The 228429-nt window shown below is 60.0% G+C and carries 212 protein-coding genes, 4 tRNA genes, 1 other RNA gene and 1 pseudogene (2 of these 218 cut by a window edge); 138 read left to right on the top strand and 80 right to left on the bottom strand.

Features of this window, described 5'->3' with window-relative positions; genetic code table 11:
• Both AC27VO_RS08860 and AC27VO_RS08855 read right to left on the bottom strand, forming a co-directional pair.
• Window positions 1-352: the 5' portion of a TM2 domain-containing protein gene (locus tag AC27VO_RS08860; protein ID WP_488666336.1), read on the bottom strand. The gene continues 95 nt to the left of window position 1, outside the view; only the first 352 of its 447 coding nucleotides appear in the window; it begins with the start codon at window positions 350-352; its stop codon lies beyond the left edge, outside the window.
• 7 nt (window positions 353-359) lie between these two features.
• The gene (locus tag AC27VO_RS08855) at window positions 360-884 is read right to left on the bottom strand and encodes a GNAT family N-acetyltransferase (RefSeq protein ID WP_488666335.1); all 525 of its coding nucleotides are present in this window, start codon (window positions 882-884) and stop codon (window positions 360-362) included.
• A gap of 124 nt (window positions 885-1008) precedes the next feature.
• Here AC27VO_RS08855 and rpsP point away from each other — a divergent pair, with 124 nt between their 5' ends.
• The 6 genes from rpsP to AC27VO_RS08825 all read left to right on the top strand — a co-directional run bounded on the left by rpsP (window position 1009) and on the right by AC27VO_RS08825 (window position 5036).
• Window positions 1009-1263: a 30S ribosomal protein S16 gene (gene rpsP, locus AC27VO_RS08850; protein WP_488666334.1), complete on the top strand. Its 255-nt coding sequence runs from the start codon at window positions 1009-1011 to the stop codon at window positions 1261-1263.
• Window positions 1264-1345: 82 nt separating this feature from the next.
• A complete protein-coding gene (gene rimM / locus AC27VO_RS08845; RefSeq protein ID WP_488666333.1) occupies window positions 1346-1915 on the top strand; it encodes a ribosome maturation factor RimM in 570 nt (189 codons plus the stop codon).
• Between the two features lie 23 nt (window positions 1916-1938).
• The gene (trmD, locus tag AC27VO_RS08840; RefSeq protein WP_488666332.1) at window positions 1939-2709 is read left to right on the top strand and encodes a tRNA (guanosine(37)-N1)-methyltransferase TrmD; all 771 of its coding nucleotides are present in this window, start codon (window positions 1939-1941) and stop codon (window positions 2707-2709) included.
• A 111-nt stretch (window positions 2710-2820) separates the two neighbouring features.
• Window positions 2821-3207 (top strand): 50S ribosomal protein L19, encoded by a 387-nt coding sequence (gene rplS / locus AC27VO_RS08835; protein WP_488666331.1) that lies wholly within the window; start codon window positions 2821-2823, stop codon window positions 3205-3207.
• A gap of 75 nt (window positions 3208-3282) precedes the next feature.
• Complete coding sequence (locus tag AC27VO_RS08830; RefSeq protein WP_488666330.1) at window positions 3283-3993, top strand: CoA pyrophosphatase; 711 nt, start codon at window positions 3283-3285, stop codon at window positions 3991-3993.
• A gap of 56 nt (window positions 3994-4049) precedes the next feature.
• On the top strand, window positions 4050-5036 hold the full coding sequence (locus AC27VO_RS08825) for a CobD/CbiB family protein (protein ID WP_488666329.1): 987 nt from the start codon (window positions 4050-4052) through the stop codon (window positions 5034-5036).
• Window positions 5037-5149: 113 nt separating this feature from the next.
• Here the strand turns inward: AC27VO_RS08825 and rsgA are convergent, their stop codons facing one another.
• Window positions 5150-6133: a ribosome small subunit-dependent GTPase A gene (gene rsgA, locus AC27VO_RS08820; protein ID WP_488666328.1), complete on the bottom strand. Its 984-nt coding sequence runs from the start codon at window positions 6131-6133 to the stop codon at window positions 5150-5152.
• Window positions 6130-7422, bottom strand: coding sequence for a M48 family metallopeptidase (locus AC27VO_RS08815; protein WP_488666327.1), 1293 nt, complete (start codon window positions 7420-7422; stop codon window positions 6130-6132). Before AC27VO_RS08815 ends, rsgA begins: the two co-directional genes overlap by 4 nt.
• Before the next feature lie 59 nt (window positions 7423-7481).
• Between AC27VO_RS08815 and orn the strand changes: the two genes are divergently transcribed.
• Both orn and AC27VO_RS08805 read left to right on the top strand, forming a co-directional pair.
• Window positions 7482-8096, top strand: coding sequence for an oligoribonuclease (gene orn / locus AC27VO_RS08810; RefSeq protein WP_488666326.1), 615 nt, complete (start codon window positions 7482-7484; stop codon window positions 8094-8096).
• A 274-nt stretch (window positions 8097-8370) separates the two neighbouring features.
• The gene (locus tag AC27VO_RS08805; RefSeq protein WP_488666325.1) at window positions 8371-10401 is read left to right on the top strand and encodes a DEAD/DEAH box helicase; all 2031 of its coding nucleotides are present in this window, start codon (window positions 8371-8373) and stop codon (window positions 10399-10401) included.
• Between the two features lie 253 nt (window positions 10402-10654).
• Here AC27VO_RS08805 and AC27VO_RS08800 read toward each other — a convergent pair.
• From AC27VO_RS08800 to AC27VO_RS08775, 6 genes are all read right to left on the bottom strand, one after another.
• Window positions 10655-10730, bottom strand: a tRNA-Lys gene (locus AC27VO_RS08800).
• Window positions 10731-10772: 42 nt separating this feature from the next.
• A tRNA-Lys gene (locus tag AC27VO_RS08795) sits at window positions 10773-10848 on the bottom strand.
• A gap of 55 nt (window positions 10849-10903) precedes the next feature.
• Window positions 10904-10979 (bottom strand) — tRNA-Lys (locus tag AC27VO_RS08790).
• 98 nt (window positions 10980-11077) lie between these two features.
• Entirely contained in the window at window positions 11078-11980 is a 903-nt protein-coding gene (locus tag AC27VO_RS08785) for an NAD(P)-dependent oxidoreductase (RefSeq protein ID WP_488666324.1), read from the bottom strand.
• Between the two features lie 341 nt (window positions 11981-12321).
• Complete coding sequence (locus AC27VO_RS08780; RefSeq protein ID WP_488666323.1) at window positions 12322-12870, bottom strand: VUT family protein; 549 nt, start codon at window positions 12868-12870, stop codon at window positions 12322-12324.
• Between the two features lie 18 nt (window positions 12871-12888).
• Window positions 12889-14673: an NAD(P)/FAD-dependent oxidoreductase gene (locus AC27VO_RS08775; RefSeq protein WP_488666322.1), complete on the bottom strand. Its 1785-nt coding sequence runs from the start codon at window positions 14671-14673 to the stop codon at window positions 12889-12891.
• A gap of 209 nt (window positions 14674-14882) precedes the next feature.
• Between AC27VO_RS08775 and AC27VO_RS08770 the strand changes: the two genes are divergently transcribed.
• Window positions 14883-16025, top strand: coding sequence for a J domain-containing protein (locus tag AC27VO_RS08770; protein WP_488666321.1), 1143 nt, complete (start codon window positions 14883-14885; stop codon window positions 16023-16025).
• On the opposite strand, the gene AC27VO_RS08765 is transcribed toward AC27VO_RS08770, so the two are convergent.
• The gene (locus AC27VO_RS08765; RefSeq protein WP_488666320.1) at window positions 16019-19474 is read right to left on the bottom strand and encodes an AAA family ATPase; all 3456 of its coding nucleotides are present in this window, start codon (window positions 19472-19474) and stop codon (window positions 16019-16021) included. The genes AC27VO_RS08770 and AC27VO_RS08765 overlap by 7 nt on opposite strands.
• Entirely contained in the window at window positions 19471-20706 is a 1236-nt protein-coding gene (sbcD, locus tag AC27VO_RS08760; protein WP_488666425.1) for an exonuclease subunit SbcD, read from the bottom strand. Before sbcD ends, AC27VO_RS08765 begins: the two co-directional genes overlap by 4 nt.
• A gap of 342 nt (window positions 20707-21048) precedes the next feature.
• On the opposite strand from sbcD, the gene AC27VO_RS08755 reads away from it, so the two are divergent.
• Window positions 21049-21393: a hypothetical protein gene (locus AC27VO_RS08755; protein WP_488666319.1), complete on the top strand. Its 345-nt coding sequence runs from the start codon at window positions 21049-21051 to the stop codon at window positions 21391-21393.
• A complete protein-coding gene (locus AC27VO_RS08750) occupies window positions 21296-22012 on the top strand; it encodes a tripartite tricarboxylate transporter substrate binding protein (protein ID WP_488666318.1) in 717 nt (238 codons plus the stop codon). Before AC27VO_RS08755 ends, AC27VO_RS08750 begins: the two co-directional genes overlap by 98 nt.
• A gap of 7 nt (window positions 22013-22019) precedes the next feature.
• Here the strand turns inward: AC27VO_RS08750 and AC27VO_RS08745 are convergent, their stop codons facing one another.
• From AC27VO_RS08745 to AC27VO_RS08725, 5 genes are all read right to left on the bottom strand, one after another.
• The gene (locus tag AC27VO_RS08745; protein WP_488666317.1) at window positions 22020-22274 is read right to left on the bottom strand and encodes a hypothetical protein; all 255 of its coding nucleotides are present in this window, start codon (window positions 22272-22274) and stop codon (window positions 22020-22022) included.
• 279 nt (window positions 22275-22553) lie between these two features.
• A complete protein-coding gene (locus AC27VO_RS08740) occupies window positions 22554-24233 on the bottom strand; it encodes a methyl-accepting chemotaxis protein (protein ID WP_488666316.1) in 1680 nt (559 codons plus the stop codon).
• A gap of 152 nt (window positions 24234-24385) precedes the next feature.
• Window positions 24386-26230 (bottom strand): ABC transporter ATP-binding protein, encoded by a 1845-nt coding sequence (locus AC27VO_RS08735; protein WP_488666315.1) that lies wholly within the window; start codon window positions 26228-26230, stop codon window positions 24386-24388.
• A gap of 114 nt (window positions 26231-26344) precedes the next feature.
• Complete coding sequence (locus tag AC27VO_RS08730) at window positions 26345-27526, bottom strand: ATP-binding protein (RefSeq protein ID WP_488666314.1); 1182 nt, start codon at window positions 27524-27526, stop codon at window positions 26345-26347.
• Entirely contained in the window at window positions 27514-28221 is a 708-nt protein-coding gene (locus AC27VO_RS08725; protein ID WP_488666313.1) for a response regulator, read from the bottom strand. Before AC27VO_RS08725 ends, AC27VO_RS08730 begins: the two co-directional genes overlap by 13 nt.
• Before the next feature lie 254 nt (window positions 28222-28475).
• Between AC27VO_RS08725 and xopAW the strand changes: the two genes are divergently transcribed.
• Window positions 28476-29384 (top strand): XopAW family type III secretion system calcium-binding effector, encoded by a 909-nt coding sequence (gene xopAW, locus AC27VO_RS08720; RefSeq protein WP_488666312.1) that lies wholly within the window; start codon window positions 28476-28478, stop codon window positions 29382-29384.
• Window positions 29385-29489: 105 nt separating this feature from the next.
• Here xopAW and cysK read toward each other — a convergent pair whose 3' ends face one another.
• Entirely contained in the window at window positions 29490-30410 is a 921-nt protein-coding gene (cysK, locus tag AC27VO_RS08715) for a cysteine synthase A (protein WP_488666311.1), read from the bottom strand.
• 191 nt (window positions 30411-30601) lie between these two features.
• Between cysK and AC27VO_RS08710 the strand changes: the two genes are divergently transcribed.
• Both AC27VO_RS08710 and rnpB read left to right on the top strand, forming a co-directional pair.
• Window positions 30602-30772, top strand: coding sequence for a hypothetical protein (locus tag AC27VO_RS08710; protein ID WP_488666310.1), 171 nt, complete (start codon window positions 30602-30604; stop codon window positions 30770-30772).
• Window positions 30773-30806: 34 nt separating this feature from the next.
• Window positions 30807-31147: RNase P RNA component class A (gene rnpB, locus AC27VO_RS08705), an RNA gene on the top strand.
• A 68-nt stretch (window positions 31148-31215) separates the two neighbouring features.
• Here rnpB and AC27VO_RS08700 read toward each other — a convergent pair.
• Entirely contained in the window at window positions 31216-32223 is a 1008-nt protein-coding gene (locus AC27VO_RS08700) for a Bug family tripartite tricarboxylate transporter substrate binding protein (protein WP_488666309.1), read from the bottom strand.
• Between the two features lie 156 nt (window positions 32224-32379).
• Here AC27VO_RS08700 and AC27VO_RS08695 point away from each other — a divergent pair, with 156 nt between their 5' ends.
• A complete protein-coding gene (locus tag AC27VO_RS08695) occupies window positions 32380-34062 on the top strand; it encodes an MBL fold metallo-hydrolase (protein ID WP_488666424.1) in 1683 nt (560 codons plus the stop codon).
• Window positions 34049-34807, top strand: coding sequence for an RNA pseudouridine synthase (locus AC27VO_RS08690; protein WP_488666308.1), 759 nt, complete (start codon window positions 34049-34051; stop codon window positions 34805-34807). The genes AC27VO_RS08695 and AC27VO_RS08690 overlap by 14 nt, the downstream gene beginning before the upstream one ends.
• A gap of 83 nt (window positions 34808-34890) precedes the next feature.
• Here the strand turns inward: AC27VO_RS08690 and AC27VO_RS08685 are convergent, their stop codons facing one another.
• Window positions 34891-35280 (bottom strand): DoxX family protein, encoded by a 390-nt coding sequence (locus tag AC27VO_RS08685; RefSeq protein ID WP_488666307.1) that lies wholly within the window; start codon window positions 35278-35280, stop codon window positions 34891-34893.
• Between the two features lie 262 nt (window positions 35281-35542).
• On the opposite strand from AC27VO_RS08685, the gene AC27VO_RS08680 reads away from it, so the two are divergent.
• On the top strand, window positions 35543-36133 hold the full coding sequence (locus tag AC27VO_RS08680; protein WP_488666306.1) for a BPSL1445 family SYLF domain-containing lipoprotein: 591 nt from the start codon (window positions 35543-35545) through the stop codon (window positions 36131-36133).
• 134 nt (window positions 36134-36267) lie between these two features.
• Here the strand turns inward: AC27VO_RS08680 and AC27VO_RS08675 are convergent, their stop codons facing one another.
• Window positions 36268-37812 (bottom strand): FAD/NAD(P)-binding protein, encoded by a 1545-nt coding sequence (locus AC27VO_RS08675; protein ID WP_488666305.1) that lies wholly within the window; start codon window positions 37810-37812, stop codon window positions 36268-36270.
• A 21-nt stretch (window positions 37813-37833) separates the two neighbouring features.
• Between AC27VO_RS08675 and AC27VO_RS08670 the strand changes: the two genes are divergently transcribed.
• The 28 genes from AC27VO_RS08670 to AC27VO_RS08535 all read left to right on the top strand — a co-directional run bounded on the left by AC27VO_RS08670 (window position 37834) and on the right by AC27VO_RS08535 (window position 69481).
• Complete coding sequence (locus AC27VO_RS08670; RefSeq protein ID WP_488666304.1) at window positions 37834-38466, top strand: 2-hydroxychromene-2-carboxylate isomerase; 633 nt, start codon at window positions 37834-37836, stop codon at window positions 38464-38466.
• A gap of 110 nt (window positions 38467-38576) precedes the next feature.
• Entirely contained in the window at window positions 38577-39455 is an 879-nt protein-coding gene (gene dapF, locus AC27VO_RS08665) for a diaminopimelate epimerase (protein WP_488666303.1), read from the top strand.
• Entirely contained in the window at window positions 39452-40156 is a 705-nt protein-coding gene (locus tag AC27VO_RS08660; protein ID WP_488666302.1) for a DUF484 family protein, read from the top strand. The genes dapF and AC27VO_RS08660 overlap by 4 nt, the downstream gene beginning before the upstream one ends.
• Before the next feature lie 17 nt (window positions 40157-40173).
• Window positions 40174-41118, top strand: coding sequence for a tyrosine recombinase XerC (locus tag AC27VO_RS08655; protein WP_488666301.1), 945 nt, complete (start codon window positions 40174-40176; stop codon window positions 41116-41118).
• A gap of 166 nt (window positions 41119-41284) precedes the next feature.
• A complete protein-coding gene (locus tag AC27VO_RS08650) occupies window positions 41285-43702 on the top strand; it encodes an EAL domain-containing protein (protein WP_488666300.1) in 2418 nt (805 codons plus the stop codon).
• A 203-nt stretch (window positions 43703-43905) separates the two neighbouring features.
• The gene (locus tag AC27VO_RS08645; RefSeq protein ID WP_488666299.1) at window positions 43906-45003 is read left to right on the top strand and encodes a CobW family GTP-binding protein; all 1098 of its coding nucleotides are present in this window, start codon (window positions 43906-43908) and stop codon (window positions 45001-45003) included.
• Between the two features lie 186 nt (window positions 45004-45189).
• A complete protein-coding gene (gene dksA / locus AC27VO_RS08640) occupies window positions 45190-45903 on the top strand; it encodes an RNA polymerase-binding protein DksA (protein WP_488666298.1) in 714 nt (237 codons plus the stop codon).
• Between the two features lie 39 nt (window positions 45904-45942).
• Window positions 45943-47610, top strand: a complete 1668-nt coding sequence (locus AC27VO_RS08635; RefSeq protein WP_488666297.1) for a hypothetical protein — start codon at window positions 45943-45945, stop codon at window positions 47608-47610.
• A 66-nt stretch (window positions 47611-47676) separates the two neighbouring features.
• Window positions 47677-48243, top strand: coding sequence for an ATP-dependent protease subunit HslV (hslV, locus tag AC27VO_RS08630; RefSeq protein ID WP_488666296.1), 567 nt, complete (start codon window positions 47677-47679; stop codon window positions 48241-48243).
• 60 nt (window positions 48244-48303) lie between these two features.
• A complete protein-coding gene (gene hslU / locus AC27VO_RS08625) occupies window positions 48304-49623 on the top strand; it encodes an ATP-dependent protease ATPase subunit HslU (RefSeq protein WP_488666295.1) in 1320 nt (439 codons plus the stop codon).
• 321 nt (window positions 49624-49944) lie between these two features.
• Window positions 49945-50373 (top strand): division/cell wall cluster transcriptional repressor MraZ, encoded by a 429-nt coding sequence (gene mraZ, locus AC27VO_RS08620; protein ID WP_488666294.1) that lies wholly within the window; start codon window positions 49945-49947, stop codon window positions 50371-50373.
• 12 nt (window positions 50374-50385) lie between these two features.
• Window positions 50386-51312, top strand: a complete 927-nt coding sequence (rsmH, locus tag AC27VO_RS08615; RefSeq protein ID WP_488666293.1) for a 16S rRNA (cytosine(1402)-N(4))-methyltransferase RsmH — start codon at window positions 50386-50388, stop codon at window positions 51310-51312.
• A gap of 37 nt (window positions 51313-51349) precedes the next feature.
• Window positions 51350-51631 carry a cell division protein FtsL gene (gene ftsL, locus AC27VO_RS08610; protein WP_488666292.1) on the top strand — a complete coding sequence of 94 codons (282 nt, stop codon included), beginning with the start codon at window positions 51350-51352 and terminating at the stop codon, window positions 51629-51631.
• Complete coding sequence (locus AC27VO_RS08605) at window positions 51628-53370, top strand: peptidoglycan D,D-transpeptidase FtsI family protein (protein WP_488666291.1); 1743 nt, start codon at window positions 51628-51630, stop codon at window positions 53368-53370. The genes ftsL and AC27VO_RS08605 overlap by 4 nt, the downstream gene beginning before the upstream one ends.
• A complete protein-coding gene (locus tag AC27VO_RS08600; RefSeq protein ID WP_488666290.1) occupies window positions 53367-54869 on the top strand; it encodes a UDP-N-acetylmuramoyl-L-alanyl-D-glutamate--2,6-diaminopimelate ligase in 1503 nt (500 codons plus the stop codon). The genes AC27VO_RS08605 and AC27VO_RS08600 overlap by 4 nt, the downstream gene beginning before the upstream one ends.
• The gene (locus AC27VO_RS08595; protein ID WP_488666289.1) at window positions 54869-56266 is read left to right on the top strand and encodes a UDP-N-acetylmuramoyl-tripeptide--D-alanyl-D-alanine ligase; all 1398 of its coding nucleotides are present in this window, start codon (window positions 54869-54871) and stop codon (window positions 56264-56266) included. The genes AC27VO_RS08600 and AC27VO_RS08595 overlap by 1 nt, the downstream gene beginning before the upstream one ends.
• Window positions 56257-57435 carry a phospho-N-acetylmuramoyl-pentapeptide-transferase gene (gene mraY / locus AC27VO_RS08590; RefSeq protein WP_488666288.1) on the top strand — a complete coding sequence of 393 codons (1179 nt, stop codon included), beginning with the start codon at window positions 56257-56259 and terminating at the stop codon, window positions 57433-57435. Before AC27VO_RS08595 ends, mraY begins: the two co-directional genes overlap by 10 nt.
• A gap of 4 nt (window positions 57436-57439) precedes the next feature.
• Entirely contained in the window at window positions 57440-59341 is a 1902-nt protein-coding gene (gene murD / locus AC27VO_RS08585) for a UDP-N-acetylmuramoyl-L-alanine--D-glutamate ligase (protein ID WP_488666287.1), read from the top strand.
• Entirely contained in the window at window positions 59338-60606 is a 1269-nt protein-coding gene (gene ftsW, locus AC27VO_RS08580) for a putative lipid II flippase FtsW (RefSeq protein WP_488666286.1), read from the top strand. The genes murD and ftsW overlap by 4 nt, the downstream gene beginning before the upstream one ends.
• Window positions 60606-61670 (top strand): undecaprenyldiphospho-muramoylpentapeptide beta-N-acetylglucosaminyltransferase, encoded by a 1065-nt coding sequence (gene murG, locus AC27VO_RS08575; protein ID WP_488666285.1) that lies wholly within the window; start codon window positions 60606-60608, stop codon window positions 61668-61670. Before ftsW ends, murG begins: the two co-directional genes overlap by 1 nt.
• Window positions 61667-63100, top strand: coding sequence for a UDP-N-acetylmuramate--L-alanine ligase (gene murC / locus AC27VO_RS08570; protein ID WP_488666284.1), 1434 nt, complete (start codon window positions 61667-61669; stop codon window positions 63098-63100). Before murG ends, murC begins: the two co-directional genes overlap by 4 nt.
• Window positions 63097-64080 (top strand): D-alanine--D-alanine ligase, encoded by a 984-nt coding sequence (locus AC27VO_RS08565; protein WP_488666283.1) that lies wholly within the window; start codon window positions 63097-63099, stop codon window positions 64078-64080. Before murC ends, AC27VO_RS08565 begins: the two co-directional genes overlap by 4 nt.
• Window positions 64077-64931, top strand: a complete 855-nt coding sequence (locus AC27VO_RS08560) for a cell division protein FtsQ/DivIB (protein ID WP_488666282.1) — start codon at window positions 64077-64079, stop codon at window positions 64929-64931. Before AC27VO_RS08565 ends, AC27VO_RS08560 begins: the two co-directional genes overlap by 4 nt.
• 1 nt (window position 64932) lies before the next feature.
• Window positions 64933-66162 (top strand): cell division protein FtsA, encoded by a 1230-nt coding sequence (ftsA, locus tag AC27VO_RS08555; RefSeq protein ID WP_488666281.1) that lies wholly within the window; start codon window positions 64933-64935, stop codon window positions 66160-66162.
• Between the two features lie 121 nt (window positions 66163-66283).
• Complete coding sequence (gene ftsZ, locus AC27VO_RS08550) at window positions 66284-67543, top strand: cell division protein FtsZ (protein WP_488666280.1); 1260 nt, start codon at window positions 66284-66286, stop codon at window positions 67541-67543.
• A 164-nt stretch (window positions 67544-67707) separates the two neighbouring features.
• Window positions 67708-68631 (top strand): UDP-3-O-acyl-N-acetylglucosamine deacetylase, encoded by a 924-nt coding sequence (gene lpxC, locus AC27VO_RS08545; protein WP_488666279.1) that lies wholly within the window; start codon window positions 67708-67710, stop codon window positions 68629-68631.
• A gap of 45 nt (window positions 68632-68676) precedes the next feature.
• Complete coding sequence (locus AC27VO_RS08540; protein ID WP_488666278.1) at window positions 68677-68859, top strand: hypothetical protein; 183 nt, start codon at window positions 68677-68679, stop codon at window positions 68857-68859.
• A gap of 175 nt (window positions 68860-69034) precedes the next feature.
• Window positions 69035-69481 carry an RcnB family protein gene (locus tag AC27VO_RS08535; protein ID WP_488666277.1) on the top strand — a complete coding sequence of 149 codons (447 nt, stop codon included), beginning with the start codon at window positions 69035-69037 and terminating at the stop codon, window positions 69479-69481.
• A gap of 149 nt (window positions 69482-69630) precedes the next feature.
• Here the strand turns inward: AC27VO_RS08535 and ruvC are convergent, their stop codons facing one another.
• The 6 genes from ruvC to AC27VO_RS08505 form a co-directional block, all read right to left on the bottom strand.
• Entirely contained in the window at window positions 69631-70188 is a 558-nt protein-coding gene (ruvC, locus tag AC27VO_RS08530) for a crossover junction endodeoxyribonuclease RuvC (protein ID WP_488666276.1), read from the bottom strand.
• 110 nt (window positions 70189-70298) lie between these two features.
• On the bottom strand, window positions 70299-71018 hold the full coding sequence (mtgA, locus tag AC27VO_RS08525; protein WP_488666275.1) for a monofunctional biosynthetic peptidoglycan transglycosylase: 720 nt from the start codon (window positions 71016-71018) through the stop codon (window positions 70299-70301).
• Window positions 71015-71881, bottom strand: coding sequence for a shikimate dehydrogenase (gene aroE / locus AC27VO_RS08520; protein WP_488666274.1), 867 nt, complete (start codon window positions 71879-71881; stop codon window positions 71015-71017). The genes mtgA and aroE overlap by 4 nt, the downstream gene beginning before the upstream one ends.
• Before the next feature lie 59 nt (window positions 71882-71940).
• Complete coding sequence (locus tag AC27VO_RS08515) at window positions 71941-72801, bottom strand: energy transducer TonB (protein WP_488666273.1); 861 nt, start codon at window positions 72799-72801, stop codon at window positions 71941-71943.
• Entirely contained in the window at window positions 72798-74870 is a 2073-nt protein-coding gene (locus tag AC27VO_RS08510) for a ribonuclease catalytic domain-containing protein (RefSeq protein ID WP_488666272.1), read from the bottom strand. The genes AC27VO_RS08515 and AC27VO_RS08510 overlap by 4 nt, the downstream gene beginning before the upstream one ends.
• A 175-nt stretch (window positions 74871-75045) precedes the next feature.
• On the bottom strand, window positions 75046-75630 hold the full coding sequence (locus AC27VO_RS08505) for a YqiA/YcfP family alpha/beta fold hydrolase (protein ID WP_488666271.1): 585 nt from the start codon (window positions 75628-75630) through the stop codon (window positions 75046-75048).
• 83 nt (window positions 75631-75713) lie between these two features.
• Here AC27VO_RS08505 and rodA point away from each other — a divergent pair, with 83 nt between their 5' ends.
• The 5 genes from rodA (at window position 75714) to AC27VO_RS08480 (ending at window position 80881) form a co-directional block, all read left to right on the top strand.
• A complete protein-coding gene (gene rodA, locus AC27VO_RS08500; protein WP_488666270.1) occupies window positions 75714-76886 on the top strand; it encodes a rod shape-determining protein RodA in 1173 nt (390 codons plus the stop codon).
• A gap of 135 nt (window positions 76887-77021) precedes the next feature.
• Window positions 77022-77366: a YegP family protein gene (locus AC27VO_RS08495; RefSeq protein WP_488666269.1), complete on the top strand. Its 345-nt coding sequence runs from the start codon at window positions 77022-77024 to the stop codon at window positions 77364-77366.
• Window positions 77367-77421: 55 nt separating this feature from the next.
• On the top strand, window positions 77422-78882 hold the full coding sequence (gene tldD, locus AC27VO_RS08490; RefSeq protein ID WP_488666268.1) for a metalloprotease TldD: 1461 nt from the start codon (window positions 77422-77424) through the stop codon (window positions 78880-78882).
• Window positions 78883-79198: 316 nt separating this feature from the next.
• Window positions 79199-80353 (top strand): 3-deoxy-7-phosphoheptulonate synthase, encoded by a 1155-nt coding sequence (locus tag AC27VO_RS08485; protein ID WP_488666267.1) that lies wholly within the window; start codon window positions 79199-79201, stop codon window positions 80351-80353.
• Between the two features lie 216 nt (window positions 80354-80569).
• A complete protein-coding gene (locus AC27VO_RS08480; protein ID WP_488666266.1) occupies window positions 80570-80881 on the top strand; it encodes a hypothetical protein in 312 nt (103 codons plus the stop codon).
• An 89-nt stretch (window positions 80882-80970) separates the two neighbouring features.
• Here AC27VO_RS08480 and mpl read toward each other — a convergent pair whose 3' ends face one another.
• Window positions 80971-82374, bottom strand: a complete 1404-nt coding sequence (mpl, locus tag AC27VO_RS08475; protein ID WP_488666265.1) for a UDP-N-acetylmuramate:L-alanyl-gamma-D-glutamyl-meso-diaminopimelate ligase — start codon at window positions 82372-82374, stop codon at window positions 80971-80973.
• 273 nt (window positions 82375-82647) lie between these two features.
• Between mpl and AC27VO_RS08470 the strand changes: the two genes are divergently transcribed.
• The 7 genes from AC27VO_RS08470 (at window position 82648) to AC27VO_RS08440 (ending at window position 89128) form a co-directional block, all read left to right on the top strand.
• Window positions 82648-83250, top strand: a complete 603-nt coding sequence (locus tag AC27VO_RS08470) for a hypothetical protein (RefSeq protein ID WP_488666264.1) — start codon at window positions 82648-82650, stop codon at window positions 83248-83250.
• Entirely contained in the window at window positions 83247-83801 is a 555-nt protein-coding gene (locus AC27VO_RS08465; RefSeq protein WP_488666263.1) for a TlpA family protein disulfide reductase, read from the top strand. Before AC27VO_RS08470 ends, AC27VO_RS08465 begins: the two co-directional genes overlap by 4 nt.
• 135 nt (window positions 83802-83936) lie before the next feature.
• Entirely contained in the window at window positions 83937-84401 is a 465-nt protein-coding gene (gene accB / locus AC27VO_RS08460; RefSeq protein WP_488666262.1) for an acetyl-CoA carboxylase biotin carboxyl carrier protein, read from the top strand.
• Between the two features lie 84 nt (window positions 84402-84485).
• On the top strand, window positions 84486-85844 hold the full coding sequence (accC, locus tag AC27VO_RS08455; RefSeq protein ID WP_488666261.1) for an acetyl-CoA carboxylase biotin carboxylase subunit: 1359 nt from the start codon (window positions 84486-84488) through the stop codon (window positions 85842-85844).
• 84 nt (window positions 85845-85928) lie between these two features.
• Window positions 85929-86816, top strand: a complete 888-nt coding sequence (gene prmA, locus AC27VO_RS08450) for a 50S ribosomal protein L11 methyltransferase (protein WP_488666260.1) — start codon at window positions 85929-85931, stop codon at window positions 86814-86816.
• 88 nt (window positions 86817-86904) lie between these two features.
• A complete protein-coding gene (locus tag AC27VO_RS08445) occupies window positions 86905-88191 on the top strand; it encodes a zinc-ribbon and DUF3426 domain-containing protein (RefSeq protein ID WP_488666259.1) in 1287 nt (428 codons plus the stop codon).
• A 28-nt stretch (window positions 88192-88219) separates the two neighbouring features.
• Entirely contained in the window at window positions 88220-89128 is a 909-nt protein-coding gene (locus AC27VO_RS08440; RefSeq protein ID WP_488666258.1) for a carbohydrate kinase family protein, read from the top strand.
• Between the two features lie 66 nt (window positions 89129-89194).
• Here the strand turns inward: AC27VO_RS08440 and queF are convergent, their stop codons facing one another.
• From queF to AC27VO_RS08420, 4 genes are all read right to left on the bottom strand, one after another.
• Window positions 89195-90043, bottom strand: coding sequence for an NADPH-dependent 7-cyano-7-deazaguanine reductase QueF (gene queF / locus AC27VO_RS08435; protein ID WP_488666257.1), 849 nt, complete (start codon window positions 90041-90043; stop codon window positions 89195-89197).
• Window positions 90044-90122: 79 nt separating this feature from the next.
• Entirely contained in the window at window positions 90123-90989 is an 867-nt protein-coding gene (locus AC27VO_RS08430) for a 2OG-Fe(II) oxygenase (RefSeq protein ID WP_488666256.1), read from the bottom strand.
• Between the two features lie 45 nt (window positions 90990-91034).
• Window positions 91035-91811 (bottom strand): peroxide stress protein YaaA, encoded by a 777-nt coding sequence (gene yaaA, locus AC27VO_RS08425; RefSeq protein WP_488666255.1) that lies wholly within the window; start codon window positions 91809-91811, stop codon window positions 91035-91037.
• 87 nt (window positions 91812-91898) lie between these two features.
• The gene (locus AC27VO_RS08420; protein WP_488666254.1) at window positions 91899-94886 is read right to left on the bottom strand and encodes an Rne/Rng family ribonuclease; all 2988 of its coding nucleotides are present in this window, start codon (window positions 94884-94886) and stop codon (window positions 91899-91901) included.
• A gap of 599 nt (window positions 94887-95485) precedes the next feature.
• On the opposite strand from AC27VO_RS08420, the gene AC27VO_RS08415 reads away from it, so the two are divergent.
• The 3 genes from AC27VO_RS08415 to AC27VO_RS08405 all read left to right on the top strand — a co-directional run bounded on the left by AC27VO_RS08415 (window position 95486) and on the right by AC27VO_RS08405 (window position 98297).
• Complete coding sequence (locus AC27VO_RS08415; protein ID WP_488666253.1) at window positions 95486-96499, top strand: RluA family pseudouridine synthase; 1014 nt, start codon at window positions 95486-95488, stop codon at window positions 96497-96499.
• Between the two features lie 19 nt (window positions 96500-96518).
• Complete coding sequence (locus tag AC27VO_RS08410) at window positions 96519-97178, top strand: HAD family hydrolase (protein WP_488666252.1); 660 nt, start codon at window positions 96519-96521, stop codon at window positions 97176-97178.
• Window positions 97179-97256: 78 nt separating this feature from the next.
• Window positions 97257-98297: a S49 family peptidase gene (locus tag AC27VO_RS08405; RefSeq protein ID WP_488666251.1), complete on the top strand. Its 1041-nt coding sequence runs from the start codon at window positions 97257-97259 to the stop codon at window positions 98295-98297.
• A gap of 125 nt (window positions 98298-98422) precedes the next feature.
• Here AC27VO_RS08405 and AC27VO_RS08400 read toward each other — a convergent pair whose 3' ends face one another.
• Window positions 98423-99208 carry an SAM-dependent methyltransferase gene (locus tag AC27VO_RS08400; RefSeq protein ID WP_488666250.1) on the bottom strand — a complete coding sequence of 262 codons (786 nt, stop codon included), beginning with the start codon at window positions 99206-99208 and terminating at the stop codon, window positions 98423-98425.
• Window positions 99205-99807, bottom strand: coding sequence for a Maf family nucleotide pyrophosphatase (locus AC27VO_RS08395; protein WP_488666249.1), 603 nt, complete (start codon window positions 99805-99807; stop codon window positions 99205-99207). Before AC27VO_RS08395 ends, AC27VO_RS08400 begins: the two co-directional genes overlap by 4 nt.
• Before the next feature lie 25 nt (window positions 99808-99832).
• Here AC27VO_RS08395 and AC27VO_RS08390 point away from each other — a divergent pair, with 25 nt between their 5' ends.
• The 30 genes from AC27VO_RS08390 to purT all read left to right on the top strand — a co-directional run bounded on the left by AC27VO_RS08390 (window position 99833) and on the right by purT (window position 129945).
• Window positions 99833-100384, top strand: coding sequence for a YceD family protein (locus AC27VO_RS08390; protein WP_488666248.1), 552 nt, complete (start codon window positions 99833-99835; stop codon window positions 100382-100384).
• Window positions 100385-100637: 253 nt separating this feature from the next.
• The gene (gene rpmF, locus AC27VO_RS08385; protein WP_284334870.1) at window positions 100638-100820 is read left to right on the top strand and encodes a 50S ribosomal protein L32; all 183 of its coding nucleotides are present in this window, start codon (window positions 100638-100640) and stop codon (window positions 100818-100820) included.
• A gap of 113 nt (window positions 100821-100933) precedes the next feature.
• Window positions 100934-101986: a phosphate acyltransferase PlsX gene (gene plsX / locus AC27VO_RS08380; protein WP_488666247.1), complete on the top strand. Its 1053-nt coding sequence runs from the start codon at window positions 100934-100936 to the stop codon at window positions 101984-101986.
• A 6-nt stretch (window positions 101987-101992) separates the two neighbouring features.
• Window positions 101993-102970: a beta-ketoacyl-ACP synthase III gene (locus AC27VO_RS08375; protein ID WP_488666246.1), complete on the top strand. Its 978-nt coding sequence runs from the start codon at window positions 101993-101995 to the stop codon at window positions 102968-102970.
• Between the two features lie 70 nt (window positions 102971-103040).
• Window positions 103041-103985, top strand: coding sequence for an ACP S-malonyltransferase (gene fabD, locus AC27VO_RS08370; RefSeq protein WP_488666245.1), 945 nt, complete (start codon window positions 103041-103043; stop codon window positions 103983-103985).
• Window positions 103982-104719 (top strand): 3-oxoacyl-ACP reductase FabG, encoded by a 738-nt coding sequence (gene fabG, locus AC27VO_RS08365; RefSeq protein ID WP_488666244.1) that lies wholly within the window; start codon window positions 103982-103984, stop codon window positions 104717-104719. The genes fabD and fabG overlap by 4 nt, the downstream gene beginning before the upstream one ends.
• Before the next feature lie 105 nt (window positions 104720-104824).
• Window positions 104825-105064 (top strand): acyl carrier protein, encoded by a 240-nt coding sequence (acpP, locus tag AC27VO_RS08360; protein WP_019575021.1) that lies wholly within the window; start codon window positions 104825-104827, stop codon window positions 105062-105064.
• Between the two features lie 42 nt (window positions 105065-105106).
• On the top strand, window positions 105107-106351 hold the full coding sequence (fabF, locus tag AC27VO_RS08355) for a beta-ketoacyl-ACP synthase II (RefSeq protein ID WP_488666243.1): 1245 nt from the start codon (window positions 105107-105109) through the stop codon (window positions 106349-106351).
• A 98-nt stretch (window positions 106352-106449) separates the two neighbouring features.
• On the top strand, window positions 106450-106926 hold the full coding sequence (locus tag AC27VO_RS08350; protein WP_488666242.1) for a hypothetical protein: 477 nt from the start codon (window positions 106450-106452) through the stop codon (window positions 106924-106926).
• A gap of 46 nt (window positions 106927-106972) precedes the next feature.
• On the top strand, window positions 106973-107602 hold the full coding sequence (gene rpoE, locus AC27VO_RS08345) for an RNA polymerase sigma factor RpoE (protein WP_488666241.1): 630 nt from the start codon (window positions 106973-106975) through the stop codon (window positions 107600-107602).
• Window positions 107603-107631: 29 nt separating this feature from the next.
• Complete coding sequence (locus AC27VO_RS08340) at window positions 107632-108258, top strand: sigma-E factor negative regulatory protein (protein ID WP_488666240.1); 627 nt, start codon at window positions 107632-107634, stop codon at window positions 108256-108258.
• 257 nt (window positions 108259-108515) lie between these two features.
• Window positions 108516-110024 (top strand): DegQ family serine endoprotease, encoded by a 1509-nt coding sequence (locus tag AC27VO_RS08335; RefSeq protein WP_488666239.1) that lies wholly within the window; start codon window positions 108516-108518, stop codon window positions 110022-110024.
• Between the two features lie 412 nt (window positions 110025-110436).
• Entirely contained in the window at window positions 110437-112245 is a 1809-nt protein-coding gene (gene lepA / locus AC27VO_RS08330; RefSeq protein ID WP_488666238.1) for a translation elongation factor 4, read from the top strand.
• Between the two features lie 14 nt (window positions 112246-112259).
• Window positions 112260-113234, top strand: coding sequence for a signal peptidase I (gene lepB / locus AC27VO_RS08325; protein ID WP_488666237.1), 975 nt, complete (start codon window positions 112260-112262; stop codon window positions 113232-113234).
• Between the two features lie 64 nt (window positions 113235-113298).
• Window positions 113299-113655: a DUF4845 domain-containing protein gene (locus tag AC27VO_RS08320; RefSeq protein WP_488666236.1), complete on the top strand. Its 357-nt coding sequence runs from the start codon at window positions 113299-113301 to the stop codon at window positions 113653-113655.
• Window positions 113656-114339, top strand: a complete 684-nt coding sequence (rnc, locus tag AC27VO_RS08315; protein ID WP_488666235.1) for a ribonuclease III — start codon at window positions 113656-113658, stop codon at window positions 114337-114339.
• On the top strand, window positions 114336-115478 hold the full coding sequence (era, locus tag AC27VO_RS08310; RefSeq protein ID WP_488666234.1) for a GTPase Era: 1143 nt from the start codon (window positions 114336-114338) through the stop codon (window positions 115476-115478). The genes rnc and era overlap by 4 nt, the downstream gene beginning before the upstream one ends.
• A 95-nt stretch (window positions 115479-115573) precedes the next feature.
• Window positions 115574-116335, top strand: a complete 762-nt coding sequence (gene recO / locus AC27VO_RS08305; RefSeq protein ID WP_488666233.1) for a DNA repair protein RecO — start codon at window positions 115574-115576, stop codon at window positions 116333-116335.
• Window positions 116332-117120 carry a pyridoxine 5'-phosphate synthase gene (locus AC27VO_RS08300; RefSeq protein WP_488666232.1) on the top strand — a complete coding sequence of 263 codons (789 nt, stop codon included), beginning with the start codon at window positions 116332-116334 and terminating at the stop codon, window positions 117118-117120. The genes recO and AC27VO_RS08300 overlap by 4 nt, the downstream gene beginning before the upstream one ends.
• 66 nt (window positions 117121-117186) lie before the next feature.
• A complete protein-coding gene (gene acpS, locus AC27VO_RS08295) occupies window positions 117187-117582 on the top strand; it encodes a holo-ACP synthase (protein ID WP_488666231.1) in 396 nt (131 codons plus the stop codon).
• A 173-nt stretch (window positions 117583-117755) separates the two neighbouring features.
• Window positions 117756-118850, top strand: a complete 1095-nt coding sequence (nagZ, locus tag AC27VO_RS08290; RefSeq protein WP_488666230.1) for a beta-N-acetylhexosaminidase — start codon at window positions 117756-117758, stop codon at window positions 118848-118850.
• 534 nt (window positions 118851-119384) lie between these two features.
• Window positions 119385-120083, top strand: a complete 699-nt coding sequence (locus AC27VO_RS08285) for a gluconate 2-dehydrogenase subunit 3 family protein (protein ID WP_488666229.1) — start codon at window positions 119385-119387, stop codon at window positions 120081-120083.
• A gap of 2 nt (window positions 120084-120085) precedes the next feature.
• Window positions 120086-121855, top strand: a complete 1770-nt coding sequence (locus AC27VO_RS08280) for a GMC family oxidoreductase (RefSeq protein ID WP_488666228.1) — start codon at window positions 120086-120088, stop codon at window positions 121853-121855.
• A 13-nt stretch (window positions 121856-121868) separates the two neighbouring features.
• Complete coding sequence (locus AC27VO_RS08275) at window positions 121869-123248, top strand: c-type cytochrome (protein ID WP_488666227.1); 1380 nt, start codon at window positions 121869-121871, stop codon at window positions 123246-123248.
• A 181-nt stretch (window positions 123249-123429) separates the two neighbouring features.
• The gene (locus tag AC27VO_RS08270; RefSeq protein ID WP_488666226.1) at window positions 123430-124494 is read left to right on the top strand and encodes a 6-phosphofructokinase; all 1065 of its coding nucleotides are present in this window, start codon (window positions 123430-123432) and stop codon (window positions 124492-124494) included.
• Between the two features lie 166 nt (window positions 124495-124660).
• Window positions 124661-126463 carry a methyl-accepting chemotaxis protein gene (locus AC27VO_RS08265; RefSeq protein WP_488666225.1) on the top strand — a complete coding sequence of 601 codons (1803 nt, stop codon included), beginning with the start codon at window positions 124661-124663 and terminating at the stop codon, window positions 126461-126463.
• A gap of 119 nt (window positions 126464-126582) precedes the next feature.
• Window positions 126583-127059, top strand: coding sequence for a hypothetical protein (locus AC27VO_RS08260; protein ID WP_488666224.1), 477 nt, complete (start codon window positions 126583-126585; stop codon window positions 127057-127059).
• A gap of 41 nt (window positions 127060-127100) precedes the next feature.
• Window positions 127101-127424, top strand: a complete 324-nt coding sequence (locus AC27VO_RS08255; RefSeq protein WP_488666223.1) for a hypothetical protein — start codon at window positions 127101-127103, stop codon at window positions 127422-127424.
• A gap of 76 nt (window positions 127425-127500) precedes the next feature.
• Window positions 127501-128619 carry a hypothetical protein gene (locus tag AC27VO_RS08250; protein ID WP_488666222.1) on the top strand — a complete coding sequence of 373 codons (1119 nt, stop codon included), beginning with the start codon at window positions 127501-127503 and terminating at the stop codon, window positions 128617-128619.
• Window positions 128620-128727: 108 nt separating this feature from the next.
• Entirely contained in the window at window positions 128728-129945 is a 1218-nt protein-coding gene (gene purT, locus AC27VO_RS08245) for a formate-dependent phosphoribosylglycinamide formyltransferase (RefSeq protein ID WP_488666221.1), read from the top strand.
• A 116-nt stretch (window positions 129946-130061) separates the two neighbouring features.
• Here the strand turns inward: purT and AC27VO_RS08240 are convergent, their stop codons facing one another.
• From AC27VO_RS08240 to AC27VO_RS08230, 3 genes are all read right to left on the bottom strand, one after another.
• Complete coding sequence (locus AC27VO_RS08240) at window positions 130062-130682, bottom strand: mechanosensitive ion channel family protein (RefSeq protein WP_488666423.1); 621 nt, start codon at window positions 130680-130682, stop codon at window positions 130062-130064.
• Window positions 130683-130865: 183 nt separating this feature from the next.
• A complete protein-coding gene (lysS, locus tag AC27VO_RS08235; RefSeq protein ID WP_488666220.1) occupies window positions 130866-132413 on the bottom strand; it encodes a lysine--tRNA ligase in 1548 nt (515 codons plus the stop codon).
• Window positions 132414-132631: 218 nt separating this feature from the next.
• Window positions 132632-133270: an LON peptidase substrate-binding domain-containing protein gene (locus AC27VO_RS08230; protein ID WP_488666219.1), complete on the bottom strand. Its 639-nt coding sequence runs from the start codon at window positions 133268-133270 to the stop codon at window positions 132632-132634.
• 125 nt (window positions 133271-133395) lie between these two features.
• On the opposite strand from AC27VO_RS08230, the gene AC27VO_RS08225 reads away from it, so the two are divergent.
• Entirely contained in the window at window positions 133396-133971 is a 576-nt protein-coding gene (locus tag AC27VO_RS08225; protein WP_488666218.1) for a YggT family protein, read from the top strand.
• Between the two features lie 88 nt (window positions 133972-134059).
• Here AC27VO_RS08225 and accD read toward each other — a convergent pair whose 3' ends face one another.
• From accD to grpE, 20 genes are all read right to left on the bottom strand, one after another.
• Entirely contained in the window at window positions 134060-134941 is an 882-nt protein-coding gene (gene accD, locus AC27VO_RS08220) for an acetyl-CoA carboxylase, carboxyltransferase subunit beta (RefSeq protein WP_488666217.1), read from the bottom strand.
• Window positions 134942-135003: 62 nt separating this feature from the next.
• Entirely contained in the window at window positions 135004-135813 is an 810-nt protein-coding gene (trpA, locus tag AC27VO_RS08215) for a tryptophan synthase subunit alpha (protein ID WP_488666216.1), read from the bottom strand.
• Complete coding sequence (trpB, locus tag AC27VO_RS08210) at window positions 135810-137078, bottom strand: tryptophan synthase subunit beta (protein WP_488666215.1); 1269 nt, start codon at window positions 137076-137078, stop codon at window positions 135810-135812. The genes trpA and trpB overlap by 4 nt, the downstream gene beginning before the upstream one ends.
• Window positions 137078-137803, bottom strand: a complete 726-nt coding sequence (locus AC27VO_RS08205; protein WP_488666214.1) for a phosphoribosylanthranilate isomerase — start codon at window positions 137801-137803, stop codon at window positions 137078-137080. The genes trpB and AC27VO_RS08205 overlap by 1 nt, the downstream gene beginning before the upstream one ends.
• 24 nt (window positions 137804-137827) lie before the next feature.
• The gene (gene truA / locus AC27VO_RS08200) at window positions 137828-138643 is read right to left on the bottom strand and encodes a tRNA pseudouridine(38-40) synthase TruA (RefSeq protein WP_488666213.1); all 816 of its coding nucleotides are present in this window, start codon (window positions 138641-138643) and stop codon (window positions 137828-137830) included.
• A 52-nt stretch (window positions 138644-138695) separates the two neighbouring features.
• Window positions 138696-141395 carry a motility hub landmark protein FimV gene (locus tag AC27VO_RS08195; protein WP_488666212.1) on the bottom strand — a complete coding sequence of 900 codons (2700 nt, stop codon included), beginning with the start codon at window positions 141393-141395 and terminating at the stop codon, window positions 138696-138698.
• Between the two features lie 400 nt (window positions 141396-141795).
• Window positions 141796-142908 carry an aspartate-semialdehyde dehydrogenase gene (gene asd / locus AC27VO_RS08190; RefSeq protein ID WP_488666211.1) on the bottom strand — a complete coding sequence of 371 codons (1113 nt, stop codon included), beginning with the start codon at window positions 142906-142908 and terminating at the stop codon, window positions 141796-141798.
• 386 nt (window positions 142909-143294) lie between these two features.
• Window positions 143295-144371 (bottom strand): 3-isopropylmalate dehydrogenase, encoded by a 1077-nt coding sequence (gene leuB, locus AC27VO_RS08185; protein WP_488666210.1) that lies wholly within the window; start codon window positions 144369-144371, stop codon window positions 143295-143297.
• Window positions 144372-144495: 124 nt separating this feature from the next.
• Entirely contained in the window at window positions 144496-145152 is a 657-nt protein-coding gene (gene leuD, locus AC27VO_RS08180) for a 3-isopropylmalate dehydratase small subunit (RefSeq protein ID WP_488666209.1), read from the bottom strand.
• A gap of 26 nt (window positions 145153-145178) precedes the next feature.
• Window positions 145179-145304, bottom strand: coding sequence for an entericidin A/B family lipoprotein (locus tag AC27VO_RS08175; protein ID WP_219163966.1), 126 nt, complete (start codon window positions 145302-145304; stop codon window positions 145179-145181).
• Between the two features lie 39 nt (window positions 145305-145343).
• Entirely contained in the window at window positions 145344-146765 is a 1422-nt protein-coding gene (leuC, locus tag AC27VO_RS08170) for a 3-isopropylmalate dehydratase large subunit (protein ID WP_488666208.1), read from the bottom strand.
• A 45-nt stretch (window positions 146766-146810) separates the two neighbouring features.
• The gene (locus tag AC27VO_RS08165) at window positions 146811-147752 is read right to left on the bottom strand and encodes a LysR family transcriptional regulator (protein WP_488666207.1); all 942 of its coding nucleotides are present in this window, start codon (window positions 147750-147752) and stop codon (window positions 146811-146813) included.
• Window positions 147753-148064: 312 nt separating this feature from the next.
• The gene (locus AC27VO_RS08160; RefSeq protein ID WP_488666206.1) at window positions 148065-150203 is read right to left on the bottom strand and encodes a TonB-dependent receptor family protein; all 2139 of its coding nucleotides are present in this window, start codon (window positions 150201-150203) and stop codon (window positions 148065-148067) included.
• Window positions 150204-150293: 90 nt separating this feature from the next.
• Window positions 150294-150614 (bottom strand): hypothetical protein, encoded by a 321-nt coding sequence (locus tag AC27VO_RS08155; protein WP_488666205.1) that lies wholly within the window; start codon window positions 150612-150614, stop codon window positions 150294-150296.
• Between the two features lie 35 nt (window positions 150615-150649).
• Window positions 150650-151594, bottom strand: a complete 945-nt coding sequence (locus AC27VO_RS08150) for a porin (RefSeq protein WP_488666204.1) — start codon at window positions 151592-151594, stop codon at window positions 150650-150652.
• A 177-nt stretch (window positions 151595-151771) separates the two neighbouring features.
• Complete coding sequence (locus AC27VO_RS08145; RefSeq protein WP_488666203.1) at window positions 151772-154174, bottom strand: membrane-bound PQQ-dependent dehydrogenase, glucose/quinate/shikimate family; 2403 nt, start codon at window positions 154172-154174, stop codon at window positions 151772-151774.
• A gap of 340 nt (window positions 154175-154514) precedes the next feature.
• A complete protein-coding gene (locus tag AC27VO_RS08140; RefSeq protein ID WP_488666202.1) occupies window positions 154515-156911 on the bottom strand; it encodes a membrane-bound PQQ-dependent dehydrogenase, glucose/quinate/shikimate family in 2397 nt (798 codons plus the stop codon).
• A 336-nt stretch (window positions 156912-157247) separates the two neighbouring features.
• A complete protein-coding gene (dnaJ, locus tag AC27VO_RS08135; RefSeq protein ID WP_488666201.1) occupies window positions 157248-158390 on the bottom strand; it encodes a molecular chaperone DnaJ in 1143 nt (380 codons plus the stop codon).
• A gap of 97 nt (window positions 158391-158487) precedes the next feature.
• Window positions 158488-160431: a molecular chaperone DnaK gene (dnaK, locus tag AC27VO_RS08130; RefSeq protein WP_488666200.1), complete on the bottom strand. Its 1944-nt coding sequence runs from the start codon at window positions 160429-160431 to the stop codon at window positions 158488-158490.
• A gap of 99 nt (window positions 160432-160530) precedes the next feature.
• On the bottom strand, window positions 160531-161085 hold the full coding sequence (grpE, locus tag AC27VO_RS08125) for a nucleotide exchange factor GrpE (protein ID WP_488666199.1): 555 nt from the start codon (window positions 161083-161085) through the stop codon (window positions 160531-160533).
• A 197-nt stretch (window positions 161086-161282) separates the two neighbouring features.
• Here grpE and rpsF point away from each other — a divergent pair, with 197 nt between their 5' ends.
• From rpsF to dnaB, 5 genes are all read left to right on the top strand, one after another.
• On the top strand, window positions 161283-161645 hold the full coding sequence (rpsF, locus tag AC27VO_RS08120) for a 30S ribosomal protein S6 (protein ID WP_312568790.1): 363 nt from the start codon (window positions 161283-161285) through the stop codon (window positions 161643-161645).
• 16 nt (window positions 161646-161661) lie between these two features.
• Complete coding sequence (priB, locus tag AC27VO_RS08115) at window positions 161662-161952, top strand: primosomal replication protein N (protein ID WP_488666198.1); 291 nt, start codon at window positions 161662-161664, stop codon at window positions 161950-161952.
• 18 nt (window positions 161953-161970) lie between these two features.
• Entirely contained in the window at window positions 161971-162252 is a 282-nt protein-coding gene (rpsR, locus tag AC27VO_RS08110) for a 30S ribosomal protein S18 (protein ID WP_166069388.1), read from the top strand.
• 12 nt (window positions 162253-162264) lie between these two features.
• Window positions 162265-162720 carry a 50S ribosomal protein L9 gene (gene rplI / locus AC27VO_RS08105; protein ID WP_488666197.1) on the top strand — a complete coding sequence of 152 codons (456 nt, stop codon included), beginning with the start codon at window positions 162265-162267 and terminating at the stop codon, window positions 162718-162720.
• A gap of 251 nt (window positions 162721-162971) precedes the next feature.
• Window positions 162972-164396: a replicative DNA helicase gene (gene dnaB, locus AC27VO_RS08100; RefSeq protein ID WP_488666196.1), complete on the top strand. Its 1425-nt coding sequence runs from the start codon at window positions 162972-162974 to the stop codon at window positions 164394-164396.
• A gap of 156 nt (window positions 164397-164552) precedes the next feature.
• Here dnaB and AC27VO_RS08095 read toward each other — a convergent pair whose 3' ends face one another.
• From AC27VO_RS08095 to AC27VO_RS08080, 4 genes are all read right to left on the bottom strand, one after another.
• Window positions 164553-164957 (bottom strand): hypothetical protein, encoded by a 405-nt coding sequence (locus AC27VO_RS08095; protein WP_488666195.1) that lies wholly within the window; start codon window positions 164955-164957, stop codon window positions 164553-164555.
• Window positions 164958-166784: a PhoH family protein gene (locus AC27VO_RS08090; RefSeq protein ID WP_488666194.1), complete on the bottom strand. Its 1827-nt coding sequence runs from the start codon at window positions 166782-166784 to the stop codon at window positions 164958-164960.
• Window positions 166785-166957: 173 nt separating this feature from the next.
• Entirely contained in the window at window positions 166958-167446 is a 489-nt protein-coding gene (locus AC27VO_RS08085; protein ID WP_488666193.1) for a peroxiredoxin, read from the bottom strand.
• A 138-nt stretch (window positions 167447-167584) separates the two neighbouring features.
• Window positions 167585-167953 carry an Mth938-like domain-containing protein gene (locus AC27VO_RS08080; RefSeq protein WP_488666192.1) on the bottom strand — a complete coding sequence of 123 codons (369 nt, stop codon included), beginning with the start codon at window positions 167951-167953 and terminating at the stop codon, window positions 167585-167587.
• Between the two features lie 176 nt (window positions 167954-168129).
• On the opposite strand from AC27VO_RS08080, the gene AC27VO_RS08075 reads away from it, so the two are divergent.
• The 7 genes from AC27VO_RS08075 to AC27VO_RS08045 all read left to right on the top strand — a co-directional run bounded on the left by AC27VO_RS08075 (window position 168130) and on the right by AC27VO_RS08045 (window position 174902).
• The gene (locus AC27VO_RS08075; RefSeq protein WP_488666191.1) at window positions 168130-169416 is read left to right on the top strand and encodes a pyridoxal phosphate-dependent aminotransferase; all 1287 of its coding nucleotides are present in this window, start codon (window positions 168130-168132) and stop codon (window positions 169414-169416) included.
• 69 nt (window positions 169417-169485) lie between these two features.
• Window positions 169486-170820, top strand: coding sequence for a homoserine dehydrogenase (locus AC27VO_RS08070; RefSeq protein ID WP_488666190.1), 1335 nt, complete (start codon window positions 169486-169488; stop codon window positions 170818-170820).
• A gap of 160 nt (window positions 170821-170980) precedes the next feature.
• Window positions 170981-172405 (top strand): threonine synthase, encoded by a 1425-nt coding sequence (gene thrC / locus AC27VO_RS08065; protein WP_488666189.1) that lies wholly within the window; start codon window positions 170981-170983, stop codon window positions 172403-172405.
• A gap of 83 nt (window positions 172406-172488) precedes the next feature.
• Complete coding sequence (gene mobB / locus AC27VO_RS08060) at window positions 172489-173052, top strand: molybdopterin-guanine dinucleotide biosynthesis protein B (protein ID WP_488666188.1); 564 nt, start codon at window positions 172489-172491, stop codon at window positions 173050-173052.
• The gene (locus AC27VO_RS08055) at window positions 173049-174293 is read left to right on the top strand and encodes a molybdopterin molybdotransferase MoeA (protein WP_488666187.1); all 1245 of its coding nucleotides are present in this window, start codon (window positions 173049-173051) and stop codon (window positions 174291-174293) included. The genes mobB and AC27VO_RS08055 overlap by 4 nt, the downstream gene beginning before the upstream one ends.
• 19 nt (window positions 174294-174312) lie before the next feature.
• Window positions 174313-174564 (top strand): molybdopterin converting factor subunit 1, encoded by a 252-nt coding sequence (gene moaD / locus AC27VO_RS08050; protein ID WP_488666186.1) that lies wholly within the window; start codon window positions 174313-174315, stop codon window positions 174562-174564.
• A 2-nt stretch (window positions 174565-174566) separates the two neighbouring features.
• Entirely contained in the window at window positions 174567-174902 is a 336-nt protein-coding gene (locus tag AC27VO_RS08045; protein WP_488666185.1) for a recombinase family protein, read from the top strand.
• Window positions 174903-175049: 147 nt separating this feature from the next.
• Here the strand turns inward: AC27VO_RS08045 and AC27VO_RS08040 are convergent, their stop codons facing one another.
• The 3 genes from AC27VO_RS08040 to AC27VO_RS08030 all read right to left on the bottom strand — a co-directional run bounded on the left by AC27VO_RS08040 (window position 175050) and on the right by AC27VO_RS08030 (window position 176057).
• Window positions 175050-175235 (bottom strand): CsbD family protein, encoded by a 186-nt coding sequence (locus tag AC27VO_RS08040; protein ID WP_488666184.1) that lies wholly within the window; start codon window positions 175233-175235, stop codon window positions 175050-175052.
• Window positions 175236-175463: 228 nt separating this feature from the next.
• Window positions 175464-175790 (bottom strand): hypothetical protein, encoded by a 327-nt coding sequence (locus AC27VO_RS08035; RefSeq protein ID WP_488666183.1) that lies wholly within the window; start codon window positions 175788-175790, stop codon window positions 175464-175466.
• A gap of 12 nt (window positions 175791-175802) precedes the next feature.
• The gene (locus AC27VO_RS08030) at window positions 175803-176057 is read right to left on the bottom strand and encodes a hypothetical protein (RefSeq protein WP_488666182.1); all 255 of its coding nucleotides are present in this window, start codon (window positions 176055-176057) and stop codon (window positions 175803-175805) included.
• A 123-nt stretch (window positions 176058-176180) separates the two neighbouring features.
• Here AC27VO_RS08030 and moaE point away from each other — a divergent pair, with 123 nt between their 5' ends.
• On the top strand, window positions 176181-176642 hold the full coding sequence (moaE, locus tag AC27VO_RS08025) for a molybdopterin synthase catalytic subunit MoaE (RefSeq protein ID WP_488666181.1): 462 nt from the start codon (window positions 176181-176183) through the stop codon (window positions 176640-176642).
• A gap of 97 nt (window positions 176643-176739) precedes the next feature.
• Here moaE and AC27VO_RS08020 read toward each other — a convergent pair whose 3' ends face one another.
• The 3 genes from AC27VO_RS08020 to AC27VO_RS08010 all read right to left on the bottom strand — a co-directional run bounded on the left by AC27VO_RS08020 (window position 176740) and on the right by AC27VO_RS08010 (window position 178628).
• Complete coding sequence (locus AC27VO_RS08020; RefSeq protein ID WP_488666180.1) at window positions 176740-177312, bottom strand: YceI family protein; 573 nt, start codon at window positions 177310-177312, stop codon at window positions 176740-176742.
• 146 nt (window positions 177313-177458) lie between these two features.
• On the bottom strand, window positions 177459-178031 hold the full coding sequence (locus tag AC27VO_RS08015) for a YceI family protein (RefSeq protein ID WP_488666179.1): 573 nt from the start codon (window positions 178029-178031) through the stop codon (window positions 177459-177461).
• 33 nt (window positions 178032-178064) lie between these two features.
• Window positions 178065-178628 (bottom strand): cytochrome b, encoded by a 564-nt coding sequence (locus tag AC27VO_RS08010; protein ID WP_488666178.1) that lies wholly within the window; start codon window positions 178626-178628, stop codon window positions 178065-178067.
• A 239-nt stretch (window positions 178629-178867) separates the two neighbouring features.
• Here AC27VO_RS08010 and clpB point away from each other — a divergent pair, with 239 nt between their 5' ends.
• The 5 genes from clpB to AC27VO_RS07985 all read left to right on the top strand — a co-directional run bounded on the left by clpB (window position 178868) and on the right by AC27VO_RS07985 (window position 185378).
• Window positions 178868-181477: an ATP-dependent chaperone ClpB gene (gene clpB, locus AC27VO_RS08005; RefSeq protein WP_488666177.1), complete on the top strand. Its 2610-nt coding sequence runs from the start codon at window positions 178868-178870 to the stop codon at window positions 181475-181477.
• 51 nt (window positions 181478-181528) lie between these two features.
• A complete protein-coding gene (locus AC27VO_RS08000) occupies window positions 181529-181894 on the top strand; it encodes a hypothetical protein (protein ID WP_488666176.1) in 366 nt (121 codons plus the stop codon).
• A 69-nt stretch (window positions 181895-181963) separates the two neighbouring features.
• The gene (locus AC27VO_RS07995) at window positions 181964-183403 is read left to right on the top strand and encodes a coniferyl aldehyde dehydrogenase (RefSeq protein WP_488666175.1); all 1440 of its coding nucleotides are present in this window, start codon (window positions 181964-181966) and stop codon (window positions 183401-183403) included.
• A gap of 208 nt (window positions 183404-183611) precedes the next feature.
• Complete coding sequence (locus AC27VO_RS07990; RefSeq protein WP_488666174.1) at window positions 183612-184133, top strand: GNAT family N-acetyltransferase; 522 nt, start codon at window positions 183612-183614, stop codon at window positions 184131-184133.
• Window positions 184134-184199: 66 nt separating this feature from the next.
• Complete coding sequence (locus AC27VO_RS07985) at window positions 184200-185378, top strand: methyltransferase (RefSeq protein WP_488666173.1); 1179 nt, start codon at window positions 184200-184202, stop codon at window positions 185376-185378.
• On the opposite strand, the gene AC27VO_RS07980 is transcribed toward AC27VO_RS07985, so the two are convergent.
• A complete protein-coding gene (locus AC27VO_RS07980; protein WP_488666172.1) occupies window positions 185375-185863 on the bottom strand; it encodes a hypothetical protein in 489 nt (162 codons plus the stop codon). The two genes, AC27VO_RS07985 and AC27VO_RS07980, sit on opposite strands and share 4 nt — an antisense overlap.
• Before the next feature lie 187 nt (window positions 185864-186050).
• Between AC27VO_RS07980 and AC27VO_RS07975 the strand changes: the two genes are divergently transcribed.
• Both AC27VO_RS07975 and AC27VO_RS07970 read left to right on the top strand, forming a co-directional pair.
• The gene (locus tag AC27VO_RS07975) at window positions 186051-187121 is read left to right on the top strand and encodes a tRNA-dihydrouridine synthase (RefSeq protein WP_488666171.1); all 1071 of its coding nucleotides are present in this window, start codon (window positions 186051-186053) and stop codon (window positions 187119-187121) included.
• A gap of 392 nt (window positions 187122-187513) precedes the next feature.
• The gene (locus tag AC27VO_RS07970) at window positions 187514-188716 is read left to right on the top strand and encodes a serine hydrolase domain-containing protein (protein WP_488666422.1); all 1203 of its coding nucleotides are present in this window, start codon (window positions 187514-187516) and stop codon (window positions 188714-188716) included.
• 57 nt (window positions 188717-188773) lie between these two features.
• On the opposite strand, the gene AC27VO_RS07965 is transcribed toward AC27VO_RS07970, so the two are convergent.
• From AC27VO_RS07965 to AC27VO_RS07925, 9 genes are all read right to left on the bottom strand, one after another.
• Window positions 188774-190558, bottom strand: coding sequence for a phospholipase D family protein (locus AC27VO_RS07965; protein ID WP_488666170.1), 1785 nt, complete (start codon window positions 190556-190558; stop codon window positions 188774-188776).
• A 69-nt stretch (window positions 190559-190627) separates the two neighbouring features.
• Window positions 190628-191719, bottom strand: coding sequence for a bifunctional diaminohydroxyphosphoribosylaminopyrimidine deaminase/5-amino-6-(5-phosphoribosylamino)uracil reductase RibD (gene ribD / locus AC27VO_RS07960; protein ID WP_488666169.1), 1092 nt, complete (start codon window positions 191717-191719; stop codon window positions 190628-190630).
• 63 nt (window positions 191720-191782) lie between these two features.
• Complete coding sequence (locus AC27VO_RS07955; protein ID WP_488666168.1) at window positions 191783-192214, bottom strand: type IV pilin protein; 432 nt, start codon at window positions 192212-192214, stop codon at window positions 191783-191785.
• A 27-nt stretch (window positions 192215-192241) separates the two neighbouring features.
• Window positions 192242-195808 carry a pilus assembly protein gene (locus AC27VO_RS07950; RefSeq protein WP_488666167.1) on the bottom strand — a complete coding sequence of 1189 codons (3567 nt, stop codon included), beginning with the start codon at window positions 195806-195808 and terminating at the stop codon, window positions 192242-192244.
• 21 nt (window positions 195809-195829) lie between these two features.
• The gene (locus AC27VO_RS07945; protein WP_488666166.1) at window positions 195830-196651 is read right to left on the bottom strand and encodes a pilus assembly PilX family protein; all 822 of its coding nucleotides are present in this window, start codon (window positions 196649-196651) and stop codon (window positions 195830-195832) included.
• A 5-nt stretch (window positions 196652-196656) separates the two neighbouring features.
• The gene (locus tag AC27VO_RS07940) at window positions 196657-197490 is read right to left on the bottom strand and encodes a PilW family protein (protein WP_488666165.1); all 834 of its coding nucleotides are present in this window, start codon (window positions 197488-197490) and stop codon (window positions 196657-196659) included.
• Between the two features lie 37 nt (window positions 197491-197527).
• Entirely contained in the window at window positions 197528-198220 is a 693-nt protein-coding gene (pilV, locus tag AC27VO_RS07935; protein WP_488666164.1) for a type IV pilus modification protein PilV, read from the bottom strand.
• Complete coding sequence (locus AC27VO_RS07930) at window positions 198208-198771, bottom strand: GspH/FimT family pseudopilin (RefSeq protein WP_488666421.1); 564 nt, start codon at window positions 198769-198771, stop codon at window positions 198208-198210. Before AC27VO_RS07930 ends, pilV begins: the two co-directional genes overlap by 13 nt.
• A gap of 95 nt (window positions 198772-198866) precedes the next feature.
• Window positions 198867-199451, bottom strand: coding sequence for a GspH/FimT family pseudopilin (locus AC27VO_RS07925; protein WP_488666163.1), 585 nt, complete (start codon window positions 199449-199451; stop codon window positions 198867-198869).
• A 280-nt stretch (window positions 199452-199731) separates the two neighbouring features.
• Between AC27VO_RS07925 and rpsO the strand changes: the two genes are divergently transcribed.
• From rpsO to AC27VO_RS07790, 27 genes and pseudogenes are all read left to right on the top strand, one after another.
• Complete coding sequence (gene rpsO / locus AC27VO_RS07920; RefSeq protein ID WP_488666162.1) at window positions 199732-199998, top strand: 30S ribosomal protein S15; 267 nt, start codon at window positions 199732-199734, stop codon at window positions 199996-199998.
• A 215-nt stretch (window positions 199999-200213) separates the two neighbouring features.
• A complete protein-coding gene (gene pnp / locus AC27VO_RS07915) occupies window positions 200214-202451 on the top strand; it encodes a polyribonucleotide nucleotidyltransferase (RefSeq protein ID WP_488666161.1) in 2238 nt (745 codons plus the stop codon).
• Between the two features lie 190 nt (window positions 202452-202641).
• Window positions 202642-203388 carry a triose-phosphate isomerase gene (tpiA, locus tag AC27VO_RS07910; RefSeq protein WP_488666160.1) on the top strand — a complete coding sequence of 249 codons (747 nt, stop codon included), beginning with the start codon at window positions 202642-202644 and terminating at the stop codon, window positions 203386-203388.
• A gap of 34 nt (window positions 203389-203422) precedes the next feature.
• Window positions 203423-203800 carry a preprotein translocase subunit SecG gene (gene secG, locus AC27VO_RS07905; protein WP_488666159.1) on the top strand — a complete coding sequence of 126 codons (378 nt, stop codon included), beginning with the start codon at window positions 203423-203425 and terminating at the stop codon, window positions 203798-203800.
• Between the two features lie 131 nt (window positions 203801-203931).
• Window positions 203932-204016 (top strand) — tRNA-Leu (locus AC27VO_RS07900).
• A 72-nt stretch (window positions 204017-204088) separates the two neighbouring features.
• Complete coding sequence (locus AC27VO_RS07895) at window positions 204089-204448, top strand: NADH-quinone oxidoreductase subunit A (RefSeq protein ID WP_488666158.1); 360 nt, start codon at window positions 204089-204091, stop codon at window positions 204446-204448.
• 30 nt (window positions 204449-204478) lie between these two features.
• Complete coding sequence (locus AC27VO_RS07890; RefSeq protein WP_042418791.1) at window positions 204479-204958, top strand: NuoB/complex I 20 kDa subunit family protein; 480 nt, start codon at window positions 204479-204481, stop codon at window positions 204956-204958.
• A 12-nt stretch (window positions 204959-204970) separates the two neighbouring features.
• Window positions 204971-205579 (top strand): NADH-quinone oxidoreductase subunit C, encoded by a 609-nt coding sequence (locus AC27VO_RS07885; protein ID WP_488666157.1) that lies wholly within the window; start codon window positions 204971-204973, stop codon window positions 205577-205579.
• A gap of 30 nt (window positions 205580-205609) precedes the next feature.
• Complete coding sequence (locus AC27VO_RS07880; RefSeq protein ID WP_488666156.1) at window positions 205610-206863, top strand: NADH-quinone oxidoreductase subunit D; 1254 nt, start codon at window positions 205610-205612, stop codon at window positions 206861-206863.
• On the top strand, window positions 206860-207351 hold the full coding sequence (gene nuoE / locus AC27VO_RS07875) for an NADH-quinone oxidoreductase subunit NuoE (protein ID WP_488666155.1): 492 nt from the start codon (window positions 206860-206862) through the stop codon (window positions 207349-207351). The genes AC27VO_RS07880 and nuoE overlap by 4 nt, the downstream gene beginning before the upstream one ends.
• A complete protein-coding gene (gene nuoF, locus AC27VO_RS07870) occupies window positions 207348-208721 on the top strand; it encodes an NADH-quinone oxidoreductase subunit NuoF (protein WP_488666154.1) in 1374 nt (457 codons plus the stop codon). The genes nuoE and nuoF overlap by 4 nt, the downstream gene beginning before the upstream one ends.
• Window positions 208722-208741: 20 nt before the next feature.
• Complete coding sequence (gene nuoG, locus AC27VO_RS07865) at window positions 208742-210862, top strand: NADH-quinone oxidoreductase subunit NuoG (protein ID WP_488666153.1); 2121 nt, start codon at window positions 208742-208744, stop codon at window positions 210860-210862.
• Window positions 210859-211935, top strand: a complete 1077-nt coding sequence (gene nuoH, locus AC27VO_RS07860; RefSeq protein WP_488666152.1) for an NADH-quinone oxidoreductase subunit NuoH — start codon at window positions 210859-210861, stop codon at window positions 211933-211935. The genes nuoG and nuoH overlap by 4 nt, the downstream gene beginning before the upstream one ends.
• Window positions 211936-211947: 12 nt before the next feature.
• A complete protein-coding gene (gene nuoI / locus AC27VO_RS07855; protein ID WP_488666151.1) occupies window positions 211948-212457 on the top strand; it encodes an NADH-quinone oxidoreductase subunit NuoI in 510 nt (169 codons plus the stop codon).
• 30 nt (window positions 212458-212487) lie between these two features.
• Entirely contained in the window at window positions 212488-213162 is a 675-nt protein-coding gene (locus AC27VO_RS07850; protein ID WP_488666150.1) for an NADH-quinone oxidoreductase subunit J, read from the top strand.
• A complete protein-coding gene (gene nuoK / locus AC27VO_RS07845) occupies window positions 213159-213467 on the top strand; it encodes an NADH-quinone oxidoreductase subunit NuoK (protein ID WP_042418761.1) in 309 nt (102 codons plus the stop codon). The genes AC27VO_RS07850 and nuoK overlap by 4 nt, the downstream gene beginning before the upstream one ends.
• Window positions 213468-213495: 28 nt before the next feature.
• Window positions 213496-215532 carry an NADH-quinone oxidoreductase subunit L gene (gene nuoL, locus AC27VO_RS07840; protein WP_488666149.1) on the top strand — a complete coding sequence of 679 codons (2037 nt, stop codon included), beginning with the start codon at window positions 213496-213498 and terminating at the stop codon, window positions 215530-215532.
• Window positions 215533-215541: 9 nt separating this feature from the next.
• On the top strand, window positions 215542-217017 hold the full coding sequence (locus tag AC27VO_RS07835; protein ID WP_488666148.1) for an NADH-quinone oxidoreductase subunit M: 1476 nt from the start codon (window positions 215542-215544) through the stop codon (window positions 217015-217017).
• 23 nt (window positions 217018-217040) lie between these two features.
• On the top strand, window positions 217041-218534 hold the full coding sequence (nuoN, locus tag AC27VO_RS07830; protein ID WP_488666147.1) for an NADH-quinone oxidoreductase subunit NuoN: 1494 nt from the start codon (window positions 217041-217043) through the stop codon (window positions 218532-218534).
• Window positions 218535-218549: 15 nt separating this feature from the next.
• A complete protein-coding gene (locus tag AC27VO_RS07825) occupies window positions 218550-218861 on the top strand; it encodes a DUF2818 family protein (protein ID WP_488666146.1) in 312 nt (103 codons plus the stop codon).
• Window positions 218862-218929: 68 nt separating this feature from the next.
• Window positions 218930-219387: pseudogene (locus AC27VO_RS07820) on the top strand (DUF1178 family protein); the annotation flags it as partial.
• Window positions 219388-219829: 442 nt separating this feature from the next.
• Window positions 219830-220600 carry an ABC transporter ATP-binding protein gene (locus tag AC27VO_RS07815; RefSeq protein ID WP_488666145.1) on the top strand — a complete coding sequence of 257 codons (771 nt, stop codon included), beginning with the start codon at window positions 219830-219832 and terminating at the stop codon, window positions 220598-220600.
• A 126-nt stretch (window positions 220601-220726) separates the two neighbouring features.
• Window positions 220727-221449, top strand: coding sequence for an ABC transporter ATP-binding protein (locus tag AC27VO_RS07810; RefSeq protein WP_488666144.1), 723 nt, complete (start codon window positions 220727-220729; stop codon window positions 221447-221449).
• Between the two features lie 53 nt (window positions 221450-221502).
• Entirely contained in the window at window positions 221503-222702 is a 1200-nt protein-coding gene (locus AC27VO_RS07805) for an ABC transporter substrate-binding protein (RefSeq protein WP_488666143.1), read from the top strand.
• Window positions 222703-222851: 149 nt separating this feature from the next.
• Window positions 222852-224060, top strand: a complete 1209-nt coding sequence (locus AC27VO_RS07800) for an ABC transporter substrate-binding protein (RefSeq protein WP_488666142.1) — start codon at window positions 222852-222854, stop codon at window positions 224058-224060.
• Between the two features lie 83 nt (window positions 224061-224143).
• Window positions 224144-225028: a branched-chain amino acid ABC transporter permease gene (locus AC27VO_RS07795; RefSeq protein ID WP_488666141.1), complete on the top strand. Its 885-nt coding sequence runs from the start codon at window positions 224144-224146 to the stop codon at window positions 225026-225028.
• Between the two features lie 15 nt (window positions 225029-225043).
• Complete coding sequence (locus AC27VO_RS07790) at window positions 225044-226042, top strand: branched-chain amino acid ABC transporter permease (RefSeq protein ID WP_488666140.1); 999 nt, start codon at window positions 225044-225046, stop codon at window positions 226040-226042.
• A 74-nt stretch (window positions 226043-226116) separates the two neighbouring features.
• On the opposite strand, the gene AC27VO_RS07785 is transcribed toward AC27VO_RS07790, so the two are convergent.
• The 3 genes from AC27VO_RS07785 to AC27VO_RS07775 form a co-directional block, all read right to left on the bottom strand.
• Window positions 226117-227043: a transporter substrate-binding domain-containing protein gene (locus tag AC27VO_RS07785; protein ID WP_488666139.1), complete on the bottom strand. Its 927-nt coding sequence runs from the start codon at window positions 227041-227043 to the stop codon at window positions 226117-226119.
• 120 nt (window positions 227044-227163) lie between these two features.
• On the bottom strand, window positions 227164-227928 hold the full coding sequence (locus AC27VO_RS07780; RefSeq protein ID WP_488666138.1) for a tRNA-uridine aminocarboxypropyltransferase: 765 nt from the start codon (window positions 227926-227928) through the stop codon (window positions 227164-227166).
• An 84-nt stretch (window positions 227929-228012) separates the two neighbouring features.
• Window positions 228013-228429: the 3' portion of a methyltransferase domain-containing protein gene (locus tag AC27VO_RS07775; protein ID WP_488666137.1), read on the bottom strand. The gene runs 195 nt beyond the window's last position; 417 of the gene's 612 nt are visible here — the last part of the coding sequence; its start codon lies off the right edge, out of view; its stop codon occupies window positions 228013-228015.

The following is a 228429-nucleotide window of genomic DNA, read 5'->3' as shown; positions in this document are numbered from 1 at the left end:
TCAAAGCCATGGCAATGGCGCCGATGGTGAGCCAGTGGGTGCTGCCGCTGGCCGCATCGCGCGGGGCTTGGGGGTTGTGGCGGGCATTCCATTGTTCCGGGCTTTTAAGGCCGTACACGATGGCCACCAGCGCGCACGTCGCCATGGTGAAGCCCAGCAGTGGAATCAGCACCCAGCTGAGCTGGTCGTCCTGCCCCAGCGCTTGCACGCGCTGAATGCCGTAGAGTCCCAGCGCCGTGGGGATGGGTAGCAGCCAGCCCAGGGTGTCACCCAGCCCGTGCAGATAAAACCGGTGCAGGCCCAAAGGCCCGCCGACGAACGCCAGCCATGCTGCAACAGTCTTGTTTTTCATGTCCCCATTATTCGGGCGAGCTGCTGTCGCCCGCACCTAGGGACTTCTCCATCATCACCACATCCAGCCAGCGCTCAAACTTCCAGCCCACGCTGCGCAGCGTGCCGGCATGGGCAAAGCCCGCGGCGCGGTGCACGCCAATGGAGCCGGCGTTGGCACTGTCGCCAATTACGGCAATCAGCTTGCGCACGTCAGCGGCTTCGCACTCGCGGCACAAGGCATCGAGCAGCAGGCGCCCCACGCCCTGGCCACGCGCGGCGTCGGTGACATAGATCGAATCCTCAGCAGAAAAACGAAAGGCTGGGCGGGGTTTGAACCAGTTGGCATAGGCATAGCCCAGGATGCTCCCGTCTTCCGCTTCGGCCACCAGCCAGGGAAGATGCTTGTCCAGCACGTCTTGGCGGCGTGCCGACATATCGCTCAAAGTGGGGGGCTCGTTCTCGAAAGTGCCAGTGCCGTGCAGCACGTGGTGGCGGTAAATGGCCGTAATGGCCGGTAAATCGAGAGGCTGGCTTGCACGAATAGTGGGCATGGAAATCAGAAACCTATATAATCACCGTTTTCGGCGTGTCGCTGGCCGGGTGGCCATGTCGCGTGTCTCAAACGTCGTAAAAACTCTTGCAGCAAATTTGCTGCGACCACCCGAAGGATAAATCATGGTCGTTATTCGACTCTCCCGCGGCGGCTCTAAGGCTCGTCCGTTCTTCAACATCATCGCTGTTGATAAGCGCGTGCGTCGTGATGGCGCTTGCATCGAGCGTCTGGGTTTCTACAACCCTAACGCACGTGGCGCTGAAGAAGGTCTGCGCGTTGCGCTGGACCGCGTGGCTTATTGGAAGGGCGTTGGCGCCCAGGCTTCCGACACTGTCGAACGCCTGGTCAAGCAAGCTGCCGCTAAGGCCGCTGCTTAATTAGCACCCCCATTGAAAACGGGTTCCGTTAGCTAGTCTGACGGAACCCGTTTTTTCTTTTTCTCGTCTTTGATCGATTCCCATGAGCCACATGCCTGAACTTGAATCCGCAGCGCTGCCTGAAGATGCGGTGGAGATAGGTCGCATTGCGGACGCTTGGGGCGTGAAGGGCTGGTTCAAGGTCATTGCCTACAGCGCAGACCCTGAAGCCCTGTTCACAGCCAAGCAATGGTTTTTGCTGCCTGCTGAAAAAGGGGCCAAGAATTTTGTCGGTACGGTGCTGCTGCCCGTCAAGCAGGTGCGCCCGCATTCGGACACCATCGTCGCCACCTCCCCGGCAGTGCCCGATCGCAATGCTGCGGAAGCGCTGCGTGGCGCTCGCATTTTTGTAGCACGCGAGCACTTTCCCAAAACCGATGATGGTGAGTACTACTGGGTGGATCTGATGGGTCTGCAGGTGCGCAACCGCGAAGGGGTGGCACTGGGTGTGGTCAAAGAGTTGCTGGCGACCGGCCCACAGACCACCTTGGTGCTGGGCTATGAAGAAGATGGCAAAGAGCGCGAACGCATGATCCCCTTTGTTGACGCCTATATCGACAGTGTCGATATCTCCGGTAAAACCATCACCGCAGACTGGCAGCCTGACTACTAAGCCGAATGGACGGTAATTGCCCCATGCGTTTTGACATCATCACCTTGTTTCCCGAAATGTTTGGCCCCTTCCTGGAGAGCGGGGTAACGCGCCGTGCCTATGGCTCGGGGCAGGTGGCGGTGCATTTGTGGAATCCGCGTGATTACGCGACAGGCAACTACCGCCGTGTCGATGACCGCCCTTTTGGTGGTGGCCCAGGCATGGTCATGATGGCTGAGCCGCTGCAGCACTGCATCGACGCCATTCACGCGGCGCGCGTGGATGCCGGTGAAGTAACACCGCCCCCCGTGCTGCTGTTTTCTCCCATTGGCACCACGCTCAAGCACGAGGTGGTGGCGCAGTGGGGTGAGAGTCAGGGTGCCATCTTGCTGTGTGGCCGCTATGAGGGTATTGACCAGCGTTTTATCGACAAGCACGTCACGCATCAGCTGAGTCTGGGTGATTTTGTGTTGTCTGGCGGCGAGCTGGCAGCCATGGTGCTGCTGGATGCGGTAACGCGCTTGCAGCCTGGGGTGCTCAACGACGAAGGCAGTTTTCAGCAAGACAGCTTCAACCCTGCGCTGGATGGCATGCTGGACTGCCCACACTACACCCGCCCTGAGGTGTGGGATGGCCAGGAGGTACCGGCTGCGCTGCTGTCGGGTCACCATGCCCACATTGAGCGCTGGCGCCGTGACCAGCGCTTGCGCATCACCAGTCAGCACCGCCCGGAGTTGGTGGAGCAAGCCCGCCAGAATGGTTGCCTGAATGCCAAGGACGAAGGGTTTTTGGCAAAAAACGCGGGCCAGCTATAATCCCCGGTTCTTCGATCCTATATCCGGCCGCTGCATCGGTATGAATGCAGCCATTGCCTCAATCCCGAGGCTTGCCAATCCTGGCGCGGACACGATCGAGTTGGATAAATCATGAATCTGATCCAGACTCTTGAGCAAGAAGAAATTGCTCGCCTGAACAAGACCATCCCTTCCTTCGCGCCTGGTGACACCGTGATCGTGTCCGTGAACGTGGTTGAAGGTGCTCGCAAGCGCGTGCAGGCTTTCGAAGGCGTGGTGATCGCTAAGCGTAACCGTGGTCTGAACAGCGCTTTCACAGTGCGTAAGATCTCTTCCGGTGAAGGCGTTGAGCGTACTTTCCAAACTTACTCCCCCATCATCGCTGGTGTGGAAGTGAAGCGCCGTGGTGACGTGCGCCGTGCCAAGCTGTACTACCTGCGTGAGCGCAGCGGTAAGTCGGCACGTATCAAGGAAAAGCTGCCACAACGCGTTAACAAGGCTGCTGTCGCAGCTGCGTAATTCGCGTCAGCCTTTTCAGGCAAAAGCCGCTACAGTTCGCTGTGGCGGCTTTTTTTATGCCCGCGGAGATGCTTCTTGCCTTCTAGTTCAGCACCCCAGCGGTCCGGTTTGGCGGCCCGTATTCCTGATTTCGATCCGCGCAAAGTACCCGTGGTGGGGGCAGATCTGCACTTGCCGGCCATCCCCTTGTCGGGGCAAACGCCGCAGGCTTTGCGAGCACGCTTTGCCCAGCCACCGTTGTGGCAGCCCGAGGTGCGCAAGGAAGGGCGCTTTGCAGACCGCCAGCCAGCCCATGCTGCCGTGCTGGTGCCCCTGGTAGTGCGCGAGGAATTGACGGTATTGCTCACGCAGCGCACGCAGCAGCTGTCCACGCACTCTGGCCAGGTGGCGTTCCCGGGTGGCAAGCAGGACCCCGAAGACCAGGATGCGATTGCCACGGCTTTGCGCGAAGCCCAGGAAGAGGTGGGGCTCGATGCGCGGCAGGTAGAAGTGCTGGGCAGCCTGCCGGTGTATGAAACGGGCTCAGCGTTCATCGTGACGCCGGTGGTGGCCTTGGTACAACCCGATGTGCGTTTGACACCCAACCCCTATGAGGTGGCGGACGTGTTCGAGGTCCCGCTGCGCTTTTTGCTGGACCCGGCCAACCACCAGCGGCACCGCCTGCAATGGCAGGGCTGGGAGCGCGAATGGTTTTCCATGCCCTATGACGACGCTGGGCACGAGCGCTATATCTGGGGTGCGACAGCCGGTATGCTGCGCAATTTCTACCGTTTTATGGCGGCTTGAAGCGCGGGGCACAGGTTTGCTGTGGCGCTGAGAATGCTTGCCAGTATCATCACCCTATGAGTTTCTTTGCCATCTTGCTTGCCCTGTTGTTGGAACAAGCCCGGCCGCTGTCACGGGAGAACCCCGTGCATGCGGGTATCCGGGCCTGGTCTGTGTCCGTGCGCCGCAATTTTGATGCGGGGCGAGAACACCATGGCTGGGTGGCCTGGGGCTTGGCGATGGTTCCGCCGCTGTTGCTGGTGGTGGGGGTCTACTGGCTGTTGATGCGCTGGGTGGGCTGGCCCGTGGCCATGCTGTGGAATGTGGTGGTGTTGTATGTCACGCTGGGCTTCAGGCAGTTCAGTCACCACTTCACGCGCATCCGTGATGCGCTGGACAACGGGGACGAGCAAGCGGCCCGCGAAGCGCTGGCCGAGTGGCGCCAGGTGGATGCCTCGGAAGTGCCGCGCAGCGAAGTGGTGCGCCACGTCATTGAATATTCGGTGCTCAGTGCGCACCGCCATGTGTTTGGCGTGCTGTTCTGGTTTGCGCTGCTGGCAGCGCTGGGGATGGGGCCAGCTGGCGCTGTGCTGTACCGTTTGGCGGAATATCTTTCCCGGTATTGGTCGCGCAAATCCATCGCAGGGGCTGCGCCAGTGAGCGAGCGCCTGCAGCGCTCAGCCAAGCAGGCGTGGACGGTGATTGACTGGCTGCCAGCGCGCATGACGGCCATGGGCTTTGCCGTCGTGGGCAGTTTTGAAGATGCGATCGATGGCTGGCGCTTTCACACCAAGCATTTCCCCAACGACAACGATGGCGTGATCTTGGCGGCCACGGCGGGTGCCATCAATGTGCGGCTGGGTGGCGAGGCATTGAAGATGCGTGAAAACATCGATGTGGCGCCCATCTATGACGATGAAGAGACCTGGCAGGAGCCAGGTGTGACGCCAGGGCGTGAGGCCGAAATTGGTCACCTGCGCTCTGTGGTCGGGCTGGTCTGGCGCAGCGTGGTGGTGTGGATGCTGCTGCTGGCCCTGCTGAGTCTGGCGCGCTTGATTGGTTAATTGATAGCTGGTGACGCTTGCTGCATAAGGGTTAGATGCCAATTTGATGCATAAAAAAGCCTGCGCTATTGCGCAGGCTTTTTTGATGGTTTATCGCACGGTCGGGGCCGCGATCAGTACTTGAAGCCTGCGCTCAACTCTTCAAACAACTCGGTATAGATGCGGTAGCGGTTGGGGTGGATGTAGTGGGGGCTGCCTTCGTTGTCCACTTCAGCCATCACTGCGCAGCCGGGCTCGTGCAGGTGCGTGCAGTTGTAGAACTTGCACTGATCGGCCAGCGCGCCGATATCGGGCATGCAGCGCGGCAGGTCGGTGGCCGCAATGTGGTAGAGACCAAACTCCTGAAAACCGGGTGAGTCAATGATGGCCGTGCTGCGCTCGGCATCCATCCAGTACCAACTGGTGGTGGTGGTGGTGTGCTTGCCAGTGTTGAGCACGCGCGAGATCTCATTCGTTGCCGCCTGGGCACCAGGCACCAGCAAGTTGATGAGCGTGCTCTTGCCGACGCCCGAAGGGCCCAGCACAAAGGTGCGCTTGCCGTGCAGCAGGGCCACCAGGGCTTCTTTTTGCTCGGGGTCATCGCTGGTCAGGTTCAGCGGAATGATGGGGTAGTGATCGCTGCCGTCCTCGTTGAGGATGCCGCGGTAGGCTTCCAGGCGCTGCCAGGCCAGGGCAAAGGGCTCTTCCAGGTCGTACTTGTTGAGTGCGATGATGGGGGTGATGCCAGCATCTTCCGCCGCAATCAGGGCACGGGCGAGCTGGCTTTCCGAGAACACGGGCTCGGCCGCGATCACGATCAGCACCTGGTCCAGATTGGCGGCGAAGGTTTTGGTGCGAATCTCGTCCTGGCGGTACAGCAGGTTGCTGCGCTCCAGCACTTTCTCGATCGTGCCTTCCTCGCCTTGGCCGGGTGGCGGCGCTTGCCACAGCACACGGTCGCCGACCACGGCCTGGCTTTTCTTGCCGCGCGGGTGGCAAATACGGCGTTCGCCGTCATCGGTTTCAACGATGCAGTGGCGGCCATGGCTGCCGACGACCAGCCCTTCGGTGGAGGCGGCTGCGGAGGCGACGGCGGCTTTGCTATGTCTGCGGCTCATGCGGCACTCACAGGGTTAGGGGTGGCAGGTTGGGGCATGCGTGCCAGACGCTCTACCGCAGGCGGGTGAGAGTAGTGGTAGCGCGCGTACACGGGGTCTGGGGTGAGGGTGGAGGCATTGTCCTCATACAACTTTAGCAAGGCACTGGCCAGGGCGCTGCCCTGGGCTTGCTGCATGGCATAGGCATCGGCCTCAAATTCATCGCGGCGTGAGAAATGCGCCATCAGCGGTGACAGCCAGAAGGTGAACACCGGCATGGCCAGCATGAACAGCAGCAATGCCAGTGCGTCGTCGTAGTCGGGCAGGCCAAAGACGAGGGCCGTGCTGGGGGTGACCCCCAGACCGGTGTAAAACCACACTTGCTGCGACAGCCAGCCCAGTATGGCGAAGCCGATCAGGCTCAGCACCCACATGCCGATCATGCGCTTGGTGATGTGTCGGTGCTTGAAGTGACCCAGCTCGTGCGCCAGCACGGCTTCCACCTCATCGGCATTGAGCTGCTTGAGCAAGGTGTCATAGAACACCACACGCTTGGATGCGCCAAACCCCGTGAAATAGGCGTTGGCATGTGCCGAGCGGCGGCTGCCATCCATGACAAACAGCCCCTTGGCGGCAAAGCCGCAGCGCTGCATCAAGCGGGTTACGCGGCTGGTGAGGGCTTCGTCGGACAGGGGTTCAAACTTGTTGAACAGCGGAGCGATAAAGCTGGGGAAGACCCACATCAGCAGCAGCTGAAAGCCCGTCCAGATGGCCCAGGCCCATAGCCACCAGAGGCTGCCAGCGGCCCCCATGAACCACAGGATGACCCAGGCAATCGGCAGACCGATAAGGGCGGCCAGTACGGTGGATTTGAGCAGGTCGCCCAGCCAGAGGGCGGGTGTGTTCTTGTTAAAGCCAAAACGCGCTTCCAGCACAAAGGTCTGGTAGAGCGAGAAAGGCAGATCCAGCAGGCCGGAAATCAGCGCGAAGGCTGCCAGCAGAGCCAGTTGCTGGGTCATGCCGGGTGCCATGGTGCCCAGCAGCGCGGTGTGCAGTGCATCCAGACCGCCCAGCAGGGTCCAGCCCAGCAAAATCACCGCACCCCAAGCCATGTGGGCCAGGCCGAAACGTGCTTTGGCCAGTGTGTAGTCCGCCGCCTTTTGGTGGGCGGGCAGTGCAATGTGCGCGGCAAAGGCGGCTGGTACCTGGTGACGGTGCTGGGCCACATGGCGCACCTGGCGCGTGTTGAGCCACAGCTGCACCAGCAATTGCAGCGCCAGAGTGAGGGCAAAAGCCAGAGTCAGCACCATCGAGGGGGAAAGAGCATTTGTTGTCGGCATTGGCGGCGAGTGTAGGCGACAATTTAGGGATGTCTCTTGCCTCTTCCTCTGAAACCCCAGTGCTGCCCAAGTCTGATCTCAATTTGGTGTGGCTCGATTGTGAAATGACGGGGCTGAACCCCGAACACGATCGCATCATCGAAATTGCCGTGGTCATCACCAATGCCAACCTGGATGTGCGGGTGGAAGGGCCGGTGTTCGCTATTCACCAAAGCGATGCGCTGCTCGGCGGCATGGATGCCTGGAACAAGGGCACACACGGACGCAGTGGGCTGATTGACCGAGTGAAAGCTTCCGAGGTGGATGAGGCGCAAGCCGAAGCCGCCCTGATTGCCTTCTTGAGCAAATACATCCCCAAGGGCAAAGTGCCCCTGTGCGGCAACAGCATTGGGCAAGACCGCCGCTTTCTGGCACGCTACATGCCCAAGCTGGAGGCGTATCTGCACTACCGCAATGTGGATGTGAGCACCTTCAAAGAGCTGGCCAAGCGCTGGAAGCCCGAGGTGGTGAGCAGTTTCAAGAAGGCGCAGCGCCATACCGCGCTGGCGGATGTACTGGAGTCGATCGACGAGCTGGTGCACTACCGCAAGCACTTTTTGGCAGAGCCCACGGTGCCTGGCTTGCAACAAACCCCTAGCATTTGAAGAAATATGGCAGGCGTGCGATAATCGCCGTCTTGCCTTGAGATGGCGGTCCGATTGACACAGCGACTGCCAGGCAATTTGCGCATCTCCCATCACTCACCGGGCACCGACACCCGCACGCCGGGCTGCTTTTCACAGTAGCCAGCGCTGCCGAATACGACAGCCCACCGTTTCCACCACTGTGGAACGCATTGTTTGACGGTTGATGTTTCCCTAACCGTCATGAAAGCAGCACTGCCGCTGGGTATGGTGCCGCTTTCCGCGTGAGAACTACATGAACGAAATTTTGAATGAGCAGGGCCAAGTGGCCGCTGCAGACGTTGCTTTGGACGCAACTTTGGACACCATGCTGGCCGATATGGATGCAGCCGACGCTGTGGTCGTTGAAGAGCCCCAAGGCCCCAACCCCTTTGAACAGCTGGGCCTGGCCCCTGAGCTGGTGCGTGCGGTGTCCGATCTGGGTTACACCAACCCCACCCCTGTGCAAGCCCAAGCCATTCCTTTGGCCATGGGTGAGGGCGCAGACGCGGATGGTTATATCGACCTGATGGTGTCTAGCCAGACTGGCTCGGGCAAGACCGCTGCTTTCTTGCTGCCTGTGCTGAACACGCTGATCGAGCAGCGCGCTGAAGCCGATGCAGCCGCCAAGGCTGAGTTCGACCGTCTGTGTGCAGAAGCCGCAGCGCGTGGCGAACCTACCCCCAAGCGTGCCAAGCGCAAGGACCCCACCAATGCGCGCAACTTCAAGGCTGCCGTGCCTGGCGCCTTGGTGCTGTGCCCCACGCGTGAATTGGCACAGCAAGTGGCGCATGACGCCATTGAGTTGGTCAAGCACTGCCGTGGCCTGCGCGTTGCCAACGTGGTAGGTGGTATTCCTTACCAGCTGCAAATAGCCAAGCTGCAAAACGCCGACTTGGTGGTGGCTACCCCTGGCCGTCTGCTGGACCTGCAGCGCTCGCTGCAGATCAAGCTGGACAAGGTGCAATTCCTGGTGGTCGACGAAGCCGACCGCATGCTGGACCTGGGCTTTGCTGATGACTTGGCTGAAGTCAACCAGATGACGGCCCAGCGCAAGCAAACCATGATGTTCAGCGCCACATTTGCACCCCGCGTGCAACAGCTGGCCATGCGTGTGATGCACGACAACGGCGCCAACGTGAAGAAGGTGACCATCTCCACCGCGCAAGAAAAGCACACCAACATCAAGCAAGTGCTGTTCTGGGCTGACAACGCCCAGCACAAGCGCAAGATGCTCGATCACTGGCTGCGTGATGAGTCCATCAATCAAGCCATTGTGTTTGCTTCTACGCAAGTGGAATGTGATGGTTTGGCGACCGACCTGCAAGAAGCGGGCTTCTCCGCGGCTGCCTTGCACGGTGCTTTGAGCCAAGGTTTGCGCAACCGTCGCCTGATGGCGCTGCGCAACGGTCAAATCCAGATCTTGGTAGCGACCGATGTGGCTGCGCGTGGTATTGACGTGCCCACCATCACCCACGTGTTCAACTACGGTCTGCCCATGAAGGCCGAAGACTACACCCACCGTATTGGTCGTACCGGCCGTGCCGGTCGCGAAGGTGTGGCCGTGACGTTTGCGGAATTCCGTGACCGTCGTCGCGTGTTCGATATCGAAGGCTACACACGCCAGCAGTTCAAGGCGGAAGTGATTCCTGGTCTGGAGCCGCAACAGCGTTTCCCTGCTGCTGGTGAGCGTGATGGCCGCCGTGGCGGTGGTGGTGCTGGCCGTGGTGGCTTTGGTGGCCGTCGTGATGGCGAAGGCTTTGGCCGCAAGCAAGGTTTTGGCGACCGTGGTGGTTTCGGTGGCGGCCAGCGTCGCGAAGGCGGCTTTGGTGGCGGCGACCGTGGTGGCTTCGGTGGCGATCGTCCCCGCTTTGGTGGCGACCGCGACCAGCGCGGTGGCTTCGGTGGTGACCGTCCTCGTTTTGAAGACCGTGGTGGCTTTGGTGGCCAGCGTCGTGAAGGTGGTTTTGCGGATCGCAAGCCAGCTTTTGCTGATCGCGGCGACCGTGGTGGCTTCGGTGGTGATCGTCCCCGCTTTGGTGGCGACCGCGACCAGCGCGGCAGCTTCGGTGGTGACCGTCCCCGCTTTGGTGGTGGCGATCGTCCAGCGGGCAACTTCGGTGGTGATCGTCCTGCAGGTAACTTCGGTGGCGGTGACCGCGACCGTGGTGGCTTTGGTGGCGGCCAGCGCCGTGAAGGCAAGTCCTTCGGTGGTCGTGATGACCGTGGTGGTGATCGTGGTGGCTTTGGCGGCGAGCGCCGCAAGAGCTTCTCGCGCGACCGTTAAGCGGTGTTCGGGGTGGCGCACTGCGCTGCCCTTGCGCACAACAAAAAAACCGGCTGAGGTCGGTTTTTTTGTGCCTGCTCGAATGGTGCAGGTTGGGGTTAAAAAATATAGCTGGTTGCGCTGATCCATGCAGCATTTCAATGCTTTTTTAGCCTGAAAGCGCGTAGATGCATGCGCATGCAGCTCTTGTTTTTGATGTGAGGAAGTGCGCAGGCAACAAAAAACCCGCCTTGTTTCCAAGGTGGGTTTTGTTTGGTGGGCCCTGAGTGATTCGAACACTCGACCAACGGATTAAGAGTCCGCTGCTCTACCAGCTGAGCTAAGAGCCCTTCAGCCTGAAGGGTTCACTGCCGAGGCAATGAAGAAAAATTTGGTGGGCCCTGAGTGATTCGAACACTCGACCAACGGATTAAGAGTCCGCTGCTCTACCAGCTGAGCTAAGAGCCCTTCGGTATCAAACCGAAGTGCCAATTTGTTTTCAAAAAACAAACCGACAAAAAAGTGGTGGGCCCTGAGTGATTCGAACACTCGACCAACGGATTAAGAGTCCGCTGCTCTACCAGCTGAGCTAAGAGCCCACTTTGTATCGCTTGCAATCAAGCGAAGCAGCTATTATGCACCAATTTTGCCCGGGCTACGGGAAAGTACGTGTTTTTTCCAGTGGGCGCAGCAGGCCTTATTGCATGGCATTGCGGCTGGCCAGCTCGACAAACAGGCCGCTGTGGTCCAGGTCACCCAGGCCATGCTCCACGCCGTCGGCATACAGTTGCTCAAACAGGGCGGTGATGGGCGCATCAAAGCCAATTTCGGCCGCCGTGGCCAGGGCATTGCGCATGTCCTTGAGCTGCACGGTCATCTTGCCGCGTGCGGCAAAGTCGCGCTCCACCATGCGCTGGCCGTGCAGCTGCAGGATGCGGCTGTCGGCAAAGCCGCCTGTGATCGCTTCGCGCACCTTGGCGGGGTCGGCTCCACCTTTGGCGCACAGCAGCAAAGCCTCGGCCACGGCACCAATGCTGATGCCCACAATCATCTGGTTGGCCAGCTTGGCCAGCTGGCCTGCACCGTGCGGCCCCACGTGGGTGGCACGGCCCAACGGGGCAAACAGCGGCTGGGCCGCCTGAAAATCTTCGGGTTTGCCACCGGCCATGATGGCCAGGGTGCCCGCTTCCGCACCCACGGTGCCGCCTGAGACAGGGGCATCCAGATGGCGCAGGCCGCGCTCGGACAGGCGGGCTGCATGGTCACGTGCTTCACGCGGCTGGATGGAGGCCATGTCCACCACCAGCGTGCCGGAGCGCATGCCGTGAATCGCACCGTCTTGCCCCATGCCAAACAGCACCTCCCCCACCACCTTGCCGTTTTCCAGCATGCTGATGACGTAGTCCGCCTGCAGGCAGGCTTGGCGTGGGGTGTCGTGCACATGGGCGCCTTGCGCGGCCAGTGGCTCGGCTTTGCTGCGGGTGCGGTTCCAGGCATGGACCTCATGGCCTGCAGCCAGCAGGCGGCGTGCCATTGGCAGGCCCATCAGGCCGCAGCCCAGCACGGCAATACGCAAAGGCGTGTTGGAAGAGGCGATCAACGGTAGTCTCCGGTCATGGTGGGTGGGTGGCACAGCGCCTGCCGGGCAGGCACCAGCCACTGCAGCGGGAATGATGGGGATTTTTTTTCACACAGGCTTGCAAATGGCTTGCAAGCATGCGGTGAAAAGTCATGGCTGTTGTGACTTGGTTGCGAGCTTGTCGCTGTACGGTGCGCCATGATGCGTGAGCGCACAGGGCACTACCCGCTTGAGCCGGCCGGAGAATGGCAACAGGGCGTAACGTCAGTGCCCAGGCCGTGCCGGATGTGCGGTACGGGTGGTGATCAGCGGCGGAGAGCGGCGTTCAGGCGCACGGTGATGAATAGCAATGCAGCGCGGCGTCAGGCGTGTGGCAGCGCGTTGGTGGTGGCGCGTTTGCCAATCAGCAGGCGGAAGGGCAGCAGCAGGCACACGGCCATGACCAGCTTGACACCCAGATCGCCCAATGCCCAGGTCACCCAGGGCAGGTCTTCGCCCGCAAAGCCAATGCCCCAGAACACGCAGGTATCCAGCACGGCGGCCAGCATGGTGGCAATCAGCGGTGCACGCCACCAGCGGCTTTGGCGCAGGCGGTCAAATACGGTGATGTCCAGCATCTGCGAAAGCAGGAAGGCCAGGCCCGAGGCCGCGGCAATGCGCACCGGTGCCAGCACGGCCGAAGCCGCGACCGCCACGGCAAAGCCCACCCAGGCCACGCGCCGTGCCTGGGCCGGGCCAAAGGTGCGGTTGACCAGTTCGGTCACCAAAAACGCAAAGGGGTAGGTGATGGCCCCCCAGGTCAACCAGTCATTGATGGCAAATTGCACCAGGATGTTGGAAGACAGCACGACCAGGCCCATGGCCAAGACGGCTAGGGTGATTTGGGAAGCGCGAGGAGCGGGGTAATGCATCACCGGTACCTTTGAGATTTAGTAAGCGCCCGAGTTGCGCACGCCGGAAGAGGGGACCGGCACGCCGAGTACTGCGCAGGCCAGCGCTTCGCCCACTTTGATACCGTCCACGCCGGCTGACAAGATGCCGCCCGCATAGCTGGCACCTTCACCGGCGGGGTACAGGCCCCGGGTGTTCAGGCTTTGGAAGTCGGCGCCACGCGCAATCTTGACGGGCGATGAGGTGCGGGTTTCCACACCGGTGAGCACCGCGTCATGCATGTCGTAGTCGCGCAGTTTTTTACCAAAGGCGGGCAGGGCCTCGCGCATGGCCTCAATAGCGAACGCGGGCAGGGCGTGGTGCAGATTGCCCCAGGTGATGCCCGGCTTGTACGAGGGGGGGACGCCGCCCACGTCGGCCGATGCGTTGCCGGCCACAAAGTCGCCCACCAGCTGGCCGGGGGCGTTGTAGTTGCGCCCGCCGAGCAGATAGGCCTTGGATTCCAGCTGGCGCTGGAACACCACGCCGGACAGGGGGTGGTACTCGCCGGGTTGCAGGTGCTCGACGCCATAGGTCTTGCCCTCAAATGCCCAGGCAAACGATTTGGCGTCTTGGGGGTAGTCAGACGGCTCAATGGCGCAGACCATGCCTGCGTTCGCATTGCGCTCGGCGCGCGAGTACTGGCTCATGCCGTTGGTCACCACGCGCTCGGGCTCGCTGGTGGCTGCCACCACGGTGCCACCGGGGCACATGCAAAAGCTGTAGACCGCGCGGCCGTTTTGGGCGTGGTGCACCAGTTTGTAATCGGCGGCACCCAGCAGTGGGTGGCCAGCATGCTTGCCCCAGCGGGCCTTGTCGATCAGGCTTTGCGGGTGTTCGATACGGAAGCCCACCGAGAAGGGCTTGGCCTCCATGTACACGCCGCGTTCGTAGAACATGGCGAAGGTGTCGCGCGCGCTGTGGCCCAGTGCCATCACCACCTGATCGGTTTGCAGGGTATAGCTGTCGCCCGTTGCCTGCTTTAAAACTTGCAGCGCGGTCACGTGGCGCGCTTCACCTTCACCCTCGATGGTGATATCGGTCACGCGCTCTTCAAAGCGGATTTCACCGCCCAGTCGCACGATCTCTTCACGGATGCCTTCCACCAGCTTCACCAGCTTGAAGGTGCCGATGTGGGGGTGGGCGGCATACAGAATTTCTTCGGGCGCACCGTAGGTGACAAACTCGGTCAGCACCTTGCGGCCCAGATGGCGCGGGTCTTTGATCTGGCTATAGAGCTTGCCGTCCGAGAACGTGCCGGCACCGCCTTCGCCAAACTGCACGTTCGATTCGGGCGACAGCTCGCGTTTGCGCCACAGGCGCCAGGTGTCTTTGGTGCGCTCGCGCACGGTTTTGCCGCGCTCCAGCACGATGGGCTTGAAGCCCATTTGCGCCAGCACCAGCGCCGCAAACATGCCGCAGGGGCCAAAGCCCACCACCACAGGGCGGTGTTGCAAATCGGCAGGCGCGTGGCCCACGGGTGTCCACGACATATCGGGTGTGGGGTTGACGTGGGAGTGCTCGGAAAACTGGGCCAGCAATGTGGCTTCTTGGCTTGCGTTGGTCAGCGTGATGTCGACGATGTAGACGGCCAGCAGCTCAGCCTTTTGGCGCGCATCAAAGCTGCGTTTGTGCACCGTCAGCTGGGCGATGGCGCTTTCGGAAATCCCCAGGCGCTCTGCTGCCAGTGCACGCAGCTTGGCGTCGGGGTGGAATTCGGTGTGGTTCTCGGGGTCGTATTGCAGCGCCGAGAGGGGAAGTTTGAGTTCTGCGAGGCGAATCATGGCTTGTAGTGATCAAGCAAGAAGAAGCCGTGCATCGTAGCGTGAAGCGGCCTGCAATGCCTTGCACGCCAGCCTTGCTAGGGTCCTACGCACGGATTTAAAAAGGTGAGCTACTTGCGTAATACGTATAAGGCTTTGAGGCATATTTTGTGCATATCCATCAACATCTTGGCCAGCAAGTCCAAAGCGGCCTGCCGCACAATGCGGGCGTGATTGCCTCTTCTTCCTTGCCCGTGGTGGCCTCTTCTTTGCTGCGCATTGACGCAGCCTCTTCCCAAGCGCCTTTGAGCGCGGAGCAGCAGCTATTTAACACTTGGGTGCAGCGCATTGCCGATCAACGTGCCTGGCTGCAAGCCTGGGACGAAGCCGTGCAAGCGTGCCGCAGCCGTTTTGCGCGCGACGGCGCACCGCTGCGCACCCGCTATTTGGATTTGCAAGCCGATCTGGCGCAGTACCTGGACCAGCAAACCGCTCGCAAGCTCTCCAAGCTGGAGCGCCAGTTGCTGGAAACTTGTTTGCTCGAATCTGCGCAGCAAGTGGCCGATTTGAGTGATACCCCTGCCCAACGCGCCGCCATGCAAGAGCTGGTGCGCCGTTACACGCCGGAAGACGCAGTGGACGTGGAGGACGAGGACAGCGTAGCGCCGCCAGCAAGTGCCGCCACCCCATCGGCCGCCCCCAACGGCGAGGACATCGACTGGGAAGACGCGGACGCCGTGGCACAGTTTTTGGAAGCCCAAGAACAAGCCGCTGCTGCGCAGGCCGAACGCGCCCGCGCACAGCACCAAGCCCAGCGCCAGCAGCGCAAGGCCGCACAAGCCAAAAAGGCCCAAGGCCCGACGGCCGCAGAGCTGGCCACCCAGTCGTTGCGTGAGGTGTACCGCCGCTTGGCCAGCCGCTTGCACCCCGACCGCGAGCAAGACCCGGTAGAGCGCGAACGCAAAACCGCGCTGATGCAGCGCGTGAATATGGCATACGAAGCGGGCCGCCTGATGGAGTTGCTGGAGTTGCAGTGGGAGGCCGAGCAAATGGACCCCGCCAAGCTCGCGCAACTGAGTGATGCGCGCCTGGCTCCCTACAACCGCATGCTGCAAGAGCAATGGAACGATCTGCAACGTGATGCGCAGGCGCGTACCCAATCGTTTGCCCACGAGTTTGGTTTGGACAGTACGGCGCGCCTGCAGCCCGGCAAGCTGATGGCGCAGGTGCGTGAGCGTCTGCAACAACTGCAAGGCGGCATCGACTACCTGCGGCAACTGCTCCAGGCCTTCGATGATGACCCAGATACCCTGCGCCAGTGGCTCAAACACGAGCGCACACTGGCACGCAGGCAGTCTAAAGGCGCTCAATAAAACAGCTTGGAGTGACCCACGCCACCGGCCTTGTCCACGCGAATTTGCACCGGAATGCGCTCTTTGAGCGCTTCCACATGGCTGATGATGCCAATCATCTTGCCGCTGGCGTTCAGGGAGTCCAAGGCGGTCAAGGCCGTCTCCAGCGTATCGCCATCCAGCGTGCCAAAGCCTTCGTCCAGGAACAGTGAGTCGATCGAGGTTTTGTGGCTCACCAGATCTGACAGCGCCAAGGCCAGCGCCAAGCTCACCAAGAACGATTCGCCACCGGACAGCGTGCGCGTATCGCGTGCCACATCGCCTTGCCAGCTGTCCACAATGTCCAGCTCTAACTCGCCCGTGGGTTTGCGCTGCAAGCTGTAGCGGCCATGTAGGCGCAACAGGTGCTGGTTGGCCAGTTGCAGCAAGTGATCGAGCGTCAGGCCTTGCGCAAATTTGCGGAATTTGTCGCCCTTGGCAGAACCAATCAGCCCATCGAGGCGCTGCCACATCTCGCTGTCTTGGGCCTGTAGCGCGATCTGCGCCAGCAAGGCCTGTTGCCCTTGGCGGTGGCCATCATCATCTTGCAGGCGTGCACGGGCTGCACCCAGTTGCTCGGTCAATGTGCTGCGTTGCTGCTCCAGTTCATCCCAACGGGCTTGCACCATGTCCGCGGGCAGCTCCGTCAGCGCTTGTTGCTGCAATTGCGTCTGCTGCAAGTGGGCTTGCTCCAACAACGTTGCAGTGCGTTGTACGGTTTCGCTCAAAGCGCGTTGCAGCCGCTGCAGGCGCTCACGTTCGGGCTGCGGCAAGCAGGCATCCTGGAACGCTTGCACATCGGCAAACGGGCTGTCTTGCAATGCTTGCTGCCATGAGGCTTGAGCCTGCGCGCTCGTTGCCTGCTCTGCAGCGGCAGCGCTGCGGCACTCCGCGATCTGACCTTGCAACTGCGCCAACTGTTGGGACTGCTCGGTGAGTGCTGCCGCGCAATCTGCCAGCGTGGTGGCAAGCGATGCAGTGTCAGGCGCAGGCATGGCTGCGGCATGCAACGCCGACACCGGAAAGGCAGCGCTGCGCGCTTGCCACTGGGCAGCCGTTTGCTGTGCCTGCTTCACGTTGTGCTGTTGCAATGCGCATTGGGGCACCAACTGCTGCAATTGCTGCGTGTTGTCCTGCCAGTGCTGCCACTCCAGCTGGCGTGCCCCTAGCCATGTGGCGGTGGCTGCCGCATCTGGCGCTGTCTGACCGCTCTCTGCCAACGTGGCTTGCAACTGCGTTTGGAGTTGTTGGAGTACATCGGTTTGCTGTTGCACTGCCTCATGCGCTTGCTGCAGGTGCTGCTGGGCTTGGAGCAGGCGTTCCGTTAACAAGGCCAACTGGTGGTTGGCGGCGCCCAAGGCCAAGCTCGCTGCATGGTGCGCCGCCGTAGCGGTGTGCAGTGCCCGTTCACCGTCTTCAGCACTGCGCAGAGCGTGCGCCAAGGCATGAAAACGGCTTTCAGCCTGCAGCAGCGCCGCAGCCAGCGGCGCTTCCTCCTGCCAACCATCGCCAGACGCATCGGGCTGCTGCAGGGCCTGCCATTGCTCGGCACTGCGCAGCCTGTCGGCTTGCAGTTGCTGGCGCTGCGCCTGCCACCCATCCCAACGCTGCTGCACCGTTGCACGTGCAATTTTTTCGGCTTCACCTTGTGCTTTCAACTGCTCTAACGCATCTTCTGCGGTGCGCAGTGCTGTTTCGGTCACGGATACATCCAGCGCCTGATAGGCCGCCACGGCTGGGTGCTCTTGCGCGCCGCACAAAGGGCAAGCCTGCCCCGGTTGCAGCGCGTGGCGGTGCGTCTCTAGGCTTTGAATGCGGTGCTCTTGCTCCAGCAATTTGCGTTTATCAAACACCACCTCGCGCTGGGCGGCAAAACGGTGGCGCAAATCCTCTAGGGCGGCGTCATGCCCAGAGAGCACCTCGGCCGCAGCCGTGATGTCCGCGCCCAGCTGGCTATGCAGCTGCGCTTGTTCACGCCGGGTAAGGGCCACGGCTTGGCACTGTTTGGCATGCGTGACGGCTTCTTGCGCGGATTGCCAGCCTTGGCGCAAGTCGGCCACGGTGGCGCTGCCGTGCTGCGCCAGCAGCCGTTGCTGCGCATCCGAGGCGGCTTGCCATGCATCGCTTGCGGCTTTTTCAGCCGTGGTTGCTGCATCCACCCCAGCTTGTTGGGTCAGTTGATCACGCTGCAGTTGCTCGACATCGGTGTTGCTTTGCTGGGCGCTGCGCTGCTTTGCAAGCAGTTGATCTTGTGCCTGTGCGCGCTGCTCCAGCAGGGCGCGCCAGCGGCCCAGTTGCTCGCCCAATAAGCCATGGGCTGCGTGGATGTGCTGGTAGCGTTGGTGCGTCTCCAACCTGTCTTGCAAAGACTGCCATTGCTGCTGGGCCGCCGCCGCATCGCTATCTGCCAGTTGGGCAGCATGCTGATGCAAATAGGCCTCAAGCGCTTGCTGTATAAGCGCTTGCTGCTCTAGTTTCTGTAATTTTTCTTGCGTGCGTTGATGGGCTTGCCAGCTGCTTTGCCAATGCTGATAAGCAGGTTGCAGCAACTGCGCAGGGCCATCTTGCTCCAGCCTTTGCAAGTCCGCCGCCGCTTGGGTTTGTGCTTGTAAGGCTTGCTGCTCATCTACGGTGGCTGCATCGACCTTTTGTTGGGCGGCTGCACAGTCCCGCAGCCATTGCAGTTGCGCTTGGGTGGTGCGCCAATCGGCTTGCGTGCGGTCAAGTTCGGTGTTGAGCTGCAGCGTGCTGGCTTCTAAGTCCGCACGTGCTTGGGCGTCCAGCAGTTGCACTCCATCCGCCTGTGCTTGGATGTACTTCAGCGCCTCGCGTGCCTCGCGAGCGCGCTCGAACACGGTCTGCGAAATCTGGCCGTAAATCTCGGTGCCAGTCAGCTCTTCCAGCAGTTCCGCACGGTCATTGGCGCTGGCATTCAAAAAGGCCGCAAAGCCGCCTTGGGCCAGCAACATGGATTTGGTAAAGCGCCCAAAGTCCAGCCCGGTGATGGTGGCCACGCGCTTGATTTTTTCGTTGCTGTGCGTGGTCAGTACCGGCCCTTCGCCGGTGGCGGGGTCAATCTCGGCCAACTCGACCTTGGGCGATTGCAGCGCGCCGTCTACTTTGTCGCGCGCGCGGCGCTGGCTCCAGAAGGCGCGGTAGGTGGCGCCTTGCACTTCAAACAGCACCTCGGCCATGCAGTCGGCGGTGTGGCGCGTCATCAGGTCATTGCTGGTACCCCCCACACTGTTCAGGCGCGGGGTCTGGTGGTACAGGGCCAGGCAAATGGCATCCAGCAAGGTGGACTTGCCCGCCCCGGTCGGGCCGGTGATGGCAAATAGGCCGTTGTCCACAAAGGGGGGCTGGCGAAAATCGATCGTCCACTCGCCTTTGAGGGCGTTGAGGTTTTTCAGGCGCAGGCTCAGAATTTTCATGCCGCATCTCCTGCGCGCAGGCTGGAAATCACGTCTTGATAGCGGCTGTTCAAAGCAGCTTGCAACGCGGGGTCCATCGTTTCTTGTGCCAGGCGGCGTGCAAAGACTTCCGTGGGCGTGAGCGCGTCCAAGGATTCGCCACTGTCGGTGAACAATTGCGCCGTCGCTGTACCTCGCTGGCGCTTGATGCGCAGCACTTGTAAAGGCAAGTCTTGCACCATGGCCTCGATGCGAGGGGCGAGGTCGGGCAGGTAATCGTCTTCTTGCACGGTCACTTCCAGCCACACCGGGTGCTCGGCACTGCCTTGCGGCACCAGCGCTTGCAGCAGTGCAGGCAGATTTTTCAAATTACCAGTGACCGATGCCAGCGCTTGGCAGACAGGCGTCGCCAATGGGGTGACGGCTTGCAGGCCTTGTGCATCTAGATCTACCAGCAGCACTTCTTTGGTTTGCTTGGCTTCATCAAAGCCCAAGGCAATGGGTGAGCCGCAGTAGCGGATGTGCTCCAGACCACCGACTTTTTGCGGTTTGTGAATATGCCCCAGCGCAATGTAGTCGGCTGGCGGAAAGGCTGCAGTTGGGAATGCCTCCAGCGCGCCGACATAAATCTCGCGCACGGACTCGTTGCTGCTCGCCCCTACGGTGGTGAGGTGCCCCGTCGCCACAATGGGCAGTTGCACGCCGTGTTGCGCCAAGTGCTCGGCTTGCACGGCTTGGACCGCCGCAAACACTTGGGCGTAAGTGTCTTGGATGGCGGTTTGCAGGCTGCGCTGTTTGTCTTGCGCACTTTGACCGGCCACGCTGGTTTGCACATCGCGCGGGCGAATAAACGGCAAGGCGCAGACGATGCAGCCAGGCTGCGCTGTGCCACGCAAAGGCAAGGTCACCACGTGCTGCGCTGCATCGCCGGTGGCTGCTACCACCGTGGTGTTCAGGTGCTGCATCAGCGGCAAGCTTTCGCTGAGTACGCTGACGGAATCGTGATTTCCCCCCAGCAGCAGCAAGGCGACATTGCGCTGGTGCAGCTGCGCAATCAGGCGGTAGTACAGCGCCCGGGCGTAGCTAGGCGGCGTGCCGGTATCAAAAATATCGCCCGCAATCAGCACGGCATCCACGGCCTGGGTGTGCACCTGTTCCAGTAGCCAGTCGATCAGCGCGGCGTGCTCACGCTCGCGGCTGTGGTTCATAAAGCTTTGGCCCAGGTGCCAGTCAGAGGTGTGGAGGATGCGCATGCGGTCGCTGTCAAAGCCCAAAATCAAAACCAAGCAGGCATCTTAGCGAGGCTGGGCTGTACGTACTGGCCATGCGGAATGCAGGCCGACAGCGGGCGCCGGGTATACGCCAACGCCTGCGGCAGTGTCCGGCATGCGACACGCGGAGCCGATGAGCGGTAGGTGTCACGCAGAGGGCACCGCGCGCACAGCCAGCGTACAAGCGGCTGTGCGGCCTGGTATTGCACTGCACGATGTGGTTTGCCCTAGAGCGGCTTTTTTTAGGGGCAGACCCGCACAGCGGGATGGCCCATGCCTTTTAGATTGAAGTGGCTGAGCAACCACACACACCAGGAGGCAAGGATGCAACGACGTGCTGGAATTTGGGCTGCAGTGGCCATGGCCGCGAGCATGGCAGTGGGGGCGGTGCATGCGCAGCCCGAAGTTTTTCCGAACAAACCCATCACACTCATCGTGCCGTATGGCCCGGGTGGCGTGACCGATGTGATTGCGCGGGCTTTGGGGCTGGGGATGGGCAAGGCGCTGGGCCAGAGCGTGGTGGTGGAAAACAAGCCCGGTGCGGCGGGGGCGATGGGGGTGGTGGACATGCTTGGCTACCAAGCCCGATGGCTATCGGCTGACGCTGGCACCGGTGGGCATTTTTCGCCAACCGTACATCCAGAAGGTGAACTACGACCCCGTGCGTGATCTGAGCTATATCGCTACGTTCATGACCTATGACTTCATCTTGACCGTGCCTGCGGGCTCACCCATCCAGACGCTGCAGGACTATGTGGCGTGGGCCAAGCAGCATCCGGGACAGATGAGTTATGGCACACCGGGCAAATTCACCGCCAACCACGTGGCCATGGCGCTGCTGGAGAAGAAGACCGGCATCACGCTCAACCATGCACCGTTTAAGGGCGATGCAGACGCCATCAACGCTTTGTCGGGCGGCCACATCCAATCCGCCATTTTTGCCAACAGCATCTTGCCGCAGCTGCAAGCCGGCAAGGTGCGTGCTCTGGCGACGGCCGCAGACCGCAGACCCGAAGCATTTGCCCATGTGCCCACCTTCCGCGAAGCGGGCTATGACTTTGAGGTGCCGTCCCCGCTGGGTATTGCCGGGCCCAAGGGCATGCCTCTAGAGGTGGTCAAGCGGCTGGATCAGGCCATTCAAACGGCCATGGAAGACCCGGCCTTTCAGCAGGTGGTGCGCAACTACGGCATTCGCACCGATTACCGCGACCACCAGGCGTACACGGCGTTCGCCAAACAGGCGTTTGCCGAGGAAAAAGAGATCGTGCAGGGCATTGGTCTGGAGTGAGGCGCGCTCACTGCACCTGCAGGCGTATGCATTGCAGCGCCGGGTGCAGCTCGCAGCGCAGCAAGGTCATGACATGGCCGTCAAAACACATCTCGGTGCGCAGCCGTTGCCCATCCAGGCTGACCAGCCAGGCAATGTCTTCCGCGCAGATGCGTCGGGGCGGCAGGGGGAGCGGGCCGGCGGGGCCGTGGACTTCCAGGGCCACAGGGCCGTCTTCGCCAAAAATATGCAGGTACTCGGGCAAGGTGGGGGTGGCGTTCATGGCGCGTGCGGAAAGTGGTGCATGCCTGCCACCATAGAAAGCCGCAGACCCGCCTGTCCAGCGATCACATCAAACACTGGGTGAAGGTGTGGGCGGTCTGCACAGGGGTTGATGCAGCGCAGGGGCTGCTGGCCGGTGTTTGTCAAAAAACTGAGCTGCTTGCGCTGGTTAATGCTTGGTTTTCAGATGGTTTTGTTGTGAATGTTCGGTAAATCAAGCGCTGGCAGTTATCAAAAAACAAGCCCCTGTTGGGGCTTGTTGGTTGGGCATGTAGCGCGTTCACATGCGAAATACGTCCAGCGTGCGTCGCAGGATGCTGGCGTTGGTATCCATGTCCTGCGCGGAATGGGCCGATTCTTCGGCCAGCCGCGCGTTGTCTTGCGTGACGGCGTCCAGATCGTTCAGCGCGTCGTTGACCTGCGAGATCCCGATGGTCTGCTCGCGCGTGGCGGTCACCACGCTGTGGATCAAGGTGCTGACCTGCGCGACCGATGCCACCGCCTGATGGATGGTGCTGCCCGCATGCTGCATGTGGCGCGCGCTTTGGTCCATCTGGCTGCTGGAGGCCGCAATCAGCTGGCGGATCTCTCCGGCCGCCTTGGCGCTGTTTTGCGCGAGGCTGCGCACCTCGCCCGCCACCACGGCAAAGCCCCGGCCTTGCTCCCCGGCGCGCGCGGCTTCCACGGCGGCGTTGAGCGCAAGAATATTTGTCTGAAACGCAATGCTCTCGATGGTCGAGACAATGTGCCCCATCTGCTGTGACGACTGGTGCATGCCTTGCACCAGCCCACTCACATCTTCCATGGCCTTGCCGCCTTGCACCGCCAGCTGGGCGCTTTGCTCGCTGTGGACCTTGACCTTTTCAGTCGCATTTTGTGCATGGGCGACGGTAGCGGACAGTTGCTCCATGGCTGCAGCGGTTTCCTGCAAATCCTGCGCCTGACGGTCGGTGCGCTGGGCCAGGTTGATCGCGCCTTGCGTCAGGTTGCGCGACAGCATGGAAAAGCCTTCGATCTCGTGCCGTGCATCGCCCACCACGGCGCGCAAATTGATGTGCACCTGCTTGAGGCGTTCCAGCAGAAACGCCATGGGGTGGCGGCCCAGATAGTCGGGCAGTGGGGTGTCGAGTTTGCAGCCCGCAATGTCACGCGCCAGAAAAGCCACCAGGCGAAACGGTTGCGTGATGCGGATGTGCTGGCGGTACAGCGCAAATGCCGTCAACACCGTCAGCAGGGCGGCTTGCACACCCAGTTGCCAGCTGGCCTGCCAGCCCATCAGCGGAAACAGCAGTGCCACCAGCCAGATGGGGGCCAGCAACGCCAGCAGGCGCTGGGTGAAGCTGGCGCGCTGCAGCTTGCCCAGGTGGTTGAGCAGCCCGCTTTTGCGCACCCGCCCGGCGTGCAGGTACATCGATCCTTGGGTGCCGGATTGGAAGCACGCATACAGCGCGCTGGCTGCGCGGACTTCGCCCTCCGACGGTTTGACGCGCACCGACATATAGCCCACGGGCTTGCCATCTTCGATGATCGGAGTGACATAGGCGCGCACCCAGTAGTAGCGCCCGTCCTTGCGGCGGTTCTTGACCACGCCCGACCAGGCGCGGCCATGGCCAATCGTGGCCCACATGTCCTTGAAGGCATCGGCAGGCATGTCGGGGTGGCGCACGATGTTGTGTGGCTGGCCCATCAGCTCTTGCATGCTGAAGCCGCTGACATGGATGAATGCCGCATTGCAGTGCGTGATGCGCCCGGTGCGGTCTGTGGTGGACATCAGCAGCTCGCTGTCAGGCACCACAAATTCTTCATCGCGCAGGGCCTGCATGGCTGGCGGGGCCAGCTTGCGCAGCGCGGGTTCAAACACCGGCGGTGCGGGTGGTGTGCGTGGTGTTTTGGTGGATGGCGTGCGCGGCGCGGCAGCGCGGGCTGGCGGAGCCTGCGGGCGTTCGACGGTGGCGTGCATGGGGTTCCCTTGTGTGAGTCCTTGTTCGCACAGGGAGCACCCACGCAAACGGCATCACATGCTAGGGAGGCGCAGCCGGCAAGCGCTGCCGTTTATCTTGCCGGGCTGCATTGAATGATGCATTTTTGCGCTGCATCAAGCGTTCGGTGGGCTTACAACTGACCTTCCGAGGGTTCGCTCAAGAAACCACCGCTTTGGTGCGCCCACAGCCGCGCGTAAATGCCGCCCAGCTGCAGCAGTTGCTGGTGCGAGCCTTCTTCGACGATGCGTCCCTTGTCCATGACCACCAGGCGGTCCATGGCCGCGATGGTGGACAGGCGGTGGGCGATGGCAATCACCGTTTTGCCATGCATCAAGCCGTCCAGGCTTTGCTGGATGGCGGCTTCGACTTCGCTGTCCAGGGCACTGGTGGCTTCGTCCAGCAGCAGAATGGGGGCATCCTTGAGCATGACGCGCGCAATCGCCACGCGCTGGCGCTGGCCGCCCGAGAGTTTCACCCCGCGCTCGCCCACCTGGGCGTCATAACCGCTGCGGCCGTGGCGATCGGTCAGGGTGTCAATAAAGTCGGCGGCTTCGGCGCGCTGCGCGGCGGCATGCATCTGCGCTTCGCTGGCGTCGGGGCGGCCATACAGAATGTTCTCGCGCATGGACCGGTGCAGCAGCGAGGTGTCTTGCGTGACCATGCCGATGGCGCTGCGCAGGCTGTCTTGCGTGACCTGGGTGATGTCCTGCTCATCAATCGTGATGCGCCCCGATTGCGCCTCGTGAAAGCGCAGCAGCAGATTGACCAGCGTCGATTTACCTGCGCCCGAGCGGCCGATCAGGCCAATGCGCTCACCGGGGCGGATGCGCAGGTTCAGGCCGTCAATCACGGGCTTGCCGCCATCCTTGTAGGCAAAGCACAGGTTCTCAAAAGCAATGGCGCCGTGGCGCACCTGCAGTGGTGCGGCGTTGGCTGCGTCGGTGATGGTGCGTGGCTTGGACAGTGTGGTGATGCCATCTTGGATGGTGCCCACGTTCTCAAACAGCCCGGTCATTTGCCACATCACCCAGTGCGAGTAGCCCGACACGCGCAGGGCCATGGCAATCACGGCAGCCACCACACCGGCGCCCACGGCACCCGTGCTCCACAGCCACAGCGACAGCCCTGAGCTGCTCAGCAGCAAAGCGGTGATGAGGATCTGGTTGGTGACTTCAAATTGGCTGACCAGGCGCATTTGCGCATAGCCAGTGACTTTGAAGTCATCCATGGCGCTGCGTGCGTATTCGGCTTCGCGGCGCGTGTGTGCAAACAGCTTCACAGTGGCAATGTTGGTGTAGGCATCGGTGACACGGCCCGTCATCAGCGAGCGTGCATCGGCCTGCGCCTTGCCAACGGCCCCCAGGCGCGGCACAAAGTACCAGCACGCTGCGCCATAGGCCAGCAGCCACAGCCCGAAAGGCAGCAGCATGAAGGCGTCAAAGCTGCCTGCCAGCAGCAAGATACTGATGAAGAACACGCCCACGCCCACCAGTACATCGACCACGATGAACACCACCTCGCGCACGGCCAGTGCGGTCTGCATGATCTTGGTGGTGATGCGGCCGGCAAACTCGTCGGCGTAGAACGACATGCTTTGCCCCAGCATCAGCCGGTGGAACACCCAGCGCATACGCATGGGGAAATTGATCGCCAGTACCTGGTGTTTGACCATGGTCTGCAGCGCCAGCAGGGCCACACTGCCCAGCAAGATGGTGGCAATGCCCAGCAGACTGCCGCGCTGCACCTGCCACAGCTGCGCGGCAGGGGTGGTGGACAGCCAGTCCACCACGTGGCTCATCACCGCAAACAAAAAGGCTTCGTAGACCGACATGGCCGCGCTGACCAGCGTAAGCAGCAAGATCCAGCCGCGCATGCCGCGCGTGCAGGCCCACAGAAAGGCGACAAAGCCCGTGGGCGGCAGTTGCGGCTCAGCGGTCGGGTAGGGGGGGATGCGGTGTTCAAAAAAGCGAAACAAGATGGTGCCTCTCCTTGTCGCTCTGATGGTAGGCGAGTGCCATGTCCTGCGCGCAGTGCGGGCTATCGGCACGCACTGCGTTGCTTTGAATTGATAGCTGCTTGCGCAGTGCTATCAAGCGTTAGGGGCTGTTTTTGTGTTGATGGTGGGCAGTTGCAAAACGGCGCACAAGCCGCCGTCTTCTGCGTTACGCAGCAGCAGCTCGCCGTGGTGTCGGCGCGCAATGTCGCGGGCAATCGACAGCCCCAGACCCACGCCACCATGGTGGCGGTGGCGTGAGTGCTCCATGCGCACAAACGGCTGCATCACCTCTTGCAGCGCAGACTCGGGCAGGCCGGGCCCATGGTCGCGCACGGTGATGCAGACGTGGGTCTCGGTGTGCGCCACATGAATCTCTGCCCCGCCGCCATAGCGCAGGGCATTGCCAACCAGGTTGTCAATGCAGCGGCGCAGTGGGCCGGGCTGTGCCTCGATCAGCGAGGCATCGCCGCTCAGGGGAATGACTGCGCCGCTGAGCGCGTGGTCATCGACCACGCTTTGCAGCAAGGCGTGCAGGTGTATGCGCACCATCTGCGGCCCCTGGGCCTGACCGCGCAGGTAGTCCAGGGTGTCGCGAATCATGCTTTCCATTTCAGCCACATCGTGCTGGATGTCGGCACCCGCCTGCGCATCGTCCAGCATTTCGGCGCGCAGGCGCAAACGGGTCAGCGGGGTGCGCAGGTCGTGCGAGACGGCGGCCACCAGGCGGTCGCGGTCCTGCAATTGCTGGCACAGCTGCTCTTGCATCTGGTTGAACACATGGCTGGCCTCGCGGCATTCCAGGGGGCCGCTCTCGGGCAGCGGCGGGCGGTGCAAATCACGCCCCAGCTCCTGCGCGGCCACGGCCAGCTGGCGGATGGGGCGGGCCAGCCAGCGCGCAGCAAACCATGCGGCAACCAGCAGGGCCAGCAGGCGCACGCCCATGTCGATCAGAAACGTCCACAACGGCATGGGCTGGGGATGGGGTGGCGGGTGCTGCCCATCGTCCACCAGTTGTGGGGCAATGCGGCGTACGGTGTAGCCATGTTTGTCCTGGCCCAAGGTAATGGGCTGCAGCACCGGGTCACTCTGCATGGGCGGGCGTGGCTGGGGTGGCGGCTCTGGGGGCGGAACGCGGAATTCAAACATCAGCGTCAGCGCCAGCAGATGGCTGGCGATGGCCACCAGGGCCAGCAGAGCAGCCAGTCGTGCAAACAGCGAATCAGGCCAGCGCAGCCAGCGGCGCGCAGTGGTGCGCATGGGCATCACAGCGGGCATGACTGCACCTGCTGCACGCTCAACATATAGCCGGCACCGCGCACGGTTTTGATCAGGGCGGCGCCGGGCTGCCCCAGCTTGTGACGCAGGCGCGAGACCAGCAGGTCCACGCTGCGGTCCAGGTTGTCCAGGGTTTTGCTTCCCGCGTGTTCCATCAGTTGCTCTCGGGTGAAGACACGGCGCGGCGCATCCAGCAAGCAGTCCAGCAGGCGGTATTCGGCATACGACAGGGGGATGACCGTGCCATCCGGGTCGAGCAGCTGGCGCTCCAGGCGCTGCAACGTCCAGCCATCAAAGCGTACTGCCACGGCCGCGTGCACATCGTCTGGCGCGGCAGATTTGCGGCGCAGCACGCTGTGGATGCGGGCAACCAGCTCACGCGGCTCAAACGGTTTTCCCATGTAGTCATCGGCGCCCAGCTCCAGCCCCACCACGCAGTCTGCGGTGTCGGCGCGGGCGGTCAGCATGATGATGGGGATGGGCGAGCTTTGCCGCAGCAGGCGTGCTAGTGTCAGACCGTCGGTGCCGGGGAGCATCACGTCCATGACGATCAGATCAATGGGCTGGGCCTGCAGGTGCGCATACATGCTGGCGCCATCGTGGGCGCAGAACACGCGAAAGCCATAGCGCCCCAGGTACTGGCTGAGCAAGGTGGTGATCTCTGCATCGTCATCCACCACCAAAATTCCGTACATCTTGCGTTCTTCCCTTGAATCCACCTTCGACAGCCTGGGCGGTGCGGCCGAGTGTAAAGACCTACTTAGGGCGTGATGGCGCAAAACGCAGCGTGCTGGTGGCTTTATTTGGCGGGCCAAGCAGGGGTTTTGTATCAACTTCTGTACAAAACTGACAACAAGGATTTACGGCCTCCGCGCAGCATGGCATGCGGCTCGCTGTGCGTCTTGGATGGGATATTTGGCAAGAGCGGGCCTTAAAGAAAGGAACCCCTATGACCAGCATATCCAGCCTGGGCAGCAGTACGTGGAGCAGCATTTCTGCCCTGCAGCAGCGCCAGCCCCAGAAATTGAGTGAAAAGCTGCAAGACAGCTTTGATACGGACGGCAGCGGCGGTTTGAATACCGACGAGTTGCAGTCCATGATGGACGAGATGTCCAGCCGCACAGGTCAAGCCAGCGGCAGCAGCGCGCAAGACCTGTTGGCGAACAACGATGCCAATGGCGATGGCAGCTTAAGCACCGACGAGCTGGACGCAGCGCTCAGCAGCATGGCGCAGGCCATGCAAGCGCCGTCCACCATGTCGTTCGCACAAAGCCGTGGCGCGCAGGCCGCAGACGATCTGTTTTCCAAATTCGATGCCGATGGCAGCGGTGGTGTGAGCAGCACGGAACTGCAATCGTTGATGTCCGACATGAGCGGAAAAACGGTGAGCGAAGAGGATGCGAAAGCCATGTTCGCAGCGCTGGACAGCGATGCCGATGGCAGCTTGAGCCAAGCGGAATTCGAGGCAGGACGCCCGAAAAACGCTGGCGGAATGCCGCCTTCGGGCCCACCTCCAGCGGGTGGCGCTGACAGCACGCAAGCTTCAGCGGAGACGGAAGGCGCATCGGGCGCAGCCCCAGTGGGTGGCGCAGGCGGCGGCAGCACGACGACGGTGTATGACGCGTTGGACACCAATGAAGATGGTGAAGTGTCGCTGGAAGAGCGTTTGGCCGGTGCCCAAAAAGCGGCTGAAGCCCAGGCCAAGCTCAGCGGTGGGGATTCCAGCACGGCCAGCGCCAGCCGATCGGTGGACCAGGACTGGGCACGCCAGGCCTTGAGCAAAGCCGTGAATGCGGCATATAGCGCCGCCAGCGGCCAGGAAAAAGCGGCCACCAGCACGTTCAGCTACGCGGCATAACTTGTGCATGAAAATGACCGCTAGCGCTTGCTAAGCTTGCGCAAGCAGCTATGAAAAAAGCCGCAGGCATGGGCCGGCGGCTTTTTTTGTGGGGAAGGCGTTGGCTCAGGCGTTGGGCAAGAAGCCTTCGACCGACAGATAACGCTCACCCGTGTCATAGGCAAAACCCAGTACCTTGGCGTTGGCGGGCAGCTCTGGCAGCTTTTGCGCAATGGCGGCCAGCGTAGCGCCGGAAGAAATACCGACCAGCAGGCCTTCTTGCGCGGCTGCACGGCGGGCGTACTCGCGGGCGGGCTCGCCTTCGACCTGAATCACACCATCCAGCAGTGCCACATCCAGGTTCTTGGGGATAAAGCCTGCGCCAATGCCCTGAATGGGGTGGGGTGCCGGTGCACCGCCCGAGATCACGGGGGAGGCTGCGGGCTCTACCGCATACACCTTCAGCTGCGGGAACTTGGCCTTGAGCACCTTGGCCACGCCCGACAGGTGGCCGCCCGTGCCCACGCCGGTGATCAGCACATCCAGGCCATCGGGGAAGTCCGCCAGAATTTCTTGCGCGGTGGTGGCTTCGTGCACCGCCACATTGGCGGGGTTTTCAAACTGCTGGGGAATCCAGGCGCCGGGTGTCTGTGCGGCCAGCTCTTCAGCGCGAGCAATCGCGCCCTTCATGCCTTTTTCCTTGGGTGTCAGATCAAAGCTGGCGCCGTAGGCCAGCATCAGGCGGCGGCGCTCAATCGACATGCTCTCGGGCATCACCAAAATCAGCTTGTAGCCCTTGACCGCAGCGACCAGGGCCAGGCCCACGCCGGTGTTGCCGCTGGTGGGCTCAATGATGACGCCGCCGGGTTTCAGTGCGCCCGACTTTTCCGCCGCTTCCACCATGGCCAGCGCAATACGGTCCTTGATGGAGCCGCCAGGGTTGCCGCGCTCGGACTTGATCCACACGTTGGCAGCCGTGCCAAACAAGCGGTTCATGCGAATTACGGGGGTGTTGCCAATGGTCTGCAGGACGTTGTCGAACTTCATAGCGTCTCCTTGATGGAATCGAAGCGGAACGGAAAAACATATTCTGGCGCACTTGTTCATACCGTTGGCGATATCGATATGCCCCGCACGGATAAGCACAGTGTTTGACACAGGCATGTAATTTTCGAAAAAGGACGCTGCATACTGCGCAGATACGTTTGCTTGCACCGCCCATTCTTCAAAGGTTTTACATGTCGCTCTTGCACTTCAACATGGTGTCCATGTCCATTGCCTGCATCGTGTTGCTGGTGGGTTTTTCCTGCCGTGACTACAAATGGGGCCCGGGCCTGATGCTGCTGGGGGTGCTGGCGGTGATGGGCGTGATCGTCTACGACATTCAGGTGCTTTCCGCGCGAACCTGAAAACACGGGCGCCATGGGCGATAATTGCCGCTGTGAAGTTCGCCAGACTGCCGCTGGTGCGATCTTGGAAACAAGGCACTGGAGGAACGTCCGGACTGCATAGGGCAGCGTAGCAGCTAACGGCTGTCCACCGTGAGGTGAGGATCAGAGCAACAGAGACGAGTCTGTCAGGAGTGCCCGCAAGGGTAGACCGGACAGGGTGAAACGGGCAATCTCTACGCGCAGCAATACCAAGTAGGCACACGTTGACGGGGCCCCCGGAGTGTGCGGGTAGGTAGCATCGAGCTGGTGGGGCGACCCCCAGCCCAGAGTAATGGCAGTCACGCAGCGGGCAACCGCTGTGCACAGAATCCGGCTTATCGGCGAACTTCACACTTTGAACACTGCAATAAAAAAACCGCCTCGGCATGCCGCAGGCGGTTTTTTGTGTCCAGCGTCAGCGCTTACTGGATGACGATGTGGGCAGCCTTCACGATGTCTGCTTGGCTCTTGCGGTTGTCGTGCACGGTCTTTTTGAATTGCTCCGGGCTTTCCAGGCGCAGGCTGTTGCCGGTGCTCTCCAGGCGCTCGCGAATCTCAGGCTGCTGCAGCGCCTGCTGCACGGCGGCATTGAACTTGGCCACGATGGGGGCGGGTGTGTTCTTGGGCGCGAAGATGCCGAACCAGATGGCGCTGTCAAAACCCTTGGTCCCGGGCAGACCGCTGTCAGCCACGGGCTGTACATCGGGCACGGCGGCAATGCGCTCGGCGGTGCTGGCGGCCAGCATCTTCAGTTTGCCTGCCTTCACATGGGGCAGCACGGTCTGCACCTGGTTCATGATGCAGCAGGCCTCGCCACGCAGCACGCCGGTGATGGCGTCGGGGCCGCCCTTGTAGGGCACGTGCACCATGTCCAGGCCCAGGCGCCAGTTCAGCTCGGCGAACGCCATGTGGGTGCCGGTGCCGTTGCCGGTGGAGGCGAAGTTGTACTTGCCGGGGTTGGCTTTGACGGTTTCGACGAATTCCTTGAGGTTGCGGGCCTGAATGACGTCCGGGTTGATGGTCAGCACATTGGAGACAGTCACCACGGGAGCCACCGGGGTGAAGTCGGCCTCCACATCGAACGGCAGCTTGGCGTAGAGCGCGGCATTGGTGCCGTGCGTTGCGGCGGTACCAAACACCATGGTGTAGCCATCGGGTTTGGCGCGCGAGACGTATTCGCTGGCAATGTTGCCAGCCGCACCCGGCTTGTAGTCAATGATCACGGGCTGGCCCAGTATTTTGGACACCGGCTCCTGAATCAGGCGAGCCACCACGTCCACACCCGAACCTGCGTTGAACGTCATGATCATGGTGATCGGCTGAGCGGGCCAGGCCTTGGCATCGGCGGCGAAAGCCGTGGGCAGGGCAGCCAGTGCCAAGGCAGCGGCGGAGGCAGTGCGAAACAGGGCGCGTCGGGCAATGGAAGGCATGGCGAAATTGTCTCTGTGAGGGGTTGATGAGCGGCATTGTGCAGGCATCTTCATGAGATTTTTGTATGTCTATATGCTTGCTTATGCACATAGAGATATGAAGCCGCGTTAAACCGGTGACAAGACTTGCCCCTGCTGCACGGAATAATGTCTTTCATGTTGCGCCCCGAACAATTGCTCCACCCCCAGCGCGTGCCCGCCACGCCCCTGCTTGCGTCCACCTTGCTGCTGCTGCGCGATCGCGCCGAAGGTGGCTGGGAGGTGCTGATCACCCGGCGCTCGGCCCAGGCCAGCTTTGCGCCCGGCATGTATGTCTTCCCGGGAGGCGGCATCGAGGCGCAGGATGCACAAGTGCCCGCAGACGTGGTGCGCTTTCGCCCGGATATGACGGCCGATGCATGCGCGGCCACGGTGGCCGCCTTGCGCGAGACGCTGGAAGAGATGGGCGTGCTGCTGGCCGTGCGCCGCGACGGCAGCGCGGCGCAGCAATCTGATGTGGATGGGCTGAACCGGCACGCACCGCTGTGGCCACAGTTGCAGCAAGCGGGCCTGCAGCTGGACGCCGCCGCGCTGTGGCAGGTGGGCCATTTCACCGCGCCCCCGCATCTGCCCAAACGCTTTGCCGTTCCGTTTTTCGTCGCGCGCATGCCCCTGGGGCAAACGCCAGAGCCTGATAACCGCGAGCAGTTTGAAGCGGTCTGGGTCGAGCCCAAGGCCGCTCTGGCGCAGCACCGTGCGCAGCAGATGCCCATGATGCTGCCTACGGTGCGCACACTGAGCTATCTGTCGAAATTCGAGAGCGTGGCCGCCATCTTGCAGGCTGTCGCCCAAGGGCCGCTGTGGGCGCATGCCCCACGTTTTGGGATGGAGCAGGGCAAAGAGCGCTCCTTGATCGAAAGCGATGCGGCCTATGGCGAGGCCGTCATGGTCAGCCCGGACGGGCAGTATTTCCATGAGCTGGCCTGGCAAAGCGAGCGGGCCGTGCCGCTGCGCAAAAACCTGCTGCGCCTGACGGCGCCCAACGCCAACGTCATGACGGGGCCGGGCACCAACAGCTATCTGGTCGGAGAAGCAGCCACGGGCTATATCGCGATTGACCCCGGCCCGGCCGATGCCGCGCATGTGGCGCGCCTGCTGGACGCAGCAGGCAACGATGTGCGCCACATCGTCTGCACCCATTCGCATGCCGACCATTCCCCCGGTGCCTTCCTGCTGCAGACATTGTGCGTGCAGCGCGGGCTGCCCAAGCCGCTGATTTACGGCCTGCCCTCGGCGCCCACAGCGCGGGCCAACAGCCATTTTGTGCCCGATGTGGTGCTGCAAGATGGAGAGCGCGTAGCGCTTGCTGCATCAGGGTTGGAGGAAAAAAACACTGCAAATATCACGCACACGCTGCGTGCCGTGCACACGCCAGGTCACGCCGCCAATCACCTGTGCCTGCTGCTGGAGGAAGACGCGCTGCTGTTCAGCGGTGACCACATCCTCAACGGCAGCACCACCATCATCGACACGCCCGACGGCAATATGCGCGACTACATCGACAGCCTCGACAAACTGGCGGTCTTGTGCCTGGCCGAGGGGGTGGAGTTTTTGCTGCCTGCCCACGGTTATGTGCTGGGGCAGGCCGGTGGCGTGATTGCCAAACTCAAGGCCCACCGCCTGGCGCGCGAGGCCAAGGTGCTGGCCGCCATGCAGCAAAAGCCGCAGGGCACCGCCCAAGATTGGGTGGCGCTGGCCTATGCCGATACCCCGCCCGCTCTGTGGAAACTGGCTGAAAGAAGCCTGATTGCGCACGTGGAACGCATTCGTGCTTTAGGCTTGCAGCATGTCACCGACTGAATACCCCAAGAACAACGACGAAGGCACCCGCCTGGCCAAGCGCCTAGCGGAGCAACTGGGCTGCTCGCGCACCGAGGCTGAGCTGTACATTGAAAACGGCGCCGTCCAGGTGGACGGCGTTACCGAGGAACACCCGGGCGCGCGGGTCCTGCCCCACCAGCAGATCACCGTGGCGGACGGGGCCAAGGCCGAGCATGTGCCACCGGTCACCCTCTTGTTGCACAAGCCTGCGGGCTATTCCGTGCAGGCGGGTGGCCCGCGCAGTGCGCTGGATTTGCTCACCCCCGACAACTGGCACCAGGGCGATACGCCGGCGCCCATTCGCATGCTGCAAAAGCATTTCCAGCACCTGGAGTGCTTGGAGCCGATTCCCGTGCCGGGCAGCGGCCTGACCGTGTTCACGCAAGACCGCCGTATTGCCCGCAAGCTGACGGAAGATGCGCTGTACATCGAGCAGGAATGCATTGCCCATGTGCAAGGCAGTCTGGATGTCGAAGGGCTGGAGCGCCTGTGCAACGGCACATCGGTGCCGGGCAAACGCCTGCCGAAAATCAAGGTCAGCTGGCAAAGCGACAACCACCTGCGCTTTGCGCTCAAAGGCATCTTTCCGGAAGAGATGGACGCGATGTGCCGCGGCGTGGGCTTGAAGCTCATCGGGCTCAAGCGGCTGCGCATGGGCCGTATTTCCATGGCCAAGCTGCAAGAAGGCCAGTGGCGCTACGTGATGCCCTGGGAGCGCTTCTGAGCGCAGGCTGCCCTGCACCATGCAAAAAGGCGCGAATTTCGCGCCTTTTTTTGTGGGGGTGCCGCAAGCGGCGGGCCAGTGCCCTATTTGTTTTTGCTGTAGCCCATGGCCACAACCAGCGCCGTAATCAGGAAGAAGGCCTGCAGCTCCAGTGCCCAGCCACCCGATTTGCTGATTTGCAAAAAGTGGCCGCTGTGCACCAGCACCAGCGCCACTACCATGTTGATGGCCACCACCAGTGCGGCCGGCACCACATACAGCCCGACCAGCAGGAACAGCGGGGCAATCACTTCACCAATGAACACGGCATAGGCCAAAAAACCGGGTACACCCGCTTTAATCAGCATGGTTTCAATGCCGCCTACGCCGTTGGTCACCTTGGCCCAACCGTGAAACAGCACCAGGATGGCCAGGGTCACGCGCAGCAGCACCATGGCCGCATGGGGGTGGTAGAAGTTTTTCCAGAAGCTCATAGCAGTGCAGGGTAAAACAGAAAAAAGGTGTTTGATCCTCGGGAAAACAGGGCAAAGCCGCTGCAGTCCCGCGCTTGTGGGGGGCTTGCGCATGGCGGGGCAAGGCACGTCTGACGTTTGCTGTAGGCCTTGGGCGAGACCTGCGCCAACTGTGTTTCTTGCATCCAGCAAGCCTTCTAGGATGCATTAAGCCACATGACCGGTCATCTGCATCGTGCAGATCTGGGCTGTGTCCTTAACACTTCTTTATGAGGGTCACCCTATGCAAAAGTCTTTTTCTCTGCGCTCTGTCGCGCTGGCTTCCGGTATGGCTGCTGCAGCATTGGTCATGGTCGGCTGTACTTCCACTGGCAGCACGCAAGGCAAGGGCTCTGCGCCCAGCAATCGGGCTGAGCTGGAGTCGCAGTCCACCGCGGCATTGAACCGCCTGTACAACGCCATGCCAGGCACGCGTGAGCTGGTAGCCAAGTCCAAGGGTGTGTTGGTCTGCCCCGCCGTGATTGGTGGCAGCTTTGTGATTGGTGCCGAGCACGGCAAGTGCGTGCTGCGCTCCAACGGCACCAGCCGTGGTTACTACAGCACCACGGCTGCGTCCATCGGCTGGCAGGCTGGTGGCCAGTCCAAGGCGGTCATCTATGTGTTCAGCGCGCAGGATGCCTATGACCGATTCCTCAAGAGCGATGGCTGGTCCGTCGGTGCTGACGCCAACGTGGCCGTGGGCAAGGCGGGCGCCAATGGCGGCGTGGACACCACCACCGCCAACGCACCCGTCAGCAGCTATGTGCTGAACAACACGGGGCTGGAGGCGGGCGTGTCCGTCAACGGCAGCAAGATCAGCAAGATCAGCATGTAAGTCGCAGGTCTGGGCTTGCCCAGCTTGCCAAGACAAAGACCGGTTAACGCCGGTCTTTTTTTATGCCCTGAGGGTTGAAGAACTCAATCAGGTGCTAGCCCTTGTAGGGCAAGCGCTGGTAGCTATGGAATTGGTTATTCCTCAGAAGGCGCTTGGTACCAGCGGGTTTCCAGCAGTTCGGGCTCCGCATGGTCCAGCAGGCGCTGCCAGTGCAGGTCTGCGTCTTGTACAAACAGGTCGGCCACGATGGCATGCGCCAAGCGAGTGGAGCCAATGCCCAGGCCCGGAATGTCACTGCCCAGGGCCGCGTGCGTCATGGTGGCGCCCCAGTTGAACAGGTGGATGCGGCCCATGGCGGCGGCGTGCTCGCCGTCGTGGCTGTGCAGCGCAAAGCTGTCTGCCAGATAGGGAAAGCGTGCGGCTTCGGTGTTGGCGGCGGCTTGCTCGGGTGTGACGTGGCGTGCCCAGGTGTCGATGTGGGCGCTGTAGCGTGCCAGCTCGGGGCGGTTGAGCATGTCCACATCAAAGCCGGTGCCCAAAATGATGGCGTCAAAGCGCTGCACGCTGCCGTCGGCCAGGGTCACGTTCACGCCATCGGCCAGGGGCTGCACATCGCGCCAACCGCAGCCCATGCGCAGCTGGAAGGTTTCAAAAGCATCGCAGCGGCGCACGGTTTCCCATGGTGGGGGCACCTGTTCGTCAAAGATGTAGGTGTAGGTGCGCCATTTGCGCTGGTCGTCCAGCTGGGAGTAACCGCGCAAGAAGCCGGGGAAGGACGCGGCCTTGCTCTTGTTGATCTGCGGCATGACCGCGCGGCGCGCGAATTGCTGCACGTGGGCACCGGCTTCCAGGGCGCAGGCTGCATTATCAAAAGCAGAAGCGCCTGCCCCAAGCACAGCGAGGGTTTTGCCGTTAAACGATGCGAAATCAATCGTGTCCATGGTGTGGAGCACGCGACCCCGCGCCAGAGGGTCCTGCATGGACAGGCTGGGGAAGTCGGGCCAGCGCGGTGCGCCGCTGCCATCGCGCCCCAGCGCCAGCACCACTTTGCGGGCGCGCACGGTTTCGGTGCCGTGGGGGCCGGTGATTTGCGCGACGGCCACGCCGTCCTCGTCACTCAGGCTGTCCAGGCGGGTGCTGTTCTCGACGGGAATGGCCGCGGTGTCGCGCACCCACAGCAGGTAGTCGCGCCAGTCCACGCGGCCGATTTTGTGCAGGCTTGCCCAACCGGGTGTGGCGGCGTCGAAAGTTGAGATGTCGCCCGTGCCGTGCTGGGCCTCATACCAGGCGCGAAAGGTCAGACTGGGTACGCCCAGATCGGGGCCGGTGAGCTGTTTGGGGCTGCGCAGCGTCAGCATGCGGGCAAAGGTGGCCCAAGGCCCTTCGTCGCCGCGCGGCGCTGCATCGATGACGCGCAGATTGCGCAAACCCTCGCGCAGCAAGGCAAAAGCGGCGGTTTGACCGCACATGCCAGCCCCGACGACGAGGACGTCCAACACCTTGTCGGCATTGGGGGCAACCACCCAGTTGGGGGCCGGATAGTTCAGTCGCAGCAGGTCGCGCTGGGCCTCTTGGGCCAGGGCTTGCAGCGCAGCATGATTGCGCGGGCTGGCGATGGTTTGCAGGGGAACCGGCGCCAGAGCGCGGTTGGGAATTGGGGAATACGTTGAGATGCTCACAGCCGCGAAGATAATCCATTCATGACCCAACTTGACTGTTTCTATAGCCTTTCCTCCCCCTGGGCCTATTTTGCGGGGCCTCAGCTGCAAGACATCGTGCGCCGCCACCAGGTGAAGCTGGTTTTGAAGCCTTATGACTTCCAGTTGGTGGTGCCGCAGACCGGTGGTATTCCGCTGAAAACCCGCCCTGAGGCACGCCGTAGCTACCACGCACTGGAGCTGGCACGCTGGCGCGATTACCTGGGTATGCCCATGAATCTGGAGCCTGCCCACTACCCCAAGGGCGTGGCAGACGACGTGAACTGGAACAAGCGCCCAGGCTGGATGGTGATTGCCGCCCAGCTGCAAGGTCTGGATGCCCAGCCCCTGTCGCACGCTCTGCTGCGCGCGCTGTGGGCCGAAGAGCGCAAGACCTCGGATGCCGATGTGCGCATTGCAGTGGCCAATGAAGCGGGTTATGACGGTGCGGCTTTGTACGCGCTGGAAGAATCGGCCGAAGTGCAGGCTGCCTACCAGGCCTACACCCAGGAAGCGGTGGAGCAAGGTATTTTTGGCTCGCCCATCTTTGTGCTCAACGGTGAACGTTTCTGGGGCCAGGACCGTTTGTCGTTCGTGGAGCGCGCGCTGGACAAGTTGCGCGCCGACAAGTCCTGATCCTGATTGCTGCTGCGCAGCACTGAGCTTTCGCGCCAAGTCCTGCGGCATCAGGCCTCGGGCTGGCGCGAAAAGGTCTAAGCTTTCACCTTTGCCATTTCTGCACTGTTATGCATATTCGATTCACCAAAATGCAAGGCGCTGGTAACGACTTTGTCGTGCTGGACGAGACCCAGGACCGCTTGGGCCTGACGCCTGCGCACTACCGTTTTCTGGCGGATCGCCACTTTGGCGTGGGGGCCGACCAGATTCTGACCGTGCGCCCGGCGCCCGCTGAAGGCGTGGACTTTGAATACGTGATCCACAACGCCGATGGCGGCGAGGTGGAGCAGTGCGGTAATGGCGCGCGGTGCTTTGCCCGCTATGTGTACGACAAGGGGCTGACCCCCAAGACCGAGATTCGCGTGCACACCCAGGCTGGCGTGATTGCCCCGCAGATCACGCCCGATGGCCGTGTCACCGTGAACATGGGCGCACCGGTGCTGACACCCGCGTGCGTGCCTTTTGATGCCACAGGTCTGACTGAGCAGCGCCAGGGCGAGGCCCTGGTGTGGCCGCTGGCACTGCAAGCGCCCGCACCGGTGGCGCAAGTGCAGGTGGTGGCGGTTTCCATGGGCAACCCGCATGCGGTGCAGCTGGTGGACGATGTCGAGACCGCGCCGGTCGCTATCGTGGGCCCGCAGATTGAGCGCCATGTGCGCTTTCCGCAACGCGTGAATGCTGGCTTCATGCAGGTGCTCTCGCGCGCTGAGGTGAAGCTGCGCGTGTATGAACGCGGGGCCGGTGAGACATTGGCGTGCGGCACAGGGGCCTGTGCGGCCGTGGTTGCCGGTATCCTTCTGGGGGTACTGGATCACCGCGTCGACGTGCATACTCGCGGGGGTCTGCTGACCATCGAATGGACAGGGGGCGCGCAAGACGCCGTCATGATGACGGGGCCTGCCACCACAGTGTTCGAAGGCCAGATTCACATTCCTGAAGAACTATGAACAGCATCGAAACATCCGCCATGAATGACACCAGCATTGCCGAGTACCTGCTGCAGCACCCTGAGTTTTTTGAACGCCATGCCGAGATGCTGACCAATGTGCAGCTGAGCAGCGGTCATGGCCAGCGTGCGGTGAGCCTGCAAGAGCGCCAGGCTGAAATGCTGCGCGACAAGATCAAGGGCCTGGAGCAGCGCATCATGGAAATGGTGCGCAACAGCAGCGAGAACTCGGCCATTGCCCACAAGATTCACCGCTGGAGCTGCGCGCTGGCTGCGGTGCAGGATGTGCGCCAGCTGCCACGTGCGATTGCCGAAGGCATCCAGAACGAATTCGATGTGCCCCAGGTGGGCATTCGCGTGTGGGATGTGGCGGGGCCTTATATGGGCTCGCTGTTCACCATGGGCGTGACGGATGACGCCAAGTCGTTTGCCACATCGCTGACCATGCCGTTTTGCGGCCCCAATCTGGGGTTTGAGCCCACCGCGTGGCTGCCCAATCCGCAGGAAGTGCAATCCATGGCGCTGCTGACGCTGCGCGAAGGCCTCAATGACAGCCAAAGCCCCGCCTTTGGCTTGCTGGTGCTGGGCTCGCCCGATCCGCTGCGCTTTGACGCCACCATGGGCACGGAATTCCTCTCGCGCATTGCCGAGCAGGCCAGCGCCGCGCTGGGTCGTTTGCGTGTGATGCCCTCGGGCAACTGATCACCGCTTGCGCGGATATGCCTGAGCACGCCGCCCTGTCGCCCCAGCTGCAAGCCTACGTGCAGCATGTGGCCAGCGAGCGACGGCTGGCAGCGCGCACCGTAGCCATCTACACCGAGGGCCTGCAGCAGCTGCAGGCCATGGCCGCGCAGGCGGGGCCTGAGGTGCTGGCGCTGCAACCCGCACACATTCGCCGTTTTGTGGCGGCGCTGCATGGCCAGGGGCGCCATGGGCGCAGTATTGCCCTGTGGCTGTCGTGCTGGCGGGGTTTTTTCAAATGGGCCGCTTGGCAGGGCTGGATTGAGCGCAATCCGGTCGAGGGCATTCGCGCACCGAAAACGGCCAAACCCTTGCCCAAGGCACTGGGGGTGGATGCGGCCGTACAACTGGCCAGTTTTGCCAACCCGGATGCCGACCCCTGGGAAGAAGCGCGCGACGCGGCCATGACCGAGCTGCTCTACAGCAGCGGCTTGCGCGTGAGCGAGTTGGCCAACCTGGACGTGCAGGCCGGCGCGGGCCTGGGCTGGCTGGACCTGCAGGCGGGCATGGTGCACGTCACAGGCAAGGGCGGCAAGCGCCGCGCAGTGCCGGTGGGCGCACCGGCCAAAGCCGCGTTGCAGCGCTGGCTGGCGCTGCGTGGCAGCCGCTTTGCGCCGCACTGGGCGGAGGCGGCCCTGTTCGTGGGCGCGCGCGGCGCCCGCATCACGCCGCAGATGATCTGGCTGCGCCTGCGCCAGCGGGGCCAGCAAGCGGGCTTGCCCGCTGCCGTGCACCCGCACGTGCTGCGCCACTCTTTTGCCAGCCATGTGCTGCAATCCAGCGGCGATTTGCGCGCCGTGCAGGAGCTGCTGGGCCACGCCAACATCAGCACCACGCAAATCTATACGCGGCTGGACTTTCAGCACCTGGCCCAGGCGTATGAGCAGGCGCACCCGCGCGCCCGCAAAAAATCGGCGGATTGAATCAAAAACCAGAGCTGTCAGCGCCTGTGTGTTCAGTAGTTGAGGTGTTTTTGACTGCGAAACTGAGCCTTCACTAGCGCAAGCAGCTCCTGTTTTTTGAGCGCCAACATGGTGCACTTATTGCTTGTTACCTTTTTATACAAGTCAAACAGCGAGACAAGGTGCCATGGAGCTGCTGCTGAAATACGAAGGTCACCATATTCCGCCCAGCTGGGCTCAGCTGCACGGCATGCGCATGGGGCGTAATGTGTGGGTGTTCAAACTGGCCAGCAAAGACGCGGTGCTGCCGCTGATGCACCAGCTAGCGCAAGACGCCGATGCACAGGTGCTGGCGCACACCCTGGTGGCAGTCATGCCGGTGGCGCAGCAGCAGTCGCCAGCCCTGCTGCTGGATACGGCCGTGCCGTTCATGGCCATGCTCACGCGGCTGCGCTATCCGTGGCTGCAAAACGGCATGGCGCGCTATGTGGAGGTGCATTTCCAGCCCATCATTGATCTGTCGGATGGCGGGCGCATTTACGCGCAAGAGGCGCTGTGCCGCCTGCGCACGCCCGAGGGTGCGCTGCTGACGGGCTATGAAACCTTCACTCTGGCGCGTCACCTCGGGCGGCTCGATGCCCTGGATATGGCGTTGCAGCAAAAAGCCCTGCAGCGCAAGGTGCAAGACTTTGCACCGGGGGTGCCGCTGTTCCTGAATGTGCTGCCCTCCACGCTGATGCAGCCCGGGTGGCCGCAGCAGTTTCTGCAGTGGCTGCAGGACTATGGCATTGACCACCATGAGGTGGTGATCGAAGTGGTGGAGAGCGAGAAAGTCGACCCCGCCGGGCTGGCGCAGCGCTGCGACGAGCTGCGCAGCCAGGGCCTGCGCATTGCGCTGGACGATATGGGCGCAGGGTTCAACTGCCTGTCGGTGCTGGCGATGGTGCGCTCGGACTACATCAAGGTTGACCGCGAGCTGGTGCACGAGGCGCGCGGCAGCCGTGTGCGCTCGGTCTTGCTGGAAGCCTTGGTCTCCATGGCCGAGCGCCTGGGCGCCACCGTGATCGCCGAGGGGCTGGAGCGCCAGGAGGATGTGACGTTTTGCCGCTCGCTGGGCATTCATTTGGTGCAGGGCTTTTTGCTGGCCAAGCCTGCGCATGCACTGCTGGTGGGCAAGCTGGGTGTGCCCGCGGCCGAAAGCAAGCTGCTGCCCCCGTGGGTGGACCGCTTTTGCATCACCGATGTGATTGAGTCGCCGCCCGCTTTTGACATTCAGACCCCGCTGACCCTGGTGCACCAGACGTTCCGCGAAGCGCCTGAGCTGCCGTGGTGCATGCTGACCGACGGGGGGCGCCCGGTGGGCGTGCTGCACCGCGGCAAGGCCTTGTCGCGCCACACCCGCACGGTGGCGCAGGGCGCGCAGTCGCTGCAGCGCATGCTGCCCTTCAATATCGGGCTGACGGCCCTGGCGCGCAGCTTGTATCTGGAGCGGGTGGAGGCCACGCCCTGGGCGGTGGTCGACGAGCACGGCTGCTACATCGGCACGCTGGAGCCGATGATGCTGGTCTCGCACCTGCTGGCGCGGCAAGAGCACGGGGCCAGCCTGCATCCGCTGTCGCAACTGCCCACGGGGCCGACTTTGCGCCAGGCCATCGAGATGCGCATTGCGCGCAAGCACGGCCATCTGGAGCTGGTCTATATCGACCTGGACCATTTCAAGGCCTTCAACGACCGCTATGGTTTTGTGCGCGGCGACGCCATGATCCGCACGCTGGCGGAAATCCTTCGCCATGTGTTTGCCATGAGCACGGATTGCATGCTGGGCCACATTGGTGGCGATGACTTCATCGTGCTGTTTGACCAGCCAGACCCGCTGCTGGTGCCGCAGCTGCAGCGCGCCATGGCCCAGTTCCACACGCTGGCGCGCCACCTGTACGACACCGAAGACCTGCAGCGCGGCTATTTTGTGACCGAGGACGGCGAAAGCCACCCCGTGGCCAGCATGTCGGTCTCGTGCGTCAACGGCAGCACCGGCATGCCGCAGGACTGCGTGGAAGCCTCGGCGCGCGCAGCCAAGCTGAAAAAAATGGGCAAAACCGCAGGGGGCAATGTGATCGTGGTGGAGGCACTGTCCGCACGCGTGATCCAGCCCGAGGCGGCCAACCCCGCCATGGCCGGCTGGGAGGCGCGCGTGCTTGATATTTTGCAGCGCCTGCTTCAAGCCCCGCGTGGGCGTGATGCGCGTTCGCTGGACCATGTGTTCAAGGCCTACCCCTTCTTTGAGGTGCTGTTCGAGCTGGATGCCGAAGGCGTGCAAAGCTATGCCAACTGGATCAACCCCGCCATGTATGGCCGCATGCGGGCGGGTGGGGCAGGGGCCAACCGCAGCGGCCAGCCCTACTTTGCGCATGTGCGTGACAGCGGTCAGCCTTTTGTCTCGCCCATCTACCTCTCCAGCGCCACGGAAGATTTCTGCCTGACCATTGCCGTGCCGGTGAGCGGGCCAGCGGGGCGCTTTGCCGGGGTGCTGGTGGGGGACTTGAACCTGGCCTCTATGGCCAGCTTGCTGGAAAACCGGGTGTTACTGCAGGCGGTGCATGAATAATTGATAGCTGGTTGCGCTTTATATATAAGCGTTTGAGGTCAAAAACATGAAAAAATGGCACACCCCTGTTGGGGCCATGTGCTTGCCGGTATGGCTACACTTTCGGCCTCTGGCGCGCAGGCAACTGCTGCAGCGCGCCGTTGTTTGACAGATCAGCAGGCTGCCTGGCGGCAGTTTGCGCATTGCGACAAGGTTGTATTTCCATGGCACTCATCCCCGTCAGCATCCTCACCGGCTTTTTGGGCTCGGGCAAGACCACGCTGCTCAAGCGCGTGCTCAGCGAGTCGCACGGCATGAAGATCGCTGTGATTGAAAACGAGTTTGGTGAAGAAAACATCGACACTGACATCCTCAGAACCGAATCCCAGGAACAAATCCTGCAGATGAGCAACGGCTGCATCTGCTGCACCATCCGCGAAGACCTGCGCGAAGCACTGCAACTGCTGGCCGCCAAGCGCCGCAAGGGACTGGTGGAGTTTGACCGCATCGTCATCGAAACCACCGGCCTGGCCGATCCCGGCCCCGTGGCGCAAACCTTCTTCATGGACGATGAGATTGCGGAAACCTACCTGATCGACTCCATCCTGACCCTGGTGGACGCCAAGCACGCCAACCAGCAACTGGACGATCGCCAGGAAGCACGCCGCCAGGTGGGCTTTGCGGACCAGATCTTCCTGTCCAAGACCGACCTGGTTAGCGCAGCGGATACCGAAGCACTGATCCACCGCCTCAAGCACATGAACCCGCGCGCGCCTATCAAGCCCGTGCACTTTGGGGAAGTGCCACTGAGCGAGGTGTTTGACCTGCGCGGCTTCAACCTGAACGCCAAGCTGGACATCGACCCCGACTTCCTCAAGGAAGACGATCACGGACATGACCACAGCCATTGCGACCATGACCACGGTCAGTGCGAACACGGTCACGATCACGCGCACGGCCATGACTGCGGCCACGACCATGCCCATGGCGAGCACTGCAACCACCCGCACCACCACCACTATGACGACGACGTCAAGAGCTTCGTCTACCGTGCGGACAAGGCGTTTGACCCGGCCAAGTTGGAAGATTTCCTGGGTGCAATTGTCAATATTTATGGCCCCAAGATGCTGCGTTACAAAGGCGTGCTGAACATGAAGGGAACCAACCGTAAAGTCATCTTCCAGGGCGTGCACCAACTGATGGGCAGCGATCTGGGCCCCGACTGGGCCGCAGATGAGCAGCGCCAGAGCAAGATGGTCTTTATTGGTATTGATTTACCACAGGACATCCTGCGCCAGGGCCTCGATCAGTGCTTGGTATAAAGCGGTGCCTGCTCGGGCAGGCATTGCGCTGATACAGGTTTAACCAGATAAGTCTGTGCGTTATGTACAACTTTAGGGGCGTGGCCGTATCTGACCGATACAATCGCGCCCCTGATGAGAACCCGGTAGCTTAATGCCTGATGGGTGAGCCGACTGGGCCGTGCTAGTACTGTGAGGAGACAGGAAGTGACAGCAGTCGAGACGAGCAAGAAAAAAGCCACATCCAAAGTGGCCGCCACCACCGCCGAGCAGAAGGCCAAGCCAGCAGCCAAGAAGGCTGCAGCCAAGCCCAGCACCACTGCTGCTAAAACCATTGCGGGCAGCAAGTCCCGCACTGCGACCCATGAACCCACCAAGGCCGCTGCAGCACCTGCTGCAGTCACCAAGGCCGTTTCAAACACAACCATGCCAACGACTACTTCTGCGCCTACTTCCTTCGTGACCAAACGCGACCCCAAGCTCGCCAATAACTGGAAGACCAAGCCTCTGGAAGAGCTGACTGACGCTGAAATCGTGGCCATGCATGACGACGATTACATGAACGATGTCCAGATGGCGTATTTCCGCGCCAAGCTGGTCAAGCTCAAGCAAGACATGCACAACAACGCCGGTGAAACCGCAGAAAACCTGCGTGAAGACACCGTGGTGGTGCCCGATCCTGCCGATCGCGCCACCATTGAAGAAGAGCACGCCCTGGAGTTGCGTACACGCGACCGTGAGCGCAAATTGCTCAAGAAGATCGAGCAATCTATTGCCCGAATCGACGCAGGTGACTATGGTTACTGTGATGAGACCGGCGAGCCTATTGGCGTGCCTCGTTTGCTGGCGCGTCCTACCGCGACGCTGTCGCTGGAAGCGCAGCAACGCCGTGAACTCAAACAAAAAATGTTCGGAGATTGAGGGAGTGCCGTGCGCCCTGCACGGCTTTGAAAACAGCACATGCACCCAGACAGCGGAAAATCGGCCGGTTTTTTTAACAAAGTGATGCACTTGGTGCGCGGCAATGCCGGCACCGACGGGGCATCGACCGCAGATCCCGAAAGTCTGAGTGCACGTGAGGTGTTGCAGGAGTCCATGCAGCGCAAGCGCCGCAATGAGGCCATCCGCCTGCATGAATTTGCTCAGCTGCGCCTGCTGCGCCAGCGCAACGAAGTGGGCGGCCAGGCCAGCGCCGCCAGCAGCCCGAAAGACGACGCCCTGTCGTCCCTGCTGGGCCAGGAAACGCGCAGCACCGAAACCCTGCAAAAAATTGATGCCATCGAGGCACAGATGTCTGGCCAGTGGTGGCGCAACCCCGCGCAGCAGGCATCCAAGGGCGACAAGCCCATTGCGCACCGCAAACTCAATACCCGCCAGATGCAGGATCTGCCCGTTCTCGGTGAAGAGAGCGTGGTTGTCTCTACCGCTGTGCCAGCTGGCATGACTGCGGCGGCTGTGCCGCCTGCTGGACTGCAAGCAGGTATGTCAGGCGGTGTTGTACCTGCCGCTGTGCCGTCGGTGCCTGCCGTACGCGTTTTTAAACCCCACCCAGATTTGGAAGAAGCCGCCATCTTGTTTGCCCACGGCGACATGGATGGCGCACGTGCGCGCTTGCTGGAACAACTGGTGCAGGCACTGAGCGCCGCACCGGTCGATGAAGGCAAGGCGGCGGTGCTGTGGCATGCGGTGCTGGATGTGTGCCGTGCGACGGGTGACGAAGAGGCGTTTGAGCCGCTGGCGATTGACTATGCCGAGCACTTTGGGCGCTCGGCACCGCTGTGGTTCTCCATTCCGCAGCGACTGGGGTTGCCAGCTTTGTATGCGGCGGCCCGCACGGCGCCACGCAAGCGGCAGTTCCAATGGGCGTGTCCGGCCATGCTGACGGTGGGCTCGGTCACGGCACTGCGCCTTTCGCAGGAAGAGGCCCCGCAGCCCTGGAGCGTGTCCTGGCTGCGCCTGAATTTGATCGATGAAGCTGCGTTGGTGCCGTTGACCCAGCTTCTGGACGGCTGGGCCAGCAGCCAGGGGCAGTTTGTGCTGTCAGATGCCGGCAAGCTCTTGCAGGTGTTGGAGCAGCACACACGCGTGGAAGAGCGCAGCAACTCGCCGCACTGGTGGGCTTTGCGCATGGCGGTGCTGCGCCTGATGGACCGCATGGAAGCGTATGAGCAGTTGGCGCTTGACTATTGCGTGACCTACGAAGTCTCACCGCCTTCCTGGGTGCAGCCCGTCTGTCATTGTGTGGTGCAGGAAGAGGGTGAAGCGGATGTTTCCATCCTGCAGGAGGCGTCCATGCATTCCGCGCACGCGCCTGCGCCCGGGGGCGCGGCCACGCCCGTGGCGCTGCCGGGTACCCAGCAGGGGCTGGCGGGGGTGATTGAAGGCGATCCGCAGGTGTGGCTGGATGCCTTGACGGCCAAGGCCCAGCGCGGCCAGGTGCTGGAGATTGCGTGTGACAACCTGATTCGCCTGGACTTTGTGGCTGCAGGCAGTGTGCTGAACTGGGCGGCAGACATGCAAAACCAGGGCTATATCCTGCGTTTTACGCAGTTGCACCAGTTGGTGGCGGTGTTTTTCCATGTGATCGGGATCCACGAGCACGCCAGCGTGCAGGCCACCCAAGCCTGATTGCCGTCTAAAAAAGACCAAAATAGGTGCTTGTATTCACTGGTGCAGGCCCCACCTGCAGTGGCTATGGAACAGTATCACGGCACCACCATCATCAGCATCCGTCGCGAAACTCCGGAGGGCGTGCAAGTCGCCATCGGTGGTGACGGCCAAGTCACTCTGGGCCACATCGTGGTCAAAGGTACGGCGCGCAAGGTGCGCAAGCTCTACCACGGCAAGGTGCTCGCCGGTTTTGCCGGCGCCACGGCCGATGCGTTCACGCTGTTTGAGCGTTTTGAAGCCAAGCTGGAAAAACACCAGGGCCACCTGACCCGTGCCGCCATTGAGCTGACCAAAGAATGGCGCACCGACCGTGTGCTGCGCAAGCTCGAAGCCATGCTGGCCGTGGCCGACCACTCCGCCTCGCTCATCATCACCGGCAATGGTGATGTGCTGGAGCCCGAGCAAGGCATTGTGGCCATTGGTTCGGGCGGGGCTTACGCCCATTCGGCGGCCAAGGCCTTGCTCAACAACACCGATCTGTCGGCCGAGGCGATTGTGAAAAAGTCGCTGGAGATCGCTGGTGAGCTGTGCATCTACACCAACATGAACCACACCATTGAGACGCTGCCGCTGGCACCTGCTCAATCCTAAATAAATAGCTGCTAGCGCTTGATGCATCAGCGCTAGAGCCTGATTTGACTGGTATTGCTTATGTCTTCCATGACCCCTCAGGAAATCGTCTCTGAACTGGATAACCACATCGTGGGTCAATCCGGGGCCAAGCGTGCCGTGGCCATTGCGCTGCGCAACCGCTGGCGCCGCCAGCAAGTAGCTGACGGTCTGCGCCAAGAGATCACACCCAAGAACATTCTGATGATTGGCCCCACCGGTGTGGGCAAGACCGAAATTGCACGCCGCCTGGCGCGCCTAGCGGATGCGCCCTTCATCAAGGTGGAAGCCACCAAATTCACCGAAGTCGGCTATGTCGGCAAGGATGTGGATGTCATCATCCGCGATCTGGCCGAAATTGCTGTCAAGCAGGCGCGCGAAGCCGAAGTGAAGAAACTGCGCATGCGCGCAGAAGATGCGGCGGAAGAGCGCATTCTGGATGTGCTGCTACCCCAGGCACGTACCGATGATGCGCCTGCAGAAGATAGCAGCACCCGCCAGGTCTTTCGCAAAAAGTTGCGTGAAGGGCAGCTGGACGACAAAGAAATTGAGATCGATTTGGCCGATGCCAAGCCCCAGCTGGAAATTGTGGGGCCGCAGGGCATGGAAGAAATGGCTGAACAGCTGCGTGGCATGTTCAGCCAGATGGGGCAGGAGCGCCGCAAGACGCGCAAGCTCAAAATCAAAGAGGCGCTGAAGCAGCTGGTGGACGAAGAAGCGGCCAAGCTGGTTAACGAGGAAGAAACCAAGACCCGTGCACTGAGTAATCTGGAGCAAAACGGGATTGTCTTTATCGATGAGATCGACAAAGTAGCCACCCGCCAGGAAACCAGTGGCTCGGATGTGTCGCGCCAGGGCGTGCAGCGCGATTTGCTGCCGCTGGTGGAGGGCACCACCGTGTCGACCAAGTACGGCATGGTCAAGACCGATCACATTTTGTTCATTGCGTCGGGTGCGTTCCACCTGTCCAAACCCAGCGATCTGATTCCTGAGCTGCAAGGGCGCTTCCCGATCCGGGTGGAGCTGGATTCGCTGTCGGTGCAAGATTTTGAAGCCATCCTCACGCAGACCCACGCTTCGCTGACCAAGCAATATCAGGCACTGCTGGAGACAGAAGGTGTGAAGTTGGTGTTTACTCCGGATGGCATCACCCGCCTCGCGCATACCGCGTTTACGGTCAATGAACGCACCGAGAACATTGGCGCGCGCCGCCTGTCGACCGTGATGGAGCGTCTGCTGGATGAGGTGAGCTTTGATGCCGTCAAGCTGGCAGGCCAGACCGTGATGATTGATGCGTCCTATGTCGATGCTCGGTTGCAGCTGCTGAGCCAGGACGAAGACTTGTCTAGATACATTCTTTAACAGTTACAATCTCCTCAGACCCCCTTGGCGATGATTTGTCGCCAAGGGGGCTTTGTTTTTGATAAAGATCGTAAATGGGATGTAGGACGATATTGTGCTGCCGATAGGCGGCTAAGTAATTGAATTTAAAAGATTATTTCATGTTTTGCATTTGTTTTTGATTTCTAAGTTATTGATTTCATTGCAAATCTTTGTGGCGGCCCTAGTGGCTCTGGATGAATTTGCTGCTACAGTGCAAAAAAGTGCAATTAAGTGGTGAAAGTTGCCTGAAACGCCCCTGAAAGGGCGCGCAAGGCCCAAGCAAACGGGGTGTGATCAATCGTGTTTCAAGGGGCTTCTTCGCTGAATCTCGATGGAAAGGGACGGTTATCAGTACCGACCCGGCATCGTGACGCCCTGATTTCGCAAGCACAGGGTCAGATCACCATGACCAAACACCCTCACGGATGCCTGATGCTGTTCCCCCGGCCTGAGTGGCTGCTGTTCCGAGAGCGTATCGGCCAGCTGCCCATGTCCGCACAGTGGTGGAAGCGCATTTTTCTGGGCAATGCAATGGATGTCGACATGGATGGCACTGGCCGTGTACTGGTCTCTCCAGAGCTGCGCCAAGCCGTTGGCCTTGAAAGAGAAGTGATCCTGTTGGGTATGGGTAATCACTTCGAGCTCTGGGACAAAGCCACTTATGAAGCCCATGAGGCGCAAGCCATGCAGGCGCCCATGCCCGATGTATTCCAAGATTTTGCTTTCTGAAAAGGGCGAGCGTTGAACCAGCCCCTCCAACACATAACAGTTTTGCTCAACGAAGCCGTGGATGCTTTGTTGGGAGATGGTGCGTCTGCCGCTGACGGCACCTATGTCGACGGAACCTTTGGCCGTGGCGGCCATTCGCGATTGATTCTCTCCAAGCTCAGCCCGCAGGGGCGGTTGATTGCCTTTGACAAAGACCCATTGGCGATTGCAGAAGCCGGGCGTATCCAAGACGCCCGTTTTTCTATCCGCCACGAGGGTTTCCGCAATATGAGTGCGCTGCCAGATGCTTGTGCAGACGGCATCTTGATGGATCTGGGAGTGAGTTCCCCGCAGATTGATCAGGCGGACCGCGGCTTCAGTTTCCGCTTTGATGGACCGCTCGACATGCGCATGGACACCACACGTGGGCAAAGCGTGGCCCAGTGGTTGGCCGAAGCCGAGGTGCAGCAAATCACAGATGTGATTCGTGACTATGGCGAAGAGCGTATGGCTTTTCCCATTGCCAAGGCTATCGTGGCCCATCGTGAGGCCCATGGCGCTGTGCAGACCACCATCGATTTGTCGAATCTGGTGGGCAAAATCGTGAAAACCCGTGATGGCCAGAACCCTGCCACCCGGACCTTCCAAGCCCTGCGCATTTTTATCAATGCCGAATTGGTGGAGCTGGAAGAGGCGTTACAGGCGAGTTTGCGCGTCTTGAAGCCCGGTGGCCGCCTGGCAGTGATCAGCTTCCACTCGTTGGAAGACCGCATCGTCAAGCAATTCATCGCCGAGCATTCCAAGGAGGTGTACGACCGCCGCACACCTTTTGCGCCGCCCAAGGCTATGCGCTTGAAGGCGCTGGAGCGCATCAAACCGAGCAAGGCTGAAGTGGACGGCAACCCCCGTTCACGCAGTGCGGTCATGCGCGTGGCAGAACGTACTGAGGTGCCTGCATGATGGCCAGCACCCAGCTTCACCAAGCAAGGAGGGGGCTATGCTGCGCCTGAACTTTTTGCTATTGGTGGCTGTCATGCTCAGCGGGCTGTACCTGGTGCAGACGCAGTACGAGTCGCGCCGTTTGTTTACGGAATTGCACCGCGCAACCAACGAATCGCGCAACCTGGAGACCGAGTATCAGCGTTTGCAGGTAGAGCTGCGTGCCCAGTCCTCGCCCACACGCATTGAAGCCCTGGCCGTAGCGCAGGGCTTGCAAGGCGCATCGCCGGCCATTACGCACTATGTGCGCGATGCCCAGCAAGTAGGGGGGGCAAAGTGAGGCGCGGTCTCAATTACACCTCCAGCCCTTTGCTGGCCAGCAAGACGCCGGCATGGCGCAGCAAGTTCGTGATGGCCTTCATCGTGCTGGCCTTCACCGGACTGGCGGTGCGTGCTGCGTGGGTGCAGGTGATCGACAACGATTTTTTCCTGCGTCAGGGCGAGGTGCGTTTTGCCCGGACGCTGGAGCTGACGGCCAACCGTGGTCGCATCTTGGATCGCAATGGCTTGATTCTGGCTTCCAGTGTGCCGGCTGCGAGCATCTGGGCCATTCCTGAGGATGTGGAGAAAAACACGCCGGAAGATTTGGCCAAGCTGCCGCAGTTGGCCAAGCTGATGGAGATGCCGCTGGATCAGCTGAAGAAAAAACTGGGCGAAGACAAGAGCTTTGTCTGGGTCAAACGTCAGCTGGACTGGGAAGTCGGGCAGCAGATCAAGGCGATGGGCATCAAAGGCGTGTACCAGTCGCGTGAATACAAGCGCCAGTATCCGGAAGGTGAAGCGGCGGCCCACATCGTGGGCTTCACGAATGTGGAAGACAAGGGCCAGGAGGGCATGGAGCTGGCCTTTGAAAAAGACTTGGCTGGCAAGGTCGGTTCACGCCGTGTGATCAAGGACCGTATGGGCCGTGTGGTGGAAGGCGTGGGTGAGGAAATCCCGCCGATCGATGGTCGCGATATTCAGCTGTCGATTGACAGCAAGATTCAGTTCTTCGCCTATCAAAAGCTCAAGGAGCAGGTGATTGCCCACAAGGCGGTGGGCGGAACCGTGGTGGTGATGGATGCCAAGTCTGGTGAGTTGCTGGCATTGGCCAACTACCCCAGCTTCAACCCTGGTAACCGCAAACGATTGACGGGCGAGCAGCTGCGCAACCGCGCGGTGACTGACGTGTTTGAGCCTGGCTCCACCATGAAGCCGATTACGGTGGGTGTGGCGTTGGAGTCTGGCAAGTTCCGGCCTTCGACGATTGTGGACACCACGCCAGGTCGCATCAATGTGACCGGCTCCACCATTTCCGATACGCACAACTATGGGGTGCTGACGGTGGAAGGTGTGATCCAGAAGTCTTCCAATGTGGGGACGACCAAGATCTCGCAGCAGCTGACTGCCAAAGAGATGTGGGAGACCTTCTCTGCCGTGGGCTTTGGGCAGAAGCCGCAAATTGCATTCCCGGGTGCGGCCAGTGGCCGGTTGCGCCCGTACAAAACGTGGCGTCCGGTGGAGCAAGCCACCATGTCGTATGGCTACGGCCTGTCTGCCAGCTTGTTGCAGATGGCGCGCTCGTACACCGTTTTCTCGAATGGCGGCAAGGTGATTCCCGCCACGATGTTGAAGCTTGACCGTCCGCCCGTTGGTGTGCCTGTGTTTTCGGAGCGTACGGCAGAGCAGGTGCGCAAGATGCTGGCTTTGGCCACAGGTCCTGGGGGGACAGGTCAGCGCGCGCAGACAGTCGGCTATTCCGTCGGTGGCAAGTCGGGCACTGCGCGCAAGCAAGTCGGCAAAAACTATGCCGCAGGAAAATACCGCGCTTGGTTTACCGGTATGGCGCCGATTGAAAATCCGCGCGTGATTGTGGCTGTGATGGTGGATGAGCCCAGCAACGGTACCTTCTACGGGGGTACGGTGGCGGCGCCTGTCTTCAGCACAGTGGTGCAGCAGAGTCTGCGTCTCTTGGGGGTGGCTCCTGACATGGCGGTGCAACCGCAAATTGTCGCCAACCCTGTGGAGGAGTCGCTGTGAGCCGCGCACCTGAATTTTTGAGCAACCTGCAGCAAGCGGTGGATTGGCTGCGTACCCGGGTCACCGGCCAACTGCGCACGGACAGCCGTTTGGTTCAGCCGGGCGATGGTTTTATTGCCTGGCCCGGTGGTGTGACCGATGGTCGCATGCATGTGGCTTCTGCACTGGCGCGTGGCGCAGTGGCCTGCCTGGTTGAGCACAAAGGCGTGGAAGCCTTTGATTTGCAAGGGCCTGTTGCGAGCTATTTGGGGTTGAAGGCGGCCACGGCGGATATTGCCGCACAGTGGTGCGGTCACCCAGCGCAGCAGTTGCAAGTACTGGCGGTGACAGGTACCAATGGCAAGACATCCACCGCCTGGTGGCTGGCGCATGCATTGGCGAGCTACCGCCACGGAGCCCGCCAGGGCTGTGCCATGGTGGGGACCTTGGGGATTGGCGTGCCGCCAGCCGTGGTGACCACCGGAATGACCACGCCCGATCCGGTGTGTTTGCAATATGCACTGGCGGATTACGTGCAGCAAGGCGTTGCAGCCTGCGCCATCGAAGCCTCTTCGATCGGTATTGAAGAGCACCGCCTGGATGGCACAGACATTCACACAGCGATCTTCACCAACTTCACCCAGGACCATCTGGACTACCACGGCAGCATGCAAGCCTATTGGCAAGCCAAGGCCAAGCTGTTTGCGTGGCAGGGGCTGAAAGCGGCGGTCATCAATATCGATGATGCGCACGGCGCGGCGTTGGCGCAGCAGCTGCAGAAACGCCCCGCACTGGATGTGTGGACGGTCGCAGTGCATGCACCTGCCCGTCTGCAAGCCACCCATGTGCGCCATGGCCAGCGTGGCCTGAGCTTTGAAGTGCAGGAAGGTGCGCAGGTTTTCACCATGGAAACCGGCCTCATCGGCCAATACAACGTCAGCAATATGCTGGGCGTGCTGGCCACCCTGCGTACGCTGGATATCAGCCTGGCCGACGCTGTGGCGATCTGTGCAGACCTGGAACCTGTACCGGGCCGCATGCAGCAAATTGCACAGCCCAAGCAGCCGCTGGTGGTGGTGGATTACGCACACACACCCGATGCTTTGGAGCAAGCCCTGCAGGGTTTGCAACCGGTTGCCCAAGCGCGCGGCGGCAAGTTGCATGCCGTGTTTGGCTGTGGTGGCAATCGCGATGTGAGCAAGCGCCCTCTGATGGGGCAAGCCGCGCAGCGCCAGGCCGATGTGGTGTGGGTCACCAGCGATAACCCACGCGGGGAAGTGCCCGAGACCATCGTGGCGCAGATCGTGGCGGGCATGCAGCCGAGCGACAGCGTGCAGGTACAGGTTGATCGCACGCAAGCGATTACCCAGGCCATCGTGCAGGCAGACCAGCGCGACGTGGTGCTGCTGGCCGGCAAGGGGCATGAGGATTACCAGGAAATCATGGGCGTGAAGCACCCATTTTTGGACATGGACAAAGCCCATGCGGCTTTGTGCCAGCGAGAAGGACAGAACAAGTGATGATGACTTTGCAACAGGCACTGGCGTGGATTGCCGCCTTCCAACCGCAGGCGCGGTTGGTGGGCGACGCCGCAACGCCCCTGCTGCGCGTGCACACCGACAGCCGCACGCTGCAAGCCGGTGACCTGTTTGTGGCGCTCCAGGGTGAGCGCATGGATGCGCATGACTTTTTGCCACAGGTGAAAGCGCAAGGCCAGGCCGTTGCAGCCATTGCCCACGGCGGGCTGGAGGCATTGGGTCTGTCGGGTATTGAGGTGCCAGACACGACGGTGGCTTTGGGAGCTTTGGCCGCAGGCTGGCGCAGCCAGTTCGATGTGCCCTTGATTGCTGTGACGGGCAGCAATGGTAAGACCACCGTGACGCAAATGATTGCCAGCATCCTGCACGCGCATGCGGGCGAGGCTGCATTGGCCACCCAAGGCAATTTCAACAATGCGATTGGCGTGCCGTTCACGCTGTTCCGCATGACAGCGGCGCATCGCATCGGTGTGGTGGAACTGGGGATGAACCACCCCGGGGAAATCACGGCGCTGGGCCGCATGGTGCAGCCCACGGTGGCTCTGGTGAACAACGCGCAGCGTGAGCACCAGGAGTTCATGCACACCGTGCAAGCCGTCGCCGAAGAAAACGCCAGCGTATTTGCCCATGTGCCAGCCGATGGCACGGTGGTTTTCCCTGCGGATGACACCTTCACCCCGCTGTGGCGTGGGTTGGCGGGTGCGCGCAAGGTGCTGACGTTTGGCGGTGCAGATGCCGATGTGACGGCGCTATCGGCCACCTGGGCCGACAGTGCATGGCAGGTGCGGGTGCAAACCACCCAAGGTACGCTGGACTGCGCGCTGCACATTGCGGGGCGCCACAACGTGCGCAACGCCTTGGCGGCCGCGGCCTGTGCCCTGGCTGCGGGCGTGCCTTTGGCCACGATTGGCCTGGGTTTGAGCGCGTTCTTGCCGGTGAAGGGCCGCTCGCGCTCGACCTCGGTGGTGTGTGCCGGGCGCCGCATCGATGTGGTGGATGACACCTACAACGCCAATCCAGACTCGGTGCAGGCAGCGATTGCGGTGCTGGCCGAGCTGCCAGCGCAGCGTCTGCTGGTGTTGGGTGATATGGGTGAGGTCGGTGATCAAGGCCCGGCTTTCCACGCAGAAGTGGGTGCCAGCGCCCGCCAAGCAGGCATTGAAACGTTTTTTGCACTGGGTGCACAAATGCAGCATGCCGTTGCTGCATTTGGCGAAGGTGCTACGCATTTTGAAGATATGGCATCGCTGATTGCTGCGGTGCAAGCCCGTATGGGACAGACCAGCAGCGTGCTGGTCAAAGGTTCGAGAAGTATGAAGATGGAACAAGTGGTGCAGGCGCTGGAGCGCACCTGCGGGGAGGGCGCAACATGCTGCTGATCTTGGCTGAATGGTTGCAGAGCCTGTCGCCCGACCTGAGTTTTTTGCGCGTGGTGCAGTACATCACGTTCCGCGCCGTAATGGCCGCTGTGACGGCGCTGGCCATTGGCCTGTACATCGGCCCCAAGGCGATTCGCATGCTGACGGCGCTGAAGGTGGGGCAACCTGTGCGTGGCTACGCCATGCAGACGCACTTGGTGAAAAATGGCACGCCCACCATGGGTGGTGTGCTGATTTTGTTTGCCATCGCCACCTCTACCTTGCTGTGGTTTGACCTGAGCAACCGGTTTGTCTGGATCGTGCTGATTGTGACGCTGGGTTTTGGTGCGATCGGCTGGGTGGATGACTGGCGCAAAGTGGTCAACAAAGACCCGGAAGGCATGCGTTCGCGCGAGAAGTATTTCTGGCAGTCGGTGATTGGCCTGGTCGCTTCGGTGGCGCTGGTGTTCAGCATTTCCGAGAGCTCCAACGGCAGTGCGTTTGAGCTGTTTGTGACTTGGGTGCAGTCGGGCTTTTCCATGGATTTGCCGCCCCAAGCCGGCTTGATGGTGCCTTTCTTCAAGGCAGTGAACTATCCGCTGGGTGTGCTGGGCTTTGTGATCCTGACCTATCTGGTCATCGTGGGTGCAAGCAATGCCGTCAATTTGACCGATGGCCTCGATGGCCTGGCCATCATGCCTGTGATCATGGTGGGTACGGCACTGGGCATTTTTGCTTACGTGACTGGCAACGCCAATTACGCCAAGTACCTGCACTTCCCCAGCATCCCCGGCACGGGCGAGCTGATGATTTTCTGCGGTGCCATGGCCGGCGCTGGCTTGGCCTTCTTGTGGTTCAACGCACACCCTGCGCAAATCTTCATGGGCGATGTGGGCGCACTGGCCTTGGGCGCTGCGCTGGGCACCATCGCCGTGATCGTGCGCCAAGAGATTGTGCTGGCCATCATGGGCGGCATTTTTGTGGCGGAAGCGGTGTCGGTGATGCTGCAGGTCGTGTGGTTCAAGTACACCAAAAAGCGCTACGGCGAAGGCCGTCGCCTGCTGAAGATGGCGCCGCTGCACCACCACTTTGAAAAGAGTGGCTGGAAGGAAACGCAGGTGGTGATTCGCTTCTGGATCATCACCATGCTGCTGTGCCTGATTGGCCTGTCGACATTGAAGCTGAGGTAAGCCCATGCACACCGAAGACTTTCAACCCGACATGCCAGACACCGAAGCCCCCGTGCCAAGCACGGTGGTGGTGCCTATGCAGTCGGAAGATTTAGGAGCAGCTAGCGCTGATGAATCCTTGCTTTCAGATTTCAATGTGTCTGAAATGATGGATGAGCCTGCGCAAGAAGCTCCTAAAAAAGAAGTTGCACCTGCGTGGGCAGAGCCGATGCCTGACGTGGCGACCTTGAGCGCGGCCAAAGATGCGGCGGCCTTTGTGGCGCAAATTTTCACTGATCCCAGCATCTCCGATGCGGCGGATGCCGAAGTGACGGCGGCGCAGCCCGTGGAAGCGCTGCCCGAGGTGGATCTGCCGCCCGTGCCCGTGCAATGGCCTTTGCAGCAGGCGCAGCACCTGCAAGGCCAGCGTGTGCTGATTTTGGGTTTGGGTGCATCGGGCATGTCCATGGCCCGCTGGTGCACGCGCGCAGGCGCGCAGGTCACAGTGGCCGACACCCGCGAAGCGCCGCCGCAGCTGGATTTGCTGCATAGCGAGCTGCCCGATGCCCAATTTATCGGTGGTGCATTCAGCCGCGCGCTGATCGACGGGCAGAACCTGACGTCGGTCTACCGTTCTCCCGGTTTGAGTCCCGACAGCCTTGCCCCTGTGACAGACGCGGCACGCGCCATCGGTCTGCCCGTAGGCGGCGAGCTGGATTTGTTCGCCTCCGCGCTGCAAGGCTTGGCCACAGCGCACGGCTACCAGCCCAAGGTGCTGGCGGTCACAGGTACCAATGGCAAAACCACGGTCACTTCGTTGACGGGCAAGTTGCTGGAGCACGCGGGTATCCGCGTGGGGGTGGCGGGCAATATCGGCCCCACCTTGCTGGACACCTTGAGCGCGCGCATTGATGCCCAGGATTTGCCCCAGGCATGGGTGCTGGAGCTGTCGAGCTTCCAGCTCGATGGCGTGCAAGGCTTTGAGCCCACGGCCGCCGTGGTGCTGAACATCACCCAGGACCACCTGGATTGGCACGGCAGCCTGCAAGCCTATGCAGCGGCCAAGGCGCGTATTTTTGGCGAGACAGCCTTGATGGTGCTGAACCGCGAAGACCGCATCGTCATGGACATGCTGCCGCCGCCTGTGAAGGTCAAGCTGCAAAAGCCGCAGCTGCGTGCCCACCTCACCTTTGGTGCAGATCTGCCGCGCAACCCTGGTGACTTCGGCATTGAAATGGTGGCGGGCATGGCCTGGCTGGTGCGCGCCATGGACGTGGATAACGCGGGCCGCAAGTCACGCGATCCGCAAGACGATCTGGTGATTCAGCGCTTGCTGCCCGCCGATGCCTTGCGCATTCGTGGCCGCCACAACGCCACCAATGCGCTGGCGGCACTGGCTCTGGCGCAAGCTGCAGGCGCCGCTTTGGCTCCCATGCTTTATGGACTGCGTGAATACCGCGGTGAGCCGCACCGGGTTGAACCCATCGGCATGGTCAACGGGATTGAATACTTTGACGACAGCAAGGGCACCAATGTGGGTGCCACCGCCGCCGCGCTGACGGGGCTGGGGGCAGATCGCCGCATCGTGCTGATTCTGGGTGGCTTGGGCAAAGGCCAGGACTTTGCACCGCTGGCAGCGCCAGTGGCGCGCTATGTGCGTGCCGTGGTGTTGATCGGGCGTGATGCACCGCTGATCAAGCAGGCGCTGCAAGGTGAAGGTGTACCGCTGCTCGATGCCGCGGACATGGCGCAAGCCGTGCAACTGGCCACTGCGCACGCCAAGGAAGGCGATGCCGTGCTGATGAGCCCGGCCTGCGCCAGCATGGACATGTACCGTGACTACGCCCACCGTGCCCAGGCCTTTATCGATGCCGTGCAAACACTGGCTGATGACGCCGGTCAGCTGCTGGAGGGCCACGCCGGATGAACACCACCCTGACCCAAGTGCGCGATCGCCTGCAAGGTTGGTTCCGCGGTGCCGCGGACAAACCGGTGGACGTGCTGCCCGTGCGCGTCGGTGGCACGGAGTACCGCAACACGCGGGCCTTGCCGCCTACGGCTTTGGGGCTGGATCAGGCATTGATCTGGGTGGTGATCGGTCTGATGGCCTGGGGCCTAGTGATGGTGTATTCCGCCTCGATCGCCATGCCCGACAACCCGCGCTTTGGCAAGATTGAGCCCTACCACTTCCTGCTGCGCCACGCGATGGCCATGGGGGTGGGCTTTGTGGCGGCATTGCTGGCGTTCCAGGTGTCGATGAAAACCTGGGAGCGGCTGGCCATTCCCATGTTCCTGCTGGCGTTGTTCCTGCTGGTGATGGTGCTGGTGCCTGGCGTCGGCTTGGTGGTCAATGGTGCGCGGCGCTGGTTGCCGCTGGGGATCATGAACTTCCAGCCGTCTGAGCTGGCCAAGTTTGCGGTGCTGGTCTATGCGGCTGACTACATGGTGCGCCGCATGGATGTGAAAGAGCGCTTCTTCCGCGCCGTGCTGCCCATGGCTGCTGCCGTGTTCTTCATCGGTGTGCTGCTGCTGGCCGAGCCCGACATGGGGGCCTTCATGGTGATCGTGGTGATCTCCATGGGTATCTTGTTCCTGGGGGGCGTCAATGCCCGCATGTTCTTTCTGATGGCGGCGCTGGTGGTCGGGGCCTTTGTGCTGATGATCGCGTTCTCGCCATGGCGGCGGGAGCGCATCTTTGCGTACCTGGATCCGTTCTCGGTGGACCATGCTTTGGGCAAGGGCTACCAGCTCTCACACGCGCTGATCGCCATCGGCCGTGGGGAGATGTTTGGCGTGGGCTTGGGGCGCAGTGTGGAAAAACTGCACTGGCTGCCTGAGGCGCATACCGACTTTTTGCTGTCGGTGATTGGTGAGGAATTTGGCTTCATTGGCATCCTCATTTTGATCATCGCTTTTGTGTGGCTGACGCGCCGCATCACCGAAATTGGGCGTGAAGCCATTGCGCTGGACCGTGTGTTTGCGGGTCTGGTGGCACAAGGGGTAGCGCTGTGGTTTGGCTTCCAGGCCTTTATCAACATGGGGGTGAACCTGGGGGCGCTGCCCACCAAGGGCCTGACGCTGCCGTTGATGAGTTTTGGGGGCTCTGCCATCTTGATGAATTTGGTGGCCATCGCAGTGGTGCTGCGTATTGACTACGAGAACAAGCTCCTCAGTCCGAGGATGAGAAAGTAATGAAAGAAAAAGTCGCTTTGATCATGGCTGGTGGCACGGGAGGACACATCTTCCCGGGCTTGGCTGTGGCCCAAGCATTGCGTGAGCAGGGTTGGCGCGTGCATTGGTTGGGGGCTCCGGACAGCATGGAGTCGCGTTTGGTGCCGCCCCAGGGTTTCCCGCTGGAGACCATTGAGTTTGGTGGCGTGCGTGGCAAGGGCTTGAAGACCCTGGCACTGCTACCGTGGCGTTTGCTCAAAGCGTTCTGGCAGGCGCTGGGGGTGGTGCGCCGTGTCCAGCCGGATGTGCTGGTGGGTTTTGGCGGCTACATCACGTTCCCCGGTGGAATGATGGGCGTGCTGGCTGGCAAGAAGCTGATTTTGCATGAGCAAAACTCCATCGCGGGGGCTGCCAACAAGGTGTTGGCCAGCGTGGCAGACCGGGTGTTTGCGGCTTTCCCCCGTGCGCTGAAGCAGGCGCAGTGGGTGGGCAACCCCTTGCGTGCGGCATTCCTGAATCAGCCCGATCCTGCGGCACGCTTTGCAGGCCGCTCGGGCCCACTGAAAGTGTTGGTTGTGGGCGGCAGCTTGGGTGCCAAGGCATTGAACGACATCGTGCCGCAAGCGCTGGCGCTGATGCCTGAGAGCGAACGTCCGCAGGTGGTTCACCAAAGCGGTGCCAAGCAGATTGAAGCCTTGCGTGCGAACTATGCGGCTGCTGGGGTGCAGGCAGAGCTGACGCCGTTCATTGAAGACACTGCGCAGGCCTTTGCCGATGCCGATGTGGTGATCTGCCGTGCCGGTGCCAGCACCGTGACCGAGATCGCAGCCGTCGGTGCCGCGGCCATTTATGTGCCGTTCCCGCAGGCGGTGGATGACCACCAGACCGCGAATGCCAACTTCCTGGTGGAAGCCGGCGGTGGATGGTTATTGCAACAACATGCATTGAATGCACAAAAACTGGCAGAAATGCTACAGAATATGCAGCGTTCAACGCTCTTGAACGTTGCTCTTAAAGCGAAAACGATGCAGAAGATTGATGCAACCCGTGAGGTGGTTGCCGCGTGCGAGGAGCTCGCCGCATGAAACACGCCATTCAAAACATCCACTTTGTCGGCCTGGGTGGCTCGGGAATGAGCGGTATCGCTGAGGTTTTACACAACCTCGGCTATGCCGTCTCCGGCTCTGATCTGGCATCCAGTGCCACGCTCCAGCGTCTGCAATCGCTGGGGGTTCAGACTTTTGTGGGGCACGATGCGGCCCATGTACAGGCCGCCGATGTGGTGGTGACATCCACCGCCGTTCAGGCCGACAACCCTGAGGTGCTGGAAGCGCGCGCACGCAAAATTCCCGTGGTGCCACGCGCACTGATGCTGGCCGAGCTGATGCGCTTCAAGCAAGGCATTGCCATTGCTGGGGCACACGGCAAGACCACGACCACCAGCCTGGTGACTAGTGTGCTGGCCGAAGCGGGGCTGGATCCGACGTTTGTGATTGGCGGCAAGCTCAACAGTGCGGGCGCCAATGCCAAGCTGGGCCATGGGGACTACATCGTGGTCGAGGCCGACGAATCGGATGCCTCGTTCCTGAATCTGTTGCCCGTGATGGCCGTGGTCACCAACATCGATGCGGACCACATGGAAACCTACGGGCACGACTTTGGCAAGCTCAAGCAAGCCTTTGTCGATTTTCTGCACCGCATGCCTTTCTATGGCCGTGCCATCGTGTGTGTTGAGAGCCCTGCGGTACGGGACATCCTGCCGATGCTGGCACGTCCGGTCACGACCTACGGTTTTGCCGAAGATGTGCAGGTGCGCGCAGTCGATGTGCGTGCCGAGCACGGTCAGATGTGTTTCAAGGTGCTGCGCCAGAATGGCCATGCCTATCCTGAACTGCAAGTGCGCCTGAGCCTGGCGGGCGAGCACAATGTGCTCAACGCTTTGGCGGCGGTGGCGATTGCGATGGAGCTGGAAATTTCCGATGAAGCCTTGCTGCGTGCGCTGGAAGGTTTCAAGGGCGTGGGCCGCCGCTTCCAGCGTTATGGCGATCTGCCTTGTGCCGAAGGTGGGCATTTCACCGTGATTGATGACTACGGTCATCACCCCGTGGAAATGGCGGCCACCCTGGCTGCCGCGCGCGGGGCTTTCCCCGGACGTCGACTGGTACTGGCATTCCAGCCGCACCGCTACACCCGTACGCGCGACTGTTTCGAAGACTTCGTGAAAGTGCTGGGCGAGGCGGATTCTGTCTTGCTCAATGAAGTCTATGCCGCTGGGGAAGCCCCCGTGGTGGCGGCAGACGGCCGCGCATTGGCACGTGCTGTGCGTGTGGCAGGTCGTGTAGAGCCGATTTTTATTGAAAAAATCAGCGATTTGGCACAGGCAATCGCAGACAATGCTCAGCCGGGTGATGTGGTGCTGTGTATGGGCGCCGGATCGATTGGTGCTGTACCGGCGCAACTGGTTGAAATGCTAGAGAAAAAAGAGCTGCAAGCGCAGAAGGGTTCTGCGTTATGAGCAAAAACATGACAAATATCGACGTGCGCGCCCTGGGTAAGGTCGCAGTGCTCATGGGTGGCCGCTCGTCCGAACGTGAGGTTTCCCTCATGTCTGGGCAAGGTGTGCTGGACGCTTTGCGTGCGCAAGGCGTTGATGCACATGCATTTGACCCTGCACAGCAAGATCTCAGTGCCTTGAAAACACAGGGTTTTGTCCGCTGTTTCATCGCTTTGCATGGCCGCTTTGGTGAAGACGGTACGGTGCAAGGCGCCTTGGAGCTGCTCGGCATTCCCTATACAGGCTCTGGCGTGATGGCATCCAGCATGGCCATGGACAAGGTCATGACCAAGCGCATCTGGCGCTTTGAAGGTTTGCCGACCCCAGATTGGCGCATGGTGGCCGATGCACAAGCGACCCGTGATGCATTCGCTGCACTGGGTGCACCGATGATTGTCAAGCCTGCACGCGATGGCTCAAGCATGGGTTTGACGAAGGTGACGGATGCCAGCCAGTGCGAGGAAGCCTATGCACTGGCGGCCAAGTACGACGACGAAGTGCTGTGTGAGCAATTCATTACGGGCGAAGAAACCACCTGCGCTGTGCTGGGTGAAGGCACAGGCGCTGCTGCATTGCCGGTGATTCGTATCGTAGCGCCCGATGGCAACTACGACTACCAGAACAAGTACTTCACGGACGTCACGCAATACCACTGCCCGAGCGGACTGCCTGCGCAGGAAGAAGCACGCATTCAGCGCATTGTGGAGCAGGCTTTCCGCACCCTGGGCTGCCGTGGGTGGGGCCGTGCAGACGTGATGATTCGCAAGAGCGATCGCCAGCCTTTCTTGCTGGAGATCAACACCTCGCCAGGCATGACCAGCCACTCGCTGGTGCCCATGGCTGCGCGCGCACAAGGCATGAGCTATGAACAGCTGTGCCTGACCATTTTGGCTGCAGCTTCGCTGGACAGCGCCACGCACGAGGAGCGAGCCCACGGATGAGCTACTCCATGTCAGCCCCTTTTGACGTCAAACTCATGAACGTGACCGCTACGGCCATGTTCGCGGGTGTGGCCGTCTTGTTGCTGGCGGTAGTGAGCTGGTGGGCATTGCGCCATCCTGCATTTTCGATTGCGCGCATCGTGGTGGAGGGGGAGCTGGTGCACAACAACGCCGTGACCCTGCGTGCCAATGTGGCGCCGCACCTGACCGGGAATTTCTTCACGGTCAACCTCAAGGATGCCCGCACGGCCTTCGAACAAGTGCCTTGGGTGCGCCAGGCGGAAGTACGCCGTGAATACCCCAACAGTTTGCGCGTGCTGTTGCATGAGCACGAAGCCCAAGCCTACTGGGGGCCGGATACGGGTACCGCCATGGTCAACACCATGGGCGAAGTATTTGAAGCGAATGTTGGCGAGGTAGAGCGTGAGGGCTTGCCTCGCCTTTCTGGCCCTGATGGCTCGGCGGTGGATGTCCTGCGCATGTACTACGCCTTGGAGCCTGCGTTCAAAGACATGAATGCACCGATTGATGCCTTGACGCTGCGCGATGGTGGCAGCTGGGTGGTGCAATTGGACAATGGCGCCCAGGTGGAACTGGGCGGGGGCAAAGAGCAGGAAGTGCTGCAACGCATTCAGCGTTTCGTGCGCACCCTGCCACAAATTACCCAGCAGTACCAACGTACAGCGGATGCATTGGAATACGCCGATTTGCGCTATCCCGATGGCTATGCCTTGCGACTGCGTGGCGTGACCACCGTGTCGCGCGAAAAGGCGCTGGAGCTGGCGAAACGCCACGCCGCACAGCAACTACAAGACAGCAAAAAAACACGACCTTCTGAGGGCAGGCACTGATATGGCAAGAGAGTACAAAGACGTCGTCGTCGGTCTGGATATCGGCACCGCCAAGGTCATGGCCGTGGTGGCCGAAGTCATGCCTAGCGGTGAGCTCAAGCTGGCCGGTCTGGGCGTATCGCCAAGCAACGGCTTGAAGCGCGGCGTGGTGGTCAATATTGAAGCCACCGTGCAAAGCATTCAGCAAGCGCTGAAAGAAGCCGAGCTGATGGCGGATTGCAAGATCCAGCGCGTGTACACCGGCATCACTGGCAGCCACATCCGCGGCTTGAACCAAAGCGGCATGGTGGCCATCAAGGACAAGGAAGTCACGCCCACCGATGTGGCGCGCGTGATTGAAACTGCCAAGGCGGTGAGCATTTCGTCGGATCAGCGCCTGCTGCTGGTGGAACCCCAGGAGTTCGTGATTGATGGCCAGGACGTGCGCGAGCCTGTGGGTATGAGCGGTATCCGCCTGGAAGCCAAGGTGCACATCGTCACTGGTGCGCAAAGTGCTGCGGAAAACATCATCAAGTGCGTGCGCCGCTGCGGCCTGGAAGTAGAACAGCTGTTGCTGAACCCGCTGGCGGCCAGCCAGGCGGTGCTGACCGATGACGAGCGTGACCTGGGCGTGGCGCTGGTTGACATTGGCGCTGGCACCACGGATGTGGCGATCTTCACCGGCGGTGCAATCCGCCATACCGCAGTCATTCCGATCGCAGGGGATCTGATCACCAGCGACATTGCGATGGCTTTGCGTACGCCCACCAAGGATGCCGAAGACATCAAGGTCGAAAGCGGTTATGCCAAGCAGATGCTGGCCGATCCAGACAGCCAGGTGGAAGTGCCGGGTCTGGGTGACCGTGGCCCTCGCATGATCAGCAAGCAAGCGCTGGCTGGTGTGATTGAGCCACGCGTGGAAGAAATCTTCTCTCTGGTGCAACAAGTCATTCGTGAGTCGGGCTACGAAGAGGTGCTCTCTTCGGGCATCGTGCTCACCGGTGGCAGTGCCGTTATGCCGGGCATGGTCGAGTTGGGCGAGGACATTTTCCTCAAGCCTGTGCGCCGTGGCGTGCCCAAATATTCCAGTGCATTGGCCGATATGGTGGCGCAGCCTCGCTCTGCCACAGTCATGGGTTTGCTGGAAGAAGCGCGGCAAGCAAGATTGCGCGGTTTCAAGGTGGCACAAAAGAGTGGGTCAGTGAAGACCGCTTTTGGTCGATTTAAAGACTTCATTGTGGGAAACTTCTAACTATGTGCTCTCGACGCATGCGCATCACGGGTCCTCCCACTGATTTTCGATACCGACGCCGAAGAGAAGCCCCCCATACAGCTATAGCGAATTCATTTAAAAAATTTCCAGGAGCAGCAACATGACCATCGAAATGATCGAAGCCGAAACATTCAATCAGGGCACACAGATCAAGGTGATCGGTGTCGGCGGTGGCGGCAGCAACGCCGTCGAACACATGATTGCTTGCAATGTGCAAGGCGTGGAGTTTGTCAGCGCTAACACCGATGCGCAGGCACTGATCCGCAGCAACGCACACCGCACGATTCAGTTGGGTTTGAGCGGCCTGGGCGCTGGTAGCAAGCCTGACAAGGGCCGTGAAGCCGCAGAAGCTGCGGTGGACGACATCCGTGCCGCCATCGAAGGCGCGCACATGTTGTTCATCACGGCGGGCATGGGTGGCGGCACAGGCACGGGCGCTGCGCCCGTGATCGCACGCGTGGCCAAGGAGATGGGCATTCTGACCGTGGGTGTGGTGACCAAGCCTTTCGAGTGGGAAGGTGGCCGCCGCATGACCAACGCCGATGGCGGCCTGACCGAGCTGGAAGCCAATGTGGACTCCCTGATCGTTGTGCTCAACGAAAAACTGTTGGAAGTGCTGGGCGATGACATCACCCAGGAAGAAGCTTTCGCACAGGCCAACGACGTGCTCAAGAACGCCGTGGGCGGTATCGCTGAAATCATCAACGAATACGGCCACGTGAACGTCGACTTTGAAGACGTGCGCACCGTGATGGGTGAACCCGGTAAGGCCATGATGGGCACAGCCCGTGCGTCGGGCCCAGACCGTGCACGCATTGCTGCAGAGCAAGCCGTGGCTTGCCCGCTGCTGGAAGGCATCGACCTGTCGGGCGCCAAGGGCGTTCTGGTGCTGGTGACTGCCGCCAAGGGCAGCCTGAAGCTGGCCGAATCGCGTCTGGCCATGTCCACCATCAACGCCTACGCCTCGCCCGAAGCGCACGTGATCTACGGTGCAGCCTATGACGACTCGCTGGGTGACGACATCCGTGTGACCGTGGTCGCTACCGGTCTGTCGCGCCCAGTGGCACGTCGCCAAGCCATGTCGGTGGTCCAAGGTGGTCTGCGCACCGGTACAGACGGTGACTACGCTTACGCGGGTACACCCACCACTGCCATGGGCGGTGTGACCATGGGTGCTACGGGTGCAGCCCCTGCCATGGGTGCTGCCGCCGGTGGTATGGGCGGCGGTTACGGTGATGTGAGCGTGCCCAGCGTCTGGCGCACCAACCGCACCCAGGCTGCAGCGCGTGTGGATGCGCTGTCTTCGGGTGGCATGGATGACCTGGAGATCCCCGCATTCCTGCGCAAGCAAGCGGACTAAGCGGACGCTTATCCGATGAATCAACCGGGCCTGCATAGGCCCGGTTTTTTTATGCCCGTGCGCTGAAGGGCTTCGCGGGTCAACGGTCAATATCAATGGGCGTTATAGATATTTCCATGCCCTTAAAAGGGCAGAAAAAAGGCCCTCCCCGGTAAAATCGCACCATGCTTCAGCAACGTACCATTAAGACCATCACCCGTGCCGTGGGCATGGGCCTGCACAGCGGCCAGCGGGTCGAGATGACGCTGCGTCCCGCGCAGCCTGACACCGGCATTGTGTTTCGTCGCGTGGACTTGCCAGAGCCGGTCGACATTCCCATCACTGCCAAGGCCGTGGTGGACACCCGCATGGCTTCCACCATTGGTGTGGGCAGCGCCAAGGTGCACACCATTGAGCACCTGATGTCTGCCTTGTGCGGTCTGGGTATCGACAATTTGTACATTGACATCACTGCGGAAGAAGTGCCCATCCTCGATGGCTCGTCTTCTTCCTTCATGTTTCTGCTGCAAAGTGCGGGCATTGAGCTGCAGAACCAGGCCAAGAAGTTCATCCGCATCAAGCAGCCTGTAGAAGTGCGCGAAGGCGAGGGCAAAAACCTCAAGTGGGCGCGTTTTGACCCTTACCACGGCTACAAGCTGAAGTTCGACATTGATTTTTCCCACCCTGCCGTGGATTCCACAGGGCAGTCGTTTGAGTTCGACATGGGCGAAGGCAATTACATGCGTGACATTGCACGCGCACGCACCTTTGGCTTTACCAAAGATGTGGAAATGCTGCGCACCAACGGTCTGGCGCTGGGTGGCGGGCTGGACAATGCCATCGTCATGGATGACTACAAAGTGCTGAACAGCGACGGCCTGCGCTATGACGACGAGTTTGTGAAGCACAAAATTCTCGATGCCATTGGCGATCTGTACGTGATTGGTCACCCCATTCTGGGTGCCTACAGCGCCTTCCGCTCGGGCCATGGCATGAACAACCAGCTGATCCGTGCCGTGCTGGCTGATGATGCCAACTGGGAATTCGTCACGTTCGACAACGAGCGCAAAGCACCTGCCGGTTTTACGCAGACTGCATTGGCCTGGTAAGGGCCCGGCGCAGGCCTGTGGCCTGAATCACGGTATAAAGCAGCCATGCTGATTTTTCGCTGGCTGCTTTTTCTTTTGCTGATTGCTTCGGCACTGTCTTTTGTGTTCTATCTGGGCACGGGCGGTGCGCACTACAAGCGCTGGGGCTTTTTGATTTTGAAGTGGGCAGTGATTGCCGGTCTGGCCTTTTTTGCCGTCCTGGGGCTCTCGCGGTTCATGCTGATTTAGCGCTGGAGGCACCTGCAGCTGCTTGCATCTGTAAAGCCTGTGCAAAGCCCTGAAAGGCTGGCGCAAAGTTGGGTAAAGCAGGGCGTGCAGGCGCCTACATCGGGGTTTTTTCTCGCATCATGGGGGCGTAGCAGCCGTTGGGGCTGCTGTCTTTGACAGACCGAAAGGACGCACCATGCAACTGCAACGTATCACCGCTTCCATCGCTGCAGCCCTGGCCCTCACCCTGGGTGCTAGCGCCGTGGCCCAGGCACAGCCGCATGGCGATCGTCGCCACCATGAAGGGCCTCCTCACGCGCGCCAGCATTCGCATGCACCGCATCCGGGCTGGCAGCGTGACCACGGCCCACGCCATGGGCCGCAGATGCGCCATGGCCACCGACCACCACCGCCGCCCATGGCGCGGCACTACCGCGGGGCTGGCCCACAGCACAACTGGGTCAGAGGCTCTTACCTGCCGCCGCAGTACCGTGGCGATCGCTATGTGGTGCGTGACTGGCGCGGTCACCGCTTGCACCAGCCGCCACGCGGCTACCACTGGGTGCGTTACGGCGGTGACTACATGCTGGTGGCCATTGCATCGGGTGTGATTTCCCAGCTGATCATTCACAGCATGTATTAAAAACAGGAGCTGCTAGCACTTGTGTGTATTGGGCTTCTTACCATTTTTACGTTGAATGGCGGATGTGCAGCAAGCAGCCTCTTGCCGCCACCCCTAAAAAAAAGCGACCCATGGTGGTCGCTTTTTTTCGGTGCCAGCCAGCCAGTGCCTCAATACACACGCCCACCTTTGAGCATGGCGTGCTGCCTGCGGTGCAGCGTGGATTCCTGTCCCAGCTTATCCAGCATGCCGCCTGCGTGTGCGTGGGTGATGGCCAGGCCCAGTGCATCGGCGGCATCGGTGCCGGGCAAGCCGGGCAGGTTCAGCATGCGTTTGACCATTTCCTGGATCTGGGACTTGGCTGCACGGCCATGGCCGGTGATGGCTTTCTTCATCTGCAGCGCCGTGTACTCGGCCACGGGCAAATCGTTGGTCACCAGTGCTGTCAGTGCCGCGCCGCGTGCCTGGCCCAGCAGCAGGGTGGACTGAGGGTTCACATTCACAAACACGATTTCGATGGCCGCCATCTCTGGCTCATAGCGGGTGACGACCTCGCTGATACCTTCGTAGAGAATTTTCAGGCGTGCCGGCAGATTGCCCAGTGCTACCCCTTCGGTGCGCGTGGTGCGGATGGTGCCGCTGGCCACGTAATGGAGCTTGTGGCCATCGCGCTCGATGACGCCAAAGCCCGTGGTCTGCAAGCCGGGGTCAATGCCAAGAATACGCATGCAATCAATTTGGTAGCTGTCAGCGCAGGTTTATCAAGCGCAGAAAGCCTTTTTACCTTGTCAATAAAAAGGGCCGGTAGGTGCGGCCATGATACGCCGCCCCTCTCACCTTACGGCAGCGCTGTGGCGCCCATGCGGCGCACGATGGCGTTGGTGCGCGACTGTAGGTAGCGCGACTGGGGGTTACGCTCGTAGTAGCGTGGGCGCGGCAGCATCACGGCCAGGCGTGCGGCCTCGGCCGGGCTGAGCTGGGCCGCGCTTTTGCGAAAGTAATAGCGTGCGGCGGCCTCTGCGCCAAAAATGCCCTGGCCCCATTCAACGTTGTTGAGATAGATCTCCAGAATGCGTTGCTTGCTCAGAAACAGCTCCAGCGTGTGGGCCAGCACCAGTTCCTGGCCTTTGCGCAAAAAGCTGCGCTCGCCGGACAGCAGTAGGTTTTTGGCCAGCTGCTGGGTGATGGTGGAGCCGCCGTAAATCTTGGGCGCAGCAGCCTGGGGCTTGGTCTGGGCTTTTTCCAGCGCCTGCTGGTTGCGCTCCCAGGCGCGCTCAATCGCGTCCCACTGCACGCCGTCGTGCTCGACAAAGCCGTCATCTTCGGCCGTCAGCACGGCGCGCTTGAGGTGGGGCGAGATCTGGGCGTAGGCCACCCACTGCTGCTGCCAGGGGCGCTGCTGTGCGCTTTGTTGCCAGATGCGCCACATCTCCGAACGCTGAAAGCTGGTGGACTGAGGGTCCCACCATGCGGCCAGTGCAATGCGCAGCACAAAAAACAGCTGCAGCGCCAGGGCGGCGCACAGCACCAGCACTAGCCAGCGGCCCAGGGTTTTCATGCGTGCGTGTCCTGCGCTTCTTGCGCCAGCAGGGCGCGCAGCTCTTGCAGCACCTGCTGGGCTGGTGGGCGCACGCCGCGCCACAGCACAAACGATTCGGCCGCCTGCTCCACCAGCATGCCCAGCCCATCACGGCCCATGGCGCCGTGTTGCTGCGCCCAGTCCAGAAACGGCTGGGCAGCGCTGCCGTACATCATGTCGTAGGCCAGGCTGCCGGGGCGCAGCACACTGGCGGGCACGGGAATGCCGGCGCCGTGCAGGCTGGCGGCCGTGGCGTTGATGATGATGTCGAAATTGCCTTGTAGGCCTTGCTGTTCTTGCGCTTGCAGCTCTACTTTTTGCTTTTCAGCCAGTGAGGCATGCAGGCCCACCAGGATTTCAGCCTTGCTGAACGTGCGGTTGCACACGGTGATGCTGCGTGGTTGTTGTTCCAGCAGCGGGCCCAGCACGCCTGCGGCGGCACCGCCCGCACCGATTAACAGAATGTCTTGCCCGGCAATGCGCACGCCAGCGTTGCGCATGATGTCGGCCACCAGACCCAGACCGTCGGTGTTGTCGGCGTAGATGTGGCCGTCTTCGCGAATGACCAGGGTGTTGGCGGCGGCAGCCAGCGCAACGCGTGGGCTGTGGCTGTGGGCGGCCTGCACGGCATCGAGCTTGAAGGGAACGGTGACGTTGCAGCCTTTGCCGCCTTCGGCGGCCAGCTGCTGCAGGTCCGCAGCGAAGCCGTCCAGCGGCACCAGGCGGCGGCGGTAGTCCAGGGCCTGCTGCGTCAGCTGCGCAAAGCGGGCGTGGATCCAGGGGGAGCGGCTGTGCGCCACGGGGTTGCCCATGACGCAGTACAAATCAATCGGAGCTTGCATGCGTGAGTGGTGTGTCGCCGCCGCACGCCGCAACAGGTGGCGCGCGTGGCAGCAGCGGGTCAGCGGACGTTGGTCTCCAGCGTCTGCTCCCGGGTGAAATTAAAGCGTGAAACCACGGCAATCTGGTCGGCCTTGGCGCGCATGGCGGGGCCAAAGTGACCAAACGGCCCTGCGGCGCGGGCAATGGCCTGGGCGCGGGTGTCGAGCTGGCGCTTGCCAGAGCTTTGCACCACTTCGGTGTCCAGCACGCGGCCGTCGTGGTTCACGGTCAGCACCATGACCAACTCGCCGTAGAGCTTTTGGCCGTTGTGCTCGGGAAAGTTTTCGGTGCCCTTGTCTTCCACCTTGCGGCGCAGGCCGTCGTAGTAGACGGCATACACCTCCTCGCGCGTGGCGGGGCTGATGTAGCGTTTTTTGGGGCGGGCGTTTTCTTCGTTGATGCGCTTTTCAATCTCGGCCAGCAGTTTGACGAGCTGCTGGCGCTTGCGCTCTTGCTGCTCGCGGTCTTGCTGGGCCGATTGTTCGCGCGGATCAAACTGCGGCAGGCTGGAGATTTGCTTGCGCAGCTGCGTCAGCATCACCGCCTGCTGCTCTTGCAGCGCATCCAGCTTTTTCTGGCGTTCTTCAAAGTCGTCGCCCATGGCCGTCAGGGCCGAGTAGGGCAGCGGGCTGGTGGCGCGGCCCTTGGCCGCATCACCGCCGCCAGCCAACGCCGCCTGGGCAATGGCCTGCGCCTTTTCCGGTTGCTCCTGGGTGTGCGCATTCACCAAAATGACTTCCAAGGGGGTGTCCTGGAAGACGCGGTTGAACTGCTCGGGCGCGACAAAGCGCACGGTCAGCACAACGGCGTGAATAGCGATCGACACCCCCAGCGTGAGGCTGAGGGTGGACAGGGAGCGGAACGCGGCAGGAAGTTTCACGGGGTGGGATTATCAGCGCTGGTGCTATCGGCTTCGTTGACGTCCACCGCAATCGCGATGGGCCCTGCCACATCCTCTTCATCGTCTGCAGCATCGTCAACGGGGGCATCATCGCTGGCATCGAGGGGGTCGTCCAGTCTCTCGATCACGGTGCCGTGAATATCCAACGTGATTTCGTCGATCTCACCCAGTTTCACACGCACGCGGGCGCCGCGCGGCACGGCCGTGCCCGCCACGCTGATGACCAGCGGCAGCGTATCGGCACGCACCAGTACGCCATTGGGGCCGTTGTCCTTGATGACGGCGCAGTCCAGCTCGGTGATGGCGTTTTGCTCCAGGTGCTTCAGCGTCCAGAAGCGCTCCATGCCTTGCTGGTAGCCGTTGTAGGCGCTGTACGCCCCATCAAAGCTGCTGATGATGCCGAACAGCTCCGCATCCTTGGGCTTGAACGGCGCAGCCAGTGCCGCCGTGGCACCGTGGCGCGCGCAGGCAATGATCTGCCACTGGTTGACCAGGTCGGTGTAGCGGCGCAGTGGTGAGGTGGCCCATGAATAGGCCTTCACGCCAATGCCGGCGTGGGGCAGGGCCTTGGTGGACATGCGCACCTTCACGCCGGGAGCCAGGCTGGCCTGGCTGCGGTAGATGCCGGGCACGCCCATCTCGGCCAGCCAGCTGCCCCAGGTGCTGTTGGCCACAATCGCGGCTTCGGCCACGATCAAGTCCAGCGGTGCACCGCGCTTGCGCGTGCTGATGCTGACGGTCTCAAAGCCTTGGGGCTCTTCGCCATCATTGCCTTCCAGGCGGAAGGTGTAGTCGGGGCGCGAGAAGTTCTCGGGCTTGCCACGCACTTCTTCGCGGCCTTTTTTCAGGTGCTTGGCCAGGCGGTGCAGGAAGGTCAGCTCTTCGCGGCGTTTCAGCAGGTTGGCGGGGGTGTCGGCCACTTGCAGCGCAGGGTCGGCCAGCCATTCCTCGGTGACGATGTGGTCGAGCTTGTCGTGGCGGAAGTTGACGACCACGGGCACGCGTTCCAGCTTGGTGATCTTGTCTTTGACTTCCAGCGTTTCCTCGTCGTAGGTCACATACAGCGACACTGCGGGGTTGGCCCGGCCTTCATCCAGTGTGTAGATCTGCACGACTTCGTCGGGCAGCATGGTGATCTTGTAGCCGGGCATGTAGACGGTGGACAGGCGCGCGCGCCCCAGTTTGTCCAGGTCAGAGCCGGGCTGGATGGCCAAGCCTGGCGCGGCAATGTGGATGCCCAGCGTGACGGTGCCGGTGCCCAGGCCCTGCACGGACAGCGCATCGTCGATTTCCGTGGTCATGGAGTCGTCGATGGAGTAGGCCTGCACATTCGCCAGCGGCAGGTCTTCCGGGGGCAGGGGCGCGGTAATGTCAGGGAAGCGCGTGCCCTTGGGGAAGTTCTCGAACAGGAAACGCTTCCAGTGGAACTGGTAGGCCGAGTCAATGGCGCCCGCGTCTTGCAGCAAAGCCAGGGGGGCTTTCTGGGCGGTGCGGCTGGCCTCGACCACGGCCTTGTATTCGGGCGCGTTCTTGTCGGGCTTGAACAGGATTTTGTAGAGCTGCTCACGGATGGCGGTCGGCGTGACGCCGGCTGTCAGCTCCTGCGCCCAGGCTTCGATCTGTGCCTGAATCTGCTTTTTCTTCTCGATCGCGGCCAGTGCTTGCTGCAGGATTTCGGCTGGTGCCTTCTTGAAGCGGCCCTTGCCCGCACGGCGGAAGTAGTGCGGCGCGGCGTACAGCGCAAACAGCATGCCGGCCTGCTCGGTCAGCGGGGCAGATTCGGAGAAATAGTCGCGCGCAATGTCGGCAAAGCCAAACTCTTCTTCGGGCGCGAATTCCCAGGCCAGGTCCAACTCAACCGTGGCGGCAATGGCTTCGGCCTTGGCGATCAGGTCGGCCGGCTCGGGTTTGTCGAACTTGAGCAGGATGTTGGCGGCCTTGACTTTGACGCGCTTGCCCGTGCCAAGTTCGATCTGGGAGGAGGCGTCGGCCTCGGAAAGGATACGGCCGGCCAAAAACTTACCGGCATCTTCAAACAATGCGTGCATAGAGGGCGATTGTCCCATGCCGCGAATTTCCCCCGCAGGTGTTTGCCTGCCGGTGCGTGCATGGGGTGTGGGGAGTATGAAAATGGAAGCAGCTATCGCTGGAATTTCCTCGTTTTCAAATAGAAAACAAATGCAATCAAATGATTGATCAGCTCTGGCTGCTCATGTTTTTAATTCAGGCCAGATCCAGAAAGTCCAGGATGCGTGACAGATGGGTCTCAAAGTCGCTGATGGCATGGTCACCGCCTTCGAGGATGACTTGCTCGGCCTGCGGGTAGCGTGCAGCCATCTCGCGCCAGTCCAGCACCTCGTCACCCTTGGCAAAAATGCCCAGCTGTGCGGCGGGTGCGCGCTGCGCGTGCACTGCCAGGTCACGCAGCTCCTGGATGTAGGCGCGCTGAAAGAAGAAGGCTTCTTCGGGGTTGTGCCAGCTGGTTTGCTGGCCGATGTGCTGCTCCAGCGAGCGGTCTGGGTAGACCGCGGGGTTGAGCAGCACTGCTTTGCACTGTTTTTTCTGCGCCACCCAGGTGGCGTAGTAGCCGCCCAGCGACGAGCCGACCACGGCCATTTGGGCGCTGGGCCAATCCTGCACCTGGGCCATGACCTGCGCCATCGCCTCCTTGGGGGACGGGGGCAGTTGCGGGCACAGCCACGTCACGCCCGGGTGCTGGGTTTGCACATAGTGCGCCATGGTGCGTGCCTTGGCGGACTGCGGCGACGAGCGAAAACCGTGCAAATACAGCAGGTGGGTGGTGGGCATGGTGCTGGGGTTCCTCACAAATTTGGGGTGCAGGCCACAGGTCGATGGCGGTAGGCGGAGCGCTCAGCGGATAATTGCGCGCTATGTCCGCCGAATTCGATAAGCCCCATATTCTTCAACGTATCTTGCCGATGTTTCGCGGCTTTGATCCTATTTTGCTGCTCGTCATAGGCTGGCTCGCTGCCATCGGTCTGCTGGCGATGTATTCCGCAGGATATGACCATGGCACACGTTTTGTCGATCACGGACGCAACATGCTGCTGGCAGCCAGCATCTTGTTTGTGGTGGCGCAGGTGCCGCCGCAGCGGCTGATGATGGTGGCCGTGCCGCTGTACACCGCTGGGGTGTTGCTGCTGCTGGCGGTGCTGCTGTTTGGTATCACCAAAAAAGGGGCCACCCGTTGGGTGAATGTGGGCGTGGTGATTCAGCCCTCCGAAATTTTGAAGATTGCGGCGCCGCTGATGCTGGCCTGGTGGTTCCACCGCCGCGAAAGCGCGCTGCGTGCCATGGATTTTCTGATCGCGTTTGTGCTGCTGATGGTGCCGGTGGCGCTGATCATGAAGCAGCCGGACTTGGGCACCTCGCTGCTGGTGATGGCTGCGGGCCTGGCGGTGATCTTTTTTGCCGGTCTGCCATGGAAGCTGGTGGTGCCACCGGTGGTGCTGGGGGTGATTGGCATTACCTGGCTGATCTGGAACGAGCCCTGGCTGTGCGTGGATGGCCAAAGCTGGTACTTCCTGCACGACTACCAGCGCACGCGCGTGTGCACCTTGCTGGACCCGATGCGGGACCCGCTGGGTCGGGGCTTTCACATCATTCAGGGCATGATCGCCATCGGCTCGGGCGGTGTCTGGGGCAAGGGTTTCATGGCGGGCACGCAAACCCACCTGGAGTTCATTCCTGAGCGCACCACCGACTTCATCTTTGCCGCCTATTCCGAAGAGTTCGGCCTGTTGGGGAATGTGGCGCTGATCGTCGGTTTCTTGCTGTTGGTGTGGCGTGGTCTGGCCATTGCGGCCAAGTCGCAAACCCTGTTTGGCCGCCTGATGGCCTGCGCTGTCGCGATGATTTTCTTTACCTATGCCTTTGTGAACATGGGCATGGTCAGCGGCATCTTGCCCGTGGTGGGTGTGCCGCTGCCTTTTGTCAGCTATGGCGGCACGGCCATGGTGACGCTGGGCTTGGCGCTGGGCGTGCTGATGTCGGTGGCGCGTTCGCAACGGTTGTCGCTGGCGGAGCCCAAACATACTTTGTAAAACTTGGTCAGGATCCGACGGCCGATGCTTGGGTGCACGGCCGTTTGGCGTACAAATGCGCACTGGGCGCTGTCGCTGGAGATTCCTTGGGAATTCGGGCCGTGCCCACATCACAACCCATCCGAGGAGTGCCCTATGGCCGCTAAGTACGCGCTGAAGAAATCCAAGAACGGTAAATTCTTTTTCAATCTGCTGGCTGCCAACGGGCAGACGATTCTGGCCAGTGAAATGTACGAAGCCAAGCCCAGCGCGCTCAATGGCATTGAGTCGGTACGCAAGAACGGCGTGGTGGAAGCGCGTTTTGACAAGCTGACTGCCAAGGATGGCTCGCCTTATTTCACCCTCAAGGCCACCAATGGCCAGGTGATTGGCCAAAGCGAGATGTACACCACCACCGCAGCGCGTGACAACGGTGTGGCCTCGGTCATGAAAAACGCGGCCGATGCCGTGCTGGACGACCAAACGACCGCAGCCGCCTAAGGCTGCACAAGCCATCCGGTGGCGGGGACATGGCAGGCTGCCTAAAATGCTTGCCATGATCTCTCGCGAACCCACCATCGAGCGCTTGGCCACGGCCCGGCAACTGCTGCTTGAGCCTTTTGGCTTGGATGAATCCCACCTGTCGCGCGCGCTGGCGGAAATCCGCGCCAACCAGGTGGACGATGCTGACCTGTACTTCCAATACACCCGTGCCGAGGGCTGGAGTCTGGAAGAAGGCATCGTAAAAACCGGCTCGTTCTCCATCGACCAAGGTGTGGGTGTGCGGGCTGTCAGCGGGGAAAAGACCGCTTTCGCCTATTCCGACGATATTTCCGAAGCCTCGCTGCTCGACGCTGCCCGTACCGTGCGCGCCATCTCTGGCGCCCAGCAGCAGCGCAAGGTGAGGATTCCCAAAACCACGATTGCGCCTTCGCGCACCCTCTACCCTGGCATTGATCCGATTGCCAGCATGAACAGCACCGAAAAAGTGGCGCTGTTGGGCAAGGTGGAAACACTGGCGCGCGCCAAAGACCCCCGCATTGTGCAAGTGATGGCCGGCTTGGCCAGCGAGTACGACGTGGTCATGGTCGCTCGTGCCGATGGCACGCTGGCGGCCGATGTGCGTCCACTGGTGCGATTGTCGGTCACTGTGATTGCGGAGCAAGGCTACCGCCGCGAGGTGGGCTCGTCCGGCGGCGGTGGCCGCTTTGGCCTGGCGTATTTCAGCGACGAACAAATCACCACCTATGTGAACGAGGCGGTGGAGCAGGCACTGATCAATCTGGATTCGCGCCCAGCCCCAGCGGGCGAGATGACCGTGGTGTTGGGCCCTGGCTGGCCTGGCGTGCTGCTGCACGAGGCCGTGGGCCATGGTTTGGAGGGCGACTTCAACCGCAAGGGCTCAAGCGCCTTCAGCGGCCGCATTGGTGAGCGCGTGGCGGCCAAGGGCGTCACCATCCTGGACGACGGCACGCTGGCAGACCGCCGCGGCTCGCTCAACGTCGATGATGAAGGCTGCCCGACGCAGGCCAATGTGCTGATCGAGGACGGTATCTTGAAGGGTTACATCCAGGATGCGCTGAATGCACGCCTGATGGGGGTTAAGCCCACAGGCAATGGCCGCCGCGAAAGCTATGCCAGCCTGCCCATGCCTCGTATGACCAACACCTACATGTTGGGGGGCGACAAGGACCCGCAGGAAATCATTGCCTCCATCAAGAAGGGGCTGTACGCCACCAACTTCGGTGGCGGCCAGGTGGACATTACCAGCGGCAAGTTCGTGTTCTCGGCCAGCCAGGCTTACTGGGTTGAAAATGGCAAGATCCAGTACCCCGTCAAGGGCGCAACCTTGGTGGGCAATGGCCCTGAGTGCATGAAGAAGGTCAGTCTGATCGGCAACGACATGCGCTTGGACAGCGGTGTGGGGACCTGTGGCAAGGAAGGCCAGAGCGTGCCTGTGGGCGTGGGTCAGCCCACGATGCGCATCGATGGCCTCACCGTGGGTGGTACTGCTTAATTTGAATTGTTTTGCAGGATTCATGCATTGAAAATTAAAAAGGCTGATTCATTCTCTTGAATCGGCCTTTTTTGTTTGTATTTTTGGAATTTTCCTGAATGCGTGGTAGCGCTTGTGTTGCAGTGCACTATCTGCGGTGCTAAAGTCATCCGCTATGCAAGTTCGTAGCGCTTTCTATTTTTACTTTTGGTTCTCGGTCCATGGCGGATGAGAGGCAAACGCTCGAACACACGAACACCCTCCCACAAAACCGCCGAAGCTGAAAAGCCCGGCGGTTTTTTTATACCCACACGATTCATTCAACGAAGAGGCAGTCATGACAGCACACACCTATGGCGAAGCTTGGTATCGCAGCTCGGTCAACCACAAGACAGGACACACCGACGACGAACGTATCAAGGACACCACCGTGCTGCCACCACCAGAACACCTCATTCGCTTTTTCCCCATTCACGGCACCGCCGTGGAAGTGCAGGTTGCGCAGACGCGTGAAGCCATTCGCAACATCATGCATGCGCGCGGCGATGACCGCCTGCTGGTGATCGTGGGGCCTTGTTCTATCCATGACCCTGCTGCCGCGTTGGACTACGCCCGTCGCCTGGCCGATGTGCGCGAGCAGTACAAGGACACGCTGGAAGTGGTGATGCGCGTGTACTTCGAAAAGCCCCGCACCACGGTGGGCTGGAAAGGGCTGATCAACGACCCCTACCTGGACGGCAGCTATCGCATCGACGAAGGCCTGCGTATTGCGCGCCAGCTGCTGATCGATATCAACCGCCTGGGTGTGCCTGCGGCCAGCGAATTCCTGGATGTGATCTCGCCCCAATACATTGGCGATCTGATCAGCTGGGGCGCCATTGGTGCACGCACCACCGAGAGCCAGATTCACCGCGAACTGGCCTCCGGCATCTCGGCGCCCATTGGCTTCAAAAACGGCACGGACGGCAATATCCGCATTGCCACGGATGCGATCCAATCGGCCAGCCATGGTCACCACTTTCTGTCTGTCCACAAAAATGGCCAGGTGGCCATCGTGCACACAGCGGGCAATCCGGACTGCCACGTCATTTTGCGCGGCGGTAAAACACCGAACTACGATGCTGCGAATGTGGAAGCTGCGTGTGCAGACCTGAGTAAATCGGGTTTGCCTGCCAGCCTGATGGTTGATTGCAGCCACGCCAACAGCCTCAAGCAGCACGAGCGCCAAAAGGATGTGGTGGCAGACATTGCCGCGCAGATGTCGGCGGGCTCCAAGCGCATTTTCGGGGTGATGCTGGAGAGCCACCTGGTCGCCGGTGCGCAGAAGTTCACGCCTGGTAAAGACGATGTCTGCGGGCTGAACTACGGCCAGAGCATCACCGATGCCTGCATTGGCTGGAATGACACGCTGGACGTGCTGGAGCAGTTGTCCACTGCCGTGCAGACTCGTCGCAATCTGGTGGGCCAAACACAGGCGGAACTGGCTGTTTAAGGGGGCTGCACGCCGAGGCATCCCCCAGCTTATGCAGCGAATGTCTTTGGGGTGACTTTGCGGCCTATCGCTTTCTGGTGTTGTGCTGTTAGCTCTTATTTTTTCACTAATTTATGTGGTGATTCCGGTACATCACCCCTTAACTTTGGAGCCTGCGTTCGTTAAGCTGTAGCGATACTTTTTATCGCAGCGCAGGCTTATTCAGAAAGGTGCCACATGATCAGTGAAGTCATCGTGCAATGGAGCGCAGACCAGCAATTTCGCGCGGATGTGGATCGCCTGCCCCCCATGGGCAATGAAGAAGCGCGTCGCTGGCTGGATGAGCAGTTTACCACCCTGGATTGCGAGCCCCTGCGCCCCAGCGGCAAGGTGCTGCTGGCGGACAAGGTGCTGGTGGTAGCGCGCGAAGCCGGTGCGCGGCGCATGGGCGACGAGACCTGGTTTCATGCCTATGCGCGTGCCACGCATGCCGTGCTGGGGCGGCCCATCATCAAGGTGGATGTGTCAGCGATGACGGTCAGCTATTAAGCGTATCCAGCTGCTGCTGCCATTGGGGCTTGCGGCAAGCACAAAAAAACCGACTGCATGCAGTCGGTTTTTTTGTGGGGCGATGGCTGTTAGGCCGTGCCAAATTGGGCTTGCAAGGCGCTGAGCAGTTTGCCGTGGATACCACCAAAGCCGCCGTTGCTCATGCACACGATCTGGTCGCCCGGGCGTACATGGGCCATGACCTGTGCAACCACAGTGTCAATATTGTCGGCGGTGAAAGCGGCATCGCCCAGGGCTTGCAGCGCTTCTGCCGCGTTCCAGTCCAGGCCGGCGGTATGGCAAAAAGCCAGATCCGCTTCCTTGAGCGACCACGGCAGCTGGGCCTTCATGGTGCCCAGCTTCATGGTGTTGCTGCGAGGTTCAAACACCGCCAGGATGCGCTGCTGCTGGCCCACGCGCTGACGCAGGCCGTCCAGCGTGGTGCGGATGGCCGTGGGGTGGTGGGCAAAGTCGTCATACACCGTGATGCCAGCCACGCTGCCGCGCAGCTCCATGCGGCGTTTGACGTTCTGAAAGCGGCCCAGTGCTTCGGCGGCCACGGCGGGGCTGACGCCCACGTGCTCGGCCGCCGTGATGGCTGCCAGGGCGTTGAGCTGGTTGTGCTCGCCGCTCAGCGCCCACTCCACACGTCCCACTTTACGGCCCTGCTGCAGGACATCAAAGGCGTGGTGTGTGCCTTCGGCGGTGAAATCGCTCACGGCAGCGCCGAATGTGCGCTGCTCGCTCCAGCAACCCTGGTGCAGCACGCGTGCCAGCGCTTCTTCCAGGCCATTGAACACTACGCGACCGGATGCGGGTACGGTACGCACCAGATGGTGGAATTGGCGCTCAATCGCAGCAAGATCCGGGAAGATGTCCGCGTGATCGAACTCCAGGTTGTTCAGCACCGCCGTGCGAGGGCGGTAATGCACAAATTTGCTGCGCTTGTCGAAGAAGGCGGTGTCGTATTCGTCAGCCTCAATCACAAACAGTGGGCGTTCCTGGCCGCTGGCCAGCGCACCCAGGCGTGCCGAGACGCCAAAGTCCAGTGGTACGCCGCCAACCAGAAAACCAGGGGTCAGGCCTGCGCATTCCAGAATCCACGCCAGCATGGAGGTTGTGGTGGTCTTGCCATGGGTGCCGGCCACGGCCAGCACGTGGCGGCCTTGCAGCACGTGTTCGCTCAGCCACTGGGGGCCGCTGGTGTAGGGCAGGCCTTGATCCAGGATGGCTTCCATCAGCGGAAATTTGGCGCTGCCGTCTTCCTGGTGTTTGCGGCTGACGACGTTGCCGATCACATACATGTCGGGCTTGAGCGCGAGTTGCTCGGTGCCAAACCCTTCAATCAGCTCAATGCCCAAGGCACGCAGCTGGTCGCTCATGGGGGGGTAAACGCCCGCGTCGCAGCCGGTAACGGTATGGCCCGCTTCGCGTGCCAGTGCGGCCACACCACCCATGAAGGTGCCGCAAATGCCCAAGATATGAATATGCATGGCTGGGCATTCTAAAGCGCAGGCCCGGGCTGGGCGTGGGGCGGTGCGCAAGCATTTGCAAATGGCGTGTGACTCCTGAAAAAGGAGCTGTTTGCGCAGGTGTTCACTGATTATGGGTGTGGAATTGATCTGTAATTCAAGTTTGGAAAGCGCTTTCAGCTCTTGTTTTCGTAGCTTTTGTAAGAGCTCGCGGTTGGCAGTGCTGGGCGTGCCATGGGGTTGTCGTGCTTTTCCCATAATGGCGGCTGGCACGTATTACCAGACACCCAAGGCATGCACGTATCATCTGTCACACAAGAAATCGCCCATACCGCCGCCCGCATGGTGGTGGAGGAGGGGCTGGAGTGGGGGGCGGCCAAGCGCCGCGCGATCAAGCAGCTGGGTCTGCCGGCGCGCACGGCGCTGCCGGATAACGACACGCTGGAGGCCGCGGTGCGTGAGTACATTGCGCTGTTCTGCGCTGATACCCAGCCCCAGGAGTTGCGGGCCCTGCGGGAGATGGCACTGGTGTGGATGGAGCGGATGGAGGAGTTCCGCCCGCACCTGGCCGGGGCCGTGTGGCGTGGTACGGCCACGCGCACCTCGGATATCTATATAGGGCTGTTCTGTGATGACTCGAAGTCCGCAGAAATTGCGCTCATTAACCACAACGTGCGCTACGACGTGACCGAAGTGACGGGATTCAACGGCGAAACCGTGGATGCGCTGAGCATTAGCAGCCTGTGCGCCCCGCTGGGCGAGACTGTGGGCGTGCACTTGATGGTCTATGACTATGACGATTTGCGGGGCGCTTTGAAGGCCGATGCCCAGGGCCGCACGCAACGCGGCGACACGGCTGCGCTGCGCCAGCTGCTCCAGACAGAGGTGGCCCAATGACACAGCAGACGGCTTTTTCGACCGAGCGCCGCCGCTGGTTGGCGGGTGGTGTAGCGCTGGCGGCTGCGGCGGGCGGTGCTTGGGTGGCATGGCATCAGAGTGAAGGTCCCTCCGGCAACGACGCGGCGGTGCAGGCTTTCTGGGATTTGCAGCTGCAGCAGCCAGATGGCACGCCGTTGGCGCTGTCCACCCTGCGCGGACAGCCGCTGCTGGTGAACTTCTGGGCCACGTGGTGCCCCCCTTGTGTGCGCGAGCTGCCGCTGATCAACACTTTTGCCAAAGCCCAGGCAGCGCGCGGGGCGCACGCGATCCGGGTGCTGGGGATTGCCGTGGACCAGGCGGCTGCGGTGAACAAATGGCTGGCTCGCCAGCCGCTGGATTTTTCAGTAGCACTGGCGGGGGCGGGCGGGGTGACGCTGACACGTAGCTTGGGCAATATCAACGGAGGGTTGCCCTTCACGATCATGTTCAATGCCCAGGGCCGCCCACAACAGCGTAAAATCGGTGAACTCTCCGAACAAGATCTGGCCCAATGGGCATCATTTGTCTAGCGTTGGCATGCACAAAGACGGTGTTTGGATCAAAAAACCGCTTTGGCGATAGCGAAAAATATCTCTCAAAGCGCGCAGAAGGCTGAAATTAGGGTAAATTCGCGCCCTTATTTAGTTTTAGCCGTTGGAGCTTCCATGGATCTGCGTAAACTCAAGACCCTCATCGACTTGGTGTCCGAATCGAACGTTTCGGAATTGGAAATCACCGAGGCAGAGGGCAAAGTCCGCATCGTCAAGAGCGGTGGTAACGTGGTGCAGCAGTTTGTTGCTGCCCCCGTGCAAGCTGCTCCCGTGCAAGCCGCTGCTGCCCCAGTTGCTGCTGCGCCTGCTGCAGAGCAGGCTGCCCCCGCTGCGGCTGCAGTGACCGGTCACCAAGTGAAGTCGCCCATGGTCGGTAGCTTCTACCGCGCTGCCAGCCCCGGAGCCAAGGCTTTCGTTGAAGTGGGTGATAGCGTCAAGGAAGGCGACACCATCTGCATTATCGAAGCCATGAAGATCTTGAACGAGATCGAGGCTGACAAGTCGGGTACCGTGACCCGCATCCTGGCCGACAACGGCCAAGCCGTGGAATACGGACAACCGCTGTTCGTGATTGAGTGATATCTGCCTGAGTCTGTGCTGTGTCGCAGGCTGGACGGATTGAACGATTCGCTCCGCAAGGGGCGGTGAACAACGAGGACTTCCATGTTTAAGAAAATTTTGGTTGCCAACCGGGGCGAGATTGCGCTGCGCATCCAGCGCGCTTGCCGCGAGATGGGCATCAAGGCCGTAATGGTCTACTCCGAGGCCGACCGTGACGCCAAGTACGTCAAGCTGGCCGATGAGGCCGTGTGTATCGGCCCTGCAGCGTCTCCTTTGAGCTACCTGAACATGCCTGCCATCATCTCGGCGGCAGAAGTGACGGATGCTGAGGCGATCCACCCCGGCTACGGTTTCCTGTCGGAAAACGCGGACTTTGCCGAGCGCGTGGAGCAAAGCGGCTTCAAGTTCATTGGCCCTACTGCCGAGTCCATCCGCATCATGGGTGACAAGGTGTCGGCCAAGCAAGCCATGATCAAGGCTGGCGTGCCCTGCGTGCCCGGCTCTGACGGTGAACTGCCAGACGATCCTGCGCAGATCAAGCGCATTGCCAAGGCCATTGGCTACCCTGTGATCATCAAGGCCGCTGGCGGCGGCGGTGGCCGTGGTATGCGCGTGGTGCACACTGAAGCAGCTTTGGTGAATGCAGTGCAGATGACCAAGGCAGAAGCCGGTGCGGCTTTCGGCAATCCTGCGGTGTACATGGAGAAATTCCTCCAGAACCCCCGCCACATCGAAATTCAGGTGTTGGCTGACCAGCACAAGAATGCCGTGTATCTGGGTGAGCGCGACTGCTCCATGCAGCGTCGCCACCAGAAGGTGATTGAAGAAGCACCTGCACCTGGTATTCCCCGCCGTCTGGTGGAGAAGGTGGGCGAGCGCTGCGTGGCTGCTTGCAAGAAGATCAACTACCGTGGTGCGGGTACGTTCGAGTTCCTGTACGAAAACGGTGAGTTCTACTTCATCGAGATGAATACCCGCGTGCAGGTGGAACACCCTGTGACCGAATTCATCACCGGTGTGGACATCGTGCGTACGCAAATCATGGTGGCCGCTGGCGAAAAGTTGCCTTTCACCCAGCGTGAAATCAACAACCAGATGCGCGGTCACGCCATTGAGTGCCGTATCAACGCGGAAGACCCCTACAACTTCATGCCTTCGCCTGGTCGCGTGAGCATGTGGCACATGCCTGGTGGCCCCGGCGTGCGTGTGGACTCCCACGTCTACAACAACTACTTTGTGCCACCAAACTACGACTCCATGATCGGCAAGCTGATTGTGTACGGTGACACCCGTGAGCAGGCGCTGGCCCGCATGCGCACCGCCCTGTCGGAAGTGGTGGTCGAAGGTATCAAGACCAATGTGCCTTTGCACCAGGATTTGATGGTGGATGCCAAGTTCGCTGAAGGCGGCACCAATATTCACTATCTGGAACACTGGCTGGAGCAGCGCAAGAAGCGCTAAATCTCTGTCGGTCACGACCAGCTATGCTGGCCCTTGGTAACGGGGGCCAGCATTTCGTTTTTAAAAGCTTGAAGGAACTGCCTCATGCATGAGCTCAGCCTAATGTGCCCGGAAGAGCGGGTAGAAGATGTGAGCGATGCGCTCGATGCACTGGATGCGCTGAGCGTATCGGTCGAGGACATGGATGCCCAGACCGATTCGGAGCAGCCGCTGTTCGGCGAACCCGGCATGCCTGCACCCAAGGAAGGCTGGAACCGCAGCCGCATCGTGGCGCTGTTCCCCGATGAAACGGCCGCCGCGCAAGCTCAGGCTTTGCTGCAGCTGCAGGACTTTTTTGCGGGCTGCCAGGTGCTGGGTATCCAGGAGGTGGAGCAGCAAGACTGGGTGCGTTTGACCCAGTCGCAATTCCAGCCTGTGGACATTACCCCGGAGTTCTGGATTGTGCCTACCTGGCATGAACTGCCAGAAGGCGCCAAGGTCAGCATCCGCCTGGACCCCGGTCTGGCGTTTGGTACGGGCACCCACCCCACGACACGCATGTGCCTGCGCTGGATTGCCAAGCAGCCTAAGGGCACGCTGGGCCGTACGTTGGACTACGGCTGTGGCTCAGGCATTTTGGCCATTGGCGCCGCAAAGTTTGGTGCCGTGGACATTGATGCCGTGGACATCGATGAAGATGCAGTGACTTCGTGCGAATTGAATGCGCAAGCCAATGAAGTGACGCTCAACGCCGGTCTGCCTGACAAGGCCAAGGGTCAATACCAGACCGTCCTGGCCAATATCTTGGCCACGCCGCTGAAGATGCTGGCGCCGTTGCTGGTCAGCCATGTGCAAGCGGGTGGTCACCTGGTGCTGGCGGGCATTCTGGAGCGCCAGGCCGATGAGCTCAAGGAAGCCTATGCACCATATATCCAGCTGGATGTCGCAGACAGCGAAGACGGCTGGATCTTGATGACGGCCCACAAGGCCTGACTTTGCGTGCGGTTGCACGCATGACGGGTACACCCCGCCGAGGGTGTTCTGGCATGCGGGCAGCGGCTGCTCCTACAATCGACGCTCGATGAGCCTCATTACCTGCTGTCCTTCTTGCGGCACCAAATTTCGCGTGGTGGCCGATCAATTGCGCATCTCCGATGGATGGGTGCGCTGTGGTCGCTGCCAAGAAGTGTTTGATGCTTCCCAGGCTCTGGAGCCCATGGCCGAGGCAGCACCGGTTGCTGCGGTAGTGGCTGCACAGCCTGCCGTGGTTGCTGCGACCGTGGCTGCCGTAAGCACTGCGGAGCCGATAGAGGCAGCATTGCCTTCCTGGGCGGTTGATACTTTGCCGGAACCGGAACCGGAACCGGAACCGGAACCAGAACCGGAACCAGAACCAGAGCCAGAGCCAGAGCCAGAGCCAGAGCCAGAGCCAGAGCCAGAGCCAGAGCGCGCTGCACCAGGCTACGAATTACCCGCGCCGCCGCCCGGACAGGACGAAGCGTGGCTGGATGCGCCTTTGGCGCACGACGATCAGACATGGCGCGAAGCGTCTATTGCGCAGCGTCTGCAAAACGTCACCGAACACCGAGAGCCTCAGCTGGAAGAGCCAGCCCTGTCCACCGAGCCTGTCTTGGATGTGCCGCAGGCGAGCGAGCCGCAGCAGGCGCAGGATGCGCTGGCCCCTGTGGATGCTTGGGAAGACGAGCCCGCGCTGGATCCGCAGCAGCCTGCTGAGGCAGAGGCCATGCAGGAAGCTCCCGCTGTACCCTTGTCACCGGCGCTGCATGGCAGCGAGGCTGTTGCGCAGCCCGGGCCGCAGGCGCTGGACACGGATGAGGACGCTGAAGCGCCCATCCCTGATTTTGTGAAGCAGGCACAGCGCAAAGCGTGGTGGAGCAAACCTGCCGTGCGCTTTGCCATGGGCATGCTGGTGATCTTGCTGCCGCTGGCGTTGCTGCTGCAGGTGGCCATCCATGAGCGCAATACGCTGCTGGCCTGGAAGCCTGCATGGCGCCCGGTGTTTGCCACCATGTGCGTGGCGCTGCGCTGTGAGCTGGCGCCGCGCAAGCACATCGCATCGGTGGTGCTGACGGGTTCCTCGTTTGCGCACGATGCACGCCCCAACCACTATCGCCTGGATGTCAGCATTCAGAACCAGTCCGCGCTGGCCGTGGCCACCCCGGCGGTGGAGCTGACATTGACCGATGGCCAAGACCAGGTGCTGGTGCGCAAGGTACTGGATCTGGCGGAAATTGGTGCGCCGGCCGAACTGGCGGGGCGCAGCGAATGGAATGGCACTTTGCCTGTGATGACGCAAAGCCTGAATTTGCCGGTATCCGGATACCGGGTCATGGCCTTCTACCCTTGATTTTTATTGTAAGAACGGAAATTTGACTATGTCGGCCCTCATTTGTGGCTCTTTGGCGTTTGACACCATCATGAGCTTTGAAGGCAAGTTTGCGAACCAAATCTTGCCTGAGCAACTGCACATCCTGAATGTGTCGTTTCTGGTGCCATCGCTGCGCCGTGACTTTGGTGGCTGCGCCGGCAACATTGCCTACAGCCTGAAGCTGCTGGGCGGCCAGCCGCTGACCATGGCGACGGTGGGCGAAGATGGTGCGGCCTACATCGAACGCATGCAGTCTCAAGGCATTGAGACCCGTTATGTGAAGCAGCTGACGGGCACCTATACCGCCCAGGCCATGATCATGACGGATCTGGACAACAACCAGATCACCGCCTTTCACCCCGGCGCCATGACCGAAGCCCACGTCAACGTGATCGATGGCAGCGAAGGCGCGGCCGTCGGTATCGTCTCGCCCGATGGGCGTGATGCGATGATCCAGCACGCGGCCCAGTTCAAGGCGGCAGGCGTGCCTTTTGTGTTCGATCCCGGTCAGGGCCTGCCCATGTTCAATGGTCAGGAGCTGCTGGCCTTTGTGGACCAAGCCACCTGGATCACGGTGAACGACTACGAAGCCAAAATGCTGTGCGACCGCACGGGGCTGGATCTGGCGGCGCTGTCGATGAAGGTGCAAGGCCTGGTGGTCACACTGGGTGAGCAAGGTTGTGAAGTCTGGGAGCAGGGCCAAAAGACGCTGGTGGCCCCCGTGAAGGCACAGCAGGTGGTCGACCCTACAGGCTGCGGCGATGCCTGGCGCGGTGCCTTGCTGTTCGGTCTGGAAAAGGGCTGGTCCCTGGCCATGTGCGCCGCTTTGGGCAACCGCGTGGGCGCCATCAAGGTGGCTGCCAAGGGCCCGCAGAACTACACGCTGGACTTTGACCCCGCGACATTCACGGCCTGAGCCGCGCAACACTGTGACTCAAAAAAGGAACCCTCGGGTTCCTTTTTTTATAGCTGCAAGCGCAAGCTACTGGCGGGATGTGCGCGTATTTTGTGGCAAAGCCATGGGGTGGCTGGTGCGAAGTGGGTTGATATCCAGCCCGCCGCGGCGCGTGTAGCGGGCATACACGCTCAGCTTCAGGGGCTGGCACTGGCGGGTGATGTCCATGAAGATGCGCTCTACGCACTGTTCATGGAATTCGTTGTGGTTGCGAAAACTCACGATGTAGCGCAGCAGCCCTTCCTGGTCGATGGCGGGGCCGGTGTAGCTGATTTGCACGCTGCCCCAGTCTGGCTGGCCGGTGACCAGGCAGTTGCTCTTGAGCAGATGGCTGACCAGGGTTTCGCTCACGGGTGGGTTCTCGTGGTCGGCCTGCAGCAGATCGGGGCGGGGGGTGTAGTCGCTGCACTCAATGTCCAGGCGATCCAGGTTCAGGCCGGGCAGCTCTTGCACTTTCTGCAGCTCAAACGCTTCTTGCGCAATCACGCGCACGCCCGCAGATGACTGGCGTGCTGGGGCACCGCGCCACAGGGCTTCGTTCACGTCTTCGCGCAGGCGTGCCTGCACCTCGTCAATGCTCTCAAAGCGGCTGTTGTTGAAGCTGTTGAGGTAGAGCTTGAACGATTTGCTCTCGATGATGTGGGGCGTCTCGCACGGGATGGTGAAGTGCGCCAGTGCCACCTGGGGCTTGCCACGCGCATTCAGCCAGGACAGCTCGAACGCCGTCCACAGGTCTGCGCCAAAAAATGGCAGCGCACCGCTGACACCAATTTCTTCGCGTTTGCCGCTGCGTGGAATGGGAAAGAGCAGGCTGGGGTCGTACTGATCGGCGTAGGCAGAGCTTTTACCCAGCTGGGATTGTTCAGGTGTATTCATAGATTTTGGTAGCTGTCAGCGCTTGCTGTACAAGGGCTGGCGTTAGATTTTGTGCTTGATAAAGGCGGGGTGTGCTGCGCTAGTGGAAGGCCGCCTCGCGCAGCCACTTGGTGGCAATCCACTTCTCGCCGGTCACCACCGGGTCACCGCCATGCAGCGTGAGCGTTTGCACGCTGGGGCTGGGGTAGGCAAAGAACACCGCATGGCCTTTGCGCGGGTGAATGCGCAGCTGTGTCTCCGGGAAAAACGTGCAGCCCCCGGCGGGAACGTCGTTCAGGTAGATGACCAGCGTGCCCACCCGTTGGCCACCGCGGCCCAAGATGGCTGCGCTGCTGGGTTCGTCGGGGTTGAAGTAGTCGTGGTGCGGTTTGTACTCTGCACCGGGGTGGTAGTTGAGTATTTGCAAGCCCTCACCATTTTCCAGGGGCCAGCGCAGCAGCCGGGCAATGCGTGCTTCCAGGCAGGCGACCACCGGGGTCTGGCCACGGGTGTAGAACATGCCGCTGCTGGTGCGGTCGGGGTTGATCTCCTGCGCGCTGGCCTGTGTGGCGACCGTGCGCGAGCGGGCCATGGCTGGCCGCGCATCGGCAATCAGCTGGGCGCATTCTTCGTCAGACAGCAGGTTGCCAAACAGCACCAGCCGGGGGTGCTGCACGGACAGCAACACCTGCACGCGCCGATCCCCCACGTCGATTTCGCTGGGGTGCTGGTGGTGCAGATCAGGCCCGGGCAAGGCCGCTGTGGCAGGGCGGGAGACAGCAACCGCCGGTTGCGTACACACGGCCATGGCAGCTTGTGCAATGGGGGCGGACCAGCCGGTTTCCAGCAGGCTTTGCAGCAAGGTGGCGGGGGCGTAGCCCGCAGCCAGCTGCGTGCGCAGCCACTCCATGAGTGCTGGCGTGCTGCCCGGTACCTGGGCGGACAATTGTTCGAAGGACTGTGACAAAACAACCTCCTGGAGCAATAGTGGCAAGCGCCAGCAGCTATCTTTTTAAGAAGCGTTACGGCGGAACACCAGACGATCGGGGCTCGAGACCTCGGGCGCGTAAGCGTAGCCCTCGCTGTCAAAAGCCATCAACTGCTGGGGCTGTGTCAGGCGGTGCGCAATGGCGTAGCGCGCCATCAGGCCCCGTGCGCGTTTGGCATGGAAGCTGATGATTTTGTACTTGCCGCCTTTGTAGTCTTCAAACACGCATTCCACCACACGGGCTTGGAGCTGTTTGCGGTCGACAGACTTGAAGTATTCCTGCGAGGCCAGGTTGATGACCACGGGCTGGGCGTCTTGCGCCTGGCGCTCGTTGATCAGCTGGGCAATGCGTGCGCCCCAGAATTGGTAGAGGTTGCTGCCCCGGGGATTGGCCAGGCGCGTGCCCATTTCCAGGCGGTAGGGCTGCATCCAGTCCAGCGGGCGCAGCGCGCCGTACAGGCCGCTGAGCATCAGCAGGTGGTCTTGCGCCCAGGCGATTTGTTGCGCATCCAGGCTGTAGGCATCCAGGCCCTCATACACATCACCATTGAAGGCAAACAGGGCCTGGCGGCTGTTGTCAGCCGTGAATTCGGGTGACCAGCTGGCAAAGCGTGCCACATTGAGCTGGGCCAGCTTGTCGCTGATGGACATCAGCTCGGCCACCTGGTGCGGTGCCAGCTCACGTGCGGCCTCAATCAGCGCTGCCGATTCGGCAATCATGGGGGGCAGGGTGTGCGGCAGGCCTGCAGGCAGGGCGCGTTCGTAATCCAAAGACTTGGCGGGGGAGAGCAGAAACAGCATGGGCTCGTTCCGTCAGAGGGGAATTTGAGATAAATACAGGGCCAGAGATGCAACCGGGGGCTCTAGGCCCCCGGTGTGTGTCACGCTTTACGCGTTGTCAGGTGTTTGCTCGAACGGCAGCACCATGACACTGAGGTCTTTGCGGGTCTCAACCAGCACCAGTGGGCCTTCGTCCAGCACCACCACGGGTGGGCGCTCGCGGGGAATGCGCACCGGCTTGGGTTCGGCGGCAATGGCCGCTTGTACCGCAGCCACCTTGTCGGCATTGGAGTTGACCCATTCCAGGCCCACGTCACGCGCCAGCTGCAGCAAGTCGTTCAGTGGCAGTGTGTAGGACTGGATGCGTGGCATGGCCGATTCCGCCACCACAGGGGCTACAGCAGCGGCCACTGGTGCGGGCGCTGGCTGTGCCACAGGGGCTGGTACCGGGGCAGGAGCGACTTCAGCCACTGCTGCGACAGGCGCAGGTGCCGCAGCCGCTTCCACCACAGGGGCTTCAGCAGCGGCGGGCGCTACCTGACTGAAGTAGCTGCGGCGTGGTGCTTCAGCGCCAGCATCTTCGGCAGCGGCAGCCACGGGTGCGGCTTCTACGGCGTCGGTGGCTGGTGCGCTGTCGGTCACGGCGTCGATGCCTTCTGCGTCATCGCGTGGGCCAGCGTTGCGTTCGCGGCCATTGCGGCGGTCGCGGCCATAGCGGTCACGCGAACGACGGCCATTGCGCGGTGCATCTTCACCGTTGGCGGCTGCGCCGGCTTCTACAGGCTGGGCATCGGTCAGCGCTTCTGCTGGGGCCTGTGCATCGGCTTCAACGGGTGCCAGGGCTTGTACTTCTGCATTGCGTGGTTGGCGCTCACGGCGCTCGCCGCGTTCACCACGCTCGCGGCGGGGTTGGCGCTCGGCACGCTCTTGCTCAGGGGCCAAGGACACTTGTTCCGCACCGGCGACTTGGGCATTGCCCGCTTGCAGGTTGCGTTGTTCCACGGCCTCAGCATTGCGGGGCTGGCGTTCACGCTGATTGCGTTCACGGCCTTCGCGTGGCTCACGCTGTGGGCGCTCTGCATTGCGTTCCACGCGCTCGTTACGCTCACCGCGTTCTGCGCGGTCACCACGCTCACCACGGCGGCCGCCGCGTTGCTCGTTGTTGCGCTCTTCGCTCTCGCTGCGCTCACCGTTGCGGCCATTGCGTTCGCCGTTGCGGCCATTGCGTTCGCCGTTACGGCCATTGCGGCCGTTGCGCTCGCCATTACGGCCGTTGCGTTCACCGTTGCGGCCGGTGCGCTCGCCTTCGGGCTTGGCAGGGGCTGCAGGTTCAACAGCCACGGGCTTGCTGCCAAAGCCAAACAGGCTCTTGAGCCAGGCGAAGAAGCCTTGTTCCTTGGCTTCGGTGCGTGGCGCAGCGGCGGCAGGCTGCTGGCCTGGGCGACCCTTGGCGGGGCGCTGTGCAGGCTGGGGGCGTGCTTCGGGTGCAGGTGGTACATCGGGCAACACGCCCTTGATGACCGGTGTTTGCTTGTTGGTGGGTTCCTGTGAGCGGCGTGTGACCTTGGTCACATCTTCCACTTCTTCGGCCAGCTTGTAGCTGGCGTCCAGGTTTTCCAGGCGTGGATCGTCGTGCTTCAGGCGTTCGAGCTTGTAGTGCGGTGTTTCCAGCGACTTGTTGGGCACCATCAGCACGGAGACGCGCTGCTTGAGTTCGATCTTGGCGATCTCGGTGCGCTTTTCGTTGAGCAGGAAGGAAGCCACTTCCACAGGCACTTGGCAGTGCACGGCGGAGGTGTTGTCCTTCATGGACTCTTCTTGAATGATGCGCAGGATCTGCAGTGCCGAGGATTCGGTGTCACGGATGTGGCCCGAACCACCGCAGCGTGGGCAGTTGATGTGTGCGCCTTCGCTCAAAGCGGGCTTGAGGCGCTGGCGACTCATTTCCATCAGGCCAAACTTGCTGATGGTGCCGAACTGCACGCGGGCACGGTCTTGGCGCAGGGCATCGCGCAGGCGGTTTTCCACGTCCTTGCGGTTGCGCGACTCTTCCATGTCGATGAAGTCGATCACGATCAGGCCGCCCAAGTCACGCAGGCGCATCTGGCGGGCCACTTCGTCAGCGGCTTCCAGGTTGGTGCGGGTCGCGGTTTCCTCGATGTCACCGCCCTTGATGGCGCGGGCCGAGTTCACGTCCACGGAGACCAGCGCTTCGGTGTGGTCGATCACGATGGCGCCGCCAGAAGGCAGTTGCACGGTGCGCGAGTAAGCCGACTCGATCTGGTGCTCAATCTGGAAGCGGCTGAACAGTGGCGCATCGTCGCGGTAGCGCTTCACACGCGCAGCGTGTTCAGGCATCACGTGGGCCATGAACTGCTGGGCTTGTTCGTAAATTTCATCGGTGTCGATCAGGATGTCGCCGATGTCATTGTTGAAATAGTCGCGGATGGCGCGGATCACCAGGCTCGATTCCTGGTAAATCAGGAAAGCGCCCTTGCCGGACTTGGCGGCTCCGTCGATGGCGCTCCACAGTTGCAGCAGGTAGTTCAAGTCCCACTGCAGCTCAGGTGCAGTGCGGCCAATACCGGCGGTACGGGCAATGATGGACATACCCTTGGGGTATTCCAGCTGGTCCATTGCTTCTTTGAGTTCGGCGCGCTCTTCACCCTCGATGCGGCGCGAAACGCCACCGCCACGGGGATTGTTAGGCATCAGCACCACGTAGCGGCCTGCCAAGGAAATGAAGGTGGTCAGGGCTGCGCCCTTGTTGCCGCGTTCTTCCTTTTCGACCTGAACGATCAGCTCCTGGCCTTCCTTGATCACATCATTGATGCGCGCCTGGCTGGGGGAGATGCCTTCGGCAAAGTATTGCTTGGAGATTTCCTTGAAGGGCAGGAAGCCGTGGCGGTCTTCACCGTAGTCCACAAAACAGGCTTCGAGGGAAGGCTCGACGCGGGTGACCACTGCCTTGTAGATGTTGCCCTTGCGTTGCTCGCGACCTTCGATTTCGATCTCGTAGTCCAGCAGCTTCTGGCCATCAACAATGGCCAAGCGGCGTTCTTCAGACTGCGTCGCGTTAATCAGCATCCGTTTCATGATGCGTATCCTTTTCGTTGTGCGGCGGCCGGCTGACAGCGACAGCGCTGCCTAGCCGACACGCCTTTGACTCTTCATCAAAGACAGGCTCTAGTGGAGCCGTAGATGCCGGATTGCCGCGCTGAAACGAAAAGAAAGGGAATCGACCTGGGCCTGATTGCGTCTGTGCTGCGTTAAGTCAGCAAAGGAGGCAAGGGCAGGGGGCAGGGGGCGAGCGACGCTGTGCCCAGACCCCGCACCGTGCGGTGATGGCCTGAGGCAGCTGTAACAACAGGGTGGGCATTTGGCGCGCGCGCATGCAGCACAGGCTTTGGCCTTTGCGTCATACCTAGCAACCAAGAAAGAAGTACCCACATGCTCGCTGATTTTTCATATACGAGGATGGCTTGGAACAATCGGCTCCAAACACCACCATCCACGTGAAGATTCCGTTCAGTGTTTCAATGCGTCAACCAGACAAATTCCGCCCCGCCAGCACCGACAATTGGGTAGCTTTTACGCGGGCACGGCATCTGTGGCATCGACCTGCCTGCGCCGGGGAAATGGCTGGGTGGACTAAAATCCAAACGAATCAACCACTTACACATAAGTTCGCGCAGGTGAAACACATTATAGAGGGCAAACAGCCCCAAGAACGTACCCAAAACCCCGCATCAGCCGCTGTGCGGTTTATTGAGGTCGATGAAGATGGGGCAGGGCAGCGCCTGGATAACTTCCTCATTCGCCATCTGAAGGGGGTGCCCAAGACCCATGTCTACCGCATCATCCGCAGTGGCGAGGTGCGTATCAACAAGGGCCGTTGCCAGGCAGACACCCGCGTGGAAGCGGGGGATGTGGTGCGTGTGCCCCCCGTGCGCATTTCGGACAAGGTGCAGGAAAAGGCCGAACGTCCGGCACCGGCACGTGAATTTCCCATCCTGTTTGAAGATGATCACCTGATCGCATTGGACAAGCCCGCTGGCGTGGCGGTGCATGGCGGCTCGGGTGTGAGCTTTGGCGTGATTGAGCAGCTGCGCCAGGCGCGGCCTCAGGCCAAGTTTCTGGAGCTGGTGCACCGTCTGGACCGGGAAACCTCCGGCATTTTGTTGGTGGCCAAGAAGCGCTCGGCACTGACCAAGCTGCAGGATCAGTTTCGCGAGCGGGAAACGGGCAAGACCTACCTGGCCATGGTGGCCGGTGCCTGGCCGGGCAATAAAAAGGTGATTGACAGCCCGCTGCACAAATATTTGTTGCCCGACGGTGAGCGCCGGGTGCGTGTGACCACGCCCGAAGACCCGGATGCCATGCGCGCCCTGACGCTGGTGAAAGTACGCAGCCAGCATGCGCAGCGCGCCATGCAGGGCTTGCCCGCCATGAGTTTGCTGGAGGTGACCATCAAGACCGGCCGCACCCACCAGATCCGTGTGCACCTGTCCTCACAGGGGCACGGCATTGTGGGTGACGACAAGTACGGGGACTTTGGCTTGAACAAGCGCCTGCCCAAACAGGGGCTAAGCCGCATGTTTTTGCATGCCTGGCGATTGCAGTTCAACCATCCGGCCACCGAAGAGCGCATTGAGCTGCGTGCAGAACTGCCCCCAGAGTTGGCAGATTTTGTGAATGAAAAAGCCTGAAACCTAGAACAGTTCTGTGATGAGTGCTCGTAAATTTGATTTGATTGCCTTCGATTGGGATGGCACCTTGTTCGACTCCACCGCCGCCATCAGCCGTAGCATTCAGCTGGCGGTGGCCGATGTCGGGGGCACGGTGCCCTCGGACGAGCAAGCGGCTTATGTGATTGGCATGGCACTGCTGCCCGCGCTGGCCCATGCGGCGCCCGACGTGCCGCAGGAAAAGTACAACGACCTGGCCAATCGCTACCGCTACCACTACCTGAAGCAGCAAGAGCAGATCACTTTGTTCCAAGGTGTGTTGCCCATGCTGGAGGGGCTGCGTGAGCGCGGCCACCTGTTGACCGTGGCGACCGGCAAAAGCCGCCGCGGCTTGAATGAAGCGTTGCAACATGCCGATCTGCGCGGCATGTTTGACAGCTCGCGCACCGCCGACGAAACGGCTGGCAAGCCGCACCCGCTGATGCTGCAGGAGCTGATGGCTGAGTTGGGGGTGGAGCCTGAGCGTTTGCTGATGATTGGCGATACCACACACGACCTGCAAATGGCGGGCAACGCGGGCTGCGCCAGCGTGGGGGTGGCCTATGGCGCGCACCCTGTCGCGCAGTTGCAGGCTTGCGCGCCTTTGTACGTGGCGCAGGACGTCGCTGATTTGCACCAGTGGCTGCGGGCCAACGCTTGAGTGCTTTGTCACGGCGGATGTGTTGGCGCGCTGGCATACTGCCGCATTGGCCTGATTTTGAGAGAGTAGAGCTTGTCCATGAATCCCCATTCCACGCCTGAGAACGAGGGCGTACCTTCGCCAGAACCGCTGCCGGGCCAAGACCTGTGGGCGCGTGCGGCCTCGGGGGCCCAAGCGGCCAGCAAGCCGAATGCGCCAGGCTGGGAGCGTGATGTGCTGGAGCGCCTGGTGTTCGCGACCGTGACCGAGCAGCGCGTGGCGCGCCGCTGGCGCATTTTTTGGCGCTTTTTGTGGGTGGTGCTGATTGTGGGTGGGCTCTGGTGGATGGGGCGTGACAGCACGGCCACCTCCATGAGTGGCCCGCACACCGCGGTGGTGGACATCAAGGGCGCCATTGCCGATGACGCCAACGCCAGCGCTGAATTCGTGATTGCTGCCATGCGCAGCGCTCTGGAAGACCCCGGTTCGCGGGCGCTGGTGCTGTTGATCAATTCCCCCGGCGGTAGCCCCGTGCAGGCGGGCATGATCAACGATGAAATCGTGCGCCTGAAGGCGCAGCACAACAAGCCGATCTACGCCGTGGTGGAAGAAACCTGCGCCTCGGCGGCTTACTACATTGCGGCGGCAGCCGATGAAATCTTTGTCGACAAGGCCAGCATCGTGGGCAGCATTGGTGTGCTGATGGACGGTTTTGGCTTTACCGGTGTGATGGATAAGGTGGGTGTGGAGCGCCGCCTGCTGACCGCTGGCGCTAACAAGGGCATGCTGGACCCGTTCAGTCCGGTGAGTGAAGAACAGCGTGCCCATGCGCAAACCATGCTGGACCAGATTCACGGCCAATTCATTGAGGTGGTACGCCAAGGCCGGGGTGAGCGTCTGAAGGAAGACGATGACACCTTCAGCGGTTTGTTCTGGACTGGTCAACAGGCCGTGCAGATGGGGTTGGCCGACCGCTTTGGCACCCTGGACAGCGTGGCACGCGACATTGTCAAAGCCGAAGAAGTCATCAACTACACGCGCAGCGAGAACATGGCTGAGCGCTTTGCCAAGCGCTTTGGCGCCGCTGTCGGCGGTGGTGCGGTGGAGGCGTTGCACGGCATGATGCCGGCCATCCGCTGAGCGGGTTGCTCGGCGGTTGATTCAATAAAAAGAGCGCCTTGCGCTGGATCTGCTTAGGTTTCAGGTGCTAATGCATCTGAAACTGTTGCTAGATCTGCGCAAGGCGCTCTTTTTTTTGTGGGCGTTTATTGCCCGATGGCAAATACCACGGGGGTGCGGTTGTCAGGCTCGGTGCCCAGCTTCTTCCAGTCTTTGGCACTGCGGCTGTGGATGCTGGCGCTCTCCAGCGTCAGGCCGCTGGCCATGGTGATGCGTGTGGTGGGTTGCAAAGTGGCCAGCAACGCCTGCCACAGTGCGGGGTTGCGGTAGGGCGTTTCAATGAACAGCTGGGCCTGGTTGTGGCGTTGCGTCAGTTGTTCGAGCTCTTTGAGGCGCTGCACGCGCTGGGCGGTATCTTGTGGCAAATACCCAACAAAAGCGAAGTTCTGCCCGTTCAAGCCACTGGCGGCCAGCGTCATCAGCAGCGAAACAGGGCCCACCAGCGGCACCACGGTGATGCCGGCATCGTGCGCGGCACGCACGATGGAGCTGCCGGGGTCGGCCACGGCGGGCATGCCTGCTTCGCTGACCAGGCCCATGTCGTGGCCAGCCAACGCGGGGGCGAGCAGTGCCTTGGCATCAAACACCGCGCCACCTTTGCCGCCGTGGTCGCCTTTTTTGTGGGCTTCGCGTGGCAGCTCTTGCAGGTTTTGCTGCTGCATGGGCACGGCCAGCGGAAAGTGTTCCCCCACGCGCTTGAGGTAGGCGCGGGCGCTTTTGGCGTTCTCGCATACCCAGTGCTGCAGGCCGGCGGCGGTGCGCAGTGTCAGCTCGGGCAGCACATCGGTGATGGGGGATTGGGTGGCGCAGCCAAAGTCCAGCGGCGCAGGAACGAGGTACAGCTTGCCCTTGGTGCTCATGGTGTCACTCATGGCAGCTGAATGCCGGCAGCGCGCACCATGCGGCAGGTGCGAATCATGGGCAGGCCAATTAGGGCGGTGGGGTCATCGCTGTGGATGGCGTCCAGCAGGCTGATGCCCAGGCCTTCGCTCTTGGCGCTGCCTGCGCAGTCATAGGGTTGCTCGGCACGCAGGTAGCGCTCAATGGCGCCATCGCTGAGGTCATTGCGGAACACGGTGCGGATGACGGCCACATCGCTTTGTTCAAAGCCTGTGGCCAGGCACACCACAGCCACGGCGGTGTGGAACATGACGGTTTGGCCGCGCATGGCGCGCAGCATTTCCACGGCGCGCTCGTGCACCAGGGGCTTGCCCATGGGCTGGCCGTTCAGGTCCGACACCTGGTCGGAGCCAATGACCACCGCTTCTGGGTGCAGCCGGGCCACGGTGTGCGCTTTGGCCAGTGCCAGGCGCAGTGCCAGCGCGCCGGGGGCTTCGCCGGGTAGCGGGGTTTCATCCACGTCGGGGGCAACGCAGGTGAAGGGGAGATGCAGGCGCTCCACCAGTTCACGGCGGTAGCGGGAGGTAGACCCCAGGATCAAGGGGCGCTGTGGGGTGTGCGATTCAGACATGGTGGGATTCTCTTACACTGCCGCCATGAGCAAGGAATATTCACTGGATCACCTTGATGTGGCTGCGTTTGCTAAGGCAAATGCGGTGATGGAAGGCGACGATCCTTTATCTGCGTTTGAGCGCTTGGCCCAAGAGGCGCAAGCCCCGGTGGAAGGCATGCGTGTGTCTTGGTATGCCGAAGGTGAGCACGTGCAAGAGACCGGTGGCGCTGGCCACCTGTGGCTGCACGTGGAGGCCGATGCCCAGGTGCCCATGATCTGCCAGCGTTGCCTGGGTGTGGCACATATTGATTTGCAGGTGGATCGTTCTTTTCGCTTTGTGAAGGACGAAGCCACCGCCGAAGCCCTGGATGACGAGGCGGAAGAAGATTTGCTGGCAGTCAGCAAGGAATTCAATCTGCGCGAGCTGCTGGAAGATGAGCTGCTGATGGCTTTGCCACTGGTGCCCATGCACGATGCCTGCCCTGAGGTGATGCCCATGGCTTCCAGTGATGAAGACTTCGAGCACGCGAATACGGATAAAGCCAATCCGTTTGCAGTGTTGGCCGGGCTGCGCAAGAATACCGACCAAGACTGATATCGATGTTGTGATCAGCCCGTGCGCACCGAGAGGTGTGTCAACGTGGCGCAGGCCGTGCAATTTGCGGCGTGCACATTCGCAAAGACACGGCTATCCCCCAGTGCAGCAGACCCATTCCTTTCAAGTATTGGGGTGGTTGGCGATGTTGGGAGGGTTTGAGTTATACTCGGGGGCTTCGCGCGAAACCCCCTCGTGTCTTTAATGGGCTGATCGCGTTTTTCACCAACCCTTTTCAGACTCAGGAGCCATCATGGCTGTTCAGCAAAACAAAAAGTCCCCTTCCAAGCGCGGCATGCACCGTTCGCACAACGCACTGAATGTGCCTGGTATCGCTGTTGAAGCGACAACTGGTGAAGTGCACCTGCGCCACCACATCAGCCCCAACGGCGTGTACCGCGGCCGTCAAGTGCTGAAGAACAAGTCCGAAGCCTAATCGCTGATAGCGCTTCAACTGTTAAAGGCCCGAAGCTATTCGTAGCTCGGGCTTTTGTTTTTTAATGCTGCTTATTCCCAGCTCTTGGTCTGCAGCAGACCGGTAAGTCATTCATGATCACACTGGCAGTCGATTGCATGGGGGGTGACCACGGCCCCCGCGTCACGTTTCCCGCGTGCCGCCAATTCCTTTCTACCCATCCAGATGCCCGCCTGCTGCTGGTTGGTTTGCCCGAGGCGCTGGCCGGCTGGCAGGCGCATGAGCGTGCTGATACCGTGGCATGCACGGAAGTGGTCACCATGGATGACCCTGTGGAAGTGGCGCTGCGCCGCAAAAAAGACTCTTCGATGCGCGTGGCTATCCAGCAGGTCAAGGATGGCAAGGCCCAGGTGGCCGTGTCTGCGGGAAATACCGGTGCGCTGATGGCTGTTTCGCGCTATCTGCTCAAGACCATGGATGGGATTGACCGCCCTGCGATTGCGACCCAGCTGCCCAATGACCAAGGTGGCGCCACCACGGTGCTGGACCTGGGGGCCAATGTGGATTGCCAGCCTGAGCACTTGCTGCAGTTTGCGGTGATGGGCTCGGCCCTGGTGACATCGCTCGATGCCAAAAATGCAGAGCCTTCCGTGGGCTTGCTCAATATTGGCGAAGAGGCCATCAAGGGCAATGAGGTTATCAAGCGCACCGGCGAGTTGCTGCGCAGCGCAGGCGATGCCAAGGCCATCAAATTTGTAGGAAATGTTGAGGGCAATGACATTTTCAAGGGCGGCGTAGATATCGTGGTCTGCGATGGTTTTGTGGGTAACGTAGCATTGAAGGCTTCCGAAGGTGTGGCCTCGATGATCGTGGGTGGCCTGAAAACAGAGTTCAAGCGCAATATCTTCACGAAACTTGCAGCGATCGTGGCTTATCCAGTGCTCAAAGCACTGATGAAGCGCATGGATCACCGCCGCTACAACGGCGCGGCGCTGCTGGGTCTGCGTGGCCTGGTCTTCAAGAGCCACGGCTCGGCAGACCAATCTGGTTACGAACATGCGCTCAACCGCGCTTATGATGCAGCCCGCAATAACCTTCTTGACCGCGTGCAGGGTCGAGTCGCTCAGGCAGCTCCAGTGCTGGAGGCTGCGAACAGCACTTCGATCAGTGGCACCGGCGCAGCTTGAGACTACATGACACGCTATGCACGCATAACTGGCACGGGCAGCTACTTGCCCGAGCGCCGACTGACTAACCAAGACCTGGCTGCGCAGCTGGCGGAGCGCGGGATCGAGACTTCGCACGAATGGATTGTGGAGCGCACGGGTATTGAGGCGCGCCACTTTGCCGACGCCCAAACCACGAGCAGCGATTTGGCGCTGGAGGCTTCGCGCAAGGCGCTGGAAGCCGCAGGCGTGACGGCGCAGGACATTGATCTGATCATCGTCGCCACGTCGACGCCTGACATGGTCTTTCCCTCAACCGCATGCATCTTGCAAAACAAACTGGGCGCCAATGGCTGCCCAGCGTTTGACGTGCAAGCCGTGTGCAGCGGTTTTGTGTATGCATTGACCGTGGCGGATTCCATGATTCGCTCCGGCGCTGCCAGCCGCGCGCTGGTGGTGGGTGCGGAAGTGTTCAGCCGCATTCTGAATTTCAATGACCGCACCACCTGCGTGCTGTTTGGTGATGGCGCTGGTGCTGTGGTGCTGGAGGCTTCTGAGCAGCCAGGCATTCTGGCCTGCGACCTGCATGCCGATGGCAAGCACGTTGATATTTTGTGCGTGCCGGGCAATGTCTCCGGTGGTGAGGTGCTGGGCTTGCCGCTGCTGACCATGGATGGTCAGGCTGTGTTCAAGCTGGCTGTGGGCGTGCTGGAGAAGGCGGCCCATGCTGCGCTGGAAAAAGCGGGCAAGACCGAAGCTGACATTGACTGGCTGATTCCGCACCAGGCCAATATTCGCATCATGCAAAGCACAGCCCGCAAGCTGAAGCTGCCCATGGACAAGGTCATCGTGACTGTGGACCAGCATGGCAACACCTCGGCGGCTTCCATCCCGCTGGCGCTCGACCATGGTGTGCGCAGCGGCAAGGTCAAACCCGGTGATACCGTCATGCTGGAAGGCGTGGGTGGTGGCTTCACCTGGGGTGCTGTTCTCCTAAATATGTAGCTGCTAGCGCTTGATAGATAAGCGCTAGAGCCTGTTTTATTGATATTTATTAATATTGAGTGACCGTCATATGAAGCAATTCGCATTTGTCTTTCCAGGCCAAGGTTCGCAAGCCGTAGGTATGTTGGATGCCTGGGGGGATCATCCCGTGGTGGCCCAGACCCTCAAGGAAGCTTCGGACGCTTTGGGTGAAGACGTGGGCGCGCTGATCAAAAACGGCCCCAAAGAAGATCTGGCATTGACCACCAACACCCAGCCCGTGATGCTGGTGGCCGGTGTGGCTGCCTGGCGCGTGTGGTTGGCAGAGGGTGGCGCGATGCCTGCCGCTGTCGCGGGCCACTCGCTGGGCGAGTATTCGGCGCTGGTGGCTGCTGGCGTGCTGACGCTGGCCCAGGCTGCGCCTTTGGTGCGCCTGCGCGCTGCCGCCATGCAAGAGGCAGTGCCTGTTGGCGTGGGTGCCATGGCCGCCGTGCTGGGCCTGCCCGCAGACAAGGTCAAGGAAGTGTGCGCTGCAGTGACTGCCCAACTGGGTGGTGCTGAAGTTGTGGAAGCCGTGAACTTTAATGATCCTGGTCAAACAGTGATCGCAGGCAGCAAGGCGGCTGTCGAAGCTGCCAGCGCTGCGGTGAAGGAAGCGGGCGCCAAGCGTGCCCTGCCTTTGCCGGTGTCGGCACCTTTTCACTCCAGCCTGATGAAGCCTGCTGCAGAAAAGCTGAAGCTCGCTTTGGACGCGCTGGAGCTGGGCGTTCCTCAGATTCCCGTCATCAACAACATCGACGTGACAGTGCAGACCGATGCTGCGGCTATTCGCGATGCGCTGTATCGTCAAGCCTTTGGCCCCGTGCGTTGGGTGGAATGCGTGCAGGCCATGAAGGCCCGTGGCATCACACATTTGGTAGAGTGCGGCCCTGGCAAGGTGCTGGCAGGCATGACCAAGCGCATTGATGCAGACTTGGTGGGTGCACCGTTGTACGACCCTGCTACCTTGGCCGAAGTGAAAGAATTGCTCGCATGACCGAACAGAAGAAACAAATCGCGCTGGTGACCGGCGCATCGCGCGGCATTGGCGCTGCCATTGCTGCAGAGTTGGCACAGCGCGGCTATACCGTGATTGGTACCGCCACCACCGACGCAGGCGCTGCGCGCATCAGCGAAACCCTGGCTGCCCACGGCGGCCGTGGTGTGAACTTGAACGTGAACGATGCGGCAGGCGTGGACGCGCTGCTGGACGACATCCTCAAGACCGATGGCGCGCTGCACGTCCTGGTGAATAATGCAGGCATTACCAAGGACACCTTGGCCATGCGCATGAAGGACGATGACTGGTCTGCCGTGATTGACACGAATTTGCAGGCAGTTTTCCGACTCAGCCGTGCGGCTATTCGTCCAATGATGAAGCAGCGTTTTGGTCGCATCATCAGCGTGACCAGCGTAGTGGGCGCCATGGGTAATCCCGGTCAGGCCAACTATGCGGCAGCGAAAGCTGGCGTGGCTGGTATGAGCCGTGCCTTGGCGCGCGAGTTAGGCAGCCGCGGTATTACCGTAAACTGCGTGGCACCTGGTTTTATTGCTACAGATATGACAGCTGATCTGCCTGAAGAGCAGAAGAAAGCATTGGCCTCGCAGATCCCTATGGGGCAGCTGGGTCAGCCGTCTGACATTGCCAACGCCGTGGCCTTCTTGGCCTCGGAAGGTGCTGGTTACATTACCGGTCACGAGTTGCATGTCAATGGCGGCATGTACATGTAAGTTAACGAAAGTTATGCCGTTTCCTCGCGACGGCAGGCCAATTGCAGGGAGATTCCCTGAAGCGGCTAGAATCGCGGGTTCATTCACAACCCCCTGAGGGAAACCATGAGCGATATCGAAGCACGTGTCAAAAAAATCATTGCTGAACAACTCGGCGTTGAAGAGTCTCAAGTAACCAACGAAAAGGCCTTCGTGGCTGACCTGGGCGCTGACTCCCTGGACACGGTCGAACTGGTGATGGCCCTGGAAGATGAATTCGGCATCGAAATCCCCGATGAAGACGCTGAAAAGATCACGACGGTGCAAAACGCCATCGACTACGCCAACACCCACCACAAGGCCTAATAGGTCTTTGCGCACCGAGCGATAAAAATAAGGTTTGAACGCATGAGCCGTCGTCGCGTTGTCGTGACCGGCCTGGGTTGTATCAGTCCCGTGGGTAACACGGTTGCTGATGCCTGGGCCAATCTCTTGGCCGGCCAGTCCGGCATTGACCGCATCACCAAATTTGATGCCACTAACTTCTCTTGCCAAATTGCAGGGGAAGTCAAGGGCTTCAATGTGGAGGACTACATGAGCGCCAAAGATGCGCGCTCCATGGATGCCTTCATTCATTACGGGATTGCGGCTGCCGAACAAGCAGTCAAGGACGCAGGTCTGCCTACGGGCGAGGCTTTGTCGGACGATCTTGCCACTCGCATCGGTTGCGTGATCGGGTCTGGAATCGGGGGCTTGCCCCTGATCGAGAACACCCAGATCGAACTGTCCAATCGCGGCCCACGCCGCATCACGCCATTTTTCGTGCCCGCTTCCATCATCAATATGGTGGCTGGTCACGTTTCCATGCGCCATGGTTTCAAGGGTCCCAACCTCTCGGTGGTGACCGCTTGTACGACCGGCTTGCACTGCATTGGTGAAGCAGGGCGCATGATCGAATACGGTGACGCAGATATCGTCGTCGCCGGTGGTGCTGAATCGACCGTATCCCCTCTGGGTATCGGCGGTTTTGCCGCCATGCGTGCTTTGTCCACGCGCAACGATGACCCCAAGGCTGCTTCGCGCCCTTGGGATAAAGACCGCGACGGCTTTGTGCTGGGCGAAGGTGCTGGTGTGGTGGTGCTGGAAGAGTACGAGCACGCCAAAGCACGCGGCGCCAAGATCTACGCAGAGCTGGGTGGCTATGGCATGAGTGCCGACGCTGGTCATATGACAGCCCCCAATATGGACGGCCCACGCCGTGCCATGTTGAACGCCATGCGCAATGCGGGTGTGAACCCCGACCAGATCAACTATCTGAATGCGCACGGTACATCCACCCCCTTGGGTGACAAGAACGAAAGCAACGCCATCAAGGCGGCGCTGGGTGATGCGGCCTACAAGACAGTGGTCAGCTCGACCAAGTCCATGACCGGTCACTTGCTGGGTGGTGCTGGTGGTATTGAGAGCGTCTTCACGATCATGGCCATCCATGACCAGAAGATTCCGCCCACCATCAATTTGCTGAACCAAGATCCCGATTGCGATCTGGACTACTGCGCCAATGTGGCGCGGGATGCCAAGATCGATATCGCGCTGAAGAACAACTTTGGCTTTGGTGGCACCAACGGTTCGCTGATTTTCAAGCGCATCTAAGCCGATGGAGCGAGAAGGACTTCATAGGCCTTCTCTTGCCAACTTGCCCGTTCCCTGCACGCGCAGTGAGCGGGTTTTGTTTTTTGGGGGTGCTGTCGATGTCCGCACGCCATAGTCCCGCTGTTGCTTACCCCTTGCGCCGCTCGCGTGTGATGTGGGGCCTCTGGGCGTGCTGGGTGGCTGGTAGTGCCGTGGCACTGCTGTGGTGGTGGTGTTTGGGCGCGGGCTGGGGCAGCGCGTGGTGGTGGCGTGTGGGGGTATCGGGCGCGCTGTGGTTGTCGTGTGCCTGGGCTGGCTGGCGCGGCCTGCAGCAGTTTGTGCAAGGTTTGCTGCATTGGGATGGCCAGCGTTGGGCGTGGGAGCAGGCTGGGGTGGTGCGTGGCCTGCCTGGTAGCCCTGTGGTGCTTGTGGATGTGCAGTGGTTGCTGGTGATTGCTTTTGCACACCGGGGGCAGCGCACGCAACGCATGGTGCTGCAAAGGGATTGGGCGCCGCATGCCTGGCTGGATGTGCGGCGTGCGGTATATTCTTTTGCTCATCCACCCCAAGAGACTGTGGTTTCTGAAGCGCCTTAGGCTTTGGAGCTGCACATGGTTGGAGCTTTCGCGTTGCTTCGCATTCATGACATCAGCCCCAGAGCCATCCCTTTCTTCTGACAGTGACCAGCAATTGGTCGAACGTACCGTTGCTGGAGATCAGCGGGCTTACGAGTTGCTGGTTATCAAGTACCAGCGTCGTATTGAGCGTCTGATTGCACGCATGGTGCGCGACCAGGATCTGGTGCAAGACATTGCACAAGAGACCTTTTTGCGTGCCTACCGGGCGCTGCACCAGTTCCGTGGAGAGGCGCAGTTCTACACCTGGCTCTACCGCATTGCGGTGAACACGGCCAAGAAGGCGCTGGTGGATATGCGGCGCGATCCGGTGGTCTTCGAGAACGCGTTACACATTTCCGATGACGAGGATGAAACTTTCCGCCCTCGCAACGAACCAAGCAGTGACGAGACGCCGGAGACTGTGCTGGCTGCCCAGGAAATTGCAGCCGCCGTGAATGCTGCGATGGAGGCTCTGCCTGAAGATTTGCGACAAGCGGTCACGCTGCGTGAAATCGAAGGTTTGAGCTACGAAGAAATTGCTTTGGCGATGAATTGCCCGATCGGTACGGTGCGTTCTCGTATTTTCCGCGCCCGTGAAGCGATCTCGACGCGCGTCAAACCCCTGCTGGAGCGGCAGGGTGGCAAGCGTTGGTGATGCAACAAGGACATCGAGCAGGTGACCCCATGATGGAACAAGAGATGAACAAGGAATTGCTGTCCGCTATGGTGGATGGCGAGCTGCGCGGCGAAGAGCTCGAGCAAGCCTTGGCGTGCGCTGAAAGTGCAGAAGGCTGCGCGAGCTGGGAGCTCTACCACCTGGTGGGCGATGTGCTGCGCTCCCCCGATCTGGCACACCACAGCCAGCACGATTTGCTGAGTGGTCTGCGCGCACAGCTGGCGCAAGAGCCTGCCTTGCAGTTGCAGCCTTCGCAGCTGCAGCAAGTGGCGGCTGGGATGCAGAAGACGCCCGTGGTGGCGTTGCGCGATCCTGCGGCCAACAGCTCGGTGTTCCGCTGGAAGGTGGCGGCCAGTTTTGCAACGGTGGCGGCGGTGGCAGCTCTGGGCTGGAATTTGATGGCCATTCCCGCAGATGGCCAGGGCGGCGCACAGCTGGCCAGTGCCCGCAGCGTGATCAGCGCCCCCGTGGTGGTGGCGACCGAGAATGGTGAAGTGCTGCGTGACCCGCGCCTGGATGCCTTGTTGGCGGAACACCAGCAGTACGCCAGCCGTGCTTCCTTGCAGGTGCCGGCAGACTTTTTGCGCAACGCGAGTTTTGAAGAAGCGCGCGGTGGGGTGCGTGCCGGCAAATAATGCGGTCACCGATTGGCGCTATTTCCTTTCAAAAATAAGAGCTATTAGCGCATGTTTTTGAAGGGGTTTAAAGCTAAAACATACGCAAATGAAGCAAGAGCGCCCGCAAGGCGCTCTTTTTTTTGATTTGCACTGCATGAACCGGTTGCCAGTGATGCATAAGTTATGCATAAAGTTGGGGAACCAAATCGCGGTTTATTTTTCTGAACATGAAGCTGCGCATGGCGCAGACTGTGATTTTGGAAAGGATGCTAAAAATGCCTTCAATGCAATTCAAACCGCTGCATGCCGCAATCCTCGCCGTGGGCGTTGCCGCAGGTGCAGCCACCGTGGGTTGGGGGGATGCGGTGCGCATGCCCACGGCCCACGCGCAACAGGCCGCTGCTGTGCCAGCTGCGCCGCTGGTCACGGGCTTGCCGGACTTCACGCAATTGGTGGACGTGGTCGGCCCTGCGGTGGTGAACATCCGAACCTCCGAAAAAATTGCCTCCCAGCCCTCCATGAGCGGCATGGATGAAGACATGCTGGAGTTCTTCCGCCGCTTTGGCGTGCCTGTGCCCAATGTGCCGCGCCAGGGTCGTCCGCAGCAGCAGCCCGATGACGATGAGGGTGAAGAACGCCCCAGTGGTGTGGGTTCGGGCTTTATCCTGAGTTCGGATGGCTATGTGATGACCAATGCCCACGTGGTCGATGGCGCCAGTGAGGTGGTGGTCACGCTGTCTGACAAGCGGGAGTTCAAAGCCAAGATCATTGGTGCAGACAAGCGCACCGATGTGGCCGTGGTCAAGATCGATGCCAAGGGCCTGCCTGCGGTCAAAATCGGTGATGTGAACCGCCTGAAGGTGGGCGAGTGGGTGATGGCCATTGGCTCGCCCTTTGGCCTGGAGAATTCGGTGACCGCCGGTATCGTCTCCGCCAAGCAGCGCGACACGGGCGACTACCTGCCGTTCATTCAGACCGATGTGGCCATCAACCCTGGTAACTCGGGTGGCCCCTTGCTGAATATGCGCGGTGAGGTGGTGGGCATCAACAGCCAGATTTACTCGCGCTCCGGTGGCTTCATGGGCATTTCCTTTGCCATTCCGATCGATGAAGCGGTGCGCGTGAGCGATCAGTTGCGCACCAGCGGCAAGGTTACGCGCGGCCGTATTGGGGTGCAGATTGGTCAGGTGACCAAGGAAGTGGCCGAGTCGATTGGCCTGGGCACTGCCAAGGGAGCACTGGTTTCGGCGGTGGAGCCCGATTCTCCGGCTGCCAAGGCGGGGATTGAGGCCGGTGACATCATCGTGAAGTACGACGGCAAAGCCATTGACAAGGTCGCCGATCTGCCGCGCATGGTGGGTAACACCAAGCCTGGCACCAAGAGCAGCATCAGCGTCTTCCGGCGTGGCCAAACCCGGGACTTGTCCATCATGGTGGCCGAGGTGGAGTCCGACGAGGCTGTAGCCAAAGCCGAAGGCCAGGGCGCACCGGGTGCAACCGCCACAGCCAAACAGCTGGGCCTGGTGGTGGGTGAGCTGAGCGAGGTGCAGAAGAAGTCCCTGGCCGTCAAGGGTGGGGTGCGTGTGCTTTCCGCCACGGAAGCCGCTGCCCGAGCCGGTCTGCGCGAAGGCGATGTGGTGCTGGGGGTGGGCAACAGCGAGGTCAGTAATGTCAAGGGCTTTGAAGCCGCGCTGGCCAAGGCTGACAAGAGCAAGCCTGTGACTTTGCTGGTGCGCCGTGGCGAGTGGACGCAGTACATCCTGGTGCGCCCGCACACCAAGTAAAACCATGCAGTGGTCTTCCTTCGCGAACAGCTAATCCTTGCGTAGGAATGACCTACTGCAGCAACACCTGGAGTTGCATGGGGGCTTGGGTAGAATGCCCGGTTAATGAGCGCGGTCACCCGCCGAATCCAGTGTGCCGACCGAGTCAAACGACGGCACCAAGGGTTGGGTGGGGCGCCTGTGAATCTTCAGTTGAATTGTGGTTAACCTGTGGATAATTGATTTCGTAGCATTGTCGAATGCCCGAGTCATAGCAAATGGATGCTTGGTTTTTGGGCGGTTTTGCCTACAATCGATCATCCAAGCAATCGCAGTTGCCAGAGATTGTTGGTTCGGGGCGCGTCACAGCTGACGCGCCCTTTTTTCTTGCCTTGAGCACGCTTTCCCCTTTAATTACAAACGCTTATCGTTGATGAAGCACATCCGAAATTTTTCCATCATTGCGCATATTGACCATGGCAAGTCGACCCTGGCGGACCGACTGATCCAGCGTTGCGGAGGCCTCGCCGAGCGTGAGATGGAGGCGCAAGTGCTGGACTCGATGGACATCGAGAAAGAGCGTGGCATCACCATCAAGGCGCAGACGGCAGCGCTGCAATACAAGGCCAAGGACGGCAACGTCTACAACCTCAACCTGATTGATACCCCCGGTCACGTCGACTTCTCGTATGAAGTCTCACGCTCGTTGTCCGCGTGTGAAGGTGGTTTGCTGGTGGTGGACGCGTCGCAGGGCGTGGAAGCCCAGACCGTGGCCAACTGCTACACCGCGCTGGATCTGGGCGTGGAAGTGTTTGCCGTGCTCAACAAGATGGATCTGCCCCAGGCCGATCCAGACAATGCCAAGGCCGAGATCGAAGACGTGATCGGTATTGATGCCAGCGATGCCATTCCATGCTCGGCCAAGACCGGCATGGGCATTGACGACATCTTGGAAGCGATTGTGGCCAAAGTGCCGGCACCCAAGGGCAACCCGGATGGCCCGCTGCGCGCCATGATCGTGGACAGCTGGTTTGACCCCTATGTGGGCGTCGTGATGCTGGTGCGCGTGGTGGACGGTGAGCTCAAAAAGGGTGAGCGCTTCAAGATGATGGCCACGGGCGCTGCCTATGAAGCCAACAACATCGGCGTGTTTACCCCCTCCAACTCGCCGCGCGACTCGCTCAAGGCCGGCGAAGTGGGCTACATCATTGCCGGCATCAAGGAATTGAAGGCCGCCAAGGTGGGCGATACCGTCACCCTGGAAAAGAAGCTGCCCAACAACCTGGGCCCTGCGGAGAAGGCCTTGCCTGGCTTCAAGGAAGTCAAGCCCCAGGTGTTTGCCGGCCTGTACCCGACCGAGGCCAGCGAATACGACCAGCTGCGCGACGCGTTGGAAAAGCTGCAGCTCAACGATGCGGCGCTGCAGTTTGAGCCGGAAGTCTCGCAGGCGCTGGGCTTTGGCTTCCGCTGCGGCTTCTTGGGCTTGCTGCACATGGAAATCGTGCAGGAGCGCCTGGAGCGTGAGTTTGACCAGGACCTGATCACCACCGCGCCCAGCGTGGTCTACCAGGTGCTCAAGGGTGATGGTGAGCTGATCGACGTGGAAAATCCTTCGAAGATGCCTGATGTCGGCCGCATCGAAGAAATCCGTGAGCCGATTGTGACCGTGCACCTGTACATGCCGCAGGAGTATGTGGGCCCGGTCATGACGCTGGCCAACCAAAAGCGTGGTGTGCAGATGAATATGCAATACCACGGCCGCCAGGTCATGTTGACGTACGAGATGCCGCTGGGCGAAATCGTGCTGGACTTCTTTGACAAGCTCAAGTCGGTCTCGCGCGGTTATGCCTCCATGGACTATGAGTTCCTGGAGTACCGCGCCTCCGATGTGGTGAAGGTTGACATCTTGCTCAACGGCGAGAAGGTGGACGCGTTGTCCATCATCGTCCACCGCACCCAGTCGCAATACCGTGGCCGTGCCGTGGTGGCCAAGATGCGTGAAATCATCAGCCGCCAGATGTTTGACGTGGCCATTCAAGCGGCCATTGGCGCCAACATCATTGCGCGTGAAACCGTCAAGGCCATGCGCAAGAACGTGCTGGCCAAGTGCTATGGCGGTGACATCACCCGTAAGCGCAAGCTGCTGGAAAAGCAAAAGGCCGGCAAGAAGCGCATGAAGCAAATTGGTTCGGTGGAAGTGCCGCAAGAAGCCTTCCTGGCCATCTTGCAAGTCGAAGACTGATAAAGAGGGAGAGCATGCAACCCATGCAATGGATCACTGCGGTCATCATGGCCGCCTTTGTGGGCTACATCGGCGCTTGGTACACCGGTGCCATCGAGGGCAACTTTGCCCTGCTGATGTTCCTGGCCACTTTTGTGACGGGCCTGTACTGGTTGGCTGAGCGCTTTTACTTCTGGCCGCAGCGCAAGAAGGAAGCTGCGCGCCTGAACGCCGAAGCCACGGCACGCCGTGCCGAGCTGGAGCGCCAGGGTCTGCGCCATGACATGGTGGACACCACCGAAGGTGAGACCCGCATCCTCAAGCAGCCGTGGTGGCTGGACTGGACCGCGGGCCTGTTCCCGGTGCTGTTCGTGGTGTTTGTGCTGCGCTCTTTCCTGTTTGAACCGTTCAAAATTCCTTCGGGATCGATGATTCCCACCTTGCTGGTGGGTGACCTGATCCTGGTGAACAAATTCACCTACGGCGTGCGCTTGCCGGTGCTCAACACCAAGGTGACCGAAGGCAACGCGCCCCAGCGCGGCGATGTGATGGTGTTCCGCTACCCTCCACAACCTACGCTGGACTACATCAAGCGTGTGGTGGGTGTGCCTGGTGACACCGTGGCTTACCTGAACAAGCGCTTGACGATCAATGGCCAGGAAGTGCCGACCACCGATCTGCCGGACTTCTTTGACACCGATGCCATGCGCTACTTCTCACAGCTGGAAGAAAAGCTGGGTGACAAGCCGCACAAGCTGCTCAACACCAAGGGCATGCCTGCGTTTATTCAGGGCGCATCGGAGTTCCCGTTCCGCGAAAACTGCACCTACACCGTGGAAGGTGTGACCTGCAAGGTGCCTGAGGGACACTACTTCGCCATGGGCGATAACCGTGACAACTCACTGGATTCGCGCTACTGGGGCTTTGTGCCAGAAGCAAACATTGTCGGAAAAGCCTTTTTCGTTTGGATGAATTTCGGTAACCTCAAGCGTATCGGTAGTTTCAACTAAGGCAGTGCACCTGCAATGGATGGCCGCTTTGAGCGGCCATTTTTCTTAAGAGGAGAGGGAAATCATGCGTTGTGCGTCTCGTCGCAGCCAAAAAGGCTTGTCTTTCGTCAGTTTTGTCGTGATTGCTGTGTTGGCCGTCGCGGTTTTTGCGATTGGCGGACAATCGCTGCCCATCGTCCTGGAATACCAGGCCGCCAAGAAAGCGGCGCAGAAAGCGGCCAATGAGGGCAGCACCGTGGCCGAGGTTCGTGCAGCGTTTGACCGCGCCGCGCAGATTGATGACATCCAGACCATCACAGGTAAAGACCTGGAGGTCAGCAAGATCAATGACCGCGTCGTGGTGGCTTTTGAATACGAGCGCTCTCTCCCGTTGGTAGGCCCTGCCTACCTTGTTTATCGTTTTACACATCAGACCCCATAGGTGCCAATCACCCTGCAAGATCTGCAGCAAACGCTGCAGTACCAATTCCAAAATCCTGCCTTGCTGCAGCGTGCGCTGACGCACCGCAGCTTCTCGGCAGACAACAACGAGCGCCTGGAGTTTCTGGGCGACTCGGTGCTCAGCCTGGCCATTTCCAGCTTGCTGTACCAGTGCTTGAAAGATCTGCCCGAAGGTGATCTCTCGCGTGTGCGATCCAACCTGGTCAAAGAAGGCACGTTGCACCTGATCGCCGTCAAACTGCAGCTGTCCGACTTGCTGCGTTTGGGCGAGGGTGAGGCCAAGTCCGGCGGTAAAGACCGCCCCTCCATCCTGGCCGATGCGGTCGAAGCCATTCTGGGTGCGGTGTACCTGGACGCTGGCTTCACGGCGGGCGAACAACTGGTGCACCACCTGTTTGAAGGGGTGGACATCAACCCCCACATGCGCGCAGCGGAAAAAGACCCGAAAACCGCGCTGCAAGAGTGGCTGCAAGGCCGCCGCATGCACCTGCCGCAATACAGTGTGACCCATATCACGGGGGCTGCGCACAAGCAGACCTTTGAAGTGGCTTGCATGATTCCCGAACTCAAGCTCGGCGCCAAAGGCACAGGTGCATCGCGCCGTGCGGGCGAACAAGCTGCTGCCAGCGCGATGCTGGCCCTTTTGAAAGCGAAACACCCATGACCGATGCTGCGAAGAAAAAAGTAGCTAGCACCGCAGGCGCAGCAAGCGCTAAAGGCCAAAAAGGCTCGCAAGCTATTCCTTCTTTTCCGGATGTGACCCCCGCAGGCCAAAGTATGGCCGAGCTGGACGCCATGCTGGCAGCGGCCAAGCCTGGCGCGACCCCTTCTTTGGTGGCGCGTGCCGATGAAATCGCCGCTGAAAAGGCTGCGGAAGCAGCCATCCCTGTGCGCGTGTATGCGCCTGAAGAGCAGCGCTGCGGCCTGATCGCCATCGTGGGCAAGCCCAACGTGGGCAAGTCCACGCTGATGAATGCGCTGGTGGGCCAGAAGGTGTCCATCACCTCGCGCAAGTCGCAGACCACGCGCCACCGCATCACCGGCATTCGCACGAAGGAAGAGACACAGTTCATCTTTGTGGACACGCCTGGCTTCCAGACCAAGCACTCCACCGCGCTGAACAAGTCGCTCAACAAGACCGTGATGGGCGCTATCACCGATGTGGACCTGATCTTGTTCGTGGTGGAAGCGGGCAGCTTCACCTTGGCCGATGCCAAGGTGCTGAGCCTGTTCAAGCCCGGCATTCCTACGCTGCTGATCGCCAACAAGCTCGATGAAGTGGGTCGCCGCCACGAGATTGCGCCTTGGCTCAAGAACATGCAAGAGCGCCATCCGTTTGCGGAGTTTGTGCCCATGTCGGCCAAAAAGCGCGATGACATTCAGCGCCTGTTCGGTATCTGCGCCAAGTACCTGCCCGAGCAGCCCTGGTTCTACGCCGAAGACGAGCTGACCGATCGCAGCGAAAACTTCATGGCCGCTGAAATCGTGCGTGAGAAGCTGTTCCGCTTTACCGGCGATGAACTGCCTTACACCTCGACGGTGGTGATCGATAAGTTTGTGGAAGAACCCAGCAAACACCACAAGCGCTTCATGCGTGTAGCCGCCACGATTGTGGTGGAGCGCGATGGCCACAAGGCCATGGTGATTGGCCAAGGTGGTGAACGCCTCAAACGCATCTCCATGGAAGCGCGCCAGGAGATGGAAAAGCTGTTTGACGCCAAGGTGTTCTTGGAAGTGTGGGTCAAGGTCAAGTCGGGCTGGGCCGACGATGAAGTCCGCGTGAAGTCGTTCGGTTACGAATAAAAGCGTGGTCGCAGGGCGCCGGTGCGCTGTGCGACACTTCACACCTCGTGATTGTGAAAAGGTCTCACTGAGACCTTTTTGTTTTTGAAGCATCTATGGCCGCCAAGCGCGTGGGCGAAGAGCCCGCATTCATCCTGCACCGCTACGACTGGAGTGAATCCAGTTTGATTCTGGAGGTGTTCACGCGCCACCGCGGGCGTGTGGCGCTGGTGGCCAAGGGCGCGAAAAAGCACACCTCCAACTTCCGTCCGGTGCTGCTGGCGCTGCAGCCGCTCAAAGTCAGTTACACGCTCTCGGGCGATGGCAATGCCGACATCCACGTGCTCAAAGGCGCGGAGTGGGCGGGCGGGCACATCATGCCCATGGGCAACAACCTGCTCACGGGCATGTACCTCAATGAGCTGCTGATGCGTCTGCTGGCACGTGATGACCCGTATGCCTATCTGTTCGATGTGTACGGTGCCGTCATCAAGCTGCTGGCCACCCAGCACGAAGAGGTGATAGAGCCGGTGCTGCGCGCGTTTGAGTTGATTTTGCTGCGTGAGCTGGGGCTGCTCCCATCTTTGGAGCTGGAAACGCTGACCCTGCAAGGTCTAGAGCCACAAAAGGCTTATGTACTCGTGGCAGAGATGGGACTGCGCCCCGCGCTCGACAGTGACCGCGCAGCGCTGACGGGCCAGCAGTGGACGCAGCTGCAGCGTGCGCTGGAGCAGGGCGAAGGGGCTTACCCCGCCCTGGTACGCGCGTGCGCCACGGTGGCATCACCGCTGAAGCCGCAACTGCGCCATCTGCTGCAATACCATTGCGGCAGCTTGCTGCGCACGCGGCAATTGATGATGGATTTGCAAACCTTATGACCGCTACCCCCACTTCCCGCCGCACGGCCCTGTCCGTCAACGTCAACAAGGTTGCGCTGCTGCGCAATACGCGCCACCTGGGCATTCCTTCGGTGACGCGCGCGGCCCAGCTGTGCCTGGAGGCGGGTGCGCAGGGCATCACCATCCATCCGCGTCCTGATGAGCGGCATATTCGCGGCACCGATGTGTATGAGTTGGCTGCGCTGATGCAAGCCTGGCCGCAGGCAGAGTTCAACATCGAGGGCAACCCCACGCAGAACCTGATGGCCTTTATCCGCCAGGTCAAACCGCACCAGGCCACCTTTGTGCCCGACAGCGAAGACCAGTTCACCAGCGACCACGGCTGGAGCTTTCCGCACGATGCCGAGCGCCTGCAACCCTTGATCGCTGAATGCCAAGCCCTGGGCGTGCGCGTGAGCCTGTTCATGGACCCGGTGCCCGAGCAAATGGCCGCAGCCAAGGCAGTGGGCGCAGACCGGGTGGAGCTGTACACCGAGCCCTATGCCGCTGCCAAAGGTGCGGCCGAGCAGGCCCAGCAACTGGCCATCTACGCCCAGGCCGCCCAGGCAGCGCTGGATGTGGGTTTGCAAGTGAATGCCGGCCACGACCTGAACCGCGACAACCTGGCGGCCTTTGTGGCGCAGGTGCCCGGTGTGGCCGAAGTCTCTATCGGCCACGCGCTGATCGCTGACGCGCTGGAGCTGGGCTATGCGAGTACCGTCAAGGCTTACCAGGCCTGCATTGACCAAGGCATGGCCGAGCGCACGGCAAGCGCCGGGCGTTGAAATATTTAAAACAGGAGCTGCTAGCGCTTTCTGCATAAGGGCTAGAGCCTGATTTGGCTTGTCATCATGATTTACGGTATTGGCACAGATATTTGCGATGTTCGCCGCATACGCGCCAGCGTGGAACGCCATGGGGACCGCTTTGCCGCCAAAGTGCTGGCGGAGCAGGAACTTCAGGTCTGGCGTGCGCGCAGCGCCCGCTGGCCCGAGCGCGGCATCAAATACCTGGCCACGCGCTTTTCGGCCAAAGAAGCGTTCAGCAAGGCCGTGGGGCTGGGCATGGTCATGCCCATGACCTGGCGCAACTGCGAAATTGCCAACCTGCCCAGCGGCCAACCCACCATCGTGCTGCACGGTGCGATGAAAACATGGTTTGAGGCCCAGGGCCTGAGCGCGCACATCACCATGAGCGACGAGAGCGAATACGCCGCGAGCTTTTGCGTGGTGGAGCGCAAGGGGTAGGGGCCATGTCGCCGCTGCTTTTTCCGGCTGGTCTGGCCATCGTCTGGGTCTTTTTGACATCGCTGAACGTTTGATGCCGCAGGTCTGGCGCTGGCTGGCGCACAGCCGTCATACTTGAGGCTTTGCAGCATTGCGCGAGACGCCACCACACGCTCGTGAGAAGGTACAGATCCATGACCGCACTTCATGCCCCCCTCATCATCGATATTGCAGGCCAGGCCCTGACCGATGTGGACCGTGATCGCCTGGCGCACCCGCTGGTGGGCGGCATCATCTTGTTTGCCCGCAACTGGGGCAGCCGCGACCAGCTGGTGCAGCTGTGTGCCGATATCAAGGCCGTGAAAGACGATCTGCTGATCTGCGTGGATCACGAGGGTGGCCGCGTGCAGCGCTTCCGTACCGATGGCTTCACCCACATCCCGCCCATGCGTGCCTTTGGCGAGCTGTGGATGAACGACGGCAAGGGTAAAAAACACCGCGAAGGCCGTGGTGCGATGCGTGCCATGAACGCCGCCACGGCTGCCGGCTACGTGCTGGGCTGTGAGCTGCGTGCCTGCGGGGTGGACTTCAGCTTCACCCCGGTGCTGGATCTGGACTACGGCGAAAGCAGTGTGATTGGTGACCGCAGCTTTCACCGCGACCCACGCGTGGTGGCTGCGCTGGCCAAGAGCCTGATGCACGGCTTGCTGCAAGCGGGCATGGGCAACTGTGGCAAGCACTTTCCCGGTCACGGCTATGTGAAGGCCGACTCGCACGTCGATATGCCCGTGGACAAGCGCAAGCTCAAAAAGATTCTGTCCGAAGATGCGGCGCCTTACCCCTGGCTGTCCAGCGTGTTGACGGCGGTGATGCCCGCGCACGTGATCTACCCCAAGGTGGATGCGTTGCCCGCAGGTTTCTCCAAAATCTGGCTGCAAGACATTCTGCGCAGTGAGCTGCGCTATGACGGTGCCATCTTCAGCGATGACCTGAGCATGGAGGCGGCGCGCCGCATTGATGGCCAGGTCATCAGCTATACCGATGCCGCTTTGCGCGCGCTGGATGCCGGCTGCGACATGGTGCTGCTGTGCAACCAGAGCCTGGGTCTGGGTGCACACGTGGATGAATTCCTCGATGGGATGGATGATGCGCTGCGCACTGGCCGCTGGCAGCCCGATGTGGATTCGGAGTCACGCCGCGTGTCGTTGCTGCCCGAAACCGTGCCGCAGCCCTGGGACGATTTGATGCGCCAGCCTGCTTATCTGCAGGCCCTGGATTTGCTGCCCTGACCTTGCGCAACAGGCAGCCAAGCCGCTGTGAATGCTTTATCGATCCACCCGCATACGTGAGTGTGCCGGTGGATTTTTTTGTCTGAATGGTCCAGTGAGGCCCTTTTGCAGGGGGCGGAATGTGCCAAATCCTTATTGAGGGAGTTATGCGTTTGGCGTCAGTAATGCATGCATTCGTGGAATATCTGCGCAGAAAAAAGCCGTTTGCGGCGTGATGCCAATCTGTGCGAATTCATGAAGTGCATCTGAAAATTCTGTTTGAATTTTCAGTAATTTCTGAAAATTGAATTTCCTAAATCATTGATTTATCGATTGTTTCATCTGTACACCAATGGTAAACCCTATGTCTTTGGTCTTGTAAAAGACCATGCTTAAGTGACTGCTGAGTACAGCGTTGAAAGCCAAGACAAACCGAGAGTCCTAGCATCGGAAGATTAAAGCAGTGTGACATGGCCCAAAGAAGGCTTGAAACACGCTTGACACGCTCTCTGGTGGGAGCGTGGATTGATTTGACACGATGTAGGAAGAGAAGTGATGTCTCATATTTCCCCGCCAAGCCGCAGAACCTTTTTGCTGGCTTCTGGTGCAGGGGTAGCTGCAACTGGCATGGCAATGACTTTCCATGCCAATGCCAAGCAAGCTGCTGTGCAACTGGATAAGTACAAACCGGAATACTTCAACGCCGAAGAATGGGCGTTTGTGATGGCGGCTACGGCCCGCCTGATTCCTTCTGAAGGCGAAGGCCCAGGTGCACTGGAAACCCATGTGCCCGTCTTTATTGACCGCCAGCTGCTGGGTTACTACGGCAATGCGGAGCTCTGGTACATGGAAGGGCCTCACGACCCTACGGCCACCCCCGATCGTGGCTGGCAAACCCCCCTCAACCCTGCGCAGCTGTATCGCCAGGCCATTCCTGCATTCAACGCAGAGTGCAAGGCCCGCTGGGAAAAGGACTTCGCTAGCTTGACACCTGCACAGCAGGACGAAGCTTTGACCGCCTTGCAAAAGGGTGTGATCAAGCTGGCTCCTGAGCTGAGCATCTTCTTCGCTACTTTGCTGGCCAACACCAAGGAAGGCTACTTTGCCGACCCCATGCACGGTGGTAACCACGGTATGCAGTCCTGGAAGTACATCGGCTTCCCAGGTGCCCGCGCTAGCTACGCCGAATGGATTGGTCAGCACAACAAGAAGTACCCCCTGGGTCCTGTATCCATCAAAGGCGAGAGAGCTTAACCATGGCACGCATTGAAAAGAAAAAAGACGTCGTGATCGTTGGTCTCGGCTGGACAGGCTCCATTGCTGGTATCGAACTGGCCGCTGAAGGCCTGGAGATCGTGGCCCTGGAGCGCGGTGGCGACCAGAACACGGTGCCTGAGTTCAAGTACCCCAACCAGATCGACGAACTGACCTACGGTGTGCGCCTGAAGAACATGCAGCGCCCCAAGCAGGCAACGCTGACAGTGCGCCGCAATGATGGCGAAATCGCACTGCCTTACCGTTCGATGGGTTCGTTCCTGCCCGCCAACGGCGTGGGTGGTGCTGGTACCCACTGGAATGGCTTGCTGTGGCGTCCGCAGGCTGAAGAAATGAAGCTGCGTAGCTACGTGAAAGACCGCTGGGGCGAGTCCATCATTCCTGAAGGCATGAACCTGATGGATTACCCCGTCAGCTATGACGAGCTGGAGCCCTTCTTCACCCAGTTCGACGAAGTGGCTGGTATCTCGGGCAAGGCTGGCAATATCAAGGGCCAGATCCAAGCCGGTGGTAATCCTTTTGAAGGCTGGCGCTCGAAAGAGTACCCCATGCCTGCACTGCCTGCCACGTACGACTCGACCAAGTTCGAAGCCGTGGCCAAGCAAATGGGCTTGCACACCTTCCAGGCACCTGCTGGTATCGCATCGACTGCCTATGTGAACCCCTACGGCATGCAGATGGCACCTTGCAACTTCTGCGGTTTCTGCGAGCGCTACGGTTGCTACCAGTATTCCAAGTCGTCGCCCCAGACAGCGATCTTGGATGCCCTCAAGCGCAAGAAGAACTTCAGCTACCGCACCCACTGCGAAGTGCTGCGCGTGGAAAGCTCGGAAGACGGCAAGACCGCGACCGGCGTGACTTACTTCGACTCCAACACCAACGAAGAAGTCTTCCAGCCTGCGGACTTGGTGATTCTGTCGTCCTACCAGCTGAACAACGTGCACCTGATGCTGGTGTCCGGCATCGGCAAGCCTTACGACCCCAAGACCAACACCGGTGTGACAGGTAAGAACTACGCCTACCAAATGAATGGTGGCGTGACCATGTTCTTCAAGGGCGACAACTTCAACCCCTTCATTGCACACGGCTCCAACGGTATCTGTATTGATGACTTCGGTATCAACCAGAACGACTTTGGCAAGTTGGGCTTCATCGGCGGCGCTTACTGGCGCGTGGGTGCCATGAATGGTCAGCCAATCCGTTCCATGCCTCTGCCTAAGGGCACTCCAGGCTGGGGTGCAGGCTGGAAGCAAGGCATTGGCGAGTGGTACGGCCACTCCATGTCCATCGGTACCCACGGTTCGCACATGTCCTACCGCAACAACCACCTGGACTTGGACCCCACCTACAAGGATCCACATGGTCGCCCACTGATGCGTATGACGTTCAACTGGCAGGAAAACGATCTGAAGATGACCCAGTACCAGAAGGTCAAGGTGGAGGAAGTGGCCAGGGCTATGAATCCAGACTTGATGCAATCGGGCTTCAAGAATTCCGGTGCTCAGTACGACGTACGCCCCTACCAGACCACCCACAACACAGGCGGTCACGTCATGTCGGACAGCCCGCTCGAAGGTGTGGTGAACCGCTATTGCCAAGCTTGGGACAAACACAATGTGTTCGTCTTCGGTGCCGGTAACTTTGTACAGAACACGCAGTACAACCCCACAGGCTTGGTTGGTGGTTTGGCGTACTGGACGGTGAACGCCATCCGTACGCTGTATCTGAAGAACCCACGTCCGTTGGTCTGAGGGAGTTAACAACATGAAAAAAATCCTCAGCATTGTCATTGCCTTCATCGTTCTGGGCATCATCGCGGCGCTGTTGCTGGCCTTCGCACCGTTCAAGCCCACACCGGCCAACGAAACCTTGCCTGCCGACTGGAAGGCAGAGGCTGGTCGTGGTGAGTACGTCATGCGTGCCGGTGACTGCATGGCTTGCCACACCGCCAAGGGTGGCGAGCCCATGGCCGGTGGCTTGGGCATTCACAGCCCTATGGGCACGATTTGGGCGTCCAACATCACACCTGACAAGGAAACCGGTATCGGTAACTGGACCCTGGACCAGTTCCGCGCTGCCATGGTCGACGGTGTCGGTGGCCACGGCCAGCAGCTGTACCCCGCCATGCCGTATGAGAACTACCGTTTCATGACGGAAAGCGATCTGCGTGCGCTGTATGACTACATCCAGACCGAAGTGAAGCCCGTGAAGAATGAAGTGCAGGCCACCAGCCTGAGCTTCCCCTTCAACATGCGTTTCGGTATCCGTGCCTGGAACTGGCTGGCCCTGTCGGGTGAAGCCAAGTTCAAGCCCATGGCGGGTGATGAGCAGCAAATCCGCGGCCAGTATCTGGTAGAAGGCGCAGGCCACTGCGCAGCCTGCCACAGCCCACGTACGACCTTCATGGCGCAAGACGGTACACGTCTGGGCGACTCCAGCTTCCTGACCGGTGGCATGGTGGATGGCTGGTCTGCACCTGCACTGCGCGGCAAGGATGCCCGTGTGCAGAAGTGGACTGCGGAAGAAATTGCTGCCTACCTGGGTTCGGGCCGCAACGCCCACGCTGTGGCCAACGGCGAAATGGCGCTGGTGGTTGAGCACTCGATGCAGTACATGACCGATGCCGACCTGAACGCCATGGCAGTGTTCTTGAAGAGCATGGACGGCCAGCCTGTAGAGACCGTGGCTGAAAAAGTGGCTGCTGTTGGTCCCCGCAGCATGCCTGCGCTGCCTGCAGATGAGGCGGGCAAGTCGACAGCCGAGCTGCTGACTTCTGCATCGCCTGACATGTCGCTGGGCGCACGCCTGTATCTCGATAACTGCGCAGCCTGCCACTTTGTGAGCGGCAAGGGCGCAGCGGAAATCTTCCCCGAGCTGCAAGGTAACGCCATGGTGCTGGGCAAGGATGCCAGCCCGCTGGTGTCGGTGATTCTGAACGGTACTTCGGTGCCTTCGACCGATCGCCGCCCCATGCACCTGGCCATGCAAGGCTACGCTGACCGCCTGACCGACAACGAAGTCGCTCAGTTGGCAACGTTCCTGCGCAAGGGTTGGGGCAACCAGGCTTCGGACGTGAGCGAAAGCCAAGTCAGCAAGGTGCGCAAGCACACCCAGGCACTGGCTGCACCCGAACGCGCCCAGTAAGTCTACGTTGCACATCTCAGCCCCTGGGGGCTGAATGTGACAGCCTCTGAAACCCAGCCGGATGGCACATCCGGCTGGGTTTTTTTATGCTGAAAATGGCTGTTGCCATGGGATGATGCGACCTTTCCCCGCAGCACGAGACCACGTTGCGCGCGTGTGGAGCAGAACAAGGAGCATTTCCATGCGTGTGGGTGTACTGACGGGCGGTGGTGACTGCCCAGGGCTGAATGCGGTGATTCGTGCCGTGACCAAGTCATTGATCAGCCAAGGCGGTTGTGACGTCATTGGCATTCAGGATGGTTTTGAAGGCCTGATGGAGGCGCAGCCTCGCATCAGGCCTCTGGGCTGGGATGAGGTCTCGGGCATCTTGCACATTGGCGGCACGATCTTGGGCACCAGCAACAGCGCCAACCCGCTGAAGAACGAAGCCACGCTGGCGCAGGTCCAGCGCAATGTGCAGGCCTTGGGCTTGGATGTGGTGGTGTCGATTGGTGGTGATGGCACGCAGAGCCTGGCGTATGGGCTGGCCAATGCGGTGGGTATGCAATGCGTGGGGGTGCCCAAAACCATTGATAACGACATTGCCAACTGCGAACGCAGCTTTGGTTTTGACACTGCCGTGGCCACGGCCACCGAAGCGCTGCGCCGCATTGAAAGCACCGCCAACAGTCACCACCGCGTGATGATTGTGGAAACCATGGGTCGCAATGCAGGCTGGCTGGCGCTGGAGGCTGGGATTGCCGGGGCGGCAGACATCATCTTGCTGCCTGAAATTGATTACGACCTGCAAGCCATCATTGATGTGTGCAAGGCGCGTGAGCAGCGCCAGCGCTACACCATCATTTGCATTGGCGAAGGTGCGAAAGAAAGTGGCCACAGCTTGACCGTGCGTGAAACGATAGCGCACAGCCCAGACCCAGTGCGCCTGGGCGGTGTGGGCCATGTGCTGCGCGAACGCCTGCAGCCCCATTTGAAGAGCGAGGTGCGCACCACGGTGCTGGGCCATGTGCAGCGCGGTGGGGACCCTACGCCGTTTGACCGCGTGCTGGCCACCCAGTTTGGGCACCATGCCGCGCAGCTGGTGCTGTCGGGCAATTTCGGTCGCATGGTCACCTTGCAAAACGGAGAGATTGGCAGCGTGGCCATTGCCACCGTGGCCAATACCCAGCGCAAGATTGCGGCAGATCACCCGCTGCTGACCATGGCGCGGGATATCGGTATCTGTTTGGGGGAACGATTGCGCTGAGGCGCCCACGCAAGCTGACGGAGAGGTGACAAAGAATCGCTCAAAAAGTAATTATTTGTTACTTTGTGTTGGAATATATGGGTAAACCCTGTGTAATTGTTGCAGTTTCTTATTTCTTCTACCGCTGGCACGCAGGTGCTGGCGGTTTTCTTTTTTCTTGCTTGCTATGCAATTCAAAAATCTGTCGGTAGCCAAAAAAGTCTGGCTGCTGTTGTTGACTGTGATGGGAACCATGCTGGCCACAGGGCTGAGCATGACAACGTATCTGGGCACTGTGGATACGCAGATGCGGGATCGCATCGTGGATATGGAAGAGCGCATCCGCTTGGTGGTGCAGCTCAGTGGCAATGCAGAAGCCACTTCCAGCTACTTGGTGGCGGCCAATATGGCCCAGGATGCCGCCTCCATGGATTTCTTCAACGCGCAGTACACCAAGAACTCGGTAGAAGCGGCCAAGCTGCTGGAGGAAACGGACCGACGCATACAAAGTCCGGAAGGCCGTGCCCAGCTGACGCGCATTCTGGAGCAGCGCAAAAAGCTGCAGCAGCTGTCCGAGCAGGTGAGCATGGAGCGCCGTAACGATGGCGATGTGGGACAGATGGTCATGGGCCAACTGGTGCCTGCGGTGCAGCAATACCTGGGGCTGCTCACGGAGATGGTGCAGCTGCAGCAGAATCTCAAGGCCAAAGGCGTACAGCAGGGCGAAGCGCAACTTGCCGTAGCCAAGAATATTGGCGGTGCAGCTTTGGTGGGCGTGGTGGTGCTGGGCCTGCTGCTGTCGATCTGGTTGGTACGCCAGCTGACGCAGCCACTGGCGCGCGCTGTGGCGCTGGCGGAAACCATTGCCGCCGGTGATCTGACGGCCGATGTGCACGATGACCGCCAAGATGAATTGGGCCAGTTGCTGCGCAGCCTGAGCGCCATGACGCAGAAGTTGCGTGCGGTGGTGGGCGAAGTCCGCAATGGCGTGGACTCCGTGTCTTCTGCCGCCAGCCAGATTGCTTCGGGCAACCAGGACCTGTCGGCACGCACCGAACAAACGGCGGCGAACCTGGAAGAAACAGCGGCCAGCATCGAAGAGCTGACTGCCACGGTGACGCAGTCTGCCGATACCGCACGCCAGGCCAATCAGCTGGCTTCTACCGCCGTAGAAGCTGCGGAGCGTGGTGGCGAAGTGGTCAGCCAAGTGGTCATGAGCATGGACCAGATCAACACGTCCAGCCGCAAGATCAGCGACATCATTGGCGTGATCGATGGCATTGCTTTCCAGACCAATATTTTGGCGCTGAATGCCGCGGTGGAAGCCGCACGTGCTGGGGAACAAGGCCGTGGCTTTGCGGTGGTGGCCGGTGAGGTTCGCAGCCTGGCAGGCCGCAGCGCTGAAGCCGCCAAAGAGATCAAGGCCCTGATTACGGCCAGTGTGAACAACGTCGATCTGGGCGCGGAGCAGGTTGCGCAAGCCGGCGAAAGCATGCAGGAAATTGTGAGCAGCGTGCGCCGGGTGACGGATTTGATCGGTGAGATCACTGCATCGTCGAGCGAGCAGCGCGATGGCATTGCGCAAGTGAACCAGGCGGTGAGCAATCTTGACCAGATGACCCAGCAAAATGCAGCGCTGGTGGAAGAGTCGAGCGCGGCCGCATCCTCCATGAACGAGCAGGCCCAGCGCCTGGCCGAAGTGGTGGCGGTGTTCAATGTAGGGCATGTGGCAGTGGCAGCAGCCCCTGTACGCAGCGTTGCACCGCCCAGCATGGCCGCCGCCGGCCTGCGCGCCCGGGCCGCAACACCCAAAGCCGCGATCGCCCAGCCAGCCACCAGCACCAGCACCAGCACCAGCACCAGCACCAGCAAACCAGCGCCAAGCAAGCCAGAACCCAAAGTGGCTGAAGCTGCGCCCAAGCTGTTGCGCCCTGCACCTGTGGCCAGCAAGGCTAGCGTTCCCAGCGACGATGACTGGGAAACCTTCTGAGTCTTTGTGACGAAGCGATACAAGGAGCCATTGCGGCTCCTTTTTTTATCAGCAAAATAGATCGCCAGCGCTTGCAGGTCAGGCGCAGGTAGCTATTAAAAATAATTTCAGAGGCCAGCATGGACCGACATGACGAAGCAGTGATGCAGTTTTTAACTGCCAATGGCGACACGTTTATTGCCCCGCACTACGAGGTGGCCGCTGGCTGGATGTGCCCCAGCTTTGTGGCGCTGCGCCCCGCCAAAAAGCAAGTCTGGGTGGTGGAGGTGACAGCATCCGGCTACCCCTTGGGCTTGGTGGACCGCATCAATCAACGTATCGAGAAGTGGTATGCCCCGCTGCTGGAGCAACTGCAGCGGCTGCAGGTGACGCACAGTGACTGGAGCATTGGCCTGCTGGTGTTTGTGCGCGACGACCAGGTCGAATGGCTCACAGGCCGGGTAAAGGATCTGGCAGGGGTGCAGGTGCTGAGCTTGGAGACAGCCAGCAGCCCCTGGGCCTGGCACGGCAGTGTCTGGACCGAGGACTTTGACTTTGCCCATGGCGACATTCCCCGCAAACAGGCAGCGGGCCCTGACGCACCGCAAACCCATTGATGGGGGGCACGCAGTGGCCCCGCGTATGCGGGCTGGTGGGCATGCTGATGGTGGCATGGGTGGGCCGGGCCGCCGTGGCGGCACCTTGGCAGATCTGTGATCTCCAGGTGCGTGTGCTGGAGCATGCGGCACAGACGCGCACTCTGTGGGTGCAAGTGCTGCAAGCGCAAGGGGCTGCGGAATGTGCCCCCTCTGGGACACACTTGGAATTTCGGCCTGCCAGTCTGGACTATCAGAGCGAGCTACCCCGCAGGCAATGGCCCAAGCCTGGGCAAACAGTGACCGTGCGCCACCGTTATCTGGATGGCGTGTGCAAAAACACGGGTCCTTGTCGCATTCAGCACTACTCACCACTGCGGCCTTGAGCGCCTGCGCGCCATGGTCGTTGCTGCCCGCTGGCTTGCGGTCTGACTTTTCAATTCTTCTTTCAGGTTTCTTGGCATGCATGCACCCGATTCGATTCGCCCTTGGACATTTGCCGATCAAGTCAGCAGTTACCGTTTCTGGGCGCTGATCGTCGCTTGGCTGTGCGTGGCCTTCAATGGCCATTTGCTGCGCAGCGGAGCCTTGCAGACCTTGCGCGAGCAGGCTGGTTACGCCGACATCGCCATGGTGCTGGGCGGGGCACTGCCTGTGGGCATTGTCACGGGGCTGATTGGGGGGCTGCTGGTGGTACGTGGCCGCACGGTGCGCTGGCTGATTGCCGTGCTGCTGTTGGCGGGCGTGCTGCTGCCCTGGGCCACGGGGGCGCTCAGCAGCGCCACATTGCCCATGTTGACCTTGAAGTTGGTGGCGGCCGAAGCCCTCAGCTACGGCGTGATGCTGGCGGTCATTGCCTGGCTTGGCGGTGGGCGCAGCAACAGCATCGCCCTGGCCACGGTGTTGGCAGTGGCTTTGCTGCTCAAGGCAGTGGTGGACATGTCGGGCAGCATCGCCTTCATGCACCTGAGCCAGACGTGGCCTGATATCAGCCTGCAGTTCTGGTCGGTCACCGTGGTCCTTGTGGCTGTGCTGGTGTTGCTGCCCCTGCTGCATCCCAGTGCCCAGGACTTGTTTGCAGGGGTGCCTGCACCACGCCATTGCCCGCTGCAGCCGCGCCATCGCCACCCTGGGGTGGCAGCGGCATGGGGTGGTTTGCTGTGGGTTGGGGGGCTGGCGCTGTGCGGTGTGCTGTGGCAGATGGCACTTGGTGACTGGACGGACCCTGCCCATGCCCGCCGGTGGGTATGGGGGGCCGCAGGCGTGGCGCTGTTGGGGCTGTTGGGCGTGGTGTACTGGAACTACCGCATCCACGGTGAACTGGCTGCCTTGGCGCCATCGCCCCAATTGCTGACACCCCGGGCTGCAGCCCTGGCATCGTTGTTGCTGCCACTGGCTGCACTGCTGTTGCCCCTGCAACTGGCTGCCGTGTTGAATCAGACGCAGCGGGTGCGCATTGCCACCGGCTGGCTGGTGTACTGGAGCCTGTTGCTGCCTGCTGTGGCCATGGCCCAGGTGCAGCGCGCCGTGAATACGCTGGCCCAGGATGTGAACGCTGCGCCAGGTAGGGCGGATGCCTGATGTCACGCTCAGTCGCCTGCCGATCTCTATGATCGGGCAGCAGGTTGGAGCATTTGTTGTATTAAAAATGAGAGCGCTCTGCGCTCATTGGCTGGACGGAAAACCCCTATGACAACCCTCGGAACCCCTCTCACCCCCCACGCCACCAAAGTCATGCTGCTGGGCAGCGGCGAATTGGGCAAGGAAGTGCTGATCGCCTTGCAGCGCCTGGGCGTAGAAACCATTGCGGTAGACCGCTACGAGAACGCGCCCGGCCAGCAAGTGGCCCACCATGCGCGCACCATCGCCATGAGCGATCCAGCGCAGCTCAAGGCGCTGATCGAGGCCGAAAAGCCTGACTTGGTGGTGCCCGAGATCGAAGCCATTGCCACGCCCATGCTCGAAGAGTTGGAAGCTGCCGGTGTGGTCACCGTCATTCCCACGGCCCGTGCCACGCGCCTGACGATGGACCGCGAAGGCATCCGCCGTCTGGCTGCAGAGACGCTGGGCCTGCCCACCAGCCCCTACCGCTTTTGCGATTCCGCCGAAGAGCTGCAAGCCGCCATTGATGGCACCGATGGCCAGAGCGCCATCGGCTACCCCTGCGTGGTCAAGCCGGTGATGAGCAGCTCCGGCAAGGGCCAGAGCAAGATCGACGGCCCGGACGATGTGCAAAAAGCCTGGGACTACGCCATGGCTGGCGGCCGCGTGGCCAAGGGCCGCGTGATCGTCGAAGGCTTTATCGACTTTGACTACGAAATCACCCAGCTGACGGTGCGCGCCAAGGGCGCGGATGGCCAGATTGCCACCCATTTCTGCGACCCCGTGGGCCACATACAGCAGGTCGGCGACTATGTGGAAAGCTGGCAACCCCACCCCATGTCGGCCAGCGCGCAAGCCAAGTCGCAGCAGATTGCCAAGGCCGTGACCGACAACCTGGGCGGCCTGGGCCTGTTTGGCGTGGAGCTGTTTGTGAAGGGCGAGCAAGTGTGGTTCAGCGAAGTCTCGCCGCGCCCGCACGACACTGGCCTGGTCACGCTGTGCACGCAGTGGCAGAGCGAATTTGAGCTGCATGCCCGCGCCATCCTGGGCCTGCCGGTGGACACCAGCTTGCGCAACCCCGGTGCCAGCGCCGTGATCTACGGCGGCCAAGACGCCGAAGGTCTGGTGTTTGACGGCGTCGATGAGGCGCTGGCGATTCCGGGAACCGACCTGCGCCTTTTCGGCAAGCCCGAGAGCTTTGTGAAGCGCCGCATGGGCGTGGCGCTGGCGCGTGCCGCCGATGTGGAGCAGGCCCGTACCACCGCCAAGCTGGCCGCCAGCAAGGTCAAGCCGCGCAAGCCTTGAAAATGAGAGCTGAAAGCGTAGGCTGTATCAGCGCTGAAGGCCTTAAACATGCTTAAAAAAAGCCACCACCTTTGCATCAAAGGTGGTGGCTTTTCGGTTTTCAGCGTCCTGAATTTTCAGGGGAAGGTCGCGGATTTTGGCGCTGGGGTGGGTTCAGCCGCCACATCGGGCGCCGGTGGTGTGTGCTTGTGCAATCGCTCGGCGGGCACGGGGGTGCCCATGCGCCAGCGCCGGACCACACGCTGGAAGATCAGCGCATTGGGGATCTGGATCAAGGTGCCGGGCTCGGATGCGGTGGAATCTTCCAGCGTGGTGTAGAGCAGGTTGATGTCGCACACACGACCCAGTGCGCCGGGTTTTTCAGCCGTGTCCAGCACTTCAATGTGATCACCCACACGGAAGGGGCCCACGGTGAAGATCAGGAAGGCACAAAACAGGTTGGACAGCACGCTCCATGCGGCAAAGAAGGCCACCGCACCCACGGTGGCAAAGCCGGTGAAGGCGGACCACAGCACACTGGCCGAGACGCCCAGGCGCTCCAGAATCAGCAGCAAGGAACCCGCAAAGATCAGCCAGCGCACCACGGTGTGGATGGGCATGAGCAGCTCATGCGGAAACTCATAGTGCGCACTGGCGCGCTGGATCACCCGCTTGAACAGGCGGTGCAGCAGCCAGGCCACCACCACGATGAGCAGGATCTGCAACATGGGAACGGCCACATCCAGCCAGTCCTGCATCCAGGAGGGAAGGCGGGTTCGCAGGCTTGAAAAACGGTCAATCAGAGTCACGGTCGGTAGATTCAAAACGGTGTGCTTCTTCGGATACTAACGAAACTGCCCGCTGCTGCGGGTGGTTCATGTTGTTACACAAAATGAAAAGGGACCCGGGTGGGTCCCTTGTTCAGGCGCAGTGCGTAGTGCTTAGACCTGTTCGCGGCGCAGGGCGGGGAACAGAATCACGTCGCGGATGCTGGCGCTGTCGGTGAGCAGCATCAGCAGGCGGTCGATACCGATACCGCAGCCGCCTGTGGGGGGCATGCCGTATTCCAGGGCGCGCACAAAGTCGTGGTCGAAGTACATGGCTTCGTCGTCGCCGCCGTCCTTGGCTTCCACCTGGGCATTGAAACGGGCAGCTTGATCTTCGGCGTCGTTCAGCTCGGAGAAGCCGTTACCGAATTCACGGCCAGTGATGTACAGCTCAAAGCGCTCGGTCACCTCGGGGCGCTCGTCGTTGGCGCGGGCCAGCGGCGAGATTTCGGTGGGGTGTTCCATGATGAAGGTGGGGTTCCACAGCTTCTCTTCGACCACTTCTTCAAAGTACAGCACTTGCAGGCTGGCCAGCGAACGGGTGGACAGCTTGTCCTTTTCTTCGTTCATGCCCAGCTTCTTGAGCGCATTGGTCAGCCAGTCGCGGTTGGTCACGTTGTCACCGGCCTCGGTGTACTTGACGATGGCTTCTGGGATGGTCAGGCGTTCAAATGGCTTGGTCAGATCGACGGGCTTGCCGCCGTAGCTGCACTCCAGCGTGCCCACGGCCTTCATGGCGGCGTCGCGGATCAGCTGTTCGGTGTAGTTCATCAGGTCCTGGTAGTCCCAGTACGTGGCGTAGAACTCCATCATGGTGAACTCGGGGTTGTGACGCACCGACACACCTTCGTTGCGGAAGTTGCGGTTGATCTCAAACACGCGCTCAAAGCCACCGACGATCAGGCGCTTCAAGTACAGCTCCGGCGCAATGCGCAGGTACATCTCTTGGTCGAGCGCGTTGTGGTGCGTGATGAACGGCTTGGCGTTGGCACCACCAGGGATGGGGTGCAGCATGGGGGTTTCGACTTCCAGGAAGCCGTGATCGACCATGAAGTCGCGGATGCCGGCCACGGCCTTGGAGCGGGCTACGAAGCGCTTGCGTGCGTCTTCGTTCATCATCAGATCCACGTAGCGCTGGCGCACCTTCTGCTCTGGATCAGCCATGCCGTGGAACTTGTCGGGCATGGGGCGCAGACTCTTGGTCAGCAGGCGAATTTTGGTGGCCTTGATCGACAGCTCGCCGGTCTTGGTCTTCATCAGTGTGCCTTCGATGGCGATGATGTCGCCCAGGTCCCACTTTTTGAAGTCGGCGTAGACCTCTTCACCCACGGCGTCGCGGGTGACGTAAGCCTGAATGCGGCCGGTGGCGTCTTGCACGGTGGCAAAGCTGGCCTTGCCCATGACGCGCTTGAGCATCATGCGCCCGCCCACGGACACGGTCAGGGCTTCTGCTTCCAGGGCCTCGGCTTCCTTTTCGCCATGGGCTTCAATCAAAGGCAGCGCGCGGTTGGCAGGCTTGAAGTCGTTGGGGAACGCGGCAGTACCAGCAGCCTTGGCGGTTTCGCGCAAGGCTTTCAGTTTTTCGCGGCGCTCAGCGATCAGTTTGTTTTCGTCTTGGGGGGCAGCGACTTCTGCCTCGGGAGTATTTTGATGTTCAGACATGGATGAGCGCAGCGCGGGGGCTGAGGAGACAAGCCAAAACAGGAGATTTTAGTTTTTTTGCGCAGCCTCGGCATGCAGTGTGTGCAATCACGGCACTTTGGGTCTGAAAGCGCGGAAAGTCACCGTGCAAATCATCAAAAAATGAGCGCCAAGCGCTTGTATTTGAAGGTTTTGATAGATGAAGGATATTGAAGTCAAGGAGGGTGGAGCGCAAGCTGCTATGTTTTTATATGCTGCATGGGCAGAATGCCCGCTTTTTCCAGCACGTCGGTGACGAGCTCCAGACGCAGCAGGGGACTGTCAATTTCTAGCAATTGCAGCTGCAGGCGTTCATCCATCGGGAACAGTTCACACCAGCGGTTGGCCACCCAGCTGCAGTCGGCAAAACGGGTGTCGTCGCCGCTGTCCAGGTGGTGCTGCGGCAAGCGCTGCAGCACGTGGCGCAATGCGGTCACGCTGTGTTGCAAATCATCGGGAACAGGGGTGGGCAAGTCTGCGGCGATCAACTGCACATCTGCCACCCACAGCCCGCTGGTCAGCCGGTGTGACTGGGTGATGCGAAAGCGATCGATGCCTTTGCACTGCAGCAGCTCCAGCCCGGTGCTCAGCGGCACCACGGTCTGGATCTCGGCAATGGTGCCCACGCCATGAAAGCGTTCCTGGGGTGCCTGGGGGTTGTGCACCTCGCCACCGCTGAGGAGGGTGACGACCCCAAAGGGCGCACCTTGCTCACGGCAGCAACGCACCATCGTGCGGTAACGTGCTTCAAAGACGCGCAAAGGCAGCGCCCCTCCTGGAAAAAGCACGGTGTGCAGGGGAAAAAGTGGCAGAGAAACCAGCGTCAGCGGAGAAGTCATGGTCGATAGCGGCATTACGCTGGCTATGATGGCCTGCAGTGCATGCGCTAGCGCGTAGGCTGAAGCCGCGCTGCATTGCATGCAGGGTGTTTTTATTCACGTAGTGATCCAACCTTTTGATCTCCATGATGGTTCAAATTCTTCAATTCTTGCTGGAGGTGGTGTGTGGCCTGGTGGCTGGCGCTTGCCTGCTGCGTCTGTACATGCAAGCTCAGCGTATTCCGTTCAACAACCCGGTGGGGCAGCTGGTATTTGCGCTGTCTGACTGGCTGGTGATGCCGCTGCGCAAAATCATTCCCAACCGCACCAAGTACGACCTGTCCAGCCTGCTGGGTGCCTGCTTGGTGATGCTGGTGCAGTATGTGCTGCTGTGGCTGTTGATGGGCGCTGTGGGCAGCCCCTTCACGGTGTTGGTGCTGGCGCTGTTTGGCCTGCTGCGGATGGTGTTGACGGGCTTGATCGGGATTTTGATTGTCTATGCCATCTTGTCCTGGGTGCAGCCGCAGTCGCCTGTTGCCAGCATCTTGTACCGCTTGAGCGAGCCACTGCTGCGCCCGCTGCGCAAGCTGATTCCCCTGGTGGGCGGCGTGGACCTGTCGGCACTGGTCGCGATTGTGGTGCTGCAGGTGTTGATGATGGTGCTGGGCAATCTGCAGTTCAACGTGCTGGCGGGCATGAGCGGCCTGGTGATGGCGCGCTGAAATCAGGCATCTCACGACAGCCCCATGCTGCATGGGGCGTAAAAAAAGGCTCCTGATCAGGAGCCTTTTTTGATGGGCAGCGCAGCGCTTAGTCTTGCACCACCGCATCGGCGGGCAGGCGCTGCAGCATGGCCAGTGTGGTGGCCACGGTGTCGCGCAGCTCGCGGCGGTCGACGATCATGTCCACGGCACCCTTGTCTTGCAGGAATTCCGAGCGCTGGAAACCTTCGGGCAGCTTGACGCGCACGGTGGTTTCAATCACGCGGGGACCCGCAAAACCGATCAAGGCCTTGGGTTCGGCCATGACCACATCACCCACAAAGGCAAAACCGGCCGAAACACCGCCCATGGTGGGGTCGGTCAGCACGGAGATGTAGGGCAGGCCCTTCTTGGCCAGGCGGGTCAGTGCGGCATTGGTCTTGGCCATTTGCATCAGGGAGAGCAAACCTTCTTGCATGCGCGCACCGCCGGTGGCGGTAAAGCACAGGAACGGTACCTTTTGCTCGATGGCGGTCTCGACACCGCGCACAAAGCGCTCGCCCACGACAGAGCCCATGGAGCCGCCCATGAAGTCGAATTCAAAGCAGGCCACGACCATCTCGATGCCCTTGACGGTGCCACCCATGACGATCAGTGCATCGGTTTCGCCCGTGTTCTCCAGCGCTTCTTTGAGGCGCTGGGGGTACTTGCGGCTGTCCTGGAACTTCAAGGGGTCAACAGGAATGACTTCCTGGCCGATTTCATAGCGGCCTTCGCCGTCCAGGAAGTGGTTCAGGCGGGCGCGCGCGCCAATGCGGTGGTGGTGACCACAGGTGGGGCATACGTTCTGGTTGCTTTCCAGATCCGTCTTGTACAGCACCGATTCGCAGCTGGGGCACTTGATCCACAGGCCTTCCGGGATCTGCTGGGTGCGATCCTTGGCTTCGGTTTGCTGAATTTTGGCAGGCAGGAGTTTTTCAAGCCAGGACATACGGTTTCCTCTTCAAGGCAATCTCACTTGGCCCTGCGGATGCGCGAGGGCCAAGGGGCGCATTATGCATCCATCGTTTTGCGCACACCGCGCAAGAAATCAATGGCCAGTGGGACAATTTTTTCGTGGGGTTGATCTTCCAGCAATTGGATGATCTTGCTGCCAATGATGGCAGCGTCCGCCACTTGGGCGACTGCGTGGGCGGTTTGGCCATCGCGAATGCCAAAGCCGACGCCCACGGGCAGGGTGACGTGCTGCTTGATGCGCTGCATCATGGCTGCCACGGCATCCACATCCAGGGCGCTGGAGCCGGTCACACCCTTGAGCGAGACATAGTACACATAGCCGCTGGCAATGCGTGCCACTTGCTGGATACGCTCATCGGTGCTGGTTGGGGCCAGCAGGAAGATCTGGTCCATGTCCTTGGCGCGCAGTTTGGCGGCAAAGACTTCGCTTTCTTCCGGCGGGTAGTCCACCACCAGCACGCCATCGACGCCTGCTTCGGCCGCGTCGTTGATGAAGGCATCTTCACCGTGGATCTGGTCGTAGCGCTCTACCGGGTTGGCATAGCCCATCAGCACCACGGGCGTGGTGTGGTTCTTCTGGCGGAACTCGCGCACATAGGCCAGTACATGCTTGAGGCCCACGCCATTGGCAATCGCGCGGTCGCCCGCCTTCTGGATGACCGGGCCGTCGGCCATGGGGTCGGAGAAGGGCATGCCCAGCTCAATGATGTCGGAGCCCGCTTCCACCATGCCGTGCATCAGCGATGGGGTGATGGCCGCAAACGGAAAGCCTGCGGTCACGAAAGGAATCAGCGCCTTGCGGCCTTCGGCATTCAGTTTTTCAAATGTGGCGGCAATGCGGCTCATGCAGCAGGCCCTCCCTTGACGGTCAGACCGCGCATGGAAGGGCGGTCATAAAAATCTTCACCCGACAGATCAGCCACCGTGCCGATGTCTTTGTCACCACGGCCAGACAGGCTGACCAAGATGGATTGTTCGGGCTTCATGGTTTTGGCCAGCTTCATGGCGTAGGCCACGGCATGGCTGGATTCCAGCGCGGGAATGATGCCTTCGGCGCGGCACAGGTAGTGGAAGGCATGCAGCGCTTCCTGATCGGTAATGCCCACGTACTGGGCACGGCCAAGCTCCTGCAGCCAGGCGTGTTCAGGCCCGACACCGGGGTAGTCCAGGCCAGCGCTGATGGAGTGTGTCTCTAGCACTTGGCCGTTATCGTCCTGCATGATGAAGGTGCGGTTGCCGTGCAGCACGCCGGAGCTGCCTTTTTGCAGCGAGGCCGAATGCTTGCCCGTTTCCAGACCCTCACCAGCCGCTTCCACGCCGATCAGCTGGGTGTGCTCGTAGGGGATGTAGGGGTAGAAGATGCCCATGGCATTGGAGCCACCGCCCACGCAGGCGACGACCGCGTCGGGCTGCTCATTGGCCATCTTCAATTCCGTGAAGATTTCGGGCATCTGCGTCAGGCACTCTTCACCGATCACGCTCTGGAAGTCGCGCACCATCGCGGGGTAGGGTGCAGGGCCGGCTACCGTGCCGATGATGTAGAAGGTGTTGTCCACATTCGCCACCCAGTCACGCATGGCTTCGTTGAGCGCATCCTTGAGGGTCTTGGAGCCCGATTCCACCGGAATCACCGTGGCGCCCAGCAACTTCATGCGGTAGACATTGGGGCTTTGGCGCTTCACGTCCTCTGCACCCATGTACACGATGCATTCGAGGCCATAGCGCGCGCAGATGGTGGCGGTGGCCACGCCGTGCTGGCCAGCGCCCGTTTCGGCGATCACGCGGGGCTTGCCCATGCGCTTGGCCAGCATGGCCTGACCGATCACATTGTTGATCTTGTGGGCGCCCGTGTGGTTGAGGTCTTCGCGCTTCAGATAGATTTGCGCGCCACCCATTTCACGCGACATGCGGGCCGCGTGGTAGACGGGGGAGGGGCGTCCCACAAAGTGGGCCAGCTCCGACTTGAATTCAGCGATGAACTCGGGATCGTTCTGGTACTTGGCATAGGCCGCGCGCAACTCGGACAGCGCGTGTGTCAGGGTTTCACTGGCAAAGCTGCCGCCATAGGGGCCAAAGTGGCCGTTGGCATCGGGGTAAGAGTATTCAAACATCAGGATTGGGGGGCAATTTGGGCGTCGGCGGCGCGTACAGCGGCGACGAAGCGTTGAATTTTTTCAGCATCCTTGATGCCCTTGAGCGGTGTGCCTTCAGGGCTGGTGGCTTCCACGCCGGAGCTGACATCAACTGCCAAAGACAGGCAGCGGGGTCGCACCTGGCGGATGCCATCGGTCACGTTTGCAGGCGTAAGCCCACCAGACAAGACGAGGTGAGCGTTGACGCTTGTTGGCAGGAGTGACCAATTGAATGCTTTGCCTGCACCACCGTAGCCGTCCACATGGGCGTCCAGCAAGATGGCCTGGGCCTGAGAGTAATGATGGGCGTATTTTACGAGGTCAAAGTCACGGGCGCCGTCACCAAGGGGAATGCGTGCTGCGCGCACAAAGCGATGACGGCCGTTGTCTGTGGCCTGCGCACAGATTTCCGGGGTCTCATCGCCATGAAACTGCAGCAAAGCATGCGGGATGGCATGCAAGGCCGCCTGCACTTCGGCCACGCTGGCGTTGACGAAGAGCAAGACGGGCGTGATGAACGGTGGCAAGCGCTGGGCCAGCTGCGCAGCGCGCTCCAGCGTGACGGCTCGCGGGCTGGGTGCATAGAGCACAAAGCCCAGTGCATCCACCCCGGCGGCGACAGCAGCGTCCACATCACACTCGCGCGTCAGCCCGCAGACTTTGATGCGTGTGCGGGAAATAGGAGCTGTCAGCGCTTGTTGCATAAGGGCTAGAGGCAGATTGAATACTTAAGGCAACCAGTCGAAACCGGGGGCGTGGTCTGGCAGATTCCACTGGGCATCGTAGACCGGACCCATGAAATACAAGCCATGGGGCGAGAACGTGGGGGCGGCGGCATCGCGCGAACGCGCTGCCAGCACCTCGGCCATCCATTCTGGGCCGTAGGAGCCGTCGCCAATCGCAATCAGGCAGCCCATGATGTTGCGCACCATGTGGTGCAAGAAGGCGCTGCCCTCAAACTCAAAACGCCAGTAGCAGCACTCCATCTCGCGGTGCAGCGACGGCGCCACGCTGCGGCGGGTGATGTCCAGGCGGTGCAAGGTCTTGACGGGTGTCAAGGCCTGGCAGGCTGAGGCGCGAAAGGAGGAGAAATCATGCTCACCGATCAAACAGGCCGCAGCCTGGCGCATGGCATCACCGTCGAGTGCGTTGAACACCCAGCCGACACGCCCGGCTTCCACACTGGGGCGCACGGGCGACTGCAGCAGCACATAGGCATAGCGGCGTGAGGTGGCACAGGCGCGGCTGTGGAAGGCATCGGGCACTTCACGTGCCCATTGCACCGCGATATCTGAGGGCAAAAAAGTGTTGGTGCCACGAACCCAGGCACTCTCGGGGCGCTGCAGCGCCGTGTCAAAGTGCACCACCTGCATCAGGCCATGCACACCAGAATCCGTGCGGCCTGCACACAAAGTGGAGACCTTTTGAGTAGCAAAGCGGCCCAAGGCCGCTTCGAGTTTGTCTTGAACGGTGTTGCCGTTCGTTTGGCTTTGCCAGCCGTTGTAGGTCTGGCCGTTGTAGCTCACCCCGAGGGCTATGCGCATACGGGCTCCAGGGGAAGCGGCCCGCAGGCCGCTTCAGAAAAAATGCTGTGCATCAATCAATTTCAGACAGCATCTTTTGTGCGCGGGCTTTGAGCGGGCCGCTGGCTTCTGCCAGCACTTCCTCGATCAAGGCGCGGGCACCTTCGCTGTCGCCGATAGAGTTGAATTCCTGCGCCAAATCCAGTTTGGTCGACAGGGGATCTTCGGCGAGATTGTGCACGGGCTCTGCAGCGGCTGCAGGCGCTGCGGGAGCACCCAAGTCCAAATTGAGGGAACTCAGGTCAAAGTCCAAGCCATCGGTGCTGGCTGCGGCAGGTGCCTGGGGCGCTGCGGGTTCAGTGACAGGCAGGGGGGCGGCGGGCGCATCCAGATTGAAATCCAGACCCATATCCAGTGCGGGCGCCGCTTCTTCGCGGGCTGCGGGGCTGGCAGGTGGCGGTGTGACTGGAATGTCAAAGCTGGACAGATCCAGGTCTAGGTCGCTCAGGCCTTGCGCGCTGGGGTCTTCTGCCATCAGCGTGTCTTGCACCAGAGTGGGGGGATCAAAGTCCGCTGGCGCTGCTGCTACATCGAGCTGGCTGTCCAGGGTGCTGGGCAGCTCCAGCGCGGCAAAGTCTGCATCGGACGGCCGCGTTGCAGCTGCTGCAGGTTGTGCAGATGTGGCGGGTGTGCTGGACAGGCCGTTATCGGGCAAATCCAGGTTCAGATCGATATCAGGCAGTTGCTGGACGGCCGCAGCGGTGACTGCTGCAGCGCTGGCGGCGGCAGCTGCGCCTTTGGTCTGCTCAGGCTTGACCGAACTCAGCGCTGCGGCAAAGGCCGAGGTGGGCTTGCTGCTGGCACCGCCGTCCGGGGTTTGGGCGGAGGCAAAGAAGGGGTGGGTAGGGTCCATGTGGCGGCCCATCTCCACCACGCGTTGCCATTCAGGACCCTGGCCACCGCTGGCAGCTTGCATGCCGCGGGCAATGGCTTCCAGGCCCTTGATATCGTGGCGTTTGACGCAGATTTCAGCCAGCTTGACATGGATGGACAAGCGATCGGGCTGGCTGCGCAGCGCTTCTTTCAGAATTTCTTCGGCCTGTACATCGCGGCCATAAGCCAGGTAGACATCGGCTTCGGCCACGGGGTCAACATCGCCGCCGCCATCCAATTGGCTGGGCGAATACGCCATGGTGGACGCGCCAGATTCGGCGCTGCTGGTGTCAACTTGCTGGCCACCGCTGCTGCCAAAGAAGGAGTCGGGTTGCAGCTGGCTGTCGCCCATGCTGGGGTCTGGTGCGGCCTGGGTCGCACGGCGGCGCTTCCAGGCGGAGTAGCCCAGCAAGCCCAGCAGCAAGGCCACCAAACCTGCGCCTGCGGGTACCAGTGGGTTTTCCAGCAGCTCATCCACCATCGAAGGCTCAGGCTGCGGTGCGGGTGGCGTAATAGCTGGCTTGGGCTTCTTGGGGGCGGGCTTGGGCGCTTCTGCGGCAGGAGCGGCTTCGGCGGCCGGGGCCGCAGCTTCTGCAGCGGGCGCAGCGCCAGCTTCTACGGCAGACGATGCGACTTCCGTTGCCGCAGCGGCGGTGGCATTGGGCACTTCCACGGCAGGAGCGGCGGGCGCTTCGGCGTCCGCAGCGGGGGCTGGTGTTGTCGCAGCCGGGGCTGTCGCTGCAGGAGACGCTGCAGCAGTCGCAGGTGCGGCAGGAGTAGAGTTTTGGGCCAGATCGTTCAGCTCAGCCAGATTGCGCTGCAGCTCGTTCAGGCGGTTGTCTTGGTCGTTGGCTTGCTTTTGCTCGGCCAGCTTGGCTTCTGCTGCCGCAGTTTGTACGGCACCCTTGGAGAGGGTCAGCTTGTCCGGTGTCTCCGCAGCAGGACGGCTTTCTGCCACGTGCGCTTGCACTTGCCCGCCAGAGCTGCGGTCAGCGGCCTGCACGGTGGCTTGCGGGGCCTTAGATGCCAGGCTGCGGCGGTAGGCGTTGAAGTCACGGCTTTGCGCGGCAACGATTTGGCGGGCCTCGGAGGTCGAAGTTTCCAGCGCTTGCTCGCGGCTGGGCATCTGCACCACGGCACCGGCGCGGATACGGTTGACGTTGCCGTTGATGAAAGCTTCCGGGCTGCTGCGCAGCATGGCGACCAGCATTTGATCCAGCGAAACACCTGCAGGGCGGTTGGCATTGGCGATGCGACCGGCGGTATCGCCAGCGCGCACGCGGGTGCTGGCCTCTTCGCCCGTGGCCGCAGCGTCTGGGTTGGGGCGCTGTGTGCTTGCCGCTGTGCGCTTGGGCTGCGGGCCCGTCTGGCCGCCTGCCGAAGCGGGTGCTGCAACCTGTGGTGCAGCCGTTGGCGCCGTGGTGGTGCGCTGCGAGGCGGGAGGGTCCAGCAGCAAGGTGTAGCTGCGCACCAGATGACCGGTGCTCCATTGTGTCTCCAGCACCAGATCGACAAAGGGGTCCTGAATCGGGGCGTTGCTGCTCAAGCGCAAGCTGGCCGTGCCATCGGCATTGCGGTGCAACTGAATCTGGATGGCACGTGCGGCGTTGCTGAAGTCCAGTCCCTGTGCGCGGAAAGTTTCGGCCGAGGCCATGCGGGCCACAAGACTGTTGAGTTCAGCGGTAGTAGCTTGAGGGATGCTGATTTCAGCGTTCAGGTTTTCGCCCAATGCCGAGCGCACGCTCAATGTGCCCAGGGCCAAAGCAGACGCATCGGTGGTAGTCAGTGCAGCAGAAACAAAGACGGCTGCGGCCAAGGCTGAAAGTTTCCAACGATGCATGGTGGTGGTCACGTTCAAAATGTTGTGCCGAACTGAAGACGGCGGGTGTTCTTATGGAGTGCCGCAAACAGTCTCTCCCACTGAAGGCGGCATTGGCAAAGACATTAGCAGTATTGCCAGAGGGTGACAAGCAAGGCCAAAGCGCGAAAAAGCAAGGCTTGGCCGAGGCAGCATGCTAGCAAAGGCGTGATTATGACAAGCGCAGCGCCCCTCCCAGAGGGAAGCTGCCGCCATTGCGCCCTGACTCAGCGATTCTGCGCGAAGCCTTGGGTTGACCCATGTTTGATGCTGCGCATTGTTACGCAATGTTGTCAGACGGCGACAACCTGCCGCCGCACGCAGGCACAAAAAAAGGAAGCCGAAGCTTCCTCTGGGTGTGGCATCAGCCGTAAGGCAGTGATTACTTGGCCAGCAGAATGCGCAGCATGCGGCGCAGAGGTTCGGCAGCACCCCACAGCAGCTGGTCGCCGATCACGAAAGCCGACAGATACTCAGGGCCCATGTTCAGCTTGCGCACGCGGCCCACGGCCACTTCCAGTCCGCCGGTGGTCGCCGCTGGGGTCAGTTTCTTGACGGTTTCTGCGCGGTCGTTGGCCACGAACTTGACCCAGGGGTTGCCGCTCTTGATCAGTGCTTCGATCTCGGCCAAAGGCAGGTCCTTCTTCAGCTTCAGTGTCAAAGCCAGTGAGTGGCAGCGCATGGCGCCAATGCGCACGCACAAACCGTCGACCGGGATGGTGGCGTCGGTGCCAAGGATCTTGTTGACCTCGGCCTGGCCCTTCCACTCTTCTTTGGACTGGCCGTTGGGCAGCTGCACGTCGATCCAGGGGATCAGACCGCCGGCCAAAGGTGCGCCGAAGAATTCGGTGGGCACATCGGTGCGGATGGTTTGCGCCACCTTGCGGTCGATGTCCAAAATAGCGGAAGCGGGCGTTGCCAGTTCATCGGCCACGGCAGCGTGCACCACGCCCATGCCCTTGAGCAACTCGCGCATGTGGTTGGCACCGCCACCCGAGGCGGCTTGGTAGGTCATGGAAGAGACCCACTCCACCAGACCGGCCTTGAACAAGCCGCCCAGGCCCATCAGCAAGATGGAGTTGGTGCAGTTGCCGCCAATCCAGTTCTTGCCGCCTGCAGCCAGCTTCTTTTGGATCAGGTCGTCATTGACGGGGTCCAGCACGATGACGGCGTTGTCTTCCATGCGCAGGGAAGATGCAGCGTCGATCCAGTGACCTTGCCAGCCTGTAGCGCGGATCTTGGGGAACACTTCCTTGGTGTAGTCACCACCTTGGCAGGTGATGATGATGTCGCACTTGGACAGCTCGGCGATGTCGTTGGCGTCCTTCAACTGGGTGTGCACCGTTGCCATCGCGGGGGCCTTGCCGCCGGCGTTGGAGGTGGAGAAGAACACCGGCTCGATCAGCGCGAAGTCCCCTTCGGCTTGCATACGGTCCATCAACACGGAACCGACCATGCCGCGCCAGCCCACCAAACCTACCAATTGCTTGCTCATTTTTGAAACGCCCTAATAAGAAGTTGCGAAAACAGATGTGAAGTGCTCAATCTGGCTTTGCAGTCCGGCTCGTCTGGCCGGTAAGAGGGCGCGCGACGAACCGGGCTGGGTCAGCCTTTAATCGTCGTCGTAATGGTTGCTGCGCGCACGGCCACATCTGCCAGCAAGGCAGTTTTTGTAGAGGCGATGAGGGAGTGGGCGGCAAACATGATGTGCGGATTGTAGCTTAACTAATGCGGCTTTAGAGAATCTAATCTCTGCGAGCCGCAGCGCTATGTGGGGGCATTGTGACGGCAAAGCGCCGTCACGCCACCTGAAAATTTCTGTGCAGGCTTTAGCTGCACCCACCAAACCGCGCGGCATGGCTGCAACGCGGCTTGGTGGTGTTAGACCGCAGCCAGTGCAGCCACCACGGCATCACCCATTTCGCGGGTAGAGACCTTGGTCGTGCCTTCGCTGTAGATGTCGGCAGTGCGCAGGCCATCGGCCAACACCTTTTGCACGGCCGCTTCGATCTTTTGTGCTGCCGCTTCTTGGTTCAGCGAGAAGCGCAGCATCATCGCTGCCGAAAGAATAGTGGCCAGTGGGTTGGCAATGCCTTTGCCGGCAATGTCAGGTGCCGAGCCGTGGCTGGGTTCATACAGACCTTGGCCTTTGCTGTTAAGCGATGCCGAAGGCAGCATGCCGATGGAGCCGGTCAGCATGGAGGCTTCGTCGGACAAGATGTCGCCAAACATATTGCCAGTCACCACCACGTCAAAGCGCTTGGGTTCTTTGACCAGTTGCATGGCGGCGTTGTCCACGTACATGTGGTCCAAAGCGACGTCGGGGTACTGCTTGCCAATTTCTGTGACGATGTCTTTCCAGAACTGGAAGGTCTCGAGCACGTTGGCCTTGTCCACGCTGGTGACCTTCTTGCCGCGCTTTTGTGCAGCTTGGAAGGCCACGTGGGCAATGCGTTCGATCTCAGGGCGCGAGTAGCGCATGGTGTCAAACGCTTCTTCGGTGCCGGGGAAGTGACCGTCTTCGGCCATGCGGCGACCACGGGGTTGGCCAAAGTAAATGTCGCCCGTCAGCTCGCGGATGATCAAAATGTCCAGGCCCGCCACCAGCTCAGGCTTGAGGCTGGATGCGTGGGTCAGTTCCTTGTAGCAAATCGCAGGGCGGAAGTTGGCGAACAGGCCCAGTGCCTTGCGCAGGCCCAAAATGGCTTGCTCGGGGCGCAGGGGGCGGTCCAGCGTGTCGTACTTCCAGTCGCCCACGGCGCCGAACAGGATGGCGTCGGCTTCCTGGGCCAGTTTCAGCGTGGCCGGGGGGAGGGGGTGGCCAGCGGCTTCGTAGGCCGCACCGCCGACGGGGGCGGTTTCCATCTCAAAGTTCAGATCCAGTGCGTTGAGCACTTTCACGGCTTCTGCAACGATTTCCGGGCCAATGCCATCACCGGGCAAAACTGCAATCTTCATGGTGTTCCTCGATTTTTTTGATAGCTATCTGCGCTTGTATTCATTGGACTTCAGATTGAAGTTAATCTGAAGTCCAATGAATAACCAGCGCTAGCAGCTCATTTATTTATAGGTGTTGGGTGGCTCAGGCTTGCACCAGCGAGCGCGACAGCCAGGGCTTTTGCGCCAGGCGTTCGGCTTCAAACGCCTTGATCTTGTCGGCGTGGCGCATGGTCAGGCCGATGTCGTCAAAACCGTTGAGCAAGCAGTACTTGCGGAAGGGAATGACGTCAAAGGGAATTTCTTCGCCCTGTGGGCGCACGATGACCTGGCGCTCCAGATCAATCGTCAGCTCGTAGCCGGGGAAGGCGTTCACTTCATGGAACAGCAGGTCGATCGTGGCCTCAGGCAGCACGATGGGCAGCAGGCCGTTCTTGAAGCTGTTGTTAAAGAAGATGTCGGCAAAGCTGGGGGCCAAGATGGCGCGGAAGCCATACTGGTCCAGCGCCCACGGCGCGTGCTCGCGGCTGGAGCCGCAGCCAAAGTTCTTGCGGGTGAGCAGCACGCTCGCGCCCTTGTAGCGCGGCTGGTTCAGCACGAAGTCGGGGTTGGGCTTGCGCTGCTCTTCGGGCACGCCGGGCTGGCCGGGCTGGTCCAGGTAGCGCCATTCGTCAAACGCGTTTGCGCCAAAGCCGGTCTTCTTGATCGACTTGAGGAACTGCTTGGGAATGATGGCGTCGGTGTCGACGTTTTCGCGGTCCATGGGGGCCACCAGGCCCTTGTGTACGGTGAATTTTTGCATGACGGTCGATGTGTTCGTGAGCCAGATCAACGGGCCGCGCGTTCAATCGCGTTGCCGGCTTTTTGCACGTCCTGGCCAATGCCCTGGACGGTATTGCAGGCGCCCAGCGTGAAGGCCAGGCCGATCAAAAGAATCGTGAAGGAAGGCTTCATGGTGTGTCTCCCGGTCTCGTTGTCTCTGTGTAGATATGTTTAGGCGAACTTGCGGATGTCCACAAAATGGCCGTGGATGGCGGCAGCCGCGGCCATCGCAGGGCTGACCAAGTGGGTGCGGCCACCCGCGCCCTGACGGCCTTCGAAGTTGCGGTTGGACGTCGATGCGCAGCGCTCACCGGGCTCCAGGCGGTCGGCGTTCATCGCCAGGCACATGGAGCAGCCAGGTTCGCGCCATTCAAAGCCAGCGGCCTTGAAGATGGCGTCCAGGCCTTCGCGCTCGGCCTGCTCTTTGACCAGGCCGGAGCCGGGCACCACCATGGCCAGCTTGATGTTCTTGGCCACTTTCAGGCCCAGCTTCTTCACCATGGCAGCGGCTTCGCGCATGTCTTCAATGCGGCTGTTGGTGCACGAACCGATGAACACTTTGTCGACAAAGATGTCGTTCAGGGCCTTGCCGGGCTCCAGCGCCATATAGGTCAGCGCGCGCTCGATGGCACCGCGCTTGTTGCTGTCTTTTTCCTTGTCCGGATCGGGCACGGTCGCGTCAATGCCCAGCACCATCTCGGGCGAGGTGCCCCAAGTCACTTGCGGCACGATGTCTGCGCCGTTGAGTTCGACCACGGCGTCAAACTTGGCATCAGCATCAGAGTGCAGCGTCTTCCAGTAGGCGACTGCCGCATCCCATTCCGCGCCTTGGGGGGCCAGAGGACGGCCCTTGACGTAGTTGATGGTCTTGTCATCCACAGCCACCAGGCCAGCGCGTGCGCCACCTTCAATGGCCATGTTGCACACGGTCATACGGCCTTCGATGGACAGGTCACGGATGGCTTCACCCGCAAACTCAATCGTGTATCCCGTGCCGCCGGCGGTGCCGATCTTGCCGATGATGGCCAGCACGATGTCCTTGGCGGTCACGCCGGGGGCGACTTTGCCGTTGACCCTGATCAGCATGTTCTTGGCTTTTTTGGCCAACAGCGTTTGCGTGGCCATCACGTGCTCGACTTCGGAGGTGCCGATGCCGTGCGCCAAAGCGCCGAACGCGCCGTGGGTGGAGGTGTGGCTGTCGCCGCACACCACGGTCATGCCGGGCAGGGTGGCGCCTTGCTCAGGGCCCATCACGTGCACGATGCCCTGGCCCTTGTCCATGAAAGGGAAGAAGGCGGCGGCGCCAAACTCGGCAATATTGCTGTTGAGCGTGACGATCTGCTCTTTGCTGATCGGGTCGGCAATGCCGTCGTAGCCGCGCTCCCAGCCATCGGTGGGGGTGTTGTGATCTGCGGTGGCCACCACGGAGTTGATGCGCCACAGCTTGCGCCCGGCCATGCGCAGGCCTTCAAAGGCTTGCGGGCTGGTCACTTCGTGCACCAGGTGGCGGTCGATATAGAGGATGGACGTGCCGTCTTCCTCGGTGTGAATGACGTGTTCGTCAAAAATCTTGTCGTAAAGGGTGCGTCCCATAGCTTGTTCTCGTCTTCGTGGGTTGGGAAGTTGTCTCTCGAAATTTTAGGCAACGGCCTTGGGGGCAGGCACCCAGCCTTTGCCGAGGTGCTCCACCAGCAAACGCGATGTCACCGGAAGCGCATCAAAATCGCGCGCCACCAGGCTCAGCGTGCGCTGTGCCCAGCTGTCGGTCAAAGGCACGCTTTTCAGGTTGCCCACGCCGTGCATGAGCTCAAACGCACGATCGGGAATCAGGCCAACGCCCAAACCGTTGTCGATCATGCGGCACATAGCATCCAGGCTTGTGACCTGAATGCGTTGATGTAGGGGGTGGCCCGAGCGGGCTGCGGCGCCGCGCATGGCCAAGCTGATGGAGCTGCCACCGTGCAGGCCGACAATGTCCCACTCCAGCACTTCTTCAAACGTGATGGATTCACGCTGCGCCAGGGTGTGGTCTTGCGGCACCACCAGCACCAGGTTGTCGGTGCGGTAGGGGCGGGTTTGCAGGCCGTTGGTATTGGCCTGGCCCATGTTGCAGATGCCAATGTCGGCAGTGCCTTCTTGCACGGCCTGCAGCACATCGGCCGACAGGTGCTCTTGCAGGTCAATCTTGATCTGTGGGTGTTCCTTGCTGAAGGCGCCCAGGTCTTCCGGCAGAAACTGCACGATGGCTGAGATGGTGGCGTGCACACGCACATGGCCACGCACGCCGTCGGCGTATTCCGAGAGCTCGCCCTGCATGCGCTCCAGCCCGTACAGCACGTTGCGTGCATGGTGCAGCAGGCTTTCACCGGCGGGGGTGAGCGTGACGCCACGACTGTGGCGGTACAGCAGGGCCGTGTCCACGGCGGCTTCCAGATCGGACAGGCGCTTGCTCACGGCAGAGGCGGCGATGTACTCACGTTCGGCAGCGCGACCAATGCTGCCAAGCTCACACACAGCGACAAACAACTGCAAAGAGGTCAGGTCGATACGGCGTGCAAAACTGCGCTCGGAATTCTTCATGGCGGGGAACACTTTTTCAGTCCTCTCGTTTTGAGAGGTTGAAAGCATTTTCTCACCACAAAACAACTGTTGTCATCGCGCAATGCGAAGTCTTGGGGTATGCAAGCACCAATAAAGCCATCGCGGTTAACGATGGGTTGGCATCGCTGAAAGAAAAAGTGAGCGGGTAGCGCTGGTGTTTCGAGCACTTTCAATACCTTTTACAAGGAAGGTGCACAAACAAAAGCGGCACCAGCTCCTTTTATGGGAGCGGGTGCCGCTGCAAGCACAGGCCAACGCTGCGTGGGCAGCGCTTGCCAGGTGCGCCAAGCTTTAGAAGTCGTGGCGCAGGTTGATGCCGGTGCTCCAGTTGCGGCCGGGGGCCGATTCGAAGAAGCGGTCATTGCCATCGCCAACAATCACCGAGCCGACGTACTGGCGGTCAAGCAGGTTGTCCACACGGGCAAAGGCGTTCAGCGTCCATGCGCCCAATTGCTTGGTGTAACCCACGCTGGCAGCAGCAACGGTGAACGAGGGCGCCGAAGCGCTACCGGACTTGACTTGGTTGGCCTCATTCACAAACACCTGGCTGGCATGTTGTGCCGACAGGCCCAGGCGCCATTCCGGTGTGGGACGGAAATTCACGCCCACAAACGCGCTGTGCTTGGACAGGCCGGGCAGCATATTGCCTGCGTTGTCGCCCTCGCGGAATTGCGCATCCAAATAGGTGTAAGCCGCTTGCACATCCCACTGGCGCGACAGCTTGATATCCGCCTGCAGCTCAGCACCGACGCGGCGCGTTTTGCCCGCGTTCTTGTAAGTTGTGCGGCCACCACCGCTGGCATCGGTCACGATTTCATCCTTGGTGGTGGAGTGGAACACCGCAGCGCTCCACATGCCTTTCACATCACCCGTCAGACGCTGGCGGTAGCCCAGTTCAAACTGGGTGCTCACGCTAGGCTGCAAGCTGGTGTTCATGCCGCTGCTGTTGGCGCTGTATGACATCTCGGCCAAGGTTGGCGTCTCAAAGCCACGCCCCACGCTGCCATAGATGGTGTCATTGGCGGTGAGTGCATGCGAGAGCGCCACGACCGGCAAGAATTTGTTGTGGCTGGTCGTGCCGGAATCATCGGGGTTGGCAGGCGTGATGAAGCTGTCCTCCACCTTGAATTTCACACGGCTGTAGCGCAGGCCGGTGTCCAGTGTCCAGGTTGGAGCAAGCTTCCACGAAGCTTGCACATAGGGGTCGGTATTGGTGATGGTATTTTTCTCATCACGCTTGAGGTCACCCTTTACGCCAATGGCTGTGGGTGCGGTGGCTGTGCCAGTGTAATTTTTATACCCTTGGCGGTCTTCTTGGACATAGTCCAAAGCCACGCCTGCGGTCACGGTGACGGGGACGATGGCATCGTCAAACTTGCCTGTCCAGCGCGCATCCAGGCCAGCGTAATCGCGTGACATGTCAATCACACCACCCGCGTGCTTGGCACCTTCTTGGATGGCGAAGCCAGTAGTTGGATTAGTGAGGGGGATGGATTGGTACTGTTCCATCGAGCGGTGACCCGCGTATGCCGTTAATGCCATGCTGTGCTGGGCATTGAGGTGGCGCTCATACGTTGCACCGACTTGGGTTTGTTCCAGTGACTTGCGGGTGTTGAAATCCTCGGCCACGCCAGAAGACTGTCGTGGGTTGCTTCGGTATTGTTCCCAAGTCAAGCCTTGTGGGTCTTGGGCGCTCGACTTCATAGTGTTGGCCGTGATGGTCAATCGCGCATCATCGCCAATCGCGGTACTGAGCTTAGCGTTGGCGGTGCTGCGATCTGCGGCGCTGTGGTCGCGGTAGCCATCGGTCATAAATCGGCTGGCGCTGACCAGGTAGCTCAAGCCTTGCGCGGTCTGGCCACCGGCCTTGGCCGCAAAGCGTTTTTGGCCATCGCTGCCAAAGCTCACGCCGCCTTCGACAAAAGGCTTGCCTTCTGGGGTTTCGGTAAACATGCTGACCACGCCGCCAGCAGAGTTGCCGTACAGCGCAGAGTAGGGGCCGCGCAGCACTTCCACGCGTTCCAGGCTGCTAATGTCAATGTGCGAGAGTGAGCCTTGGCCGTCGGGCATGGTGGCTGGAATGCCGTCGACATAAATGCGTACGCCGCGCACGCCAAAGGTGGAACGGGCACCGTAGCCGCGCACGGACAGCTGCAAGTCTTGGGCGTAGTTCTGGCGGTTCTTGATTTGCAAGCCGGGCACCCCGCCCAGGCTTTCAGACAGGTTGACCTGCATCTGGCGGTCACGCACTTGCTCGCCGTCGAGCACGGTGGCCGAAGTGGGCAGGGTTTGCAAGCTGGCGCTGCCGGGGGCCGAACGTACTTCAATCGTGTCGAGTGTCGGGGCGGTTTGTGCGTGCGCAGCCAATGCCAGCGTGCTGAGCAAGATGGCGATGGCCTGGCTTTGGGCGGAAGGAGTGAAAACAGTCATAAGGTGTTGGAATGCATCAAAGCGGCGACGGTTGCCTGTCGAAGCGTTAAATCATAGGTTTTTTGGCAAGCACCCATGTCAAATAATGCATTATTGTTTGTTGAAATTCAGGTGATTTCCCAATGCATTGGATTTGACCCTGAAGAAAATGGCGATAAACAATATTTGATTGGGAAAATAATCCAATGCATTGCGCCGCCAATACGGTGTTGAGATATTCAGCCAGCCAAGAATAGGACGATTCCGTGCGGGGTGCAGGGCCCATGAAAAAAGGTGGCCGAAGCCACCTTGATGCAATTGCTTTACTTTTGAGGTAAAGCGGGGGGCGATCACATGGTCACCCTTGTGCTTGGTTTGGCGGGCACCGTCTGCGGAGATCACCACCAACGGGTTGCCAGAGGTGGTGTTCATTGACAGAACCAGTTTTCGCAAGCAGCACATTCGCATCAGAACGAGTGTGCGATACCGAGGTCAAATCCGGTTTTGTTGTTGTACTTGTGCGAGGCTGGAGCGCGGTCGTAGGCAAGGTTGGTGTAGACCTTGGTGCGCTTGGACAGGGGGTAGTGGTAACCGACGGAGAACTTGTCTTGTTCCTTGGTGTTGAAGTCTCGGTTGTCCATGCGGGCATAAGCAGCCATCAGCGTGCCATGGCCTACCTTGCCGGAAGCACCGATCGAATAGGAGCGCAAGCTGTGGTTGCTGCTGTTCTTGCCCGTGCCGAAGAACGCAAAGACTTTCAGCGTGTCGTCACCCCAGCGTGCGGAAACCGTGTTCCACACATCATGGGTTCCGCTCTGGTTTTCATGTCCTGCGGCCAAGTACAACTTGCCGGTGGTGTAGCTCACAGCGGTGCTGTAAGCATTGTCCTTGCCAGCTTCGCCTTCTGCGGATGCGTAGGTCACGCCAAAGCGCAAGCCACCTGTTTTGACGTTGTAGTTAATGCCATTGTCAAAGCGGTAGGGGCTGACCTTGCCCGTTTGCGTCACGATATTGCTACCCACCCACGAGTGCAGGAAGGGGTCGGCGGGCAGCATGACGTACTCATACGAAGGTGTGAACATGCGGCCGAGTCGCACTTGGCCGTAAGGGCCTTCTAATCCCACCCACGAATCCGCGTGCCAAAACTTGGCAGGATTGGACGCTGCGCCAGTATCTGCGTTGAAGCGGTGCTGCAGGTGAAAAGAGGCTTTCCAACCAGAGCCCAGATCTTCCTGGCCTTTAAACCCGACGCGGCTGGCCAGACCTTGCATAACACCATAGCTGTCGGAGCCTATAGCGCGGCCCACACCCAAATCGACCATGCCGTAAAGGCTCACGTTGGACTGGGCTTGAGCGATGGATGCCAAAGAGGCCACGCCTGCGATGGCGAGGGGAAGCAGGATTTTTTTCATTTCAAATGTTTTTTGATGGGATGAGCTGGCGGCAATTCATTGCGCCTGAAGGTGCATGTGCTGCACCGGATGCCAGCGGCATGTATGTGCCAAGCACATTCACAGCGATGAATTGCATGGCCAGCGGGCAGTAAAAAAGGGTGGCAGAAAGCCACCCTTTATTGCTTTTGGCGGGCCTTATTTCTTAGGCAACGCGTAGGCGATCACGTAATCGCCCTTGTGCTTGGTCTGGCGTGCACCGCCAGCCGAGATCACCACAAACTGGCGACCCGATTCAGGCGACAGGTAGGTCATAGGCGCAGCTTGTGCACCGACGGGCAGACGTTCCTTCCACACTTCCTTGCCGGTAGCCGACTCGTAAGCGCGCAGGTAGTAGTCCTGTGTACCGGCGTGGAACACCAGGCCACCAGCGGTGGAGATGGGGGCACCCAGTGCAGGCAGGCCCAGAGGCACTGGCAGGCCAGTACGTACGCCGAACATTTCGCTGTCTTCCACTGTGGCGGTGGGCGTGCGCCATGCCACTTGCTGCGTGTTCAGGTCGATAGCAACCATGTTGCCCCATGAAGGCTGGTGGCAAGGTAGACCCAGAACCGACAGGAACGAAGAGCGCAACGCTGCGTAAGGCACGCCGTCTTGCTGGGCGTTCTTCCAACCCACCTTGGGGCCGTCTTTTTTCTTGAACTCGGCCAGACGTTCTTTGGCGGTCTCACCGGGCTCCAACCACACGATTTGGGGCATGTGGATGTCGTTGGTGATCAGCATGTTGGTACGGGGGTCGTACGTCATACCGCCCCAGTTGAAGCCGCCGTAGTACCCGGGATACACCAGGGTCATCTTTTGCGATTCCAGCTTGGTGTAGGGACCTGCGTAGTTCAACTGCTTGAAGTGGATGCGGCACAGCATCTGGTCAAACATGGTCACACCCCACATGTCCGATTCCTTCATGTCCATGGTGCCCAGCTGGGGCATGGTGGACCAAGGCTGTGTGGGAGCGGCAGGTGCGTCGCCTTCTTGCACATGCAAGTTAGGTACAGCACGTTCTTCAACGGGGACGACAGGCTTGCCTGTGGCGCGGTCCAGCACAAACAGTTGGTGGGTTTTGGTGGCCAAGATCACCGAAGGTGTCACGCCGCCCTTGCCGTCAGGCATGTCCACGAACAGGGGAGGAGCGCCGTTGTCGTAGTCCCAAGTGTCCATGTGGACAGCTTGGAAGTGCCAGGCTTCTTTGCCGGTCTTGACGTCCAAGGCCACCACGGATGTGGCGTACTTGTTCATTTCAGGTGTGCGGTGTGCACCCCAGAAGTCAGGTGTGGCGTTGCCCAGGGGGATGTAGACCAAGCCCAGCTTGGCGTCGTAAGCACCATGGGTCCACCAGTTGGGGGTGCCCTTGGAGTAAGTTTCACCTGCCTTAGGCAGCATGGTGATGTCGGGGTTACCCAAGTCCCATGCCCAGGCCAGCTCGCCGGTCTTGGCGTGGTAGCCACGGATCACGCCCGAGGGTTCGTCGGTTTGCAAACCGTCAAACACCCAGCCGCCCAGCACGATGTAGTCGCCAGCCACCAGAGGCTGCGAGTTGTTCATGTACCAAAAATCTGGCAGGTTTTCACCCAGACCACGACTTAGATCGGTGTAGCCCTTGCCGGTATCGCCAAAGCCTTCACAGACTTCGCCGGTTTTGGCATCCACGGACCACAAGCGTGCCACTTTGTCGGTGGTGACGATGCGGGCATCGCACTTACCATCGGCAGACTTTTGTGCTTCGGGCACTTCGTAGTAGCCCACGCCGCGGCATCGATTCCAGTGGGGGCTGAGCTTGCCCTTGGAGTCAAAGGTCCATTTTTCCTTGCCGGTTTCTGCATCCAGTGCAATCACCTTGTTTTGGGGTGTGCACAGGTAGATGCTGTCGCCGATGTGGATGGGCGTCACTTGGTCCTCGTTGGGGCCACCAACTTCGGCGCCCGTACGGTAAGTCCACGCCACTTCCAGCTTGTCCACGTTAGAGGGGGTGATCTGGTCAAAAGGACCAAAGCGGTCACCACCATCGTTGCGGCCAAACTGTGTCCAGCGGTTATCGCTGCTCTTCGCATCGGTCACCACGGGCTGGTCGTTGACGATCTTGGTGCCCAGCTTGGCCGTGTTTTCCACGGTGTTCTGGGGTGTGAAGATCGAAGCGGCACCCGCGGCCAAGACGACGGCTTGCACGGCAGCAACAGGCACTGCAATTCGCTTGGCGTCAGGGCGCAGGCTGCGCAAAGCCAAGGCAGAGACGAAGCCCAGCACCAGCACGGGTGCCAGGCGTGGGACCAAGGCCCAGAAGTTGGTGCCGGCTTCAGCCAGTGCCCACAGCACAGTGGCAATGACCACTACCAAGTACAGCAGCGCGCCAGTGAACTTGGCGCGAACCAGCAGTACGCCGGAAACCAAGGTGGCCGCACCGGCCAGCAGGTAGTACCAAGAACCACCCAGGGAAGCAAGGCGGATACCGCCAATCAGCAGTGCCAGGCCGACAAGGGCCAAGATCACGCCATAAATACGCGTCCACATCGGAGTGGGCGCGGTGTTGGTTGAAGAGGTCGACATATCCGAGACGATGACGTTGAAAGTGCTGCGGATTATAGGTGTAAACCCTAGTGTTTGGTGTCTAACTCTTTTATAAGAGTTAGACGCGCCGATATTTTCATAAGGGTTGGATTGTTTAAAGGATTTTGTGGTTTAATTTTTTCTTAAGTTATTGATTTTAAATATTTATCTTTATTTCAGTAATGTCTGTAAATTAATTAATTCCTTAATTCCCCTAATTGCCTGTTTTTTTTCTAGGGGTGTGGACTGCATGCCATGACGTGCGTTGCCATAAAAAAACCCTGCCGAAGCAGGGTTGGGTGGTAAGTCGCAGCCAGGTCATCCTGGCGCATCGCGGGGCTTACTTTTTGGGCAGTGCGTAGGCGATCACGTAGTCGCCTTTTTCGGTGGTCATGCGTGCGCCACCGGCGGACACCACCACAAACTGGCGGCCCGATTCAGGCGACAGGTACGACATGGGGGCAGCTTGTGCGCCCACGGGCATACGGTGTTTCCACACTTCTTCGCCTGTCTTGTTGTTGAAGGCGCGGATGTAGCGGTCCATATTGCCTGCAAAGAAGGTCAGGTCGCCGGCCGTTGCAATGGGGCCAGCCAAGGAAGGCATGCCGATAGGCATGGGTACATCCACGGTCACGCCAGCCATCTTGGAGCCAGCCACGGTGCCCAGGGGCACTTGCCAGGCAATGGTCTTGGTGTTCATGTCGATCGCGGTCATATTGCCCCAAGAAGGTTGGTGGCAAGGCAGGCCCAGGAAGGAGTTGAACGCACCACGGATGGACTGGTAAGGCGTGCCTTCTTGCAGGTGGGTGGCCCAACCAGAGTTGTGGCCGCCATCTTCAGCCTTCAGCTTGGCCAGCTTGTCTGCTGCAGTAGCTTGTGGCTCCAGGAAGCCGATTTGAGGCATGCGCATGTCGTTGACGAAGTACATGTTTGTACGTGGGTCAAACGCGTGTCCACCCCAGTTGAAGCCGCCGTAGTATCCGGGGTAGATGAGTGTCATCTTCTCGGTCAGCTTGGTGAAGGGGCCGTCATAAGCCAGTTGCTTGAACTTGATACGGCAGTACAGCTGATCGAACATGGTGGCGCCCCACATGTCCTTCTCGGTCATGTCCATGGGGGCGACTTGCGGCATGCCTACAGACCATGGCTGCGTGGCGGATGCAGGGGCATCACCGGCCATGATGGCTTGAGGCGCAGGGCGCTCTTGCACTTCAGCCAAAGGCTGGCCATTGGTGCGGTCCAGCAGGAACAGCTGGTGGGTTTTGGTGGCAGCAACCAGTGCCTTGTTTACGCCACCCTTGCCATCTGGCAAGTCCATCAATGTGGGAGGGGTGCCGTTGTCATAGTCCCAGGTATCTATGTGCAGGGTCTGGAACTTCCAAGCTTCCTTGCCTGTGGCGCCCTTGATGGCGACGACAGTGGTGGCGTATTCGTTCATCTTGGGTGTACGGTGTGCACCCCAGAAGTCAGGCGTCGCGTTGCCCAAAGGCAGGTAGATCAGATCCAGCTCAGCGTCATACGAGCCGTTGGACCAGAAATTGGGCGTGCCCTTGGTGTAGGTTTCGCCTTCAGCAGGCAGCTTGGTAATGGCAGCATTACCCAAGTCCCAGGCCCAGTCCAGCGAACCGTCGGTCAACTTGTAGGCGCGTACGACGCCGGAAGGCTGTTCGGTCTTCTTGCCGTCCCAGACCCAGCCGCCAACGATCACACGGTCACCTGCCACCAGAGGCTGCGAAGTGGGCATGTAGTAGAAGTCAGCGTACTGGCCCATGCCCACGCTCAGGTCGGTATAGCCTTTGCCGGTATCGCCAAAGCTTTGGCAGACTTCACCGGTCTTGGCATCCAGCGACCACATGCGGGCATCTTTGTCGGTAGTGACGATGCGGGCTTGGCACTGTGCAGCTTCAGCAGAAGGATTGGCCGCCTTGGCTTGCTTGAATTCAGGCACTTCGTAGTAAGCCACGCCACGGCAGCGGCTCCACCACTTGTTTTCGCGGGTCTTGGGATCAAACACCCACTTTTCTTCACCGGTCTCGGCGTTCAGTGCGATGACCTTGTTTTGAGGCGTGCACAGGTAAACCGAATCACCTACCTGCATGGGCGTGTTCTGGTCTTCATTGCCACCGCCGGTTTGGGCGCCGGTATGGTATGTCCAGGCCACTTCCAGCTGATTGACGTTCGACGTGTTGATCTGGTCAAACGCTGCAAAACGCTGGTTGGCTGCATTACCGCCGTAGTACTTCCAGCTATTGGCTTCGCTCTTGGCGTCAGTGACAGCGGGAACTTGGTTGATGATGTCCACGCCCTTTTTGGCCGTGTTTTCAATGGTGTTGTGCGGCGTAGCGACCGAGGCAGCACCTGCAACCAAGACGATGGCTTGCACGGCCACAGCGGGCAGAGCAATGCGCTTGGATGTGGGGCGCAGGGATCGCATGGCCAGTGCCGCAATCAGGCCGAGCACGAGTACAGGCGCCAGGCGAGGGACCAAGCCCCAGAAGGCGGTGCCGACTTCGGCCAGCGCCCAGATGGCGGTGCCAATGACCACCAGCAAGTACAGCAGTGCACCTTCAGCCTTGGCACGCACCAGCAGCACGCCAGCCACCAAAGTGGCAGCACCAGCCAACAGGTAATACCAGGAGCCACCCAGCGAAACCAGGCGCAAACCACCAATCAGCAGTGCAGCGCCAACCAGGGCCAGCACCACACCAAAAATACGCGGCCACAATGGACTGCGCACAGTGTCTTTATTTGCATTCATAGAAATTTAAAAAAATCAACTAGTGGTTGCGATTATCTGAGGTGATAAATAAACGCGTCAGAATGTCTTTTATAAGACTTGATCGACTTGGTCTTTTATTGCTTGTTGGCCTATATGTGTGTCAGTTCATTTCGCCTTTGATGCGTTAATGAATTGAAATGGCTTGATTATTTTTAATTTCAGTAATATTTGAAATTACTTTACTTTAATTTATTTGAAACCTTTGAATTTATGGCGGTATGGCGGAAATAATCGTGACGAAATGGAATAAAAAAAGCCCTGCAATGCAGGGCTTTGTGAGCGCAAAAGTGTGGCTTAGCTGAAGAAACGCTTGAGCTTATCCGTCCAGCTTTCGCCGCTGGGTGAGTGCTTGCCGCCACCTTTTTTCAAAGACTCTTCCAGTTCACGCAGCAGTTTGCGCTGGTACTCGGTCAACTTGACGGGTGTTTCAACCACGATGTGGCAGTACAGGTCGCCGGGGTAGCTGGAACGCACGCCCTTGATACCCTTGCCGCGCAGACGGAATTGCTTGCCCGCTTGCGTGCCTTCAGGGATGTCGATGGCGGCTTTGCCTTGCAGCGTTGGCACTTCGATTTCACCGCCCAGAGCGGCGGTGATGAAGCTCACGGGTACCTGGCAGTGCAGGTCATCGCCTTCGCGTTCAAAGATGTCGTGTTCCTTGATGCGAATTTCGATGTACAGGTCGCCTGGAGGGCCACCATTCATGCCCGGCTCGCCATTGCCTGTGGAGCGAATGCGCATACCGTCGTCGATGCCTGCAGGAATCTTCACCTCCAGCGTCTTTTGGCGCTTGATCTTGCCTTGGCCATTGCAGCTGGTGCAGGGTTCGGGAATGATTTTTCCGGTGCCGCGGCAGTGTGGGCAGGTCTGCTGGACGCTGAAGAACCCCTGGCGCATCTGCACCGAGCCATTGCCACCGCAGGTGGTACAGGTCTTGGGGCTAGTACCTGGCTTGGCGCCACTGCCGTGGCAGGTGTCGCAGCTGTCCCAGCTGGGAATGCGGATCTGCGCATCTTTGCCCTTGGCCGCTTCTTCCAGGGTGATTTCCATGGAATAACTCAGGTCGTTGCCGCGGTAGACCTGACGGCCACCACGTGCACCACCACCTGCGCGGCCACCGCCGAACATGTCGCCAAAAATGTCGCCAAAGGCTTCGGCAAAACCACCGCCGCCAAAGCCCTCGCCACCGCCCATGCCGCGGTTTGGGTCCACGCCTGCGTGGCCATATTGGTCATAGGCCGCGCGCTTCTGGCTGTCCGAGAGCATCTCGTAGGCCTCTTTGACCTCCTTGAATTGCTCTTCAGCTTCCTTGGCCTTGTCGCCCTGATTGCGGTCAGGGTGGTATTTCATGGCCAGCTTGCGGTAGGCCTTTTTGAGCTCTTCATCCGAGGCCGTCTTGGCGACGCCGAGGATTTCGTAAAAGTCGCGTTTGGACATTGATATTTACAGCCGGTAAAAAACAGGAACGCCGCGCAAGTCACCTTGGAGGGTGGCGGCGCGGCGGCAAGCGGTCACGAATGCCGCTGCGTCCAAATTACTTCTTCACTTCCTTGACTTCGGCGTCGACGATGTCGTCATCGCTGGCGCCTGCGGGCTTGGCTTGCGCTGCATCGGCAGCTGCTTCGGCACCTGCACCACCTGCTGCTGCAGCAGCTTGCGATTCGGCATACACCTTCTCGCCCAGCTTCTGGCTGGCAGTCATCAGCGCGGTGGTCTTGGCTTCAATCGCGTCCTTGTCTTCGGCCTTCAGGGCTTCTTCCAATTCCTTGACTGCAGCTTCGATGGCGTCCTTCTCGGCAGCTTCCAGCTTGTCGCCATGCTCGCCCAGGCTCTTCTTGACGCTGTGCACAGCGGCTTCGCCTTGGTTCTTGGCTTGGACCAGTTCCAGCTTCTTCTTGTCGTCGGCGGCGTTCAGTTCCGCATCCTTGACCATCTGCTGGATTTCGTCTTCCGACAGGCCCGAGTTCGCCTTGATGGTGATCTTGTTTTCCTTGCCGGTGCCCTTGTCCTTGGCAGACACGTTCAGGATACCGTTGGCATCGATGTCAAAAGTCACCTCAATCTGTGGCACGCCACGGGGGGCCGATGGAATGCCTTCCAGGTTGAATTCGCCCAGAGCCTTGTTGCCCGAAGCCATTTCACGCTCACCCTGGAACACCTTGATGGTCACGGCAGGCTGATTGTCGTCTGCGGTGGAGAAGGTCTGTGCGAACTTCGTGGGGATCGTAGTGTTCTTGGTGATCATCTTGGTCATGACGCCGCCCAGGGTTTCGATACCCAGGGACAGGGGGGTCACGTCCAGCAGCAGCACGTCGGAGCGGTCGCCTGCCAGCACCTGGCCTTGCACGGCTGCGCCCACGGCCACAGCTTCGTCAGGGTTCACGTCCTTGCGGGGGTCCTTGCCGAAGAATTCCTTGACCTTTTCCTGCACCTTGGGCATGCGGCTCATACCGCCCACCAAGATCACGTCTTGGATGTCAGACACGGCGATGCCAGCGTCCTTGATGGCCGTGCGGCAAGGTGCAATGGTGCGCTCGATCAGGTCTTCAACCAAGCTTTCCAACTTGGCGCGTGTCAGCTTCAGGTTCAGGTGCTTGGGGCCTGTAGCGTCAGCGGTGATGTAGGGCAGGTTGATGTCGGTCTGTGCAGAGTTGGACAGCTCGATCTTGGCCTTTTCGGCAGCTTCCTTCAGGCGTTGCAGGGCCAGCACGTCCTTGGACAGGTCCACGCCTTGTTCTTTCTTGAACTCCGCAATGATGTAGTCAATGATGCGTTGATCGAAGTCTTCACCGCCCAGGAAGGTGTCGCCGTTGGTCGACAGCACTTCGAATTGCTTTTCGCCGTCCACGTCGGCGATTTCGATGATGGACACGTCAAACGTGCCGCCACCCAGGTCATACACGGCAATCTTGCGGTCGCCCTTGCCCACTTTGTCCAGGCCAAAGGCCAGTGCAGCAGCGGTAGGCTCGTTGATGATGCGCTTGACTTCCAGGCCCGCGATACGGCCGGCATCCTTGGTCGCTTGGCGTTGTGCGTCATTGAAGTACGCAGGCACGGTGATCACGGCTTCGGTCACGGCTTCGCCCAAGAAGTCCTCGGCGGTCTTCTTCATCTTGCGCAGCACTTCTGCGGAGATCTGTGGGGGGGCCAACTTCTGGCCGCGCACTTCGACCCATGCGTCACCGTTGTCCGCCTTGGCGATGGTGAAAGGCATCAGGTCGATGTCTTTTTGCACTTCCTTCTCGTCGAACTTGCGACCGATCAGGCGCTTGGCAGCGTAAATGGTGTTCTTGGGGTTGGTAACGGCCTGGCGCTTGGCGGAAGCACCCACCAGGATTTCGCCGTCTTCCTGGTACGCAATGATCGAAGGCGTGGTGCGTGCACCTTCGCTGTTTTCGATCACGCGGGTGGTGTTGCCTTCCATGATGGCCACGCAGCTGTTGGTCGTGCCCAAGTCAATACCGATGATTTTGCCCATTTGAATGCTCCGAATACTGAGATGTTGGTTTGATTGGCTTGTAACTAAGGGTCAACACCCGGTTTTCAAGCCATAAGTTCAAGATTTTTTGCGCTTGGCTTACTTGGGGGCTGCAACGGTGATGAGCGCGGGGCGCAGCACGCGATCTGCAATCAGATAGCCCTTTTGCAGCACGCTGACCACGGTGTTGGCTTCCTGGTCGGCGGGCACCATGGAGATGGCCTGGTGCTGGTGCGGGTCAAATTTGCTGCCAGCTTCAGGTGCAATCACCACCACTTTGTTGCGCTCCAGTGCGTGCTGCAGCTGGCGCAAAGTGGCGTCCGAGCCTTCGCGCAGCTGGTCGGCGGTGGCGTTCTGGATGGCCAAGGCGGCGTCGAGGCTGTCGCACACGGGCAGGAGGCTTTCGGCAAAGCTTTCGATACCGAACTTGCGTGCCTTGCTCACTTCTTCTTCAGCGCGGCGGCGCATGTTTTCTGAATCGGCCTTGGCGCGCAGGTACTGGTCGGCCATTTCGGCGTTCTTGGCCTTGAGTTCAGCCAGCTCCGCTTGCAGGCGAGAGATTTCGTCGGCCACATTGGCGGCCATCGCAGCTTCGACTTCTTCGGGGGATGCGTCGACAGGGGCTGCGTGGGTCGTATTTGTTTGTTCGGACATGTGGAGTGCGTCTCTTAAAAAGAATGAACCTTGCTCGTTCACATGGGGGCGGCTGCTGTCCTTTCAAGGGCAGTGCCGCCAAAGGGTATTGAAAGCCCGAGAGTGTACAAGCCCAGAGGGAGTGTCTATAATCTTGCGTTTTGCCTTGCTCCACCGCTACAGGCGCAGCGGGGGGCTTAACCCAAAAGGGAGTTTTCATGCGTCATTACGAAATCATTTTGTTGATCCACCCGGATCAAAGCGAGCAAGTTCCAGCCATGCTGGAGCGCTACAAGGGCATGATCACCGCCGGCGGTGGTGCAGTGCACCGTGAAGAAGATTGGGGCCGTCGTCAGCTGGCTTACATGATCAACAAGCTCGCTAAGGCTCACTACATCTGCCTGAACATCGAAGCTGACCAGGCTGTGATGGCTGAACTGGAACACGCGTTCAAGTTCAACGATGCTGTGCTGCGTCACCTGACAGTTCAGAAGAAGAAGGCTGATACAGCTGCTTCTTCCATGATGAAGACTGTCGAGCGCGAAGAAGCTCGTAAGGCCAACCAAGCTGCTGAAGCCTAATTAGGCTTCGCTTGGAGTGGAAAACCACGTTGTCCTGACCGCCTGTATCGAGGAGCTGCAAGCTCTGCGCTACACGCCCGCTGGATTGCCTGCCTTGGATTTGCGCCTGATGCACGAATCCTCCCAGACGGAAGCAGGTAGCCCACGCAAGGTCTCGGCGGCTGTGAAAGCGGTGGCTTTTGGTGCGTTGGCGGAGCGTCTAGCCCGTCAGGCGCCGGGAAGTTCTTGGAAGTTTCAAGGATTCCTTGCCACACCGCGCAACAGCAAAACCGTGGTGCTGCACATCCAGGATGTTCAACAAAATTAATTTTCAAGAGGTCCAGTAATGGCCACGTTCAAGAAATTCAACAAAGACAAGCGCCCAAAGCGCAACACCCAGTCGCTGCTGTTCAAGCGCAAGCGCTTCTGCCGCTTCACAGTGGCCGGTGTTGAAGAGATCGATTACAAGGATGTCGACACCCTGCGTGACTTCATCGCCGAAAACGGCAAGATCATCCCCGCTCGCCTGACCGGCACACGCGCCATTTACCAGCGTCAACTGAACACTGCTATCAAGCGTGCTCGTTTCCTGGCAATGCTGCCTTACACCGACCAGCACAAGATCTAAGGAGCAAGAACCATGCAAATTATCCTGCTCGAAAAGGTTGTGAACCTGGGTAACCTGGGCGATATCGTCAAGGTGAAAGACGGCTACGCACGTAACTTCCTGATCCCTTCGGGTCAAGCTCGTCGCGCCACGGCTTCTGCCAAGGCCGAGTTCGAAGCCAAGCGCGCTGAACTGGAAAAGGCTGCTGCTGAGAAGCTGGCTGCTGCTCAAGCTGAAGGCGAAAAGCTGAACGGTCTCACCGTGAAGCTGTCGCAAAAGGCTGGCGTGGATGGCCGTCTGTTCGGCTCCGTGACCAACTATGACATCGCCGACGCCTTGAAGGCTCAAGGCTTTGCTTCCGTGAACAAGGCGCAAGTGCGCATGCCTAACGGTCCTATCAAGACCGTTTCTGCTTCCACCGTGGAAGTGGCACTGCACACCGATGTGGTTGTGGAAGTGAGCGTGGAAGTGGCCGGCGAAGCTGCTTAAGCTTTTCCCCACGGACTCGGAAGTCTTTCCGACATCACAAAAGCCGCCTTTGGGCGGCTTTTGTGTTTTATGCATAAAAACAGACTCTAGCCCTTATGGAGTCTGCGCTTATAGCTCTTTTTCTAGAAGCAGTAGCTGGCGTGAAGTGGCTGCTGTCATGCCCTTGTGGGGCTGCGGCTGCGTGCATCGGTAGATGACGGCGGGCAGCGGTAGCGCTACGATCATGGGCTTGTCTTTTTGTAGGTTGATAGATGTCCTCCGTAATGCCTCCGTTGGAAGATGATGTGTTTGGTGCGCCTGTGACGGATGAAGACCAGCAGGTGGCCAAGCTGCGCCTGCCGCAGTACTCCATGGAGTCAGAATCCAGCGTGCTGGGTGGCTTGCTGATGGACAACAACGCCTGGGATCGCGTGGGCGATTTGTTGACCGACAATGACTTTTACCGCCATGAGCACAAGCTGATCTTTGCCGCCATTGGCAAGCTGATCAACGACAGTAAACCAGCTGACGTGATCACGGTGTTTGAGCACCTGCAGGGCATGGGCAAGGCGGAAGAGGTGGGGGGCATCCTCTATCTGAACCAGCTGGCCCAGTATGTGCCCAGTGCCACGAATATCCGCCGCTATGCGGAAATCGTGCGCGAGAAGGGCATCTTGCGCAAGCTGCTGACGGTGAGCGACGAGATCGCCACCAACGCGCTGAACCCCCAAGGCAAGCCGGTCGAGCGCATCCTGGATGAGGCGGAGCAGAAAATCTTTGCCATCGGCGAAGAGGGATCGCGCATGAAGCAGGGCTTTCAGAGCATGGAGACCCTGGTGGGTGACCTGCTCGATCGCGTGCAAGAGATGGCGGACAACCCGGTCGATGTGACCGGCATTCCCACGGGCTTTTCCGATCTGGACCGCATGACCTCCGGCCTGCAGGCCGGTGACCTGGTGGTGCTGGCGGCGCGTCCCTCGATGGGCAAAACCTCGTTTGCGGTGAATATTGCCGAGCACGTGGCGCTGAACGAAGAGCTGCCTGTGGCCATCTTCTCGATGGAAATGGGCGCCGCCCAGCTGGCGGTGCGTATTGTGGGTTCGATCGGCCGTGTGAATCAGGGCAATCTGCGTACCGGCAAGCTCGAGCACGAGGAGTGGGCGCGCCTGACGGAGGCGGTGGAAAAGCTCAGCCAGATCTCGCTGCACATCGATGAAACCCCGGGTCTGACACCGTCCGAGCTGCGCGCCAATGCACGCCGCTTGTCGCGCACCTGCGGCAAGTTGGGCTTGATCGTGGTCGACTACTTGCAGCTGATGAGCGGCTCCAGCGGCGGTGGCGGTGACAACCGCGCGACCGAGCTGGGTGAAATCTCCCGGGGCTTGAAGATGCTGGCCAAGGAGTTGCAGTGCCCGGTGATTGCGCTGTCGCAGCTGAACCGTTCGGTGGAGCAGCGCACGGACAAGCGCCCGATGATGTCTGACTTGCGTGAATCCGGCGCTATCGAGCAGGATGCGGACATCATCATGTTCATTTACCGCGACGACTACTACAACAAGGACTCGAAAGAGCCGAACGTGGCCGAGGTCATTATTGGTAAGCAGCGTAACGGCCCTACGGGCACGGTGAAGTTGTACTTCCAGAAGAACCAGACGCGCTTTGAGAATCTGGCCATGGGCTCGGGCGACGACTACTGATCGCCCGCAGGCAAGAAAAAAGGCCTGGTCATTGCGACCAGGCCTTTTTTTGAATGGGGTATAAAAAGTGAGCAACTAGCGAATGTTATTCATAGACTTTGGGTAGATTTGTATCTGAAATCATTGAAACACGCGCGAAGGCTGCTCATTTTTTGTTTACATGCGCAGCACGGCAATCAGCAAGCCAACCACCACCACGCTGAGCACACCGCAGGCCCATGCCAGCCGCGTGGCACCGGTGCGCAGCAAGCCCACGGTTTTGACGATTTGCGCCTGCTGCTCGGCCATTTTCTCCAGCACCTGGTTGGAGGCGCGTTGCGCCGCTTCCAGGTGTTGAATGCGCGCCTCCAGCTGCGCCACTTGCTGCAGCGCCAGCTCTGCGGCATTGCTGGCCAGTGAGGGCTGGGCGTGCGAGCTTGTGGCTGCAGGGTGTGAGGCTGCCTCCATGTCTTGCTCGCCTTTTTTCATCAAACCCTTGGCGGCCTTGAGCACGCCCGGCGCAGCCTGGATGACATCGCTCCACGGCACCATCTTCAGGGCGGTGACCCAGCTGATCGCCATTTACAACACCTCGCTGGCAAAGTCCGCCAGACGCGAGCGCTCGCCGCGCGCCAGCTGGATGTGGCCGCCGTGGGCCCAACCCTTGAAGCGATCCACGGCAAACGTCAGGCCTGAGGAGCCTTCGGTCAGGTAGGGGGTGTCGATTTGCGCCAGATTGCCCATGCAGATGATCTTGGTGCCAGGGCCGGCGCGCGTGATCAGCGTCTTCATCTGCTTGGGTGTCAGGTTCTGTGCTTCGTCGATGATGACGTACTTGTTGAGGAACGTGCGGCCACGCATGAAGTTCATGCTCTTGATTTTGATGCGGCTGCGGATCAGCTCATTCGTGGCAGCGCGCCCCCATTCGCCGGGGTTGCCGCCGTCGCCCTTGGCCAGGAACTCGAGGTTGTCGTCCAGTGCGCCCATCCAGGGGCCCATCTTTTCTTCCTCGGTGCCGGGCAGAAAACCGATGTCCTCGCCCACGCTGACCGTGGCGCGGGTCATGATGATCTCGGTGTAGCGGCGGTCGTCCAGCACCTGGCTCAGGCCAGCGGCCAAGGCCAGCAAGGTCTTGCCGGTGCCGGCAGTGCCGGTCAGCGAGACAAAGTCCACTTCCGGATCGACCAGCAAGTTCAGCGCAAAGTTTTGCTCGCGGTTGCGGGCAAACACGCCCCAGACGTTGTGCTTGGTGCTGGAGTAGTCGCGCAGGGTTTCGATCACCACGGTTTTGTCGCGGATCTCGACCACGCGGGCGTGCAGGCTGGGCTCGCCCGGTGCGTCAAAGTACACATACTGATTGATCAGCATCTGGCCCGACAGCGGGCTGGTGAAGCTGTAGAAGGTCTTGCCGCGGTCTTGCCAGCTTTCGACGTTCTTGGCTTTTTTCCAGAAATCGGCGGGCAAGGCCAGGCTGCCGGTGTACAGCAGGTCGCCGTCGTCCAGCGTCTTGTCGTTGCGGTAGTCCTCGGCGGGCAGACCCAGTGCGCGGGCTTTCACGCGCATGTTGATGTCCTTGGACACCAGAATCACTTCTTGCTGCCCTTGCTTGGCCGCGCGCAGCGCTTCCACCACGCCCAGAATCTGGTTGTCGGCCTTGCCTTGAGGCAAGCTGGAGGGCAGCTTGTAGTCCAGGGGCACGGTCTGGAAGAACAGGTGGCCAGTAGCGCCCTTGTGGCCGCTGGCATCCAGGCGCAGGCCGGTGGCCAGGTCGGCGTCTTGCTGGGCATCGACCAGCGCATCCAGCGTGCGGCTGACTTGGCGGCCATTGCGGGCCACTTCGGTCATGCCCTTTTTGTGGCCGTCCAGCTCTTCCAGCACCACCATGGGCAGGAAGATGTCGTGCTCTTCAAAGCGGAACAGGCTGGTGGGGTCGTGCAGCAGCACATTGGTATCCAGCACAAACAGGCATGACTGGCCGGTGCGCTTTTTGTGAGCGGCCGCGGGCTTGGCTTGGGTGCTGGTTGCTGCGGGTTGGGGCTTGGCGGCAGGGGCAACCGGTACAGGCGGCGTCTGGCGGCGTGCGCTGGTGACGGGCGCAGGTGCTGGTGCGGGATTGGCAGCTTGTGCCGCCGCACGCTGCTGGGCCAGGCTTTTGGCGGCAGCCGTGGTGGCTGCGCTGGCAGTGGCGGTATTGCCCGCAGTTTTTTTGCGGGTGCGTGCGGCAGGTGTTGCCGGTGCCGCAGGTGCTTGTGCAGTAACGGCAGGTGCAACTGCTGCGGGCAGATCTTCATCCAGCGCAATCAGCGGGGACTTGGCGGCAGCGGAGCGTTTGACTGCGCGCGCGGTGACGTCGAAAGCTTCCTTGGCAACGCGTGCAGCGCGCTTATTGGGGGCGGGAGGCAGTGGCATAGGTGTTTCAGTCCTTGTTTTCAGGGCTGTAAAAAACACAAAGCCGCTGGGCACAGGCCCGAGCGGCTTTGGAAGAATGGGGTTTGCAATGCAGGGTGGATACGCGCAAAGGCATGTGTCCCATTATGCATGTCTTGGTGCACGCCCAGATGGCAGCACCAAGAATGTGGGGTTTAGGCGGCCTTCTTGGCGGCTGTCTTCAGTGCTTTCACAGCCTTGAGGACTTCGTCCACATGGCCAGGCACCTTCAGGCCGCGCCATTCCTGTGCCAGGATGCCGTTGGCATCGACCAGGAAGGTGGAGCGCTCAATGCCTTTGACCTTCTTGCCGTACATGATCTTGTTTTTGACCACGCCGAACATGTGGCACATTTTTTCTTCGGTGTCAGCAATCAACTCGAAGGGCAGCTCCAGCTTTTCCTTGAAGTCGTTGTGCGAGTTCATGTTGTCGCGCGAGACGCCAAACACTACGGCACCGGCTTTTTCGAAGTCCTTGAACTTGTCGCGGAACTGCATGGCCTCGGTGGTGCAACCAGGGGTGTTGTCCTTCGGGTAGAAGTACAAGATCAGAATTTGGCCTGTGTGCGAGGTGTTGGATACCTTCACGCCACCTGTCGCGTTGGCTTCAAATTCGGGAAGGGGTTTGTTGACAACGATCGCCATGCGCTTTTATCTCTCGGGAGTAGTCGTTGGAATGCCGAGGGGTGTAGGGTAAGTATTGCTTTTATGAGTAAGTACGCCCCCGACCGCAACCGCAAATTTTACCCTGAAACGCGAAATTTGACGAGCCCCGGGCGGATATTACTCCAACAACAGTGCGGCTATCACATTGCGGCCTTCTCCCGCCAAAACGTTGTAAGTGCGACAGGCGGCATGGGTATCCATGGTCTCGAATCCGATGCGTTTTTGCATCAGTGGCTGCAGCCAGGAGGGGTGTACAAACCGCAGCTTGTCGCCGGAACCAAAGATGATGAGTTCTGCATTGAGCTCGGCCAGCTCCAGAAAGTGTTGTGCGGTCAATGCGGCGAAGTTGCTGCAATTCCAGGGGCGCAGAAAGCCGCTGGCGCCAAGCAGGATGCTGCCTGCGTGCTCTTTTTTATCAATGGCAATCCAGCCGGGGCCGTAGCCTGTGACCATTTGCACGTCGGAGCGATCGGCGTGGAGTTGCATGGAGTTTCCTTCCTGAGCGGTGCGCGGATGTGACCGGGGAGCCCCCCGTGGTGTGCAGGGAGCATGGGCACCGCCGTTTACGGGGAGGCATGGCGCCCGAACTGTGTTCAAATTATAGGTTTCACCAAGGGGCTAATGCGCCTTGGCGCCACTTCAGCCATCTGGAAAATCCTCCTATGAAGACCGTCCAAAAATCCGCCAAATTAGCCAACGTCTGTTATGACATCCGCGGGCCGATCATGGACGCGGCCAAGAAGATGGAAGAAGACGGCCAGAAGATCATCAAGCTCAACATCGGCAATCTGGCCGTGTTCGGCTTTGATGCCCCCGAAGAAATCCAGCAGGACATGATCCGCAACCTGCCTAACTCGGCCGGGTATTCCGACAGCCGTGGCATTTTTGCCGCGCGCAAGGCGGTGATGCACGAGACCCAGCACCAGGGCATCAAGGGCGTGACGCTCGATGACATCTATCTGGGCAACGGCGCCTCGGAGCTGATCAACCTGGCCACCAATGCCTTGCTGGACAACGGCGATGAATTGCTGGTGCCTGCACCGGACTACCCGCTGTGGACGGCAGCCACTAGCCTGTCCGGCGGTACGCCGGTGCACTACACCTGTGACGAAGACAACGGCTGGATGCCTAATCTGCAGGACATCCGCGCCAAGATCACGCCCCGCACCAAGGGCATTGTGGTTATCAACCCCAACAACCCCACGGGCGCGCTGTACTCCAAGGAATTGCTGGTGAGCATTATTGAAATCGCTCGCGAGCACAGCCTGGTGATCTTTGCGGACGAGGTGTATGACAAGGTGCTGTATGACGATGTCAAGCACGTGCCTTTGGCCAGCCTGTCGACCGATGTGCTGACGCTGACGTTCAACTCTCTGTCCAAGGCGTACCGCTCTTGCGGTTACCGCGCGGGCTGGATGGTGATCTCGGGCGACAAAAAGCCGGCCAAGGATTACCTCGAGGGCATCAACATGCTCTCGAATATGCGCCTGTGTGCCAATGTGCCTGGCCAGTGGGCGGTGCAGACCGCCCTGGGTGGCTACCAGTCCATCAAGGACCTGGTCTGCGAAGGCGGCCGCCTGCGCGTGCAGCGCGATCTGGCTTGGGAGCTGATCAACGCCATTCCTGGCGTGAGCTGCGTCAAGCCCCAAGGCGCGCTGTATATGTTCCCGCGTCTGGACCCCGAGGTGTACCCCATCACCAACGACCAGGAATTCTTCCTGGAAGTGCTGCAAGAAACCAAGGTCATGCTGGTGCAGGGCACGGGCTTTAACTGGCCCCACCCTGACCATTTCCGCATTGTGTTCCTGCCACACGAGGCCGACTTGCGCGAAGCCATCAACCGCCTGGCATCTTTCTTGGCCAAGTACCGCCAGCGCCATGGCACCGACAAGATCGCTGCCGCCAAGGCCGTTGGCAAAGGCAAGGCCAAGCTGCACGTAGCAGCTTAAATTTTTGATAGCTGCAAGCGCAGACCCCGTAAGCGCTGCAGCCCCTTTTGACGTAAATACTTAGAGACTATGAAACCGATCCAAGTAGGCCTTTTGGGCATTGGCACCGTGGGCAGCGGCACTTTCAACGTGCTGCAGCGCAATCAAGAAGAGATCCGCCGCCGTGCGGGTCGTGGCATTGAGATTGCCATGGTGGCCGACTTGGACACGACGCGCGCCAAGCAGGTGGTGGGTGATTCCGCCAAGGTGGTGGCTGATGCCCGTGAGGTGATTGCCAACCCCGAGATTGACGTGGTGGTGGAGCTGATTGGTGGCTACGGCATTGCCAAGGCACTGGTGCTCGAAGCCATTGCCGCTGGCAAGCATGTGGTCACGGCCAACAAGGCGCTGCTGGCCGTGCACGGCACCGAAATCTTCAAGGCTGCGGCCGAGAAGGGTGTGATCGTGGCCTATGAAGCGGCGGTGGCCGGTGGTATCCCGATCATCAAGGCGCTGCGCGAAGGCCTAACGGCCAACTCCATCCAGTGGGTGGCCGGCATCATCAACGGCACGACCAACTTCATCCTGTCCGAAATGCGTGACAAGGGCCTGGACTTTGACGTGGTGCTCAAAGAAGCACAACGCCTGGGCTACGCCGAAGCCGACCCGACTTTCGACATCGAAGGTGTGGACGCTGCCCACAAGGCCACGCTGATGAGCGCGATTGCCTACGGTATTCCCGTGCAGTTCGACAAGGCTTACGTGGAAGGCATCACAAAACTAGCCGGCGCCGACATCAAGTACGCCGAGCAACTGGGCTACCGCATCAAGCTGCTGGGTATCTCCAAGCGCACCGACAAGGGCATTGAGCTGCGCGTGCACCCCTCGCTGATTCCTGCCAAGCGCCTGATCGCCAATGTCGAAGGCGCGATGAACGCCGTGGTGGTGCATGGTGACGCTGTGGGCACCACGCTGTACTACGGCAAGGGCGCGGGCTCTGAGCCCACCGCCTCGGCGGTGATTGCCGATCTGGTGGACATCGCCCGCCTGCACGGTGCAGACCCCGCTTACAGCGTGCCTGCGCTGGCCTTCCAGGCCAACACCCTGGCGGCTGCCGGCAATGAATTGCCCGTGCTGCCCATGGCCGACGTGGTCACCAGCTACTACCTGCGCATCCGCGTGGCCGACGAAGCTGGCGTGCTGGCCAAGATCACCACGCTGCTGGCCACGGCTGGTATCAGCATCGATGCGGTGCTGCAGCGTGAAGCCGATGAAGTGGGTGGCGAAGGCTCGACCCAGACCGATCTGATCATCCTGACGCACGACACGCGCGAAGGCGATATGGACAAGGCGCTGGCTGAAATCCAGGGTCTGCCCACCGTGCTGGCGCCGATCACGCGCATTCGTAAAGAAGAGCTGAACTAAAGGCTCCCCCTGAGCGGCTTTGCCGCTTCCCCCTCTCTCGCTGCGCGGGAGGGGGACGACGCCCTTGCTGCGGGGCGGCCCTTGCTCGGCGTCTCTGAGTGGGGTTGCGCCAGTTTCAAGCGTCGCGCCCCGTGCTTAGATTTATTGACAAGGAAGCACCATGCTTTATCTGTCCACCCGCGGTCACGCTGACCGCAAACGCTTTTGCGACATCTTGCTCGAAGGCTTGGCCCCGGATGGCGGCTTGTACTTGCCGGTTGAGTACCCCCAGATCAGCGATGCCAAGCTGACGCAATTGCGCGAGACCTTGGCCTCCAAGGGTTACGCTGCGCTGGCGTTTGAAATCTTGTCGCCGTACATCGACGACATTCCAGCCGACGACTTGCGCGCGCTGTGCGCCAAGACGTACACCAAGGACGTGTTTGGCACCGATGCCATCGTCCCCGTGCGCCAGCTGGATGGCGTGCTGCACATTGAAGCCCTGTCCAACGGCCCCACGCTGGCCTTCAAGGACATGGCCATGCAGTTGCTGGGCAATCTGTTCGAGTACGAACTGACCCGCCGCGGCGAAGAGCTGAACATCCTGGGCGCTACCTCCGGCGACACCGGCAGCGCGGCCGAATACGCCATGCGCGGCAAAAAAGGTGTGCGCGTGTTCATGACCAGCCCCCATGGCCGCATGAGCCCCTTCCAGCAGGCGCAAATGTTCAGCCTGCAGGATGCCAACATCCACAACATCGCCATCGAAGGCGTGTTTGACGATTGCCAAGACATCGTTAAGGCCGTCTCCAACGACCACGCCTTCAAGGCCAAGTACAAGATCGGCACCGTCAACTCCATCAACTGGGCGCGTTTGCTGGCCCAGGTGGTGTACTACTTTGCCGGCTACCTGCAAGCCACCACGCGCAACGAAGAAAAGGTGAGCTTCACCGTGCCTTCGGGCAACTTTGGCAACATCTGCGCCGGCCATGTGGCGCGCCAGATGGGCTTGCCCATTGCGCAGCTGGTGGTGGCCACCAACGAAAACGATGTGCTGGACGAGTTCTTCCGCACGGGCGTGTACCAGGTGCGTGGCGCGGCCAATACCTATGAGACATCCAGCCCTTCGATGGACATCTCCAAGGCCAGCAACTTCGAGCGCTTTGTGTTCGACCTGGTGGGCCGTGACGGTGCACGCACCAAGCAGCTGTTTGCTGACGGCGTGAGCAAGGACGGCAAGTTTGACCTGAGTCAGGACGCCTGCTTCCTGGATGCAGCGGCCAAGTATGGTTTTGTGAGTGGCAAGAGCACGCATGCAGACCGTTTGGCTACCATCAAGGACACATTCGAGCGCTTTGGCCAGATGATCGACACCCACACCGCCGATGGCGTGAAGGTGGCGCGCGAGCATCTGCGTACCGAGGCCATGCTGGTGCTGGAAACCGCCTTGCCCATCAAGTTTGCGGCCACCATCGAAGAAGCACTGGGCCGTGAGCCAGAGCGCCCCGCCAAGTTCAACGGCATCGAAGCCCTGCCCAAGCGCGTGGTGGTGATGCCAGCCGACGTGGAGAAGGTGAAAGCCTTTATCCAGCAGCACTGTGATTAAAGCCTAGGCTTTACACATAAAAACTGCCGCCGGCGCTTGTCTATCAAGCGCCGGTTGCTATTTGGAAGAGAGCAAAACGCTGTATGAAAGTTGTGGGCATTGCCGCTTTCTCCGGCATGGGTAAAACCACCTTGCTGGAGCAATTGATTGCTGCGCTGCGGGCGCGTGGGCAGACCGTGTCCACCATCAAGCATGCGCACCACGATGTGGACATCGACATTCCGGGCAAAGACAGCTGGCGCCACCGCCAGGCTGGGGCCTCGGAGGTGCTGCTGGTCTGCGACAAGCGCCTGGCGCTGGTGCGCGAATTCCCCACCGAGCAAGACCTGGATGTGCACGCCATGCTGGCCGAGTTGCGCAGCGATGTGGACTGGGTGCTGGTGGAAGGCTTCAAGCACGGCGATTTGCCCAAGTTGGAGATCTGGCGTGCGCCGGATGCGGCCAGCGGCAAACCGCCCCGTCCGCTGCGCTTTCCCACAGACCAGCAGGTGTTGGCGCTGCTCACCGATGAGGTGGCGGCCTTGCCCCTGCAGCCCCCGGCGCACACCGCGCTGCTGGATCTGAACCAGCCCGCCCAGATCGCTGACTGGATGCTGGCCCACGCCAGCCGTTTTGAATACCGTGGCCCCCAAGGAGAGAACGCGTGAAGCCCCAGAACCTGACCACTTTGGATGACGCCCTGGCCGCCGTGCTGGCGCAGGCCCAATTACTGGGCACCGACAGCGTGGACCTGTTTAACGCCGATGGCCGTGTGCTGGCGCAGGACTGCGTGTCGGCGCTGCAAGTGCCGCCGCAAGACAACTCCGCCATGGACGGCTACGCCGTGCGCGCGGCTGACCTCACCGCCGCAGGCGTGACATTGCCCGTCAGCCAGCGCATTCCCGCCGGCCATGTCGGCACCGAACTGCAGCCGGGTACCGTGGCCCGCATCTTCACCGGTGCGCCTGTGCCCTCCGGCGCCGATGCGGTGCTGATGCAAGAAGAAACTACGGTGCTGGACGATGGCCGCGTGCAGTTCAACGCGGTGCCCAAACTGGGTCAGAACATTCGCCGTGCGGGTGAAGACATTGGTTTGAACAGCACGGTGCTGGCTAAGGGCTCGCGCCTGACGCCTGCGGCCATTGGTCTGGCTGCCAGCATTGGCATGGCGCAACTGCCGGTAGGTCGCAAGCCACGTGTGGCGCTGTTCTCCACCGGCGATGAGCTGGTCATTCCCGGCACCGTGGCACCGCAAGACATGCAGCCCGGCCACATCTACAACAGCAACCGCTATTTCCTGCGCGCGCTGCTGCAGCGCCTGGGCTGCGAGGTGGTGGATGGCGGCATCCTGCCCGACAACCGCGCGCAGACCGTGCAGGCGATTCACCAGGTGGCGCAGGACTGTGATCTGGTGCTCTCCAGCGCGGGCGTGTCCGTGGGTGAGGAAGACCATGTGAAGCCCGCCGTGGAGCAGCAAGGCGAGCTAAATCTGTGGATGATTTCCATGAAGCCCGGCAAGCCCTTTGCCTATGGCAAGGTCTTTCGCAACGGCAAGGATGCATCGCAAGGCGTGGCGCACTTCATGGGGCTGCCTGGCAACCCGGTGTCCAGCTTCATCACTTTCTTGCTGCTGGTGCGTCCCTTTGTGCTGCGCCTGCAAGGCATGCAGGATGTGGCGCCACGGGCTACGCAAGTCACCGCCCAGTTCACCTGGTCCAAGATGGAAAAGCGCCGCGAGTTCCTGCGCGCACGCCACACGGCAGAGGGCGGCCTGGCCTTGTTTGGCAACCAGGGCTCGGGTGTGCTGACGTCCACGGTGTGGGGTGATGGCCTGATCGACAACCCGCCGCTGACCCCCATCCAGCCCGGTGATACCGTGCGCTTTATCCCGTTCACCGAGTTGATGTGAACAGGCCAGGAGTAACTCTATGAATATCACCGTGCGCTACTTCGCCTCCATCCGTGAGGCCATGGGCACCGGCAGTGAAACGCTGCCAACGCATGCGACCACCGTGGGCGCACTGCGTGAAGAACTGATGGCGCGCAGCGACGCCGCTGCTGCGGCACTGGCCCACGGCAAGGCCGTGCGCATGGCGCTGAACCAGGATATGTGCAGCGGCGATGCTGCGCTCCAAACAGGCGATGAAGTCGCCTTCTTCCCACCTGTTACCGGTGGCTAAGCATGAGCGACACCCACAAAACCGACATTGATGCGGCCATCAGCCAGCGTACCCGGCTGGCGTTGTCCGAAGCCAAGGCGCGCGGCGTGCAGCTGGGCAAGGCCGGGGCGGACAACATCCGCGCCACGGTGGAAAAACGCAAGAGCGCGGCCGATGCCTTTGCCAAGCAGCACGAAGCGTTGTTTGCCGATTTCGTGGCCCAGGGCCTGACGCACCGGAAGATGGCGGAGGTGCTGAACGAGCGCGGTATTGCGGCGGCCAAGGGCGGCCCGTGGACGCACGGGCAGGTGCAGCGCATCCTGAACCGCTATGCGGACTGGGCGAAGGCCCAGGCGTAACAGGCAGGCACTGCGTTCAGCCCCAAGTCGGGGCCAAAAGCTGTGGCAGGCAGAGCTGCCAGGCCAGTTCTTCCAGCGCAGCACGCAGCAAAAAAGGAGCACCTCGGTGCTCCTTTTTTTATGGGCGCAAAGCCATGGGGCTGCGGGCTAGCTGCGTTTTTTGGCGTCTGCCACCGCCTCTTTCACATCGCCCACTTTCTTCTGGGCAATGCCTTGCGCCTGCTTGGCCAGGCCTTTGGCCTGCTGCTCGCGGCTGTCGATCAGCTCGCCCGCTTTTTGCTGCACTTTGCCAGCCGCCTCTTTCAAGGTGCCGGTGACTTGGTCCTTGTTCATACATACCTCCATCAAGAGCTAGGGAAGAAGGCTGGGCGCGTGCGGCCCATGCCAGCGGACAGCGTAGCCAGATGAAAGGCGGGGGACCGACGGTAAGGTGCGCCCCTGCATGTACGCCAAAGATGACAGCGGCAACTTCAAAATACAGAGCTTTCAGCGCAGGTACATCAAGGGCTGGATGCCTATTTGGTGCTTGAAACCGTGCGCCAGCGCACACGGCCCTCAGCCTCAGGCATCTCCAACGGGCTGCGGCAGCAGCGGGGCTTTCCACTCCAGCAGCTCAGCCAGGCGCTGGATGATCCAGCCGGCTTCCTGGGGGCTGACGGGCCCGCCTTCGCCGGCGATGGCGCTGTGAAAGCCCAGCAGCACGCCTTCTTCGCTGGCGTTGCCGCTGTGGTAGAGGGTCTGGGCCTGCTCCACCAGGTGGCAGGCCAAGTCTTCGCACAGCTCATAGCGGGCCACGGTGTCGGTAATCGGGGTTTTCAGAATGCCTGCACGGCTGCGAAAGAGCGCGGCAAAACTCTCGGGCGGTTGAATCTGGCTGGTGTCGTCCATGGCGCGCAGGGCTTATTCGGGATCGAACAGGCGCTCAAAGCGCAGGATGTCGATTTCCAGTTCGCAGGTCACGAGTTGGCCGTTTTTGTCGTCCGACTTGCGGCGTGCCGAAAACAGCGTGGCGCGGCCTTCGAAGTCAAAGTCCGGCAGGTGGATGATGGCGTAGGGGTAGGGCACAAAGCACTGGTGCTCAAAAACCACGCGGTGTTCGTTGCGTGGCGAGGGGTAGAGCATGTACTCAGGGGTGTCGATGGTGGTGGTGGCCATACACAAAGGATCGAAGAAAAGAGGGCCTGCAGCAAGCAGCCGGGGCGCAATGCTACCGTGGCTGCGCAGGGTTTGGGGGCTCTGTGGACATCGTTCTTGACGAGCTGCGCCACAATCTGCGCCATGACTGCCCTGCGTGTTTTGATCCAGACCCAAGATTTTGATGTTTCCGCCGAACTGGCTGCGTTGCGCCAGGGCGATGCGCGCGTGGGCGCGGTGTGCAGCTTTGTCGGCACGGTGCGTGACCGCAACGAGGGCGCAGCGGTGTCGGCCATGGAGCTGGAGCACTACCCCGGCATGACGGAAAAAAGCATCGAGGCCATCATCGACCGGGCGGTGGCGCGCTTTGGCATCTATGCCGCAAAAGTGATTCACCGCGTCGGGCCGCTGCAGCCGCAGGACCAGATCGTGCTGGTGGCCGTGACCAGCGCGCACCGGGGCATGAGCTTTCAGGCCTGCGAGTTCATCATGGACTATCTGAAGTCCGAGGCGCCGTTCTGGAAGAAAGAGCAAACCCCTGAGGGTGCACGCTGGGTGGATGCCCGCGTGAGCGATGAGCAAGCGCTGGCGCGCTGGCAGGCATAACGGGGCAGCAGTGCTGTAGCCAACAAAAAAAGGGCCCGTGGGGCCCTTTTTGCTTGGCGAACCTGCGCGCCACGGTGTCAGCGCGCCAGCCAGTGGCTTACTGCTTGACGGCTTCCATCTGCAGCACCAGGCGCACGTTCTTGGCAAAGCCCCAGTCCATACCGTAGTTCAGGCCCCACTGGGTGCGGTCGATGGTGGCTTCAAAGTCGCCGCCGCAGACTTCACGCTTGAGCATGGGGCTGTCGTAGCAGGTGAACTTGTTGGCCTGGATGGTGATGGGGTGGGTCTGGCCCAGCAGGGTCAGCTGGCCGGTCACTTGCTTGAGCTTGTCGCCCTCAAACACAAACTTGTCGGAGACAAACTTGGCTTCGGGGTGCTGCTCGGCGTTGAAGATGTCCTTGCTCTTGAGGTGCTTGTCAAACGCGGCAGTGCCGGAGTTCACGGAGTTCATGTCCAGCGTCACTTCCACTTTGCCGCTCTTGCCGGCCTTGTCGAAGGACGCAGTGCCTTGCTTTTTGTCGAAACGCGCACGGTTGGTGGAGGCACCAAAGTGGTCGATCTCGAACGTGGCGAAAGTGTGTGTGGGGTCGATGGCGTAAGTGGCGGGCGCAGCGTGGGCGGCAGTGGCAAACAGGCCGGCAGCGGCCAGAGCAAACAAGGTGGAACGCATGGAAATCTCCTGAAAAGGTGAAAGCGGAAACGCGGTTTTAAAAACAGGAGCTGCTAGCGCTGGTCTATCTTTGCTTTCGTTATGAATAAGTGTGGAAAGCGTTGAAATACGGGCGCAAGCAGCTGCGAAATTGGAGGTGACAGGCTTTACAGCTTGCCCACGCCGGTCAGTGCCAGCTTGAAGTTCACGCTGACATCATCGGCCACCATGGAGGTGTCGGCCCAGTCGCCATCGCCAATCTTGAAAGGCAGGCGCTTGAGGGGCAGCGTGCCGCTGGCGGTGGTAGTTGCACCCGTTTGGGTCAGCACCACGGGCACCGACACCTTCTGGGAGTTGCCCTTGATGGTCAGCGTGCCGTCCACCTGGTATTTGCCTGCGCCCAGCGCCTTGACGGCGGTGGAGTCAAACGTGGCCTTGGGGAACTTGGCAATATTGAACCAGTCCGCACCCAGCAGATTGCTGTCGATCTCTTTGCTGCCCATGGTGGCGCTGCCGGTGTCCACGGTGAAGTGGATCTTGCTGGCCTCGGGCTTGGCGGTGTCAAAGTGGAATTGCGCGGCAAACTGCTTGAAGTGGCCGTTCATCGGCACGCCCAGCTGCTTGGCGGTGAACTGGATGCTGCTTTGTGCAGGCACCAGGGCCTGTTGCGCTATGGCGGCAGTGCCCAGCAAGGCAGCGCTGGCCAGGGCGGCGGCACGCAAGGTGGTGGTGAAAGTCATGGTGGGTTCCTTGTGACGTTCAAAAAAGAGCGGTTAAACGGTGCGGCCAGGCCACATGCGGCGCAGCAGACCATCGCGGTCGATCAGCTGGTGCTTGAGCGCAGCGGCAATGTGCAGCGCGATCAAGCTAGCCAGCGTGTAGGCTGAAATCATGTGCCAGGGCTTGATGGCTTCGGCCAGCTCTGGGTTGGCTGCTACAAAATCTGGCAGCTGCCACATGCCAAACCAGACGATGGGAAAGCCAGCGGCCGAGCTGTAGGCCCAGCCAATCAGCGGCACGGCAAAGAACAGCACATACAGCAGGTGGTGCACCCCATGGTGGGCCAGGTGCTGCCAGCGCGGCATGGCCGCAGCCATGGCGGCAGGCAGTGCGGGTGGGCGGTGCGTGATGCGCCACAGCAGGCGCAGCATGCTCAGTACCAGAATGCTCATGCCCGCCCATTTGTGCCAGTTGTAGTACTTGAGCTTGGTGGGCGAAAACGGCAGGCCCACCATGTACCAGCCAAAAACCAGCAAGCCGATCAGGCCCGCAGCCAGCAGCCAGTGCAAGGCAATGGCGGGCAAGGTGTAACGACTGCGGGAGGGGGAGGAAGACATAAGCACACGCCAAAACGGGAAAGACAGCCAGTCTAGAAGGCATCTGCTGACAAGCCGTTCAATGCGCTTGATGACAAGATTCAAAAGATTGAAAGGAACTTTGCACCCTGTTTTTGCATCGCGCTGGCGCTGAGTGCGGTCAAAAAAAGCACCAGACGGGGCGGGTGCGGCCCTTGAAAAAATGGGGAAAGCCCTGAGTTGGGACGTAGTTATAGATTTGCTGTTGAAGGAAGCCATTCATGCGCATCGACAAGCTCACCACCAAGTTCCAAGAAGCCCTGGCAGACGCCCAAACCCTGGCCCTGGGTAATGACCACGCCTATATCGACCCGCTGCACCTGCTGGCAGCCATGCTGCGCCAGAACGACGGCCCCAAGGCCTTGCTGCAGCGCGCCGGGGCCAATGTGGCCGCCATGGCCACGGGTGTGGAAAACGCGGTCAAGCAGCTGCCCCAGGTACAGGGGCATGACCAGGTCAGCATTGGCGCAGACCTGGCCAAGCTGATGCAGGCCACCGAGAAAGAAGCCATCAAGCGCGGTGACCAGTTCATCGCCAGCGAGCTGTTTTTGCTGGCGCTGGCTGATAGCGAAACCAAGGCCGCCAAGCTGGCCAAGGAGCACGGTTTGAGCCGCAAGGCCATGGAATCGGCCATCAACGCGGTGCGCGGCGGCCAGACCATGGACAGCGCCGAGGGCGAAAGCCAGCGTGAAGCGCTGAAGAAATACACACTGGACCTGACCGAGCGCGCCCGCATGGGCAAGCTGGACCCCGTGATTGGCCGCGACGATGAAATCCGCCGCGCCATCCAGGTGCTGCAGCGCCGCAGCAAGAACAATCCCGTGCTGATTGGCGAGCCCGGTGTGGGCAAGACCGCGATTGTGGAAGGCCTGGCCCAGCGCATTGTGGAAGGCGAAGTGCCTGAAACCCTCAAGGACAAGCGCGTGCTGGTGCTGGACATGGCAGGCCTGCTGGCCGGTGCCAAGTACCGCGGCGAGTTTGAAGAGCGCCTGAAAGCGGTGCTGAACGATGTGGCCAAGGAAGAGGGCCGCATCATCTTGTTCATCGACGAAATCCACACCATGGTGGGCGCAGGCAAGGCCGAGGGCGCGATGGACGCCGGCAACATGCTCAAGCCTGCGTTGGCACGTGGCGAGCTGCACTGCATTGGTGCAACCACGCTGGACGAGTACCGCAAGTACATCGAAAAAGACGCTGCGCTGGAGCGCCGTTTCCAGAAGGTGCTGGTGGATGAGCCATCGGTGGAAGACACCATTGCCATTCTGCGTGGTTTGCAAGTGCGTTATGAGGCGCACCACGGCGTAGATATTACGGACCCTGCTATCGTTGCTGCAGCAGAGTTGAGCCACCGCTACATCACCGACCGTTTTCTGCCCGATAAGGCGATTGACCTGATCGACGAGGCAGCGGCCAAGATCAAGATCGAAATCGACTCCAAGCCCGAGGTGATGGACAAGCTCGAGCGCCGCATGATTCAGCTCAAGATTGAGCGTGAAGCCATGAAGAAGGAAAAGGACGAGGCCTCGCAAAAGCGCCTGCAGCTGATTGAAGACGAGCTGCAGGAGCAAGAGCGCGAGTACGCGGATCTGGAGGAAATCTGGAAGTCCGAGAAGGCCAGTGCCCAGGGCTCCGAGCAGATCCGCAAGGAAGTGGATGCCATCCGCACGCAGATCGAAGACCTCAAGCGCAAGGGTGATTTCAACAAGGTGGCTGAGCTGCAATATGGCAAGCTGCCTGCGTTGGAAAAACAGCTCAAAGACGCCCAGGCCAGCGAGGCCGACGGCACCGCCCCCAAGCACAAGCTGCTGCGCACCCAGGTGGGCGCGGAAGAAATTGCCGAAGTCGTCAGCCGTGCCACGGGCATTCCGGTGGCCAAGATGATGCAGGGCGAAAAAGACAAGCTGCTGCACATGGAAGCCAAGCTGCACGAGCGCGTGATTGGCCAGGAAGAGGCCATTTCTGCCGTGGCCAACGCCATCCGCCGCTCGCGCTCGGGCCTGTCAGACCCCAATAAGCCACTGGGCAGCTTCTTGTTCCTGGGCCCGACCGGCGTGGGCAAGACTGAGCTGTGCAAGGCACTGGCGGGGTTCCTGTTCGACAGCGAAGACCATCTGGTGCGTATCGATATGTCGGAATTCATGGAAAAGCATAGCGTGGCACGTTTGATTGGTGCGCCTCCTGGCTATGTTGGCTATGAAGAGGGCGGCTACCTGACAGAAGCTGTGCGCCGCAAACCCTATAGCGTGCTGCTGCTCGATGAGGTGGAAAAAGCCCACCCCGATGTGTTCAACGTGCTGCTGCAGGTGCTGGACGATGGCCGCCTGACCGATGGCCAGGGCCGTACCGTGGACTTCAAGAACACGGTGATCGTGATGACCAGCAACATCGGTTCGCACCTGATTCAGGCGATGGTCGGCCAGGATGGCGAAGACATCAAGGACGCGGTGTGGGGGGAACTTAAAACCCATTTCCGACCCGAATTCCTCAACCGTATCGATGAAACCGTGGTCTTCCACGGCCTGGATGCGGCGCACATCGAGTCGATTGCCAAGATTCAGTTGCAACTGTTGCAACGTCGCCTCGAGAAGATGGACCTGGAAATGCACGTGAGCGAACCCGCTTTGGCAGAGTTGGCTAAAGTAGGGTTTGATCCGGTCTTTGGTGCACGTCCGCTCAAGCGGGCGATCCAGCAGCGCATTGAGAACCCGCTGTCTCGCGCTTTGCTGGAGGGCAAGTTCCCGCCCAAGAGTGTGATCGAGGTTTCGGTGGACCCCGTGCAGTCCCCTGGAGTCTTTAACTTTGGCCTGGCCGATGTCTCCAACGACGGCTAAGCCCCCACCCGCCAGGGCCTGGTGCGCTGGCGGGGTTTGAAAGGCATTGCTTTGAACGAATTTTTGAACTGGGTGATCCGCTGGACCGTGCGCCTTGTGATGCTGGCCGTCGGCGTGGTGTTCTTCCTGAGCTTGCTTGCCGTGGCCTGTGTGCTGGTTGCGCTGTGGGCTTTGCGCGCACTGTGGGCCAAGGCCACCGGTCAGCCCGTGGCGCCGTGGATCATGCCCATGCGCGCTGCCAGCAGCTGGGCCAGCATGTACCAGCGTGCAGGCAACTTTGGGGGCATGGCAGGTGATGCAGCGCAAGAAAGCCACACCCCATTTACCCCCGCTGCGGGCAGCAAGCGCGGCGGTATCCTGTCGCAAGTGGCGGGTGACGTGAGTGATGTGAAACCGCGCGAAGTGCACGACCACTGACACCATGCAGTGCGGCCCTGATGGGCCTGTCAGGCGAGACGAAAGAAGAACACCGAGGAGATAGCGCGCATGCACCAGTCATCGCCTTTGCACCAAGCGTTTGAGTTGCAACACCAGGCCAGCCGCCAGCAGATTGATGTGCCCTTGCTGGTGCGCAAAGAGCGCTTGCTGCGCATTCAGAAAATTTTGCAAGAGCATGGCAGCACGCTGGCTGCCGCTGTTCAGGCGGACTTCGGGGTGCGCTCTCCGCAGCTCACGGAAATGGCCGATCTGATGGTGCTCCGCACCATGCTGACCCACACCCTGCACCATCTGTCCAAATGGATGCGCCCGCAACGGGTATGGACGCCTTTGCACCTGCTGCCAGGCATGGGGCGCATCGAGCGCCAGCCTCTGGGTGTGGTGGGGGTCATTGCGCCGTGGAACTATCCACTGCAGCTGGCACTGGGCCCAGCCATTGCCGCGATTGCGGCGGGCAACCGCGTGATGCTCAAACCCAGTGAGCTGACGCCGCACACCTCCGCGCAGCTGGCGCATGTGATCGGCCAGTTTTTTGCACCGGAGGAGTTCTGCGTTATTCAAGGCGATGCGCAAGTGGCCAGCCACTTCGCGGGCCTGCCTTTCGACCACCTGGTGTTCACGGGCTCCACCGCCGTAGGTCGCAAGGTGGCCATGGCGGCGGCCCAGCACCTGACGCCCACCACCTTGGAGCTGGGCGGTAAGTCACCTTGCATCATCAGCAATGACTGCGACATGGAGCAGGCTGCGCTGCGCATAGCGCATGGCAAGCTGCTCAATGCCGGACAGACCTGCATTGCACCTGACTATCTGCTGCTGCCGCGTGGGCAAGAGCAAGCTTTTGAGCAGGCGTACCGCAAGGCGGTGGTGCAGCTGTTCCCAACGCTGGCGGGCAATCCTGATTACGCAGCCATCATCAATCAGAAACACTTCAACCGCCTGCGCAATCTGGCGCAGCAAGCTGAAGCCGAAGGCGCGCATGTGCAGTGGCTGGAATCGGCCTCCACCGCTGCCGCGTCCAGTGCGCCCGGCTGGGGCGATGCCGTGCAGCGCCAGATGACGCCCGCATTGGTGTGGAACGTGCATTCGGGCATGGACATCATGCGCGAAGAGATTTTCGGACCGCTGCTGCCGGTGATCAGCTATGACCGGCTGGATGACGTGATCCAGGCCATTAATGCCGGTGAGCGACCGCTGGCTTTGTACTGGTTTGGTCAGGATGAGAAGCTGCGTGACAGCGTTTTGCGCCGCACGATCAGCGGTGGTGTGACCGTCAATGACACCCTTATGCACTTTGCGCATGACAATTTGCCTTTTGGTGGCGTTGGGCCCAGCGGATGGGGGGCTTATCACGGCATCCAGGGTTTTTTACGCTTTTCTCACCAAAAGTCAGTCTTTTTACAAGCAAAATGGAGCCCTGCATCTTGGCTGTACCCCCCGTACGGAGCCAAATTCGAGCGCGTCATGGCGCTGATCAAACGCTTGGCTTAGGCGTTTGCCGCTTACAAAGTTGCCAGCAATTGGCAGCACGCTGCAGGCCGTTCCAACGGCCTAGCACATCCTATTTCTGCGGGCAAGAAACCTTTGACAGCCGTACTTTCCTAAATGGCTACAGTGACTAGGCATAAGCGAAATTCGCGTTTTCACTGACAATTGCCGACTTTCGTTTTCAACACCTAGTTTCCGTTTCGGTTTTTCCATGTCCAATTACCAGGTTCGTCCTGCAACCCTTCGTGATGCGAAGGCGATTGCACAAATCCACACTGCTTCTGCGTTGGAAGCCTACCGTGGCATCGTGCCTGACGACCAATTGAAAGCCATGTCTTCCGTCGAGAAGCGTCAAGCTTACTGGCGCGAGGCCATTGAATACTGTGAGCCTCAAGTGCAAGTGGCCATTGATGGCGACAAGATTGTGGGTTTTGTTGGTTTTGACCGTTCCCGTGACGAGAAGTCTCGCCAGACCACTGGTGAGGTGTGGGCTATCTATGCAGCCCCCTCGCACTGGAACAAGGGTGTCGGCGTGACGCTGTGGGATGCAGCCCGTGAAGGTCTGCAAGAAGAAGGCTGTACCAACGTGACCGTTTGGGTGCCGCTGCGCAATGAACGCGCTTTGCGCTTTCATGAGATGGCAGGCTTCAAGCGTGAAATGTCTACAGCCAAGACAGCACAAGTTGGCGGTATCAAGATTGAGGAAGTGCGCTTAAAGCGTCCCTTAAACTAACTGCTGCCCCCACGGCCCGCCTCGGCGGGCCGATTTTTTTGTCTCTCGATTTCACAGGAATTTCACATGCTGCAATGGCAACACCAAGGCACTGACCACGAAGCTGCATGGCGCAGCGAAAGCGGCCTGCCCGCGCCACGGCGTGTGGTGGTGGCGGACGACACCATGCCTGCAGACACGGCTTACCGTCTGGCCTGCGAAGGCACGGCGCTGCTGTGGCAGGGTGACTTCCACAACGCCCGCTTGCTGCTTGATGCCATCAAGCGCCGTCTGGACAAGCCCGCAGGCAAGCGCACGGCCAAGGCCCGCAAGCAGCTGCGTGCGGCCAGCCAGCAGGCCGAGGCCACACCCGCCGAGGCTTTCCACAAGTACCGCATGGCACAAGGCCAGCGTGCCCGTGTGCTGGGCAGCGTGCTGATTGCCCTGCAGCCCGATTACTCGATTGCACTGCGCCGCGCGCCCGACTGGCGTGAGGCTTGCACCGAAGCCTGGGGTGCCCCTGCGGCCGATGCCGGTGTGCAGGTGCTGACGCTGCGCGAGCTGACCGGCGTGGTGGGCGCGCACGAGTGGCGTAAAAAAGGCGTGGCCATGCCCGCCTTGGGCAAGGACGCGCGCATTTACCCGCACTACGGTGTGTTTTCCCCCGTGCGTGGCGAGTATGTGGCCATGGTGCAAGAAGCGCCGTTGGCTTTTGGCATGCGCGATATGGCGTTCGACATCGGCACCGGCACCGGCGTGCTGGCAGCGTTGCTGGCCAAGCGTGGCGTCAAGCGTGTGGTGGCGACCGATATGTCGGTCCGTGCACTGGCCTGCGCACAGGACAATCTGCAGCGCCTGGGCTTGAGCGACAAGGTCACCTTGCAGCAGACCGACCTGTTCCCCGAAGGCCAGGCGGCCTTGATTGTGTGCAACCCACCCTGGGTGCCCGCACGCGCCGTGACGACGCTGGAGCAGTCGGTGTACGACGAAAACAGCGCCATGCTGCGCGGTTTTCTGGCCGGTCTGTCGCAGCACTTGCTGCCTGAGGGCGAGGGCTGGCTGATCCTGTCGGATCTGGCCGAGCACCTGGGCCTGCGCAGCCGCGAGGAGCTGATGGGCTGGATCGACGCCGCTGGCCTGTATGTGGTTTACCGCATGGATGTGCAGCCGGTGCACGGCAAGGCGCAGGACAGCAGCGATGCCCTGCACGCAGCGCGTGCGGCGGAAGTCACTTCGCTGTGGCGTTTGAAGGCCAAGGTCGCCTAAGCACTGGTTTCCAGGCTGCTGCGCTCGGGCAGCATGCGCTGCAGTTGGAGGCGAATGGCTGCAGCGCGTTCAGCGCCAGCGTGGGTGTGAATGGCGTGCAGCAAGGCGTCACACGCGGCCAACACGCTGTCCACATCACGCGCTTCGCGCAGCAACTGGCGCAGTTGCGTAGCAATGTCGGGTTTGCGGTTCGCGAACAGCCGCTCACACAGGTCAAACAGGTGCATGCGCACTGCGGCCAGATTGCAGCGGGACAGGATGGGCGCTTCATCGACCGTGGCGGCTGGCAGTGTTGCGATGGCTTGCAGGTATCCGTCGCGCACCAGCTGGGCCGCCAGCGCAGCGGCTTCGCCGTGGTACATGGCCTGGAGTTGGCTGGCGGGCATGCCTTCCGCCAGCAACAGCAAAGAGCGCGCACGCAGCCCCAGGTTGCGCTGACCGGGGGCCTGCTCATGCAGGGCTTGGGGTGTGCGTTGCAAAAACATGGCGGGCATTGCACCTGAGCGCTGTGACAGCGCGATGAAATGCCGCTGCAAACCGGCGCCAGGATGGTGACAATGGAGGGTGCTGCGCGGGTGTGTAGCAAAAAGCAGAGCTGAAAGCGCTTGCTGCGCCTGGGTTTAGGCGTGTTTTTATTTGAATATCAGCCCCTGTGCGGGTGGTGAAAATTCCATGCGACTGTTGTTGGCCCCGATGGAGGGTTTGCTCGATTTTGTCTTGCGCGACGTGCTCACCCGTGTGGGGGGCGTGGATCGCTGCGTCTCGGAGTTCATCCGTGTCAGCGGCTCCATCTTGCCGGACCGCGTCTTCATCCAGTACATGCCAGAGCTGCTCAACGGCAGCCAGACCTTGGCGGGCGTGCCCGTGCGTGCGCAGCTGCTGGGTTCAGACCCGGGTTGGATGGCCGAGAACGCCGCCAACCTGGCGCGGCTCAAGCCCGAGGGCATTGATCTGAACTTTGGCTGCCCGGCCAAGACGGTCAACCGCCATGGCGGCGGCGCTTCCATGCTGCAAGACCCGGAATCGATCGCCCGGCTGGTGGCGGCGGTGCGCCAGGCCGTGCCTGCGCACCTGCCGGTGTCGGCCAAGATGCGCATGGGCTTTAACGACAAAACGCTGATGCGCGAATGCGCGCAGGCCATGGTGGAAAACGGCGCCTGCGAGCTGGTGGTGCATGCGCGCACCAAGGTTGAGGGCTATCGTCCACCCGCTTACTGGGAGCTGATTCCGGAGATTCAGGCCGTGGTGAACGTGCCTGTGGTGGCCAATGGCGAGATCTGGACGGTGCAGGACGCGCTGCGCTGCCGTGCGCAGTCAGGCTGCGGCGATCTGATGCTGGGCCGCGGCAGCGTGGCCGATCCGGGCCTGGCGCTGGCGCTGCGCCAGGCCGTGGCGCAGGGCGCGGCAGACGCTGATCCCGATGCCGTGGCGGCCGACTTGCCACCCGTGGTAGGCTGGGCTGACATGCTGCCGCACCTGCAGCGTTTTTGGCTGCTGGTGTGCCGCGATTTGACGCCCAATCAGCGTGCTGGCCGCCTCAAGCAGTGGCTGAACCTGATGCGCCGCCGCTACCCCGAGGCGGAAGAGGCCTTCCAGAGCGTGCGCGTGCTGACCCAGCAAAGCCTGGTGGCCGAATGGCTGGAGCGCGAGTGCGCACGCCATGACCGTGCTTTTACCTTGCAAAAAAATGAGCTGGCTACGTATGAATCGCGTCTGCCTGAAGGTATTTCTATACTGAACTGAAGCCTGAACCAGCGCTGGATGCTCTTGCAATGAGAGCAGACCTGCGTGCGGAGTGCCCCCCGCCGTTGCTGCGGGCCATGCAGGCAGTGTGGGCTGCGCTTACCAGCTTGCCTACGGCTATCACCCCTGGCAACGGCTGTTCAGAGTCGTTGGTGCAGCACCTTCACTGCGCTGCCGCATGCGCGACTGTTCGCGGCGTCTCCGCAAAAATCACCAGATTGCGCACGCCAGATTGCGTGTAGAAAGAACACTGCCCGCAGGCCGCAGGTGCTGAATGCGCGCTGCCCCATCCTTGGAGGCGGTGCTTACAGAGCGCATGCGCACCGTCCTAGCCATGTTCTGCCATGCCCTGCGCGGCCGATTTTTTCCATAACAAGGAGAGCAATTTGGCTGTGAAGAAACTGGTGCTGGGCACCTTGCTGGTGGTGGGGGCCGCTGCCGTGGGCGGCTGGTTCAGTCTGGACAAAGAGACGCGGGGGTTGCTGGCGACGGTGCCCACCAACCGCGACATTCTGTTTTGGACGGTGCCGCAGCGCGATGCGGCTTTCCGGGCGATGGACCACATCCCCCTGTTGGCCAAGGCGCATGTGGTGCCCGCCAGCGGCACGCCGTCTGCGCTGCCAACAGGGGCACCGCTGTCACTCAAGAGCGATGTCGATGCCTATATGGCTGCCCAGCGCAATGCGGCGCTGCTGGTAGTGCACAATGGCAAGCTGCGGCTGGAGCGCTATGGCTTGGGGTTTGATGGCACGGGGCGCTGGACCAGTTTTTCCGTGGCCAAGTCCTTCACCTCCACCCTGGTGGGGGCGGCAGTCAAGGATGGCTTCATCCACAGCCTGGATGACAAGGTCAGCGTCTACATTCCCGAACTCAAGGGCTCGGCCTATGACGATGTGAGTGTGCGCCAGTTGCTGACCATGACCTCTGGCGTGCAGTGGAATGAAGACTATGCCGACCCCAACTCAGACGTCGCCAAGTTCAACAACCATAAACCCGAAGACGGTGTGGAAGCCCTGGTCAGCTATATGCGCCAGCTGCCGCGCGCAGCGCCGCCCGGCACGCGTTGGCTCTACAGCACCGGCGAGACCAATCTGGTGGGCACGCTGGTGCAGCAAGCCACGCAAAAACCGCTGGCCACTTACTTGGCCGAGAAAGTGTGGGGCCCAGCCGGCATGGAGCAGCAGGCCACTTGGCTGTTGAGCAAGACCGGCAAGGAGATTGCGGGCTGCTGTGTGCAGGCCGCAGCGCGCGATTACGCGCGCATGGGGCTGTTCATCCTGAACGGAGCCCAGGTCAACGGGCAGAGCATCGTGCCTGATGGCTGGTGGGCGGAAGCGACCAGCAAGCGCACCGAGATCGGTCTGCCTGGCCGTGGCTACGGCTACCAGTGGTGGACCTATGACGATGGCAGCTACACGGCACGCGGAATTTTTGGACAGGGCATCTTTATTGAACCGAAACGCCAGCTGGTGATTGTGTCTAACGGCAATTGGGCCGGTGGGGCGCGTGACCCGCAGGCCAGCGCCGCGCGCGAAGCCTTCTACCGTGAGGTGCAACAGGCGATTGATGCGGAGCAGGGTGGCGCAGCCCAGTGATGGGGCGCTGGTGACTTGCCCGCTGGCGCGGTGGCTGCGAAAGACCACCGCGTGGGCTTACAGCAAATGATCAGGGGCGAGGGGGCCAATGATGTGAATCATCATGCGCAGCGGCACGCTGGCATCGGGCTCGCTGTGTTGGTCGCCCCAGTCGCTGTCAGCAGGGGCGCGCCAGACCAGGCCCTGGGGTGTGTCCTGCACCAGCCAGGCCGCTTCGCGCAAGCTGGCTTCGATGTTTTCGGTGGCCTCTTGTGCCAACTGGCGGGAGGCAATCAGCAGCGCAATCTCGGTGTTTTGCAGCTGGGAGCGCAAATCCAGATTCATGGAACCCACCACGGTCAGCTTGTGGTCCAGCACCAGCATTTTGGAGTGCAGCATGGCACGTGAACCGCCTTGCGAGCCAGTGATCTTGCCGGCGGTGCTGCGCAGGGTGCCGGTGCCAGGCTTGCCGCCTTGCAGGCTGCGCAGCTCATACAGCTCAATGCCTTGGGCCAGCAGCTCCTTGCGGTGGCGTGCATAGCCTGCGTGGGCCAGCGGCGCATCGTTGGAGGCCAGCGAGTTGGTCAGAATGCGCAGGCGAATACCGCGCGCACGGGCGCGGGCAAATGCGCGCTTCATATCGTCACCGGGCACAAAGTAGGGCGAGACGATCAGCACATCGGTGCTGGCCTGGTCAATCAGGGCCAGCAAGCCGCTGACCACGTTTTCTTGCTCCACCACGGGCGTGAGCACATCCTGCAAAGCCTGGCGGTTGGGTGAAGGTTTGCGCGCACGCGTGGCAAGGCTGCCTTCTGGCGGCATTGCCAGCAGGCTGGCGGGCTCCGCCGTGTCTGCCGCGGCTGGGGCGGCAGCGCTTTCGGGGGCAGCCGGGTCAACGTCGGTCGGTACATCTTCGGGCGGCGCCAGAATTTTGCCAGGGGCATCGGCCAGCACCAGTGAGGGTGCCCAGACCCAGTCGACGGTCTGTAAATCCATGGGGGGCAGATTGGCCGTTTTGCTGTCCTGGATGGCCGCTTCAACGCGTGCAGTTTCGGTCTGGGTTTGCGGTGTTTCGGTGCGCAGCTGTAGCAAGGCCTGCTCGGAGATCAAGGCACTGACCGGGTAGGCGCGGCTGTCGTTCCAGTAGCGGTCAAAACTGGCGGAGAGCTGGCGCACGGCCTGACCCGCAGCCATCACATCCAGATCGATGAAGTTGTCGCTGTCCAGTGCGTCAAAGTAGGCATCACCCAGATTGCGCCCACCGGTGATGCCAATGCTGTTGTCGGCAATAAACAGCTTGTTGTGCATGCGCTGCTGGGTGCGCTGAAAGTCGGCCAAGGTAGACAGCGCGCGCAGGGCGGTCGAACCACGTGGCCCGGTTAGCGGGTTGAACATGCGCATTTCTATGCCGGGCACAAATGCCAGGCGCATGACCTGGGCGTTTTTGCCCGCACCGTGGAAATCGTCCAGCAACACGCGCACGCGCACGCCGCGCTGTGCAGCTTGCACCACGGCTTGCAGCAGGCGGGCGGTACTGGGCTCTGCATGGATGGCGTAGTACTGCAGATCCAGTGTGGCGGTGGCGGCTTGCACCAGCGCAAGGCGGCTGGAGAAAGCCGCATCGGCACCGCCGAGCAAAGTAAAGCCCGAGCCATAGCTGGTGCCGTCGGCCTGCCGCTGTGCCTGCACCATGCGCCACAGCGGGGTGTTCTGCGGCGCTGCAAGCGCCGTGCTGGCCGTGCGTGGCGGCATGGGCGGCAGACTGCCGCATGCGGACAAGCCAAGCGCCAGCGCGCACAGCCCAGCCCACCGCAGGGGGCGGCGGCAGGCGGACAGCAGCTGGGCTAGAGGCGTGAAGGACATGACAGAGGTATAGCGAGGCGGTGCGGGCGCAGGTGTCAGACGCGAGAGGTTTTGAGGCGCTGTGTGCGGCTAAAACTGATCGCGCCCGACCAGGCGAGCGATGACGCGCAGATCTGCGCCCACACGCTGGACGTCGTGCCACTGTAGGGGCATGGCTTGGGTCAGTGCATCCAGAGGCCCGAAGTTGGCCATGCCCATGCCGCCGGTCCCCAGCAGCTTGGGCGCCAGGTACAGCAGCAATTCGTCGACCAAGCCTTCGCGCAGGAAGGAGCCATTGAGTTTGAAGCCTGCTTCGACATGCAGCTCATTGGTGCCACGGGCTCCCAGATCACGCAGCATGGCGGCCAAATCCACCTTGCCATGGGCATTGGGCATGGCAATAACAGTAGCGCCTAGCGCTTGCAAAGCCTCGGTTTTGGAGTAGTTTGTGCTGGATGTGTAGATGCTGCAACCGCTGGGTGCTTTTAAAACATGAGCATCCAGGGGCATGTCCAGATGGCTGTCCACCACCACAATCTTGGGCTGGCGTGGCGTGGCCACCTCGCGCACATTCAGGCGCGGGTTATCTTCCAGCACCGTACCAATGCCCGTCAGGATGGCGCAGGCCTGTGCACGCCAAGCATGGCCATCGGCACGTGCCTCGGGCCCGGTGATCCATTGGCTTTGGCCGTTGTGCAGGGCGGTCAGACCATCCAGCGAGGTTGCCGCTTTCATGCGGACCCAGGGTGTACCACGCACCATACGGCTGAAAAAACCCATATTGAGTGCACGCGATGCCTGGCCGGCAGCGTCATCGACTTCCACGGTCGCGCCAGCTGCCTGCAGTTTGGCAAAGCCCTGGCCAGCCACTTGCGGGTTGGGGTCGGTGATGGCGCCCACCACTTTGGCAATGCCGGCCTCAATCAACGCGTTGCAGCAAGGGCCGGTACGCCCGGTGTGCGAGCACGGCTCCAGCGTCACATAGGCTGTCGCACCGCGTGTGTCGTACCCCTGCGCCGCAGCATCGCACAGCGCCATGACCTCGGCATGGGGGCCACCGGCCTGCTGGGTAAAGCCTTGGCCAATGACGTCGCCTTGCGCGGACACCAGTACACAGCCAACACGGGGATTGGGATTCGATAGAAAAAGCGCCTGACGGGCCAGGTCAAGCGCTTGTTGCATGGGAGAGGCAAAGTGGGTCATCTTGCCTGCCATGGTAATGCACGCATGGCTGAAGCACGCAGGCTATTTGCCCCAGCAGCCAGTGTCGTATCCAGCGGCGCCTTGTGTGATGCCGTTGGCGCCCCGCAGGCCGTTATGGCTGAGGGTATAGGTGCCGCATTTGTCACCCGCTTGCGGGCCAGGCGTTTTGGGGGCCGCAGTCAGTGTGTAGCTGGCGTTGTCGTTACCTGCTGCAAATCCAATCGTGTAGCGCTTTGTCGTGTCTGCAGCCCAGGTCAGATTGGCTGGCAACGCTGTGGGATAGACCCCGCTGGCGGTGGCAGCGCGCTCTAGCCAGAGCTGTGCCTGCAGCAAACCAGCACGCGCGTCAGCGCGGTGGCCGCGTCGTACATACTCGGTGTAGCTGGGGTAGGCAATCGACGCCAGAATGCCGACGATAGCGACAACAATCATGAGTTCAATCAGCGTAAAACCGCGGTGCTTGTGTTTTTGCATATGCTTCCTTGTGAGCTACCTGCTTGTTTAGCGCAGTTGACGCCAATTGGGGCGCAGAGATTGTTCAGGCATGCGCGCCAGCAACTCATCTTTATTCTTTGTATCGATGTCCGCAATCTTGTTGTTGCGAGTAATCAAGGTGTGCGAGCCTTTGGACACTTGGGCGCGTGACACATTCAGATCTAGCGCGTTGTACAGGCCATCTCCATTCATGTCTACGATCTGAACGGATGGGCTTTGACCATCCATGATGTTGATAAAAGTCCGGTACTGGCGTTCCTCGTCGACAGAACTGGATTCACAGCTCTCCACATTGGGGTCCACATCAGAGCCTTTGGCCGGGACTTGCGAGTAAACAGCCAATATATTGCTGCTGTCGTAGAACTCCATGGGCTTGAGCAGGCGTTCGCCCACAGCGGGCAAATCCAAGTACCAGCCGTTGTAATTTTTCCAAGTGCTGGTGTTGAGTTGGTTGGCCTCTGTCGAAGCATCGATCGTGCCGAATTTACCGCTTTGCAGCTCTGTAATGGATTGCTGCGCAAGCGCGGCATCTGCTACTCCAGTTCCCAATGCTTTTGGCGCAGGGATGCAGCTTCCGTCGGGTGTGGTGCATGAGGTGTCGCCAGGGTTCACGCGCACACGCGTGCCGACACTGGTGCTGACCAGGTGATACCGCGTGTTATCCAGCACGGAGTAAATGGTTTGCACACTGCGGCTGCTTTCGTCAGCTTTGCTAGCGTTGCGCCCGGTACCGAAAGCCACCATCATGCCGCCCACCGCAATGGTTTTCGCCGTGTTGCCAGCGCCGATTTGCATTTTGCGGTCGTTGGCACGCACCGTGGGTGGCGCAGTGATGGCTTGTACCAGCGTGCGGGCACTGTTCAGTGAGGCAGGCCCTGTGGCGGTGAACAACGGCGCTCCATTGAAGGCCACACCCCAGTCTGCGGCGTTCTCACTGGTCACGTCGAACTTCCAGAGATTGCCGCGATTGTCTCCGGCGTACACGATGTCTGGCGTGCCGTCGCCGTTGAGGTCAAGGAGTCTCGGTGACTGAAGACCGTTGTCATTGGCTTGGCCGGTGCCTGCCACATCGGTGGTCGCTGGAATGCGCTTGAGTTCCATGTCGCCATCCAGATACTGGACCAAGAGTACGGGGCGCTGATTGCTGCTGTTGTAGCCATTTCCAAGCACTGCAGCCCAGCGGTTGTTATTCATGCGTGTGATCTGGGTGGTGCGCATGGGGTTGTTTTCATGCAGCACAGGGGTGGCTGTGATGTTGCCAATATCTTTGTCTTCTTCCACTGCAATGGCACAAGCGGCTTTCTCTTGTGTGCTCATGCTGCTCAGTGCGCAGTTGGGTGTAGTTGCACCCATGGACGAATCCGTGCTGCGCGTGCGGTCGAGTTTGACCAAACTTGATGCATTGCTGGCCGTGAAGTCTGCCGGGTTGGTCACGTCCAAGACAAAATAGCCCTTTCCGCCGGCGCCTAAAGCGCCGACCAGCAAAGTACGCCACTTTGTATCCGGTGCAGTGTCGGTCGCAATATCAGGGCCCAAGTACACATCACCTGTCATGGGTGATCCGTCGACAAAGCTTCGGTGCTTTTGGTTGTAAGTGGGGTCGGTGAGGCGTGTCAGGCTTGGAATCACGCCTTGAGGAACGTAAGCTATTTTTTCATCACCGTTCTCGGCAGAAAAACCATGCAACATACCATCATTGCCACCGGCGTAAATAATGGGTGAGCGCGTGGATTTGGCCAGTGTGAAGTCTGAATAGCCTCTCAGTGCATAATTACTGGACGGAATGCCGGTATACCAAATAATGGAGTTAATAATATCGCCCTGGATACTATGGCGTTCCCGAAACGGCTTGGCCGTCGTGTAGCCTGTAGTTTCAGAACCCTCCAGAGTGCGTACCCCACGTAAGAAATTAAGGCGCTGCTCTCCCTTTGTCGCACCTTCGTCAGTGCCGCTGCCATCAGATTTTTTTTGCAGCCATAATTTTTGCGGTGTACTCAGGTTGGTTTCATCGCTGACCCATTTGAAAACAACACCACCTTTGTACTTAGTATTTGTCCATTTATCACTCCAGCTCAAAATGAGTCTGTTAGTAATGTTGACAGCATCTAGCTTTTCGGCTGAATTTTTACTGGCCCAACCAATGGTCGGAACTATGGTGCCATCTGTTTTCACAGTCTCTGCAGTAATGAACCCTTTCCAGCCATTCTTGGGTTCATAATTGCCCGTGTACTTACCGACGTCATAACGGGTATTGTTCGAGCCGCTGGTTGCGGTCGATGTCATGTCGGGGTCGGTCTGGCTATTGATTTGACCTAAAATTTCACGAAATGCTGTTTCTAGGTCCTCCCCTTTTTCTACCGCATAAAATCGGCCGCGGCCATTTAATGCCGCATGCCAAAGATCCAGCGATCGTTTATTCTCACTGTCCATGGCCGGCCAATTTTTTGTTCCAGTGACAAAATCCAAGAAAGAATTGTCATAGCCAAATGGAATTTTAAAAGTTGGGGCTAAAATGCTTGAAGCACCGGGCCAAGTTACAGCCATATTACTGAAACCAATGGTATAAGTTACCATGTGTGGCCATGTGGCTGGATTGTACCGAGGATTCCAATATCTTTCTAAGATTGCATCTTTACCAGTTGAGTCTTTGCCAAAGTTTTCGGTTTGTGGGGCCTGGTCATATTGTGATTCTGGCTGTATAGACCCTTTGAGACCATTTACGCCATTGGCATCGACAGCGGTCTGCAGTGGCTTGGCCCAACTGTAAAATGCCCAATCGGCGAGAGTGCCTGTTTGTGTGTCTCTGTAAAGATTGGTTTTGCTAATAGCTGTTGAAGTTGTTCCACCGTATACGGTTCCATCTGGTAAAGAGATGTTGGTAGCGTTATCTCTTCTGGTGGTGTCATCCATGGTGTAAAGAGAGCCATTCCAGCGACCATCAGTCATCATGATGTGGTAATTGCGTCGGCAACCTAAATAAGGTGCACCTTGCGTTCCAGGTTCGGATGCCCACGGACCATCTTTGCTCAAACTACCTCGCATGTAAGCATCAGCACGAGCGAAAATCTGGTGGGATGGTGTTCCACTGTTGGCGCCTAAGCTGGTGATGAAGCTTAGAAAATTAGTACGATGCGTAGCATCTAAAATACGCATCGAATTTTTTCCAGATGCGTTGAAGTTAGTCGGTGTTGAATTATTCCCATTCATGCTTAGCCAAGCTAAACGAATTTTTCCATTGGGAAGTAATGCAGTATCGTAATTGGGGTCACTGGGGTCAAAAATGGAGCGCAGTGCATATTTCAAAACACTGATGCGCTTACGTGATGCAGGCCACGAACCGTCATTATTTGGAGTCGTGGTTTTATCTCCTTCAACATTTTCTTTGTCTAATCGAAAATTCATACTGCCAGAATCATCCAGAGAAATGATGACGTTCGGCCTGACATACGGCTGTACCGTTCCAGGTGGCGCTTGAACCAAATCAATAGCCAGTGCCATGTGTGGTGCAAAGGCTGCACTTGCAGCAATTGCAATAATATTTTTATTAAATTTTTTTGGAAAATTAATATGCATAATCTCCACCTTTAATTCTGATTAATCTTTTAACTTTTGACGAGCGTAGGTTTGCTGCAAAACAACCATGGTATTTGGTTTTCTGCCATAAGCCAGTGCTGTGATACGGTAAACAATATTTGGTGTTAAATTCAAAGAGAGTATATTTTTTGAGGCTACAGCCCCAGTTGAGCCGCTCGCAACAAAAATTTCAGAATTTTTATTGCTTTCATCGTAGGGTAAAACTTCTACCCAATACCATGCCCCTCTGTTTGCGGCAGATCGATCTCGCAGAATAGGGCTTGCAGGATTGTTATCGTCACCAAGCCCTGCGCCTGTGAATTGGCCGTAACGCGCGCCAACAGGCGTTGCTGTGCCTGTGACCACGCCTGTCATTTGGGCCAGTGTGATGCCCTTGGTGGCATCTGTGTTGTTCCAAAAATCTTGGTTATCTTTTAAAGACCCGATATCAGCACGTTTGGTGCAAATGCCATTTTTGCAGCGCGGTGCATTGCTGACATCGGATAAATGGGCAAGCAGTGTTCCAAGTTCTTGCGTCTCTAGAGGGAATTTTTCAGGGGTTGTTCTTCTGCAAATATTTTCATCAGTGCTGCTAGGGCTGCAAAAACTTCCGTTGGAGTTTTCTCCGCGAATATCAAGCTCTGCATCTTGCAAAATTGCCTGTGCTGCTTCAAAAGCACGTTGATAATCAGCGTCATTGCTGATAATTAATTCATTGAATAATGATGCTCTTGAGGCCCAGAGGGCCAAAAGCATGGAAAGCATGACAAAAATAATCACTACGAAAAGTGAAATACCTTTTTGTTTTTTGGAGTGAGTTAATGGTTTTTTTGTATTTTTCATAGTTATTAACTGACTGAAGTCAAGCCTTGACTACGCACTTGGTAGACATTGCGGAATACCATGTGGGCCCTTCGAGTGCGTGGCGCTGCCAATGTGGTCAAGTCAACCTGGGTAGTACCGTCGCAGTCGGTATAAGAAGTGCCTGCAGGTAGGTCGATGACCTCATTGCCATAAAGCACGAGGCAGACCTCTACGCCGACCACTTGCGGCCAATTGGTGCCAATGGTTGCGGCATCCACATAGCTGATCTGTGGTGTACCTGTGGCGGCCGAAGCTTGCTGCAAATAGCGAACTTCAAAACCAGCGACATTTTGAATAATCGGTTGAGGTGCTCCTCCGGCACCGGCGCAGCGCAACTCATTGGTTGTGGTGTTCAGTTCAAATCGACTTTGGATGATGCTGTCGTTGGGGTTTTGTCCTAAGCAGTCGCGCAATAAGGATGCATTGGCTGCAGAGGTGTAGACCGGCTCTTTATAGTTGCTGTAGCCCAAGGAGAGTTTGAATTCACCATCGGCTGGTGCATCGATACCGCTAAGGGTGTCAGTCTCTGGGTTGAAAAAGGCGGTCTGCGTTTCGAATGCGACGGGGTCTGCAATATCAACTGCTTCGCTGTCTGACTTTTGGATAGCCAAATTCAGTCGCAGTGAGCCAGCTTGGCGCAGCTGTTGTCCGATCACGCGAAAGGCATAGGACGCCTGTTGCTGCAGCTGGCTGTTGTCGGAAACGGTTCCGGTAACGCTTCTGGACACCATGAGTGCAGTCATGGCAACGGCAACGGTAAGCAGGCCAATGATGATGCCAACCAGCATCTCGATCAGAGTCACGCCGTGTTGCTTCATGAGGGGGGCGGGGGTGTGGGGCATGGCCGGTTGACTTTCAGGTACCGGGGCAGAAAAACAGTGGGGCACTGTTGCCCGCACGAAAATCTGGTGCACAACGTGCGCTGACGGGGATGTATTGCAAATGGCAGGTGAAGCCTGCGGTGCATTGGGTGGGGTCGCTTGCGCTGACAGTGCCATCGTCATTGAGGCTGGCTCCTGCATTGATCGCATCCATGTACGCTTGCCGCTCATCGGCGTTGGCAAAGTCGGTGCGTTCGTTTTCTCGCCAGCGAATCATTACGCCCAGTTGCCGGCGATTGGCAATACTGGTGGCATCTCCATCCGCAAGCGCGAGAAAGGTGCTGGCGTTGCCAAGGGGGAGCGTGCGTTCCACCTGACGTTTCCATTCCCTGATGTCATAGTCGGCCAGCTGCCCTTGCGTACAGGCGTTTCCTGCTTCGCAAAGCGTTGTTGCAGCGGCGGTTGGAGGCGTAACCGTCCAATTTTGAACATAGGTATTGATGGCATTCAGCGAGTTGGGGTTGACCTTCATTCGCTCGCTCAAGTCCTCAATGAGTCGAATGGCTTGTGCACGACGCATGCTGGTCTGGGTGTCTGTCAAGGTGCGCATCTGCACCCCTAAGATGCCAAGAATTCCTAAGGCCGCAACGACGATGGCAATGAGGGATTCCAGCAGCGTAATGCCTCGTTGCCGCTGGCGCTGTTGCTTGTGACTTAACTGGTGCATGGCACTTCTTCTTGAGCAATGATTCGGATGCGTCCACCAGCAGACATGCAGATGCCTTTGGTGGCGGGTGAGGTGATGCCTGTGGGCTGAGGGGATACGGTGAAGCCAATCAGGTTGGCGCCGTCCATCATTCCCCATTGATCTACGCGGATGGTGACGCCTGAGCGGGTGCGTGTGACCAAGATGTTGGTGGGTGTTGTGTAGCGCTGGATTTCTTCGCCGGCGTTCCAGCGTTTGTTGCCATTGGCATCCACAAAGACCACCCAGCCGCAATCCCAGTCTTGGTTCGTTCCATCGGTGATGCAGCCGGGCGTGGTTTTGGGGAGCTTTTCCAGATAAACATTTCCACCACGTTTGATGGCCTCCGAGCGGGCAAACATCAGGCTGGACTTCATGGCCTCTACGGTTTGCATGATTCGCCACTTCTCCGTCAGGCTGCCGAAGCTTGGGGCAGCAAGCGCAGCCAAGATGGCCAGCACGGCCACTGTCACCATCAGTTCAATGGATGTGAATCCACTAATCAGCGCCTTGTCGGTATAGGGTTTGCTGATATTCGCTGGCAATACAGAGTGGAGGTAGGTATGCACAAGAGCGCCTTTGAAAAAATCGTTGGCTGTCGCTGTGGTGGTGTACGTGCCTGGAAAAGTTAGGTGCAACTAGCGGTTGCTGAGCTCAGTTTTTTCATGTGACCGGTACTGCTGATGCACAGAGTGAGTGCATTGGCTTCGGCGGAGGCATCGCCCGGAGGTGCCAGTCGGAAAGCAAATTGGTTGGTGTTGCTGTGGGTCAGCTGGCCCCAGCGGTCAACAGCAATAGGGCTGCTGAGGGCGTTGTTGTCGTTATCCGTCAGCTGAATCTGGGCATTCATCGGCGCAATCAGTTGAAGCGACGCCTCGTTGTTGTCTTGCGAGCTGTTGTTATTGGCATCGACAAACACGCTCCAGCCGCAGTTCCATAAACTGGGATCGTTATCTGAGGCCGTGCAATCAGTCAGGCCTGTACTGGGGGTGATGGCGACGCCGCCGCCAAGTTTGATCGCTTCGGAGCGTGCAAACTGCAGTGTGGATTGCAGCTCTTGAGAGGCTTGCTGAATCTGCCAGCGCTCTATCAACGTTGTAAAACTGGGGGCAGCGAGGCTTGCCAAGACAGCCAAGACGGCAACGGTGACCATCAGTTCTATGACGGTAAATCCCTGGATGGAATGCGGGGTAGAGCGGCGCTGAGTAGACATGCGGTCATATTACGTTTGGCCTTTCTAAGCGGTGCATTGCTTCGATGGGCGGTGCAAACGGCTTGACGAGTGGTTGGGTGGTGCTGGTGAATGGACGGGGCACCCGGCTGCGCCTTCCGGCGCGTTGTCCGTGATCAATGACTGGGTGTGGCCGCTCTTGCTATAATCGCGAGGTTTTGCATGGTGCAAGACGCACGCCGCCGGCCTTTCCAGCCCACGGCGCAAGTAACCGAGGTAGCGCTGGCTGGTCCAGATGGCTGCCGCAGACAAGGAAAACAAAATGATCGCTGCTTCCAAAAAAGCTGAAGTTGTAAAAGCTAACGCCCGTTCCGAAAATGACACCGGTAGCCCAGAAGTGCAAGTTGCACTGCTGACAGCTCGCATCAACGAACTGACTCCCCACTTCAAGGCTAACGCTAAGGACCACCACGGTCGTCGCGGTCTGCTGCGCATGGTGAGCCGTCGTCGTAAGCTGTTGGACTACCTGAAGGGCAAGGACGCTGATCGCTACACAGCTCTGATCGCTAAGCTGGGCCTGCGTAAGTAAGCACGGTGCAAGATCGAAACGCCTGAGTTAGTTCACTAGCTCAGGCGTTTTTTACTTTGGAGTTTTTAAAACAGAGCGAAGCTGTGTCATTCCAATATCGTGTTGGCTATTGTTTTTATAGCTGCTAGCGCGCTTCTGGAATGGCATCGTGTTCTGTTTAATCTCCAAAACGTTGCTGGCTCAGCGTAGCCAGCTATTCCAAAAGGAGTACACACATGACTATGTTTAATAAAGTAACAAAGACTTTCCAATGGGGCCAGCACACGGTCACGATGGAAACCGGTGAAATCGCCCGCCAAGCCTCCGGCGCTGTGCTGGTGAATATGGATGACACCGTGGTGCTGGCCACTGTGGTCGGCTCCAAGATCGCCAAGGCCGGTCAAGACTTTTTCCCTCTGACCGTTGACTACATCGAGAAGACCTACGCTGCGGGCAAGATCCCTGGCAGCTTCTTCAAGCGCGAAGCCAAGCCTTCGGAGCTGGAGACGCTGACATCGCGTCTGATCGACCGTCCTATCCGTCCTCTGTTCCCTGAAGGTTTCTATAACGATGTGCACGTGGTCATCCACACCATCTCGTTGAACCCTGAAGTGGACGCCGACATCGCCGCCATGATCGCTGTCTCCGCTGCGTTGGCAGTGTCGGGCCTGCCTTTCAATGGCCCCATCGGTGCAGCCCGCGTGGGTTACATCAACGGCGAATACGTGCTGAACCCCGGTCAGACACAGCGCAAGGATTCGCAGATGGATCTGGTCGTTGCCGGCACCGAAGCCGCTGTGCTGATGGTGGAATCCGAAGCCCTGCAGCTGCCTGAAGAAGTGATGCTGGGTGCTGTGGTCTTTGGTCACGAGCAAGGCAAGGTCGCTATCGACGCGATCCACGATCTGGTGCGTGAAGGCGGCAAGCCCGCTTGGGACTGGGCTGCGCCTGCCAAGGACGAAGCCCTGATCGCCAAGGTGACTGAGCTGGGTGAAGCCAAGCTGCGCGCTGCTTACCAAGAACGCAACAAGCAAGTGCGTACGCACGCTTGCCGTCTGGCCTACGCTGATGTGAAGGCTGCATTGACTGAGCAAGGCGTGGCATTCGACGGCGTGAAGGTCGAAGGCATGCTGTTCGATATCGAAGCTGCCATCGTGCGCTCGCAGATCCTGGCGGGTGAGCCCCGTATCGACGGTCGCGACACACGCACTGTGCGCCCCATCGAAATCCGTTCGTCTGTGCTGCCCCGTACCCACGGCTCGGCCCTGTTTACCCGTGGTGAGACCCAGGCTCTGGTGATCTCTACCCTGGGTACCGAGCGCGATGCACAGCGTATCGATGCGCTGGCTGGTGAGTTCGAAGACACCTTCCTGTTCCACTACAACATGCCTCCCTTTGCCACCGGCGAAGTGGGTCGCATGGGTTCGACCAAGCGCCGCGAAATCGGCCACGGCCGTCTGGCCAAGCGCGCTCTGGCAGCTTGCTTGCCTTCCAAGGAAGAATTCCCCTACACCATCCGCGTGGTGTCGGAAATCACTGAATCCAACGGCTCGTCGTCGATGGCATCGGTGTGCGGTGGCTGCCTGTCCATGATGGACGCTGGCGTGCCCATGAAGGCGCACGTGGCCGGTATCGCCATGGGTCTGATCAAGGATGACAACCGTTTCGCCGTGCTGACCGACATCCTGGGTGACGAAGATCACCTTGGTGACATGGACTTCAAGGTGGCGGGTACGACCAACGGTATTACCGCCCTGCAGATGGACATCAAGATCCAAGGTATTACCAAGGAAATCATGCAAGTGGCCCTGGCACAAGCCAAGGAAGCGCGCATGCACATCCTGGGCAAGATGCAAGAAGCCATGGGCGAAGCCAAGACCGAAGTGTCTTCGTTCGCGCCCAAGCTGTTCACCATGAAGATCAACCCCGAGAAGATCCGTGACGTGATCGGTAAGGGCGGTGCCACCATCCGTGCGCTGACCGAAGAGACCGGCACCCAGATCAACATCGAGGAAGATGGCACCATCACCATCGCCGCTACCGACAGCGAAAAGGCTGAAGCCGCCAAGCTGCGTATCGAGCAGATCACTGCCGAAGTTGAAATCGGCAAGATCTACGAAGGTCCGATCGTCAAGATCCTGGAATTCGGTGCGCTGGTGAACCTGTTGCCTGGCAAGGATGGTCTGCTGCACATCAGCCAGATCGCCCATGAGCGCGTGGAAAAGGTCACCGACTATCTGCAAGAAGGTCAAGTGGTCAAGGTCAAGGTTCTGGAAACTGACGACAAGGGCCGCGTGAAGCTGTCGATGAAGGCTTTGCTGGAGCGTCCCGCTGGCATGCCTGAGCGCAGCGAGCGTCCTGCGCCTGCCGAACGTCAGTACCGCGAACCCCGCCAGCCGCGCGAACCCCGTCAGCCACGTGCCGAATCCAACGGCGCAACTGATGCGGATCAGCAGCAGCAACAGCAGCAATAAGCCTGGGGCTTGAAATATCTCGCATGGGGTCGGCGGTGCAAGCTGCTGGCTGCATGAGGGATAAAAAGTGAGCTAATAGCGCTTGCTGCATAAGGATTTAAGCCTTTTTTGGCTTAAATCCTTTTCGTGTACCTAGGGTGCGCGTTTTCGATGATTGCGATCAATACCATCTGGATGATGTTGTGACCCCATGAAGAAGAAACTGATTGTTGGCAACTGGAAGATGAATGGCGGCTTGCAAGCCAATGCCGACCTGGTGTCTGGCTTGGTGCAAGGCCTGCCGGCTCCGTTGAACTGCGGTGTGGGCGTGGCGGTGCCTGCGGTGTATCTGGCGCAGGTGCAGGCGCTGGTGCAGGGCGCGGGAATCGATGTGGCGGCGCAGGATGTGTCGCAACACGCCAAAGGTGCGTACACCGGCGAAATCTCGGCAGCCATGCTGCAGGACTTCGGCGCGCGCTACGCACTGGTCGGTCACTCGGAGCGCCGCCAGTATCATGCGGAAACCGATGGCGTTGTCGCCGCCAAGGCGCAAGCCGCGCTGGCTGTGGGTGTGACACCCATCGTCTGCGTGGGGGAGACCCTGGCGGAGCGCGAAGCCGGTCAGACGGAGCAGGTTGTCAAGCGCCAACTGGCTGCAGTGATTCAGCAGGTGGGTCAGTGCGTGAGTGAGCTGGTGGTGGCTTATGAGCCTGTCTGGGCCATTGGCACCGGTAAGACTGCAACCCCTGAGCAGGCGCAAGCGGTGCACGCTGTGCTGCGTGCGCAGCTGGCTGCAGCCACGGAGCATGCAGCGCGCATCCCGTTGCTGTATGGCGGCAGCATGAATGCGGCGAATGCTGCAGAGTTGCTGGCGCAAGCGGATATTGATGGCGGTTTGGTGGGCGGAGCGTCCCTCAAGGCGGCCGACTTTTTGCAGATCATTACGGCAGCCAATTGATTGGCGGCTGATTGCGTTTAACTGAGGAGTAGGAATGAGCGCGTTTGCGACATTGATTTTGGCTGTACAGATGTTGTCGGCCTTGGCCATGATTGGTTTGATTTTGATTCAGCACGGCAAGGGTGCAGACATGGGTGCTGCATTCGGTAGCGGCACGTCGGGTAGCCTGTTTGGCGCCAGTGGCAGCGCCAACTTCCTGTCGCGCAGCACCGGCACATTGGCGACGGTGTTCTTTGTGGCGACTTTGGCGCTGGCATATCTGGGCAACTCGCGCCCTGCCAGCACTGGCAGCGTTTTGGAGAGTGCACCAGTTCCAGCAGTCGCGGCACCAGCGGCTCCTGCCGTGGACAGCACCGTGCCTGTAGCCCCTGCTGCACCAGCGCAAGGCGTGGACCAGATCCCTGCCAAATAATTGAGCCAAACCCTCAGAGAAATGCTGTGGCGCAGCATTTCTCAGGTTAGAATCCACAAGTTGCTCAGAAAGCGATAGCCCAGTTAGAGGGGGCTCCTCATACGATCTGAGTGATTTGAGACTTAAAAAATGCCGTCGTGGTGGAATTGGTAGACACGCTATCTTGAGGGGGTAGTGGCGAAAGCTGTGCGAGTTCGAGTCTCGCCGACGGCACCATCATAAATACAGCCTGCCCATGATCAGGCAGTGGTCGAGGGCAAGGTCAACAAGCGGAAAACGCGACCTCACATGAACCTCGAGCAATATCTCCCGGTCCTGCTTTTCATTTTGGTAGGCATCGCCGTGGGAGTCGTTCCCCTCGTTCTTGGCTATGTACTGGGCCCCAATCGCCCAGATGACGCCAAAAATTCTCCTTACGAATGCGGCTTTGAAGCCTTTGAAGACGCGCGCATGAAATTCGATGTGCGCTTCTATCTGATCGCCATTCTGTTCATCCTGTTTGATTTGGAAATCGCATTCCTGCTGCCTTGGGCTGTTTCGCTGCAAGACGTTGGCATGACCGGTTTCGTCGCTGTTCTCATCTTCCTGGCCGTTCTTGTCGTGGGCTTTGCCTACGAGTGGAAAAAGGGCGCCCTGGATTGGGAATAAGTACACGCACTCCTCAAAAAAGGACACACGATGATTGAAGGCGTGATGAAGGAAGGCTTCGTCACCACGAGCTATGACGCCGTGGTGAACTGGGCCAAGACCGGTTCTATTTGGCCGATGACATTCGGTCTGGCTTGCTGTGCGGTGGAGATGATGCATGCTGCGGCTGCGCGCTATGACTTGGCGCGTTTTGGTGCAGAAGTGTTTCGTCCCTCGCCCCGTCAGTCGGACCTGATGATTGTGGCTGGTACTTTGTGCAACAAGATGGCACCTGCGCTGCGCAAGGTGTATGACCAGATGTCAGAGCCCCGCTGGGTGCTGTCCATGGGTTCTTGTGCCAATGGTGGTGGTTACTACCACTACAGCTACTCGGTGGTGCGCGGTTGCGACCGCATTGTTCCAGTGGATGTGTATGTGCCGGGCTGCCCGCCCACAGCTGAAGCGCTGATCTACGGCATCATCCAGCTGCAGCAAAAAATCCGCCGCACGAACACCATCGCCCGCGTTTAAGGAGCCGAGAGGATGTCCGCTTTTGCAATTCAGCCCGAAGCACTTCGGGATCTGGTGGCTGCTGCATTGGGTGACCAAGCGCGCAGCGTGACCGTTAAGCTCGGTGAAGTCACTGTCGAAGTGCCTGCCAGCCATTACCTGGAGGTCATGCGCAAGCTGCGCGATACCCCAGGTTGCCAGTTCGAGCAGTTGATTGACCTGTGTGGTGTGGATTATTCGGCCTACCAAGAAGTGGGGCGCGATGGCGCACGCTTTGTGGTGGTGTCGCAGCTGCTGTCGGTGAGTCTGAACCAGCGCGTTCGCGTGCGTGCATCGTGTGCCGATGATGATTTTCCGGTCGTTGCTTCCATGTGCGAGCTGTGGAGCAGCGCAAACTGGTTCGAGCGCGAAGCGTTCGATCTGTTTGGCATCATTTTCGAAGGCCACACCGATTTGCGCCGCATCTTGACCGACTATGGTTTTATCGGCCACCCATTCCGCAAGGACTTCCCTCTGTCTGGTCATGTGGAAATGACGTATGACACGGAGCAGCGCCGCGTGGTCTACCAACCCGTCACGATCGAGCCGCGTGAAATCACGCCGCGCATCATCCGTGAAGAGAACTACGGAGGGCTGCACTGATCGCCGCAAGGCGTCGATCGGTTGAAGAACATGGCTGAAATCAAAAACTATTCCATCAACTTCGGTCCCCAGCACCCGGCAGCGCACGGTGTGTTGCGTCTGGTGCTGGAGCTGGACGGTGAAGTGGTGCAACGCGCGGATCCGCACGTTGGTCTGCTGCACCGCGCCACAGAAAAACTCGCTGAGCACAAGACCTATATCCAGTCGCTGCCCTATATGGACCGTCTGGACTATGTGTCGATGATGTGCAACGAGCACGCTTACTGCTTGGCCATCGAAAAACTGCTGGGCATTGAAGTGCCCAAGCGTGCGCAGTACATCCGCGTGATGTTCAGCGAAATCACCCGCTTGCTCAATCACCTGATGTGGCTGGGCTCGAACGGCATGGACTGCGGTGCATCGACGGTGCTGATGTGGACCTTCCGTGAACGTGAAGATCTGTTTGACATGTACGAAGCCGTCTCCGGCGCGCGCATGCACGCAGCCTATTTCCGTCCCGGTGGTGTGTACCGTGACCTGCCTGACAGCATGCCCCAGTTCAAAGCGAACAAGGTGCGCAACGCCAAGGGCATTGAAAAACTCAATGCGAACCGTCAAGGTTCGCTGCTGGACTTCATTGAAGACTTCACCAACCGCTTCCCTGCGTGTGTGGACGAGTATGAAGCGTTGCTGACCGATAACCGTATCTGGAAGCAGCGTATGGTGGGGATCGGTGTGGTGACACCGGAGCGTGCATTGAACATGGGCTTTACCGGCCCGATGTTGCGCGGCTCGGGTATCGCTTGGGATTTGCGTAAGAAGCAGCCCTATGAAATCTATAGCGAGCTGGACTTTGATATTCCGGTGGGCAAGACCGGTGACTGCTATGACCGTTACTTGGTGCGCGTCGCAGAAATGCGCCAGTCCAACGAGCTGATCAAGCAGTGCATCAAGTGGCTGCGCGCCAACCCTGGCCCTGTCATCACGGAAAACCACAAGATTGCACCACCGGCCCGTGAAGACATGAAGTCCAACATGGAGTCGCTGATTCACCACTTCAAGCTGTTCACCGAGGGCTTCAAGGTGCCTGAAGGCGAAACCTATGCGGCGGTAGAGCACCCCAAGGGTGAGTTTGGTATTTATATGGTGAGTGATGGTGCTAACAAGCCCTATCGCTTGAAGATTCGCGCACCGGGCTTCGCCCACTTGGCGATGATGGACGAGGTGGTCAGTGGCCACATGCTGTCTGACGTGGTGGCGATTATCGGCACCATGGATATCGTGTTCGGAGAGATTGACCGATGATTACTGAAGCGACCAAAGCGCGTTTCGCGCGCGAAGTGGCGAAGTACCCGGCTGACCAGAAGCAGTCTGCAGTGATGGCATGTTTGTCCATTGCGCAGCAAGAGCTGGGCTGGGTCAGCCCCGAGAGCGAGGCGGTGATCGCCGAAGTGCTGGACATGCCCCAGATCGCTGTGCACGAAGTCACAACGTTCTACAACATGTACAACCAGCAGCCTGTCGGCAAGTACAAGCTCAATGTGTGTACCAATTTGCCTTGCCAGCTGCGCGACGGTTACAAGGCGCTGCACCACCTGGAGGCCAAGCTGGGCATCAAGATGGGGCAAACAACGCCTGACGGTATGTTTACCTTGCAGCAGTCTGAGTGCCTGGGTGCATGTGCAGACTCTCCCGTCATGCTGGTGAATGACCGTTGCATGTGCAGCTTCATGAGCAACGAAAAGCTCGATGAGCTGGTCGATGGCCTGCGCGCATCGGAGGGCAAGGTATGAGCACGATTTTGAACAATCCTGCCGCCAATGACGTCTTGGCTAAGTTTGTCTCGAAGGGCAATGAAACTTGCTTTCACGATCGCCACATTGATCCACAGATCTATGCGGGCTTGAACGGCCAAAATTGGTCGCTCAAGGAGTATGAGGCACGTGGCGGTTACCAAGCGCTGAAGAAGCTGCTGGGTCAAGACGGTGGCAATGGTCTGACGCAGGACGAAGTCATTGCGACGCTCAAGGAGTCCGGTCTGCGTGGCCGCGGCGGCGCAGGCTTTCCCACGGGCTTGAAGTGGAGCTTCATGCCGCGTCAGTTTCCTGGTCAGAAGTACTTGGTGTGCAACTCGGATGAGGGCGAACCTGGTACGTGCAAGGATCGTGAGATCCTCATGCACAACCCCCATATCGTGATTGAAGGCATGGTCATTGCCGCTTTCGCTATGGGCATCAATGTGGGCTACAACTACATCCACGGCGAAATTTTCCAGGCCTACGAGCGTTTTGAAGCTGCGCTGGAAGAAGCGCGCGCTGCAGGTTATTTGGGCGATCGCATCCTGGGTAGTGAATTCAGCTTTCAGCTGCATGCACACCATGGCTTTGGTGCTTACATCTGTGGTGAAGAAACGGCGTTGCTGGAGTCGTTGGAAGGCAAGAAGGGGCAGCCCCGCTTCAAGCCCCCATTTCCGGCCAGCTTTGGCCTGTACGGCAAGCCCACGACGATCAATAACACCGAAACCTTTGCGGCAGTGCCTTGGATCATCCGCAACGGTGGTGCCGCCTATTTGGCGTGCGGTAAACCCAACAACGGTGGCACCAAGATCTTCTCGGTCAGCGGTGATGTGAATCTGCCGGGCAACTACGAAGTACCCATGGGTACGCCTTTCAGCAAGCTGCTGGAGCTGGCGGGTGGTGTGCGTACGGGGCGCAAGCTCAAGGCGGTGATTCCTGGTGGTTCGTCTTCGCCAGTGCTGCCTGCAGACACCATCATGGAATGCACGATGGACTATGACTCCATCGCCAAGGCTGGCTCCATGCTGGGTTCGGGTGCCGTGATCGTTATGGACGATTCGCGCGACATGGTGGAGAGCCTGTTGCGCCTGTCGTACTTCTATTCCCACGAGTCGTGTGGTCAGTGCACTCCTTGCCGTGAAGGTACGGGCTGGCTGTGGCGCGTGGTCAAACGTATTCAGGAAGGCGAAGGCCGCCCTGAAGACATCGAGTTGCTGGACTCTGTGTCCGTCAACATCATGGGGCGCACGATTTGTGCGCTGGGCGATGCGGCTGCAATGCCTGTGCGCGCCATGATCAAGCATTTCCGCCACGAATTTGAAGCCAAGATTGCCGCGGCTGCGAAGTCGGGCTCCACAGCTGCCTGATCGCGAGAGGCGAGAGACATATGGTTGAAATTGAATTAGACGGCAAGAAAGTGGAGGTCGCTCCCGGCAGCATGGTCATGCATGCTGCTGAGAAGGCCGGCACCTACATTCCGCACTTTTGCTATCACAAGAAACTTTCCATTGCTGCCAATTGCCGCATGTGCTTGGTGGAAGTGGAAAAGGCTCCCAAGCCACTGCCCGCGTGCGCCACACCTGTGACGCAAGGCATGATTGTTCGCACCAAAAGCGAAAAAGCGATCAAGGCCCAGCAGTCGGTGATGGAGTTTTTGCTCATCAACCACCCCTTGGATTGCCCGATTTGCGACCAAGGTGGTGAGTGCCAGTTGCAAGACTTGGCCGTGGGTTATGGCGGTACGGGTTCGCGCTACGACGAAGAAAAGCGCGTGGTGCCTCACAAAGATGTGGGCCCACTGATTTCCATGGAGGAAATGAGCCGCTGCATCCACTGCACACGCTGCGTGCGCTTTGGCCAGGAAATGGCCGGCGTCATGGAGTTGGGTATGGTCAATCGCGGTGAGCACTCTGAGATCACCACGGTGATGGGTGACACCGTGGACTCCGAACTGTCGGGCAACATGATCGATCTGTGCCCTGTGGGTGCGTTGACCAGCAAGCCCTTCCGCTACAGCGCCCGTACGTGGGAGTTGTCGCGCCGCAAGTCGGTGTCTCCTCACGACTCCACCGGTGCCAACCTGATTGTTCAGGTGAAGAACCACAAGGTGATGCGTGTGGTGCCTTTTGAGAATGAAGCCGTCAACGAGTGCTGGATTGCTGATCGTGATCGTTTCTCTTATGAAGCGCTGAACAGCGAAGAGCGCCTGACACAGCCCATGATCAAGCAGGGTGGTGAATGGAAGTCTGTGGACTGGCAAACCGCGTTGGAATACGTGGCCAATGGTCTCAAGCAGATCAAGGATCAGCACGGTGCACAAAGCATTGGTGCCCTGGTCAGCCCCCACAGCACGCTGGAAGAGTTGTTCCTGAGTGGCCAACTGCTGCGCGGCATGGGCAGTGACAACATCGACTGGCGCTTGCGCAATGCGCAATTCAGCACCGCTGATGGTGTGCGCTGGCTGGGTACGTCGATTGCTGCACTGTCTGATTTGCAAGCAGTGCTGGTGATTGGCTCCAACTTGCGCAAAGACCACCCCTTGTTTGCACAGCGCATTCGCCAAGCAACCAAGAAGGGCGCGCAAGTGTTTGCGCTGAACGCCAAGGTGTACGACTGGGCCATGCCTGTGGCTGCTTCGGTGGTCGCAGCACAAGACTGGGCGCAAGCATTGGCTGATGTGGCGGCTGCCGTAGCTGCAGCCAAGGGCGTGCAAGCGCCTGTGGCGGGTCAAGCCAATGCAGAAGCGCAGGCCATTGCCCAAGCCCTGCTGGCAGGTGAGCGCAAAGCAGTATTGCTGGGCAATGCCGCAGCACACCATGCACAAGCGGATGAGTTGCTGGCATTGGCCAACTGGATTGCGGCACAAACTGGTGCGACAGCAGGTTACCTGACCGAAGCTGCCAACACGGTGGGTGCACAGTGGGTCAAGGCGCAACCTCAAACCAATGGTCTGAATGCTGCGCAAATGATGGATGGTGGTTTGAAGGCAGCTATTTTGCTGAACAACGAACCCGCCTTTGACAGCGCTGCAGGCCAAAAGGCTTTGCAAGGTCTGAATAAAGCCGAGGTGGTGGTGACTTTGAGCCCCTTCAAGAGCAATCTGGAAATCAGCGATGTGCTGCTGCCCATCGCTCCTTTCACCGAGACCTCTGGCACCTTTGTGAATGCCGAAGGCCGCGTGCAAAGTTTCCATGCGGTGGTCAAGCCTCTGGGTGAAACCCGTCCTGCATGGAAGGTGCTGCGTGTGCTGGCAAACCTGCTGGGCGTACAAGGCTTTGACTACGAGTCTTCGCAAGATGTGCTGGCAACCGCCGTCGGTGCTGAAACCCGTGAAGTGCCAGCACAAGCGCTGAGCAACGTGACCCAGGTCGCTGCAGAGGTGCAAGGTGGCGCTGTGGCTGAACCTGCTGTGGCAAGCATCTATCAACTGGACAGCATTGTCCGACGTGCGACATCGCTGCAATTGACGGCAGATGCGCGCCAGGCACAAGTGGGAGGTGCCGCATGATCGACGAACTGAACATGGCAGGCGCAGGCCTGGTCAATGCTGCTTGGTGGTCGGATGTGGCTTGGCCTGTCATCTGGATCTTGCTCGGTATCGTGGCAATTGTGTTGCCACTGATGATTGCCGTGGCGTACCTAACTTTGTGGGAGCGCAAGTTCTTGGGCTGGATTCAGGTGCGCCCGGGTCCTAACCGTGTCGGTCCCTGGGGCCTGTTGCAGCCCATGGCCGATGGCCTGAAGTTGCTGACCAAAGAGCTGATCATGCCCACGGTGGCATCCAAGGGCTTGTTCTATGTGGGGCCAGTTATGGCCATCATGCCCGCCCTTGCTGCGTGGGTAGCTATACCTTTTGCACCAGAGGTCGCGATGGCCAATGTGAATGCAGGTTTGCTGCTGGTGATGGCCATCACTTCCATTGAGGTGTATGGCGTGATCATCGCGGGCTGGGCATCGAACTCCAAGTACGCCTTCTTGGGTGCACTGCGCGCTTCGGCACAGATGATCAGCTATGAAATCGCCATGGGCTTTTGCTTCCTGGTCGTGATCATGGTCACTGGCAGCATGAATTTGACGCAGATTGTGCTGAGCCAAGGCCAGGGGCAGTTCGCCGGTATGGGCATCAGCTTCCTGTCGTGGAACTGGCTGCCATTGCTGCCGATCTTCTTTGTCTACCTGATCTCCGGTGTGGCTGAAACCAACCGTGCGCCATTTGACGTAGTGGAAGGTGAGTCGGAAATCGTGGCCGGTCACATGGTCGAGTACTCGGGCATGGGCTTTGCGATCTTCTTCTTGGCCGAATACGCCAGCATGTGGCTGGTGTCCATCTTGGCGGTGGTCATGTTCTTGGGTGGTTGGTTACCGCCTGTCGATGCACTGGGCTTCATCCCCGGCTGGATCTGGCTGGCACTGAAGACCGCTTTTGTGGTGACCTGCTTTGTGTGGATTCGCGCCACCTTCCCGCGCTTCCGTTATGACCAGATCATGCGTCTGGGCTGGAAGATCTTTATCCCTGTCACCTTGGTGTGGCTGGTCATCGTGGGTGCCTGGTTGCACTCGCCTTGGAACATTTGGAATTAAGCGGGGACACCAATGGCTGCTGTTGCTGCTACACCTTTCTCTATCAAGGATTTCTTCAAGAGCTTTTTGCTCGTGGAACTGTTCAAGGGCATGGCCCTGACCGGACGCAAAGCGTTTTCGCCCCGCGTGACGATTCAGTTCCCTGAAGAAAAAACACCTTTGTCGCCACGTTTTCGTGGCCTGCACGCCCTGCGCCGTTATGACAACGGCGAAGAGCGCTGCATTGCCTGCAAGCTGTGTGAGGCCGTGTGCCCCGCCATGGCGATCACGATCGAGTCCGACGTGCGTGATGATGGCTCGCGCCGCACCACACGCTACGACATTGATCTGACCAAGTGCATCTTCTGCGGTTTCTGCGAAGAAAGCTGCCCAGTGGATTCAATTGTGGAAACACAAATTTTCGAATACCACGGCGAAAAGCGTGGCGACCTGTACTTCACCAAGGACATGTTGCTGGCCGTGGGCGACCGCTATGAAGCCGACATCGCTGCTGCCAAGGCAGCCGATGCCAAGTACCGCTAAAGCGGCTCCTGATCCAGAAAGATTCGAATCATGGACGCCAAAACTGGTTTCTTCTATCTCTTCTCGGCGGTGATGCTGTTTGCAGCCTTCCGAGTCATCACGTCGCGTAACCCTGTGCACGCGGTGTTGAACCTGATCCTTGCTTTCTCGCAAGCTGCTGCCATTTGGCTGATGCTCAAGGCTGAGTTCTTGGGCATTGCCTTGGTGGTGGTGTACTTGGGCGCGGTGATGGTGTTGTTTATGTTCGTGGTGATGATGTTGGACATCCGCATTGATCGCGTACGACAAGGTTTCTGGAAGCATTTCCCTGTGGCTGCATTCATCGGTGCAGTCGTCGCACTCGAAATGGCCTTGGTACTGATGGCGGGCTTTGGCACCGTCGATGAAGCCAAGCCTGTTGCCGAGTTGCTGAACAAGCAAGGTGAGGTGCTGCCGTACTCCAACACACAGGCACTGGGCCGTTTGCTCTATACCCAATACCTGTATCCCGTTGAAATTGCTGCCATCTTGCTGCTGGTTGCAATGATCACGGCCATTGCGTTGACCATGCGTAAGCGCAAGGACACTAATAAAGCGATCAACCCTGCGATCCAGGTGCGTGTGCGCGCTGCAGACCGCATCAGTTTGGTGAAGATGGAAGCCACGAAGACGGCTCCTGTTGCTGAAGCTGTCGAGGGTGAGACCGCCGTGGAGGAGAAAAAATGACGCTCACACTCGGGCACTTTCTGACGCTGGGGGCCATGCTCTTTGCCATCTCGGTGATCGGTATTTTCCTGAACCGGAAAAACCTGATCGTCTTGCTGATGTGCATTGAATTGATGCTCTTGGCGGTCAACACCAACTTTGTGGCCTTCTCGCACTACCTGGGCGATATGCATGGCCAAGTGTTTGTGTTCTTCATCCTGACGGTTGCGGCCGCGGAATCTGCGATTGGCTTGGCCATCCTGGTGCTGCTGTTCCGTAACAAGTCCAGTATCAATGCGGAAGATCTCGACACCCTCAAGGGTTGAGTCGCCGGTATTTGCAAGGTTCTGAAGAATGAGTCAAACACTTTCTGCATCCATGCTTTTGGCAGTACCGCTGGCGCCGCTGGCGGGTTCTGTTCTAGCAGGCATATTCGGCACCGCGTTTGGTGGCAACAAGTTCGGCCGTGGCGTGAGCCACTCGCTGACCATCTTGGGCGTGCTGGTCTCTTTTATCCTGTCGGCTCTGGTTTTCCAATCGGTGGTCTTTGACGGTGCACGCTTTGACCAAACCATCTATGAATGGATGACGGTCGGCAGCCTGAAGATGGAAATCGGTTTCCTGATCGATTCCATCACTGCCATGATGATGTGCGTGGTGACCTTTGTGTCGCTGATGGTGCACATCTACACCATGGGCTACATGGAAGAAGATGACGGCTACAACCGCTTCTTCTCGTACATCTCGTTGTTTACCTTCTCCATGCTGATGCTAGTGATGAGCAACAACCTGCTGCAACTGTTCTTCGGGTGGGAAGCTGTGGGTCTGGTGTCGTACCTGCTGATCGGCTTCTACTTCAAGAAGCCCACAGCCACATTTGCCAACATGAAGGCCTTTTTGGTCAACCGTGTGGGTGACTTTGGCTTCATCTTGGGTATTGGCCTGATTGCGGCTTACACCGGTACGCTGAACTACGCAGAAATCTTTGCCAAATTGCCTGAGTTTGCAACGCAAACTTTGCCTGGCACGGATTGGTCGCTGGTCACCGTGACAGCCATCTGTCTGTTCATTGGTGCGATGGGTAAGTCGGCACAGTTCCCGCTGCACGCCTGGCTGCCAGACTCCATGGAAGGCCCCACACCTATCTCTGCGCTGATTCACGCAGCGACCATGGTGACGGCCGGTATTTTCATGGTCTCGCGCATGTCGCCGCTGTATGAGCTGTCGGATGTGGCGCTGAACTTCATCTTGGTGATCGGCTCCATCACCGCCCTGTTCATGGGCATCTTGGGCATCATCCAGAACGACATCAAGCGCGTGATTGCGTACTCCACGCTGTCACAGCTGGGCTATATGACCATCGCTTTGGGCGTGTCGGCCTACTCGGTCGCCACCTTCCACCTGATGACGCACGCGTTCTTCAAAGCGCTGCTGTTCCTCGGGGCGGGTTCCGTGATCATGGGCATGCACCACAACCAGGACATTCGCTGGATGGGTGGTGTGCGCAAGTACATGCCCATCACCTGGATTACGTTCCTGCTGGGTAACTTGGCGCTGATTGGAACGCCGTTCTTCTCGGGCTTTTACTCGAAGGACGCGATCATCGAAGCGGTACACGCATCGAACCTGCCCGCATCTGGTTTTGCCAACTTCGCAGTGCTGGCGGGCGTGTTCATCACGGCCTTCTACTCGTTCCGCCTGTACTTCATCGTGTTCCACGGTAAAGAGCGCTACGACCAGAACCCTGATGCCCACCATGATGACCATCACGGTCATGACGACCACGGCCATGGCCACGATGCCAAACCCCACGAATCTCCCTGGGTGGTGACGGCGCCTTTGGTGCTGCTGGCCATTCCCTCGGTGGTCATTGGCGCGATAGCGCTGATGCCCATGTTGTTCGGTGACTTCTTCAAGGGCGTGATCTTTATCGATACCGTCAAGCACCCTGCGATGGCTGAGCTGGCAGAGAAGATCCACGGCTGGTTGCCTATGGCATTGCACGGCTTCCAGACGGCGCCTTTCTGGTTGGCTCTGGCGGGTGTGGTGGTGTCCTATGTGTTCTACATGGTCAAGCCTGAGATTCCTGCGGCCATCATGGCTTTCTCCAAGAAGATCGGCCTGTACCAAGTGCTGGAAGGCAAGTACGGCGTGGACTGGGTCTACGAGAACATCTTCGCTCGTGGCGCGCGTGTCTTGGGCACCGTGTTCTGGAAGGCTGGCGACCAGGCTGTCATCGACGGTGCGGTTGTGAACGGCTCTTGGAAGATTGTGGGCAAGATCGCTTCGGTGATCCGCTGGTTCCAGTCTGGTTACATCTACCACTACGCGTTGGTCATGATTTTGGGCATCTTCTTGCTCATGACCTACTTCGTGTGGCTCAACAAGTAAGGAAGAAAAATGGGTTTGTTGAGTCTTGCCATTTGGACACCTATCGTCTTTGGTGTCCTGCTGCTGGCCTTCGGTAAAGACAGCTGCGCGCGTGGTGTTCGTTGGGTTGCGCTGCTAGGTTCCATCCTGGGCCTGCTGGTTACGCTGCCGCTGTACACCGGTTTTGAAACCGCTTCGGCGAACATGCAGTTCGTTGAAAAGCTGCTGTGGATTGAACGCTTCAATATCCACTACCACCTGGGCCTGGATGGTCTGTCGTTCTGGTTTGTGCCTTTGACGGCTTTCATCACGGTGATCGTGGTGATGGCTTCCTGGGAAAACATCACCGAGCGCGTGAACCAGTACATGGGTGCCTTCCTGGTGCTGTCGGGTCTGATGATCGGCGTCTTCTCGGCACTGGACGTCTTGCTGTTCTATGTGTTCTTTGAAGCCACGCTGATTCCCATGTACCTGATCATTGGTATCTGGGGTGGCCCCAACAAGATCTACGCTGCGTTCAAGTTCTTCCTGTACACCTTGATGGGCTCGCTGCTCACCTTGGTGGCCATCATCTACTTGTACAACGTCTCGGGTGGCAGTTTTGACATCCAGACATGGCACAAGCTGCCTTTGGGCTCCCTGCCACAGACCTTGGTGTTCTTTGCCTTCTTCGCCGCATTCGCGGTGAAGGTGCCAATGTTCCCCTTCCACACATGGTTGCCCGATGTGCACGTGGAAGCGCCCACAGGCGGCTCTGCGGTGCTGGCCGCCATCATGCTGAAGCTGGGTGCCTACGGTTTCCTGCGTTTTTCTCTGCCCATCGCTCCTGACGCTGCGCGTGAATGGGCATGGTTGATGATTGCGCTGTCGCTGATTGCTGTGGTCTACGTGGGCATGGTGGCCCTGGTGCAGCGCGACATGAAAAAGCTGGTGGCTTATTCGTCGGTGGCGCACATGGGTTTTGTGACCCTCGGCTTCTTCATCTTCAATGACCTGGGCGTGTCCGGCGGTATCGTGCAGATGATTGCCCACGGCTTCGTCTCGGGCGCCATGTTCCTGTGTATCGGCGTGTTGTACGACCGTGTGCATTCGCGTGAAATCTCAGCTTACGGCGGTGTGGTCAACACCATGCCCAAGTTTGCAGCGTTTGCCCTGTTGTTTGCCATGGCCAACTGCGGCTTGCCTGCTACTGCTGGTTTTGTCGGTGAATGGATGGTGATTCTGGGTGCTGTGAAGTTCAACTTCTGGGTGGGCCTGCTGGCTTCGACGGCACTGATCTTCGGCGCGGCTTACACCTTGTGGATGTACAAGCGCGTGTACCTGGGCCCTGTGGGCAATGACAACGTCAAAAACCTGGAAGACATCGGCTGCCGTGAGTTCCTGATCTTGGCGATCCTGGCTGTTGCAGTGTTGTACATGGGTCTGTATCCCAAGCCCTTCACGGATGTGATGGATCCTTCGGTGGCTGAGCTGCTCAAGCACGTCGCCCAATCCAAGCTTCCTTGACCAGACTGAACTGAGAGATTGAGATGATTGACAACATCAGCTGGCTTTCGATCTACCCTGAGATCGTGCTCCTGGTCATGGGATGCGTGATTACATTGGTGGATCTGGGCGTGAAAAGCGCCCGCCGAACCGGCACCTATGTGCTGACCATGTTGACGCTGGCCATTGTGGCCATCATGCAGGCGAACTATGCGCTCAGCGGCAACACCTTCTACGGCTGGAGCAACATGGTGGTCTCCGACGCCATGGGCAACTGGCTCAAGTGCTTTGCCACTGTCGCCATGATGGTGACGCTGGTCTATGCCCGCCCTTATGCCGCAGTCCGCGACATGCTGCGTGGTGGTGAGCTGTTCAGCCTGTCGACTTTTGCGCTGCTGGGCATGTTCATCATGATCAGCGCCAACAACCTGCTCATGATCTATCTGGGTCTGGAGCTGTTGACACTGGCCAGCTACGCGCTAGTGGCCCTGCGTCGTGACCACACGGTGGCGACCGAAGCGGCCATGAAGTACTTTGTGCTGGGTTCCCTGGCATCGGGCTTCTTGCTGTACGGCCTGTCCATGGTCTATGGCGCAACGGGCTCGCTGGACATTGGCGAAGTGTTCAAGGCCATCAGCTCGGGCGAACTCAAGCACCAAGTGCTGGTGTTTGGCCTGGTGTTTGTGGTGGCGGGTCTGGCCTTCAAGCTGGGTGTGGCTCCTTTCCACATGTGGGTGCCTGACGTCTACCACGGCGCTCCAACGGCGATTACCGCTTTGATCGGTGGTGCACCCAAGCTGGCAGCGTTTGCGATTGTGATCCGTCTGCTGGTGGATGGCATGTTGCCCCTGGCCTTTGACTGGCAGCAAATGCTGGCCGTGCTGGCCATTGCTTCGCTGCTGATCGGTAATCTGGCGGCGATTGCGCAGACCAACCTCAAGCGCATGCTGGCATATTCCACCATCTCGCAAATGGGTTTTGTGCTGCTGGGTCTGCTGTCCGGTGTGATCGGCGGGGAGGTGGATCCTGCCCGTGCGGCCAACGCTTACAGCTCGTCTATGTTCTACGTGGTGACCTATGTGCTGACTACGCTGGCCACCTTCGGTGTGGTGTTGCTGCTGTCGCGTGAAGGCTTTGAGAGCGAAGAGATCGCTGATCTGGCTGGTCTGAACCAGCGCAGCCCCTTGTACGCCGGCATCATGGCTGCATGCTTGTTCTCCATGGCTGGTATTCCACCGCTGGTCGGCTTCTACGCCAAGCTGTCTGTGCTGCAAGCACTGGTCGCTTCGGGTGAAAGCTTCTATATCGGCTTGGCCATCTTCGCTGTGATCATGTCGCTGATCGGTGCCTTCTACTACCTGCGCGTGGTCAAGGTCATGTACTTTGACAAGCCGCTGACTGCCACCACCGTGTCCGCCCCCTGGGATGTGCGCGCTGTGTTGACGGTCAATGGTGCACTGGTTTTGATCTTGGGCATTGTTCCTGGTGGTTTGATGTCCCTGTGTGCCGATGCCATCGTGCGTGCACTGGCATCCTGACCGATAATGTGAAGCGTGACTCAATCCGCTTCTATTTGGTTGGTAATCATGGCGGCCCTGGTGGCCGCCAATTTGCCTTTTATGAATGAACGCTGGCTCATTGCTGGCCCCGTGGCTGCTACCAAAGCAAAGCCCATGTGGGGGCGCCTGCTCGAGCTGGTACTGCTGTACTTTGTAGTGGGCCTGCTGGCCTTGCTGCTGGAGCGCCGCTTAGGCCAGATCTACCCGCAGGGCTGGGAGTTCTACGCCATCACAGCCACGCTGTTCGTGACACTGGCCTTCCCAGGCTTTGTCTGGCGCTATCTCGCCCAACGCCGCAGCCGCTAGACGGCGCGCTGCATAGACAGGCAGGGTTGCGACTCTGCCTTTTTTATCGCCTCACTTCTTTGCGCACCATGAAGGTGTTTGACCTGCATTGCCCCCAAGACCATGTGTTTGAAGGCTGGTTCGGCTCAGATGCCGATTTCCGCAGCCAGCTTGAGCGCGGCCTGGTGGAATGCCCCATGTGCGGCAGCACCGCACTGCGCAAAGGCCTCAGCGCACCACGGCTGAACTTGGGCGCGCAGCCACCCGTAGCGCCCGCGCGCCAGGGGCAGTGGTGCCTGGCGCGCCAGAGCGGGGCAAGCTGCATGCCCTGCAGGCGGCATGGCTGGAAGCCTCGCGCAAGATCGCCGCAAAGACCGAAGATGTGGGCGACCAGTTTGCCCAGGAAGCGCTGCGCATGCACAAGGGCGAAGAGCCCGAGCGTCCCATTCGTGGTCAGGCCACGGTGAAGCAGGCGATGGAGTTGCTGGATGAGGGCGTGCCCGTCATGCCCCTGGCCCTGCCTCCCAGCAGCAAGGAAACGCTGCAGCAAAGCCGATTGCTTGCACAAAATGTGAGCGCATTGCGCTGGCTAAATAAGCCATTCCATGCCATTGCATGTCGAAATCAAGCGCTAGCAAGTGCATGGCGCTATATGTTTTAAACATTGCGCCCAAGCCGACGGCAATCGACCACTCATCGCACCATTCAAGCTGGCAAAAAGCCGTCGAAATGGCATTTGCATGACAGGTTTTTGCACCTGTGAAGTAAGTATCTGCTTTGGTGGTTGTCCTTGTATTGAAAGCCTCTGTGCACGGGAATAGTTGCAAATAGGGTAAGTGCTTAGGTTGTAGGTCTTAGGCACAACTCCTAGTGCGGAGTCAGAAAGCCCGCACATACGATGCACTGCAACATTCGACACGGTGCATGTGCGCAACAGAGGTCACAAACTTCGGCGCGCAGCACCTCCAACACGGAGCAGCCTGGGCGCCATGAGCGACGTCATCCTTCAAACCACCCAACTCACCAAAGAGTTCAAAGGCTTCACAGCGGTGAGCAAAGTGAACCTTTCGGTGCAACGCGGCAGCATCCATGCGCTCATCGGTCCCAATGGCGCTGGCAAGACCACCTGCTTTAACCTGCTCACCAAATTTCTGGAGCCCACATCGGGCGAGATCCGCTTCAATGGCCACGACATCACCCGCGAGGCACCAGCGCAGATAGCCCGCCGTGGGGTGATCCGTTCATTCCAGATCTCAGCCGTTTTCCCGCACCTGACCTTGATGGAGAACGTGCGCGTGGGGCTGCAGCGCCAGCTGGGCACGGCCTTTCATTTCTGGAAAAGCGAAAAAACGCTCAGCCAGCTCAACGATCGCGCCATGCAATTGTTGGCAGAGGTGGGATTGGACGACATGGCCGATGAGGTCACCGTCAACCTGCCCTATGGCCGTAAACGTGCGCTGGAGATTGCCACCACCTTGGCCATGGAGCCTGAGCTGATGCTGCTGGACGAGCCGACGCAGGGCATGGGCCACGAAGACGTGGACCGTGTGACGCAGCTGATCAAGAAGGTCTCGGCAGGGCGCACCATCTTGATGGTCGAGCACAACATGAAAGTCATCTCCACCATTGCCGATCGCATCACGGTGCTGCAACGCGGCGCCGTGCTGGCCGAGGGCAATTACGCCGAAGTCTCACGCAACCCGCAGGTGATGGAAGCCTATATGGGCACCACCGACGGGCAGTTGCAAGGGGCGCATTGACAAGAGGCCACACGCTTCGTGGCTGTGACGGTTGGGGCTGATGGCAGAACTGTCTGCTTGCCCCGCGATGAGTGAGTCACCGTCGCTGCGTCGTCCCAAATGGCGGGTGTATTGAAGAGATCAACAATGACGAACAACACAAGTACTCCGGCACTGGAGATTCGCAATCTGGAGGCCTGGTATGGCGAATCCCATGTGCTGCACGGCGTGGACATGGTGGTGCAGCCTGGCGAGGTGGTCACCCTGCTGGGGCGCAACGGTGCAGGCCGCACGTCCACCATGCGTGCAGTCATGGGTTTGACCGGTGCGCGCAAAGGCTCGGTCAAGATCAACGGGCAAGAAACCATCCACCTGCCCACGCACAAGATTGCCCACTTTGGGGTGGGCTACTGCCCGGAAGAGCGCGGGATTTTCTCCAGCCTCTCTTGCGAAGAAAACCTGATGCTGCCACCACAGCTCAAAACCGGCCATGAAGGCATGAGTGTGGAAGAAATCTACGCCATGTTTCCCAATCTGGCCGAGCGGCGCCACAGCCAGGGCACGCGCCTGTCCGGTGGTGAGCAGCAAATGCTGGCGGTGGCGCGCATTCTGCGCACCGGCGCACGGCTGCTGCTGCTTGACGAAATCTCCGAAGGCCTGGCGCCCGTCATCGTGAAGGCACTGGCTCGCATGATCCATACCTTGCGCTCCAAGGGCTACACCGTGGTCATGGTGGAGCAGAACTTCCGCTTTGCCGCACCGCTGGCCGATCGCTTTTATGTCATGGAACACGGCCGCATCGTGGAGACCTTCGACGCTGCGCAGCTGGACGCCAAGATGCCAGTTCTGAACGAACTGCTGGGTGTGTAAGCACACCATTTTTTGCTGATTTTTTTCATACCCATAACAACATGGAGACAACAATGCCCGCAATTCGTCACCCCCTGAGCATTCTGGCCCTGTCGCTGGCCTTCGCAGGCCTGGCCCACGCCCAGACACCCGACAAGATCAAAATTGGCTTCATCACCGATATGTCGAGCAACTATGCCGACGTGGACGGCAAAAACGGTGCGGTCGCCATCCAGATGGCCATCGATGACTTTGGCGGCAAGGTGTTGGGCAAGCCCATTGAATTGCTGACGCAAGACCACCAGCACAAGCCTGATATTGCGGCCACCAAGGCGCGTGAGTGGATCGATACGCAGAACCTGTCGATGCTGTTTGGCGGCACCAATTCCGGTGTGGCGTTGGCGCTGGCCAAGGTGGCGCAAGAGAAAAAGCGCGTGTACTTCAACAGTGGTGCGGGTGCATCGGCGCTGACCAACGAGCAGTGCACGCCCTACACCATCCACTACACCTATGACACGGTGGCGTTGGCCAAAGGCACCGGTGGCGCGGTGGTGGACAACGGTGGCAAAGAGTGGTTCTTTCTGACGGCCGATTACGCCTTCGGTCATTCTTTGGAAAACGATACCGCGAAGGTGGTGAAGGCCAAGGGCGGTACGGTCAAGGGCAGCGTGCGCCATCCGCTGAATGCATCGGATTTCTCCAGCTTCTTGCTGCAGGCCCAAAACTCCAAAGCGCAAATTCTGGGCTTGGCCAATGCCGGTGGCGACACCATCAATGCCATCAAGGCCGCACGTGAGTTCGGTATCAACAAGAGCATGAAGATGGCGGGCCTGCTGGTGTTTCTGACCGACATCCACTCCTTGGGCCTGAAGAACACAGAGGGCCTGCTGCTGACCACCAGCTGGGACTGGAATTTGAATGACGAAACCCGTGCGTTTGGCAAGAAGTTTGAAGCCAAGACCAAGCGCATGCCGACCGATGTGCAAGCGGCCAATTACTCGGCCACGATGAACTACCTGAAAGCGGTAGAGAAGGCGGGCACGGTCGATGCCGACAAGGTGATGGCCGTACTCAAAAGCACGCCGCTCAAAGACTTTTATGCACAGGGTGTGATCCGCCCCGATGGCCGCTATGCCCACGATATGTATCTGATGCAGGTGAAGTCGCCGGCTGAATCCAAGCAAGCCTGGGATTACTACAAGGTGGTGAACAAGCTGCCAGCGGACCAAGTCTGGACCACCAAGGAAGAGAGCAAGTGCGCGCTGTGGAAGTAAGCACGGAGGTCTAGGTCCTTGTGACGGAGCCTTGAGCTCCGTTCCTCTGCGTTTTTGTGTTTTCGCGTGTTGGTCGCCTGCGCACAGACCGTGCAAGGGCATTCGTTTCGTCAGGTATCCGTCATCCCACCCTCCAAGGAGACAAGGCAATGAAGAAGCAACGCAACTACACCCCACTGGTTTTGACGCTGGCGGCAGCGGGGCTGCTGGCAGGCACCGCACACGCGCAGTCGCAGGACAAGGTGCGCATTGGTTTTGTGACCGATATGTCCAGCCTGTATGCGGACGTGGAAGGCAAAAACGGCGTGGTCGCCATGCAGATGGCGATTGACGACTTTGGCGGCAAGGTACTCGGCAAACCGATCGAGCTGTTGTCGGCAGACCACCAGAACAAGGCTGACATTGCCGCCAGCAAAGCGCGCGAGTGGATCGATACCGAAGGCATTGGCCTGATTTTCAGCGGCACCAACTCCGGCACTGCACTTGCGGTGTCTCAGGTCGCCAATGAGAAAAAACGTCTGCACATCAACAATGGCGCAGGCACTTCCGCGTTGACCAACGATCAGTGCAACCCCTACACCATCCACTACGCCTACGACACCGTGGCGCTGGCCAAGGGAACCGGGGGCGCAGTGGTGGATCGGGGCGGCAAGGACTGGTTCTTTCTGACCGCGGACTATGCCTTTGGCCAGGCGCTGGAGGCCGACACCACAGCGGTGATCAAGGCCAAGGGCGGCACAGTCAAAGGCAGTGTCAAGCACCCGCTGAACGCATCGGACTTCTCCAGCTTCTTGCTACAGGCGCAAAGCTCCAAGGCGCACATCCTGGGTCTGGCCAATGCGGGTGGCGACACCATCAACTCCATCAAGGCAGCCAAGGAGTTTGGCATCGACAAGAGCATGAAGACCGCCGGTCTGCTGGTGTTCCTGACCGATATCCACTCGTTGGGGCTGAAGAACACGGCGGGCTTGCTGCACACCACCAGCTGGTACTGGGACATGAATGCCGAAACGCGCAAATTCGCCGACAAATTCTTTGCCAAGACCAAGCGCATGCCCACCGATGTGCAGGCGGCTGATTACTCCGCCATGACCCAGTACCTGAAGGCGGTGCAGGCAGTGGGCAGCACCGATGCAGACAAGGTCATGGCGCACCTCAAGAGCACACCACTGGCGGACTTCTACGCCAAAGGTGTGATTCGTCCCGATGGCACTTACGCCCACGACATGTACCTGGTCGAAGCGAAAAAGCCAGAGGAATCCAAAAAACCTTGGGATTACCTGAAGGTGCTGCAGACCTTGCCTGCAGACACGGTCTGGACCACCAAGGCAGAAACCAAATGCCCGCTCTGGAAGTGATGTGAGCCCAGCCTGCTCGCCACAAGCGGGCAGGTGCTGCTCATGCACCAGAGCCTTCCTGTTTAACCACAAGCGTCTCTCTCATGGAAATCTTCGGTGTCTCATTGCCGGGCCTGCTCAGCCAGCTGTTGCTGGGGCTGGTCAATGGCTCGTTTTACGCGATCTTGAGCCTTGGGCTGGCCGTGATCTTCGGCTTGCTCAACGTCATCAACTTTGCGCACGGCGCATTGTTCATGCTGGGGGCCATGGTCACCTGGATGGCCATGAACTACCTGGGCATCAACTACTGGGTGATGCTGATCCTTGCGCCCATTGTGGTGGGGGCTTTCGGGATACTGATCGAGCGGTTTTTGCTGCGCTGGATCTACAAGCTCGACCACCTGTATGGGCTGCTGCTGACGCTGGGTTTGTCGCTGCTGATTGAAGGCGTGTTCCGCTCCATCTATGGCGTCTCGGGCCTGGGTTACGACACGCCGGAGCTGCTCGAAGGAGCCACGAATCTTGGCTTCATGATCTTGCCAAACTATCGTGCCTGGGTGGTGGTGGCATCGCTGGTGGTGTGTGTTGCTACCTGCTATGTGATTGAGAAAACGCGCCTGGGTGCCTACCTGCGTGCAGGCACCGAGAACCCGCGCCTGGTGGAAGCCTTTGGCATCAACGTGCCTGTCATGGTCACGCTGACCTATGCCTTTGGCGTGGGCCTGGCTGCTTTTGCCGGGGTGCTGGCCGCACCGGTCTACCAGGTCACGCCGTTGATGGGGCAAAACCTCATCATCGTGGTGTTTGCTGTGGTGGTGATTGGCGGCATGGGCTCCATCATGGGCTCCATCCTCACGGGGCTGGGCCTGGGGGTGGTTGAAGGCCTGACCAAGGTGTTCTACCCCGAAGCTTCGTCCACCGTGGTGTTTTTCATCATGGTCATTGTTTTGCTGATTCGCCCCGCCGGCTTGTTCGGTAAAGAGAAATAAGAGGGGGCACACACCATGAATTCCAAGAAACTTGCATTCTTTGGCTACGGCCTGCTGTTACTGGCCCTGATCCTGGCGCCATTCTTCGGTGCCTACCCCGTGTTTGTGATGAAGCTCATGTGCTTTGCACTGTTTGCTTCGGCTTTCAACCTGCTGCTGGGCTACACCGGCCTGCTGTCTTTTGGCCACGCCGCATTCCTGGGGGGCGCAGCCTATATGGCGGGCCATGCCATCAAGGTGTGGAGTGTCACCCCCGAGGTTGGCATTCTGCTGGGCACTTTGGGTGGCGCCGCGCTGGGTCTGGTGGCGGGGTGGCTGGCCATTCGTCGCCAGGGCATTTATTTCTCGATGATCACGCTGGCACTGGCGCAGATGCTGTTCTTTGTCTGCCTGCAAGTGCCGTTCACCGGCGGTGAAGATGGCCTGCAAGGCGTGCCGCGCGGCAAACTGTTTGGCCTGATTGATCTGTCCAGTGACCTGACCATGTACTACGTGGCGCTGGTGATCTGCGTGCTGGGTTTTCTGGTGATTGTGCGCACTGTGCATTCGCCTTTTGGTCAGGTGCTCAAGGCCATCAAAGAGAACGAGCCGCGTGCCATCTCGCTGGGCTATGACGTCAACCGCTTCAAGCTGCTGGTGTTTGTGCTGTCGGCGGCCATTACGGGGCTGGCGGGCGCGCTCAAGACCGTGGTGCTGGGTTTTGCCACCTTGTCGGATGTGCACTGGACATCGTCAGGTCATGTGGTGCTGATGACGCTGATGGGCGGCATGGGCACGCTGTCAGGCCCCATCGTGGGCTCGGCCATTGTGGTGGCGCTGGAAAACAAGATCGGGGACCTGGGCACCTGGTTGGCCAAGCTGACAGGGTTTGAATGGTTCACCACCTTGGGTGAGTCGGTCACCATCGTGACCGGGTTTATTTTCGTGGTGTGCGTGCTGGCCTTCCGCAGGGGCGTGATGGGCGAGCTGATTGCCTGGCTGGCACGCCGCAGGGGCGGTGGAAAATCGCTGTAGCAGCATCCCTGCCAGTCAAAAAAAAAACCGCCGATGAGGCGGTTTTTTTGTATGTGCCACGCACAGGTTGCGCATCAGCGCACGCTGTCAAATTGCTCGACGGGCACATCATTGGGCTTGGCAATCATTCGCTTGAGCGTATCGCCCAGCGGCAAGTTCAGGTTCATCTGCTTGGGTGGGATGGGTTGCATGTACCACTTGTTGTACAGGCGCTCCAAATCGCCATTGGCCATCATCTGGCGAATCACTGCATCCACTGCCTGCTTGATGGCAGGGTCCGCCTTGCTGAACTGGATGGCAATCGGCTCTGCACCAATGACTTCTCCCACGATTTTGAAGCCCTCGGGATGCTTGCTTTGCGCAATCACGCCAGCGAGCATGTTGTCATCCAGCACAAATGCATCGACGCGGCCGGACTCCAGCAGCAAGAAGGCCTCGAACTGGTCCTTGGCCATCAGGGTCTGGAACTGAATACCGTTGTCTGCCGCAAAGCGGCGCAGGATTTGTACGGCGGTGGTCCCTGTCAAGGCCGAGACTTTTTTGCCATGCAGTTGCTTGAAGCTGGTGATGGTCTGGTCCTTGGCCACCGCCATGCGAACTTCGCTGACGTAAGTGGTCAGGCCAAAGGCCACCTGGTCCTGGCGCTTGAGGCTGTTGGTCATGCTGGCGCAGTTGAAGTCAGCCGTGCCGTTTTGAATCAGCGGCATGGTGTTCTGGGGCGTCAGCACCATGTATTTGAGTTGCGCCTTGGGCGCAATGGTGCGCACCACCTTCTCGCACAGCTCGGTGTGATAGCCCACAAATTGTTCATTGGCCCCCAGGGCGTAAGACATGGGGGTAGCGCCTTCGCGCACACCCAGGGTGACCGTGCCACCTGCTTGCCAGCGTTGCAGCGTGGGGGATGGTGCAGCCGGGGCGCCGGTATTGGCGTATGCCGCAGGTGCCAAAGTGGCTGCAATCAGTGCAGCCGAGGCCAGGGAGAGCTTCACAACAGACTTCATGGGGATTCGCATTCGGTGGCCACGCCAAAGGCAGCAGGCTCTTGCACCAAATTGTCCCACTGGCTTAAGACATCGCAGTGTTATGCAAATTCTGCGGCGCGCGCCAGCACCATGCGGCGATCACGATGGCCGCAGAGCCATGCGCAAGCCCTGGTGGGCCGCGCCTTCCCATTCCGGGGGTAACTGGTGCTTGGCACGCAGATAGTGGTGGGTGTACACCTCCAGATAGTGCTCCAGCACCAGGCCGGTCTGTACATCGCGGTCATCGGGGCTCAACCCGAGGCACAGGGCTGCCACTTCGCTGGTGCAGAAGTGGTCATCGCGCTTGGAGCGGCGCAACTGGTAGTTCGAGATGTGCTCGGGGTGCAGGCCCAGCACGGGAAAGCCATCCAGGTAAGGGCTCTTGCGGAACATCTTGCGTGCCTCGGCCCAGGTGGCGTCCAGCAAAATGAACAAGGGGCGTTTGCCTTGGGCCTCAGAAGCTGCGGGCAGGGTCTGCATGGCGCGCTCGGGCGGCTGCACGTATTCGCTGGGGAACACCACATAGGGCTGCCACTGTGGGTCATTCAGCAGGGCCGTCAGTGCGGGGTCCACCTCGGTGCGGCTCCAGCCAAAGGCGAAGGTGTCCTGTACCACATCGGCAATCAGCCAACCCGTATTGCTGGGCTTGAGCGGCTCGGCATCGTGCATCAGCAGGCAAACCCCGGCATGGGTGTGCAGCTGGGGGCGCAACGCGCACATGCAGTGGGAGGGGCGCAGGCGGCAGCCTTCGCAGCGCTCGCCTTTCACACCGCCACGGGCCAGAAAAGGGCGGGTGCTGCGGGCAAGACGGGCGGTGCGCAGGCGTGCGACGGCGTGGGGGAAGAGGGGGGAAGAGGCAGACATGGGCAAGCGGCTGATTGTCGCGCTTTGCCCGGGGTGTTGCAGCCGGCTGGGCAATCCGCTGCTACCAGTGCTGCTGCAACCGGCTCAGTGGCCGCCGCCCGCGCACTCCAGCTCAAACACGGGCACTTGTGCCTTGCGGCTGAGCCACATGCCGCCACCCAGTTCGCTAAAACCCTGCGACAAACCTTGGCGGTACAGCGCCGCACGGTGGCGGAACAGGCGCGGATCGGTCAGGTCTTCATCAATGATGTCGCGCTCATAGTCTTCACGCGCCACGGCCTCCAGGTAGAGCGCGCCGCGTGAGAGCTGGCCCAAATTGGCCAGTGCCACTTTCAGGTCGGCAGGGCTCAGGTAGGGCAGCACGCCCTGGCAGATCACCAGGTCAAACGGTTCGCTGGACTGGTAATTCACCACCGAGCCGCGCTCCCAACCAAAGCGGCCACACAGGTATTCGCTGAACTCCACACCGTGGTAGCTGCAGCCAGGAAACTGCTGCTGCAC

It is taken from the genome of Comamonas sp. 14P8.1.4 (genome assembly GCF_057799285.1).
The sequence above is the reverse complement of the archived record's forward strand: the minus strand, read 5'-3'. Positions and strand labels throughout refer to the sequence as shown.

Bases quoted from the DNA above. Each gene is read 5' to 3' on its own strand.
- AC27VO_RS08855 (WP_488666335.1), bottom strand. From the start codon at position 884: ATGCCCACTATTCGTGCAAGCCAGCCTCTCGATTTACCGGCCATTACG.
- rpsP (WP_488666334.1), top strand. From the start codon at position 1,009: ATGGTCGTTATTCGACTCTCCCGCGGCGGCTCTAAGGCTCGTCCGTTC.
- rimM (WP_488666333.1), top strand. From the start codon at position 1,346: ATGAGCCACATGCCTGAACTTGAATCCGCAGCGCTGCCTGAAGATGCG.
- trmD (WP_488666332.1), top strand. From the start codon at position 1,939: ATGCGTTTTGACATCATCACCTTGTTTCCCGAAATGTTTGGCCCCTTC.
- rplS (WP_488666331.1), top strand. From the start codon at position 2,821: ATGAATCTGATCCAGACTCTTGAGCAAGAAGAAATTGCTCGCCTGAAC.
- AC27VO_RS08825 (WP_488666329.1), top strand. From the start codon at position 4,050: ATGAGTTTCTTTGCCATCTTGCTTGCCCTGTTGTTGGAACAAGCCCGG.
- rsgA (WP_488666328.1), bottom strand. From the start codon at position 6,133: ATGAGCCGCAGACATAGCAAAGCCGCCGTCGCCTCCGCAGCCGCCTCC.
- AC27VO_RS08815 (WP_488666327.1), bottom strand. From the start codon at position 7,422: ATGGTGCTGACTCTGGCTTTTGCCCTCACTCTGGCGCTGCAATTGCTG.
- orn (WP_488666326.1), top strand. From the start codon at position 7,482: ATGTCTCTTGCCTCTTCCTCTGAAACCCCAGTGCTGCCCAAGTCTGAT.
- AC27VO_RS08805 (WP_488666325.1), top strand. From the start codon at position 8,371: ATGAACGAAATTTTGAATGAGCAGGGCCAAGTGGCCGCTGCAGACGTT.
- AC27VO_RS08780 (WP_488666323.1), bottom strand. From the start codon at position 12,870: ATGCATTACCCCGCTCCTCGCGCTTCCCAAATCACCCTAGCCGTCTTG.
- AC27VO_RS08775 (WP_488666322.1), bottom strand. From the start codon at position 14,673: ATGATTCGCCTCGCAGAACTCAAACTTCCCCTCTCGGCGCTGCAATAC.
- AC27VO_RS08765 (WP_488666320.1), bottom strand. From the start codon at position 19,474: ATGAAAATTCTGAGCCTGCGCCTGAAAAACCTCAACGCCCTCAAAGGC.
- sbcD (WP_488666425.1), bottom strand. From the start codon at position 20,706: ATGCGCATCCTCCACACCTCTGACTGGCACCTGGGCCAAAGCTTTATG.
- AC27VO_RS08755 (WP_488666319.1), top strand. From the start codon at position 21,049: ATGCAACGACGTGCTGGAATTTGGGCTGCAGTGGCCATGGCCGCGAGC.
- AC27VO_RS08745 (WP_488666317.1), bottom strand. From the start codon at position 22,274: ATGAACGCCACCCCCACCTTGCCCGAGTACCTGCATATTTTTGGCGAA.
- AC27VO_RS08740 (WP_488666316.1), bottom strand. From the start codon at position 24,233: ATGCACGCCACCGTCGAACGCCCGCAGGCTCCGCCAGCCCGCGCTGCC.
- AC27VO_RS08730 (WP_488666314.1), bottom strand. From the start codon at position 27,526: ATGCCCGCTGTGATGCCCATGCGCACCACTGCGCGCCGCTGGCTGCGC.
- AC27VO_RS08725 (WP_488666313.1), bottom strand. From the start codon at position 28,221: ATGTACGGAATTTTGGTGGTGGATGACGATGCAGAGATCACCACCTTG.
- xopAW (WP_488666312.1), top strand. From the start codon at position 28,476: ATGACCAGCATATCCAGCCTGGGCAGCAGTACGTGGAGCAGCATTTCT.
- cysK (WP_488666311.1), bottom strand. From the start codon at position 30,410: ATGAAGTTCGACAACGTCCTGCAGACCATTGGCAACACCCCCGTAATT.
- AC27VO_RS08710 (WP_488666310.1), top strand. From the start codon at position 30,602: ATGTCGCTCTTGCACTTCAACATGGTGTCCATGTCCATTGCCTGCATC.
- AC27VO_RS08700 (WP_488666309.1), bottom strand. From the start codon at position 32,223: ATGCCTTCCATTGCCCGACGCGCCCTGTTTCGCACTGCCTCCGCCGCT.
- AC27VO_RS08695 (WP_488666424.1), top strand. From the start codon at position 32,380: ATGTTGCGCCCCGAACAATTGCTCCACCCCCAGCGCGTGCCCGCCACG.
- AC27VO_RS08690 (WP_488666308.1), top strand. From the start codon at position 34,049: ATGTCACCGACTGAATACCCCAAGAACAACGACGAAGGCACCCGCCTG.
- AC27VO_RS08685 (WP_488666307.1), bottom strand. From the start codon at position 35,280: ATGAGCTTCTGGAAAAACTTCTACCACCCCCATGCGGCCATGGTGCTG.
- AC27VO_RS08680 (WP_488666306.1), top strand. From the start codon at position 35,543: ATGCAAAAGTCTTTTTCTCTGCGCTCTGTCGCGCTGGCTTCCGGTATG.
- AC27VO_RS08670 (WP_488666304.1), top strand. From the start codon at position 37,834: ATGACCCAACTTGACTGTTTCTATAGCCTTTCCTCCCCCTGGGCCTAT.
- dapF (WP_488666303.1), top strand. From the start codon at position 38,577: ATGCATATTCGATTCACCAAAATGCAAGGCGCTGGTAACGACTTTGTC.
- AC27VO_RS08660 (WP_488666302.1), top strand. From the start codon at position 39,452: ATGAACAGCATCGAAACATCCGCCATGAATGACACCAGCATTGCCGAG.
- AC27VO_RS08655 (WP_488666301.1), top strand. From the start codon at position 40,174: ATGCCTGAGCACGCCGCCCTGTCGCCCCAGCTGCAAGCCTACGTGCAG.
- AC27VO_RS08650 (WP_488666300.1), top strand. From the start codon at position 41,285: ATGGAGCTGCTGCTGAAATACGAAGGTCACCATATTCCGCCCAGCTGG.
- AC27VO_RS08645 (WP_488666299.1), top strand. From the start codon at position 43,906: ATGGCACTCATCCCCGTCAGCATCCTCACCGGCTTTTTGGGCTCGGGC.
- AC27VO_RS08635 (WP_488666297.1), top strand. From the start codon at position 45,943: ATGCACCCAGACAGCGGAAAATCGGCCGGTTTTTTTAACAAAGTGATG.
- hslV (WP_488666296.1), top strand. From the start codon at position 47,677: ATGGAACAGTATCACGGCACCACCATCATCAGCATCCGTCGCGAAACT.
- hslU (WP_488666295.1), top strand. From the start codon at position 48,304: ATGTCTTCCATGACCCCTCAGGAAATCGTCTCTGAACTGGATAACCAC.
- ftsL (WP_488666292.1), top strand. From the start codon at position 51,350: ATGCTGCGCCTGAACTTTTTGCTATTGGTGGCTGTCATGCTCAGCGGG.
- AC27VO_RS08595 (WP_488666289.1), top strand. From the start codon at position 54,869: ATGATGACTTTGCAACAGGCACTGGCGTGGATTGCCGCCTTCCAACCG.
- mraY (WP_488666288.1), top strand. From the start codon at position 56,257: ATGCTGCTGATCTTGGCTGAATGGTTGCAGAGCCTGTCGCCCGACCTG.
- murD (WP_488666287.1), top strand. From the start codon at position 57,440: ATGCACACCGAAGACTTTCAACCCGACATGCCAGACACCGAAGCCCCC.
- ftsW (WP_488666286.1), top strand. From the start codon at position 59,338: ATGAACACCACCCTGACCCAAGTGCGCGATCGCCTGCAAGGTTGGTTC.
- murG (WP_488666285.1), top strand. From the start codon at position 60,606: ATGAAAGAAAAAGTCGCTTTGATCATGGCTGGTGGCACGGGAGGACAC.
- murC (WP_488666284.1), top strand. From the start codon at position 61,667: ATGAAACACGCCATTCAAAACATCCACTTTGTCGGCCTGGGTGGCTCG.
- AC27VO_RS08565 (WP_488666283.1), top strand. From the start codon at position 63,097: ATGAGCAAAAACATGACAAATATCGACGTGCGCGCCCTGGGTAAGGTC.
- AC27VO_RS08560 (WP_488666282.1), top strand. From the start codon at position 64,077: ATGAGCTACTCCATGTCAGCCCCTTTTGACGTCAAACTCATGAACGTG.
- ftsA (WP_488666281.1), top strand. From the start codon at position 64,933: ATGGCAAGAGAGTACAAAGACGTCGTCGTCGGTCTGGATATCGGCACC.
- ftsZ (WP_488666280.1), top strand. From the start codon at position 66,284: ATGACCATCGAAATGATCGAAGCCGAAACATTCAATCAGGGCACACAG.
- lpxC (WP_488666279.1), top strand. From the start codon at position 67,708: ATGCTTCAGCAACGTACCATTAAGACCATCACCCGTGCCGTGGGCATG.
- AC27VO_RS08540 (WP_488666278.1), top strand. From the start codon at position 68,677: ATGCTGATTTTTCGCTGGCTGCTTTTTCTTTTGCTGATTGCTTCGGCA.
- AC27VO_RS08535 (WP_488666277.1), top strand. From the start codon at position 69,035: ATGCAACTGCAACGTATCACCGCTTCCATCGCTGCAGCCCTGGCCCTC.
- ruvC (WP_488666276.1), bottom strand. From the start codon at position 70,188: ATGCGTATTCTTGGCATTGACCCCGGCTTGCAGACCACGGGCTTTGGC.
- mtgA (WP_488666275.1), bottom strand. From the start codon at position 71,018: ATGAAAACCCTGGGCCGCTGGCTAGTGCTGGTGCTGTGCGCCGCCCTG.
- aroE (WP_488666274.1), bottom strand. From the start codon at position 71,881: ATGCAAGCTCCGATTGATTTGTACTGCGTCATGGGCAACCCCGTGGCG.
- AC27VO_RS08510 (WP_488666272.1), bottom strand. From the start codon at position 74,870: ATGCACGCATTGTTTGAAGATGCCGGTAAGTTTTTGGCCGGCCGTATC.
- AC27VO_RS08505 (WP_488666271.1), bottom strand. From the start codon at position 75,630: ATGCCCACCACCCACCTGCTGTATTTGCACGGTTTTCGCTCGTCGCCG.
- rodA (WP_488666270.1), top strand. From the start codon at position 75,714: ATGTCCGCCGAATTCGATAAGCCCCATATTCTTCAACGTATCTTGCCG.
- AC27VO_RS08495 (WP_488666269.1), top strand. From the start codon at position 77,022: ATGGCCGCTAAGTACGCGCTGAAGAAATCCAAGAACGGTAAATTCTTT.
- tldD (WP_488666268.1), top strand. From the start codon at position 77,422: ATGATCTCTCGCGAACCCACCATCGAGCGCTTGGCCACGGCCCGGCAA.
- AC27VO_RS08485 (WP_488666267.1), top strand. From the start codon at position 79,199: ATGACAGCACACACCTATGGCGAAGCTTGGTATCGCAGCTCGGTCAAC.
- AC27VO_RS08480 (WP_488666266.1), top strand. From the start codon at position 80,570: ATGATCAGTGAAGTCATCGTGCAATGGAGCGCAGACCAGCAATTTCGC.
- mpl (WP_488666265.1), bottom strand. From the start codon at position 82,374: ATGCATATTCATATCTTGGGCATTTGCGGCACCTTCATGGGTGGTGTG.
- AC27VO_RS08470 (WP_488666264.1), top strand. From the start codon at position 82,648: ATGCACGTATCATCTGTCACACAAGAAATCGCCCATACCGCCGCCCGC.
- AC27VO_RS08465 (WP_488666263.1), top strand. From the start codon at position 83,247: ATGACACAGCAGACGGCTTTTTCGACCGAGCGCCGCCGCTGGTTGGCG.
- accB (WP_488666262.1), top strand. From the start codon at position 83,937: ATGGATCTGCGTAAACTCAAGACCCTCATCGACTTGGTGTCCGAATCG.
- accC (WP_488666261.1), top strand. From the start codon at position 84,486: ATGTTTAAGAAAATTTTGGTTGCCAACCGGGGCGAGATTGCGCTGCGC.
- prmA (WP_488666260.1), top strand. From the start codon at position 85,929: ATGCATGAGCTCAGCCTAATGTGCCCGGAAGAGCGGGTAGAAGATGTG.
- AC27VO_RS08445 (WP_488666259.1), top strand. From the start codon at position 86,905: ATGAGCCTCATTACCTGCTGTCCTTCTTGCGGCACCAAATTTCGCGTG.
- AC27VO_RS08440 (WP_488666258.1), top strand. From the start codon at position 88,220: ATGTCGGCCCTCATTTGTGGCTCTTTGGCGTTTGACACCATCATGAGC.
- queF (WP_488666257.1), bottom strand. From the start codon at position 90,043: ATGAATACACCTGAACAATCCCAGCTGGGTAAAAGCTCTGCCTACGCC.
- yaaA (WP_488666255.1), bottom strand. From the start codon at position 91,811: ATGCTGTTTCTGCTCTCCCCCGCCAAGTCTTTGGATTACGAACGCGCC.
- AC27VO_RS08420 (WP_488666254.1), bottom strand. From the start codon at position 94,886: ATGAAACGGATGCTGATTAACGCGACGCAGTCTGAAGAACGCCGCTTG.
- AC27VO_RS08410 (WP_488666252.1), top strand. From the start codon at position 96,519: ATGAGTGCTCGTAAATTTGATTTGATTGCCTTCGATTGGGATGGCACC.
- AC27VO_RS08405 (WP_488666251.1), top strand. From the start codon at position 97,257: ATGAATCCCCATTCCACGCCTGAGAACGAGGGCGTACCTTCGCCAGAA.
- AC27VO_RS08400 (WP_488666250.1), bottom strand. From the start codon at position 99,208: ATGAGTGACACCATGAGCACCAAGGGCAAGCTGTACCTCGTTCCTGCG.
- AC27VO_RS08395 (WP_488666249.1), bottom strand. From the start codon at position 99,807: ATGTCTGAATCGCACACCCCACAGCGCCCCTTGATCCTGGGGTCTACC.
- AC27VO_RS08390 (WP_488666248.1), top strand. From the start codon at position 99,833: ATGAGCAAGGAATATTCACTGGATCACCTTGATGTGGCTGCGTTTGCT.
- rpmF (WP_284334870.1), top strand. From the start codon at position 100,638: ATGGCTGTTCAGCAAAACAAAAAGTCCCCTTCCAAGCGCGGCATGCAC.
- plsX (WP_488666247.1), top strand. From the start codon at position 100,934: ATGATCACACTGGCAGTCGATTGCATGGGGGGTGACCACGGCCCCCGC.
- AC27VO_RS08375 (WP_488666246.1), top strand. From the start codon at position 101,993: ATGACACGCTATGCACGCATAACTGGCACGGGCAGCTACTTGCCCGAG.
- fabD (WP_488666245.1), top strand. From the start codon at position 103,041: ATGAAGCAATTCGCATTTGTCTTTCCAGGCCAAGGTTCGCAAGCCGTA.
- fabG (WP_488666244.1), top strand. From the start codon at position 103,982: ATGACCGAACAGAAGAAACAAATCGCGCTGGTGACCGGCGCATCGCGC.
- acpP (WP_019575021.1), top strand. From the start codon at position 104,825: ATGAGCGATATCGAAGCACGTGTCAAAAAAATCATTGCTGAACAACTC.
- fabF (WP_488666243.1), top strand. From the start codon at position 105,107: ATGAGCCGTCGTCGCGTTGTCGTGACCGGCCTGGGTTGTATCAGTCCC.
- AC27VO_RS08350 (WP_488666242.1), top strand. From the start codon at position 106,450: ATGTCCGCACGCCATAGTCCCGCTGTTGCTTACCCCTTGCGCCGCTCG.
- rpoE (WP_488666241.1), top strand. From the start codon at position 106,973: ATGACATCAGCCCCAGAGCCATCCCTTTCTTCTGACAGTGACCAGCAA.
- AC27VO_RS08340 (WP_488666240.1), top strand. From the start codon at position 107,632: ATGATGGAACAAGAGATGAACAAGGAATTGCTGTCCGCTATGGTGGAT.
- AC27VO_RS08335 (WP_488666239.1), top strand. From the start codon at position 108,516: ATGCCTTCAATGCAATTCAAACCGCTGCATGCCGCAATCCTCGCCGTG.
- lepA (WP_488666238.1), top strand. From the start codon at position 110,437: ATGAAGCACATCCGAAATTTTTCCATCATTGCGCATATTGACCATGGC.
- lepB (WP_488666237.1), top strand. From the start codon at position 112,260: ATGCAACCCATGCAATGGATCACTGCGGTCATCATGGCCGCCTTTGTG.
- AC27VO_RS08320 (WP_488666236.1), top strand. From the start codon at position 113,299: ATGCGTTGTGCGTCTCGTCGCAGCCAAAAAGGCTTGTCTTTCGTCAGT.
- era (WP_488666234.1), top strand. From the start codon at position 114,336: ATGACCGATGCTGCGAAGAAAAAAGTAGCTAGCACCGCAGGCGCAGCA.
- recO (WP_488666233.1), top strand. From the start codon at position 115,574: ATGGCCGCCAAGCGCGTGGGCGAAGAGCCCGCATTCATCCTGCACCGC.
- AC27VO_RS08300 (WP_488666232.1), top strand. From the start codon at position 116,332: ATGACCGCTACCCCCACTTCCCGCCGCACGGCCCTGTCCGTCAACGTC.
- acpS (WP_488666231.1), top strand. From the start codon at position 117,187: ATGATTTACGGTATTGGCACAGATATTTGCGATGTTCGCCGCATACGC.
- nagZ (WP_488666230.1), top strand. From the start codon at position 117,756: ATGACCGCACTTCATGCCCCCCTCATCATCGATATTGCAGGCCAGGCC.
- AC27VO_RS08285 (WP_488666229.1), top strand. From the start codon at position 119,385: ATGTCTCATATTTCCCCGCCAAGCCGCAGAACCTTTTTGCTGGCTTCT.
- AC27VO_RS08280 (WP_488666228.1), top strand. From the start codon at position 120,086: ATGGCACGCATTGAAAAGAAAAAAGACGTCGTGATCGTTGGTCTCGGC.
- AC27VO_RS08275 (WP_488666227.1), top strand. From the start codon at position 121,869: ATGAAAAAAATCCTCAGCATTGTCATTGCCTTCATCGTTCTGGGCATC.
- AC27VO_RS08270 (WP_488666226.1), top strand. From the start codon at position 123,430: ATGCGTGTGGGTGTACTGACGGGCGGTGGTGACTGCCCAGGGCTGAAT.
- AC27VO_RS08265 (WP_488666225.1), top strand. From the start codon at position 124,661: ATGCAATTCAAAAATCTGTCGGTAGCCAAAAAAGTCTGGCTGCTGTTG.
- AC27VO_RS08260 (WP_488666224.1), top strand. From the start codon at position 126,583: ATGGACCGACATGACGAAGCAGTGATGCAGTTTTTAACTGCCAATGGC.
- AC27VO_RS08255 (WP_488666223.1), top strand. From the start codon at position 127,101: ATGCTGATGGTGGCATGGGTGGGCCGGGCCGCCGTGGCGGCACCTTGG.
- AC27VO_RS08250 (WP_488666222.1), top strand. From the start codon at position 127,501: ATGCATGCACCCGATTCGATTCGCCCTTGGACATTTGCCGATCAAGTC.
- purT (WP_488666221.1), top strand. From the start codon at position 128,728: ATGACAACCCTCGGAACCCCTCTCACCCCCCACGCCACCAAAGTCATG.
- AC27VO_RS08240 (WP_488666423.1), bottom strand. From the start codon at position 130,682: ATGCAGGACTGGCTGGATGTGGCCGTTCCCATGTTGCAGATCCTGCTC.
- lysS (WP_488666220.1), bottom strand. From the start codon at position 132,413: ATGTCTGAACATCAAAATACTCCCGAGGCAGAAGTCGCTGCCCCCCAA.
- AC27VO_RS08230 (WP_488666219.1), bottom strand. From the start codon at position 133,270: ATGACTTCTCCGCTGACGCTGGTTTCTCTGCCACTTTTTCCCCTGCAC.
- AC27VO_RS08225 (WP_488666218.1), top strand. From the start codon at position 133,396: ATGATGGTTCAAATTCTTCAATTCTTGCTGGAGGTGGTGTGTGGCCTG.
- accD (WP_488666217.1), bottom strand. From the start codon at position 134,941: ATGTCCTGGCTTGAAAAACTCCTGCCTGCCAAAATTCAGCAAACCGAA.
- trpA (WP_488666216.1), bottom strand. From the start codon at position 135,813: ATGAGCCGCATTGCCGCCACATTTGAAAAACTGAATGCCGAAGGCCGC.
- trpB (WP_488666215.1), bottom strand. From the start codon at position 137,078: ATGTTTGAATACTCTTACCCCGATGCCAACGGCCACTTTGGCCCCTAT.
- AC27VO_RS08205 (WP_488666214.1), bottom strand. From the start codon at position 137,803: ATGCAACAAGCGCTGACAGCTCCTATTTCCCGCACACGCATCAAAGTC.
- truA (WP_488666213.1), bottom strand. From the start codon at position 138,643: ATGCGCATAGCCCTCGGGGTGAGCTACAACGGCCAGACCTACAACGGC.
- AC27VO_RS08195 (WP_488666212.1), bottom strand. From the start codon at position 141,395: ATGCATCGTTGGAAACTTTCAGCCTTGGCCGCAGCCGTCTTTGTTTCT.
- asd (WP_488666211.1), bottom strand. From the start codon at position 142,908: ATGAGCAAGCAATTGGTAGGTTTGGTGGGCTGGCGCGGCATGGTCGGT.
- leuB (WP_488666210.1), bottom strand. From the start codon at position 144,371: ATGAAGATTGCAGTTTTGCCCGGTGATGGCATTGGCCCGGAAATCGTT.
- leuD (WP_488666209.1), bottom strand. From the start codon at position 145,152: ATGCAAAAATTCACCGTACACAAGGGCCTGGTGGCCCCCATGGACCGC.
- AC27VO_RS08175 (WP_219163966.1), bottom strand. From the start codon at position 145,304: ATGAAGCCTTCCTTCACGATTCTTTTGATCGGCCTGGCCTTCACGCTG.
- leuC (WP_488666208.1), bottom strand. From the start codon at position 146,765: ATGGGACGCACCCTTTACGACAAGATTTTTGACGAACACGTCATTCAC.
- AC27VO_RS08165 (WP_488666207.1), bottom strand. From the start codon at position 147,752: ATGAAGAATTCCGAGCGCAGTTTTGCACGCCGTATCGACCTGACCTCT.
- AC27VO_RS08160 (WP_488666206.1), bottom strand. From the start codon at position 150,203: ATGACTGTTTTCACTCCTTCCGCCCAAAGCCAGGCCATCGCCATCTTG.
- AC27VO_RS08155 (WP_488666205.1), bottom strand. From the start codon at position 150,614: ATGAACACCACCTCTGGCAACCCGTTGGTGGTGATCTCCGCAGACGGT.
- AC27VO_RS08150 (WP_488666204.1), bottom strand. From the start codon at position 151,594: ATGAAAAAAATCCTGCTTCCCCTCGCCATCGCAGGCGTGGCCTCTTTG.
- AC27VO_RS08145 (WP_488666203.1), bottom strand. From the start codon at position 154,174: ATGTCGACCTCTTCAACCAACACCGCGCCCACTCCGATGTGGACGCGT.
- dnaJ (WP_488666201.1), bottom strand. From the start codon at position 158,390: ATGTCCAAACGCGACTTTTACGAAATCCTCGGCGTCGCCAAGACGGCC.
- dnaK (WP_488666200.1), bottom strand. From the start codon at position 160,431: ATGGGCAAAATCATCGGTATTGACTTGGGCACGACCAACAGCTGCGTG.
- grpE (WP_488666199.1), bottom strand. From the start codon at position 161,085: ATGTCCGAACAAACAAATACGACCCACGCAGCCCCTGTCGACGCATCC.
- rpsF (WP_312568790.1), top strand. From the start codon at position 161,283: ATGCGTCATTACGAAATCATTTTGTTGATCCACCCGGATCAAAGCGAG.
- rpsR (WP_166069388.1), top strand. From the start codon at position 161,971: ATGGCCACGTTCAAGAAATTCAACAAAGACAAGCGCCCAAAGCGCAAC.
- rplI (WP_488666197.1), top strand. From the start codon at position 162,265: ATGCAAATTATCCTGCTCGAAAAGGTTGTGAACCTGGGTAACCTGGGC.
- dnaB (WP_488666196.1), top strand. From the start codon at position 162,972: ATGTCCTCCGTAATGCCTCCGTTGGAAGATGATGTGTTTGGTGCGCCT.
- AC27VO_RS08095 (WP_488666195.1), bottom strand. From the start codon at position 164,957: ATGGCGATCAGCTGGGTCACCGCCCTGAAGATGGTGCCGTGGAGCGAT.
- AC27VO_RS08090 (WP_488666194.1), bottom strand. From the start codon at position 166,784: ATGCCACTGCCTCCCGCCCCCAATAAGCGCGCTGCACGCGTTGCCAAG.
- AC27VO_RS08085 (WP_488666193.1), bottom strand. From the start codon at position 167,446: ATGGCGATCGTTGTCAACAAACCCCTTCCCGAATTTGAAGCCAACGCG.
- AC27VO_RS08080 (WP_488666192.1), bottom strand. From the start codon at position 167,953: ATGCAACTCCACGCCGATCGCTCCGACGTGCAAATGGTCACAGGCTAC.
- AC27VO_RS08075 (WP_488666191.1), top strand. From the start codon at position 168,130: ATGAAGACCGTCCAAAAATCCGCCAAATTAGCCAACGTCTGTTATGAC.
- AC27VO_RS08070 (WP_488666190.1), top strand. From the start codon at position 169,486: ATGAAACCGATCCAAGTAGGCCTTTTGGGCATTGGCACCGTGGGCAGC.
- thrC (WP_488666189.1), top strand. From the start codon at position 170,981: ATGCTTTATCTGTCCACCCGCGGTCACGCTGACCGCAAACGCTTTTGC.
- mobB (WP_488666188.1), top strand. From the start codon at position 172,489: ATGAAAGTTGTGGGCATTGCCGCTTTCTCCGGCATGGGTAAAACCACC.
- moaD (WP_488666186.1), top strand. From the start codon at position 174,313: ATGAATATCACCGTGCGCTACTTCGCCTCCATCCGTGAGGCCATGGGC.
- AC27VO_RS08045 (WP_488666185.1), top strand. From the start codon at position 174,567: ATGAGCGACACCCACAAAACCGACATTGATGCGGCCATCAGCCAGCGT.
- AC27VO_RS08040 (WP_488666184.1), bottom strand. From the start codon at position 175,235: ATGAACAAGGACCAAGTCACCGGCACCTTGAAAGAGGCGGCTGGCAAA.
- AC27VO_RS08035 (WP_488666183.1), bottom strand. From the start codon at position 175,790: ATGGACGACACCAGCCAGATTCAACCGCCCGAGAGTTTTGCCGCGCTC.
- AC27VO_RS08030 (WP_488666182.1), bottom strand. From the start codon at position 176,057: ATGGCCACCACCACCATCGACACCCCTGAGTACATGCTCTACCCCTCG.
- moaE (WP_488666181.1), top strand. From the start codon at position 176,181: ATGACTGCCCTGCGTGTTTTGATCCAGACCCAAGATTTTGATGTTTCC.
- AC27VO_RS08020 (WP_488666180.1), bottom strand. From the start codon at position 177,312: ATGCGTTCCACCTTGTTTGCTCTGGCCGCTGCCGGCCTGTTTGCCACT.
- AC27VO_RS08015 (WP_488666179.1), bottom strand. From the start codon at position 178,031: ATGACTTTCACCACCACCTTGCGTGCCGCCGCCCTGGCCAGCGCTGCC.
- AC27VO_RS08010 (WP_488666178.1), bottom strand. From the start codon at position 178,628: ATGTCTTCCTCCCCCTCCCGCAGTCGTTACACCTTGCCCGCCATTGCC.
- clpB (WP_488666177.1), top strand. From the start codon at position 178,868: ATGCGCATCGACAAGCTCACCACCAAGTTCCAAGAAGCCCTGGCAGAC.
- AC27VO_RS07995 (WP_488666175.1), top strand. From the start codon at position 181,964: ATGCACCAGTCATCGCCTTTGCACCAAGCGTTTGAGTTGCAACACCAG.
- AC27VO_RS07990 (WP_488666174.1), top strand. From the start codon at position 183,612: ATGTCCAATTACCAGGTTCGTCCTGCAACCCTTCGTGATGCGAAGGCG.
- AC27VO_RS07985 (WP_488666173.1), top strand. From the start codon at position 184,200: ATGCTGCAATGGCAACACCAAGGCACTGACCACGAAGCTGCATGGCGC.
- AC27VO_RS07980 (WP_488666172.1), bottom strand. From the start codon at position 185,863: ATGTTTTTGCAACGCACACCCCAAGCCCTGCATGAGCAGGCCCCCGGT.
- AC27VO_RS07975 (WP_488666171.1), top strand. From the start codon at position 186,051: ATGCGACTGTTGTTGGCCCCGATGGAGGGTTTGCTCGATTTTGTCTTG.
- AC27VO_RS07965 (WP_488666170.1), bottom strand. From the start codon at position 190,558: ATGTCCTTCACGCCTCTAGCCCAGCTGCTGTCCGCCTGCCGCCGCCCC.
- ribD (WP_488666169.1), bottom strand. From the start codon at position 191,719: ATGCAACAAGCGCTTGACCTGGCCCGTCAGGCGCTTTTTCTATCGAAT.
- AC27VO_RS07955 (WP_488666168.1), bottom strand. From the start codon at position 192,214: ATGCAAAAACACAAGCACCGCGGTTTTACGCTGATTGAACTCATGATT.
- AC27VO_RS07950 (WP_488666167.1), bottom strand. From the start codon at position 195,808: ATGCATATTAATTTTCCAAAAAAATTTAATAAAAATATTATTGCAATT.
- AC27VO_RS07945 (WP_488666166.1), bottom strand. From the start codon at position 196,651: ATGAAAAATACAAAAAAACCATTAACTCACTCCAAAAAACAAAAAGGT.
- AC27VO_RS07940 (WP_488666165.1), bottom strand. From the start codon at position 197,490: ATGAAGCAACACGGCGTGACTCTGATCGAGATGCTGGTTGGCATCATC.
- pilV (WP_488666164.1), bottom strand. From the start codon at position 198,220: ATGCACCAGTTAAGTCACAAGCAACAGCGCCAGCGGCAACGAGGCATT.
- AC27VO_RS07925 (WP_488666163.1), bottom strand. From the start codon at position 199,451: ATGTCTACTCAGCGCCGCTCTACCCCGCATTCCATCCAGGGATTTACC.
- rpsO (WP_488666162.1), top strand. From the start codon at position 199,732: ATGATCGCTGCTTCCAAAAAAGCTGAAGTTGTAAAAGCTAACGCCCGT.
- pnp (WP_488666161.1), top strand. From the start codon at position 200,214: ATGACTATGTTTAATAAAGTAACAAAGACTTTCCAATGGGGCCAGCAC.
- tpiA (WP_488666160.1), top strand. From the start codon at position 202,642: ATGAAGAAGAAACTGATTGTTGGCAACTGGAAGATGAATGGCGGCTTG.
- secG (WP_488666159.1), top strand. From the start codon at position 203,423: ATGAGCGCGTTTGCGACATTGATTTTGGCTGTACAGATGTTGTCGGCC.
- AC27VO_RS07895 (WP_488666158.1), top strand. From the start codon at position 204,089: ATGAACCTCGAGCAATATCTCCCGGTCCTGCTTTTCATTTTGGTAGGC.
- AC27VO_RS07890 (WP_042418791.1), top strand. From the start codon at position 204,479: ATGATTGAAGGCGTGATGAAGGAAGGCTTCGTCACCACGAGCTATGAC.
- AC27VO_RS07885 (WP_488666157.1), top strand. From the start codon at position 204,971: ATGTCCGCTTTTGCAATTCAGCCCGAAGCACTTCGGGATCTGGTGGCT.
- AC27VO_RS07880 (WP_488666156.1), top strand. From the start codon at position 205,610: ATGGCTGAAATCAAAAACTATTCCATCAACTTCGGTCCCCAGCACCCG.
- nuoE (WP_488666155.1), top strand. From the start codon at position 206,860: ATGATTACTGAAGCGACCAAAGCGCGTTTCGCGCGCGAAGTGGCGAAG.
- nuoF (WP_488666154.1), top strand. From the start codon at position 207,348: ATGAGCACGATTTTGAACAATCCTGCCGCCAATGACGTCTTGGCTAAG.
- nuoG (WP_488666153.1), top strand. From the start codon at position 208,742: ATGGTTGAAATTGAATTAGACGGCAAGAAAGTGGAGGTCGCTCCCGGC.
- nuoH (WP_488666152.1), top strand. From the start codon at position 210,859: ATGATCGACGAACTGAACATGGCAGGCGCAGGCCTGGTCAATGCTGCT.
- nuoI (WP_488666151.1), top strand. From the start codon at position 211,948: ATGGCTGCTGTTGCTGCTACACCTTTCTCTATCAAGGATTTCTTCAAG.
- AC27VO_RS07850 (WP_488666150.1), top strand. From the start codon at position 212,488: ATGGACGCCAAAACTGGTTTCTTCTATCTCTTCTCGGCGGTGATGCTG.
- nuoK (WP_042418761.1), top strand. From the start codon at position 213,159: ATGACGCTCACACTCGGGCACTTTCTGACGCTGGGGGCCATGCTCTTT.
- nuoL (WP_488666149.1), top strand. From the start codon at position 213,496: ATGAGTCAAACACTTTCTGCATCCATGCTTTTGGCAGTACCGCTGGCG.
- AC27VO_RS07835 (WP_488666148.1), top strand. From the start codon at position 215,542: ATGGGTTTGTTGAGTCTTGCCATTTGGACACCTATCGTCTTTGGTGTC.
- nuoN (WP_488666147.1), top strand. From the start codon at position 217,041: ATGATTGACAACATCAGCTGGCTTTCGATCTACCCTGAGATCGTGCTC.
- AC27VO_RS07815 (WP_488666145.1), top strand. From the start codon at position 219,830: ATGAGCGACGTCATCCTTCAAACCACCCAACTCACCAAAGAGTTCAAA.
- AC27VO_RS07810 (WP_488666144.1), top strand. From the start codon at position 220,727: ATGACGAACAACACAAGTACTCCGGCACTGGAGATTCGCAATCTGGAG.
- AC27VO_RS07805 (WP_488666143.1), top strand. From the start codon at position 221,503: ATGCCCGCAATTCGTCACCCCCTGAGCATTCTGGCCCTGTCGCTGGCC.
- AC27VO_RS07800 (WP_488666142.1), top strand. From the start codon at position 222,852: ATGAAGAAGCAACGCAACTACACCCCACTGGTTTTGACGCTGGCGGCA.
- AC27VO_RS07795 (WP_488666141.1), top strand. From the start codon at position 224,144: ATGGAAATCTTCGGTGTCTCATTGCCGGGCCTGCTCAGCCAGCTGTTG.
- AC27VO_RS07790 (WP_488666140.1), top strand. From the start codon at position 225,044: ATGAATTCCAAGAAACTTGCATTCTTTGGCTACGGCCTGCTGTTACTG.
- AC27VO_RS07785 (WP_488666139.1), bottom strand. From the start codon at position 227,043: ATGAAGTCTGTTGTGAAGCTCTCCCTGGCCTCGGCTGCACTGATTGCA.
- AC27VO_RS07780 (WP_488666138.1), bottom strand. From the start codon at position 227,928: ATGTCTGCCTCTTCCCCCCTCTTCCCCCACGCCGTCGCACGCCTGCGC.